This is a genomic window from Mesorhizobium hawassense (genome assembly GCF_003289945.1).
Taxonomy (GTDB): Bacteria; Pseudomonadota; Alphaproteobacteria; order Rhizobiales; family Rhizobiaceae; genus Mesorhizobium; species Mesorhizobium hawassense.
Genome location: NZ_QMBP01000005.1, coordinates 101977 through 329418 on the forward strand (window position 1 = coordinate 101977; position 227442 = coordinate 329418).

The following is a 227442-nucleotide window of genomic DNA, read 5'->3' on the forward strand; positions in this document are numbered from 1 at the left end:
AGAGAAGGTGAGAGGCATCGAGGGCGTCTCCAAGAACCGCCGCTCGCTGCTGCCTTACGGCGCCGTCGTGCTGCAGGAGATCATGGCGGCGATGCAGCCGTCGAAGATCGTCGTTTCGGCGCAGGGCGTGCGCGAAGGCTTTCTCTATTCGCTGCTCGACGCGGAGGAGCAGAAGTCCGACCCGCTGATCTCGGCGGCCGAGGAACTGGCTCTCTTACGCTCGCGCTCGGTGCACCACGCGCACGATCTCGTCGAGTGGACCGGCAAGGCGTTCAAGGCCTTCGGCATCGACGAGACCGAAGACGAGGCGCGCTACCGCCATGCCGCCTGCCTGCTCGCCGATATCGGCTGGCGCGCGCATCCGGAATATCGCGGCCGGCAGTCGCTGAACATCATCGCGCATGCCTCCTTCATCGGCGTCGACCATCCCGGCCGCGCCTATCTGGCCCTGGCCAACGCCTACCGTCATGACGGCATCTTCAACGACGGCATCGCGCCCGAGATCAAGGCGCTGGCGCCGCCGCGCCTGCTCGAGCGCGCCCGCACGCTCGCGGCGATGATGCGCGTCGTCTACCTGCTGACGGCGGCGATGCCGGGCGTGATGCCAAGGTTGAAATGGGAAAGCCGCGGCAACGGCGCGCTGGCGCTGGTGCTGCCGGCCTCGCTTTCCGACCTCTATGGCGAGCGGCCGGCCGGCCGGCTGGCGCAGCTGGCCCGCATCACCAACCGCCGCCTGGTGCTGGCGGTCGAGGGCGGCCCGAGCGTTTCGGTGAAGTGAGCATCGCCAACAGCTAAGGCTGGTGGATCGAAGAGAGCGCCGACCGGGGATGGAGACGTCCATGAACTTCAGTCAGATGCTGCTGGTGGCGCTTTCGGCTTGGTGTTTCCTCGGCATCGGGTCAGCCGAGGCGCAAACACTTTTCACGCTGTCTGTCGTGTCCAAGGGGACGTTCAAATTCGATCAGGCCTATCCGATAGGTCCTTTCGGGAAACTTCCGTTCAACTTCCATGGTGTCCGGCCGCCGAACCCTCGAAAGGGAGAGACGATAAATTACTTCGTCTTCAAACCAAGTGAAGACGTGATCGCATCGATGAAATCGATGTCCAAGGACAGGCTGTTTTCAACGATTGAGCCATGCTCATGGGGCATCGACAAAACCCTGTCTGAACGAGCCCAGATGATCGGCGGCGAGCTTCGGTCCATTCTGGGGCGGACCGATCTATTACCCTATCTGAAAAGAAAGGGCCTTATCGAGTCGGATGGTTACATCTATGTCCCGATAGACGCCAACCTCCGCAATTACGTCAGAAGCGGCACCGAGTATGGGTATGAGTGGGTGCAGGAGGCGGGGCGAAAAAAGCAGCTCTGTCTTCATATCGGCGTCGGTCGGATGGGATATGGCGCCTTTGCCTCGCAGCCCATAAATGTGAGCCGCCTCGCCAACTTTGTCTTCTTCGACTGACGGAGCCCCTATTCGCGGCGGTGATCTATGCCGGCAAATACAATTGCCTTGGGCGCCTGGGTGAGGCCGACCCGTATCTGGCGCGAGATCATTGTGGCAAATCTTCTGCGTGCCTGAAGCGCAAACTCGTCAGGTGACGTCGGCGCCAACGCCTATATCGCGCCCGTCGGCCGACCACGCGCCGGCGCCGGCCATGGCGAGCGCCAGGAACCCGCCGGCAATGGCGATGTCCTTCATCAGCATCTGCTGGTGCAGGAAAGCGAGCGTGGCGTCGTCGGCGCCTTGGCCATAATGGCCGATGAAACCGGCGACCACGCAAAAGGCGGCAAGCAGCAGCGCCACGATCCGTGTCTGGAAGCCGATCAGGATCAGCAATCCGGCGATCAACTCGAACAGGCCGGTGCCCCAGGCGGCCAGGGTCGGCAGGGGCAGGCCGAGGCCGGCGAAATAGCTGGTCGTGCCGGCGATATTGGTGAGCGCCTGGAAGCCCGAGGGCACGAACAGCGCGGTGAGCAGCAGTCGCGAAATGAGAAGCAGTGCGTTGCGGAACATGGCCACCTCCCTTGCCGTCTGCGACGCAGTCTACGCCCGCAATGGAAAACGAAAAAGCGGCGCGGAAAATTCCGCGCCGCTTAGTTTAGGCAGTCTGGGAGGAGAAGAAATCAGGCGCGCTTGGCGTCGATCGAAAAGGCGCCGGCGCCGGAGGAGGCGAGGAGGATGAAGCCGCCGGTGATGGCGAGGTTCTTCAGGAACTGGATCATCTGCATCTGGTCGGCCCAGCCGGTGTGAGCGACGAGCCCGGTGGCGATCGTAAAGATGGCGAGCACCCAGGCGGCGATGCGGGTCTGGAAGCCGACGAGCACGGCAAGGCCGCCCAGCAGCTCGATCAGGCCGACGACGATTGCCGTGACGGTCGGCAGCGGCAGGCCGAGGCCGCCGAAATAGGCCGCGGTGCCGGAAATGGCGGTGAGCTTGCCGAAGCCGGAGAGCAGGAAGATGACCGCGAGCAGGATGCGGCCGAGCAGGATCGTGGTGGAGCTGTTGGACTGGGCGCCGGTACCGGCGACGGAAGAGTTGATGGACATGGCGGTTCTCCAAACGGGTTGAATGCCCAGTCAGATAGACGATGCGGACTGTTCACCAAAAGCCGCCTATGTGGCGACACATTGTTCACAGAGCCTATGTTCTATGGTTCTGAAGCCGGCGCGAAATTCATGTCGTCAGAATCGGCAACGGGAGCAAATTCTCCCACCGCAAAATCCCTCTCGCCTCGTCATCCACGGGCGAAGCAAGGTGCGAAGCGACGCGGCGCAGACCCGAGGATCCATGCCGGGACTTCAAAGCAGCCGCCGCGGTGTAGGTTCTGCTCCGCTGGGATCCACGCCGGAGGTCACGGAGTGAGTTCCAGGTCTTCGCGACGGAGCTCCGCTCCTGCTTCGCCCTGGAATGACGACGCCGCGAGGTCGGCCGAAACGACGAAGGCTTACCCCGGATGCGTCATGTCCTCGGGGCGCACCAGCCGGTCGTAATCGGCTTCGCTGACCAGTCCGGTGGCCAAGGCTTCCTCGCGCAAGGTCGTGCCGTTCTTGTGCGCGGTCTTGGCGATCTTGGCGGCGTTGTCATAGCCGATGGTCGGAGCCAGCGCCGTCACCAGCATCAGCGAGCGGTTCAATGCTTCACGTATGTTGTCTTCCCGCGCGGCGATGCCGACCACGCAATTGTCGGTGAAGGACACGGAAGCATCCGCCAGCAGCTGCACCGATTGCAGGAAGTTGTAGGCCATCAGCGGATTGTAGACATTGAGCTCGAAATGGCCCTGGCTGCCGGCGAAGGTGAGCGCGGCATTGTTGCCGAACACCTGCACGCAGACCTGCGTCAGCGCCTCGCACTGGGTCGGGTTGACCTTGCCCGGCATGATCGAGGAGCCCGGCTCGTTTTCCGGCAGCGACAGCTCGCCGAGGCCCGAACGCGGGCCGGAGCCGAGCAGTCGGATGTCGTTGGCGATCTTGAACAGCGCCCCCGCCGCCGCGTTGATCGCGCCATGCGAGAACACCATGGAATCGTGGGCCGCCAGCGCCTCGAACTTGTTCGGGGCGGTGACGAAGGCGATGCCGGTGATCGACGCGATGCGGTCCGCCACCTTTTCGGCGAAGCCGACCGGCGCGTTGAGGCCGGTGCCGACGGCGGTCCCGCCCTGCGCCAGTTCCTGCAGGCCGGGCAGCGTCTGCTCGATGCGCCTGATCGACGAGGCGACCTGCGCGGCATAGCCGGAGAATTCCTGGCCGAGCGTCAGCGGCGTGGCGTCCTGCGTGTGCGTGCGGCCGATCTTGATGATGTGGTTGAAGGCGCGCGCCTTGGCGTCGAGCGCCTTGTGCAGATGGTGCAGGGCCGGGACCAGGTGATGCACGACCCGCTCGGCGCAGGCGATATGCATGGCCGTCGGATAGGTGTCGTTCGACGACTGGCTCATATTGACGTGGTCGTTCGGATGCACCGGCTTCTTCGAGCCCATGACGCCGCCGAGCATCTCGATCGCCCGGTTGGAGATCACCTCGTTGGCGTTCATGTTGGACTGCGTGCCCGAGCCGGTCTGCCACACAACCAGCGGGAAATGCTCGTCGAGCTTGCCCTCGATCACTTCCTGCGCTGCGCCCACGATCGCCTTGCCGATCGCTGGATCGAGCCGCTTCATTTCCATGTTCACTTCGGCCGCGGCGCGCTTGACGATGCCGAGCGCGCGCACGATCGAAGCCGGCTGCTTTTCCCAGCCGATCTTGAAATTGCCCAGCGAACGCTGCGCCTGAGCGCCCCAATAACGGTCGGCCGCGACCTCGATGGGACCGAACGTATCGGTTTCGGTTCTGGTCTTTTGAGCGCTCACTGGAAATCTCCGGTCTGTCGATTTGGGCAAGGGCCTATCGCGTTGCACAAAAGGCATCAAGCGGAGATTGCGGGCGGGAACAGCGCAAATCGTTTGAGATGGGTCAATCTCCCCCCTCATGGAGGAGATGCCCGGCAGGACGGAGGGGGGGCGCGGAGGATCAGGATTGCCCATCGACAATCCCCCCGCCGCCTTCGCCGAGACCATCGGCCGGACTTTCGGCGAAGGCTGAACTCAGCCGAACATGGAGCGCAGCATCGACATCGGGTCGTCGATGAAGCCCAACGCATGCAGGACCATCGCTATCGCGAAGGCGACGATCAGGACTCGGCTGGCGATGGTGAAGGCAAAGCCCAGCGGGTTGCTGTCGATCTCGAAACGATAGATGTCATCATAGGCCACGCCTGAGGACAGCGATCTGCATATGCCCCAGACCCCCGCCAGGGCCAGAAGGCCGAAGACCGTTGCGGTGAACCATTGCGGCATGAGCGACATCCAGTTGGATGGCGGCACCATAGGCCTTGTCGATTAAGCAATCGCTGATGTGCCGAGCAATGAACGCGCGGTCGGCGAGAGCCGCAGCACTTCTGTTGGCCGCGCCAGGCTCTGTTCGGCGGATCGCTGGAAAGCCTGCAGGGCAGGCGAGGCGGCAAGTGGTGCCCGGCTGAAGGCGTGGCGAGCCTCGTTGTCGAAGCCGGTGGCGGACAGGAAGACGTTCTCGCCTATCCGCACCGGCAGGCGCGGGAAGGTGTTTTCGGAGCTCTCCGTCACGAATGCTCCCAGCAGGCGAGCGCCGTTCGCTGCAAGCTGCGGAACCGCTTCTGTTCGAAAGCGCTCGGTGAAGCCCGCTTCCTCGCCTGGCCGCAAATGATGAATCGAAACCTCAACAATACCGCCTAAAGCGTTTTCAGAATTTGGTTTTCCGGCTTCGGCGGAGGTTGACCTTCGCCGCCCCGACAAGTCGAACCCCGCACCCTGCCATGCCGGCTTCAAGAGCAGCACGTCGTCGGAATCGATCATCGTCGCGTTGGCGGCGTCGCGATGCGCTGCCCAGACCGGCCCGCCATAGAAGGCGGTCAGCGCATTTCTCCGCGCCTCCATGTCCTCGAAGCCGCGCAGCCATACGAACATGTCGGGGCGGTCGAGATCGCGGAATTGGCCGATGACGGTCATGCCGGTCGCTTCCTGCGTTTCGACGAATTCCCGGTCGAACAGTGCGATCAGCGTTTCGCACTGTCCGGGCTTCAGCGTGTATTGGCGGAACTCCACAATCGGCGAGGCAAGGCGCGGGGAAGTTTCGTTTCGAACAAGATCCATCATCGGTTCCAAAACAGGGTAATCGTCCTGTTGGTAAAACAGACCGGTTGTCCTGTTTTGTCAATCTGCTATCGTTGAGGAATGTCAGGAGAGTTTGCAAAGCGTCCGGCATCTCGGCGCAGAAAGCGCACCAACGACCCGGAGGGCATGCGCCGGCGCGTGCTCGACGTGGCCGAAGACTCCTTCCAGGCGCGCGGCTATCACGCTTCGAGCCTCGGCGACCTGATGGCGGCGGCCGGCGTCACCGGCGGCGCGCTGCACCATCATTTCCCGACCAAGAAGGCGCTGGCGCTGGCAGTGATCGGGGAGCGGGTCGCGGCGGCGGTCGAGAAGACCTGGATCGAGCCGGTGCTTGCGGCAGCCTCGGCCCGCGAGGGCGTTCGCACTGTGTTCGGGGCGGTGGCGGCGGAGCTTGAGCAACAGGGCTATGTGCGCGGCTGTCCGCTCAACAATTTGGCGCATGAACTGTCGCTGGCCGACGACGAGTTTCGGTCGGCGCTGGCCGGAATCTTCGCCGGCTGGCGGCAGACCATTGCGGACAAGATGCGGGCTGACCAGACGAATGGCGGGGAGGGGGGGGTTGACCCGGATCGCTTCGCGGCGCTTGCCGTCGCCGCCTATTCCGGCGCCATGTCGATGGCCAAGACGTCACAGGATGCCGGGGTCTTGCGGGAGTGCTTGAAGGGATTGGAGAGCGTCCAGCCGCCGCCGAGCGGACCGGCAGCGAGGCGCCGCCGCAGGGTGTTGGTGCACATCCGGTAATTATTCCGTCATTCCCCGAGATGCTTCTGCATTCGAGGAATACAAGGTCGCGCTTGGGTAGGTGGCATTGCCCCTGCTGGCCCCCCAGCTCCCCTGATGACCCCAAAGCGGGTGCTGTTCGGAGATTTCCAACTCGTATTGCCTTTGCAGGGCCGCTCGGAGGCCCCCGTCCTGAAGTTCGAACCACCGACTGCGATAGTCTATCGCCATGCCTCACTCCTTCAGCGGCTTGATCGTCTCGAACCCCACCTCGCTCTGCGCGCTCGTGCCTTCGTCGTAGCGCCGCGCCAGCACCGCTTGCAGGTCCGGCGAATAAAGCGCGGTGAAACTGTCGATCACATTGCCGGAATCGCCGGTGATAGTCTCGTCGACCACCAGCACATTGTATTTGCAGTCGCCGAGCTTGTAGCTGTCCTTGCCCTTGACCGTCACCGCCAGCGTTTCGGTGCCCTTCGGCGGCTTCTTCGACGACAGCCGCACGAAATCGATCTTGCTTTTGGCGTCGGCCTTCAGCGGGAACAGCTTCTTCAAGTCGCCGAGCGGGATCATCGACAGCCGTCCGGTGTCGCTGTCGCGAAAAACCTCGATCAGCCCGGCATAGAGATACTGCGTCTGCGGCGAGTCCGACTGGTATTTGTTGGCGACCGCGACCATGCCGCCCGGCGCCGGGCGGAACTCGCTGCTGATACCCGCCTTTTCGAGCACGAAGCCGGCTTTCGCGGATTTGGCGTCGATGCAGTCCGCGGCCTGCGCGGCGCCGGCGAGCATGGCGAGCGTCATCCCGGTTGCAACGGTTTTCATGCCTTCCTCCCCTGGGTGCATTCCGGAAGGAATGACAGACCCCCGCCTTGCTGTCGACCCAAGAGCTTTTGATGCCAAGGCATCAAAAGTCTCGAGCGCGCCAAACTGGACGAAACGGCGTCGAGCATGTTCAATCATTTGACGATGAATCGCCCTTCGCCGCCAACCACTTCGCGCCGCATCTTCATCGCCCGCTTGGGCGGCCTCGCCGCCGCCTGCGCCTTGCCGCGCGTGGCCTTCGGCCAGACCGGCAAGCGCATCCAGCCGGTCGACGCCACCTTCCTCTTCATCGCCGATATCCACGCCTGCCGCATGGCGAGCGGCTTGAGTCCTCATTGCGCGCAGGAGGGTAAGACCGACGCCGCGCTCCTGCGCAACGTCGCGGCCCTGAACGCCATTGCCGACAGGGAGTGGCCCGCCGAGATCGACGGCGTTTCCACCGGCCTGCATTCGGCCGGCACCCGCATCGGCACGCCGCTCGGCCTCGTCACCGGCGGCGACATCACCGACGATGGCGGCGGCCAGGTCACCGAGCCCAGCGAAGGCACGCAGCTTCTGCAGTTCTCGCAGCGCTATCAGCAAGGCGTCGGGCCGGACCGCGTCCACATCCCCGTCTATGTCGGGCTCGGCAACCACGATCTCGACCAGAACGGCTCGCGGCCGCATGTCGACTGGTATCGCCGCGAACTGCGCGACTATGTCGAGGTCAACCATCGCCCCGGCGTGTTCTTCAAGCCGCCGGTGCCGGCCACCGAATACGACGTCGACACCGATTGCTATTCCTGGGACTGGGGTGGCCTGCATCTCGTCCAGACGCATCGCTTCGCCGGCGACACCGGCCATGGCGCGCCGAGCAGCCTGCCCTGGCTGAAGCAGGACCTCGCCACCTATGCCGGCGACGGCCGTCCGGTGATCCTGTTCCAGCATTATGGCTGGGACACGTTCTCGACCGAGCGCTGGGATCCAGTGAAGCGCACCTATGACGACGATGGCGCCGGCCGCCCGCATTGGTGGGGCGACGCCGACCGCCAGGCGCTGCTGGCGGCGATCAAGGGCTACAACGTCATCGCCGTCTTCCACGGCCACCAGCACGAGGTGCCGATGATCTACCAGCGTGACGGGCTCGATCTGGTCAAGCCGAAGGCCGCCTATATGGGCGGTTTCGCGCTGGCCAGGGTCACGGCCGACAACATGGATGTGGTGCTCGGCGAAGCGGCCGGTGACCATGGCGAGATCGTCTTCACCAACGCCTTCGCCAAGCAATTCCAGACGGAAAGAGGCCGCCTCGCGGCGGCCTCTTTCCGTGCGCCTTGTTACCAAGGCAAAATGGCTCAGGGACTAGAACGCCTTTTTGACCTTGTCCTTCACGTCGCCATAGGCCTTCTGCACCTTGCCGGCGAGCTTGTCGGCAGCGCCTTCTACCTGGGTCCGCCGGTTGCCGGTGGCCTTGCCCGCCGCCTGCTTGACCGAACCCTTCATCTGCTTGGCAATACCGGCGACCTGATCCCTGTTCACCATGCGCGCATCTCCTGGGTCTCAATGGGAGCTGAATGCGAGAGCCGCATCCGGGTCTCATAACGTGCCGAACCGGTTTGGGTTCCCGACCCCGGCGACGTCTTTGCGCCGACGGTTGCGTCGCGCGACGCAATCCGGTTAGGCTTCGCCGCGGCTGCGAGTGAGGGCGGCCGGGGGGAACCTTGTTTTGCGTCTTCGCGTGGCCTTTGTCGCAGTGCTGATGGCCGTGGCCGGCTGCGTCGCCGACGATGTCGGGCCGATCAACGTGCTGACCACCGAGGTCGGCCATCCGTCGCCCACCTACATCCCTGATCCCGCCGATGACGGCTCGACGGTCGTTGGCTTGGCATTCTCCGGCGGCGGCACGCGGGCGGCGGCTTTTTCCTATGGTGTGTTGCGGGCGCTGGACGACGTCGTCATCGACGAACGGCCGAAGCGGCGCACGCTGGTCGACGACATCAGGATGATCTCCGGCGCTTCCGGGGGCGCCATCGCCGCCGCCTATTTCGGCTACAAAGGCAGGGACGGCTATCAGGATTTCCGCGAGCGTTTCCTGACCCAGAACGCCGAGGCCGATCTCAGGGAAGCGATCTCGCCGGTCAATCTGGTGCGCGCCTATTATGGCGGCGTCAACGACCGCAGCGGTTTCGCCAGATGGCTGAACGACCACTTGTTCGACGGCGCGACCTTCAAGGCGCTGCACAGGCCGAAAGGGCCGATCGTCTGGATCAACGCATCCGATATCTACAACCGCACGCCGTTCCTGTTCACCTACGACACTTTCGCGGCGTTGTGCAGCGATCTCGACAAGGTGCGGCTTGCCGACGGCGTCGCCGCGTCGGCCGCCGTGCCCGTCGTCTTCGCGCCGATCGTGGTCGCGGCGACCAGCCCTGATTGCGGCTATCACCGGCCCGGGTGGCTCAGTCAGGCGCTGGCCGACCGCAACGCCTCGCTGCGGCTCAAGGCCTATGCAGGTGCGCTCGACGCTTACCAGAACGCCGGCCCGCACGATTATGTGAAGCTGCTGGACGGCGGCCTCACCGACAATATCGGCGTCACCGGCTTCACCCTCGAACGCTCGGCCGCCGGTACGCCGTATGGGCCGCTGTCGCCCTCCGAAGCCGTGCGCCTGAACACGCTGATCTTCATCGTCGTCGACGCCGGCAGCGGCTCCAACAAAGCCTGGACGAAGTCGCTGCACGGACCGAAGGCCAGCGAGCTTTTCAATGTGACGACCAGCACCACGCTTGCGGCCTCGGTGCGCGACGAGTTCGATGCGCTGAAGCTTGCCGTCTCGCAGTGGAAGGGTGAACTGGTGCGCTTTCGCTGCGGCCTGCCGGGCTCTACCGTTTCGGCCTATCGCGGCTCGGCCGGCGGCTGGAACTGCCGCGATGTCCGGCTCGTCGTCCAGCATCTGTCCTTCGCCGATGTCGATCCGGCGACCGAAGCGAAGCTGAACGACATCCCGACCAGGCTCAGGCTGCCGGTCGACCAGGTCGACCTCCTGATCGGCGCCGGCCGCAAGGCGCTCGGGGTCAATCCCGACATAAACGCGGCGGTCGCCGCGATCCGGGCCCGCGCCGGCATCAGACCGGCGGCGATCACGACGGCCGCAGTGAATTGACATCAACAGGAGACGGTCTTGGCAGAGTTCACCCTTTATATCGGCAACAAGTGCTTTTCCTCATGGTCGCTGCGGCCATGGGTGGCGATGAAGCACCTGGACATCCCCTTCGAGGAAAGCTTCGTGCGCCTGCGCACCCCGCAGACCTTCGCCAATCTCGCCAAGGTGTCGCCGACCGGGCTTGTGCCGGTGTTGAAGCATGATGGCAGGATCGTCTGGGAAACGCTTGCCATCCTTGAATATCTGGCAGACCTCTTTCCCGAGAAGAAGCTCTGGCCCGACGACATCGGAGCCCGTCAGCTGGCGCGGTCGGTGGCGACCGAGATGCATTCCGGCTTCCGCGAGGTCCGTTATGGCTGGCCGATGAACCTGCGCCGGCCGAAATCGCACAAGCCGCTCGATGCCGAGGGCGAGGCGCAGCGGGCGAGGATCGAGGCGATCTGGCGCCAGTGCCGCGAACAGTATGGCAAGGGCGGCCCGTTCCTGTTCGGCCATTTCACCGCGGCCGACGCCATGTACGCGCCGGTGGTCACGCGCTTCGATACTTATGGCGGCGAGCTGGCGCCGGTCACTCGCGGCTATGTCGATGCGGTGCTGGCGACGCCGGCGATGCGGCACTGGTATGCGGAAGCGGCGAAGGAGCCGTGGCCGGAGCCGGGGCCGCACGAACAGGATTAAGCAACACGGGTTTTGGATCCCGGAGGACGACGATGGCCAGTGCCGACGAAGCGGATGCGACCAAGGCGCCAAAAATCTTCCATTGCCGGCTGATCCCGCCGCGTCCGGACTTCGCCTTCACCATGACGGATGAGGAAAGGGCGCTGATGGGCCGGCATGCCGACTATCTGCGCGCCAAGCTGCGCGAAGGCATCATGATCATGGCCGGTCCGGTCGCCGATCCAGCCGGTCCCTGGGGGTTGCTGATCCTGCGCGCCGGCAGCGAAGCCGAGGCGAGGGCGGTGACCGACGCCGATCCGGTGGCGCGTTCGGGCCGCGGCTTCCGCTATGAAATCCTGCCGATGTTGAGCGTCATCATGTAGGCGGCACACAAAAAAGAACGCCTCTCGGGCGTTTTACGGCGCGGGAGGCGTTCTTTTTGTCAACCTTTCCGAGATTTCTCTCTGAACTGCTGACCGTACCCCAATGCACGGATGCCGAAATGGTTCCCACCCATCGCAATTTATTTGGTATCCGGCGCTCCGGAACCGAATTCAGCCTTGCCGGTGGCCACGGATGTACCGGCGCCGATAGACGGCGAGACGAAGGTCAGGTCGTTGCCTGACCTTTTTCGTTTTCGGTCGGTGAATTGTGCGCCGCAGGTCGATTTGGATGTGCTAAGCACCGCGCCAGCAAATAGAATGCTCAGGACCAGGTGAATATTTTGTCCCTCACTTCGAAGACACAAACCGACTTGAAGCCACAAGGCGGTCAGGCTGAATCGCTTTTCAGCAGGACCCGGACCCAGTCGATGTCACTCGACCGCATCATCTCCGAACAGGATGCGGTCAACCAGGCCCGCGAGGCCAAGACCGCGCGGCTTCGCGAACTGCGCCTGGAAAAGGAAGCCGAAGAGAAGGCGGCCGCCGCTGTCGCGCCCAAGCGTGCGGGCAAACGCTGATGGCCACCAAGCGCGTGCCGCCTACGCCGATCGCCGCCGATGCGACCATCGCCGACATGATCGAAACCCTGGACAAGCCGGTTGAATATGTCCGGCGCGTGCTGGAAAAGCTGGAACGCTGCAAGCGCGCCCATGGCGATGCCCAGGTGCGGGTCGGCGTGCGAGGCCGGGCCGAAGCGCCGAATTATCTGATCGAATATGTGCGGGAAGACGCCAAGACCCGCGAGCGGACGACGCATCAGGATGCCGCCTATAGCGGCAGCACGCATCGTGAGTTGGCGCCGCACCATATCGAAGCAGCCGCGAGCTGGTCGCCCGAGGAGATGAACATCACGGCGGTTTCGGCGCTCATCGGCCGCCTGCGCAATCCGCGGGCGCCGTCATCGCAGGTTTCAAACGAGGACTGAAATGGCCATCAAGTTTTCCGCCAAGGATCAGCCGCCGGCTCCGGCCGCTACCGCGAAACCGGCCAAGCCGGCCGCGCCGAAAGCCGACAAGTCGCTCGACGTCGATCTGTTCGAGCAGCCGGCCCAGAAGCCGCCGCGCAAGACCAGGAAGAAATAGCGATTGCCGCACGAGGCCGACCACAGCCATTTGCCCTTGCCGTCCGGCACGGCGGTCGATCCCGGCTGGCCGGCGGGCGAGGGCACGGCGGTGTTCGACTGCCAGAGCTGCGGCGCCTGCTGTTCCTATTCGGCCGACTGGCCGCGCTTCTCGACCGAGGACGACGCGCAGCTCGACCGCATCCCGGAGAAATTTATCGCGGCCGACCTCTCCGGCATGCGCTGCGACGGCGTGCGCTGCTCGGCGCTCACCGGCGAGGTCGGCAAGCACACCGCCTGCGGCATCTACGATATCCGCCCCGATGTCTGCCGCGCCTGCATGCCTGGCGGCGATGATTGCCTGATGGCGAGAGCGGCGCATGGGTTCGAACTGCCAATCTCCCCCCTTGCGGGGATTGAGGACTGGTCCGCGTAGCGGACGCGAAGCCAATTGCTTGGGTTTTGCGAAGGACGAAAGCCCGGCAGGGCAGAGGGGGGCGCTGTCCCGTCGGCGTCTCAGTCGAGCTTCGATCGCACACAAGAACGGGATTCGATCGGGAAGAACAGAGGCGTGGGCGTTCCGTCGCGCCCCCTCTGGCCTGCCGGCTCTCGTTGGGCCGTCAGTCGTCGCATCATTGGCCGCTCAGGCCGACGCTATGACTCACTGCCCCATTTTGGATTCTGTAAATCGCCATGCAAGCAATAATCCAACGCGCGTAGCGTGATGGCGGCGGGGCGGCTTTCCCAAAATGAAGCGGGAAGATTGGCGATCCGAACGACACGTTCCCGCGCCTGCTCAACGCCCATGTTGAGAACCAGGGAGCCATCCTTGCGCTCGCGCAGCCACTTTTCGATGTGGTTCCCGAGGTCTCGGATATTGCGCACGCTCAGGCTCATCGCGAGATTGGTCTCCAGCGCAGCACTGGTAGGGTCGGGCCATAGGGGGGCCAGCGCAAGTTCCGCGTGCGTCGCCTCATCCTTCTGCAAAAGAGCACAATCCGCGCAGATCGCGGCGCGCTGCGCCGCCCGCCATCTGGCCATGTCGGCGCGTCCGGTCGGACCGTATATGCTTAGTGTGTCGAGAAAATCTCTGTAGGAACGGCCCTGATCGAACGGCAGGTCCTGAAATGCGAGCGTATCAATTGCCTCGACCAGCGAAACTGCTCTCCGGGCGGCTCGAGTTGCATCTTGCCAAGCTGTGACCGCATAATCGCTGCCTATAATGTTGCGATTGTAGAAGTCCGGAAGGCCTTCATCGAGTATGGCCAGTGGCGCGGCAAGGGCATCGAATGCTTCACGCCGGGCATCGCTGCGCACACCATCGAACACGAATTCGCTCCATGCCACGAAGATGGCCCGAATTGCGTGCAGGCGAATGGGAAGCTCCGTTTCGCGGTACAATCCCCATGACCCCTCGCCAATTTCTGCAACACCGGGGAAAGCTCGCATGGCAGATCGCAATGCGACAAGACGTTTGTTCGCGTCGTCCGACAGATTGGCAAGCATCATGCGGGGCGAAACGTCTTCCGGGCGTCGCTTGTCCCAAAATTTCAGCCAATCAGGTGAGTGCACTGGGGTTTCGAAGCCCATCTTGTTGGATTGTTCCTAATATTGCCTACACATCATGTCTAAGATGCTTCTGATCTCTATCTGTCGCGCTTTTAGCGCTCAAGTAATTTCCAACGGGGTTGGTGTTTCCGAAAACGCCCTGATTATGCCGAACTGCCGCATGATTGTTTCGCGGAAATCTGTCATCCTGCAGTGAGCGGCATATTTTGGCGGCGGCATAGCGGAGGAAACGCATGAGCATCGAATTCCTGTTGACGTCGCTGATTATCGTGGCTTCGCCCGGCACCGGCGTCCTTTACACGCTGAGCGCCGGCCTTTCGCGCGGTGCGCGCGCCGCCGTCATTGCCGCTTTCGCCTGCACATTGGGCATCATCCCGCATATGGCGGCCGCCATCACCGGCCTTGCCGCGGTGCTGCACACCAGCGCCGTCGCCTTCGAGACGCTGAAATATCTCGGCGTCGCCTATCTGCTCTACATGGCCTGGAACACGCTGAAGGAGAAGGGCGGCCTCAGCATCGACGAGGATGCCGCGCCGCGCTCGACCGCCAGGACGATCACCACCGGCATCCTGGTCAACGTGCTGAACCCGAAACTGTCGATCTTCTTCTTCGCCTTCCTGCCGCAATTCGTCAGCACCACGGAGCCGCATGCTTTCGCCAGGATGCTGGAGCTCTCCGCCGTCTTCATGCTGATGACCTTCGTCATCTTCGCCATCTATGGCGTGTTCGCGGCTTCGGTGCGCAGCCATATCGTGTCGCGGCCGAAGGTGCTGATCTGGATGCGCCGCACCTTCGCCGGCGCCTTCGTCATGCTCGGCGCGAAGCTGGCGTTGGCGGATCGCTAGCCGGCCGGCTGGCTCTCGGTTCCAGCAGCCTCGTCGATTCCGGGGCCCGACGCAGCCCGAACGCCGAGGCGCCATGCCGATGGCGGGACGCCGATCATCTTCTTGAAGGCGCGGCTGAACGCGGCTTCGGATTCGTAGCCTATGTCCGCAGCGATGCTGGCGACGTTGCTGTTGCCGGCGCTGAGCAGTTCCGAGGCGATCTGCATGCGCCATTTGGCGAGATAGTGCATCGGCGGCATGCCGACGATTTTGCTGAAGCGCTCCGCAAGCACCGTACGCGACAAGGCTGACTCTTTCGCCAGCGCCTCTACCGTCCAATTGTGCGCCGGCCGGTCGTGGATCAGCGCCAGCGCCTTCGACAGATGCGGATCGCGCAGGCCCGCCAGCCAGCCGGTCTGCCGCGGCGGCAGCGATTCCACATAGCGGCGCAGCACGTCGACGAACATCAACTCGCTGAGCTTGGTCAGCACCGTCTCGCTGCCGGCCCGCTTCTCCGCCAATTCCGAGACCGCCAGTCTGATGAACTGGCCGAGCCAGCCGCCATCGCCTTTCGCGTCTCCGGCCTTGATGACGGGCGGCAGCGCTTCCAGCAGCGGATTGAAAGGCAGCGCATGGCAGGCGAGATAGCCGCAGACCAGCCGCGCCGACAGCGATCCGTCCTTGACGTAGTTGAGGGCGAAAGGCTGTTGGCTGGCGGCAGCGATCTCCAGCACATCCGCCGTCGGCGGCTCGGCCCTCATGTCGGGATTGCTCGACATGATGTGCGGGTCGCTGTGGGTGAAGACCACGACCTCGCCGGCCTCCATCGGGATCGCCGCCTGGCCGACGATGCGGGCAAAGCAGCGGCCTTCCGTCAGCACGTGGTAGGAAATCAGGTGATCCGCGCCCGGCAATATCCGCGGCAATATCGAGGACGGCGCCGGCGAGCGGATGGCCCACGGGTCCTGAGCCTCGATGTCGAAAAAGGTCGCACCGGTGAGGCGCACCGTTTTCAAAAGGTCAGACAGAGCATCCCCGGCCATTCCACCCATGTCCCGCTAGAGCAGTTCCAGGAAAAGTGTGCGCGGTTTTCCGTCCGGAATTGCGTCAAAACAAGTAGGTAGAGCGGTTCGCCGTTTCCGTGAAACGGTGAAACGCTCTAGTTGCGCGGCAATCCGGCGCGACATCCCTTTCCAGTTCCGGACGCGCTGTCAAGTAAGGCGGACGCCACGTCATTCCGTTCCTTGCCGGACGCTTTAAACCCCTGCGGCGCTGCGCGGTGTCGTCTCAAACCGGCACCGAGCGCAGTCGAACCGAACCTAGATAAGGATCAACAGTCATGACGGTACATAAGGGCGGGTGTTTTTGCGGCGCCGTGGAAATCGAAGTCCACGGAACCGCCGAGGCAATGGGTTATTGCCATTGCAGTTCCTGCCGTTCGTGGTCGGCGTCTCCGGTGAACGCTTTCACCTTGTGGAAGCCCCAGAACGTCAAGGTCACCAAGGGCGTGGAGTTCTTGTCCGGCTTCGAGAAGTCCGAGATGAGCGATCGCCAGTTCTGCACGAAATGCGGCGGGCATCTGATGACGGATCATCCGCCGCTCGGACTGGTCGACGTCTACGCGGCCACCATACCGACGGTGGAATTCACGCCGGGGGTCCACGTCAACTACGCCGAAACGGTCCTGCCGATGAAGGACGGGCTGCCGAAGCTCAAGGATTTTCCGGCCGAGCTCGGCGGCTCCGGCATCGCCGTCCCGGAATAGGGCGGGACGATGGCTGACGATTTCAAGCAATCGCACTTCACGACAGGAGAACAGCAATGGATATCGCGACGTTTCGCGCCACGCAGGAGCCGATCAAGGATCTTTATCGCAAGGACGCGCGGGCCGCGCTTCTTACCTTGAAGGCCAAGGGCAGCGCCGACGACACCAAGGTGACCTGCAAGGTCGAGACCGGACGTGGGCTTGCGCTGGCCGGCATCCATCCGAAGGCCGGCGGCAGCGGCCGGGAGCTTTGTTCCGGCGACATGCTGCTGGAGGCGCTGATCGCCTGCGCCGGCGTTTCGATGCGGGCGGCCGCGGCCGTGCTCGAGATTCCGATCAAGTCGGCGGAAATCTCCGCCGAGGGCGACGTCGATCTGCGTGGCACGCTTGGCGTCACCGAGGGCGTGCCGGTCGGCTTCAAGGAAATCCGCCTGCGCTTCGACATCGAGTCGGACGTCGAGCAAAGCCGGCTGACCCAGCTGCTCGAACTCACGGACCGGTACTGCGTGATCTTCCAGACGATCCAGCGCAGCCCCAAGACCTTCGTGAAACTCAACAGGGTGGTCTCGTAACCCTTTGACTTTGCCCGGAACCCAATCCTGGCGGGGCGGGTTCCGGGCCGCGGCCTGAGCGCGACCTTTCCGCGCCAGGCCCTATCCCTTCACGTAGCCTATCGCCTCGACGCTGCGCCCGTCCGCGGCGCGCGTCAGGCTGACGCCGCGCAGCGAACTGCCGTCGGATATCCAGAAGCGCCAGCAAGGCAAGCTGGGCTCTGGGCCCAGCAAGCAGACACCAAAGCGTTGGTCGCTCGAACGCACGGATTGTCGCCTCCTCGGCTCTGCTGCCTTCACGGCATCACCGCACACGATCATTGCTATCGAGAAGTTCGCGTCGGCATTCCCTTGCTTGATCAAACGCAATGCGGGCCGGGTCACGGATGGCTAGGAGAGCCGTGGTTGAACGGAGCGAAACCTCATGCGCTTTCCCGCTGTCTTGGCTCTTTTCGCCGGCGTTGCGCTGGCTGGTGGCGGCTACGCCTTTTGGAATCACGAGAAGGCCGCGCAATTGCCGGCCGGTCTTGCGGCAGCCAACGGCCGCATCGAAGTCGAGCGGGTGGAGATCGCCTCCAAACTTGCGGGCCGGGTGGCCGAGATTCGAGTGAAGGAAGGCGATTCCGTCCAGGCGGGGTCGGTTGTCGCCAGGCTGGATACCAGCGAATTGTTGGCGCAACTCGCTGCGGCAAAAGCTGCGGTACAGCGAGCGGAAGCAGGCATCAGCCGCGCCAGGGCCGACATCGTGATACGCCAAGCGGAGCATCACCTGTCCGAGGTCGAGATGCAGCGCGCAAGCGAACTTGAACGGCGCTCGGCCGGAACCACCGCGGAGGCCGAGCGGCGCACGGCCGAGTATGATGTTGCCGGGGCGCAGATTCTGGGGGCTCGCGCGGCGTTGGAGGACGCCACCGCGGCGAAGGTGGCAGCCGAGGCCCAGGTCGACCAGATCGAGGCGACGATCGCCGACACGACACTGACGACGCCGACTACAGGCCGCGTGGAATACAAGTTGGTTCAGACGGGCGAGGTCATAGCGGCCGGGGGCCGCGTCGCCACGGTTCTCGACCTGAACGACGTCTTTATGACGATCTTCCTGCCGACAGGAGCGGCTGGCAGCGTTGCCATGGGGTCGCAGGCCCGCATCGTCCTCGATGCCGCCCCAGGCTACGTGGTCCCGGCAACCGTGTCCTTTGTCGCCGCGCAGGCACAGTTCACGCCAAAGTCGGTCGAAACGGAGAACGAGCGCGAAAAGCTCATGTATCGCGTGAAGCTCGCAATCGATCCGGCGTTGCTTGAGACATATCGCGGCTACGTCAAATCCGGCCTGACCGGCAACGCCTACTTGAAGCTGGATCCCGCCGCCACCTGGCCGGCTTGGTTGGAGCCTCGTTTGCCCGATGTTGGTGAGTGAAGCCCCGGCCATCGACGTCTCCGACGTCACCCATCGCTATGGCGCGGTGACGGCGCTGAAGGATGTCTCCGTGTCCGTCCCCGTCGGCGCCGCGACGGCCATCGTCGGACCGGATGGTGTCGGCAAGTCCACCCTCCTGGGATTGATAGCTGGTGTTCGGCGCTTGCAGAGCGGAGCGATCCGTACGCTTGAAGGCGACATCGCCAAGGCGGCCCACCGCGACGCGGTCTCCCCTCGTATCGCCTACATGCCACAAGGGCTCGGCCGCAACCTCTACCCGACGTTGTCAGTCTACGAGAACATCGACTTCTTCGGGCGTCTGTTTGGCCTGGCGGCGAGCGAGCGTCATGCGCGCATTGCCCGTCTGCTCGCGGCGACCGGGCTCGAGCCGTTTCCGGATCGGCCGGCTGGCAAGCTCTCTGGCGGCATGCGGCAAAAGCTTTCGCTCTGTTGCTCGCTCATTCATGATCCCGATCTGCTTATTCTCGATGAGCCCACGACCGGCGTCGATCCGCTTTCGCGCCGCCAATTCTGGGCCTTGATCGACGAGATCAGGGCTGACAGACCCGGGCTGACAGTGCTGGTGTCGACCGCCTATATGGAAGAGGCCGAGCTTTTCGATCGACTGATAGTGATGGACGCCGGGTGCGTGCTCGCCGACGGATCGATGGCGGACATTCTCGCCCGCGCCGGCGCGAACACCCTGGAGGAAGCGTATGTGGCGCTGCAGGCCGGCAGCGAGGCAGGCACACGCACCGCATTTCACATGCCGCCGCGAACGGCTCGCTCTGACCGGCCGGCGATCGTCGCCGAGAATCTGACGCGCAAGTTCGGAGACTTTACGGCCGTCGACGGCGTGAGCTTCAGCATCGAGCAGGGCGAGGTTTTCGGTTTTCTCGGCTCGAATGGCTGCGGCAAGACAACGACGATGAAGATGTTGACCGGCCTGCTCGGCATCACCGAGGGCAGGGCTGAGCTGCTGGGTCGTCCGGTCCAGGCGGCCGAACTTGAGACCCGCATGCGCGTCGGCTACATGTCGCAATCCTTCTCGCTCTACGAAGAACTGACAGTGCGCGCGAACCTTGTCTTGCACGCGCGCCTTTACCGAATACCGGCAAAGGAGCTTGGCCCGCGCGTGGACGAGGCACTCCAGGAATTCGATCTCGCCGCGGTGGCTGACCAGCAGCCGATGAGATTGCCGCTCGGCGTCAGGCAGCGGCTGCAATTGGCGGCCGCCTGCCTGCACCATCCGGAAGTGCTCATCCTGGACGAACCGACGTCGGGCGTGGACCCCGCGGCCCGCGACATGTTCTGGCGAATTCTGGGGGATCTGTCACGGCACGAGGGTGTGACCATCTTCGTCTCGACGCATTTCATGAACGAAGCCGAGCGATGCGACCGCGTCTCGTTGATGCATGGCGGGAAGCTGCTTGCCATCGGGTCGCCGCAGCAAATCACAGCATCAAAAGGCGCCGCCACGCTCGAGGACGCTTTCATCGCCTACCTGCAGGAGGCGGACAACGAGCCCTCAACCGACGCAGCCCCTCGGCAGCCGCCGGTTGCCGCACAACCCTCCACGCGGCGCGCTTCCGGTCGATTGCGCGCTTCCCTGGGACGCACCTGGGCATTCGCGCGACGCGAGGTGCTTGAATTGGCACGCGATCGCATTCGTCTCGCCTTCGCGCTCGTTGGTCCTCTGATCCTCTTGGTCACCTTGGGATACGGGACGACCTTCGATGTCGAGAACCTCACCTTCGCGGTGTTCGATCGCGATCAAAGCATCGAGAGCGGGCGCCTGGTCGAGAGTTTCTCGAGCTCGAGATACTTCAAGGAGCAGCCGCCCCTGAGCAGCGAAGCCGCCATCGACCGGCGGTTGCTCGCCGGGGAATTGCGCGTCGCAATCGACATCCCGCCGAACTTCGGCCGCGATCTCATCAATGGAAACAAGCCGGAGGTCGCGTTCTTCCTGGATGGGGCCAATCCTTTCCGCGCCGAAACGGCGCGCGGGTATCTGCAGGGAGTCGTGATGTCCTACGTGGAGGACCTGTCGCTCCAAACCTACGGGGAGGTTCCGGACCTCACGCCGCTGCAGGTCGACACCCGGTTCCGATACAATCAGGACTTCCGCAGCGTGTTCGCGATCACGCCGGGCACGATCATGCTCTTCCTCATTCTGTTTCCCGCGATGTTGAGCGCGCTCGGGGTGGTGAGGGAGCGGGAAGTCGGTTCGATAAGCAATCTCTACGCCTCGCCGGCCACCGTCGGCGAGTTCCTTCTCGGCAAGCAGGCGCCCTACATCCTCCTCGGCTTCTCCAGTTTTCTCAGCCTCGTCGCGCTTGACGGCCTGCTGTTTGGCGTCACTGTCAAAGGCTCGCCGGCTGCGCTCGCCTTGGGCGCTTTTCTTTACATCTTCGCGGCCACCGCTCTCGGCACACTGATATCCAGCTTCGTCCGCACGCAGATTGCGGCCATCATCGCCAGCGCGATCATCACCACCGTTCCGGCAATCAATTTCTCCGGATACCTCTATCCGGCGGCGACGCTGGAGGGGGCGGGCCGTTTCATGGGCATGGGATTTCCCTCGCTTTGGTTCCAGAACGTGAGCCTTGGCGCCATCACGAAGGCGCGCGATTTCGCTGCCTTCTATCGCGAATATCTGGTCCTTTTCGCCTTCGGGGTAGGCTATCTCGCCGTAGCACGGCTCTTCTTGCGCAAGCAGGAGGCGTGAAGATGGCCGGCTGGCTTTCCAACGTTTTCCGTCTCGGCCTGAAGGAACTGGCAAGCCTCGCCGCGGACACGGTGCTGGCCGCCTTCATCGTCTACTCGTTTTCTTTTGCCGTCTTCAGCCAGGCAACGGGAATCAAGACGGAAGTCGCGAACGCGCCGGTGGCCATCGTCGACTCCGACCACTCCTTGCTGTCCACGCGCATCCGCGATGGGTTTCTCCAGCCATATTTTCGGCGGCCGGCTCTGATCGACCGTTCCGGGATCGACGACGTGATGGACCGGGGCGTGTATACGTTCGTGCTTGATATTCCACCGCGTTTCGAAGCCGACGTGCTGCTGGGGCGCCATCCGTCGGTGCAGCTCAACGTCGATGCGACCGCGATGACGCAAGCCGGCGTCGGGGGCGCGTATGTGGAGTCAATCGTGCAACAGGAGACGCGAGACTATCTCCACACGCACGGCGTGGACGATCAAATCCCGCTGACCGCCGTCGCGCGGACCTTTTTCAATCCAAATCTGGAGGGGCTCCGGTTCGAGGCGATCATGGCGGTTCTCCAGAACATCACGATGCTGTCGATGCTGCTTGTGGGCGCGGCCGTGATCCGGGAGCGCGAGCATGGGACGATCGAACACCTGCTGGTCATGCCTGTGCGGCCGAGCGAGATCGCGGCCGCGAAGATCCTGGCCAACGGCCTGGCCATCCTGGTCGCAACCGGGCTGTCGCTCCTCATCGTCGTCGAGCATCTGCTGCATGTGCCGATCCAGGGTTCCATCTTTCTCTTCCTCGGCGGCACGGCGGTCTACCTTTTCGCGATTGCATCCCTTGGCATTCTGCTCGCGACCATCGCCAACACGATGCCGCAATTCGCGCTGCTGGCAATGCCGGTGTTTCTCGTCCTCAACATGCTGTCGGGAGGCGTCACGCCGCTCGAGAGTATGCCCGAGCCGCTCCAGCTTGCCGTTCAGGCCTCACCTGCCATGCACTTCGTCAAGTTTGCTCAATCGGTGCTGTACCGAGGCGCCGGCGCCGATGTGGTGTGGCCGCAAATCGCTGTCCTCAGCCTTCTGGGCACAGTGTTCCTCGCCATCGCGCTCTCGCGTTTTCGGGCGATGCTGGCTCGTGTTCAATAGGTTGGCAACCGGCTTGGGCCGCAGCGCCGACGCTACCGTCCGAGACGGTCGCCGCGCTGGTTGAATCGGCAGTGCTGGCGGGCAAGGTCGCGCAGCAAGCGGACGCGGCCGGCTGACGCCGCTCCGTTCTGCGAGGACTATGCGCCCTGGTTGGGGAAGCAGGCGGTGGCGCTGAGCAGCGGGCCGTTGGCCAAAGCGGTCAGGAAGGACGGCAGCACGGTCGAGAATGTGTACGAGATCCGCACCGTGGTGAAACCCGTGAGGCCCGAGCAGGTCGCGTTGTTGTCGATGCTGATGCTGGTTCCTGCCAGCGCGATGCCGTCGCTCGCGGCCATGCCGCTGATGTAGCTGATGGTGTTGACGGCGTCGTAGACGCCGTTCTGGGTGCAATTGCTCTGCAGCACCCCCACGCAGCGCGCACCGGCCGTGGCCGTATCCTGCAGCACATGCTGCGCCCAGAACATGCGGCCGAACTCCACCGTGCCGAACAGCACCAGCACGAGCGGCACCGACAGCAGCGCGAATTCGACGGCGTTGGCGCCGCTCCTGTCGCGGATGAACGCCGCCAGCCGCTTCAAGACAAAGCGCCTCATTTCGGTTGCATCATGGCTTGGACGGTGATGATGCCGCTGTTGACGACGCCGAAGCCGCCGAACAGGGGCGAGAACGGCCGGCTGGCGCTGATCGTCACGAACTTGCCGGCGATGCCGCCCGCCGGGCAGGTCGAGCCGCAGGTCGCCGACGCGCCCCAGGTGACGCTGCCGGCGGAGCCGGTCGGACAGTAGCAGAGGTCGGCGTTGGAAGCTGTGCCGCTCTGGGTCGCGGTTGCGGCGGTGGTGTCGTAGGAGACGGCGGCGCCGTTGTTGATGACGACCTGGACATTGCCGCCGCCGCTCCCTAGCCCGCCCGCCACCACGGTCGTGATATTGGCGGCAAGCGTGCCGCCGCCGGTGGAATTGACCTTGTCGGCGCCGAGCAGCGCGTAGTTGGAACCTGCCGACACCGCCGAGCTCAGATCGAACTTCGCCTTCAGCGAGGCGCCGATGTCGACTGTTCCGGCCAGGATCAGGATCAGCACCGGACTGATCAGGGCGAACTCGACCGCCGAGGCGCCGGATGTCTCGCGGGTGAGGAAGCGGCCAAACGCGGACCGCCGCATTGCATGCGCCCGAAATGCGTGCGTCATGACGGTTTTGAAACCTCTTGTGATCGTCACTGGACGAGACTCACTTTGCTGCTGGCGCTTGAACTGGAGGCGGCAATGCATTCCGACGCCGCGGCCGTGCCGCCCGACAGCGAGATCAGCGAACCGATCATCTGCAGGCACTTGCTGGAATCGGTCGAGGAACCAAGAACGCTGGAGCCGCCATTCATGATGATCGGGCCGTAAGGGAAATAGAACGCGCCCGAGATCTGCGCGTTTGAACCGCCTTCGGCGAAGGTGGCGCCGGCGGTGACCGAAGTCGATGTCGGCCCGATGACGGCGAGCTTGGCGGTAGCGCCGGTCTGCGGCGCGTTGAGCACGATGTTGCTGTAGCCGGCGGCCACGCAGAACACATAGCCGTTGCAGCTTCCGGAGCTCGACTTGGCCTTGCCCGACAGCACCAGCGTCACGTTGTTGCCATACACGCTGATCGTCGAGCCGCCGCAGCTGGCGCTGCCGCCGCCGCTTCCGCCCAGCGCGAAATAGCCGTCGATCGTGTAGACGCCGGCGCCGAGCAGGATGGCCCCCGAGGCGATGAAGTTGCCTTCGATGTCGTGCTGCGCCGTGGCCGGCACGACGAAGCAACTCCCGCCGCCGCCGCCGTTCACATTGCCGATGACCTGGAACACGCCCGAGCTGGTGGCGTCTGCCATGACGGTCGTGGAGCCGCCGCCGAGCGTGATGGCGTCGCCATTGCCGCCGGGGCCGATCTTGTAGCTGTTCGAGGTGCCGGAGCCGAAGGTGATGCTGGCGCCGCCGGTGTTGTTGAGGCCGCCGGGCAATTCGAACGTGCTCGGCCCGCCGAAGGTGAGCGTGCTGGTGTTGCAGAGGCTGACCCGCGCGATGCCGCCGCACGTGTTGTCGCTGATGCCGATCTTGAACGTGCCGGCGCCGAAGGTCGTGGTGGCGCCGCCGCCCGTTGTCAGGCCCTTGGCGAAATTGAAGGGTCCGGCGCCGAAGGTGGTGGTTCCGGCGGTCGTCACCTGCTTGCCGAAATTATAGGTTCCTGCGCCGAAGGTCGTGGTTCCGGCGGTGGTCAGCTTGCTGGCGAAATTATAGGTGCCCGGGCCGAAATTGGTGGTCGCGCTGGTCGTGAGATCGCCGGCGATGTTGTAGGTGGTCGTGGCCGCGCCGCTGGTGGCGAAGTTGAGGTTGATGCCGCCGCCAATGGTGATGGTGCCGAAATTGACCGTGGTCTTTGAGCCGCAGTTCAGCGACCAGGTCGATGTCGATGACGTCCAGCTTGCCGTGCAGCCGAGCGCGGTCGCCTGGCCCTGGGTGGAACCCTGGTTCCAGGCGAAGTCGATGTTGTTGCCCGTGCTGTTGGTCGGCGCTGACGGGGCCGTCGTCGCCGACATCGCCGCGACCGTCGAGAAACGCGCGACCGCTGCGGCTACAGCCGCATTGCCGGCCAGCGGATCGGGTGTCGATTTCTTGGTGATCACCGCCGCCGTGCCGTTCGGGCCGGTGATGCCATTGCAAGGCTGGCTGGGCGCCGCCGCCGAGTTGTAGTTCACGCCAACCGCCGAGATGGACGTGCCGCATGGAACTGTCACTGTGTTGTTCGACGACACCGTGCATTTGGGCGCGGTGATCTTGGTGCCGCCCGAGAGCGTGATGCCGGTCTGGGTGCCGTCCAACGCCAGCATGCAGCCGGGGGTCAGCGGCTGCGCGCCGAGTTCGGCGACGGCATTGGCATAGATCGGCAATTGCTGGCGGTTGTCGAGCACGCGCGCCAGAAGCAGCTGTTTCTGGGTGCGGATCGACACCGAGACGGCATTCATGCCGGAAGTCTTGGGAGAGGTGACCAGCGCCGCTTGGACATCGGCGGCCGGGACACCGTTGAGCGCTGCGACATTGACCGCCGCCGCCGACATCTGGTCGGTCGATTTCGTCGCATTGTAGGCGAGCGCGCCGGCATAGGCCGCAAGGTCGGCCGTGCGCTGGTTGCCGGCGCGCTCGACCAGCGCGCCGCCATATTCGGTGACCAGCGCGGCCATGCCGATCAGCAGCGGCAAAAGCAGCGCGGACATGATGAGGACGTTGCCGTCGCGGTTATGGACAAACCGGCGGAGAATTTGCATCGATGAGGACCTGACACCTTACACGCGCGAGCAACTCAAGCGTGCCCTGGTTCATTAGTAGGCGCGAATGTCTTAAAAATTATTGTCCGACAAATACGGCAATGGTCACGAGCGCTTGATCGAAGGGGCTGATTTTGTTGAAGAATTGCACAAAGTTTAGGCAGCCGGTGGGGCGACATGGCGGCGTTGCCGATGAAGGGCGGATCGCCGGACGCTCAAACTATCGCGCCGGGACAACGAAAAAGGGCGGCATTTCTGCCGCCCTTTCCGTAAGCGCGAATGGGTTGGACTTCTTAGAAATCCATGCCGCCCATGCCACCCATGCCGCCGCCGGGCATGCCGCCCGGCATACCGCCGGCAGCTTCCTTCTTCGGAGCTTCGGCGATCATGGCTTCGGTGGTGACGAGCAGGCCGGCGACCGAGGCAGCGTCCTGGAGAGCGGTGCGCACGACCTTGACCGGGTCGACGATGCCCATGGCGATCATGTCGCCATACTCGCCCGTCTGAGCGTTGAAGCCGAAGGTAGCGCCCTTGTTCTCGAGGATCTTGCCAGCAACGATCGAAGCTTCCGCACCGGCGTTGGCAGCGATCTGGCGAGCCGGAGACTGCAGCGCGCGACGCACGATGTTGATGCCGGCAGCCTGATCGGAGTTGACGCCGGTGGCCTTGACGTTGGCCGAAGCGCGCAACAGCGCAACGCCACCGCCGGCGACGATGCCTTCTTCCACGGCCGCGCGGGTCGCGTTCAGGGCGTCGTCAACGCGGTCCTTCTTTTCCTTGACTTCCACTTCGGTCGCACCGCCGACGCGGATCACGGCAACGCCGCCGGCGAGCTTCGCCAGACGTTCCTGCAGCTTCTCCTTGTCGTAGTCCGAGGTGGTTTCCTCGATCTGCTGCTTGATCTGGGCGACGCGACCCTGGATCTCGGCCTTCTTGCCGGCGCCGTCGACGATGGTGGTGTTCTCCTTGGAGATCGACACCTTCTTGGCGCGGCCGAGCATGTTGAGGCCGACATTCTCGAGCTTGATGCCGAGGTCCTCCGATATGACCTGGCCACCGGTGAGGATGGCGATGTCTTCCAGCATGGCCTTGCGGCGATCTCCGAAGCCCGGCGCCTTGACGGCGGCGATCTTCAGGCCACCGCGCAGCTTGTTGACGACCAGCGTGGCCAGAGCCTCGCCTTCAACGTCTTCCGAGATGATGAGCAGCGGCTTCGAGGTCTGAACGACGGCTTCCAGGACCGGCAGCATGGCCTGCAGGTTGGAGAGCTTCTTCTCGTGCAGCAGAATGTAGGCGTCTTCCAGATCGGCGACCATCTTGTCGGCGTTGGTGACGAAGTAGGGCGAGAGATAGCCGCGGTCGAACTGCATGCCTTCGACGACTTCCAGCTCGGTCTCGGCGGTCTTGGCTTCCTCGACGGTGATGACGCCTTCGTTGCCGACCTTCTGCATCGCTTCCGCGATCATCTTGCCGACCGACTCGTCGCCATTGGCCGAGATCGTGCCGACCTGGGCGACTTCCTCGGAGGTCTTGATCTTCTTGGCAGCCTTGCCGAGAGCAGTGACGACTTCACTGACGGCGAGGTCGATGCCGCGCTTCAGGTCCATCGGGTTCATGCCGGCGGCAACGGCCTTGTTGCCTTCCTGAACGATCGCCTGGGCCAGAACGGTCGCGGTGGTCGTGCCGTCGCCGGCGATATCGTTGGTCTTCGAAGCGACTTCGCGGACCATCTGGGCGCCCATGTTCTCGAACTTGTCCTCGAGCTCGATCTCCTTGGCGACGGTGACGCCGTCCTTGGTGATGCGCGGGGCGCCGAACGACTTGTCGATGACGACGTTGCGGCCCTTGGGGCCGAGCGTGACCTTCACCGCGTCGGCGAGGATGTTGACACCGCGCAGCATGCGCTCACGGGCGTCGCGGGAGAATTTTACGTCTTTTGCAGCCATAGTTAGCTCCTGACAGGGACTCGGGAAGAGCCCGAAAACTCAGTTGATGGAGAGGCCGATATTCAGCCGATGATGCCCATGATGTCGGATTCCTTCATGATCAGAAGGTCTTCGCCATTGAGCTTGACTTCAGTGCCCGACCACTTGCCGAACAGGATGCGGTCGCCGGCCTTGACGTCCAGCGGCACGAGCTTGCCGTTTTCGTCGCGGGCGCCGGAGCCGACGGCGATGATCTCGCCTTCCTGCGGCTTCTCCTTCGCCGTATCCGGGATGATGATCCCGCCGGCGGTCTTGGATTCGGATTCAACCCGGCGAACGACCACGCGGTCATGAAGCGGGCGGAACTTGGACTTTGCCATGTTTTCTTCCTCGAATGAGAACGGTGAGAACTGTTCCTCCATCCGGCGAGGCCGCCGGATATGAGTTAGCACTCATCTAGGGCGAGTGCTAACGTGGCGCTGAGATAGGCCGGCGACTCGTCAGAGTCAAGGCGCGCGCAAGGGGCCAATGGCGCGAAATTTTTCTCGCGCGGAGCCCCAGGCCGAAATGCGCGGGCGGCCGCGAGGCGCCGACGAGCAATCCCGCTCGTTAGGCCAAGCGCTTCGGCGACCGCAGCACCAGCAGCGGGCAGCGTTCGGCGAGCCCGTATGTGCCGGTCGAGGCGATGCCGACATCGCCGAAATATTCTTCGGCCTCTTCGACGATGGCCGCGGCCGGCGCAAAACTATAGACGGCCGGCGAGTTCCGGTAGACATCGATCGTGCCGATGACCGGCAACTCCCACCCGGTGCGTTCGCAAAGTTCGGCACGGTCGGGAAACAGCGCTTCGAATTGTTCGAGGATTTTCCTCACCGGCATGACATAGTCGGGCGCGCCGCCGGTTGCGGTCATCGCCACGCGCCATTTCAGCTCGTGGAAGGTCGCGACGCCGCCGCTCATCGCCAGGGCGCGGACATCCTGCGGGTCGTCGCGCGTTTCGGGGCAAGCATAGAGCCTGATGCCCACGCGGCCGTCGGCGTTGAGAACGCGCGCGACCGCCGAAAACAGTTCTCGCCTTGCGTCAGTGCCGCCGACGACCGAGAGGCACCCGTCGCCGATCAGTGCCTCGACGCTCGCTTCGCCGAACGGCAGCTCGAACCAATCGCCTCGCACCGCCTTGCGCGTGTCGGTATCGCCCGGCCAGATGCCGGCGATCATGTCGGCGGACTCGTCGACCGCAACCATCGTGGCGCCAAGCCGGGCAAGCTCGGGTGTCACGCCGAGCATGACGACATGCGCCCGGCCAAGGTCGAGCTCACGATCGTAGGCCTCGACCACTTCCGTCGGCGGCCGCAACGGCGAGCCGAGCAACTGCCAGTGCTTGCGAATTGCATTCCAGTGCTCTGTCATGCAAACCCTGGGTTGGTTAGCGCGTTGCATTCGATCGAATAATCGAGGGCGCTCAGGAAGCCAAGTGGGGCGCATGGCACGCATCGGGGTGATTACACATGAGTTCGACCGCTTCGAGAGCCGGCGCGGGCTGCTGCGGCGGCGTGACAGTCCGTACATGCTGTTCGACCTGCTGGAGGAGCTGAAGCGCCGCGGCCATTCGGTCCGGATCCTGCGCGGCACGGCGGCGAAGCCGGCCGCCGATGTCGCGGTGCTGCATCTCGACGCCACCGTGACGCCGCCCGACTATTCCGACTATGCGCGCAGCTTTCCCTTCTGCCTCAACCTCGGCGCCATCGACATTTCGAAGCGCCGCATCAGCGGCGCCGTGATCGGCAGGGACGACGGCTGGAAGGGACGGGTCATCGTCAAGAGCAGTCTCAACCACTGGGGAACGCCGGAAGAGCAGCTGAACCTCCGCGCGCGGCGCGCCGGCAAGCCGGAGCCGTTTCCCGGCGCCGAAGCTTTCGAAAGATACGAGATCCATGCCTCGCTCGCCGACGTTCCGGCCGAACTCTTCGAGCGCCAGGATCTGGTCGTCGAGAAATTCATTCCCGAGCCGGAGTCGGACGGCTTTGGCGCGCGCTTCTGGCTGTTCTGCGGCGAGCGCGAGCGCTGCACCCGTCATGTCTCGCCGCAAAGCCTGGTCAAGGGCGACGACACGATCCGCCGCGAGGCGGTTCCGGTGCCGGACGAGCTGCGCGCGCTAAGGCGCCAGCTCGGTTTCGACTACGGGAAATTCGATTTCGTCTTGCATGAGGGCAGGGCGGTGTTGCTCGATGCCAACAAGACCCCTGGACGCGCCAGGAGCCTCTCCAGCTTCGTCGCCGCCGGCAATTCGAATCTCGCCGACGGCTTCGAAGGACTGATCCGTAAAGTTACCTAGATGTTCATGCCGCCCGACACTTCGATGCGCTGGGCGTTGACCCAGCGGTTGTCGTCGGAGAGCAGCGAGGCGATCATCGGGCCGATATCGTCCGGTACGCCGACGCGACCGAGCGCGGTGACGCCGGCCACCATGCGGTTGATCTCGGCATTGTCGCGCACGTGGCCGCCATTGAAGTCGGTGGCGATCGCGCCGGGCGCTACGGTGTTGGCGGTGATGCCGCGTGCACCGAGTTCCTTGGCGAGGTAGCGCGTGAACACCTCGATGCCGCCCTTCATCATGGCATAGGCCGACGATCCGGGTGCTGCGAAACGCGCCAGCCCGCTCGATATGTTGATGATGCGGCCGCCATCGTTGATCAGCGGCAGCAGCGCCTGGGTGAGGAAATAGACGCCCTTGAGATGGGTGTTCATCAGCGTGTCGAAATCCTCTTCCGTCGTTTGGGCGAACGGCTTGCTGAGACCGGTGCCGGCATTGTTGACGAGATAGTCGAAGCGGTCGCGCTGCCAGGTCTCCCGCAGTGTCTTCCTCAGCGCCGCGACGAAGGCCGGAAAGGTGGCGACGGCGCCGGTGTCGAGCTCGAGTGCCGCGGCGCGGCCGCCGGCCGCCTCGATCTCGGCGATTACGGTCTTCGCCTCATCGGCGCGCGAGCGATAGGTGACGATGACGTCGACACCCCTTTGGGCGAGGTGGAGCGCGGTATTGCGGCCGAGGCCGCGGCTGCCGCCGGTGATGAGGGCGATGGGACGGGTGGTCATGACGAAATCTCCTTCTGTCTGGATGGAGACGTATATACTCGCCTAAATCGGTGATATAATCGGGCATGGATTGCCAACACTATTCAGCATGTGCGAACAATCGGTCATGGATCGGATTGACAGCATGCGGCTCTTCACCCGCGTCGTGGAACGGCGCAGCTTCACCGCTGCCGCCGCCGATCTCGGCCTGCCGCGCTCCAGCGCCACCGCCGCGATCAAGCAGCTCGAGGAGCGGCTCGGCGTGCAACTGCTTCGCCGCACCACGCGCCACGTCACCACGACGCTCGACGGCGAAGCCTATTACCATCGTTGCATCGGCATCCTCGCCGACATCGAGGACGCCGAGGGCACCTTTGGCGCGCATGAGGTGCGCGGGCGCTTGAGCATCGACATCAACGGCAACATGGCCCGCACCCTGGTCATCCCGGAACTGCCGGCGCTGCTTGCCCGGTATCCCGGGCTCAGCGTGCATATCGGCGAGGGCGACCGCTTCGTCGACCTGGTCCGCGAGGGCGTCGATTGCGTGGTGCGGGCAGGAACGCTGCCCGACAGCGACATGATCGCGCGCCGCATCGGCATGGCGCGCGAGGCGACGGTTGCCAGCGCCGCCTATGTCGAGCGCCACGGCCTGCCGCGCTCGCTGGACGAGCTTGCCGGGCACTTGATGATCGGCTTCGTCTCGTCGCGCACTGGCCAGGTGATGCCGCTGGAATTCACCGTCGACGGCAAGATCCGCGAGATCGTGCTGCCGTCGCGTGTCACGGTCTCCAATTCCGACACCGCCGCCACGCTGGTGCGCCAGGGTTTTGGCCTCTACCAGGCGCCGCGCCGCCGCTTCGCCGCCGACATCGAGGCTGGCCGGCTGGTCGAGGTGCTGCCCGGCAACCCGCCGACACCGACGCCGATCTCGGTGCTCTATCCGCCCAGCCGGCAATTGTCGCCGAGGGTCAGGGTGTTCGTGGACTGGCTGGTGGAGATTCTGGGGCCGAAGCTGGATGCTTCTTCGTCATCCTAGGGCGGAGCGACGCGAAGCGGAGCGCAGACCCTAGGATCCATGCCATGACGCTAAAGTGTTGCAACGGTTGAGAATTCTGCTCCGTTGCACCCTTCGGTGAAGGTCACGGCATGGATACTCGGGTCAAGCCCGAGTATGACGACCACTGCGGCGCGCCGACCTACAAAAACAGCCGCAACTGCGTGTGGATGATCGACCTATAATCCTCGATCGTGCGCCGACCTTCTTCCTCGTCCTGCGTCAGCGCCAGCCGCACGACGCCGCCGGCAAGCTGGAAGATCAGGAACACGACGCGTCCGAACGCCTCGCGCTGCTCCGCTCGAAGCATCGGCGCGACATGGTCGCAGAGTATCTTCGCCTGATGCCTCGTCTCGACAATGTCGAGATGCTGCAGCGCCTTGTCGGCCTGGATGGCGTTCTGCAGGTCCTGGATCGCCGGATCCGCCGCGACGCGGCCGTAATAATCGTCGAGCAAACGGTCAGCCGCCGCGGTCACGTCGCCCGGCCCGCTTATCCCGGTGATGATCGCACCGAAGCGGGCGCGGCTTTCCTCGGAAAACCGCTCGTAGAGCATCGCCAGGATCGCCGACTTCGACGGAAAATAATGATAGACGGTGGCGATCGGTCCGCCGGCAAGCGCGCCGACTTCCTTCATCGTCACCGCGTCGATGCCCTTTTCGCCGATCAGCCGCATGGTCGTGGCGAGGATCGCATCGATACGCTCGCGGCTGCGCTCCTGTTTGGGCCTGCGCCGCGGTTCCGTCGCCGTTCGTTTTGCATCCGTCATGGCCCGCATCTTTCCCGGAAAAGTGCGAATTCGCGGTTGACAAGAAACATGATCAAGTATCAGTTTCGCTAAATGCTGACAATCTGTCAGTTTTTCGATCGAGCTGCAAGGGAGAGCACCTCGTGACTGCATCGCAAGCCGCGCAAGCGGAAAATGGCGATTGGCTGGTCGGCAACCCGAGCGGCCTGCAACTGGCCTCGGCGCTGTGGATCGGGTCGGTCGGCCTGCTCATCCTCGGGCTGCAGCCGGTGCTGCTCGGCGCGCTCTACACCGAAGGCCATGTCACCGGCGACGAGCTGGCGCTGGTCGCCACCGCCGAGATGATTGCGATCGCCATCGGCTCGGCGATCGTGGCGATGCTGCTCCCCGCCAGGAACATGCGCTGGAAGAGCGCGGTGCTGCTCGTGCTCTTGGCGCTCGCCAATTTCTGGACCGCTTATGCCAGTAGCCCCAACGCGCTGATCGGCGCGCGCATACTGGCCGGCCTTGCGGAAGGCGGGCTGGTCGCCGTGGCGACGGAGCTGATCGCGCGCTCGCGCCGGGCCGAGCGCATCGGCGGTTATTTCGTCACGCTGCAGACCTTGGCGCAATGCGCGCTGGCGCTGATCCTCGCGCTCTATGCGGTGCCTGCGGCCGGCTCGGCCGGCGGCTTCATCGCGCTCGGCGTCGTCTGCCTGCTTTCGCTGGCCGTCGCCTGGACGGTGGCGGACGATTATGCCGACCTGCCGAAGGAAGAGCAGTTCGCCAATGTGGCGACCGTACCGGCGATCACCGCGTTGCTGTCGATCTTCTGCTATTTCATGTTCTTCGGTGCCGTCTGGGCCTTTCTCGAGCCCATCGGCGCGCAGTTCGGCATCGACGGCCGCACAGTCGGCCTGATGGTTTCGGCAAGCCTTGCCGCGCAGGTGATCGGCGCCCTGACCGCGACCGTCTTCGAGGCGCGCATCGACTATCGTTTCGCCATCACGATCATCGGCATCGTCGCGACGGTCAGCTCGGTGCTGCTCGCTTCAGGTCCGGGCCTTTCGGTGTTCTGGGCAGTGGCGCTGGTGATGGGCTTCATTCTGCTCTTCATCGTGCCTTACCAGATCCGCTTCGCCATCACCGCCGACGAGACGCGCACCGCAGCCCTCCTTGTGCCGGCCGCACAACTCTTCGGCCTCGCCATCGGCCCGATCGCCGCCTCACTGTTGATCGACGGCGCGAACTTCCGGCCCGTGCCCGAGTTTGCCGCGGCGACCGCATTGGCCAGCGTGCTTTTGCTCGGCGTCTTCGTGCTGGTCGCGCGCCGCAGGGGCAAGGCCTGAGCGGGAGGATCGAGATGGCAAACACCTGGAGCAACTGGTCGGGCTTCGTCACGGCGTCGCCGAAATCGATCGCGACACCGGCCGATGCCGGCGAACTGGCGGAGCTTGTGCGCTCGGCGCCCGGTCCGCTGCGCGTCGCGGGTGCTGGCCATTCCTTCACGCCGCTGGTGCAGTCTAACGGCACCATCGTCTCGCTGGAGAAGATCGAGGGGCTGGTCTCGCACGATGCCGCGAACAACCGTGCGCGGGTGAGGGCGGGCACGCGGCTCGGCGCCCTGATGCACATCCTGCAAGGCATCGGCCAGGGCCTGCCCAACATGGGCGACATCGACAAGCAGGCGATCGGCGGTGCGCTGGGCACGGCGACGCACGGCTCCGGTCCGACGCTCGGCGCCTATCACACGCAGCTGGAGACTGTTCAGTTCGTCGACGGGCAAGGCAAGTTACGGGAATACAGCCGGGCAGGGGACCAGGACATGATCCACGCCACCGGCGTGGCTCTGGGCGCCTTCGGCGTGCTGACCGAAGTGAGGATGAACAACATCGCGACCTACCGGCTGCGCCGCCGCAAATGGGTGCTGCCGATCGACGACATGCTGCGCGATTTCGAGACGATGATGGCCGCGCATCGCTCGGCCGAGTTCTACTACATCCCGTTTTCGGGCTACGCCCAGTTCATCGCCAGCGATTTCAGCGACGCGGCACCCACGCCGCGGCCGACCGAGGACGACGAGGAGGGGCTGGCGACCTTGCGCAAGCTGCGCACCGTACTGCGCTGGCTGCCGTCACTGCGCCGCGCGCTGATCAAGGGCGCGGTGAAGAAGGTGCCGTCCGAGGACTACGTGCAGGACTGGCTCAACGTCTACGCCAGCGACCGTCGCACCAAATTCAACGAGATGGAGTACCACCTGCCTTACGAGGAGGGTCCGAAGGCGTTGGCCGAGATCATCGCGCTGACGGAAAAGCACTTTCCGGAAGTGTATTTCCCGATGGAGGTGCGCTCGGTGGCGCCCGACGAATTCTGGCTTTCGCCCTTCCACAAGCGGCTGACCTGCTCGATAGCAATCCACCACGATGCGGCGAATGACCCGCTGCCCTTCATGCGCGCCGCCGAGCCGATCCTGCGCAAATATGGCGGCCGGCCGCATTGGGGCAAGATGCACAGCCTCAAGGCGGCGGATTTCAAAAAGCTCTATCCGCGCTGGGATGAGGCGATGGCGGTGCGCCGCGACATCGATCCGGACAATCGTTTCGTCTCGCCCTATATGGCCGGCCTGTTCGGCATCCCGCAATGAGAGCCTATTTCGCCGCCCTGTCCGAGGCACTGAGGGCCGCCGAGATTTTCCGGCCCTGCCTCGTGCTCGACCGCGACCGGCTGGACGGCAACATCGCGCAGGTGAAAAAGAGGCTGGCGCCGGGCCTCGCCGTGCGGCTGGTCGACAAGTCACTGCCTTGCATGCCGCTGATTTCGCACATCGCCAGGGCGCTTGGCACCAACCGCTTCATGACCTTCCACCCGCCGGTCACGCAGGCCGTGCTCGACGCTTTTCCCGACGGCGACCTGCTCTACGGCAAGCCGATGCCGGTGGGTGCCGCCAAGGCAGCACTGACCCAAGGCAGCGCCGGCTGGTGGTCGCGAGTCTGCTGGCTGATCGATACGCCTGAGCGGCTGGCCGATTACGGCGCCTTGGCCGCCGCGCTCGACACCGAACTGCGCTTCGCCTTCGAGGTCGATGTCGGCCTGCATCGCGGCGGCTTTCGTGATCCCGCCGAGATCAAGGCGCTGACAATACCGGGGCGCATGCGCTGCGAAGGCATCATGGCCTATGAGGCGCATGCGCCGGAGATACCGGGACTGTTCGGTGGTGCGGGAAAAGCACTGAAGCAGGCCTCGGCCAAAGCCGCGGAGTTCGTCGCTGCCCTCGACCCGGACCAGCGCCGTATCCTCAACATAGGCGGCTCGAAGACGGCGCTGCTGCATGGCGGCGGCGTCGCCAACGAAGTGTCGATCGGCTCGGCCTTCGTGCTGCCGAGCGACTTCGACATGCCCGGCCTCGACGGCTTCCAGCCGGCGGCCTTCATCGCCACGCCGATCCTCAAGGCGCTCCATCCGATGCTGCCCGGCCCGCCGGCGGTTTCCAGGGCGCTGCAGGCGCTTGGCCTCTTCCCGCGCAAGGGCTGCTATCTCTACGGCGGCAAATGGATGACCGAACCGGTGTTTCCCGAAGGCATGAAGCCGAACGGCTTGATCGGCCTGTCGTCCAATCAGCAATTCATGGGCCTGCCGGCGGGAGCAGATGTGAAGCCCGGCGACTACGCCTTCCTGCGGCCGACGCAGAGCGAGGCCGTGCTGCAGCATTTCGGCGCAATCGCGGTGTTTGCCGGTGGGCGGATAGTGGAGTTCTGGCCGGTGCTGCCGATGGGGTGAGGGCGCACGAAGGCCGCGACAATCAATTTATTGACTCAGTCAACTAAATGATTGATCCTGTCCAGGACAGGAGGATTCCCCATGACCATCCACGACCACCCCGGCAAGGAACGCATCGAGACGGTGCGCGCCTTCAACCGCTTCTACACCCGCCAGATCGGCCTGCTCGACGAGGGCCTCCTGAAGAGCCCATTCTCGCTGACCGAGGCGCGGGTGCTTTACGAGCTTGCGCATCGCGACGGGCTGGTCGCCAGCGACCTGGTGCGCGATCTCGGCCTCGACCCCGGCTATGTCAGCCGGCTCTTGAAGAAATTCGAGGAGCGCGGCCTGGTCGAGCGCGAAGCCACCGAAGCCGACGCGCGCCGCGCCTCGATCGCGCTGACGCCGGCGGGCAGGCAGGCTTTCGCGCCGCTCAACCAGGATTCGCACGACCAGGTGCGCGCGCTGCTCGACCGCCTGGCGCCCGTCGACCAGGAGCGGCTGGTCAAGGCCATGCGCACCGTGCAGGACCTGCTCGGTGACAGGCCCGAACCCAAGGTGCCCTACATCCTGCGGCCGCTGCAGGTCGGCGACATCGGCTGGGTCACGCGCCGCCAGGGCATGCTCTACGCTGACGAATATGGCTGGGACGAAACCTACGAGGCGCTGGTCGCCGAAATCCTAGGCGAGTTCGTCAAGAATTTCGTCCCGCAGTGGGAGCGCGGCTGGATCGCCGAGCGCGAGGGCGAGGTGGTCGGCTCGGTTTTCGTCGTGCGCAAGTCGCCCAAGGTGGCGAAGCTGAGGCTGCTCTACGTCGAGCCCGCGGCGCGGGGGCTCGGCATCGGCCGGCGGCTGGTCGACGAATGCATCGCCTTCGCCCGCGCCAAGGGTTATCGGACGCTGACGCTCTGGACCAACGACATATTGGGCTCGGCCCGCCGCATCTACCAGGAAGCGGGCTTCAAGCTGGTCGATGAAGAGCGCCATCATTCCTTCGGCAAGGACTTGGTCGGCCAGACCTGGAACCTGGAACTCTAGTCCGTGAGGGCGCTCCGCGGCATTTGCCGGAGGCGGCCAGCAATGCTATGACGAAATGGTCGAAAAGGACCTGGAGCGGCACCCGGTAAGCCCGTTCCCTTCCGCCTGATGGAAGCTCCGTTCCCGCCCAATGCGGAAACCCACGGCAAGCTTGAGGCGCGATTTGCGCCCGGCTTGGCGTTCGGGGTTTCGCTGATCGGCGCTCCTTCGTTTGCCAGGCCCCAACGAAGGAGAAACGAAATGCCCATCATTCGAGCCAAGACCGGCGTCGTCACGCAGATCAATGTCTTCACGGTGCCCGACGGTGGCCAGCAACCGCTGATCGACCTGTTGCAAGAGGCGGCAATCAGTTGCCGGACGGTGCCCGGTTGGATGTCGGCCAGCTTGCATCGCAGCCTGGATGGCAGCCGCGTGGTCAACTATGCGCAGGCGCAGGATCAAGCCGCCATGCGTCGCGTGTTCGAGCATTTGCTGGCGAACGGTTACTTCGATCGCAACAAGGCGCTGGGCCAAGCCAATCCCGGCCTCTACGAGGTGGCGCTGATAGTCGAATAACGGCCGGGCGGCGGTGGGCCGCAGGCCCATCCGCCGCCCGCTTGGGTCAGCCCTTCACCGGCAGCCAGATCTCCAGCCCGCCATTGCCGGTGCGCGCGTCGAATTCGGGTCCATAGCGCTCGAATTCGGGGGCGTCGGCGATCTCGTGGCCCGAGGCCGGCAGCCAGCTGTTCCAGATCGTGTTGATGGTGCGGCGGATGGTCGAGATGTGCTGGCGATGCGAGAACACCGCGTATTTCCGCGCCGGCATCCGCACCCGATGGAAATCCTTGGGCAGGTCGGAAAAATCCTGCACCTCGACGCCGGCGACATAGTCGAAATTGCCGGCGTCGTCGCCATTGGTGCAGACGCCGTAGAAGACGCCGGGCACCGCGCCGGGAATGTTGCCGATATAGGGCGCGAAGCGCTGCCACTGCATCGGGATGCCGGCGCTGGTTTCGCAGCTGTAGCGCTCGCCGAGCCCGGCAATGAGGAAGGGGCGGCTGGTCTCGAAGCGCGGCGGCTCGAGCGTGGTGAGAAGTGAACTGTCCATCAGTATAGGCTCCACGAGGTCGAGGTTTCGGGTCGAGCCCTGCGCGCGCACCAGTTCCGGCGTTGTGCCGAACGCGTCGCGAAAAGCCCGCGTGAACGCCTCATGCGAACCGTAGCAGGCATCTAGCGCGACCTGGAGAATGTCGGGCGCGCCGCCGGCCAGCTGGCGCGCCGCTTCGCTCAAGCGGCGGGCCCGCATATAGCCCATGACCGACCGTCCGGTGGCGGCGCCGAAGGCGCGCGTCACATGAAAGCGCGACACGCCGCTGCTTTGCGCGACATCGTCGAGCGAAATCGCATCCGGCAGATGGCTTTCGACAAACCACAGCGCTTTCTCGGTCGGGTTCATGTGCCTCCTTCTCGCATTGGCCGGACAATTGTGTCGCGTCCCTGCACCACCAGTTTGATCGAAATTGCGCAGGGCGCAAATTTGAAAGAAAAGGGTCATCGAAGCGATTGCGCAAACGTTTCGATAACTCTATGGTTTCAGGAAATCCGCCACAGAGCGGACGGGAAACGCAATCTGAGGGAGGAGCGCTTGTCAGCACTCCGCACGAGCCGTCATGCCGACAATGGCTGAGGTCGCGCGCCGCGCCGGCGTCTCGATTTCGACTGTCTCGCATGTCGTCAACCGCACGCGCTTCGTCTCGCCCGAGAAGGCGCAGCTGATCAATGACGCCATCGCCGCCATGGGTTACCAGCCCAATGAGCTGGCGCGCTCACTGAAGGTCGCGTCCACCAACAGCGTCGGCCTCGCCATCTCGGCGATTTCCAACCCCTATTTCACCGACATCATCTGCGCGGTCGAAGCCGAATGCGCTCGCCTCGGCCTGATGGTGTTCCTATCGGACACGCAGGAAGACCCCGACCGCGAGTTGCAGGTGGTGCGCGCTTTCCACCAGCGCCGCGTCGATGGCGTCATCCTGGCGCCGTCCGGCGCGCCGCAGCGCGCGATCGACTATCTCGCCGACAAGAAGCTGCCTTGCGTTTTGATCGACCGCTTCGCCGACGATCGCTTCGACCAGATCGGCGTCGAGAACGAGACGGCGATGCATGCACTCATCGACCATGTCGCGTCCTTCGGCCACGAGCGCATCGGCTACATCGCCGGCCAGCCGGGCCTTGCCACCACGCGCGAACGCATCGAGGCGTTTCGCGGCTCACTCTCCGCCAATGGACTTGAGTGCCTGCCGCGCTATGTCTCGCCGGAGAATGTCGACACGGCGAGCGCGACCGCATCGACGCATGCGATTCTGTCGCTCCCAGTGCCGCCCACCGCTCTGGTCACCGGCAACAACATGACCACCATTGGAGCTGTCCGCGCCATCCGTGAGAAGGGGCTTTTGATCCCCCGCGATCTCTCGCTGGTCGGCTTCGACGATTTCGAATGGGCGGACTGCTTCGAGCCGCGCCTGACGCTCGTCGAGCAGCCCTGCACCGAGATCGGCCGACAGGCTGCAGCGCTGTTGAGCGCGCGCATCGCCTCCAGCGACGCCGCCCCCCGCGCCGTGCGCCTGCGGGCGACGCTGCAGGCGCGGGAATCCTGCGCGAGACCGGCTGAAGTGAGGCCAGCATGAGCGCGGCACTCCTTTCCGTTACCGGTGCCGTGAAACACTTCGGTGGCGTGCAGGCGCTGTGCGGCGTCGACTTCGATTTGAAGGCCGGCGAGATCCATGCGCTGCTCGGCGAGAACGGCGCCGGCAAGTCGACGCTGATGAACCTTCTGTCGGGCGTCCACACGCCGGACGAGGGCGAGATCCGGATCGACGGCAAGCCCGTCACCTTCAACAACCCGCGCGAGGCACAGGCCGCCGGCATCGCCACCATCTTCCAGGAACTCGACCTCGTGCCATCGCTCGACGTCGCCGCGAACCTCTTCCTCGGCCGCGAGCTGATGCGGCCGGGCGGCCTGCTCGACGTGCCGGCGATGCGCCGCGAGGCAAGGAAGCGGCTGGAGGCGATCGAGCTCGCCATTGACCCCGCGCGCCTTGTAGCAGACCTTTCCATCGGACAGCGCCAGGTGGTGGCGATCGTCAAGGCGCTGTCTTATGCCTCGCGCGTGCTGATCATGGACGAGCCGACCGCCGCGCTCACCGTCGGTGAAGTCGAGCGCCTGTTCGACATCATGCGCAAGCTCGCCGCCACCGGCGTCGGCATCGTCTACATCTCGCACCGGCTGGAAGAGGTGCCCGAGATCGCCGACCGCGTCACGGTGATGCGCGACGGACGTGTCGCCGGCGTCACCGAGCCCCACGCGCCGCAGGCCGAGCTGGTGCGGCTACTGGTCGGGCGGCCGCTGGACGAGCTTTATCCTGGGCGCGCGAAGAGCGCCGGCAAAACGCTGCTGAGCCTCAAGGACGCCAGCTTCAGGCTCGCCCGCGAAAGCGCCGGCTGGCAGCCGCCGACCGGCGTCTCGCTCGACGTGAAAGAGGGCGAGATCGTCGGCCTCGCCGGCATCATGGGGGCAGGGCGCACCGAGCTGCTCTCCGCGCTATACGGCACTGGCCTTGCCGGCCGCTGGCAGGGCGAGGTCGCGGTTGACGGCCGGCCGGTAAAACTCGAATCCATCCGCGCGGCGCGCAAGGCGGGCATCGCCTTCGTCACCGATGACCGGCGCGGCAGCGGCCTGATGCTGAGGATGGCGGTCGGCCTCAATCTGGTGATGTCGGTAATCCGCCGCATCTCGCCGGCGGGCCTGATGTCGCCGCGCCGACAGGCGGAGGCCGTGAGACAATCCTTCAGCCAGTTCGACATACGCCCCAAGAACCCGGACATCGCGGTCGGCGCGCTCTCCGGCGGCAACCAGCAGAAGGTGGTGCTGGCCAAGGAAATCCTCGGCAATCCGCGGCTGCTCCTGCTCGACGAGCCGACGCGTGGTGTCGATGTCGGCGCCAAGGGCGAGATTTACGCAAGGCTGCGGGCGTTGGCGGCGCAGGGGCTGGGCATATTGGTCGCCTCCAGCGAGATGCCGGAGCTGATAGGCCTCTGCGACCGGATCGTGGTGCTGCGCCAGGGGCGTAGCGTGGCGGAATTCAATGGCGGCGTCGACGAGCATACCGTGCTTGCCGCGGCAAACGGCAGGGAGGCCTGATGTCGGACCAGAAGATTTCGGTGGCGACAAGCCTGGCGCCGGCTGCACCACAAAAGCATCGCGTCGACCCGTTGGCGATCATCGTCCGCTTCCAGAGCCTGATTGGCCTGGTGCTGGTGGCGATCGGCGGCGTCATCTTCTCGCCCAGGCGCCACGGCGAGATCCTGTTCCTCAACCCCGACAACATCGCCAACATCGTGCGCGCCGTGTCGGAGACCGGCATCATCGCCATCGGCATGACCTTCGTCATCATCACCGCCGGCATCGACCTTTCGGTCGGCGCGGTGCTCGGCCTTTCCAGCGTCGTCACCGCCTCGATGATGATCTCGGGCGGCTTCGGCCTGATCCCGACCATCCTCGCCGTGCTCGCCATGGGCATCGTCTTCGGCGTCGTCCAGGGCACGATCTCCACCCGTTTCCGCCTGGAGCCGTTCATCGTCACGCTGGCCGGCCTGCAGGCGGCACGGGGTCTCGCGCTGATCGTGTCCGGCAACCAGTACATCAACATTTCCTATGGCGACGGACCGGGCCTGGCGCCGCCGGTATTCGCAGTGCTGGGCGAGCGGCTGTTCGACAACACCGTGCCTGTCGCGACCATCGTCTTCATCATCTTTGCCGCAATTGCCACCATCGTGCTGAACACCACGCGTTTCGGCCGCTACGTCTATGCCGTCGGCGGCAACGAGCGCGCCGCGCGCATTTCCGGCGTGCCGGTGTCGATGGTGAAGATCTCGGTCTACGCCATCACCGGCTTTGCCTCGGCAATTGCCGGCATCGTGCATGCCGGCCAGTTCAACTTCGGCAGCGCCAATGACGGCATGGGCTATGAGCTCACGGCCATCGCCGCCGTCGTCATCGGCGGCACCAGCCTGTTCGGCGGCGCCGGCTCCATGGTCGGCACCGTCGCCGGCACCATCATGCTCGGCGCTTTGGCCAACATCCTTCAGCTCAACAACATCACCCCCGCCACGCAGTTGCTCGCGACCGCTGCGATCATCGTCTTGGCGGCGGTGCTTCAATCCCTCGTTCGCCGCCGCGAGGGATTGGGTCGATAGGAGGCCGGCGGCACCGGGAAGAGACTGTAACCAGGCCCCGGCACCCCCGCCGGACAAGGAGGAGAGTAGTATGAGAACCAAAACAGGATCGCGCGTCCTTCGGGCCGCGCTGATGGCAGGCGCGAGCCTGTGCATCGCCGGCAGCGCCTATGCGGCCGAGCCGCTGGTGAAGGCATGCGCCAAAGATGGCCAGTTCGTCATCGGATTCTCGCAGGCCAACAACGCAGAGCCCTATCGTCAGCACGTCAATGACGAGCTGACGGCGGCGGCCAAGGAAGTGCCGGGCTTCACGCTGCAGATCGCCGACGGCGCCGGCAACGTCAACACGCAGACCTCGCAGGTCGACAATTTCATCACCCAGAAGGTCGATATCCTGCTGATCTCGCCCTTCGAGGCGGCCCCGCTGACGCCCGCGGTGAAGCGCGCCATGGATGCCGGCATCCCGGTCATCGAGCTCGACCGCAAGACGGTCGGCGATCCCGGCAAGGACTACACGGCCTTCATCGGCGGCGACAATTTCAAGATCGCCCAGGAAGCCGGCAAGTACACCGCTTCGAAGCTGCTGCCCGATGGCGGCGAGGCGGCGGTGCTGGAAGGCCTGCCGAGCTCGACACCGGCGGTGGAGCGCCTCAACGGCTTCAAGGAAGGCGTGAAGGGCAATTCAAAGATCCAGATCGTCGCCGAGCAGGCCGCCGACTGGGTTCCGGATAAAGCCCAGACCGCCTTTGCCGCCATGCTGCAGGCGCATCCCGACATCAAGGTGCTCTATGCCTCGAACGACATGATGGCGGCCGGCGCGCTGCTTGCCGCCAAGGGCGCCGGCAAGGACGTCAAGATCATCGGCACCGACGGTCTGCCTGGTCCGGCCGGCGGCATCGAGGCCGTTGCCAAGGGCGACTGGGCGGCGACCTTCACCTACCCGACCGGCGCCAAGGAAGCGATCGACATGTCGAAGAAGATCCTGCTCGATTGCGCCACGTCGGTGGATACGACGGTGACCGTCGATACCACCGCGATCACGGCGGAAAATGCCAAGCAGCTGATGGGCAAGTAAGCTCGCTTCGCACGACCTTTCCAGGGCGGGGTTCACGCGAACCCCGCCCTGTTTGTATTGCAGGCCGGCCGACACGCCGACAGCCGGTTTGATCGAAATTGCACACTGGGCAATAATGCGCTTCGAGCGTGCCGCATCGAAGTGGAATCGACGCGGCAAATGCGGATAGGCGGGAAGGGGTGTCCCGATGACGACGGCGACGGCCGATCAGGTCTTCCGGTTTGGCGGCTTCACGCTCGACCTTGCCATGGGCACGTTGCGCGGCGTCAACGAGCCGCTGTTCCTGCGTCCGAAGGCTTTTGCGCTGCTGTCGCATCTTGCCCGCAATATGGGCCGCGTCGTGCCGAAATCGGAACTGATGGATGTGGTGTGGCCAGGCGTCTACGTCACCGAGGATTCGCTGACGCAGTCGGTGCGCGAGATCCGCAAGGTGCTGGGCGACGACATGGTCCGCACCGTCTCCAAGCGCGGCTATATGCTGGCCGCCGAAGCCGAGGCCGCGCCCGAGATCAGCACCCAGCCGATCGTCGCGGTGGTGCGCTTCCGCAATGAGAGCGGTGACCCGGCCGACGAGGCGATGGTCGATGGATTCGCGGAAGACCTGATCAACGGCGTCGCGCGCTTCGGCACGGTCACGGTGCTGGCGCGGAACTCCAGCTTCTCCTTCGCCTCCTTCGGCCGCGCCGAGTGGCCACAGATCCGCGCCCGCATCGGCGCCGACTATCTGGTCGAAGGGTCGCTCCGCCGGCAGGGCGAAAATGTCGTGGTGGCGGTCAGCCTCGTCGATATCGGCACGGCCAGCCAGTTATGGGGTGACCGCTTCCAATCCCATGGCGCCGGGCTTTTCGCGATCGAGCGCGAGATCGTCGAACAGATCGTCAGCCGGCTGGTGACCCGCGTCGCCAATGCCGGGCTGCAGCAGGCTGCGAGAAAACCCGAAACCAGCCTTGCCGCCTACGAGCTTCTTCTGCGTGGCTTCGCCATGTTGCGCGATCCGGCACAGACCGATCAGCGCGCCGCCGAGGCCCTCTTCGAGGCGGCCGTGGCCAAGGATCCGAACTACGGGCTCGCCTACACCTATCTTGCCCTGGCGCGCTCGCTGGACGGTGAATTCGGACGCGCCAGCGACGCCGTGCTGGAAAACGCGCGCGACCTTGCCGACAAGGGCCTGGCGCTATCGCCGGACCAGCCGACCGGACACCGCGTGCAATCGCTCATCCGCCTCTATATGCGCGACCACGAAGCGGCCGAGCAACACATGCGCATCGCGCTGCAATTGAACCCTTACGATGCCGACAGCATCGAGCAGATGGGCATGCTGCTCACCATGCGCGGCCGCCCGCTCGAGGCGCTGACCTGGCTGGCGCGCGGCATCCGCATCGATCCGCTGCATCCGCACTGGTACCAGTTCGACCGCGCCCTGGCGCTCTACATGATGGGGGAATTCAAGCAGGCGGCCGACGCGCTGGAATTGGCGACGCGACCGGCGCCGTGGATCAGGACGCGGCTGGCGGCCTGCTATGCCCAGATGGGCGAAATGGAGAAGGCGCGGCGGCAGATATCCCTGATCGAGGAGGGCGATCCGTTCTCGCCGCTCGATTATGCGCTGCGCGGCGTGCCGTTCGAGAACCAGGCCGATGCGGAGCATCTCGCCGAAGGCGTCAGGCTTGCCCTCGGCGAGACAGAAGCAATTCCAGGAAAAGCGTAAGCGGCTTTCCGTCCGGAATTGCGTTGAGGCAAAAAGCCCGATCAATCGGTCACGACCACGATGTAGCGGCCCTGATAGAGCCGATAGTAGGTGCCGCCGCAGCGCCAGACTTCGAAGCCGTTGACCTTGGTGCGAACGCAGCCGCCCGGCAGCGTCGCGACCCAGACGTTGGTGTGGCGCAGCACGCGCCACGTCGTGTTGCGGCGCACGACGCCGGCGGCGGTGGTGCGACGGGCGATGCCGGCGGCGCTGCGCGGCGTCCACGGCGCGCCGATGCGGGCCTCGGCGGTACTGACCAGCGACAGCGCCGGCACAGTGCTGTCGACGAGCTCGACGGCGGTGAGCGCGAGCGCGAACAGGGCCGCCGCCGAACGATATTTCTTCAAGGATTTCAAAGACATTGTCGTTTCTCCAGAGGTTGGTGGTTGAAGTCTAGTGGGAGGATGCGGCGGCAAGCCGGGCCGAACCCGCCAGTGCCGCCAGGTGAGCAACCACGAACAGCCAGTGCGCCGCGGTTGTGACGTAGCCGACGACGAGCACGTCGGCGGCGACGAAGAACTGCCAGAACGCAAGGTTTGCCGTTCCGAGCAGCACATGCACGGCAGCCAGGACGGCGTGCCAGTTGCGCGAATAGGCGATGCGCCAGAGCGCCACGCCGATGATCAGGGCAAGCCCGTGCGCCTCGATGAAGCCGATGCCGCTGCCCGGCGCATCGCCAAGCAGGATCGCTTCCGGGCCGCGCCCGAAAAAGGAGCCTGCGATATCGGTGAAGAGCCCGCCTGCCGATGCGAGAATCAGGAAGCCGGCGTTGAAGCGAACGAGAAGATTTCCATAGAAGGGGGGCATGATCGTTCCTTTCGGTATGTCAGTGGGATGGCCACGGCGGCATCTCCGCCGTGGCTTGTCTGCTCGCTCAGGCGGCGATGGCCTGAGGTTCTGCGGTGGCCGTGACCGGCTCGACCCCTGCCGCGACTTGTTCCGGCGCCTTGATGCGGAACCACGCGACGTAGAGCGTCGGCAGGAAGACCAGCGTCAGCACGGTCGCCACCATCAGCCCGCCCATCACCGCATAGGCCATCGGTCCCCAGAACACGGTCGGCGCGATCGGGATCATGCCGAGGATCGCCGCCGCCGCCGTGAGCAGGATCGGCCTGAGCCGATGCGTGGTGGCGCTGATCACCGCCGCCCATGGCTCTTCGCCGGCGGCGATATGCTGGTCGATCTGCGCGATCAGGATGACCGAGTTGCGGATCACCATGCCGATCAGCGACATCACGCCGAGGATCGCGACGAAGCCCATCGGTGCGCCTGACAGCAGCAGCGCGCCGGCGACGCCGATGATGGCCAGCGGAGCGGTGAGCAGCACCAGCACCAGGCGCTGGAAACTCATCAGCTGGATCATCAGCACCGTCGCCATGATGAACAGCATCAGCGGAAACACCACGAAGATGCTGGCCTTGGCCTTGGCGCTGTCCTCGATGACACCACCCTGTTCGACGCTGTAGCGCGCCGGCAGCTCGGCCTTGAAGGTGGCGATGGCGCTCCCCAGCCGCTTCGACACGGTAGTGGCGTTCTCGCCAGGGGCGACGTCGGCCTGCACGGTCACGGTCGGCAGGCGGCCACGGCGCCAGATCAGCGGCGGCTCGGTCTGGTAGCTGAGCTTCGCCACCTGTTCGAGCGGCACCCGGCGTCCGCCCGAAGCGCTGATCGTCAGGCCGCGCAGCGTGTCGATGCTGGCGCGTTCCGAATCCACGGCGCGGGCAACGATGTCGATCAGGTAGGTGTCGTCACGCATCTGCGTGATCTTCGAGCCGGACAGGATCGCGTTGATTGTCTCCGACAGCTGCTGCGAGGAGATGCCCAGCGCGCGCCCGGTCCTGGTCGACCTCGACCTTGATGACCTTGGCCGGCTCGTTCCAGTCGTAGTTGATGTTGCGCACCGAGGCGTCGCTGCCCAGCACCTGCGCGAACTGCTGCGCCAGGCTCCGTGTCTTGTCCGGGTCGGGACCCGAGACGCGAAACTTCAGTGGCCAGCCCACCGGCGGTCCAAGCTCCAGCGGCGTGACGCGTGCCATGACGTCGTCGAAGCCGGTCGACAGCTCCTTCTCCAGCCGGTCGATGACCGCCTGGCGCACGGCATGGCCCTTGGTGACCACCACGGCCTGGGCGAAGAAGTCGTTGGCGAGCTGCGCGTCGAGCGGCAGGTAGAAGCGCACCGCGCCCTGGCCGACATAGAAGCTCCAGTGGTCGATGTCGGGATCGGAAGCGAGCAGCTTTTCGACCCGCCCAACGACGGCGTCCGTCGCCTTGATGGAAGCAGTGCGCGGCAGTGTGAGGTCGAGCATCACCTCGGGCCGGTCCGACTTCGGGAAGAACTCCTGCCCGACGAAGCCCATGGCCACGACCGAGAGCGCGAACAACCCGGCGGTCGCCGACAGCACCAGCCACTTCGCCCGCATGGCGGTTTCGAGCAGCGCCTGGAAGCCACGCGCAACGCGCGACGGCTGATGGCTGCCGCCATGGCCCTTGATGCGGTCAGGCAGCAGGAACACACCCGTCAGCGGCGTGAACAGCACCGCGACCACCCAGGAGACGACGAGCGCGATCGCAACCACCGCGAACAGCGAGAAGCAGTATTCGCCGGCGCCGCTCTTGGCGAAGCCCACTGGCACGAAGCCGGCGATCGTCACCACCGTGCCGGTCAGCATCGGGAAGGCGGTCGAGGTGTAGGCATAGGTGGCGGCCGAGATCTTGTCGTAGCCTTCCTCCATGCGGGCGATCATCATCTCGACCGCGATCATCGCATCGTCGACCAGGAGGCCGAGCGCGATGATCAGTGCGCCGAGCGAGATGCGCTGCAGCGAGATGCCGAAATACTCCATGGTGACGAAGGTGATCGCCAGCACCAGCGGGATGGCGACCGCCACCACGACGCCTGGGCGCCAGCCGAGCGCCAGCAGCGAGACGGCAAGCACGATGGCGATCGCCTCGCCGAGGCTCTTGGTGAATTCGCCGACGGATTCTTCCACGACATGCGACTGGTCGGCGACCATGCCGAGCTCGGCGCCGAGCGGCAGTTCGGCCTCCATCTCATGCATCTTCTCCTTGACGTTCTCGCCCAGCGCCAGCGCGTCGCCGCCAGCCGTCATCGAGACAGCGATGCCGACCGCGGGCTTGCCGTTGAAGCGGAACATCGGCTGCGGTGGGTCGGAATAGGCGCGCTTGACCTCCGCGACGTCGCCCAGGCGGAAATAATGGCCATTGGCGTAGAAGTTGATCGCCTTCAGGCTTTCCTCCGAGGTGAAGGATCCGGAAACGCGGATGGCGATGCGCTCGGGACCGGCATCGACCGTGCCGCTCGGCGTCAGCGCGTTCTGCGCCTGCAGCGCCTGCGTCAGCGTGCCGACGTCGAGGCCGAGCGCCGCCACCTTCTGCGTCGAGAATTCGAGATAGATCTTCTCGTCCTGCTGGCCGATCAGGTCGACCTTGGCGACGTCCTTCACGGTGAGCAGCCCGGCGCGCAGGCTGGTCGCCATATCCTTCAGCTCGCGATGGCTGAGACTGTCGGAGGTGAGCGCATAGATCAGCGAATAGGTGTCGCCGAACTCGTCGTTGAAGAACGGACCCTGCACGCCGGACGGCAGCGTCGGTTTGATGTCGTTGAGCTTCTTGCGCACCTGGTACCAGAGCGGCTGCACCTGGTCGCCGGCAACCGTATCCTTGAGGTTGACGAAGACGACGGATTCGCCGGGCTTGGTGTAGCTCTTGACGTAGTCGAGGTCGGGCAGCTCCTCGAGCTGCTTCTCGATGCGGTCGGTGATCTGCTCCACCGTGTCGCTGGTGCTGGCGCCCGGCCACATCGTCTTCACCACCATGGTCTTGATGGTGAAGGGCGGATCCTCCTCGCGGCCGAGGCCGCGATAGGCGTAGAGGCCGGCGAGCGCGGCCGCGATCATCAGGTAGACGATGAAGCTGCGGTGGCGCAGCGCCCATTCGGAAAGATTGAAGCTGCTCATGACAAATCCCTCTCGGCGCGCGCGAAGGCGCGTTCCGCCGGCTTCTGCCGGCTGGCGAAAACAAATGGCGGTTGGGTTTGCGGTCAGCGCCCGCTATTCGGCGGGCACCGTCGCTGGTCAGGCCAGGCTGTGCATGGTGCCCGGCACGCGATAGGGCGCGCGCTCCGCTGTTCTCGGCCTGATGGCGAGACCGGCGAGATAGCGCTGGAAGCTCGCTGCCTCCTGCACCGGCGAAGCCAGCGCGACATGGCCGTCCGGCCGCACCAGATAGGCGGCGTCGCGCTGCAGGCCGGCTTTCGCGGCCACGTCAGACCAGGCGAAGGCGTGGACCGGAATGCCGGTCGATGCCAGCATCGCCCGGAACTCGGCATTGACCTCGCCATAGACATGGACCTGCCAATCGAGCGAGCGCAGCGGCTCGAAATTGTCGCTGCCCGGCGTCGGCACATAAGGCAGGCGATCGCCGCCGCTGACTTTTCCCGCGGTGCCGGAGCTGATTGGCCCGGCGCGGTACTGGATCGCCGCTTGCGAGATGACGCCGAAGAAGGCGCGCGAGCCGAACGACGTGTGCAGCGCGATGTTCAGGATCTTCGGCATCAGATAGCGCCGGAACAGGCCGATGAGCCGCGAGCGGCTGGTGATGAAACGAAACGCCGTGTCGGTGCTCTCGATCAGCTTGCGGGCAAAAGCGATGCGCTCCGGCTCGTAGCTGTCGAGCAGGCGCGGATCGGCGCGGCCCTGGACAACGGCGGCGAGCTTCCAGGCGAGGTTCACTGCATCGCCCATGCCGGTGTTCATGCCCTGGCCGCCGGCCGGGCTGTGGATGTGGCCGGCATCGCCGCAGAGGAACACGCGGCCGACGCGGAACCGCTCGGCGACGCGGTGATGGACGCGGTAGGTCGAGAACCAGTTGACCTCGTCGACCTTGACCCCGGTGTCGCGCTCGACATCGGCGCGGATCGCTTCGAAGGTGATCGTGTCGTCGGCCTCATGCGCCTTCGGCACGATGCCGATCAGCCTGACAGAGCCGGACTGCCGGACCGGCATGACGATGGCGAAGCCGTAAGTGCTGATCGTCGTGTCCATGCCATTGCGGCTGATTTCGCCGGTGCCTTTCACGTCGGCGACATAGAAAGCCTGCTCGTAGGTGCCGCCGGGAAAGCCGATGTTCAGCCCATGGCGCACGGTGCTGCGGGCACCGTCGCAGCCGGCGAGATAGGCGGCGTTGACCGTCTCGGTCCGGCCGTTCTTGCTCAGCGTCGCGATGACCGCGTCGCCCTTGTCCTGGAAGGCGACCAGCTCCGTGCTCCGCTCGACCTCGACGCCGGCGCGCTCCAGATGCGTGATCAGCACGCGTTCGTGGATGTCTTGCGGCAGGGCGAAGGCGAAGGAATAGGGGCTTATGCCGCGGCCGAAATCCGAGAGTGGCAACCTTGCGGCGACGCCGGCCGGCGTGTGCACGGTCAGCCGCTCGAGCTTTACGCCCGCCGCCAGCACGTCGTCGACGATGCCGACCTGGCGATGGAACTCCAGCGTGCGCGCCTGGACGGCCAGCGCCCGCGAGGTCTCGCCGGGAGCGGCGGCTTTGTCGAAGATGCGCACCGGCACGCCAAGCCTGGTCAGCCAGAGCGCGAGCGTCAGCCCGGTTGGGCCGGCGCCGGCGATGAGGACCTTGGTCTTTGACATGGTCATTTTCCTTCTCCCACGATCATACGAACTTTTTCATGTTCCCGCAGCCGGTTTACGCCGGCGGTGACGACCCGGTCGCCTTTGGCGAGCCCGTCGCTGACGACGACGCGGTCGGTTTCGTAGCGGGCGATGGCGACGGGCTTCAGCTCCACCGCCGAACTGGCGTCGACCACCCAGACGGCCGGCTGGCCGTCCTTGTCGAACAGCGCGCTGCCGGGCAGGGTCACGACCGGCGCGCCTGCGATCTCGACGCGGCCGGCGACGCTGGCGCCGAAGCGCATCTCGTCCGGCGCGTTGTCGAGCGAGACCTTCACCTGGAAGGTGCGGGTGGCGGCGTCGGCCATCGGCGCGATCTCGCGCACCGTTCCGGTGGTCGTGATCGCCGGATTGCTGAGCAGCGAGACCGTGACGGCTGGGATCTGCTTGCCGCGCTGGTCGCTGGCAAAAGCCGCTTCCGCGATGGAGAACACCGCGTCGCGGGTCTTCGGATCGGCGACGCGCACCACCATCTGCCCGACATTGACGGACTGGCCGGCTTCGGCGCCGGTGGCGGTGACGATGCCGTCGAACTCCGCATGCAGCTCGGTGTAGCCGAGCTGGTCCTCCGCCATCGCGAAGGCGATCTTCGCCGATTTCAGCTTGGCCTCGGCCGAGCGCAGATTCTTCAGCGTCGCGTCATGGTTGGCGCGGGTCGTAAAGCCCTTGGCGAGCAGCGCGTTGATGCGCGCTTCGGCGGCGCTGGCCTCGACCAGCACGGCCTGTGCGGCCGCCACATCGGCCTCGGCGCTGGCGAGACGGTTGCGGTAGTCCTGGTCGTCGACGCGGGCGAGGACCTCGCCCTTCTTCACCGTGGCGCCGATCTCGGCGACGCGCTGGATGAGCTTGCCGGAGACGCGAAAACCGAGGTCGCTCTCCAGTCTCGGCTTGATCTCGCCGATGGCGACGCGGTTATCCGCGACGGGAGCCGGCGAGACCGAAACCGCCTTGACCAGCTTGGTCTCGGGCGTCGCCGGCGCGGCGTTCGATGCCTCGCTTCTGGCGCCATGCCAGACCACCGCGGCGCCACAGGCGAGGGCGGCGACCGACCCAGCGACGAGGCGGCGCCTGAGCGGCTTGTTGTGAAAGAGTGCGGCAATCATGTTGTCTCCATGCCCAAGGTTGCGGCCGCGCTTGGGAGGACGCGGCAGGCTGAAAATCGTGCTGGCTGCGAGAAAAACCGGTGTTTCGGCTGACTTGCGCCGGCCAGAATGTTTTGCGATTTCGGCGCCGGGAAATCCCGAACGGTTTCTGAAAATTTTCCGATGTTTGGGTGAGGCGGCCTTTTGGGCCGCCGTCATCAGATGCTGGAACGGGCGCTCACACCGTCCAGAAATAGCGCACGATGTGGAAGAAGATCGGCGCGGCGAAGACCAGGCTGTCGGTTCGGTCGAGCATGCCGCCATGGCCTTCGATCAGGTGGCCCCAGTCCTTGACGCCCTGGTCGCGCTTGATCGCCGAGGCGACGAGCCCGCCGAGAAATCCCATCGCGCAGGCGATGAAGGCGACGGCCGAGGCCTGCAGCGGCGAGAACGGTGTGATGAAGGAGAGCAGCGCGCCGAGCAGGCTCGACGCGACCAGTCCGCCGATCAGTCCTTCCCAGGTCTTCGAGGGCGACACATTAGGTGAGAACCGGTGCTTTCCGAACAGCTTGCCGAAAATGTACTGCAGCACGTCGCTGCCCTGCACGACGATGATCAGGAAGGCGATGAGCAGCAGGTTGCGGCCCTCGAAGCCGGGCACGTTGAGCGTCAGCAAAGCAGGCACGTGGCTGACGCAATAAACCGAGATCATGATTGCCCATTGCTGCGCCGAGACGCGTTCCAGAAAACGTTCGGTGTCGCCATGCAGCGCCGTGATCGCCGGCATCAAAAGGAAGCAGTAGACCGGGATGAAGATGACGAACAGCCCGTACCAGGCCGTCCACACCAGCCAGTACTGGAACGGGATGACGATGCCGAACATGCCGAGCAGCACCCAGTGGTCGCTGCGCCGGCTGTGCGTCAGCGTCACGAATTCGCGCAGCGCCGCGAACGAGATCAGCGCGAACAGGATGGTCATGCCGTAACGGCCGAAGAAGAAGGCGACCGTCATCAGCGCCACCATCACCCACCAGGCATTGATGCGCTGGGTGAGGTTGACGAGCGTCGCGCTGAGCGGCTTCGGCGCGCGCATCGAAAGGATGCCGGCGGTGACGCTGGCGGTGCTCAGCACCACGAAAAGGCCGATGATGAGAATGCTGATTTCGTGGCGCATCAATCGTCTCGGTCGGGGCGCGGGTCGAGCGCCAGGAGGGCGGCGCGGGCGCGCTGCAGGAAGGCGCGGCGTTCCTCGCCCGGCGCTATTGCCACCGGCGCGCCGAAGACGACGCGGCAAAGCAGCGGCACCGGCAGGAACTGGCCCTTGGGCAGCACGCGCGACATGTTCTCGATCCAACACGGGATGAGCTCCACATCCGGCCGCGCCATCGACAGATTGTAGAGCCCCGAACGGAAGGGCAGCAGCTCGTCGCTCGAGTTGCGGGTGCCTTCCGGAAAGATGATCAGCGAGTGGCCCTGCTCGAGCACGGAGAGCATGATCGAGATCGGGTGCTCCGCCTCGCTTGTCCAGGTCCGGCTGATCAGCACGGAGGACAGCATGTCCTCGGCGATGAAGCGGCGCAGCCGCGACTTGCCCCAATATTCGGCCGCGGCGATCGCGTGCGTCTTGGCGCGCTCCGTCTCGCTGAGGCAGGCCGACAGCAGGATGAAATCGCCATGGCTGGTGTGGTTGGCGAAATAGATGCGCTGCCGGTCCGACGGCTGGCTGCCGCTCCAGATCGGCCGCACGCCGGTGACGGCCCAGGCCATCGCCGACAGGCCGACCGAGGTCACCGTCTGCAAAAGCGTATAGGTGCGCAGCGCAAGCTTGCTCATCTGGGCATCCAGAAACCGGCCCAAAGGAATGCCACGACGAAGACCGCGAAGGCGATGCGCTGCCGCGCCAACAGGCGGCGCGTTCCGGCGATGCGGTCGTCGAGCGGGCGCGGCGCGGCCGGAGCCGGTTTCAGCCGCATGCGCGCCAGGATGTCGTCGATCGCCGCGCCGCCGGAAAGCTCGTCGTCATGGCTTGCCATCAAACGAAAGAGCAGCGCATCGAAAGACAGAAGCGCCGAAAATCCAAGCACCACCACCGCGCTCGCCGCCGCGGCGAGCAATCCCAGCATCGCGAACGGAGCATGCAGCGCGCCGCGCGCCGAAGCGACCAGTGGCGCGACGCTGTCGCCGGCAATCACGATAGTGGCGGGCCATGCCGCCTGCGTGATCAGCATGGCGGCAAAGCGGCCTGCTTTTTCCTGAAAGGCGGCGTCGCTCATGCCGGCTCGTCCAGTCCGAGCTGAAGATGCACCGGCCGGCCGGACGCCGCGAGCTGCTTGCGTGCCTGCGCCGGCGTGTGCGAGCGGCCGCTCGCGACCAGCCATCGAGCGACGACGGTGGCGCTCCGCTGGAAGCCGAGCGCGCAGCAAACCAGCACCGTGCCCTGCCGGCGCGCCGGTTCGATCGCGGCCACCGCCTGGTCGAGCGTGTCGGCGGGAGGCGAGAGCAGATCGAGCATGGCAAAGCTCACCCAGCGGCCCGTCGCATCGTGTGGCCGCTCCAACTCGGCGGCAAGGTCGATCACCGTGCCGAAGGCGTCGGCTTCGGCGGCGTCGGGAAAGCGTCCGAGGAAGACGCCGTCGGTGACCGTCACCACCGGTGGCAGCCTGCGCGTCCAGGCCCAGACATTGATTTTTGCGCCCAGCCGGTACGGCCAGAGCAGGATACGGCTTGCCAGCGACACGCGGCCGTCCGGCGTCTTCTGGAACACTTTCGCGCCGGCTCCGGCATAGGCGAAGGCGGCGATGGCCAGCGCCAGCGCCGGCCACAAAAGCGCAAGCGCGACCGCCGAGAAAAAGGCGCCGAGCGCCGCGACGGCAAGCGCCAGCACGGCGCCGAGCCCGTAGTACAACAGGAGCCGCCTGGCCTTGGCATCGGCGGTCATGTGGAAGTTTGTGACGGGCAGCTCGCCCTTGGCCGGAAACAGCCACAGCGCGAAGAAGCCGAGCAGCGCGCCGGTCGGAATGTCGATGAAATGGTGCTGCCACGTCGTCAGCACCGAGGCGCCGATCAGAAAGCACCAGCCGTGCCAGAGCGTGAGCAGCGGGCCGGAAAGGCGCTGGCGCCAGTGATCCCAGATGATCACCAGCAGCGCGATGTGCAGCGAAGGGACCTGGTTGAACGGCTTGTCGAAGCCGCCGAGCACGGCAAACAGAAAGGCGGGCAGGCCGGTGGTCGCCGGCCGCACGAAGGTCGCGGCCAGCGGAAACAGGATGAAGCACGAGACGGCGACGACCTGCGCGGTGAGGTAGCGGCCGGCCAGCCTGTTCACGCCCTGCCTGCTGTTATTGAGCAGCAGCGACAGGGCGTAGAACAGGTTGATCGACCAATAGGGCACGATCGTCCAGGCGAGGAACGGAACGTGGTGCTCCCAGGAGAAGACGATGCTGCCGACATATGAGCGCGTCGAGGCCAGCCAGTTGGCGAAGCCATAGGTCGAATAGAAGAACGGCGCCAGGAAGGCGAGCCAGACGGCAGCCCGGATGACGACACGTCCATAGGGTTCGGCGTCAGGGCTGTCTGAAAGTGGCGGGGGCTCGGCACTGTTGGGCATGCGTGGGCGGTTCCTAAACCCGCCTTGCCAGCGAGACGGTGAAGATGCCCCACTGGTCGATGCGCTGGTCGAGCTTCTCGAAGCCGGCCGCCTCGACCAACTGGTCCATCTCGGCTTGCGTGCGCCGCCGCATCACCCAGGCCTGGCCGCCGCGATGCGAGGTCAGGCTGCGCGCGATCATCTCGATCTGCGGGTGCCAGGGCTGGTTGGTGTAGATCAGCAGGCTGCCCGGCAGCATGGCGCGGGCGAGGCCGCCGAGCGAGCGGGTAATCATCGCATTGTCGGCGAACAGCTCGTAGAGCCCGGAGACGATGGCGAGGTCCGGCGCCGGCTTCAGCGACGCAAGCCCATCGCCGTCGAAAGCGTCGGCGCGCCGGAACGAGACGCTCGCCGGCATCTGCCGTTCGGCGATCAGCTTGCGGCCGAGCTCGACATTGATGTCGGAATAGTCTTGCAGGCGCACGCTGGCCGGTTGCTCGGGGCCTTTGGCGATGGCGTCTAGCACGTAGCGGCCGTGGCCGGCGGCGATGTCGAGGATGTGGCCTGCCCGTCCGGCTGCCTTCAGCTTTTCCAGTGCCTGGCCGATCAGTTCTTCGAGGTTGAGCTTGCGCTGGCGGATGCCGCGCCAGCCAATGGCGTCGAGGAAGGTCCGGTCGACCATGCGGCCGATCGGCCCCAATCCGCGCGCGTCGTTCTCGTAGACATAGTCCAGCGTCGAGCCGGAATCGAAGCCGGTGCCGACGCCGATCTTCATGCCGCGCGAAAACCAGCTGCCGGCGCGAATGGAGGCGCGGCTCATCGCCCAATAGAGGCCCCTGGGCGACAGAAGATCGAGCGGCGAGGCGAGCCTGTCGGCCTCGTCGCGCGTATAGCCGGCGATGTCCGCTTGCTTCAGGTCGACGGCGGGCGCTGGGGTCAGAAACTGTGCTTCGAGGAACGGCCGGATCAAGTCGAGCGCGTTGCCGCGGTCGCGCTCGCCCAGCGTATCGTGGAAGAAGCCCGGCAGCACATGCCGCTCCTTGATGCGGCTGCCGAGATTGACGAAGAACTCGTGCTGCGGGCCGTGCCGCACCACCCAGTCACTGCCGGACAGAAGAAGCTGCGTCGGCATGGTGATGGCGCGGGCGTCAGCAACGATGCGCGCCGCGTGCTGGTAGAGCTCGACCAGGATGTTAGAGGCGATCGGACGCGTGATCAGCGGATCGTTCTCGAAGGAGGCGATGCGCACCGGGTCATGGGTGAGCAGGCTCGCCTTGACGTAGGAATTGACGAAGAAGCGCCCCTTGAGCTTCTGCCAGAACGCAATGCCCTCCTTGGCGAAGGGGACGTAGAGCTTGACGGAGAAGGCGGGTGAGGCGAGCACCATGGCGCGCAGTTTCGGTGCGTAATCATGCACCCAGGCTGCGGCAAGCACCGCGCCGAAGGATTGCGCGATCAGCGCGATATCCTGTGCGCCGAAACCGTCTTTGGCGGCGATCTCGCGCATGAAACAGGCGATATCGCGCACTAACGCCGCGAAGGACGGGGCATAGCCGCGCTCGCCGGCAGAGCGCCCATTGCCGCGCGCGTCCCAGGCATAGAAGGCGTAGTCCGGCATGCGCAACTCGTCGACGAGATGCGCCATGCGGCCGCCATGCTCGTGGCCGCGATGGAAGAGCACGACCGCACCTCTGGGCTCGGGCGATACCGCCGGCCAGAAACGGTAGAATATCTCGGTGCCGTCATGACTGCGGAACGTACGTTCCTGCGCCTGCCGCGCAACGCTCTCAGCCGGTGCGGTGGCGATCTGTTCGTGAAGCATGCTGTTCCCCTCCGACGGCATCGCGGGCCTCGATGCTTAGCCGGTGTTGCCAGTAAGACCGGCGCGTATCCGGTTTATGGCGGTCAGCAGCGAAAGCGTAGCCATGGCCGGAAACACAAACGGCACGATCGCCGCCGGCCACAGCCCGACGGCGCACAAGGCCGCGACCACGCCGAGCCCCAGCGCCCTGTCGCTCTTGCCGAACGGCCCGGCATAGTTGCGCCCGACCCCGGCGGGAATGCCGAGCACGCCGGCGAATTCGGTGAGCATCGCTCCGATGGCGAAGGCGACGACACCCCAGACGCCAAACTGCGGGAAGGCCGCGAACGGCAGGATCAGCGCGAGGTCGGAAACGACGTCGCAGAATTCGTTGAGATACATGCCGAGCGTCGAGGCCTGGCCGTGTTCCCGTGCCAGCATGCCGTCCATGGCGTTGAGCGCCATGCGCACGAACAGCACCAGGGGTATGAGCAGGAGCAGCAGGCGCGAACCGGGCGAGGCCGCGATCGCCAAGCCGGCCGCGATCGAGAGACCGGCTGCCAGGAGGGTGATGCCGTTGGCTGTCACCCCCACGGTCGCCAGCCGGCCGACAAGCGGCCGCAGCCTGTCCTGGAAGGCCGGCTTCAGCGCATAAAGCGTCGGCATTGCGTGATCCCCCGATCCTCGGCGCAAGCTTTACCATGGGTGAGCCGGGAGGCGCTAGCGTGCGACAGAAAACACAGTGAATTTTCAGACGGTTGATGCCTTGCTGTGAATGCATCGCCTCAAGCCGTGGCAGCGGATTGCCCAATTCACCGGGCGCTAACCATGAACGCATCGCATGCCTTACATGCCGATTTGCCGGCTTCTGGCGCAAAGCTTCCTCTTGAATAGTAAGCACGCTTATTATATCTATCGCTCATGGTTTCAGATGGCATCGACAGATTGGGATTTTTGATCCACGACGTGCAGCGTCTCATGCGCAAGCGCTTCGAGGCGCGCGCCAGCGGGTTGGGGCTTTCCTCGGCGCAATGGCGGCTCATGGTACGCGTCGCCAAGGAAGAAGGCATCACCCAGGCGCGGCTGGCCGAACTCCTCGAAATCGAGCCGATCAGCGTCTCGCGGCTGGTCGATCGCATGGAAGAGGGCGGCTGGATCCAGCGCCGGCAGGACGCGACCGACCGGCGCGTGCGCATGATCTTCCCGACCGAGAAGGCGAGCGCCGCCTACGCCGATGTCAAAAGCCTTGCCGGCGAGGTCTACGAAGAGTCCTTGACCGGTGTTTCGCCGGAAGACCGGCGCATGCTGATCCGGGTGCTGGACACGATCGTGCAGAACCTGACGGACGGCGAGGCATCGTCCCTGGAAAAGATGAAGAGCAAAGAAGGGGCGGCAGCATGAGCGCGGCAGCCAAAAGAGAAGACGACAACGTCACCAAGCTTGCGTCGGCGCAGCCGATCGCTGAAGCGCCGGCAACTGCTCCGGTCGCTGCCGCGCCCGCGCCGCAGCCAGCTCCGGCCGCGCCGAAGAAGAAGCGCCGCCTCGGCCGCTTTCTGTTGATGGTCGCCTTGCCGTTGGCGCTGCTTGCCGGCGGCTCGTATGTCTGGGTGACCGGTGGCCGCTACCAGGAAACCGAGAACGCCAATCTGCAGCAGGCGAGGATTTCGGTCGCCTCCGACACGGCCGGCCGCATCGTCCAGGTCGGCATCGCCGACAACCAACTGGTCAAGCAGGGCGACCTTCTCTTCGTCATCGACCCCGAACCTTACAGGATCGCGCTGGCCCAGGCCGACGCGGCGGTCGCCGCCGCGCGGCTCAATGTCGAGCAGCTGCGCGCCGCCTACAGCCAGGCGATGGCGCAGGAAAAGTCCGCCGGCAGCGAGGTCGACTACGCGCAGTCGCAATATGGGCGCGCCGCCGATCTGGCGCAGAAGGGCATCAACGCCAAGTCGTCGCTCGACGAAGCCCGCAACGATCTCGACAAGGCCAAGCAGCAGCTTGCCGTGGCCGAGCAGGGCATCGTCAGCGCCAAGGCGGCGCTCGGCGGCAACCCGGACATCGAGACCGACAAGCATCCGACCGTGATGTCGGCCTTGGCCGCGCGCGACAAGGCCGCCTACGATCTGGCGCAGACCACGGTGAAGGCGCCGGCGGACGGCGTCGTCTACCAGGCCGCATCCTTCAAGGTCGGCCAGTATGTCGCCGTCGGCACGCCGCTTTTCGCGCTGGTCGAGACCGGCGACACCTGGATCGACGCCAATTTCAAGGAGACCCAGCTCACCAACATGAAGCCGGGCCAGAAGGCCGAGATCGTCGTCGACACCTATCCGGGCCGCACCTTCGAGGCGACCGTCAAGGCGATCGGCGCCGGCACGGGCGCGGAGTTCTCGCTGCTGCCCGCGCAAAACGCCACCGGCAACTGGGTCAAGGTCACGCAGCGCATTCCCGTGCGACTGGAACTGACCGATCCCGACGCCAAGATGGCGCTGCGCACCGGCATGAGCGCCACCGTCACAGTCGACACCGGCGTGGCGCGCGGCCTGCCGTCGATCTTCGGACACGCCAAGGCGGGCGAGAACGGGCAATAGAAATCAGCGGACGCCCGCGGTGGATGGCCGGCGGACGCAAAGCAGGAGATCGGTCCGATGGGGAGGGGTGTGACGGATAGGTAGGCAAGCGGGCCGCACTGCGGCTCGATTGAGACCTTAACCTTCGGCGCGGACCCGTTGGTCCTCAGATTTCCGGGCGGCAGGCATCCGCTCCAACAGAGACATTCGGTCGATGTAACCCCCACATCGACAGTCGCGTCCCACCGCGATGAAGGTCTCTCAACGGAAGGCTTTGCCGCCCGGAAACCTAGAGGCGGATGATTTCAGGTCTGTTCGACCTGATATCTGAATACGCCTCTAAATCAAAGAGATAGAGCATGATGTCGTCCGAAAACCGCGTCACACTTTTCGGCATTGTGCTCTAGCGTACACGTTTTTGTTACTTGCTGGAAGTTCAGCATCATGAGCACGCCCGAACCCTTCAAGGAAGTGCCGCATCGCGGGCTGATCACGGTTGCGCTGATGCTGGCGACGATCATGCAGGCGCTCGACACCACCATCGCCAATGTCGCGCTGCCGACTATGACCGGCGACCTCGGCGCGTCGCCCGACAACATCAACTGGGTGCTGACCTCCTATATCGTGGCGGCCGCGATCATGACGCCGGTTACCGGCTGGCTCGCTGACCGCCTCGGCCGCAAGCAATTGTTCCTCGCCTCGGTCGTCGGCTTCACCATTTGCTCCATGCTCTGCGGCCTCGCCTGGAGCCTCGAAACGATGGTGCTGTTCCGCCTGCTGCAGGGCGTGTTCGGCGCGGCCATCGTGCCGCTGTCGCAGACCTTCCTGCTCGACATCAACCCCAAGGAGCGCCACGGCCAGGCCATGGCGATCTGGGGCGCCGGCATCATGCTGGGGCCGATCCTGGGGCCGACGCTGGGCGGCTGGCTGACGGAAAACTTCAACTGGCGCTGGGTGTTCTTCATCAACCTGCCGGTCGGCATCCTCGCCTTCATCGGCATGGCCGCCTATCTGCCTGTCGTCGCCAAGCGCGTGCGCGGCTTCGACTTCTTCGGCTTCGCCATGATCTCGCTCGGCGTCGGCGCGCTGCAGCTTCTGCTCGACCGCGGCGGCGAGGTCGACTGGTTCAACTCGGCCGAGATCTGGATCGAGCTCGCTCTGTCGCTCACCGGCTTCTGGGTGTTCATCATCCACACGGTGACGGCAGAGCATCCCTTCATCGATCCCAAGATATTCCTCGACCGCAATTTCGTGACCGGTCTGGGCTTCATCTTCGTCATGGGTGTGCTGATCCTGGCCTCGATGTCGCTATTGCCGCCGATGCTGGCCAACATCTTCGGCTATCCGACCGTTACCATCGGCGTCGTGCTGGGGCCGCGCGGCATCGGCACGATGATCTCGATGCTGGTCGTCGGCCGCATCATGCACAGGATCGATGCGAGGATCCTCGTCGCCATCGGTTTCCTGCTCACCGCGCACTCGCTCTACACCATGGCGAGCTTCACGCCGCAGATGGACAATTGGCTGATCCTCACCTCTGGGGTCGTCCAAGGCCTCGGCATGGGCATGGTGTTCGTGCCGCTGTCGACGGTCGCCTTCGCCACGCTCGACGCGCGCTACCGCACCGACGCCACCGCGCTGTTCAGCCTGGTGCGCAATTTGGGCTCGTCGATCGGCGTGTCGGTGGTCGCGGCGCTGATGGTGCGCAACACGCAGATCAACCACACCGAGCTTTCGGCCTTCATCAACCCGTACAACCCGAACCTGTGGGCCGCCTCGCCGGCGGCCGCCGCCGGCAACGCCGCGGCACTGTCGCAGGTCGACCGCGCCGTGAACGTCCAGTCGATGATGATCTCCTACATCAACGACTTCAAAATCCTGATGGTGATGACGCTGGCCGCGATCCCGTTCGTGATCCTGCTGCGCAAGCCCAAGGCCGCGCCGGCCGGCGGGGCGCCCGCCGCGCATATGGATTGACGCTTGCGGATTGGCGCGGCGGAGCCGCCGCGCCTGCATCCGGGACTGAAAATCGTGGCCGGGGGAACAGCGCAAGGATTCCCGGATATCTACAACCGACCGCACCTGGTTCATCTACCATTAGTATATATCGATCACGATGTCGTCGCTTTTGGGTTGAAAGCGAGCCGTGTTGCTTTGCGCCGGCACCAAACTGGAGGAACTCTGTTTGGGCGAGAAATCATCCAGGAAAGCTGCTGAGACAACCGAGTCGGCCAATCTGGCGGCGCTGGCGAAGCTGACCATCGCTTCATACGAAACGCTCGAGCGCGATCTGCGAGCCAGGATCGCAACGCTCGAAGGGCAGGCGCTGCGATTTGAGACGGCGATCGACAACGTTTCGCAAGGCATCTGCTTTTTCGACGCCGCCGAACGGTTGATCCTGTGCAACCGCCGCTACGCGGAAATCTACCACATTGCGCCTGAGCAATTGCAGCCGGGTGTGACGCTCCGGGAAATCGTCGAACGTCGCGTCGCCGCCGGGACATCTGTGACCGATGCCGACGCCTATCTTGCATTGGCCCGCGCCGTCAATTCGGGCATGGCTCCAAGGGTATGGACCGCCAACCTCGCCGACGGTCGGACGGTTCAGGTCTGCCATCAGCCCATGGCCGACGGCAGCTGGGTGGCCACGCATGAGGACATTACGGCGCTCGTTGCCAACCGACAGATCGTCGACGAGCGCATCTCGCTGCAAACGCTGATCGACTGGGTCCCCGATTATCTCTGGGTCAAGGACACGGAAAGCCGCTTCGTCGTGGCCAACAGGGCTCTTGCGGTTGACAGCGGGCGGGAGAAGACGAGTGACATGATCGGCTTGACCGATTTTGATCTCCATGCCCCGGAACTTGCGCAGAAATTTCGCGCGGTGGAGCAGAACGTGCTCAGCAGCGGCCAACCCATGATCGACAAGGAAGAGTTCATTGTCGACGCGTCGGGCGCCGGCAAGTGGTTGTCATCGACAAAGGTGCCGTTGCGCAATGCCCACAATGACATCATCGGTCTGGTCGGCATTGCTCACGATGTCACCGGACGCAAGCAGGCGGACGTCCTTCGCGAGGGGCAGGCGCACATCCTGGAAATGATCGCGATGAGCGCCCTGCTCGAAGACGTGCTCGACCGTCTGATGCGCCTCGTCGAGTCGCAGCTGACCGGGATATTCGGTTCCGTCCTGCTGCTGGACAAGGACGGCAGCCATTTGCGGCACGGCGGCGCGCCGAGCCTGGCGAAGGAATATACCGCTGCCATCGACGGGATCGCCATCGGCCCCAAGGTTGGGTCATGTGGCACCGCCGTCTACCGGCGGGAGCCGGTCATCGTCGCGGACATCATGCAGGACCCGCTTTGGGAAGAATACCGTCAGGTGGTGGCGCCCTTCGGCTATCGTTCCTGCTGGTCGACCCCGATACTGTCGCATCAAGGTGCCGTGCTCGGTGTCTTCGCGATGTATTCGATGACGGTTCGCGAACCGACCGACGCCGAAACACGGCTGATCGACTTCACGACGCGGATTGCAGGGATCGCCATCGAGCGCAAACTGGCTGAAGACCAGATTCATTTCATGGCCAACCATGACGTGCTGACAGGGCTTCCAAATCGCGCTCTGCTCGAGGACCGGCTCTCGCAGGCTCTGCTCTATGCGCAGCGGTACGATCGCTGGGTGACGGTGGTGTTCATCGACCTCGACAATTTCAAACTCGTCAACGATACGCTCGGCCACAGTGCCGGTGACGTGCTGCTGAAGACCGTCGCCAACCGCATGGTAGACTGCGTAAGGCCGACCGACACCGTCGTGCGGCTTGGCGGCGACGAGTTCGTCATAGTCCTGTTCGACCAGCCGACGAACGTCGATCTGATCTCCGAGACCCTGCAAGAGATCCGGGCGGCTATCGCGGAGCCGGTTCATCTGGGAAGGCATCGGCTGAGGGCGACGGCCAGCATCGGCATCGCCAACTATCCCAAGGACGGGACGAGTCCGGATCAGCTGCTGGCCAACGCCGATGCCGCAATGTATCGCGCGAAGGAATTCGGCCGCGACAATTTCCAGTTCTACGCTCCCGAGTTCAACACCAGGGCGCATGAGAAATTCCTGCTTCAGGAGGAGTTGCGAAATGCCCTGGCGCGTTCGGAATTCATTCTGCTCTACCAGCCGCAGGTCGATCTTCGCTCAGGGGATGTCTTTGCAGTCGAAGCCTTGCTGCGCTGGAAGCATCCGACACGAGGCATGGTGGCGCCGGACACGTTCATTCCGACCGCCGAGGAGACCGGGCTGATCGTACCGATCGGCGACTGGGTCCTGCACGAAGCCTGTCGGCAGAACAAGGCCTGGCAGGATGCCGGTCTGCCGCCCCTGACCGTCTGCGTGAACGTCTCGGCGCGGCAATTCAGGGAACCGAACCTGATTGGCCGTGTCGTGAACGCGCTGACCGACAGCGGCCTGGAGGCCAGATATCTCGAACTCGAGGTAACCGAGAGCCTTATCATGCAGGACGTCGAATTGGCGGTCGCGACGATGGACGCCTTGCAGAGCCTGGGGGTTCAGATATCGATCGACGATTTCGGAACAGGCTATTCCAGCCTCAGCGCGCTCAAGACCTTTCCCGTGGCGCGGCTGAAGATCGACAAGTCATTCATCAAGGATCTCGCCGCCGACGAGAACGATCAGGCTGTCGCCAGCGCCGTGATTTCACTGGGTCAGAATCTGCATCTGAGGGTCATTGCCGAGGGCGTCGAGACAGACGACCAGGTGGCCTTCCTGCGCAAGAACAATTGCGATGAAATGCAAGGCTATCATTTCAGCAAGCCGGTCTCTGCCCAGAGCATCGAGAAATTGCTCCACACGGCGAGCGCGGCGGATGACGGCCGAGGCGTTCCGGCGTCGGGAACTCTGACGACAAAACAGGGATAGGCGAGGCCTATCTCCCGAGCACGAGGCTCCAGTAGCGCAGGCTCGGATCGCGGCCGTCGCGCACATAGGCGAGGCCGAAGCGGGAGAAGTCCGGGTCGAGCATGTTGCGGCGGTGGCCGTCCGAATGCATCCAGATGTCGAACAGCTTCTGCAGGTCGAAGCGGCCCTCGGCGATGTTTTCGGCTGCGGCGCCGCGCACGCCATTGTCCTTCATGCGCGAGGCGAAATCCTTGCCCCAGCCGGTGGTGTGGCTCATGCGTTGGCGCGACGCCATGTACCCGGCCTGCTGCAGCGCCGCCTGTTCGAGTTGCGTATCGGGAGCCAGCGCCGGCAGCCCGCCCGAGGCGCGAATGCCGGCAAGCGTCGCCGTGGCGGACGAAGAAACGCCGGCGCCTTCGCCGGTCGGCACGGACACGGTGCTGCAGGCGGCAATGCCGGCAAGCGCCGCCAGGCCGGCGGCTTTGAACAACGTGCGGCGGTTCGGGAGGGCGGTGATCGAGATGCTCATCCGGCCCCTGATACCGGCGATCGTGGCTTTTGCCGGGCAATCGATGAAAATCGCTTGAAGCGGCGACTTTTCCCGGAAGATCGGTTATCATCCCGGCGTTCTTGAAAGTGGCAGCCACGGGCGGGCCACCCAGGCGGTGACCGCCCCCCGAGAGATACGGAGGACGGTAATGGCCGGTTTTCATGTCATGGCGGACGCGCGCGGGATGCATGTGCAGCCCACGGTGCGCCACATCACCACGTCTGATCTCTGGGACGCGTTGCGGCTCGGCGCGGAGGATTTCTGGGCCAAGCCTTCGCATTATGTGTTCCTGTGCCTGATCTATCCAATCGTCGGCTTGATCCTGACGCGGTGGACCTCCGGCTCCAGTGCCATTCAGCTCGTCTATCCGCTGATGTCCGGCTTCGCGCTGATCGGCCCTTTCGCGGCGATTGGCCTTTATGAGATCAGCCGCCGGCGCGAGCTCGGCATGAGCAACCGCTGGCACCATGCGCTCGATGTTCGCCATTCGCCGGCGCTGCCGTCGATCGCGGTCATCGGCATCCTGCTCTTCGCGCTGTTCCTCTTGTGGCTGTTCACCGCGCAGTCGATCTACACCAGCCTGTTCGGCGCGGAGCCGCCGGCCTCCGTCGGCGCTTTCCTGCGCGACGTGCTGACGACCAGCAAGGGCTGGGCCCTGATCCTGCTCGGCAACGCCGCCGGCTTTATCTTTGCGGTCATTGTGCTGGCGACGACCGTCGTCGCCTTTCCGCTGCTGCTCGACCGCGACGTCGGCGCCGTCTCGGCGATCGAAACCTCGGCCCGCGCTGTGATGGCCAACCCGCTGACGATGGCGCTCTGGGGCCTGACGGTCGCCGTCTTGCTGGTCCTCGGCTCGATCCCGCTGTTTGCCGGCCTTGCCGTCGTCATGCCGGTCCTCGGCCACGCGACCTGGCACCTTTATCGCAAGGTGGTCGAGCCGGAGCAGATCCGGCCCGTACGCCGGCCGATGTAGGAAACGGCTGCGTTTCTTGGGTTGACGGCTATCTTTGCGCCTCGGTCGCCATCCTCAGCGCCAAGGCTGTCAGCACCGTGCCCATCATCCAGCGCTGGACGACCAGCCAGAACGGCCGCCCGGCGAGGAAGGTCGCGATCGACCCGGCGGTCACCGCGATGATGGCATTGACCGTCAGGCTGATCGAAATCTGCGTCACGCCGAGCACCAGAAGCTGTGACAAAACATGGCCTTTGGCCGGATTGATGAACTGCGGCAGGAGCGACAGATAAAGCACGGCGACCTTCGGGTTGAGCAGGTTGGTCATCAGGCCCATGACGAAAAGCTTGCGCGGCCTGTCCCTGGGCAGCTCGCGGACCTGGAAGGGCGATCGCCCGCCGGGCTTGAGCGCCTGCCAGGCAAGCCACAGCAAATAGAGCGCGCCGGCGAAGCGCAGCGCATCATAGGCGTAAGGCACGGCGAAGATCAGCGCGGTGATGCCGAAAGCCGCCGACACCACGTAGAACAGGAAGCCCAGCGCGACGCCGCCGAGCGAGATCAGTCCCGCCTTCGGCCCTTGCGACAGCGAGCGCGAGATGAGGTAGATCATGTTCGGGCCTGGCGTCAGCACCATGCCGAGGCAGATCAGCGCAAAGGTCAGGTGGTTGGCGGCGTCGGGCATCGGAGTCTCCGGGTGGCGGCGGAACACCCAGCACGCGCCTCCGCCAACCGCAAGAGCTTGCAGGCGGGAGCCTTTGCGCCAGCGCTGACAATTACTCAGCGACGACCGAGGCCGCCGGGCGGGGCGAGACTATAGGATCGGCATGACGAAGGACGATCTTCCAGGCGTTTTCCTCGCGTCGAAAAATAGTCGTGGTTCGAAGCGCTATCGGCACCAGCTTGTCGCTGCCGCCGACCTTGGATCGGACCCGCTCGATCTCGATGATGTAACCCAGATCCGCCGTGGCGTACTCGGAGATGCGCTCGAAGCCGATGACCTCGCCGTCCCGGTAGTTGGTAGCGGCGCGGTCCATCGTTTCGGCGGCTTGCCTCCATCCTTTGGCCGGCGGGCCGAATGGATTGGCGATGACGACGTCATCCCGTTGTGAATGGAGGCTTTTCAAAGGCTCGGGATCGCCTTTGACGAAGGCATCTACGGCTAAATGATCCTGCTCGATGAGTTTCGCGAGGTCGGCCAACATCTCAGCATCCTCAGATGATAGGGAAAGAGGATACTATCCAAAAACCAGCCTCTGGTCCTGCCTATTCACTTCTTGGTACGCCAGCATCGGTCTATGGGCCTACCCGACGACCCGCAGGTTCGACAATTCGTTCGCTATTTCCTTGAAATTGTCCGACAGCGTCGCTCCGGTAGCGTTCCAGAACAGCTTGGCCGGTTTGCTGGGATCCGTCGGGTCCTTGCGGAAGCGGGAGTCGGAAGAGCAGGCCTTTAGCGCGGCCATCGCCTTCTGGTCGCTGGTGCTGGTCGACGACATGTCGAGCGCCACCGTCATCACCATGACGTTGGCCGCCTTGGCGTTGTCGCACAGCTTCGCCATCTGCTCGTTCATCGCCGCGGTGTAGTTGCTCGACGAATAGTTGAACTGGCCGATGGCATTCGAGGTGCCGCCGAACAGGCGGGTGACCGAGGTGCCGTTGTAGCCGACGCCGGTATAGCCATAGGCGGCATAGGTAGACTTGTTGCCGGCCGGGTCCGAACTGACCGTCGAATAGGTGTTCTCGCCATCGGTCAGCACGATGACCACCTTGTCGTTGCCGCGCTCGGTTTCCGGCCGCCCTTCGGTGAAAGGCGGGGCACTCGAGACGGTGCGCCAGCCCCAGGCCATGCCTTCCGGCACATTGGTGTTGCCGTTGGGCTGCATCAGGTCGATCGCCGCCTTGACGGCCGCAAGCCCATCCGTCTGGGTGACATCGGTGAGCGGCGTGATCGGCGTCGTCGTGCAGCTGTAATTGGGGCCGGCGCCTGAGCTCAGCACGGGAGCATTGATCGGCCGTGGCATGAAGTACTTGGCCATGTTCGACTGCCTGGTTTTGCCTGTGGTGCTCGACGGATCGTCGTTCCACCAACTGTTGGCGGCGCCGTAGGTCACCGGCTTCGGCTCGTCAGGATCTTGCGTGACATACCATTGGTTGCCGGGCTCGTCCGGCGCGAACATCGGCACGAACATCGTGGCGGGATCGCCAATGCCGATGCCGGTGTTGTTCGGGCCGCCGGAAGCCGGCGTGTCGTCGACATTAAAGGGATAGGGCCGCACCTCGACGCAGCCCTGCCAGCTCGCGAATGGGCCATAAGTATCGGTGTAGTCGTATTCGTTGTGGCTGCGCTTGCATGTGTTGTCGGAGCGGTATTCGTCACACACGACCCGCTTACTGCCGGCGATGCGTTCGTGGCTGGTGACCACCTGCATGTCGCGATAGAGCGAGAAACGGCTCAGCACTTGATTTTCCGTCTCGCCCCAGCCGGTACCCTTCTTGTACCAGATACCGTTGCTCTTCTGCGCGTATTTGGAAGGCGCATTCAGCGTCGACCAGTCGAAATTCTCATTGGCGATCGGCGACAGCCCATAGACGTCCATCCAGGAGGCGTTGTCGTTCTCAGGCCCGACATTGACCGAGGCCGCGAACGGCACGAGGCTGAACTGGACCGGCTTGTCGATCTGCTTGATCTGCGCCGCTTGCTGCGCCAGCGTGTCGACAAGCTGCTTGGCGGCCTGCTTGAGCAAGTCGATGCGCTTTTGTCCCGAGCCGGTGCCGGGTGTCGTCATCGAGCCTGAATTGTCGAGCACCATTGCCACTTCCAGCGTGTTCTTCAGCCGCACCTGGGAGTCCATGCCGAGCTTGACCGACTTGTTCGCATCGACCGTCGAAGCGCCGACCAGCAGCGCGGACGACGGATAGAAATAAGGATGATAGTTCAGCGTCGCGCTCATGGTGAGCAGACCGCCGCCAGCCTGGTTGGTGGGCAGCGTGATGTTGAGCCCCACGTTGGCGGGGTCGATATTGTTGAGGTTGGCGTTGAAGAAGTCGGCCGCGTAAGCCCTGATCTGGTCGTCCGTGGCACCTTCGGCAAGCCGCCGCGCCGCGGCGAAATTGGCCGCGTCGAGCGCGTTCAGCACCATCTGCTTCTGACGGTTGAGCTCGCTGAAATCGACGGCCATCGCCACCGCTCCCATCAGCGGCACCATGGCGATCGCGGTCATGAGGGCGTAGTTGCCGCGGCGGTCACGACAGAATTGATGCCAGAATTTGCGCATTGCTCTCGAAGCGGCCCCCCGCCGGCGGATTCTCTATCGGGCGACACTTCCACAAAACGCTGAAGGACCGGTTTGGCAAACCGGTCGATTGCTTAACGGCGGCTTCACCAACCGCTAACCAAACCGATTGCGGTGGCATGCCGCACGATGAAAAACGCCCGCCTTCAGGGCGGGCGTCGCCGATCGTTCGTCGTGCCGCTCAGCTGACGATGCGCAGGTTCGACAGTTCGTTGCCGATCGCCTTGAAGTCGTCCGACAGCGTCGCGCCGGTCGAATTCCAGAACAGCTTCGCCGGCTTGGTCGGATCGGTCGGATCCTTTCGGAAGCGCGAGTCCGACGAGCAGGTCTTCAAGGCTGTCATCTGCGCCGCCTCGGCCGTATTGGTGGAGTCGAGGTCGAGCGCGATGGTCATGACGATGACGTTGGCGGCTTTCGCGTTGTCGCACAGCGTTGCCATATGCTCGCTCATCGCCTTGGTGTAGTTGGCGTTCGAATAATCGGTCTTGCTGACACTGGTGCTGGTGCCGAGGAACGGCCGGCCGTAGGTATAGGTGCTTCCGAACGGCTTCGACTGGCTGCTGGCGCCGTTGCCGTAGGCAAGATAGCCCAGCGAGGAATAGATGGCCTTGTTGCCGGAAAGGTCGTTGCCCCCTTGGTTCCAGTTCGTGCCTGAATAGCTCTGCGCGGTCACCGATGTCGGCGTGTAATAGGTATTGGCGCCGTCGGTGAGCACGATCAGCACCTTATCGTTGCCCTTTTGGGTTTCCGACCGGCCCTCGGTGAAGGGCGCGCCGCTGGAAAGCGTGCGCCAGCCCCAGGCCATGCCCTCCGGAACATTGGTGGCGCCGACATCGACCATGGCGTCGATCGCGTTTTTGACGGTGGTGGCGCCAGCCGCGGTCGAAACATCGGTCAGAGGTGTGATCGCGGTCGTGCTGCAGCTGGTGTTCGGCCCGGCATTCGAGCCGTAGGCGGGCGTGACCTTGGTGCCGTAGTTGAAATATTTCGGCATGTATTTCTGGCGCGTCGGGTTGTCGCTGCTGGACGTCACGTCGAGGTGCCAGTTGTTGTTTGCCGGCCGGGAACTGCTATCCGTGTTGTCGGTTTCGTCGGGCGCGAACATCGGCACGAACAGTGTCGCCGGCGTCGAGGTCGAGGCTGCAGTATCCTGGATGTTGTACGGATAGGGACGCGACTCGACGCAGCCGCTCCAACTCGCGATCGGCGCATAGACGATGTTCGACGAGCAGTTGCCGTTCGAGGTGGTGCACGAGGAAATGCGCTGCATCCATTTGTAGAGCGAGAAACGCGTCAGCGGCCTGTCCTTCTGGGTCGCATCCCAGCTCGTTCCGCGCGCGTACCAGATGCTGCCGACCTTTTCGACGTATCGCTGCGGCCAGGGCGAGTTCGCCTGGGTCATCGTCGTCCAGTCGAAATTCTCGTGCTGGACGGGCGAGATGCCGTCCTGATCCATCCATGTCGCCGTTGAGTTGCCCGAGCCGATATTGACCGAGGCGGCAAAGGGGACAAGGCTGAACTGAACGGGGTTGGAAATCTGTTTCATCAGCTGCGCTTGCCCCGACAGCTGATCGACAAGCTGCTTGGCGGCGCTCTTCAAGAGGTCGAAGCGCACCTGGTTCGAGCCGTGACCGAGTTCTGTCATCGAGCCCGAATTGTCGAGCACCAGCGACACTTCCAGCGTGTTCTTGAGCCGGATCTCGGACCTGGCCGAGAAGTTGAGGTTCGTCTGGCCGGCTGTTCCGCCAAGCAGCGCGACCGCGGCCGGCAGGAAGTAGGGCTGGTACTTGAGGGCGGCCTCGAGAACCAGCGTGCCGCCGCCCGCATTGTTGTTAGGCAAGGTGACGGTCAGCGTCGTGTTGGCCGGAAGAACGTGCTTGAGATTGGCCTCGAAGAATGTCTTGGCATAGGCCTTGGCATCGGCGTCGCTGGCGCCAGCGACGATCTGCTGTGCCGTCGCGATGCCGGCGGCATCGAGCGCGTTCAACGTCTCCTGCCGCTCCCGCACCAACTCGGTATAGTCGACCGCCAACGCCACGCCGCCCATCAGCGGTATCATCGTGATGGCCGTCATCAAGGCATAATTGCCTTGTCTGTCGCGTAGGAATTTGCGGATCAATGCCCTTAGCCCCCGCCAAGATCCTATAGTTTCTGCCTCATCTTCGTCATGAATCGTTAAATTTTAGGCTTCTCGAAAGCAGCAAGATCGCGCAGCCCTTTGACGAGGCATTAACCCTGTGCGCCCAAACCAACAGTCCTGGGCCATCGCCGATCCCCGTCGCCTGTCCGCGCCTGGCGGGGAAGGCCGCTCGGGAAAGCTGGTGACAGGATGAGGCGCTTCGGCTATGCGGGGCCGACCGCGGCGGCCTTCAGCGCGACGCATTCAAGATCAAAATCAGGGAAACGGCATGGCGGATTCGCCTGACATCATCGCTTCGCTCGACGATCTGGCGGGGCGCTACGCGGCCATCCTGTGCGACGTGTGGGGCGTCGTGCACAATGGCGAATGGCATTTCCCGGCCGCTGCCGCCGCGCTTGCAAGGGCGCGCGCGGCCAATGTGCCCGTCGTGCTGATCACCAATTCGCCGCGTCGCAGCGCCGACGTCGTCGCCCAGATGAAGGTCATCGGCGTACCCGCCGATGCCTTCGACCGGGTCGTTACGTCCGGCGACGTGACGCGTGACCTGATCGCCGAGGGACCGAGGAAGATTTTCCACATCGGCCCCGAGCGCGATTTCACCCTCTATGACGGGCTCGACGTCGATCTCGTCGAGGAATTCGAGGCCTCGGGCCTCGTCTGCACGGGGCTCTATGACGACGAGGTGGAAAAGCCCGCAGACTATGCCGATTTGCTGCAGCGGTTGCGCGCCCGCGATCTGCCGTTCGTTTGCGCCAACCCGGACATACTGGTGGAGCGCGGCGAACGCACCATCTGGTGCGCCGGCGCGCTCGCACGGGATTACGCACAACTGGGCGGCCGCACGCTGATTGCCGGCAAGCCTTTCGCGCCGATTTACGATGTCGCCATGAAGGAGGTCGCCAGCCTGCTCGGTCGCGCCGTCGAGCGCAATGAGGTTCTGGCCATCGGCGATGGCATGATGACCGATGTCAAGGGCGCGGCCGACAACGGTTTTGACGTGCTCTACGTCTCGGGCGGTATCCATGCCCGCGACTATGGCGATCCGCTGCGGCCCGATCCCGAGAGACTGGCGGGCTTCCTCGAAAAGCATGGCTACCGGCCGGTGGCCGTCATTGCGCGTCTGCAATAGGTTGATGGTCCGGCCATGACGGGCATCTCGACATGACGCAAGCCTTCGAACGTCTTTCCGCCGTCGCGCCACTGCCCGAGCCTCTGCGCGGCGGCGTCGTGGCGATCGGCAATTTCGACGGCGTCCATCGCGGCCACCAGTCCGTGCTGGAGCGCGCGCTGGCCGAAGCCCGCCGCAACGGCGCGCCCGCCTTGGTGCTCACCTTCGAGCCGCACCCGCGCAAGGTGTTCCGGCCGCAGGTGCCGCTCTTCGTTCTGACACCGCCGCCGATGAAGGCGCGGCTGCTCGCCGGGCTTGGTTTTGCCGCCTTGATCGAGCAGCCGTTCACGCGCGATTTTGCCTCGCTCTCGGCCGAGGCGTTCGTGACGGATGTGCTGGAAAAGAATCTCGGCATCCGCCACGCCGTCACCGGCTTCGACTTTCACTTCGGTAAGGACCGCCAGGGCGGGCCGGCCTTTCTGATGGCGGCGGGAGAACGGCACGGCTTCGGCGTGACGCTGGTCGACGCCTTCCGCGACGAGGGCGCCGAGGTGGTCTCGTCGAGCCGCATCCGCGAACTGCTTGCCGAGGGCAAGGTGGAGGAGGCCGCCGGCCTGCTCGGCTATCGCTTCACCGTCGAGGCCGAGGTGATCGGCGGCCAGCAGCTTGGCCGCACCCTCGGCTTCCCGACCGCCAATATGCGGCTTTCGCCGGAAGCCGCCTTGAGGGAAGGCATCTATGCCGTCCGCTTCCGTCGCGCCGACGGCACGCTCCATGACGGCGTCGCCAGCTTCGGCCGCCGCCCGACCGTCGACGACAATGGCGCGCCGCTGCTCGAAACTTACGTCTTCGATTTTTCCGGCGATCTCTATTGCGAGACCTGCGAGGTGTCGTTCTTCGGCTTCCTGCGCCCGGAGCTCAAATTCGACGGCCTCGACGCGCTGGTGGCGCGGATGAAGCAGGACGAAGCCGAGGCGAGGGCGTTGCTGGCGGGCGTGCGCCCGCTGTCCGAACTGGACGCCGAGATCGCGTTCTGATCTTTCGCGCGCGAATTCATCGTGGGCCAGAACAGGCAAAAACCGTCACCATATGCACGCGCGGCGTGGCTCGCGCGGTGCCCGTGGCCCCGGAAATTGTGGCTTCCTCTCAATTCTGCTCTACTGCGGAAGTTGGGAGATGCTCATGACGAATGTCCTCGTGGCGATTGCCTGTCATGGCGGCAATATGAAAGTGCAGTGCGCCGTCAGCCTGGTTGCCTTGTGCTCGAGCTTCGCGGCGAAGGGCGTCCTTTTCGAGATCAGATATCGCGACAGCGCCGACGTCGCGGCCAATCGCAATTTTCTGGCCTCGATTGCCTTGTCGCAGCCTGAGCGCACGCACCTGCTGTTCGTTGACAGTGATATGGAATTCAGGCCGCAGACGGTGTTTAGGATGCTGCAACTGGCACGGCCGGTTATCGGCTGCGTCTACTCCAAGCGGCGTCCGGCTTCTTCCTCGATCGACGACTTCGTCGTCGACGTCGGCGATCAAACCAGGCTTCACGTTCTCAATGGTATTTGCCAGGTCGCCGGCGTGGGCATGGGACTGACGCTCGTCCAGCGCAGCGTTCTCGAGCGGATGGCCGGCACGGGGGAGCTTCGCCAATGGCGGCCCGACGGGGCCGGTCCGCCGCAATACGGCTTCTTCGATCCGATCGCGACGAAGAACAGCTATGCTTCCGAGGACCTCTCTTTCTGCAAAAGATGGTCCTCGCTCTGCAATGGCGAGATCCATGCCCTTGTCGACGAGGAAATCGGGCACGTTGGAGAATTTACCTACAAAGCTCGCCTGGTGGATCTTATCGGTGGGTCGCGAGGCGACTCCAACCAAAAACCTCAGGCGTGAACCAACTAATCGAGGTGGCGCTCGATATGGAGCGATGCGCTCTAAGGCACGGGCCGGCGTGAGCGCCCGCTGTCGCAACTGGATGCCGCGTTCTGATCGCTTGTTGCTTCTACCGCTTGAGCGCCAGCCCGATGGCGATGAGGCTCCAGCCCTGGAAGACCAGGTCGATGGCCAGGAACATGCCGAGCACCCACAGGCTGTTGACCGGCCAGCGCATGGCGATGATCAGGCCAAGCAGAATTGAGATGATGCCGGCCGCGAGCAGCCATCCCCAGCCTTGCTCCGGCCGGTGGTTGAAGGCGACCGAGGCCCTTAGCAGCCCCGAGGCGACAAGCGCGATCGCCAGCAGCAAGGTGAGCACCGCCGAGGCAAGCAGCGGGTTGTCGAAGGCAAAGAAGCCGGCGACCGCGTAGAGCAGGCCGCTCAGCAACCAGTAGAAGAACCGCCCCCATGTCTTGACGCCGAACGCATGGATGATCTCGATGGCGCCGGCCATCAGCATCAGCCAGCCGACCACATAGACCGAGGCCACCGTGGCGATGAACAGATTGCCGAAGGCGATGCCGCCAAAGATCAGCAGCAGCACGCCGAGCGCCACGAACCATCCCCATTTGTCCCGCGTCCGGCCGATTGCGTCTTTCAGGGCGTCACCTTGCAAGGTCATGATGTTCTCCCTCGAATATCGCCGCGCCGCTTGCGGGTGAAAGGCAGGGTAATGCTGATGACCCCGTGCGTCCAGCGAGCGGGGGCGAGACGCCGGACGTTGCCTGGCTGTTGGTTGGGTTATGCTTCGTCCGGGAACGGCGCAAGCACCGCCTCCAGCGTCTCGCGGCCAGCCTGCTCCCAGCTTCTCGCAATGAATTCGCCGGCCTTCGCCTCCCACGAAGAGCGAACCTCCGGCGAGGTGATCCACTGTCGCATCGCGTTTTCCCACCCGTCGACGTCCAACGGATCGAGGCAGAGCCCGTACGGACCGACCACTTCGGCGATGGCCCCGCCCGTCGAGGCGATCAGGGCCTTTCCGTAGGCCAGCGCCTCGACGGGCGGCAGCCCGTATCCCTCATAGAGGGACGGATACACGCAGAACGCATTGTTCCGGTAGAGGATGGACAGCGTCGCGTCATCGACGTTGTCGAGATGGATGAGGCTCTTGCCATAGTCGGGATGGCTGTGGAGCTTGGCCAGGATGCCTTCGACCAGCCAGCCGCCGCGTCCGACGAAAACCAGCTTGATGCCGCTATGCGTGACGGTCCCGTCCAGAACGAGGCGCCGCCAGACATCCATAAGCAGCGAATGATTCTTGCGCGGTTCGATCGTGGAAACGAACAGGATGTAGCGACCCGTCTCGAGACCGTCCGGAAGACTGGCGCTCGCCTTGGATTTGCGGACGGTGTCGCAACCGAGCGGGATATGTTCCAGCTCCGGCAGGTGGCTGCCAAGCTCGGCGGCATACTCCTCGACATCGGCGGTGACCCGCTTCGACGTCAGGATGAACCGGTCCGCCAGCCTGATCGCCAGCACCACATAATCCGTGAATCGCTTGACGTCATGCGGCTTGTACCAGTCGGGAAACTGGATCGGGATGATGTCGTTCAGCAGCACGATCAGCTTTGCGCCTTCCAAGCGGCACTCGCGCGAAATGACCTCTATATCGGTGTGCGACCAGTCATTGTTCATCAAGAGCAGATGGTCGCCGGACGCCGGCTTGTATTCGTTTCCGGCCACCGTCCGCAGCGGCACGACCCGGACGCGGGAGCCGTCATCGCGAGCGACCAGCCGCCGCTCGTTTGGCTTCATCAGCCGGTTTTCTATCCGCTCGAGCAAAGCAAGAAGACTGCTGTCGGGATTGTGCCGGGTGAACGCGCCGATTTCCGTTATCAGGATGCGGCGCGGTTTTATGATCACCATCAGCAACTGCCGCGCCCAGTTCGGCCAGTGGTCGTAGAACCGCACCTTGATGCGGGCGGGATCCGGATAAAAATGCATGTCGCATGAGATGTCTCCGGCGATGATTTCCGCCGCTATTTGCGGCGAGACCTGCCTGAGGACCCGGTCGATCGGGTCGAACACCGTGAACGCGACCTCGGAAGTCTTGAACACGGCCGCCGCCGCTGTGTAGCGGCGTTGCACCCGGACCAGACCGACCGGAGGGCCGAGCCAGCGCGCCATGCTCGTGAGGTCGACGACAAGCCGCATCAGTTCCGCCGCATTTTTGCAGGACGCGCGGTCATCCTGCGCCAGGCCAGTCGAGGTCCGAGCGCCAGCGTCCTGAAGGAGGGGGCGCCGACGGTCGCGAGGAACAGCAGCTTGCACGTGGTGGCCAAGGGTATGCCCGCGGTTCGCAACAGCAGCTCGATGTCGCGTCTTTCCAGACTGGAGATGCCGACGCCCGTGGCGGCGCGCCATGCCAGAAAGGCTCCGATGGCTTCAGCGGGTTGGCTGCTTGCGTCGAACGGCTCGGCGCGGGAGCGGCGCAACAGCGCCGACTGCCTGGCCAGCGCCGCGGCCGCTTTCTGCTGGTCCTCCTTCACGCGCGAGATCTGTCCGGGATGCGAGCGCAATTTCACCAGCCGCGCATCCATATTGGCCAGTTTTCCTGTCTCGGAAAGCCGCAGCCACAGATCGTAGTCCTCGGCATAGGTGAACGCGCTGCGGTAGCCTCCCACCTGTCGGACCGCCTCGGTCCGGAACATAACCGTCGGATGAAGCATGGGATTGTATCTGGCAAGCGCGTCCCGCAACTGCTCGCGGCCGATGGGAACGTCCATCGGTTTCAACGGCTTTCCATTGCGGTCGATTTGCAATCCCGCGGTTCCAAGCAACTGCAGGTCGGGATCCGCCTCGAAACACGCTGCCTGCAGGCGCAACCTGTCGGGCAGCGAGACATCGTCGCAATCCATCCGCGCCACAAGGGGCGCCCGCGCGAGCGAAATCCCCATATTGAGCGCATCGACGATCCCTTTGCCGCGATTGGCGACAACTTTGACGCGGCTATCGCAGTCGCTGATCGATGTTGCGATCGCGGCGCTGTCGTCGCAAGATCCGTCGTCGACGACGATGACTTCGATGTCCGCCAGATCCTGGTGCAGAATGCTTTGAAGGGCTTCGCCGAGATACGGCGCGCCGTCTCTCACCGGAATGACCACACTTACCGTCGGCAATTGTGCTTCCCTGGGTCGTCGGGGCGTGATGGCATCGGTGGCCGGTTCCGTCATCGTGTCGACCGCCAATCGCTTTGTCGCGCCGACGTCTGCGAGACGTGAAGCACGGGCTCGAGCAAGCGCAAAACCGCTTCGCGCTTCTTCGCCTTCAACGAGAGGTCGCCGTCGAGGCCGACTTCGTGAAGCCAGCTGCCCCGCCATTCGCAATAGGCCTGCTTGAGTTCAATCCCGGGCAAGGCCGCGAATGCGGTTATCGGCCGTTGCGGCACGGCATTCGGGTCCACATCCCGATAGAGCACCTGCCAGTTGGCACCGCCGGTATCGAGGCCGGCGAACCAGTCGAGTCCGAAATCGAGAGGCTTGCGGCTAACGGCGTCGAATCGAAAGAAGCAGTAGCCGGCCCACAGGTACCACTGCGACCCTGCCCAGCGCAGATCGCCGTGGAACGCCGCGCGCGCGAGCGGTTCGAAGGGGTCGCATGGCTGCGTCGGGAAAAGATCTTGGTCCAGAAACCCGAACGCGGTCGGCGCGGCGGGTTTGAGAACGTTATGCCACATCCAATTCAGCGCCGCGCCGTGGGACCGGCTCGGGTTCTTCACGGTCCAAGGATTGGCCGGCAACCTGACATAGGCAGCGCCTCGGGCAATGCATACCTGCCTGTTCTCGCGCGCGGAAGCTTCGCTGGCGCTGTTGTCGGCCACGATGTGGAGATCGTGGCGAACAAGCCCTCTCGTCAGCCGCAACTGCAGATCCAGGCACTGGGCATCGCCGAAGGCAATTGTAAGCAGGACATTGCGCCCTCGGGTGGCATCGCGGATATCTGAAATGGCGCCGTCCTTGGCCGGCTGACACACAAACCTCCGGTCGATTTTCCGATAACGGGCAGTCTTGATGGCATGTATCAATGGTTGCAGTCTCAGCCATTGCCGCAACTTGTATTCGCGCAGGGCCTTAGGCACGGGTGGGGCTGCTTTCAGTCAAATTCGGTCTGGCTGCCGCGGTCGACCCTCGGAATCTTCATGAGCGCGCTCCCGGCTGGCTCTTCAGGAAAAGCTCGAATGCGGCAGCATCCAAGTCTTGATAACCGGCTATATACGGCATATTCGTGTTTTCAACACGACTAACACTAAGCGCCCTGCTTTGTTTGTTTGAATGAAGAAGTCTGCGGCGCGCCCGGAGACTCTCCGCTCGATCGGACTTGGGCAAAATGGCGCTCCGGAACATGCGATGAGAATCTGCTGTGCAATCTCTGCCCTGTTTATGAACGGAGGCCTCCAAAGGGATTGTCTTAACATCAGCGACCGCTTGGTCAAGCGCGGTCATGGCGTGACGATCCTGACGACCCGTCAGATCGGCCACGTCGAGAGTTCGGCGACGATAAAGGTCTGTCCGGCACGGGTCATCTCCAATCCTGGCACCGAATATGCCTTGGGAAGGACCGTGCTCGCGGCCAGACGGGACTTCGACTGCGTGGTCGGTTTCAACAAGATGGCGGGTCTGGACATCTACTATGCCGGTGACCCGCCTTATTTTGTCTCGAAACTTGGGTGGTGGCGGCCGTTTTCGCCACGTTTCATGCGCCAGCAAAAGCTGGAATCGATGATCTTTGCCCCTGGCAACGCGGTGCAGATCATTGCGCTCAGTGAGCACCAGGCAGCGCTTTACCGCGATTTCTGGCGAACTGAGGAAACCCGCATTCATGTCATAGGACCGACGCTCGATCCGAAGCGCTGCAGGCCGGAACTGCTGACCGGCGACCGCAATGAGATCCGCGATCGTTTTGGGCTTCCCCGCGAAGCCGTCATCGCCTTGAGCATCGCCAACAGAATGAAGGTGAAAGGTCTCGACCGGGCCGTAAAGGCTCTTGAGCCGTTCCCGAACATCCATTGGCTGATCGCCGGGCTCCGAAAAAACAGCGAGGAGGAAACCCGGCTTCGCGGCCTGATTGCCCGATCCGGCATGTCGGATCGGGTCACGCTTCTGGGCATCCAGGAGGACATTCCGGCGATCGTGGTCGCGAGTGACTTCATGCTGCACCCGGCTCGCCTGGAAAATACGGGCACGGTGATTCTCGAGGCGCTCGCAAACGGCCTGCCCGTCATTGCCTCGGACGCTTGCGGGTATGCAAAATATGTCGAAGTCAGCGGGGCGGGGCTGGTTGTGGCCAATCGCGACGATCCCGAAATCTGGCGGCAGGCAATCCTGAAAGCCTGTGACCCGGGGATCCGGGCCCAATGGCACAAGGCGGCTCTAGCCTATGGCGCGTCGACGCCGCTCACCGGCGGACTGGAAACGGCTTGCGACCTGATCGAGGCGTCGCCCCGCAATCGGCGTGTCGGTTAGTCCGTTCGCCGGGTTCGATGTCACCGATTTTAAGTCAAATTTTACCGAACGCACGGCATGGCTTGAGCGTCGGCAGGTGGTGTTGCCGGCGCGTTTCGCGTAAGGGGTGATGATGCGTATTGTCGGGAAGATTCCGCTGGCCGTCGCCATCGGCCTGTTCGTCGCCCCTGTCGCCCAGGCGGGCCAAGGCGGCAGCTGGATATCCGGCGACTGGTACCTGACGCTCGGCGCCACCGGCCTGGTCGCGCCGAACTTCGAGGGCGGCAAGAAATATATGTTCAGCGCCCAGCCGATCATCTTGCTGGGCAAGGCCGGACCGGAGGCGCGCTTCACCTCGCGCAACGACAACATCTCGCTGGCGCTGATCGACGACGGCTCGGTGCGCGCCGGTCTGACCGGCAAGTTCCTGTTCCATCGCACCAGCAAGGACGAGCTCCAGGGCCTCGACCCGGTGCGCTTCGGCGGTGAGGTGGGCGGCTTCTTCGAGTTCTATCCGCTGGACTGGCTGCGCGCCCGCGCCGAGCTGCGGCATGGCATCCGCTCCCATAACGGCTTCGTCGCCGACATAACGGCGGACGCTTTTTACGACATCACGCCGACGGTGCGCATCTCGGGCGGGCCGCGCGTGTCCTTCGCCTCGTCCGGCTATTTCGATGCCTATTACGGCGTCAACGCCACCGAGGCGGCGGCATCGGGGCTCAGCGAATACCATCCAGGCGGCGGCGTGAAGTCGACCGGCCTTGGCGGCGCCATCACCTGGAAGGTGACCGAACCGATGACGGCGAGCGTCTTCACCGAATATTCGCGCCTGATGGGGCCGGCAGCCGATTCCAGCCTGGTCAAGGAGCGAGGCGATCGCAACCAGTGGATGTTCGGCGTCTCGACCACCTACCGCTTCAATTTCACGATGTAGTAGGAGTCGCTTCGTCGTTGCCGATCAGGCCGGGTCAGGTTCGAATACGAAGAGACCCACATCGATGCTTCCGCCCCTGAAGCCTGCCTCGCAGTAGGCCAGATAATAATCCCAGAGGCGACGGAAGCGCTGGTCGAAGCCCATCGCCTGCACTGCCGCCGAACTCTGGCGGAAGCGCTTGCGCCATTCGGCGAGCGTGCGCGCATAGCTCTGCCCGAAGAAATCGGATGACACCAGCTTGAGGCCGGCATTTTGCGCGTGCGAGGCGATCAGAGCCTTGGTGGGCAGCATCCCGCCTGGAAAGATATGGCGTTGGATGAAGTCCGGGTTCCCGCGGTAGCGTTCGAATCGGCTCTCGTCGATGGTTATGACCTGCAGCACGGCTTTACCATCGGCTTTAAGCAACTGCCGGAGCTTGTTGAAATAGGTTGGCCAATACAACTCGCCTACCGCCTCCAGCATTTCGATCGAGACGATGCGGTCGAACGAGCCCTGGCAGTCGCGGTAGTCCTCGAGTTCGAGCCGTAACCGGTCGCGGACATCGCTACGCTCGGCCACTTGCCTGGCATGGTCCAGTTGCTCGGTTGAAAGTGTGATGCCTTTGACTTTCGCGCCGGTCCTGGCGAGCCGCATTGCCAAGGCTCCCCATCCGCAACCAATCTCGACAATATCGGCGTTTGGGGGCGGGGACAGAAGTTCCGCGATGAGCTCGAGCTTGTTTTCCTGTGCCTGCTCCAGCGTCTCGCAGTCGCCCCGGTAGAGTGCCGATGAATAGGTCATGCTCGGATCGAGCCATTGCCGGTAGAAGTCGTTTCCGAGGTCGTAGTGAAAGGCGATGTTGCGCCGGCTGCCTTGGCGGCTGTTGGCGCGCAACAAATGGCGTAGCCGGTTGAACAGCCGGATCGGAAGCAGCCCTGAGATTGCCTGCTCGATTTCGGCAATGTTCACGGCGGCGAGTTCGAGCAAGGCCGGGAGGTCAGGGCTTGACCAGTCGCCATCCATATACGCCTCGGCAAAGGCGATGTCCCCGCCCGCCAGCAGGCGGCGCACTGCCCGCCAGCGATAGAGCGCCACCGTCGCCTCAGGACCGGGCATGCCGGTCTGGTGTTCAACTATCGCGCCGCTCGGGGTGCGAACTGTGATCCCGCCTGCCTTGAGGCAGCCGAGCAGTCGCTTCAAGAGCCGACCGACGAAGAGACCTGGCCAAAGATCGGTTTTCGTCCTGCTTTCACTATCCAGTGACATCCGACTCGATCTTCCTCCGTGACGGTTTGTGCATGGCGACTTGGGTAACGGGGCGATGAGGCGGGGCAGGCCGCTCGTAAAGCCGCATGCCCTTCGCCCACAGCAGCAGAGCTTCCCAATGAATGCCGGCGATCACTTTCAGCGTCAGCAGTGGATAAGCGAAGAAGGCGCTTATCAGCGCCGCATCCGTCAGCTCGCGCCGCTTGCCTGAGAAACCGGCGACGATCAGCGGCCCATCGGCGTCGCTGCCGGTGATGTGGACAGCGACGCCTTCGGCGGGCAGTCCGATCCGGAAGCGATAACCCATTCCCATGGCGATGAAAGGCGAGACGTAAAACCGCTTGGCGCAATGCTGCCTGACGATACCCTCGTCACCACCATCGCTGACCGGTATGAGGTAGCTGTGGCGCTGGCCGAAGGTGTTGTTGACCTCGTAGAGGATCGCTGCAAGGGCACCTTGCCGGTCATGGCAGAAATAGATGCTGAGCGGATTGAACGCGTAGCCGAGCATCCGCGGCATCGAAAGCAACTGGATTGAGCCGCCGGTCTCGATACCACTCATCTCTAGTTGGCGTTCGACGTAGGCCTTCAGCGATCCATCTGCCCCATCGCCGTGATCTTTGTCGACGAAGCTGAAAAGGCCGAACCGGTTGCGCGAGAGCAAGCGAAGGCATTGGGTCAAGCCATCGATCTCGTCGAGATCGAGCAGGAGGAAGAACATGCGATAGGACAGCCGGTGCCGACGCGGTTTCAGCCGCTGGTGCACGACTTTGCCGGCATAGAGTGCTGACCGCCGCGCCAACATCACGCCGCCGCCAGATGTTGCCGCATAGCGGAGAGATGGATCCGGCCCGATTCATTCGGCACATTCCACGGGCGTCTCACGCCGCCCAGTGCCTCGGCGACCGCGAGCCCCGCCTGCAGGCCGTCTTCGTGGAAGCCGGCGCCGAAATAGGCGCCGCAAAACCACGTATTCCTGCTGCCCTGAAGCGACCAGAGTTGCTTCTGCGAGCGCATCGCCACGGCATCGAATGCCGGGTGTTCGTAGACTTGACGATGCAGCACCGAGCTTTCCTTGGGTTCTACAGCGGGATTGAGGGTGACGAACAGCTCCCGGTCGTCTGGCAACGACTGCAGCCTGTTCATCCAATACGTGATGGAGAGCTTGCGGGTTTCACCTTGCGTCTCGGTTAGATAATTCCAGCTCGACCAGGCGCGCCTTCTGCGCGGCATCAGGCGCGGGTCGGAATGCAGCACCGCCTCATTGCGGCTGTAGCCGAAACTGCCGAGCAGATGGGTTTCGTCGTGGCTGGGGTCGGCAAGCATGCGGAGCGCCTGGTCGGCATGCGTGGCGACCACGACATGGTCGAAGCGGTGCTCGGTGCCTTCAATGTCGGTAAGCCAGGCCGATCCGCCGCGTCGGGCGATCGAACGCACGCCGCGGCCCGGAATGGCGCGATTGCTGACACTATTTGCCAGCCGCTCGACATATTTGCGGCTGCCTCCGTCGACCGTGCGCCAAATCGGCCGGCCGGCGAGTTTCAACAGGCCGTGATTTTCACAGAACCGAATGAAGGCTGCCGCCGGATAACTGCCGACCTCTAGCGCCGGCGTCGACCAGATTGCCGCCGCCATAGGGTAAAGATGATCTTCGCGGAACGCCGCGCCATAGCCTTTGGCATCGAGATATTCTGCAAGGCTGATCTCGCCAATGCGCGCGATATCGTAAGGCGCTTCGCGATAAAAGCGCAGCAACTCCTTCAGCATTTGCCAGAACCGCAGACGCCCGACGTTCGCCGGCTGCGCAAGCAGCCCGCCGAGGCCGGTGCCGGAATATTCCAGCCGCCCGCCGTCGAGAGAGACCGCGAAGGACATGTCGGAGGCTCTGGTGCGCACGCCGAGATGCTCAAACAGCGCCGTCAAATTGGGGTAAGTGGCCTCGTTGTAGACGATGAAGCCGGTATCGACCTGCGTGCCGCCGGCATCGATTGTGTTGCTGTGGCCGCCGAGACGTTGTTCCGCCTCGAAAAGCGAGACCCTGTGGCGCTTCGAAAGCAGCCACGCCGAGGACAAGCCGGAAATACCGCTGCCGACAACGGCGATGTCCATCGCCATGTCGGGGTTGCTACACATGCTCCTGATTGTCATCCGCACCCTCCAGCCTGCTATGGAAGGGGCTGTCTTCTCCCCTAACTTGAACTTTTACGCAGCTGTGGGGATTGTGGATCACCGGTCGGACAATATTTGCGCGGCTTGGTGATCCGAAATCGGCCGCGGCGCGTAACAGGGCGCATGAATGCATCGGGACATGGTTTCACGACTGCCGACAGGGTCTTACCCGTCTTCGATCTCGCGACGATCGGACTGGTGGTAACCATGCGCAAGGACGAAGCCCTTCTTTCGGCAGATGAAGCTGGCCGGTTGCTGGTTGCGGTCGCGGCCGAGCGCGACAGGGCGGCCTTTGCCGCGCTGTTCGGCTTCTATGCACCGCGCCTCAAGTCCTTCATGCGGCGGTATGGGATGAGTGCATCGGCCGCTGAGGATGTCGCGCAAGAGACCATGCTGCTGGTCTGGAAGAAGGCTTCGTATTTTGATCCATCCCGCGCCGGCGCATCGACCTGGATTTTCACCATCGCCCGCAACGCGCGAATCGACCGGCTGCGCAAGGAAGGTCGTCCTGCGGCGATTGCCACCGCCTTCGATCCTTCGGACGAACCGGAAGGTCCGGCCTCCGGTGAGGCGGCGGTGATGACCGCCGAGCGCGACGAGCGCGTGCGCAACGCAATCAGTCGCCTGGCGGACGAGCAGGCCGATGCCCTGCGGCTGTTCTTCTTTGGCGACAAAACCCAATCGGAGATAGCCGGCGAACTTGGTATTCCGCTCGGCACTGTAAAGTCGCGCTTGAGGCTGGCGCTTGGCCGGCTGCGCCAAATCCTGGACGACCTCAAATGATCAAGCATCATCCGAGCGATGAGACGCTGTTCCGCCACGCTAGTGGCACCCTGGAGCCCGGACCGCGCATCGTTGTCGCTGTCCATGCCGGTGGCTGTCCCGTCTGCGCCGGGCGGATCGGCGAGTTCGAGGCCTTTGGCGGTTCGCTTCTGCAGGAGATCGAGCCCGAGGAAATGGAAACGGGGGCGCTCGATCGCGCCATGGCGATGATCGAGGCCGATAGTTCGGGCCGGCGCAAGACGGCGCCAGCGCCCCGGCTGGCGCGCGCCGATGTCGGCATCCGCTTGCCCGAGGCGCTGGAAGGCTGCGGCATCGGGCCATGGCGCTGGATCGGACCGGGAGTGCGCTGGAGCCGCGTTACGCTGGCGGGTGACGTTGATGCAAATGTCATGCTCTTGAAGGTCGCCGCCGGGCGCAGGCTGCCGGAACACACCCATGTGGGCTCGGAATACACGCATGTGCTCAAAGGAGCGTTCTCCGATGCGCGCGGCCGCTACGGCCCCGGCGACCTGGACGAGGCCGATGACGACGTCCAGCACCAGCCGATCGTTGACGACGATGGGGAATGCATCTGCATCGCCGCGGTCGAGGGCCAGACGAAGCTGCGCGGCCTTTTCGGCAGGCTGATCCAGCCTCTGTTCGGCTGAACCCGTCGATGGGGATCGTCTTAGTCATCGTCGTTGCCGCGGTCGGGCTCGCCGCGACCATGGCGGCGGCATGGCTGGTGGCGATGAGCAGCGGCAGGTCGGGCTGGGTCGATGCGATATGGTCCTTCGCGGCCGGCATCTTCGGCGCCTTCGTCGCGGTTGTTGCCCAAGCCGATAGCGACAATAATCAGCGGCAATGGGTAATCGCCGTCCTCGCGCTCGGCTGGTCACTTCGGCTTGGCTTCCACATCGTCGCGCGGACTATCGGCAGCGATCACGACGATCCACGCTACGCCCAGCTGAAGCAGGACTGGGGAATGGATTTTAAGCGTCGGCTGTTCTGGTTTCTCCAGATCCAGGCAGTGGCCGCCTTCCTGCTTGTCATGTCGATCATGGCCGCGGCCCACAATCCGCGGTCGGGGCTGGGAGTAGCCGACTGGGTCGGCATCGCGCTCATCCTGCTGGCGGTTGGCGGCGAAGCGCTGGCGGATCGCCAGTTGCAGGCTTTTCGCGCTGATCCGGGCAACAGGGGCAAGGTTTGCGATATCGGCCTGTGGGGCCTGTCCCGGCATCCCAACTACTTTTTCGAATGGCTTGGGTGGGTGGCCTATGCGGCGATCGCTGTCGGATCTCCGTCGGCCTATCCATGGGGTTTTACGGCACTGGCGGGCCCGGCGCTGATGTACTGGCTGCTGGTTCATGTCTCCGGGATCCCGCCGCTCGAAGCGCACATGCTGCGCTCGCGTGGCGATGAGTTCCGCCGTTACCAGGCACGGGTCAATGCCTTCTGGCCTGGCGCGCCGAGGCAGGCAATTGTCAGTGGAGGGAGATGACGTTGGGTTTGATCTCATCAGCCATCCAAGCCGTCGAGCGAACGCCGATTCCGGATAGCGCGACCCGCTACGGCATCGGCGTTCTTGTCGGGAGGACGAGGCGGCGGCTGGCGAGAGCAGGATCCGTCGATGAAAGGCGCTTTGCCGCCGATATGATGCGCTATTCGATCGCGGAGCACACGTCAGCCGCAAACGAGCAGCACTACGAACTGCCGCCCGAGTTCTTTGGGCTGACGCTCGGCCCCAATCGCAAATATTCATGCTGCCTCTATCCGAACGGCAACGAGACACTGGCCGAGGCAGAGGTCGCCGCGCTGGAGCAGACGATCGATCACGCCCGGCTTCGTGACAGACAGTCGATCCTTGAGCTGGGCTGCGGCTGGGGTTCGTTGACGCTGTTCATGGCGGAGCGCTTCCCGGCGGCCCGCATCGTGGCCGTGTCCAATTCCAGGCCGCAGCGGCTGTACATCCAGGCCCAGGCGGCGGCACGGCGCCTCAGGAATGTCGAGGTCATTGCCGCGGACATGAACGCGTTTGAGCCGCGGGACCGGTTTGATCGCGTCGTCTCGGTCGAGATGTTCGAGCATATGTCGAACTGGCGTGATCTGCTTGCGCGCATCCGAACCTGGCTGGAGCCAGAAGGCAGGCTATTCGTCCACGTCTTCAGCCATCGCTGCAGCCCTTATCGTTTCGACCATCGTGACGATGCGGACTGGATCGCCAGGCACTTCTTCACCGGCGGGATCATGCCGAGCCATGGCTTGATCAGCCATTTCCCGGACTGCTTCGCGATCGAAAGCGACTGGCGTTGGAACGGCATGCACTACGCGCGCACCGCGCGCCAATGGCTGGCGCGCTTCGACGACAACCGCGACCGGATCCGCGAAATTCTCTCGGATGTCTATGGCGCCGATGCAGCGCTTTGGCGGCGGCGCTGGCGGCTGTTCTATCTCGCCACCGAAGGCCTGTTCGGCCATGCGCAAGGCAGGGAATGGGGCGTGAGCCACTATCTGCTGCGACCGGCCGGCTGATATGGACTGGCTGATGCGCCTTTGGTGGCGGGTCGCCGACTATGCCGCGCATGACGATCCGTTGAGCAATGCAGCCAACTGGGTGGCGGTTGTCGTTGCCTGGAACCAGCCCTTTTATCCTCTTTACCTCTGGGCGGTCGTCGGCGGCGACAAGGTCTGGCCGTCCTTCCTGACCTTCCTGTCGACACCCTTTTTCCTGGTGGTTCCTGCAGTCGCGCGCCGCCATTCGCTCGCTGCGCGCGCCATGCTGTCTGTGGTCGGCATCGCCAACGGTATTCTTAGCACCAAGGCGTTTGGGGTCGAGTCGGGGGTCGAGATATTCCTCATCCCCTGCGCGCTGCTGTGCGCCGCCTTGTTCAGGCCTGCCGAGCGGGCATTGGGATTGGTCCTTGTCACGCTCAGCGCCGTAGCCTACCTCATCCCGGCGCGTTTCTACGGCCAGCCGCTGGTCGATTACACCGCTGCCGACAACAGCGGCATGGCCGGGCTCAACGCCATGAGTGCTGCTTTCCTTGTGGTATTCATCGGCCTGCTGTTGTCGGGAGCTGTCGCCGCCTCGGAACAGCTCGGTATCAGGCGCCGCGAAGAAAATGGCGGGTCAGGAGAAAACCCAGAACCGCCGCTGTCGCACTGAGCAGCGAGCCCCAACAAATATCCGTGAGCGTGATGATTGTGGGCCAGCCCCGGATCGTTGCCTGGTTGGTGAGATCGTAGGTCGCGTAGGCGAAGAACCCATAGAGCGCACCATAGAGCGCGGCCGTCGTCCACCGACCGGTTGAAAACGCCGGCGCCGTCGCAAAGATGATGAGACCTGCGACATAGATCAGGTAGAAAGCCGCGGCCGGCACGGGGTTGAATGCATCAACCAGCATGTCGCCCAGGTAGCGGCGGTACAGGCGCTGCGACATCGTCGTGAGCCATACCGCGTCAATGGCCAGGAAAGCGACCAGGGTGGTCGCGTAAGCCAGGGCGTACCGCATCATGAAGCCTTCCCCTCGCTGCTTGAACCTCCGGATCCATCCTTCATGGACTGATAGACGATCAACGCCCTCTCTCGGGCGGCGCCGTGGTCCACCAGCGGAGTTGGATAGGTCTTGCCGAGCTCGATCTTGCTGTCTTGCAGCAGGGAAGCGGGAGCTTCCCATGGCCGGTGAATGTAACGGTCCGGCAATGCGCCGATTTCCGGGATTTGGCCACGAACATAGTCGCCTTGCGGGTCGAACTTCTCGCCCTGCAGGACCGGGTTGAAGATGCGGAAATAGGGTGCGGCATCAGCTCCCGATCCGGCCACCCATTGCCAGCTTGCCGCATTGTTGGCGGCGTCCGCGTCGACAAGCGTGTCCCAGAACCATTTTTCGCCGTGGCGCCAGTCGATCATGAGATCCTTGATGAGAAAGGATGCCGCGATCATCCGCACGCGGTTGTGCATCCAGCCCGTTCGCCACAATTCGCGCATGCCGGCATCGACGATCGGGTAGCCCGTCAGCCCGTGTTGCCATGCCCGAAGCGCCCGCTTGTCGTCGCGCCACGACATCGCATCGAATTCCGGCCGGAAGTTGCGTTGGGCAAGGCCGGGATTGTGAAACAGCAGATGATAGGAGAATTCCCGCCAGCCGACCTCTGAACGGAACTTGGACGTTCCCGAGCTTTTCGATCTGCGCAGGCTGGCGAATATCTGGAACGGCGTAATTTCTCCGAAGGCGAGATGTGGGGAAAGCCGTGACGTTGCAAGCCTGCTCGGAAAGTCGCGTCGGCGCTCATAGCCGGCCAGATCGCGTTCAATGAACTCCTGAAGTCGGGCTTGGGCACCTTCTTCGCCGGGTCTCCAAGTCTGCCGGAGACCTTGCGCCCAGTCGGGTTTGGTCGGCACCAGGTCAAGCTCGTTCAAGCTCAAGCTGCCCAGTTCACCCTGCCACCCGTCGACCCGGCCCGGAGGATCGATCGGATCGCGAACATGGACTTTATCCGTCATTGCCTTCCAAAATGGCGTATAGACTTTGTAGAACCCGCCAGATCCGGTCTTGAGAAGCAAAGGTTCGTGCAGAAGCGCCCCGTCGAAGCTCTGCGCCGTGAGGCCCTTCTCGCGCAGTCCCGCCTTCAGCCTGGCATCTACCGCCGCTTCCGACGGGTCGTAGCGCCGATTCCAGAGCACCCAATCCGCGCCACTGGCGGCAATCGCCTTGGCGACGACCTCGCCGGTGCGTCCCCGCGCCAAGAATAGATTCACACCGGTTTGGCCAAGCCGACGGCCAAGGGCCGCGAGCGAGTGATGCAACCACCAACGGCTGGCCGCTCCCATCGCCCTGAGATCCTTGGTTTCCTCGTCGAGAACATAGAGCGCCACGACCGGAGCGCCGCGATCGGCCGCCGTCGCGAGCGCGGCGTTGTCATCGACGCGAAGGTCGCGCCGGAAGAGTACGATGGTGGGTGCTGGGGTTTGTCGGCTCATTCCGTCTCGCCAATCAGTTCGCCGGCGTCCAGCGGACGTTTCTACAAATCAGACCTGCGGCCATGCAACCGCGCGTCGTGAGGCCACCATTCGTCACCTTCAACATCATAGAATAGGTGCGGTTTCGTTTGGGATCGTAGGCCTTTCCCGTCAAAGTGCCTTGCGACGCCGGTTTCAGCGTCATGATCAGCTTGTCGCCGGCCTGCTCGCCTTTGCTGGTGTCGCCGATCCATAAATTGGTCGCGCACAATTGCTGTCCGCATTGCGTGATTGAAACCTTGGCATTGCCATCGTCGCGCATCCATATGCCGCGGCTGTCCGAGAATGCGTCGGCTTGCGCAGCCGATGCGAGAAACATGGCACACAGGAATGAGGTCGCCCCTTGCATCGTCCCGTTCTCCGCTCGCTGACCGGTTCTGCTGGTTCTACGGCGCCGTCGGAGGTTTGGATCACCTAATAGATCGCCGCCTTTTGCGGCGCGTGTGGAGGCTGGCAAGGCGAATTCTCATCGAGGCGGCTTCCTGCCTTGAAATCCGCGCTTTATTCCTGCCGCGCCATCCGCTAAAAGCCACGCCATGACCAGCTTTTCGCGCCTTTTCGCGATCGCGATACGAATTACGGGCCCGGTGTTCCGGGTGGCCTGAGCGCCGCTGGAGCCGCCGGGAGTTTTCGCGCGCGCCCCTCGCGCTTTTTCAGAAATCAACGCATATCGCCCGAGCTTTGTGCCGCCGGGCAATTTGAGATGGCAGATCGATGACCGATACCCCTACGACCGATACGTCCGAGACGATCGACTATTCCAAAACGCTTTATTTGCCGCGGACGGATTTCCCGATGCGCGCCGGCCTGCCAGAGAAGGAGCCCGGCCTGGTCAAGCGCTGGCAGGACATGGACCTTTACAAGAAGCTGCGCGAGGAGGCCGCCGGCCGCGAGAAATTCGTGCTGCATGACGGCCCGCCCTACGCCAACGGCAACATCCATATCGGCCATGCGCTGAACAAGATCCTCAAGGACGTCATCAACCGCTCCTTCCAGATGCGCGGCTACGACGCCAACTACGTGCCGGGCTGGGACTGTCACGGCTTGCCGATCGAATGGAAGATCGAGGAGCAGTATCGCGCCAAGGGCAAGAACAAGGACGAGGTGCCAGTCAACGAGTTCCGCAGGGAATGCCGCGACTTCGCCACGCATTGGATCAAGGTGCAGGGTTCAGAGTTCCAGCGCCTCGGCGTCATCGGCGATTTCGACAATCCCTACACGACCATGGCCTACCACGCCGAGTCGCGCATCGCCGGCGAGCTGTTGAAATTCGCCATGTCGGGCCAGCTCTATCGCGGCTCGAAGCCGGTGATGTGGAGCGTGGTCGAGCGCACCGCGCTCGCCGAGGCGGAGGTCGAATACCAGGACTATGAGAGCGATACCATCTGGGTGAAGTTTCCGGTCGCGAGCCTCGCCCAGGCGGTCGCCGGCGCCGCGCCGGCGCTGGATGGGACCGCGCTCGATCTGGTCGAGGCGCATGTCGTCATCTGGACGACCACGCCCTGGACCATCCCCGGCAACCGCGCCGTCAGCTATTCGCCGCGCGTCGCTTACGGCCTCTATGCGGTCACGGCGGCCGAGAACGCCTTCGGCCCGCAGCCCGGCGAGAAGCTGATCTTTGCCGACGCGCTCGCCGATGAAAGCGCGGCCAAGGCCAAGGTCGCCTTGAACCGGCTTCACAGCGTTTCGGCCGAACAGCTTGCCACCCTTACGCTTTCGCATCCCTTCAAGGGTCTCGGCGGCGGTTACGAATACCCCGTGCCGATGATCCCCGGTGAGCATGTCACCGACGACGCCGGCACCGGCTTCGTCCATACGGCGCCCAGCCATGGCCGCGAGGATTTCGACGCCTGGACGGACGCGGCCTCGGAGCTGCGCGAGCGCGGCGTCGACACCGCGATCCCGTTCCCGGTCGATGATGCCGGCTTCTTCACCCGGGACGCGCCCGGCTTCGGCCCGGACCGTGAGGGTGGAGCCGCGCGCGTCATCGACGACAACGGCAAGAAGGGCAACGCCAATCAGGCGGTGATCGACGAGCTGATCAAGCGCAACGCGCTGTTCGCGCGCGGCAGGCTGAAGCACAGCTACCCGCATTCCTGGCGCTCGAAGAAGCCGATCATCTTCCGCAACACGCCGCAATGGTTCGTCTACATGGACAAGGATCTCGGCGACGGCACGACGCTGCGCAGCCGCGCGCTGAAGGCGATCGACGACACCCGCTTCGTTCCGGCTGCCGGCCAGAACCGCATCCGCGCCATGATCGAGGAGCGCCCCGACTGGGTGCTGTCGCGCCAGCGCGCCTGGGGCGTGCCGATCGCCGTCTTCGCCGACGAGGATGGCAATGTGCTTAAGGACGAGGCCGTCAACAGGCGCATCATGGACGCTTTCGAGAAGGAAGGCGCCGACGCCTGGTTCGCAGAGGGCGCCAAGGCGCGCTTCCTCGGCAATCACGATGCCTCGAAGTGGCACCAGGTGATGGACATCCTGGACGTCTGGTTCGATTCCGGGTCGACGCATGTCTTCACGCTCGAGGATCGTCCGGACCTCAAATGGCCGGCCGATGTCTATCTCGAGGGTTCGGACCAGCATCGCGGCTGGTTCCACTCCTCGCTGCTCGAAAGCTGCGGCACCAGGGGCAGGGCGCCCTACGAGGCGGTCATCACCCATGGTTTCACCATGGACGAGGAAGGCCGCAAGATGTCGAAGTCGCTCGGCAACACCGTGGTGCCGCAGGACGTCATCAAACAGTCTGGCGCCGATATCCTGCGGCTCTGGGTCGTGACGACCGATTATTGGGAAGACCAGCGGCTCGGCAAGAACGTGCTGCAGACCAATATCGACGCCTACCGCAAGCTCAGGAACACCATCCGCTGGATGCTGGGCACGCTTGCCCATGACGACGGCAACGATGTGCCGGTCGAGACTATGCCGGAACTGGAGCGGCTGATGCTGCACCGGCTGTCCGAGCTCGACGAAGCCTTGCGCCAGGGCTACGACGCCTTCGAGTTCAAGCGCATCACCCGCGCGCTGCTCGACTTCATGGTGGTGGAGCTTTCGGCCTTCTATTTCGACATCCGCAAGGACGCGCTCTACTGCGACGGGCCGTCGAGCCTGCGCCGCAGGGCCGCCGTGCAGGTAGTGCGCCACCTCTTCGAATGCCTGGTGAAGTGGCTGGCGCCGATGCTGCCCTTCACCAGCGAGGAAGCCTGGCTCGACCGTCATCCGGAAGCCGTCTCGGTGCATCTCGACCAGTTCCCGGCGATCCCGCAGAACTGGCGCAATGAGGCGCTGGCCGAGAAATGGCGCAAGGTGAGACAGGTGCGTCGTGTCGTCACCGGGGCGCTGGAGATCGCGCGCGCCGAGAAGCTGATCGGCTCTTCGCTGGAAGCCGTGCCGGTGGTCACCATCGATGACGCGGCATTGGAAGCGGCGATCGCCGATGTCGACATGGCCGAGATGGCGATCACCAGCGACCTTGTCATCAAGCACGGCAAGGCGCCGGAAGGCGCCTTCACGCTCGACGACGTCAAGGGCGTGGCGGTGGTGGTGGAAAAGGCCGAGGATCGCGGCCTGGTCAAATGCACGCGCTCCTGGCGCTACACCGCCGATGTCGGGCAGGATCCGGAATTCCCGGATGTTTCGGCCCGCGATGCGGCCGTGCTGCGCGAACTGAAGGCGCTCGGACGTTTATAAGTGCATGTCGCCCAAAGGCATGCCCTCGGGCTTGACCGAGGGTGTGCAGCGGTTTTGGGCTAACGACATGCACCCATCAAATAAGTGCAAAAGTGCCACGTCGGGCGGTGCGAATCCGCCCGCGCGTTGCCCTTAATAAGTGGTTGAGGTAAACACGCGACACTCCGGCAGACAAATTGTCGCCGGATTTCCATCGCAAACGCGGGGAAGAAGCGGACCGTGCCCTTGGCCGGTGGCGACCGAAAGGCTGTTAGAGTGGGACTTTTTGGCATGACCGACAGAACGTTTGCGCGCGCCCTGGTGCTGGCGCCGCTTGTGGTATCGGCCATCGCGCTGTCGGGCTGCATGAGTTCGCCCACCTACGGAACCGACAAGACGGCTGCCGCGCAACTCTTCGATGACGTTTCCGGCGCTGCCTCGATCACGCCGAAGCACCGCGATCCGATCGACTACAAGCCACGTCCCGATCTGGTGAAGCCCGGCCCGGGGCAGAAGGAAACCCTGCCGCCGCCGCAGCAGAGCATCGAGACGGCGAGCGCCGATTGGCCCGAATCGCCCGAGGCGCGCCGCGCCCGCATCCGCGCCGATGCTACCGCGCATCAGAACGACCCGAACTACCAGCCGGAGACAGTCGAGGATGTGCAGACCGACCCAGTGGCGGTGAAGAAGGCAATGGCTGATTCGGGCTCCAGCCACCCACCACGCTGGTCACCGGATGATTCCAGCGTTACGCGCCGTAACGAGATTCAGCGCCGGCTTGCCGATCAGAAGCAGGGCGACCCGACCACCCGCAAATATCTGAGCGAACCGCCGCTTGCCTATCGTCAGCCTTCCGATGCCGCGCCTCAGAACGAACTCGGCGAGGACGAGTACAAGAAGGAGCGCCGCCTCAAGGCGCAGGCCGAAGGCAAGAAGGGCGGCTGGTTCGACTGGCTCGGCCTTTAGAGCCGTCTGTCGACGGGCTTACGCGTCCCGTCTGTCGCGAAAAAAATCCTTGAGGATGAGGGCGGCGCCACTTTCGCCGATCCCCGGATAGATGTCCGGCGTGTGGTGACAGGTGGGCGAAGCGAAGAAGCGCACGCCGTTGACCACCGCGCCGCCTTTCTCGTCGGCGGCGCCGAAATAGAGCCGCCGCAGCCTGGCGAAGGAGATCGCGCCGGCGCACATGGCGCAAGGCTCCAGCGTCACATAGAGGTCGTGCCCCGTCAGCCGCTCGCTGGCGAGTTTTTGGCAGGCCTCGCGGATCGCCAGCATCTCGGCATGCGCGGTCGGGTCCGCCAGTTCGCGCGTGCGGTTGCCGGCTTTCGCGATCACGGTGCTGCCATTGGCGATCACCGCGCCCACCGGCACTTCGCCGCGTTTCGCCGCCGCCGCCGCCTCTTCGAGCGCCAGGGCCATGAAATCAGGCCGCTTCACGCGGTTTCCATTCCGATTACTCCTCGCCACCCGGCAGTGATCCTGTTATCTAGCGCGAGACCCAGAAAACCGGAATCGGTTTTTGCCGCGCTGGCATAGCGCAAAAATCAAGATGACACTGCCTGCGTTGGGCGTCCGCAAGGGCGCGCGGCGCTGTAGCAGGTGAAGACGAGCAAAGTAATGGACGACGACAAGAAATCTTCACGTGGGCCGCGCAAAGGCGGTTCGAGACCGACGGGCCAGCATGGCCGCGACGGCAAGCCGGGCCTCGGTCCCAAGAAACCGTTCGTGAAGCGCGATCGGCCGAAGGCCGCCGAAGGCGAGCGCCCCGCACGCGATTTCAAGCGCAGCTATAAGCCCCGCGAAGCGGGCGAGGGTGCCGAACGCGGCGAACGCCCGTTCCGCAAAGGGCCGCCGCGTGACGGCCAGTCCTTCGAGAAGCGCGAAGGCCGCAAGCCCTACACACCGCGCGGTGACCGGCCCGCGGCGGAAGGCGATCGCGGAGACTTCAAGCGCAGCTACAAACCGCGTGAAATGGGCGAGGGTGCGGAGCGTGGCGCCCGGCCGTTCCGCAAAGGCCCGCCGCGCGACGGCAAGCCTGTCGAGAATCGCGAAGGCCGCAAGCCCTACACACCACGCGGCGACCGGCCGATGGCCGCCCAAGGCGAGCGCGGCGAACGCCGTTTCGAGCGCCCCAGGCGCGAGTTCAGCGATCGCCCCGGACGCGACTTTGCCGATCGCCCGAAGCGTGATTTCAGCGATCGTCCGCGCGGTACCGCGGGAAAGCCGGAGGGAGGCTTCAAACCGCGGCCGCGCCCCGCTGAAGCGGCTTCGGAAACCGGCGAGCGCATCGCTAAGCGGTTGGCGCGCGCCGGCATCGCCTCGCGCCGCGACGCCGAGGAACTGATCGCCGCCGGCCGCGTCAAGGTCAACGGCAAGGTGCTTGACTCGCCCGCCTTCAACGTCAGCGCCAGCGACATCATCCATCTCGACGGCACCGAGATCCCGCCGATCGAGCGCACGCGCCTCTTTCTGTTCCACAAGCCGGCGGGCGTCGTCACCACCAACCGCGATCCTGAAGGCCGCAAGACCGTCTTCGACGTGCTGCCGGCCGACCTGCCGCGGCTGATGACCATCGGCCGGCTCGACATCAACACCGAAGGCCTGCTGCTGCTGACCAATGACGGCGGGCTGTCGCGCGTGCTCGAACTGCCGGCCACCGGCTGGCTGCGGCGCTACCGCGCGCGCGTCCACGGCAAGGTCGAGGAGAGCGCGCTTGCCGGCCTGCGCGACGGCATCGCCGTCGACGGCGTGTTCTACGGTTCGATCGAAGCCTCGCTCGACCGTGAGCAGGGCACCAATGCCTGGCTGACGCTGGGCTTGCGCGAAGGCAAGAACCGCGAGGTGAAGAACATCCTCGGCGCGCTTGGTCTCGATGTGACTCGGCTGATCCGCATCTCATATGGGCCGTTCCAACTCGAGGACCTGCCTGAAGGCCACGTGCTGGAGATCAAGGGCCGGGTGCTGCGCGATCAACTTGGCGAGCGGCTGATCGAGGAAGCCGGCGCCAATTTCGATGCCGATATCCAAAAGCCTTTCTCCAACAAGCCGGTGCGCGGCAGCGGACCGCGTCGCGAGGAGGCCGACCGGCCAAAATTCACGCGCGACGGCGACCACCGACCAATCGGGGAGGGTGGACTGATCAAGGCGCGCAAGCGCCGCGAGGGCAGCCGCGACGAGGCGCTGAGCAAGCTCTCGACCAAGCCCGAACGGGCATTTGGCGAGCGCGGCCCGAAATCCGATCGCGGTGGTTTCGGCGACAAGCCGCGTGGCGGATTTGGCGACAAGCCACGTTTCGGCGGCAAGAAATCCGAGCGCGAGCAGCGGCCGATCGAGCCGCCGGGCCAGCGCAAGGCCAATGTCTGGATGGCGCCTGGCGCCCGGCCGATCGGCAAGGGCAGGGCTGAGGCCGACGCCGCCAAGGCGGCGGAGGCAAAGGCGCGCAAGGCCGCATTCAAACCGGGTGGTAAGCCGGGCGGAAAGCGGTTCGACAAGCCACGCGGCGAGCGCCCTGAGAGCGGCAACGATAGGCCGCGTGGTCCGAAAAGGGGCGGCGATGCGGATCGTCGGCGGTGAGTTCCGCGGGCGTCCGCTGGCGACGCCAAAAAGCAATGCCATCCGCCCGACCACCGACCGCACCCGCGAGGCGCTGTTCAACGTCCTGGCACATCGCCACGCCGAAAAGCTCGAAGGCGGCCGTGTGCTCGATCTCTTCGCGGGCACCGGCGCGCTCGGTTTGGAGGCTTTGTCGCGCGGCGCCTCCTACTGCGTCTTCATCGAGGAATCGACGGAGGGTCGCGGCCTGATCCGGGAGAATGTCGAGGCCTACGGGCTAACCGGCCGCACCAAGATCTTCCGCCGCGACGCCACCCATCTCGGCGAAGCCGGCACGATCTCGCCCTTTGGCCTGGTTTTTGCCGACCCGCCCTATGGCAAGGGGCTGGGCGAGCGCGCGCTGCGCTCGGCCAAAGCCGGGGGCTGGCTTCTGCCCGGCGCGCTCTGCGTGGTCGAGGAGGCTGCCTCTGCGCCGTTCGAGGCAGGTCCGGGTTTTTCCGTGGTGGACGAGCGCGGCTATGGGGAGACGGTCATCCGCTTCATTGAAGCGGGCTAGCGCCGCCTCGAAAATGACTCACAATTCACTTTGCCTCGCCAACAACGTTGCCTATCGTCGCGCAACCAGGACCGGAGAACTTGATGACACCAACGCGGATTGGGCTGCGCGCGGCGCTTCTCACGCTGGCGCTTGCGGCGGCGGTTCCGGCCCGTGCGGCCGACGATGGCGAGGTCAAGGATTTCCTGCTCGACAACGGTATGGAAGTCGTCGTCATCCCGGATCACCGCGCGCCGATCGTCACCCATATGGTCTGGTACAAGATCGGCAGCGCCGACGAGCCGCCCGGCAAATCCGGCATCGCCCATTTCTTCGAGCATCTGATGTTCAAGGCCACGACCAACCATGCCGCGGGCGAGTTCGACCGTGCCGTGTCCGAGATCGGCGGCTCAAACAACGCCTTCACTTCCTATGATTACACCGCCTTCCACGAGACGGTGCCGCCTTCGGCGCTCGAACAGATGATGGGCTTCGAGGCCGACCGCATGCGCAACCTCATCCTGACTGACGATGTCATCAAGACCGAGCGCGACGTCATCCTGGAGGAGCGCCGCTCGCGCATCGACAGCAACCCGCAGGCGGTGCTCGACGAGGAGGTCGATGCCACGCTCTGGCAGAACCAGCCCTACCGCATTCCGGTGATCGGCTGGATGCAGGAGATGGAGCAACTCAACCGTCCCGACGCGACAGCCTTCTACGACAACTACTACCGGCCGAACAACGCGGTGCTGGTGGTCGCGGGCGACGTCGATTCGGACGCCGTCAAGGCGATGGCAGAGCGCACCTACGGCAAGGTGGCGCGCGGTCCCGATCTGCGCCCGCGCATCCGCCCGGTCGAACCGGAGCAGAACACAAAGCGGACGGTGACGCTCACCGACGCGCGCGTTTCGGTCCCGAGCTTTTCCACGCAATGGGTGGTGCCGTCCTATCACACGGCCAAGCCCGGTGAAGCCGAGGCGCTCGATTTGCTTGCCGAGATCCTCGGCGGCGGCAACCGGAGCCGGCTGTACCAGGGGCTCGTCGTCAAGCAGGGGATCGCCTCCGACGCGGCCGCTTATTTCCAGGGCACGATGCTCGACGCCACCAACTTCACCGTCTATGGCGCGCCGCGCGGCGACGCCAGGCTTTCGGATGTCGAGGCGGCGGTCGATGCCGAGATCGCCCGCATCGTCAAGGATGGCGTGAGCGATGATGAGCTGGAGCGGGCCAAGACCCGCTATGTGCGCTCGATGATCTTTGCCCGCGACAAGCAGGACGACATGGCCAACATGTATGGTTCGACACTTGCCACCGGCGGCAATGTCAAGGATGTCGAGGAATGGCCGGACCGCATCCGCAAGGTCACCGCCGACGAGGTCAAGGCGGTCGCCGCCCGCTATCTGGCGCTCGATCGCTCGACCACCGGTTATCTCTTGCCGCAGCAGCAGGCGGGGAATTGATGATGAGCATGGTTCTTGGCCGCGTGAGCGTACCTGCCGCTTCGGCACGCGAGGAAGGCAAGCTCTATCGCGCCGTTGCCACCCTTTGCTTCGCCCTGTTCTTCTTGCTTTTGCCGGTGCTCGCTGCCCGCGCGGAGATGAACATCCAGGAGGTGAAGTCGAAGAAGGGCATCACCGCCTGGCTGGTCGAGGATCATTCGATCCCGCTGATTTCCGTTCGCTTCGTCTTCGACGGCGGCAGCGCGCAGGACCCGGCCGGCAAGGGCGGCCTGGTCAACCTCATGACCGGCCTGTTCGACGAAGGCGCCGGCGACCTCGACAGCGACGCCTTCCAGCAGAAGCTCGACGATGCCGGCGCCGAGATGAGCTTCCAGGCCGCCCGCGACGGTACCTACGGCTCGATGCGCATGCTGTCGGAGGAAAAGAACGAGGCGTTCGGCCTGCTGAAGCTCGCCGTCAACCAGCCGCGTTTCGACCAGGCGCCGATCGACCGTATCCGCGCCCAGGTGCTCTCCGGCATCCTCGCCAATGAGCGCGATCCGAACACGGTGGCGCAGCAGCGCTGGCTGCGCGCCATCTATGGCGAGCATCCGTATTCGCGTTCCGACCAGGGGACGAAGGACAGCCTGACCACTATCACCGCCGATGACGTCCGGGCCTTCCACAAAGCCAATTTCGCCCGCGGCGGCCTGCATGTGGCGGTGGTCGGCGACATCGATGCCGCGACCCTGAGCGCCAAGCTGGACGAGGTGTTCGGCGATTTGCCTGAAAAGCAGACGCTGGCTCCGGTGGCGGATGTCACGCCGAGGCTCGGGCAGCAGCTCGAAGTGAACTACGACTTGCCGCAGACTTCGCTGCAGTTGGCCTGGCCGGGTGTGAAGCGCAGCGACCCGGATTTCTTTGCCACGGTCCTGATGAACGAGATCCTCGGCGGCTCGACCTTCACCTCGCGGCTGTTCGCCGAGGTGCGCGAGAAGCGCGGCCTTGCCTATGGCGTCAGTTCCGATCTCGTCGACAACGAGCACTCCCACGCGCTGCTGGTGACGACGGCGACGCGTTCGGACCGTGCTGCCGAAACGCTTTCGATCGTGCGCCAGGTGGTGAAGGACATGGCTGAGAACGGCCCCACCGAGGAGGAGCTTGCGGCGATCAAGAAATACATGATCGGCGCCTACGCCATCAACAACCTGGATTCCTCCAGCTCCATCGCCGCGACGCTGGTCGAACTGCAGGTCGACGATCTCGGCATCGACTATATGAAGCGTCGCGCCTCGCTCATCAACGCCGTGACGCTGGCCGACGTCAAGGCGGCGGCGAAGAAGCTTCTGTCGGCCGATCCCGCCGTGATGGTCATCGGCCCGCCTCTGGTGCAGATAGCGGGAGGCGGCAAGGGATGAGCCCGACCTTCGGGGTGGCTTTTGGCGGCGGCGGCGCGCGGGGTCTGGCGCACATCCATGTCATCGAGGCTCTCGACGAACTCGGCATCAGGCCGGTGGCGATCGCGGGCTCGTCCATCGGCGCAATCATGGGCGCCGGCATGGCCGCCGGCATGACCGGACCGCAGATCCACGAATACGCCCGTTCGATCCTCGGCAGCCGTGCCGAAATGGCGGCGCGCATGTGGCGGTCGCGGCCGGGCACGATCGCCGAAGCCATGCAGGGCGGCATACGCGTCGGCCAGTTCAACATCGAGCGCATCCTGAAGGCATTCCTGCCTGGGGATATTCCCGATACCTTCGAGGAGCTGAAGATTCCGCTCAAGGTGGCGGCGACCGACTATTTCGGTCACAAACTCGCGGTGTTCGCCGAGGGCGAACTGCATTCTGCGCTCGCGGCCTCGGCCGCCATTCCGGCGGTGTTCCGGCCTGTGGTGCGCGATGGCTGCCTGCTGATCGACGGCGGCATCTACAATCCCGTCCCTTTCGATCTGCTCGAAAGGGATGCCGACATCATCATCGCGATCGACGTGGTCGGCGCGCCGAGCGACGCCGAACGCAGGCATCCGACCACGGTCGACCTGATGTATGGCGCCTCGCAATTGATGATGCAGTCGATCATCGCCAACAAGCTGCAGCAGTCTCAGCCCCATATCCTGATACGCCCGAAAGTCTCGAAATACCGTGTGCTCGATTTCCTCAAGATCGAGGCGCTGCTGGCCGAGACAATCGAGATCAAGGACGAACTGAAGCGCGCCGTCGAGAAGGCGGTGGAGGCGCATGGCGGCAGGCGCGGGAAGAAGAAGGTGGTCTGAAAGCTCCGCTCTGCGCGCATCCCTTCAGGCGGATGGGATGGCGACCGAGGTCCGACGCCTGAAGTCTGATGGTACAGCGCATAGGTCTCCCATAGGGATGGACCTAAGAATAACGTGAAGTATTCTTTATGCTGGCTGGCCGCTTATCGCGCACAGGCTTCGGTCTTGTCGCTAATTCTTTACAGAAATGCCCGTTGACGCTCGCTCCGGTAGAGTTAATAATGTGCTAATATAAGAGTAGCGTGAAAAGCCTCCCGACCGGCAACAACGAGTAACGGCGCTACTGGGGTAGGAATCGCATTGCGGCATTTTCGCCGCCGTCGCCGTCATCCTTGAGCAGTAAGCCGTCGAGAGCCGCCACTCGCCGGCCAGAGCAGTTGGTGCGGCTTGCTCGACGTTATGCAAATCCTCCCTTTACGGAGTAGGCGCTGATCTCAGCGCCCCTTGGCATGGGTGTTTGGCCTGCCTTGCGCGGCCATTCATGCCAACGGCGGCAACTGACGCGCCCGGGATGTGAAAGGCGAGTCGTGGCCGTGGGGTTCAGTAGCGCGTCGCTCCGGTGGATCGGCAAAGCGAGATTTGGTTCGGTGCAGGCGAAGGTCAGGCTTTTTGGCTTGACGCTGGTCGCATGCGTTGTCGGATACTTTCTCTTTGGCTCCGGCCGGCATGTATCGATGGGGCCGATGCTCCTCGCCCTGGCGCTGGCGGGTTTCGGCATACTGGCCATATTTCGTGCCCGCGCTGACGCGCTTCAGACGATACGGAACGCCATAGCCGACACGCCCCGCCGGATCTTGCCGGGCGGCAAGCCGTCGGCGTCGAGACCGGTTGGCAAGAGGCGGTCCGGCTCCGCTCGCTCGGAGCTCGCCGCGGCACTTGCCAGCTGCCGCTCGGCCTTCCTCGCGGTCGGCCTGTTCAGCGGCATGCTCAACGTGCTGATGCTTGCAGGCTCGCTCTACATGCTCGAGGTCTATGATCGCGTGCTGCCAAGCCGCAGCCTGCCGACGCTCGTCGGCATTACGATCCTGCTCGTCATCCTCTATTGCGGACAGGGCTTTCTCGATTTCGTGCGGGCGCGGGTTCTGGTGCGGATCGGCGGTGCGCTCGACGAGGCGCTCGGCCACCGCGTCTATACCTCGATGCTGAGACTGCCGCTGAAGGCCGGGCGCGACGGCGACAGCCTGCAGCCGATGCGCGATCTCGACAGCGTGCGCGGCTTCCTGTCCGGCATGGGTCCGACGGCGCTTTTCGATCTGCCATGGATGCCGATCTACCTGGTCATCATCTTCATGTTCCACTGGGTGCTCGGCGTGACGGCGCTGCTCGGGGCGATGGTGCTGGTCGTGCTGACCCTGCTTGCCGAGCGGCTGACGCGACAACCGGTATCGGCCGCCACCTTGAGCGGGAACCGGCGCGGCGGGCTTATCACCGCCGGCACGCGCAATGCTGAAGTCGTCGCCGCCATGGGGATGGCCGGCGGGCTGGCGTCGCGCTGGCAAGATGCCAACCTCGAATTCATTGCCGACCAGCGCAAGGTCAGCGACGTTGCCGGCAGCTTCGGCGCGGTATCGAAAGTGCTGCGCATGCTGCTGCAGTCGTCGATGCTCGGCATCGGCGCCTGGCTTGTGATCGAACAGGAGGCGACGGCGGGCGTCATCATCGCCGCTTCCATCCTCAGCGGCCGCGCGCTGGCACCGGTCGATCTCGCGATCGCCAACTGGAAAGGTTTCGCAAGCGCGCGCCAGGGCTGGCAACGGTTGACCAAAGTGCTGGCGGCAATGCCCGCTGAGACCGAACCGCTCCAACTGCCGGCGCCGAGCGCCAGCGTGGTGATGCAAAACGCCTCCATCGCGGCTCCGGGGGTGCAGCGGTTGCTGGTCCAGGACGCCAGCTTCGCCATGGAAGCCGGCCATGGGCTGGGCATCATCGGACCGAGCGGATCGGGAAAGTCCACCCTGGTGCGGGCTCTCGTCGGGGCCTGGCAGCCCATAGCCGGTCGCGTCAAGCTCGATGGCGCCGACCTCGACCAATGGTCCTCGCAGGAGCGCGGCCGCCATATCGGCTACCTGCCGCAGGACGTGGAGCTGTTCGCCGGCACCGTCGCCGAAAACATCTCCCGCTTCGAACCGGACGCCGACGCCGACGCGATCATCGCCGCGGCCAAGGCCGCCGGCGCGCATGAGCTGATCGTCAGTTTCCGCCAGGGCTATGAGACCGAGATCGGCGACCATGGCGAGGCGCTTTCGGCCGGCCAGCGTCAGCGCATCGCGTTGGCCCGCGCGCTCTACCGCGATCCGTTCCTCGTGGTGCTCGACGAACCGAATTCCAATCTCGACATGGACGGCGAGCAGGCGTTGATCCGCGCGATGCTCGGCGTTCGCGAGCGCGGCGGCATTGTCGTCATTGTCGCCCATCGTCCGAACGTGCTGACCGCCGTCGATTTCATCATGGCGATGAACCAGGGGCGCATGCACGAATTCGGACCGAAGGACGAGGTTTTCGCCAAGATGTTCCCGATGCTGCGGTCGGTCCCGTCAGGCAGCCCGCCGCCGCGGATGGCCGCGGAAACAGCCCCCGTGACTGCCGCCACCCGAACCGGGGGAGGGAACTGACATGGCTGCGTTGGGCGCCTCCCAAATGTCGATCCGCTTCTACACACGGCTTGGGCTCGGAGCCGTGCTTCTGCTTGCCGGCGGCGTCGGCGGCTGGGCATCGGTCACCGAGATTGCCGGGGCGGTCATCGCGCCCGGCACGCTCGTCGTCGATTCCCACGTCAAGAACGTGCAGCACGCGACCGGCGGCGTCATCGCCGAGATCGATGCCCGCGATGGCGACAAGGTGAAGGCCGGCGACCTCCTGCTGCGCCTCGACCGTACCGTTCCAGCCGCCAATCTCGCGGTGGTGAGCAAGGCGCTGGACCAGCTCACGGCGCGCAAGGCCCGGCTCGATGCGGAGCGCCAGGGGAGCGACTCCATCGTCTTTCCGCGTGAGCTTTTGGATCGCGTCGCCGATCCTGACGTCGCCGAGGCGGTGGCCGGTGAAAAGCTGCACTTCGAGACCCGGCGCACCTCCCGCGCCGGCCAGAAGAGCCAGCTTGGCGAGCGCATTGCCCAGCTCGAGAAGGAGATCTCCGGCGACGTCGCGCAGGCCGATGCCAAGAGCAAGGAGATCCAATTGGTGCAAAAGGAGCTCGCTTCGGTGCGCACGCTCTGGGCCAAGAAGCTCATCTCGATCGATCGCCTGACCTCGACCGAGCGCGAGGCCACGCGCCTCGATGGTGAGCGTGGCCAGCTCATAGCCGCGCAGGCGCAAGCGCAGGGCAAGATCGCGGAGACCAAGCTGCAGATCATCCAGATCGAGCTCGACCACAGCACCGAGGTGAACAGCGACCTGCGCGACATCGACGGCAAGATGGGCGAGCTTCTGGAGCGCAAGGTCGCAGCCGAGGATCAGCTGAAGCGTGTCGACATTCGCGCGCCGCAGGACGGCATCGTGCAGCAGTCGCTCGCCTATACGATCGGCGGCGTGGTCACGCCCGGCCAGACGATCATGCAGGTCGTGCCGGACAATGACAGCCTTGCCGTGGAAGCCAAGATCACGCCGAGCGACATCGACAAGCTATGGGTCGGCCAGTCGGCCTCGCTGCGCTTTTCGGCGTTCAACACCCGCACGACGCCGCAGATCGACGGCGTGGTCGAGCGGACCTCGCCCGATATCACAACCGATCAGCGCACCGGCGCCACCTACTACACCGTGCGCATCAAGACGACCGCCGCCCAGGTCTCGCGTTTGGGCGAGGTCAAGCTTGTGCCGGGCATGCCGGTGGAATCCTTCATCAAGACCGAAGACCGTTCGGTGATCTCCTACCTGGTGAAGCCGTTGCAGGACCAGATCACCCGAGCCTTCAGACAGTAAACCCGCTCCGGCGGGAAAATGGACAGCAGATACGGAACGTAACCGCATTCGAATTGAAGGGGAAATGTCATGGCCACTGGCGATATTACCGACAATCTGACAGGCGATCCGCTCACCACATCCACCACGACTGAAAGCACTTCCTCCAATCCCCTTCCGCCGCTCGCCGTCTCCCTCGACCAGGCGGATCTGGATTACGCCCCCGGCGAGACCGTCGGGATCACGGCTACCGACGTAGCGGATGGCGGTTCGCTGTCGTTCTTGGTCGCGCATCGCAGCGCCGGCGCTGACGGAATCCTCGGTACTGCCGACGACGTGCTTACATACGACCTGACCGGCACCGGCACGCCCTGGACCGTCACCGATGGTGGCGTCGGCGATCTCGATGGCGTCGTCAACGGCTCGATCCAGACGTCGTGGTACGTCAACGGCGACGCGGCAAACCAGGCCTTCACGCTGACGGCGACGGACCAGGCAAGCGGCCAGGTCTCGACGGTGAATTTCACCGACGCCGCGACCCTGGTCGATCTAACTTTCAAAACCTCCGTGACGATCAACGGCGCGATCTTTTCGTCCTCGGATGTCGCCACCGGCGCCGGAACGGGTTTGCTTGATCCCTTCGTCCGCATTCAGAACAATGGCACGGAGCAGGGCTACAACACCGACGACAATGTCAAAGTGCTCGATGATACCCAAAAGGGCGGCAGTCAGTATGTTCATTCACTGAACATCGCCGACATTCCGATCCAATACGTGAATGGTGTCGGTTACTATCGATTTGATCTCGACATCAATGAGTCCAACACGTCCGCCGCGCAGAACCTTTCCCTGGATACGCTCCAGATCTGGCAGGCCACCGCCGGCAATTTGAGCAATTACGCGCCCGGAGCAAATCCGGATCAGGGAACCGGCGCCTTCCCGGTCGCTGACGGCGCCACGATGATCTACAATATGGATCAAGGCGGGGATAAGTTCGTCGGCCTCAACGGTGAGCTCCAGCCGGGCAGCGGCAACACCACCGACATGTCGTTCCTCATTCCGGTCGCCAGTTTCGATCCGACTAAGCCCTTTATCTATCTCTATTCCGGCTTCGGCTACCAGGCCGGCACCTTTCAAGGTCAGACGGAATCGGCGCCGAGCACCTGGACCGCTGATTCCGGTTTTGAGGAATGGAATCGCCAGATCGGCCAGGTGATCGATGGCCACAAGTTCAACGACCTGAACGCCGACCACGTCTGGGAGGCCGGGGAGCCGGCGCTCGCCGGCTGGAAGATCTATCTGGATGTGAACAACAACAACACGTGGGACGCGGGCGAACCGTTCACCTTCACCGACGCAAACGGCTATTACAAATTCACGGTCACGCCCGGCACCTACACGGTTCGCGAGGTGCAGCAGGCGGGATGGTCGCAGGATGCGCCGAACAATGCGCAGGGCGAATACAACATCACCGTGGTGGCCGGCGCGGACAGCCACAACAACGACTTCGGCAATTTCCAGTTGGCCTCGATCTCGGGCCACAAATATCTCGACGCCGACGGCAGCCTGGCGACGACCGGTGACCGCACCGTGGTGAGCGGCTGGACGATCACGCTCTACAACGACGCCAACCACAACAACATCGCCGATGCCGGCGAGCAGGTGGCGCAGACGACGACCGACGCCAACGGCCTCTACCAGTTCACCGGATTGCTGCCCGGCGACTACCTGATCAAGGAACAGGACCAGGCGGGCTGGACGCATGTAAGCCCGGTGCAGATCAACCAGAACAACGTCACCTCCGGCCAGAACCTGACCAACCAGGACTTCATCAACACGCAGCTCGGCTCGATCTCGGGTCACAAATATGTCGACGCCGACGGCAACCTGGCGACGACCGGCGATGAGACCGGGGTGAGCAACTGGACGATCACGCTCTACAACGACGCCAACCACAACAACGTCGCCGATGCCGGCGAGCAGGTGGCACAGACGACGACTGATGGCACAGGCGCCTACCAGTTCACCGGGCTGGCGCCTGGCGACTACATCATCAAGGAAGAAGATAAGGCGGGCTGGACGCATCTGAGCCCGGTGCAGATCAACCAGAACAGCCTGACCGGCGGCCAGGACCTGACCAACCAGGACTTCATTAACTTCAAGCTGTTCGAGGTCTCCGGTCACAAGTTCGAGGACGTCAACGGCGACGACGGCACGCCCGGCCACACCTCCGACGACAAAGCATGGGCCGGCGTCACCATCTTCATCGACGCCAACAACAACCAGACGTTGGACCTCGGCGAGCTGTCGACGACGACGGACGCCAACGGCTTCTGGCAGTTCACCGGGCTCGACGCCAGCTATGCCGGCGACAAGGTCTACGAGGTCCTGCCGGGCGGCTCGGTGCAGACGCTGGGCCAGGCCGGCTATACCATCACCGGCACCTCCGGCACCAACCAGGACGATCTCGACTTCGCCAACTTCAAGCTGTTCGAGATCTCCGGTCACAAGTTCGAGGACGTCAACGGCGACGACGGCACGCCCGGCCACACCTCCGACGACAAGGCATGGGCCGGCGTCACCATCTTCATCGACGCCAACAACAACCAGACGTTGGACCTCGGCGAGCTGTCGACGACGACGGACGCCAACGGCTTCTGGCAGTTCACCGGGCTCGACGCCAGCTATGCCGGCGACAAGGTCTACGAGGTCCTGCCGGGCGGCTCGGTGCAGACGCTGGGCCAGGCCGGCTATACCATCACCGGCACCTCGGGCACCAACCAGGACGATCTCGACTTCGCCAACTTCAAGTTCTTCTCGGTCTCGGGCACCAAGTACGAGGACCTGACCGGCGACGGTAAGACGGCGGACGACATTCCATGGTCGCACGATCCTGTGACGATCTACATCGACGAGAACGGCAACCACGTGTTTGACGCCGGCGACCTTTCAACGACGACGGGGGCCGGTGGCGCCTGGTCGATCGGCGGTCTGACGCTCGCGGATGTCGGCAAGAGCATCTACGAAGTGGTGCCGGCCGGCTCGCAGCAGACCGGCATCCTCGTGCAGACGGTCGACAATCCCGGCAGCGGCGGCGTCGACACCGGCAACGACTTCACCAACTTCCTGCCACCGGCCGGTCAGGGCTTGACGCCTGGCTTCTGGAAGAACCACATCGATATCTTGAACCAGGAATTGGGCGAGTTCCATTCGGGCTGGACCTCCAAGACCTCCTTTGAAACCATCTTCGGTTTCCAGAACCTGTCGAAGATCCCCGGAACACCCTCGATCGCGGATGCGCTGGGAGCCCACGGTGGTGGCGTGAACCACCTCGAACGTTCCTCGGCTGCGGCGTTTCTCTCCGCTGCCGTCACTGCCGTGCCCGACGGCCCCGGCGGAAAACCGGAGCTCAATTTCAGTTTCTCCGCGTCGACCAGCTCGAATCCGGCCATCATCTCTATTCTCAATCTGATCGACGCGAACCACGACCACACGCTGCAACCGGGCGAGGTGACGGCCGCGGTGCGGGATGTCCTCAACGACACCGGCGCCCCGACCAACAACTTCGGCCTGACCGGACAACCGGGGATAGACGATGTCGCCAACGCCTTCGACGCCATGAACAACCAGCCGCATCCGGACGCCAGTGTCTTCCTCATTTGACGAACTGTGCGCAAATCTCGAGATCGGGGGCACCTTGCCCCCGATCGTTCGGTCAAAGAGCGCAATCAAATAAAGGGCTCGCGCGACTGACGCAGGCGGGCAGAGTACGAGACCGAACGGCCCACGACAACTTTCCTAAAGCGAACGGAGCGGGCGCTACTTTCTCAATTGTCAAGTTGGGCTCCGCACCTTCAGGAGGGAAAGCTGCGCGGAGTGACCCGGCAAAAAGAAAAGCCCGCCATTCGGCGGGCTTTCTTTGCTTTGGCTGGAGGCCCTTGCTTAGTTGAACTTGTACTTGGCGTCGATGCGCACGGTGTGGAAGGACGGCGTCGAGGTGATGGTGCCGTCCGGCGCGCCGAGCACCGACGAGAAATCGTGCTTTTCGAACTGCGAGTAGCGATATTCGAGGCCGACCGTCATCTTGTCCGACACGGCCGTTTCGAGGCCGGCGCCGACCGAGAAGCCGCTCGACCCCCAGTCGACGATGTCGCCGATCGGGTCGGAAGCGTTGAGGTCGAAATGCTGCCAGCTGTAGCCGGCCAGCGCGTAGGCGAGCGTCGCTTCGTTGACCTTCATGCCGACGCGCCCGAGCACGTCGAAGCCGTAGTCGGTGTCGAGGTTGATAGAGCCGCCGCCGAGATCGAGCTTCGAGGTCATGCCGGAATAGCGCGCGTCGACCAGAACGCCCGCAACCCAGGTGCCGAAGTCCTGGTCGTAGCCGAGGCTGGCCTCGCCGAACACGCCTTCGCCGCCAATGCCGTTGAGCTTCACGCCGGCCGGCGGAACTTCGAGCTGATGCACCGACGCGCCGGCGCCGAGCCCGCCGCCGACATAGAAGCCGGTCCAGTTGTAGGTCGGCGTCTCGAAGCTCGCGCCACCGCCATTGGCCGCGTTGAAGCGGTAGCTGGCAGCGACCTCGAAAGTATGGCGGGAGGTATCGAGGTTGAGTGCGCCGTCCGGCGCGCCGAATTGTGACAGGAGATCGTCCTTGGTGCTGAAGCGGGTGTAGCGGTACTCGCCCTTGAGCGTCCAGTTGCTGTTGATGGCGGTTTCGACACCGGCACCGACGAAGTAACCGCCCTGGTCCCAGTCCATGCCGAAGCCGGCATTGGTGTCGAGCTTGTACTTCTGCCAGGCGTAGCCGCCCAGGACGTAGCCCAGCGTGCTCGGCGTCACGAGATAGCCGGCGCGCACGCCGACGTCGAAGCCGTAGGTTTCCTTGACATCGGCATTGAGGCCGAACGCATCGAGCGAGGTCTTGATCGTGCCGACATGCGCGTCGAGCAGGCCGCCGAGCAGGAAGCGCTGCGACACCATGTAATCGTAGCCGACGGTAGCCTGGCCAAAGATGCCTTCGCCGCCGATGCCGTTGAGCGAAATCGGAGCGAAATCGGTGCCGATCTCATGTACATTGGCACCGGCGCCGACACCGAAGCCGACATAGAGACCGCTCCAGTTGAAGCCCGGAGCCGCCTGCTCCTGGACGACGTCGGCGGCATGCGCGGCCGACATCAAAGCGAGCGCCGAAACGGCGCCCAGCAAAACGGATTTCGCAGAAATACGAAGAAACATAACCCCATGACCCCAATTTAAACCCGGCCGTCTTCTAGCAGGGGTTGTCGAAAATATTGGTGGCAGAAATGCCACAGTCAGGGTCAAACTGCCCGGCGTTTAGGCAATTTCCCGCAGGATTCCGGGGAGTTCCGGCAAAATCCACCCAAAAAAGGTCAAGTCGGTTGTGGAAAGTCGGCACAACTGATCCGCCCACTGAGGTTGCGGAGCAGTTGTGCATTCGCAAGCGCAATCGCCTGGCAGCAGTTGACGCTCCGGCGAGGCTCGCCTCCTAACGAAGCGCCGCCGTCTCATCATCACAATGAATGGCGACAGGGCGCGACTGTCCGTGGGAGCTTCGAAGTCTTGAAAGTCAGGCAACCTCGAAGGGCGGTGTCTACGTGAAAGCAGTTGGCCTCTACCGATGTCCAGGAGATCCGCCATTCGCCTGCGTCCTGGAGGGGGCCAAAGGCACATACGTCACTGAAAGCGCGTATCGTGCCGGGCGGCACAAGCCCGACTTCGACGCGTTGCCTTGGGAGAGCGAATACCGGGCCATAAAGGAACGAAACGCGGCGGAGTAGACGCGCGGACGCTCCGTCAGGCTTCTTCGTCCATCTTGTACAAGGGCAGATCGGAGTTGACGATCAGCCACTGCCTGACGATCAAGCGCAGCAATTGCGGTTTCGAGACCCGCCTCTCGGCCGCCACGCCCTCCAGCGCAACCTCGACGTCGGCTTCCAGGTTCACGTCGCCGCCGCGCGCATTTCGCAACAGCAGGGCAGCCCGGCGAATCAGCGCCCTCAGGTCGGCGCCCGACATCTCCGCGCTGCGATCCGCGGCTAGTTGGAGCTCTTCGATGAAGTTCGCCGTCGCCATTCCGCTACCCTAGTGCCGCTGGGTGAAACCGGCCACCAACCATCCGGCGATTCTGGGGTCATCCACAAGTCATTGGGCTCGGCGGTGGAAAAGGTACAGGCTCGGAGGCAGCGGTCGCGGCGCGCGCTGCTGAAGCGGTCCGGCACCCGTTTGGCCGGGGGGAAGGCCAGCACGGGCGCCGGGCCTGACCGGCGAGGGCTCCTGTTGGCGGCACCGGCTGATCAATTATATGCAATTTCGCTAATATATTCGCCGTGCGAACGAAGGATGGAGGAAGGTTGATTCGATGGCGTGGGTCATTTGGCCGACGCACGGACCTGCCGGCCAAAGAAGAAAGCCAGGTCGGCCCTAGACCAAACCCCCAACATGGGGCTGTATGAGCTTTGACGCATTCCAAGTAACGCATTGCAGACGATCATGGCATTTGGGGTTTTCATTCACCGCTCCGATTCGATCTACGACGACAGCCCTGCTGAGCAATACCAGTTTCCTCGCCAGTATCTGGGTCGTGTGGAAGCATGCGTCGGCGACTGGATCATCTACTACGAACCGAGCAAGGTGAATGGCACCCGCGGCTATTTTGCTGTCGCCAAGGTCCAGCAGGTCATTCCCGATCCTGCTGCGCCGGGTATGTGTCGCGCCCTGATCGAGCCTGGCACCTACCTAGATTTCGTCAAACCTGTCCCATTCAACGGAAGCGACGGTCTCGTCGAGCGCGGCCTGCTGAACGATGAGGGAAAACTTTCCGGTCGTGCCCAATCAGCCGTCCGCGCCATCAGCCCAGCCGATTTCAATCGCATTATCGATCTCGGCCTGGATACGAACGAATTGCCGCTACCGCGCGTCGATGAGGTCGATACCGGCCTTCAAGAAGACCAGGCACCATTCGAGTTCGAGCAAACGCGCAATCGCGTAAGTTACCTTGGCTCGCGTATCGTGCGGGACCGAATCTTCCGCCGCATCGTCTTGCGCGCCTATGACGAGCGCTGCGCCATCACGGGACTGAAGTTGATTAATGGCGGCGGCCGAGCCGAGGTATCGGCTGCCCATATTCGCCCGGTCGAGGACAACGGCCCGGATGTCATCAACAACGGGATCGCTCTGTCAGGCACGGCGCATTGGATGTTCGATCGTGGCTTGATCAGCCTGTCCGACGATCTGGAAATCCTGATCTCACGGCAGGTCAACGATCGCGACAGCGTGCAGGGGTTCATCAACAAGACGCACCGCGCGCTCCGGCCGCGTCGACAGTCGGATCGCCCGCATCCTCGGTTCTTGCAGTGGCACCGCGAGTGTTGTTTTAAGCAGTGAGAGGCCGCCACCTTGGACGGTGCCACGTCAATCGCCGGATCGGTTGTCACAAAAAAATCCTTGCCTTCACGTCCGTCTTCACCATAAGCTCCCCAACTGAGAAAACCTTTTCCCAACCCTTTGCTTTCGACATCCGCCCCCCGGTCCGAATGCGCAGGCCTCTGTGAGAAAAGGTTTTCTCAACTAGGGAGGGTCCTGCGCCGAAAATGGTTTCAGACGCCGAGTCAGCGCCTGTCTTTGCCAAGCCCGTCACGCTCCGCGAGGTGGCGGTGTCCGCCGGCGTCAGCGTCGCGACGGCCTCGAAGGCGCTTAACGGGCAGGGGCGCATGACCGCCGAAACGCGCGAGCGCATCCGCGAGACGGCCAGGCTGCTCGGCTTCCGGCCGAACAGTCTGGCGCAGAGCCTGCTTCGGCGCCGCTCCTTCACCGTCGGCCTGCTGACCAACGATACCTATGGCCGCTTCTCGCTGCCGCTGATGGCAGGTGTGTCCGACGCGCTGGTCGACAATGGCGTGTCGGTCTTCCTGTGCAATGTCGAGGACGACACGCGGCTCGGCCAGTTGCATGTCGAGGCCATGCTTGACAAGCGCGTCGACGGCATCATCGCCACCGGAAAACGCATCGATCGCCATCTGCCGGTCGACCTCGCCAACCTGCGCGTGCCGGTCGTCTATGCCTTCACCCAGCCCGACGCCGGCGCGGTCGGCTTCGTCTCCGATGACGCCGACGGCGCGCGGCTGGCGGTCGAGCATTTCTGCCGGCTCGGGCGGCGCCGCATCGCCCATGTCAGCGGTCCGGCGAGCTTCGCGGTGGTGAACACACGCGCCGGTGCTTATCGCGCCGTGCTTCAGGAAAACAATCTGCCGGCCATCGAGCCGCTGCTCGGCGCCTGGTCGGAAGCGTGGGGCCACGAGGCGGTGGCAAAACTGTTCGGGGGCAGGGGCGAGCGGCCGGACGCGGTCTTCTGCGGCAACGACCAGATCGCCCGCGGCGTCATCGACGCGCTGCGCGAGCGCGGCATCCGCGTGCCCGACGAGGTCGGCGTCATCGGCTTCGACAATTGGGAGATCGTGGCCGAGGCGACGCGCCCGCCGCTGACCTCGGTCGACATGAACCTGGCGAGCCTCGGCCGCGAGGCCGGGCTCGCGCTGCTTTCGCTCGTCGACGGCCAGCCGGCCGCGCCGGGCATCAGGAAACTGCCGTGCCGGCTGGTGGTGCGTCAGTCATGCGGCAGTCCGCCGGAATGAAGCAACAAGGCCGCGCGCCGGATCCGCCGGGCGGCACGGCCAAAACTGGGAGGAGAACCATGAGGAGGAACAACGTGAAAACCATGCTTGCCAAGCTGGCGCTTGCCGCGGCCGTCATCGGCGGCGGCCTGCAGGCGGCGTCCGCCGAGACCGCCAACATCTGGGTTCGCGCCGACGGCTCGAACTTCATGCCGCGCATCGTCGACGCCTTCAACAAGGCGCATAAGGACCAGATCAAGCTCGACATCATCCCCAATGCCGAGATCATCCCGAAATATGGCGCCGCCGCCGCCGGCGGCACGGCGCCCGACGCACTGTCGCTCGACCTGATCTACACCCCGTCCTTCGCCGCCGCCGGCCAGCTCGAGGACATCACCGACTGGGCGAAATCCTTGCCCTATTTCGCCAGCCTGTCGCCGGCGCATGTGAAGACCGGCACCTACAAGGACCACATCTACGGCCTGCCGTTCTCGGCCGACGCCTCGGTGCTGATCTGGAACAAGAAGCTGTTCAAGCAGGCGGGGCTCGACCCGGAGAAGGGGCCGACCAACTGGGCCGAGATCGAGGCCGATGCCGAAAAAGTCAACGCGCTCGGCGGCGATATCAAGGGCTTCTATTTCTCCGGCAATTGCGGCGGCTGCAACATCTTCACCTTCACGCCGCTGATCTGGGCCTCGGGCGGCGACATCCTGTCGGAAGACGGCTCGAAGGCGACGCTCGACAGCCCGCAGCTGCGCGGCGCCATCGACCTCTACCGCTCGATGGTCAAGAAGGGCCTGGTGCCTGAAGGCGCGCAGACCGACACCGGCTCCAACTTCTTCGCCGCCTTTGCCGGCGGCAAGATCGGTATTTCGCCGTCAGGCGCCTTCGCCATCGGCGCGCTCAACACGCAGTACCCCGACATCGACTACGGCATCACCTTCCTGCCGGGCAAGGATGGCGGCTGGTCGTCCTTCGCCGGCGGCGACAATTTCGTCGTCACCAAGGGCACCAAGAAGATCGGTGTGGTGAAGCAGTTCCTCGACTTCGCCTATTCGCTCGAGGGCCAGACGATCCTGGCCAAATATGGCAGCCTGCCGGTGCGCAACGACATCGCCAAGGATGCGCTGAAGGACCTCGACCCGCGCTACCAGGTGGCGGCCGAGGCGATGGCCAAGGGCAAGACGCCTTATTCGGTGGTGTTCAACGACCTGATCAACTCCGCCAACGGGCCGTGGACGCAGATGGTCAACGAGGTGTTCTTCGGCGACGACGTCGACGGCGCCATCAAGAACGCGCAGGACACCATGCAGTCGATCATCGACCAGGCGCCGAACAAGTAACACAGGGCCTACAGGCGGCGGGCAATGCGCAACGCCTTGCCGCCGAAAGCTCTGACCGGCCGCCCGCCCGTCTCCCTGGCCGGGCGGCCGGACGATGCATCGCTGAATGGCAGGATATTGTGTTGAGACAGCGTTCGAACGGCTCGATCTGTGAGCAGGTGGGCTCCCCCTTCTCCCCTTGTGGGAGAAGGTGGCCGCGAAGCGGTCGGCTGAGGGGTGCTCCAGGGAACGCCAGCGTCTCACTCCGCTGGAACACCCCTCATCCGTCGCCTTCGGCGACACCTTCTCCCACAAGGGGAGAAGGGAAAGCGCAGCCATGACCGCCATCACTGCAACCGCCGCCCGCGCCAGACTCCGCACCGCCACCAACCTCAGGCAATGGGTCGGCCTGCTCTATGTCCTGCCGGCCGTCGCTTTGGTCACCGTCTTCTTCGTCATCCCGCTTGGCATGACGGCCTGGATGTCGCTCCACAACTGGCCGCTGATGGGCGAGCATTCCTTCGTCGGTCTCGACAATTACGTCGCGATCCTGCGCGACACGCGCTTCTGGAACGCGCTCAAATTCACCTTCTATTACACGATGATCGTCACCATCGCGATCTTCGCCGTCGCGTTCCCGCTGGCGATCTTCATCGAAAAGCCGCGTCCGCTCACCAATCTCTACCGCACCGCCTTCTTCATGCCGGCGGTGGTGGGTTTCGCGTCGGCCAGCCTGCTCTGGTCCTGGCTGCTCAATGTCGATTCCGGCCTATTCAGCCCGGCCGCTTACGACCTCGGCCTGACCGAGAAGAAGGTCAATCTCCTGGCCACCTTCCAGCCGGCCTTCTGGTCGATCATCGCCATGGTGGTGTGGAAGGTCGCCGGCTTCACCATGATCATCCTGATGACCGGCCTGCAGTCGATACCGCAGGATCTGCAGGAGGCCGCCGTCATCGACGGGGCAGGGCCGTTCGCCAGGTTCAGGGCGATCACCTTGCCGCTGATGCGCCGCACCCTGGCGCTGGCGCTGATCCTGTCGGTCGCGGGCTCCATCCTTGCCTTCGACCAGTTCTACATCATCCTGCGCGGCGGCCCGCGCAACCAGACGCTGACCGCCGTCTACTGGATCTTCAACCAGTCCTTCGTCTCGTTCAAGCTCGGCTACGGCGCGGCGCTCTCCATGGTGCTGCTGGTCATCCTGGTGGCGCTCAGCCTCGTCCAGCTCTGGCTGCTGCGCAAACCCGAGGGGCTCGACTGATGGCCGAGGCGATGTCTAAGAACCGCAAGGCCGCCTTCAGCCTCGCCCGGCATTCCACCGGCATCATCGCCTCGGTGCTGTTTTTGGCGCCGATCGTCTGGACCGTGCTGTCGACCTTCAAGCCGGCGCAGGAGGCGCGCCAGCCGCCGCTGCCGCCATGGCCGACCACCGGCTTTTCGATCGAAAATTACGAGACGCTGAACTCCTTCGGCGACGGGCTCTGGGTCTCGGCGCAGAACAGCATCTATGTGTCGGTGATGACGGTGCTGCTCTCGGTGCTGGTCAGCGTGCTTGCCGGCTACGGCTTCTCGCGCTTCCGCTTCCCGTTCCGGGATTTCTTCTTCGTCCTCATCCTGTCGACGATCATGATCCCGTTCCAGTCGATCCTGACGCCGATCTTCCTGGTGCTGACCAGACTCGGCCTGCACAACACGCTGACCGGGCTGGTCTGCGTCTATGTCACGCTGCAGCTGCCGTTCTCGATCTTCATGATGCGCAACGCCTTCGACGCGGTGCCGCGCGAGATCGAGGAGGCGGCGCGCATGGATGGCGCCAACAACGTCACCATGCTCGTCAAGGTGATGCTGCCACTGGTCTGGCCGGGCGTCGTCACCATCGCGCTGTTTGCCTTCCTCGGCGCCTGGAACGAGTTCCTGGCGGCGCTCGTGCTGATGACCGACCAGTCCAAATTCACCCTGCCGGTGATGATGACGGCGCTTCAGTCCGGCCGCTTCGGCGCCATCGACTGGGGCGCGGTGCAGGCCGGCGTCACGGTGATGATGGTGCCCTGCCTGATCCTGTTCCTGGCACTGCAGCGCTTCTACATCCGCGGCCTCATGGCCGGGGCCGTCAAATAAATCGCATTCGATGGAGTGACGTTATGACCGCATCGCAACCCGCCGCCGCAACCGGGACTGCCAAGCCGAAGCTCGCCTTCCGGCCGCTGCCCGTGCCGCAGGTCGATGTCCGAGGCTTCTGGGGCGACCGTGTCGACGCGGTGGCCGCCAAGACAGCCGGCATCCTCTACGACCGCTGCGTCGAGGCGCGCATGCTGGAGCAGATCGATCCCGACCGGCCGTCGCCCGGCCTCGTCATCCCGTTCCATTCGCCGTCGCCGGACGAGGCGAACGCCCAGGGCGCCGAGTTCACCGGCTCGACGGTGACGACGCAGATGTTCTGGGATTCCGACTGGGGCAAGACCATCGAGACGGCGGCCTATTCGCTCTACCGCCGCCGCAACCCCGATCTCGAAAAGAAGATCGACGCCGTCATCGACATGTACGGCAAGCTGCAGCAGCCTGACGGCTACCTCTCGAGCTGGTACCAGCGCATCCAGCCCGGCCTGCGCTGGACCAACCTGCGCGACTGCCACGAACTCTACTGCGCCGGCCATCTGATCGAGGGCGCCGTCGCCTACTATCAGGCGACCGGCAAGCGCAAGCTGCTCGACATCATGAGCCGCTACGCCGACCACATCGCCTCGAGGTTCGGCCCCGAACCGGGCAAGCGCAAGGGTTATTGCGGCCACGAGGAGATCGAGCTGGCGCTGGTCAAGCTGGCGCGGGTGACGGGCGAGAAGAAATACATGGAGCTCGCGAAATACTTCATCGACCAGCGCGGGCAGCAGCCGCATTATTTCGACGAAGAGGCGCGCGCTCGCGGCGCCGACCCGAAGGCCTATCACTTCAAGACCTACGAGTATAACCAGTCGCACAAGCCGGTGCGCGAGCAGGACAAGGTCGTCGGCCACGCGGTCCGGGCGATGTACCTCTTCTCCGGCATGGCCGATGTCGCCACCGAATATGGCGACGACAGCCTGCGCACGGCGCTCGACAGGCTTTGGGACGATCTCATGACCAAGAGCCTCTACGTCACCGGCGGCATCGGCCCGTCGGCGCACAATGAGGGCTTCACCAGCGACTACGACCTGCCCAACGACACCGCCTATGCCGAGACCTGCGCCTCGGTCGGCCTGGTGTTCTGGGCAAGCCGCATGCTCGGCATGGGGCCGAACACCCGCTACGCCGACATGATGGAGCGCGCTTTATACAACGGCTCGATCTCGGGCCTGTCGCTCGACGGCTCGCTGTTCTTCTACGAGAATCCGCTGGAGAGCCGCGGCGGCCATCATCGCTGGAAATGGCACCGCTGCCCGTGCTGCCCGCCCAATATCGGCCGCATGGTGGCCTCGATCGGCAGCTATTTCTACGGCCTCGCCGACGATGCGCTGGCCGTGCACCTCTACGGCGACTCGACCGCCCGCTTCGAGATCGCCGGCCGGCAGGTCTCCTTGGTCCAGACCTGCAACTATCCCTGGGACGGCGCGGTCGCGATCGAGGTCGGGCCGGAGGCGCCGGTGGAGTTCACCCTCCATCTGCGCATACCCGCCTGGTGCCGCAAGGCGGCGCTCAAGGTGAACGGCAAGATGCTCGATCTCGAAGCGGCGACGAGCGACGGCTACGCCGCGATCCGCCGAGAATGGCGCCAGGGCGACCGCGTCGAGCTCGACCTCGAAATGTCGATGGCGCGCCTCTTCGCCAACCCGAATGTGCGCCAGGACATCGGCCGCGTGGCGCTGGCGCGCGGCCCGCTGCTCTACTGTGTCGAGGAAACCGACAATGGCGGCGGGCTGCACCGCATCGCCTTGCCGCGCACGGCCAGGCTGGAGGCGCACAAGGAACCGAACCTGCTCGGCGGCGTCGTCACGCTCTCGGCCATCGGCAGCCGCGCCGAAACCGAGAACTGGGGCGCCGATCTCTATCGTCCCGAACCGCCGGCGACGGAAGAGACGAAGCTCAAGGCCGTTCCCTATTTCGCCTGGGACAACCGCGATCCCGGCGAGATGCTGGTCTGGCTGAGGGAAGGGTAGGGCGGCTTACCTCAAAGATGCACGAAGGCCGTCAGCGGCAGGTGGTCGGAGGCGACGCGCGACAGCGGTGTATCATGCGCCTCCACCGCTGAGACAAGGTCGTGCCGGTTGCCCATGATGCGGTCGAGCGCCAGCACCGGCAGGCCTGACGGGAAGGTCGGCACCGCCGGCGGCGTCGGACCGAAGGTGGTGTGCAGCGTGTTCAGCGCCGAGCGGTTGCCGAGCCGCCATTCGTTGAGGTCGCCGAGCAGCAGCGTCGGCCTTTCGTCGGCGCTGCTCATGATGTCGAGCACGACGCGCGCCTGTTCTGAGCGCGAGCGGCGCAGCAGGCCGAGATGGGCGGCAATGACGCGCAGGCTCCGTTTCTCGTCGAGATCGATCTCGGCGACCAGCGCACCGCGCGGCTCCAGCCCCGGCAGCTTGATCTGGTGGACGTCGCGCACCGTGCCGCGCTTGAACAGAAGCACATTGCCGCGCCAGCCATGCCCCTTGCCGTTGCCGCTGACCGGCACCGGAACCAGCCCCGTCTCCAGTTCCAGGCGGTTGAGGTCGAGCAGTCCGGCTTTGTCGCCAAAGCGGTTGTCGGCTTCCTGCAGCGCGATCACGTCCGGGCTCATTTCGCGGATGACGCGCGCCGTCCTTTCGGGGTCGAACCTGCGGTCGGTGCCGATGCATTTGTGGACGTTGTAGGAGGCAACCACGATCTCGGCGCCGTTGACGCGCTTGCGCGGCGTCGCCTTCGCTTTGCGCGCGCTTCTGCCGCGGATGGAGAGCAGTACGGTCTCGGGGAGGCTGCGGCCTTTGATGTCGTTGATCTCCATGATCCCGATGCTCGGTTCCTGTTCTAAAGATAGGGCGATCCCAGCCACAGCAAGCGGTCGAAGACGCGGATAATGAAAGGCCTTTCCTTCAGCGTCTGCAACGTCACCGGCTTTGCGGTGGAAATGGCGGCCGCGATGCGGGCGTCGATCTCGGCGGCGAAATTGTGGTCCAGCACTTCCATGTCGATCTCGAAATTCAGCCGCAGCGAGCGGGCGTCCAGATTGGAAGATCCGACATAGGCCCACACGCCGTCGATCGCCATCAGCTTCGAATGGTCGAACGAGCCTTCGTGACGCCAGACATGGCAATAGTGCTTCAACACCTGGTCGAACTGCGCCGTCATCGCATGATCGACGAGGAAGAGATTGTTCACCGCCGGCACGACGATGTCGATTTCGACGCCGCGGCGGCCGGCCGTGGTCAGCGCGCTGATGAATTCCCGGTCCGGCAGGAAATAGGGCGACATGATGCGGATCGATTTGCGGGCGACCGAGAACGCCCCCATCAGCAGCTTCAGGTTGGTTTCGTTCGAGGCGTCCGGCCCTGATGCCACCGCGCGCACCAGCATTGGCTGCCCTGGCGGCGGGACTGCCCGCTCGACCTGCCAGGGACCGTCCTTCAAGGCCTCGTTGCCGGCAAAGCGCCAGTCCTCGGCGGCGACCGAGAACAGATCGGCCACCACCGGCCCGCTCACCTCGAAATGCGTATCGCGCGAGCTTTCCGAGCCGGCGAATTCGGCTGAGAAGCCTTTTCGGATATTCATGCCTCCCGTGAAGGCCACCATGCCGTCGACGATCAGGATCTTCCTGTGGGTCCTGAGATTGGCATAGGGAAGCCTCAGGCCCATGACGATGTTGCCGTTGAAGAGATCGACGGTGACGTCGGCTTCCCTGAGCTCTTTCAGGATGCTGGGTACCGAATAGCGCACGCCGACGGCGTCGATCAGCACCCGCACTGTGACGCCGCGCTTGACGGCGTTGCCGAGCGACTCGACGAAAATCGCGCCAACTGCATCATTGTCGAAAATATAGGTCTCCAGAAGCACGCTGCTTTGTGCTGCGTCGATCGCCCGGCACATCGCCGTATAGGCCTCGTCGCCGGTCTTGAGCACGGCGATGGTGTTTCCAGAGGTGAGGGGACGCCGCACCACCCGGTCGCCAAGCGTCTTCAGCCCGGTGAAACGCTGGCCGTATTCGGCGCTGATCAGGGCTTCCAGCGCAACGTCGCGGTCGTGCCTGGCCGCGGCCGCCTCGCTGGAAACTGGGCGCATGGCGCTGATCGTCGCGCGGCGGATGCGGTTGATGCCGGCAATGGCGTAGATGATCGCGCCGAGGAAGGGCGACAGAAGCATGACGCCGACCCAGCCGGTGGCGGCGCGCACGTCCTCCTTCGTCATGATGGCATGCACGATGCCAACCGCCGCCATCGCCAGCGAGAGGAGCAGGATAAGCGTCGACCAGTGACTCGCAATCGCCTCGAACATCGGCCCGACTATTGTGCGGACGGGCGCGGAAGGCAATGCGGGCGGTCGGCGCAAAACAAGGAGAAGCTCTTCGCGGGTGATCAGGAGGCAGGTCGTATGGCTGATCGTCGAAGTTTGACCCGTCCTTAAGTCCATTGAGCGAGCCAGAGTTTGTTCAGGTCGGATGGCCACCCGAGGGCATTTATCACATGCGCTTATAGGCCCAAGCGTAATTAAGCGCCTAATCGCTGGGCTCGCGAGGCGTTTGCGGACGGACCGCATCGATCTCTTGTATTAGCATCGCGTCGATCCGACCGTCCCCATCGAGGATGTCGCAGGCGTGATCAAGGATTTGATGACGGGAGGCAAAGTCCTCAACTGGGGCCAAAAGGCCTTCTGGCACTGACCAATCGCTGAGGTGCCCGCAAAGAGCGTCGCATGGCCGATGCGGTTGATGCCATAACGATGCAACCGCGACGGCGCACGCCATTTTCCTCGTTTGCCGCGTGAAGGACCTTACGAAGCGGACGCAGCGACCTTGGGGCGGGTGCCGCGTCCGAACTCGACGTCCCAGCTGCGTTCCGCCGGCGCGGCTTCGCCGCTCAGCCCGAGTTTCGGGAAAAGCAGTTCGGCGACGTTGAAGACCTCTTCCAGATGCGGGTAGGCGGACGCGATGATCGTTTCGATGCCGATCTCCTGATACTCGCGGACCCGCGCCGCGACATTGTCGGGATTGCCGACGAGCGCGGTTCCGGCGCCCCCGCGCACCAGCCCGGGGCCGGCCCACAGGTTCGGACCGACAACCAGCCTGTCCCGCCGGCCCTGATGCAGTGCCGACATGCGCTTTTGTCCGACCGATTCCGAGATGTTGACGAAGCCGTTCTGGGCTTCGGCGATCAGGTCGTCGGTGACGTGGCTGATCAGCCGGTCTGCTGCTGCCCAGGCCTCGTCCTCGGTTTCGCGCACGATCAGATGGATGCGCAGGCCGAAGCGGATCGTGCGGCCCTGCGCCGCCGCGGCCTTTTTCACGCGCTCGATCTTTTCGGCAAGCTGGTCGACCGGCTCGCCCCAGCTCAGATAGGCGTCCACATGCTTGGCGGCGATCGCGATGCCGGCATCGGAAGAGCCTCCAAACCAGAGCGGCGGATGCGGCTGCTGAATGGGCGGGAAGGAGATGTCGGTGCCATGCGCCGAAAGGTACTTGCCCTCGAAATCCGCCGGCTCGCCTGACAGGATCCGCCGCCAGATGGTCAGGAATTCGTCGGTCTGCGCATAGCGCTCGTCATGACCGAGCTTGTTGCCGTCGCCGGCAAGGTCCGCCGGATCCGCGCCGGTGACGACGTTGAGCAGTACCCGGCCGCCGGAAATGCGGTCCAGCGTGGCCGCATGGCGCGCGAACAGGGCCGGGGTCCCGCTGCCCGGCCGCAGCGCCACGAGGAACTTCAGCCGTTCGGTGAGCGGTATCAGGCCGGCGGCCACGATCCAGGCGTCCTCGCAGCGTGTCCCCGTGGGCAGGAGCACGCCCTTGAAGCCAAGCCGGTCGGCGGCCTGCGCGATCTCCTTGAGGTAGCCGAAGGTTGCCGGCCGGTGGCGCTCGTCGGTGCCGAGATAGGGGCCGTCGCCATGGGTCGGCAGGTACCAGTAGAGATCGAGCGGACGGGTGTTGTTGCCGGACATCGGATTGTCTCCTTCAGCGATTGTGGGATCGGGTCTAGCAAGCCTCAGAGCTTGCCTTTCCAAGGGATGAGGCGGTGTTCCAGCCAGCGCATGCCGCTGGTGAAGGCGAAGGCCAGCACGGCGATGACGATGAGGCCGACGAAGACGACGTCGGTCGCGAGGAAATTGGCCGCCGACATGATCATGTAGCCGAGCCCGGACTGGGCCGCGATCAGCTCGGCCGCGACCAGCGTCGACAGTCCGGCGCCGATGGCGATCTTCAGGCCGGTCAGGATCTCCGGCAAAGCGGATGGCAGGATGATGCTGGTGAAGAGTTGCAGCCGGCTGGCGCCGAGGGACAGCGCTGCGTTGATGCGTTCGACGGCCACCGACCGGACACCCGCCTGTGCCGCAAAGCAGATCGGGGCAAAGGTCGACAGCGAGAGCAGAACGATCTTGGAGGTTTCGCCGATGCCGAGCCAGATGATCAGCAGGGGCAAATAGGCGAGCGGCGGCAAGCCCCAGTAGAGATCGATCGGCACGCTGAAGATGCCCTTGACCCAGCGGTTGAGCCCCATCAGCAGGCCAAGCGGAATGCCGACGAAAATGCCGACGCCGAGCGCCGCGGCAATGCGGCCGAGGCTTGCCAGGGTGTGGTCGAGCAGCGTGCCGTTGGCATAGCCGTCGGCCGCGACGGCGTTGAACTGGGTCAGCACGTCGGCCGGCGACGGCAGGAACAGCGGCGACGCCCAGCCGAAGCGCGCGGCGAGGAACCACAATGCGATCAGCCCCGCCAGCGTGACCAGGCTGATGCCGAACGTGCTTGCCGATGCGGACCGGCGCGGCGGGGGAGACGGCCTTCGCTGGGCCGTCGCGGGCGGGAACGAAGTTCGGGAATTGGCGGCAAGCGTCATTGCAAGGTTCCTCTGCGGGCGCCTTCCGGCTGGTGGATGAGCGAGCGGATTTCCTGCCGCAGTTCGATGAAGCGCGGGTGGGATTGGATCGGCCCGATATCGCCGCTTTCGGCGAAGTCGCGCACGAAGTCGGCGTCGAAGCGGGCGACGATACGGCCCGGCCGGGGCGACATCACGACGATGGTCGTGCCGAGTGTGAGGGCTTCCTCGATCGAATGGGTGATGAACAGGATCTGCTTGCCGGTCTTGGCCCAGACCGAGGCCAGAAGCTGCTGCATCGTCTCGCGCGTCAGGCTGTCGAGGGCGCCGAACGGCTCGTCCATCAAGAGGATTTTCGGATCGGTGGCCAGCGCCCGGGCGATGCCGACGCGCTGGCGCATGCCGCCGGACAGTTCATAGGGCGGCTTTTCGGCGAAATCGGCGAGCCCGACCAGTTCCAAAAGGCGCCTCGACCGCTCATGGCGTTCGCCGCGCGACACGCCCCGGTACTTCAGGCCGAGCGCGACATTGTCCAGCACATTGGCCCAAGGCAGCAGGGTATCCTTCTGGAACACGACGCCGCGATCGCCGCCTGGCGCCACGATCTCCTGTCCGTCCAGCGTGATGGTCCCTTCGGAGAGCGGCAGGAAGCCGGCGATCGCGTTCAGCAATGTCGACTTGCCGCAGCCGGAAGCACCGACCGCGACGACGATGGAGGCGGGGGCGATATCGAGCGAGACGTGATCGAGCGCATGCACGTCCTGGCCGTCGGAAGCCGGGAAGGTGACGCTGGCATCGCGGATTCGTAGCATGATGGCCTCCGGGCGATTTGGCCGGCGCGCCGGCCAAATCGCGTTTCCTTCAAGGGTTGCTAGTTCGAGGCCTTGGCCACTGCCGCGTATTGCGGATCAGCGAAGACCGCGTAGCTGTCCTTGATCGAGGTGATCTTGTGCTGGTCCCTCAGGAAGCTCGCGGTGTCCTTGAGGATTTTCGCGACCGCGCTCTTCTCGCCACCGCCCAGCCATTTGTCGGAGACCTGTTCGTCGAGCGGCGGGACGACCGTCGTCTTCAACTGCTCCGAATTCTCGGCCGCCGTGCCACCCTGCAATTTCGCGATCAGCTTGGCGCTCTCGGAGTCCGGGCCCCAGGCGGCCGGGTTGCTCAGATAGGCCTGGTTGTAGCCGTCGATCAGCCGGACATACTGGCCGAGGAACTCCGGATTGGCCTTGGCGAACGCGCCGGTGACGACCAGCGCGCTGAAGGTCGGGGCGCCGCGATCGGCGACCTGGCCGGCCGTGAGCAGGACCTTGCCGTTCTTCTTCAGTTCGGACAGCGCCGGATCCCAGACGAAGCCGCCGTCGATGTCGCCACGCTTCCAGGCCGCGACGATCTCGGGCTGCGGAATGGCGATGACCTGGGTTTCCTTTTCGGAAATGCCTTCTTGCTTCAGAACGGCCAGAAGCTGGTAATGGTCGGTCGAGACTGGCGCCGCGGCGAGCTTCTTGCCGCGCAGGTCCGCCGGCGACTTGATTTCAGGCCGCACCACCAGGGCCTCGCCGTCACGCGAGACCGACGAGATGTAGAAGGCCTTCACGTCGATGCCCTTGCTGACGGCCGCCGAGAACGGGCTCGACCCGACATCGCCGATCTGGACGTCGCCGGATGCGATAGCGGCGAAGATGTCGGCGCCGGAATTGAAGCGGCGGAATTCGATGTTCCAGCCGGTCTTCTTGGCAAGGTCGCCATTGGCGATGCCGAGATTATAGGGGTTGGCGCCGGTCTGGTAGGCGATGACGACTTTCTTGTCGTCCCCGGCGTTCGCCGCGGTGTGCACGGATGCGAGGGCAAGCCCGAAAAGGGCGGCGGAAATCAATTTTCGCATGGGCTTTAAATCCTTTGAACTGAGGGCACAGCCTCGATTGCAGCCAACCAGAGCGGCTGTGAATTAAAGTCTACTAAGATTATAGAATTAGACAGGAATGATATTCCGAAAGGGCGATCCACGATGAAAAAGAATTGAGCTGAAATGCGGGGCGACGCTGGAGGGGCGTTCTACGCTGGGGAGGGCGGCTGGGTGGTCGCCCCTCGCTATCAACGGTACGGCAGTGGCCGTTCAGCCCACGCTCGATCGGAACCGGAACTCTGTGCGCCCGGGGATAAAGCCTGTCCGAATCCGGTGCCGAATGAAAACAGACCGGAGGCGCAACCCGGATACGTGTTTTGGCGTTAGGTGTCAGTTGCTGAATTTATCCACGTTGCAAGCGGTGGCAACGCCGCGAATGGGGAGCATGGTTCATGCCTCCACTGGTGCATTTTGTGATCAAGAACTTCGGTATGGGCGCGGTCATCGGATTGACGGTGGCGTGCTGGCTTGTGGCTTTCGGCGCTGTCGGCAGCCATATTCCATCAGGCAGTGGGGCTTATCTGGCTGTTGGGATGATCGCCTACTCGATGGCCTCTTGCTTCGGAATGGGATTTCTGGCCACAGCCCTGATGTTTCTCGAATAGGCCATTCGCCCAATGCCGGGACGATGCTAGCTCAATAGGAAGAGCCTGCCTCTCGGCGCAAAGCCGGCAGCGCTATGCTGGGGCAAAGCCGGCAAACTATTTGACGCTGAGCGTGTCCAGCCACCGCGTGACCCGCTCGACGGTTTGGCGTTCCTGAGGAGCCTGCATCGAAAACCCCTCTGCCAGGCTTGCTCGAGGAGCATGGCTGGCCACGACGGCCAGGCTGTTGCCGAGGCCATATCCGCCATGCGTGATGAAAGGAATGACGGTCTTGCCCGCAAGGTCGTGGGCGACGAGGAAGGAGCGAATGACAGGCGGCGCGGTCTCGCCCCAAATCGGGAATCCCAGAAACACCGTCGCATAGGCTGCAATGCCTGGGAGGCTCTCCTTGAGAGGCGGCCGGTCGCCGCGATCGCGTTCCTGCCGCGCCTGCTCGACGGTCGCGGAATAGTCGGCCGGATATGGTGTCGCCGGCGCGACCTCGAACAGGTCCGCCGGCAGGGTCCGGCTGAGCAGGCCCGCGATGACACGGGTGTTGCCGCTGCGCGAGAAGTAAGCCACCAGGGATCTGCTTTCCCCGAGCGGCGCGGCGTCGGCGGACGCGACTGAAGTCGCGCCACTGGCCGCGAGCGGCAACAGCAACGATGACATGAGGATTTTTCGCCTGGTCGGGTTGTCGGCATCGGTCACGGTGCAACTCCGATCAGAGTCCGGTCATCTTGAGCGCGGCCTCGGGCAGACGTTCGCCCCGCACCTCGATCTCGGCCAGGGCGTCGGCGAGTTCCCGCAGGTCTTGCGGGGAGAGCGCGACGTCGACCGCGCCGAGGTTCTCCTCGAGACGGTGCAGTTTGGTGGTGCCGGGGATCGGCACGACCCAGGGCTTTTGCGCGAGCAGCCAGGCCAGCGCGACCTGGGCGGCTGTGACACCCTTGCGCCCGGCCACATCCTTGACGACCTCGACCAGAGCCATGTTCGCCTTGCGTGCCTCGGGCGAGAAGCGTGGCACGTTGTTGCGGAAGTCGGACGGATCGAACTTCGTGTTCTCGTCGATCTTGCCGGTCAAGAACCCAGCCCCCAGCGGACTGAACGGAACGAAGCCGATGCCGAGCTCCTGGCAGAGCGGCAGGACTTCGGCTTCGGCGCCGCGGTAGAACAGCGAGTATTCACTCTGTATCGCCGTCAACGGCTGCACCGCATGGGCGCCGCGGATGGTCTGGCCTCCTGCTTCGGAAAGCCCCCAATGCTTGACCTTGCCTTCGGCGATCAAGTCCTTGACGGCGCCTGCCACGTCCTCAATCGGCATGTTCGGGTCGACGCGATGCTGGTAGAAGATATCGATGCGGTCGGTCTTCAGGCGCTTGAGGCTGGCCTCCGCCACCTGCTTGACGTGCTTGGGCTGGCTGTTGGTGCCGCCGGTGCGGGCGCCTGTCTTCAGATCGATGTCGAAGCCGAACTTGGTGGCGATCACCACCTCGTCGCGAATGGGAGCTAGCGCCTCGCCGACGAGTTCCTCGTTGACGAAGGGGCCGTAGGCTTCGGCCGTGTCGAACAAGGTGACGCCGCGATCATGGGCGGCGCGGATCAGTTTGATCATCTCCACCCTATCGGCGGGTGGCCCGTAGGCGGAGCTCATGCTCATGCAGCCGAGGCCGAGAGCGGAGACCTGGAGGTCTCCGAGTTTTCTGATTTTCATGGCAGTGTTCCTTTTGGATTTGTTGGTGCGGGTCAGGCCTTCTCCGGCGCTTCCACGCCCGAGAACACCTGGACGCTTTCAGGCAGGCGTGCACCTTTCGTCTGGATCGCTCCCAGAGAAGTATCGAATTCCGCAAGTTCATCCGGCGTGAACTGGACCGCGGTGGCGCCAATATTGTCGATCAGGTGCGGCATCTGTGTCGTGCCGGGAATGGGCACGATCCACGGCCTCTGTGCCATTAGCCAAGCCAGCGCCATTTGCGCCGGCGTGGCCTGCTTCCGCTCGGCCCAGCTCTTGAGCAGGTTCACCAGGGCCAGGTTTTGCGGCAGGTTGTCCGGCGCAAAGCGCGTCTCCAACCTGCGGATATCACCTTCCGCGAAGCGCGTATTCGCGTCGATGGCGCCGGTCAGGAACCCCACGCCAAGCGGGCTCCAGGGCACGAAGCCGATGCCGAGTTCCATGCATAGCGGCAGAACCTCTTGTTCCGGGCCGCGCCACAACATCGAATATTCGCTCTGGACCGCCGTGACCGGCAGCGCGGCATGCGCGCGGCGCAGTGTCTTCAGACCCATCTCGGACAGGCCCCAATGCAGGACCTTGCCCTCAGCCATCAGGTCCTTGACCGCACCGGCGACATCCTCAATTGGCACTTCAGGATCAACGCGGTGCTGGTAGAGCAAATCGATCCGGTCGGTGCGCAGGCGTTTGAGCATACCCTCGACGGCAAGCTTGACGTGGTCCGGGCGGCTGTTCAGCCCCGGGCGCCGCTCCCCGGTTTCCAGATCGATGTTCCAGCCAAATTTCGATGTAATCACGACGCTATCGCGGAATGGCGCGATGCCTTCGCCGAGGATGCGTTCCACCTCGTGGGGGCCGTAAGCCTCGGCTGCGTCGAAGAAGGTGACGCCGCGGTCGAAAGCCGTGCGAATGATTTTGATCATTTCCGGCCGCGGCGGAATGATCGTCTGATAGGTCCGGCTCATGTTCTGGACGCCGAGGCCGATGCTGGAAACCTCCAGCGAGGCGAGCTTGCGCCGCCCGCTCACGGATGCCGCGCCCGCGATGTTTGGGGCTTCAGCCTGTTGGGCCATGACCTGCGAGCCGGCGCCGGCGAGAAATGGCATCGCCGCGAGACTGCCGGTCGCGCCCAGGAAGCCGCGGCGCCCCATTCTCAAGATAGCTTCGCTTGCCATATCTGCGGATCCTTCCATCATGATCAGAGGAGTCTGGGGAACACGCGACGAAGATAGGGGCTGCGCCACTTTGCGATAAGTTGCTATAGTCTGCATGATCTTGTTAGGTGGGCTAATAAATAAGCCATGCAGAACTTCAACGATCTGGCTACGTTCGCATCCGTGGCCCGCGAACGGAGCTTCACCCGCGCCGCGGCCAAGCTTGGCGTATCGCCTTCGGCGCTCAGTCAGACCATCCGCAATCTCGAGGAGCGTGTCGGGCTGCGGCTTCTGATGCGGACCACGCGCAGTGTTGCGCCCACCGAGGCCGGCGAGCGCCTGTTGCGCACGCTGGCGCCCCGCTTCGAAGAGATCGAAGCCGAACTGGCTACCTTGAACGAACTACGCGAGAAACCCGCCGGAACGGTGCGCATCACAGCCGGCGAGCACCCGGCAATCTCCGTACTGCAACCCGCTCTGAAGCGCTTCCTGCCGGATCATCCAGATGTGCAAGTGGAAATCATCGTTGACTACGGCCTGACCGATATTGTCGCGGAGGGTTACGATGCCGGCGTGCGCATGGGCGAGCAGGTGGCGAAGGACATGGTGGCGGTCCGCATAGGGCCGGACATCCGCATGGCGGTCGTCGGCTCACCGGCATATTTCTCGCGCTTTCCCGCGCCGGAAACGCCGCACGACCTCGCTGCGCACAAATGCATCAACATGCGGATGCCGACCCATGGCGGACTGTTTCCGTGGGGTTTGGAGAAGCACGGCCGGGAAGTTAAGGTACGCGGCGACGGTCAGCTGGTGTTCAACAATCTGGGCATGCGCCTGAGTTCGGCTCTGGATGGCCTGGGGGTCGCCTATATGCCCGAGGACCAGGTTCTTCCCTACGTCGACACGGGGCGGCTCGTCAGGGTGCTGGAGGACTGGTGTCCTTACTTCCCAGGTTATCACCTCTACTATCCGAGCCGGCGGCACACGTCGCCGGCCTTGTCCCTGCTGGTGGACGTTTTGCGTCACCGAAGCGCCTGATTCAGTCAGTGCGTCCGTACGGCGGTCCGCCGCGCAAGACGCGGAGCCGCTGGCCTACAGCTTCCTGAAGAAGCCCGACAGGATATTCGGACCCGCTTCGCCGGGGCGCAGCCTGATCCCGTCCTCGAAACAGTTCAGCGTCACGCATTCGAAGCCGTAATGCGTAAGCAGTGCCACCAGCGAGCTACGGTCGAAATGGTGCAGGTGCTCGTTGGGCAGGCGCATGCGCCACTTGGCGAACCATGTGTCGCCGTCGGCGCCGAGCTCGCGCCAGCGGCAGTAAGGGACGGCGACGGCCAGGTGGCGGGCCTGAAGGCGGGATAGGAAACTCAAATCCGGGATGTGCTCGAGCACGTCGAACATGGCGACCAGATCCCACGCGCCGGCGAGCGCCTCTTCCCAATCGACGAAGCGGACGCCCTTCGGCAGGGGAAATTCAGCGATGTCGCAGCCGGCGCAATCGGCGACGCCGGTTATCTTGGCGGCCTCGATGAATGTGCCAGTGCCATATCCGATCTCCAGCACGGACCGAGGGATCTCGCCGGTGATGCCAAGCACCCAGCCAAGCCGCTGATAGCCGAGCTTGATGGTCCGGTCGCTCAGGTCCTCGTAATAGGAAATGTATTTTTTGTCGTACTTGATCGGCGTGAAGTCGATCTGGTGGATCACGCCGAACCTGTCCACCCCATAATTGTCCAGCATGCGTCCGCGCAGCCTCCGGAATGGTCAATGACAGGTCGCTGTGGCCTCGAGCGCTTCCGCTCGGGCAGGTCCGGGCAAATTTCCGATCCGTCGAACCGAAGCGTAGAACCGTGGATAGTCGCCGGAGCACAACTCGAACAAGCGGAGAAACGCCGGAACCTGTTCGCCGTAGACGGCGGTCGCGGCGAGCTTTGCGTTGTTGATCGGGCTGTCGAACCAGGCGTCGTATCCGCGGTATCCGCCCCAGCGCCTGTCGCGCATTTGCCGGTAGCGCATCCGCAGCCTGTCGATGGTGGCTGCTTTGGCGGCGGCCATCTGCGCCGGGCTGCGCGGGCTTCCATAGACCTGTTTCAGCTCTTCCCGGGTTTTCGCTATCAGTGCGAGAAAATCCGCCCTGCGCTTGCGATCGGCTTCGTAGCCGCGCAATCCGGCGCGATTGCCGGTGGCGTGCAGCCATTTCCTGGTGCCGGTGGTTTCGACGGAAACCGCGAAAGCCTCGTTGAACGCGGAGTCGTTGTTCACATAGACTTTCTGATGCGCCAGTTCATGAAAGACGAGGCTGGCGATATAGGTGTCGTCCTGGCGAAGCATGGTGCTGAGCAACGGGTCGCTGAACCAGCCCAAAGTGGAATATGCGGTAACGCCCGACACATAAACGTCCAGCCCCTGCCGCTGCAGTTCGGCGGCGCTGGCAATCGCGTCTTTCCGCGAAAAGTAACCCCGGTAGGGAACGCAGCCGAAGACCGGAAAGCACCATGTTATCGGCGTGAGCGAGAACTGCGGCGCGGCGAAGACGGCCAAGGTCACATTGTCCCGACCGATGTCGACATAGCTGCGGTAGCTGCTGTTGTCGGGCAGCGCCAGTTCTTCGGTGGCAAAGCGACGGATGGCGCTTGCCGAGGTCAACTTGGCACGCAATGCCTTTGGCGTCGATGGATCATGGATCAACTTTGCAACATCTTTGCGCGCCGCCATGATCTCAACATGGCCCTCCAATGACTGCGCATAATAGGAAATGCTGGTGCACCCGGTCACGCCGGACGCCATGATCAGAGCGGCAAGCATTCGTAAAACGCGCTTCACTGCTTGCCCACCGCTTGCTCATCCCCCTGGAGCAAATGTCCCCATTCGCGCCCGAGTCTCAAACAGGCGCGCCTGTTTTCGTCAAGACCCGGAGAGGCAGCGGGTCGGACTTTCGATTTTGGCAGGATTGGCAAATGCGGCCATTCGCCTACGAATTGACGGATTTTCACCGCAGCGCGGAGTCGGCGACATGCGGACTGTCCATTGGCGGCCGAGCGGGGTGACGCCGAGATAGCTCCACACGGTGCCAAACGCTTCGTCGCCGCGGTTTGTCGACGAAGTGGTGCAGAAGATGCGGTTGCCGTTGTGGATGACGACGTTGTGGCCGTGCCATTCATCGACGCCGAGGTCCTTATCCCAACTGTGCTTGGCTAGTCCAAAGACGAACAAGGGGCACCCGAATCGGCTCGGTTTCCGGCTTGCGGGTCGGGTATTTGTCTGACATGATTTACTGTTTTCTAATTTAGTCCGGCAAGTGGGGTGTCAGGATGGCTAAGGAACCTTCGAATGCCGCTGCGAGTAAAGCGGACGTAAATCTGATAGGTAATGCAGAGGGAAATGGCCTGAACTTCATGGCCTCCCAGGCTCGCGAGGGCGGGGCAGGCGGTGATGCTCCTGGTGTCGACAAGATACGCGACCTTTTGTTCGGCAATCAGATGCAGGATTACGACCGCCGCTTCTCCAAGCTTGAAGAGCGGTTCCTGCAACGCTTCAAGGATGTCGAGTCCGAAGCCAAGCGCAATCTTGAAACCTACGAGTCGAACGCCAAGAAGCAGGTTGACTCGCTGGCGACGCAGTTGCGCAACGAAAAGGATGCGCGCGCCGAGGCCGACAAGGAGATCGACCGCAATCTTCGCGATCAGAACCAGGCGCTCGAAAAGCAGGTGCGCGCGTTGTCGGATCAATTGAGCGAGCTCGAGCGCGAAATCGCGGATCGCATGAACAGAAGCGACCATCTGCTGCGCGAGGAGATCAAGCAGAAGAACGAAAGCGCTCAAATGCTGATGGAGAAGATCTTTTCCGACCTCAGCAACGTCAAGACCGACCGGAATCTTCTGGCCGGCCTGTTCGTCGAGGTCGCGAAATGTCTCAACCAGGATCCCGTCGGCAGCAAGGGCAATTCGGAGCGTGGCTGGAAAGTGAGTTGATCGGAACTTGACGTCGAGCGTCGAACCAATCAGCCTACCTCAAAGACAAGCTTCGAACGATACCGGAATTGATCGCGAGGCTTTGGCCCGCCTTTTGGTGGAAATTGCCCGGAACGTCGATCCGGACAACCATGCCCTTTACGAAGGAGTTCCAGCCGCCGACCATCGGCTGGAAAGACTCCGCCAGTTGCTCGTCGGCGTCGAAATCTCGGAGCTGTCACGCGTTACGCACCTGCTCGACGAACCCGAGCAGCTTGCCACCGCGGTGGGCAACGTTCTGCCCGAAGCAACTGCGCGTGCGTCCCATGCGCAACTTGGCGAGGCCCTTGCCCCGGCCGTCGAGAGGGCCGCGCAGCGATCCATCCAGAAGAACCCGAACACGCTAACGGATATATTGTATCCGGTGTTTCTGCCGGCCATTCGCAAGTCGATCGGCGAGAAGATCGACCAGACCTTCCAGTCGTTGAATGAGTCTCTAAGGCATATATTTACATGGCATGGATTGAAGTGGAGGTTTGAAGCCTGGCGAACGGGGACAAGCTTCTCGGCGGTTGTTCTCAAGCATTCTCTTATCTATCGCGTGGAACATGTCTTTCTCATCAGCCGCGCTTCCGGGCTGCTGATCGCGCATGTAACTTCCCAAGACGCAACCAGCGAAGACCCTCAACTGATTTCCTCGATGCTGAGCGCGATCCAGGATTTTGTGAGGGACTCCTTCAACGAGAAGGAAAATAGCGGCCTCGACACCATTCGGTTCGGGGAGCTTCGCCTTTGGTCGGAAGTCGGACAGTTTGCGACCTTGGTTGCGGTGATCCGGGGAAATCCCCCGGAGGAACTGCATGAAGTCATTCGCGATGTACTGCTTCGCATCCATCAAGAATCCTCGCGGGCCCTCGAGCGGTTCGACGGCGACAGTTCCCAGTTGCCCGGCGTGGAGACGCAGTTGCAGACCTGCGTCGAACTGCAGCACATGGATTCGAAAGAGGGATTTCCGTGGCTGGTGGTGACGGCAGCCCTGCTGGTTTTGACCGTGGCGGGCGGCTGGTTCTTTCTTTCCTGGCAAGCCGGGCAGCGCTGGCAGACCTATCTGTCGCGACTGGCGACGCAGCCGGGGATCGTCGTTTCCGAACAGAAAATTCGCGGCGGCCAGTTCTACATTGCCGGCCTGAGAGACCCGCTTGCCGTCGACCCGCAGTCGCTGTTGTCTGGGACAGAGGTCGATCCCGCTCGTGTTCATTCAAACTGGCAATTCTATCAGAGCCTCGAGCCGGTGTTCGTGTTGAAGCGGCTGACGGCGTCGCTGGCGCCGCCGGATTCGGTACGCCTTTCGGTCGCCAACGGTCGCATCGTTGCCGAGGGTGAGGCCACCACCACGTGGATCAACCGGGCGCGGGCCGCTGCCCAGCAGCTTTCGGCAGGCGGACCGGTCTTCGACATCTCCGGGGTCCGTGACGTGAGCGCCGAGGAGCGCTGGCAGGCCTATGTGTCGCGACTGGAGACCCAGCCTGGCATCGTCGTCGCCGATCAGAATGTGCGCGACGGCCAATTCTATATCACCGGTCTGAGAGACCCGCTTGCCGCCGACCCGCAATCGCTGTTGGCCGAAACGCAGGTCGATCCCTCGCGTGTTCATGCAAGCTGGCAATTCTACCAGAGCCTCGAGCCGCAGTTCGTGATGAAGCGGCTGACGGCGTCGCTGACGCCGCCGGATTCGGTGCGGCTTTCAGTCGTCGACGATCGCATCGTTGCCGCGGGTGAGGCCACCACCGCGTGGATCATCCGGGCTCGGGTCGCCGCCCAGCAACTTTCAGCTGGCGGACCGGTCTTCGACATCTCCGGGGTCCGTGACGTGAGCCCCGAGGAGCGCTGGCAGGCCTATGTGTCGCGACTGGAGACCCAGCCTGGCATCATCGTCGCCCAACAGAATGTGCGCGATGGCCAATTCTATATTACCGGCCTGAGAGACCCGCTTGCCGCCGACCCGCAGTCGCTGTTGTCGGGAACGGAGGTCGATCCCGCTCGCGTTCATGCAAGCTGGCAATTCTATCAGAGCCTCGAGCCGGTGTTCGTGTTGAAGCGGCTGACGGCGTCGCTGTATCCGCCGGACACGGTACGACTTTCGATCGTCAATGGCCGCATCGTTGCCGAGGGAGAGGCTCCCGACACCTGGATAGATCGAGCACGCGCAGCGGCTCGGCAGCTTTCAGCAGGCGGACCGGAGTTCGACATCTCCAAGGTTCGTGACGTGAGCCCCGATGCACGCGCGGCGGAGCACTGGCAGTATTATGTGTCGCGACTTGAGGCCCAACCGGGAATCATCGTCGCTCAACAAACGGAGAGGGGCGGACATTTCTACATTTCCGGTCTGAGAGACCCTCTTGCCGCCGACCCGCAAGCTTTGCTGTCGGGAACGGGGGTTGATCCTGCCCGCGTTCATTCACAGTGGCAATTCTATCAGAGTCTCGATCCGAAGTTCGTGGTGAAGCGGCTGACGGCGTCGCTGTCCCCACCGAAAACGATTCGGCTTTCGATCATCCAGGGTCGCATCGTTGTCGTGGGCGAGGCTTCTGCCGGCTGGATCAGCCGGGCGCAGGCCGCCGCCGAACAACTTTCGGCGGACGGAGTGGTTCTTGATGTCTCGCAGCTGCGCGAGCTGAACCTGGCGGAACTGAATCAATTGAGAGAGGCCATCCAGACGACCGATATTTTCTTCTCTTCCGGCAGAGTCGTCCCGGGACCGGAGCAGACGCCGGTACTCGACAGATTGGCTGATCAGTTGAAGGAATTCGCCGAGAATGCCCGCAAGGCAGGCGTGACGGCGCGGTTCATGTTGACCGGCCATTCGGACACAACGGGCCGTGAGACGGCCAACGCGTCGATCAGCGCCGCCCGCGCCGAGACAGTTCGCGCGCTTCTCAACAAGCGCGGCGTCGCTCCGGAACTGCTCTTGGTTCGGGGCGCCGGCACCTTTGAGCCGGCGGTGCCCGAAAATAGTCAAACGGGGAGCTCCACCAATCGCCGGGTCTCGATTACTGTGAATCTGGAATAGGGCGGAGCCCAGGATGCTGCAAAAGAAGATCTGCATGTTGGGCGGGTTTGCTGTCGGCAAGACGAGCCTGGTGCGCAGGTTCGTGCAAAGCATCTTCTCGGAAAACTACCTGACCACGGTGGGCGTGAAGATCGACAAGAAGAGCGTCGCCTTCCCCGACAAGACCGTCGACCTGATTTTGTGGGATCTGGCCGGCGAAGACGATATCGGCTCGTTCCGCGTCAGCTATGTGCGGGGTGCGACCGGGCTCGTGCTGGTCGTCGATGGAACCCGGCCCGCCACTCTCGGCGTGGCGCTTACGCTGCGCGAGCGGTGCGAGGCCGAATTCGGCGCCATGCCGTTCATATTGCTGTTCAACAAATCCGATCTGACCGATCGGTGGGCGATATCGGATGGCGAGATCGACGAACTGAAGCAACGAGGATGGCAAGTCTATCTGACAAGCGCGCTTTCTGGCGAACATGTCGAAGAGGCGTTTCGTCAGCTTGCGTCGATGGTCGCCAAGTAGACCATGGCCAGATTGCCGAAAGAAGTCAGAAGCTGGATATACGACTTCTTCTCCAATGAGCGCTTTGCCGCATACCTGAAAATCGATGCCCGGCAATGCATAGAAGCGAAGGGCGGCAACCTCGAGCATTACGGGCTCACGTCGCTTGGCACCGGCGAGCCCGTCGCCGGTCAGCTCGAAATCATGGAAGGGCTGCTGCCTTGCCCGGAGCTTCCATTCCATATGCCCATGATGGAACTGCCCGGCGGGCGTGTCGCGGACCTTCATTTCTTCGGCGACGACGGCTCGGTGTGGCTGGTCTTTCTCGACGCCACTGCCGAACGCGACCACCAGCAGCGGCTCCAGCAGAAGGCTTATGAAATGACGCTCCTGCAGGAGAGGGAGCGTCAACTCAATGCGAAGCTGCAAGCGACGAACGAGGCATTGAGGGAGAGCCAGGAGGGTCTGTCGCGCGAATACCGGCGCGCCGAATCACTGCTCCTCAATATTCTTCCGGCATCGATCGCGGAGCGGCTGAAAGCGGACGAGCAAATTGCGGACAACCACGCGGAGGTGAGTGTGCTTTTTGCTGACATCGTCAGTTTTACGGAAAGAGCGCGGAGCGTCGGGGCAGTGACGACGCTCGCTATTCTAAATTACTTCTTCAAGGCGGCGGATCTGCTCTCGGAACAACATGGCTGCGAAAAGATCAAGACCATCGGCGATTGTGTCATGGTGGTCGCTGGCCTGCCCACCGCTCGATCCGATCATGCGCAAGCCCTTGCGCACTATGCGCTTGAGCTGCGGGAGGCGGCCAGGCGCGAGCGCTTCGCGGGCGAACCGCTAAGTCTCAGGATTGGAATTCACTCCGGACCGATCGTGGCGGGCGTCATAGGCAAAAGGCGGTTTGTCTATGACCTGTGGGGCGACACCGTCAATCTCGCCGCGCGCATTCAGAGGGCCGCGGAGCCCGATGAAATCCGTATTTCGGATGGAACTCACAAACTGCTTGGACCAAATTTTGCCTGCGAGCCACTCGAGGAAACGGAATTGCGCGGTACAGGTCGTGTGCGAATGTGGCGGCTCCTGGCCTGATGCCGCTTGGCGGTGCCGACATTTGGCGTGTTCGGCGTACATTTGAGTACGTGTCAAACCTCATTCTCGTCTGGCAACAAGCCGCAGCCAGGGCACGAGGTGGAACGCTGCCATCAAAAGATACATCGGCACCATGCCGCTGAGCACAGAGGCTCCGGGGCCGGGCATGCACATCATGTCCTGGCCACCATAGGCAGCCGTGACCAGTGCCATCGTTGCAAAGGTCGGCGCCGCGGCGAGGCACAGCCAGTCGGCGAGGCCGAAGCCGCTCAGGCCGGCCGGACGAGGGGAGTCGATGCTCATGATAGCCACCTTCTGAAGCGGTCAGGTTTTCAAGCATGGGAACAAGGCGATGCGATCGACTCCGGCGGCGCGCGGGTTGCGCCGCCGGAGTCGCCTTATCCTCAGGCGTCCTTGTTGCGGAACGCCGCTTCGCCGGCATCCGACACCTCGACCCATCTCTGGTCGGGCGCGGCGCCTGCATCGTAATTGTCGTGCCAGTTCCACCACTTGTAGGTCTGGGTCTGCGGATAGCCCTCGGGCGAATCCTCCCACACCTCCTGGCGGCCGAGCGGCGTGATGTCGAGATAGCTCCAGACCGTGCCAAACGCTTCGTCGCCGCGGTTGTTGACGAAGTAGGTGCGGAAGATGCGCTTGCCGTCATGGATGAAGACGTTGTGGCCGTGCCATTCGTCGACGCCGAAATCCTTGTCCCAGCTGTCGGTGATGGTGTACCAGGGCATCTTCCAGTCCATCCGTTCCTTCAGCCGCTGGATGTCGGCCTGCGGCGCGCGCGAGGCATAGGCAAGCGTGGTGTCGCGGGCGTTGAGATGGGCGAGGTTGCCGACCTGGTCGGCGCCGAGCGAGCAGCCGCGGCAGGCATGTTCCGGCCAGCCGTAGACGCCCGGCTCGAAGAACGCGCGGTAGACGACGAGCTGGCGGCGCCCTTCGAAGAGGTCGAGTAGGCTCACCTTGCCGTTCGGGCCTTCGAAGACATAGTCCTTCTTGACTTCCATCCACGGCATCCGGCGGCGTTCGGCGGCCAAGGCGTCGCGGGCCCGCGTCAGGGTCTTTTCCTTCACCAGCATCTCTTCATACGCGCCTTCCCAGGCGTCCTGCGAAACGACCGGCGGTGTCTTCAAGTGTTGGGTCATTGCTCTTGTCCCGTTCTTGGGTTTGGTTGGGGGTGACGGGGACAGACATAGGGCCGCATGCTTCGATGGTGAGAGTTACAAGTGTGACGCGATTTGCTGCGGCTGAGGCTAGGGCATGGACTCGCTGATCAATGCCGCCGGCCGCGCGCTTGCCGCCGGCGATCCGCTCGGCGCCTTGAAGCGCGTCGCGCTGCGCGACGACGCGCCGGCGCTGGCGCTGCGCGGCATCGCGATGGCGCAGCTCGGCGATTTCGCCAAGGCCAAGGCGCTGCTCAAGGACGCCGCCCGCGCCTTCAGCCCGAGGGAGACTGTCGCCCGCGCGCGCTGCGTCGTCGCCGAGGCCGAGATCGCGCTGGTCTCGCGCGACCTCGGCTGGCCGGAGAAGGCCTTGCGCGCCGCCCGCGCGACGCTCGCCACGCATGGCGACCGGTTGAACGCCGCCTATGCCGGCAGCCTCGAGGCGCGCCGCTTGATCCTGATCGGCCGGCTCGACGAGGCCGAGCGCCTGCTGGCCGGTTTCGATCCGGCGCCGCTGCCGCCGGTCGCGCGCGTCGCGCATGAACTCGCTGCCGCCGGCATCGCGGTCCGGCGTCTGCGGACGAAGCCGGCGCGCGCCGCCTTCGGTCGGGCATCGCTTGCCGCGTACGAAGCCAACATCCCCGCGCTGAAGGCGGAAGTCGAGGCAGCGTCGCTCGTGCTGAGCACGCCGGTGGCACGGCTCATCGGGAAGGGCGTGGAAAAGCCGCTGATGCTCGACGAGGTCGAAGCGCTGCTGGCGTCGGGCGCGCTGGTCGTCGATGCCTGCCGCAATGTCGTGCGCCAGGCCGATGCTGTGATCTCGCTGGCGACGCGGCCGGTCCTGTTTGCGCTGGCCCGCTCGCTTGCCGAGGCCTGGCCGGCGGATGCCTCGCGCGAAGTTCTCCTGAGGCGAGCCTTCCGGGCAAGGCATGCCGATGAATCGCATCGCGCGCGGCTCAGGGTCGAGATGGGGCGGCTGCGCGCCGAACTCGCCGCGCTGGCCGAAATCAATGCGACCGCCGCCGGTTTTGCATTGACGCCGCTGAAGGCCGCCGAGGTCGTCGTGCTGGCGCCGCCGGTCGAGGACGAGCACGGCGCGGTGCTGGCTTTCCTGGCCGACGGCGAGTCCTGGTCGAGCTCGGCGCTGGCGATCGCGCTTGGCGCCAGCGCACGTACTGTCCAGCGCGCTCTGGAGCAGCTCTCGGGCGAGGACAAGGTGCTGGCGGTCGGCCGCGGTCGGGCGCGCCGCTGGATGATGCCGCCGGTGACCGGATTCCCGACTGTGTTGTTACTCCCGGGTTCGCTGCCGGGCGTTTAGCATGTCTCCCGAAAGTGGACCCCGATTTGGGGAAAAGACATGCGCAAAACGAAAGCTTGCTCCACATCGTTCAGTTTTTGATGGAGATTGGAAAATGAAAAAAGCAGCCGCCGAAATCCTGCGCGAATACGGGCCGTTCCCCGGCGCCGAGCGCGTCAATGGCGTCACCTATGACGGCAAGAGCGTATGGTTCGCCGACGGCGACAAGGTGAACGCGCTTGATCCCGAAAGCGGCATGATCGTGAAGTCGATCGATGTCGCTTCGCATGCCGGCACCGCCTTCGACGGCAAGCACCTCTACCAGATCGCCGAGGACCGCATCCACAAGATCGACCCTGGCACCGGCAAGATCGTCGCCACCATCCCGGCGCCGGGACATGGCGGCGATTCCGGCCTGGCCTGGGCCGAAGGCTCGCTCTGGGTCGGCCAGCACCGCGCCCGCAGCATCCATCAGATCGATCCCGAGACCGGCAAGATCATCCGCACCATCGAATCCAACCGCGTCGTCACCGGCGTCACCTGGGTGGATGGCGAGCTCTGGCACGGCACCTGGGAAGGCGAGGAGAGCGATATCCGCCGCATCGATCCTAAGACCGGCGAGGTGCTGCAAACGCTTGAGATGCCGGCCGGAACGGGCGTGTCGGGGCTGGAATCCGATGGCGCCGGCTGCTTCTTTTGCGGCGGCGGCGGCAGCGGCAAGGTCCGCGCCGTGCGCCGTCCGGGATATGATGCCGGCAAGTAACCGCTGGCCGATCAGGCCGCCTCGCGCACCGGACGCGACATGGCTTTGCCGGAAACCTTGGTGGTAGTCGGCCCGTCTATATGCGCCCAGGCCGGCCGCTCGAACAGAAACGTCCCGAAGCCGATCCGCTTGACGATGAAATAGAGCAGCACCGGGCTGATGACCGAGACGAGCAAAACCGCGAAGCTCAGCATGCCGGTGTCGGTCAGAAGGCCGCTTGCCATCGCGGCGCCGCGGAAGAGCGACATCGGGATGGTGAAGGCGACATAGACGACCAGCGAATGCTCGCCCAGCCAGCGCAGCCATTCCATCGAAGCGAATTTCGACAGGAAGCCGCCGGCAACGCAAAGCGCCACCGCGCCGGCAACGGCTAGCGCCAGATGCAGCGGCGGCCAGGCCGCCAGGCCCATCTGCATGCCGACCGGCTGCAAGGCATAGCCGGGCGAATAGACGAGCAGGCAGTTGACGAGCGCCCAGGCAAGCAGGCCAGCCGTGGTCATCGCCGGCCGCGCCTGCGTCCACGCGACCAGTCGGAACACCAGCGGCGCCAAGACGAAGCCGAGATAGAAGAACACGAAATAGGCCGCGAACTGCTCCAGCGCGTAGCTGTCCGGCTTCGGCGCCCACATCTGCAGCGCGGCGGCGAGCGGGATGACGACCCAGTGCGGCACCTTGAATTCGCGCAGCACGCGTATGACGATGCCGAAGACCGCCAGCATGTAGATGAACCACAACACGCCATAGGGCTCGACCGTGGCCATTGCGAGGTCGTGTAGCATGCCGGCGGGATCGCCGCTGAAGATGCCGATCTTCAGCCCGATCGAGATCACCGCCCACAGCACGTAGAAATAGAGATAGTGGACGACGCGCCGGTCGACATAGCGCCGCCACGGCCGGTCGATCACCTGCGACAGGAACAGGCCCGAGATCAGGAAGAATTCCGGCATGCGGAACGGTGTCGCGAAGCCGATGGCGTAGTGCAGGAAGCCGATGTCGTTGGTGTATTCGCCAGTGTTGTAGGCGGCATACATCATCACCACCAGGATGATGGAAAGGCCTTTTGCCGTGTCCACCCACGGCATGCGGTTCGGGCTGCTCATACGCGATCTCGAGGGAATGTAGCTGTCCAAATTGTAGCGGACGGGCAAACCCGGCGCAGCATCAGGCTTCCATTAACGTAAACGCGGTCTCTTCTCAGGGCTCGCGTCAACCGTGACCTGATGCCTTAACCGGCCCGGCGCTGCGCGGCTCGCGCATCGCCACCGCGACGATCGCGCCCGACAGGAAGGTCAGCGCCGCGATCACTGCTATCGCCGCGACGAAGCCGAAGAAATCGGCGATCAGGCCGGCGGACAATGCACCGATCGCGTAGCCGAGGTCGCGCCAGAAGCGGTAGACGCTGAGCGAGCGCGCCCGCCAGGAGGGATGCGATGCGTCCGATACCGCCGCGATCAGGCTCGGATAGACCATCGCCGTGCCGAGGCCGAGCAGCACGCTGGCCAGCAGCCACCAGCCGAAGTCGCGCGTCATGGCGGTGGTGAGAAGCCCCGCCGCCTGCACCCACATGCCGGCCGCGATCAGCCCCTTGCGGCCCCAGCGGTCGCTCAACGGTCCGGTCGCCACCTGGAAGACGCCCCAAACGGCCGGATAGACGGCCTTGAGGATGCCGATGCGCTCGATGCCGAGCCCGTTGGCGACGAAGAACAGCGGAAACAGCCCCCAGCTCATCCCGTCATTCAGATTGTTCACCAGCCCGGCCTGCGAGGCGGCGAACAGATTGCGGTCACCGAAGGAGGTCAGCACGAATATCTCGCGGAAGGAGAGCGTCGAAGCCGCTTTCGGATGATTGGCCAGTTCCAGCCGCACATGCTCGCGCGTGTCGCGCACGAGCAGGATCGACAGCGCGGCGCCGACGATCGCGTAGCCGACGCCGAGATAGATCGGCACCGGGCGCAGCCCGTAGCGGCTCGCCAGATAGCCGGTGAGGAAGGCGGTGACGCCGACGGCGAGATAGCCGGCGAACTCGTTGAGGCCGACGGCGAGCCCGCGCGATTTCGGTCCGACCAGGTCGACCTTCATGATCACCGTCATCGACCAAGCGAAGCCCTGGTTGATGCCGAGCAGCGCGTTCGCGGCGACGATCCAGCCCCAGCTTGGCGCCCAGATGATGATGAACGGCACCGGCAGGCCGAAAAGCCAGCCCAGGATCAGCACGTCCTTGCGGCCCCATCTATCGGCAAGCTGGCCGGAGACGAGGTTGGCGCAAGCCTTGACCACGCCGAAGCTGACGATGAATGAGACGACCAAGGTGGTCGAGGCGACGCCGAATTCCTCCGCGCCGATCAGTGGCACGACTGTCCGCTCGATGCCGACCATGCCGCCGACGAAGGCGTTGATCAGCACCAGGAGCGAAAACTGCTTCCAGTTGGCCTTGAGGCCGAGCGCCACGGCGGATGCCGCTGCGCTCAAGATTTTGCTCCGGCGTTGACGGCGCGCGTGCGTGCGGCCTCGGGCGGCGGGGGAGGGATGTCGGCCGTCATGACGGCGACGAACTCACACTCGTCCTCGATGCGGAAGGCCTTGTTGAAGCGCCGCTCGAAACCGATCGTCGATGTCGGCTTGCCGCTCAGCGAGCGGCCGCAGACCGAGCCCGAATAGGCGCCGGGCAGCACCTCGATATGGTCGGGCAATTCCTTCAGCCGGCTCACGCTGGCATAGAGCGCGCGCGCCCCGTCCTCGGCGCTGGAGGCAAGTTCGGTGCGGCCGAGATCGCCGACCATCAGCGTGTGTCCGGTGAGCACGAACCAGGGCTCGGGCGATCGGGTCCGGTCGGTGACCAGGAGGCTGAGATGCTCCGGCGTATGGCCCGGCGTGTGCATCACCGTCGCCGTGACATTGCCGAGTTCCAGCACCTCGCCGTCCTTCGCGCGCCGGAACGGGAAGCCCGCTTCGGCGCCTTCGAACAGCACGTATTCGGCGCTGGTCGCCTCGGCCAGCGTTCGCCCCGCCGAGATGTGGTCGGCGTGGATATGCGTGTCGACGACGTAGAGGATGCGCATGCCTGTCGCGCGTGCCGCCTCGACATAGGGCGCGATGTCGCCGACCGGGTCGACGACCGCCGCGGACGCCTTGCCGCCGCAACCGAACAGGTAGGAAGCGGCAACCGGGTCGGTGTGCAGGAACTGCCTGAGAATCATCGCTTTTCCTCCGAACGGACGGCTGAGCGGATGGGCCGCCCAGCTTGACAGTGCGCCGAAACTATCATTCAATCATTCCATTGAATGACGATGCGTCGTAGAAGGACCGATGTCAATCCGCAATCCGAAGCAGGCGCTTTACGAGCAGTTCGCGGTCGTCGCCAAGGCGCTCGGGCACCCGCTGCGCCTGGAGATGATCGAGCATCTGGCGCAGGGCGCGCGCAGCGTCGAGGCGCTTGCCGCCAAGCTCGGCCAGCCGGTCGCCAACATCTCCCAGCATCTGCAGGCGCTGCGCCGAGCCGGCATCGTCGTGGCCGAGCGGGACGGCAAATTCGTGCATTACTCGCTGGCCGATGCGAGCGTGCTGTCGGCCTTCGCCGCCGTGCGCAGCGTTGCCGAACGGCAGCTTGCCGAGGTCGACCGCATCGTGCGCGGCTATTTCGACGCGCGCGACGACATGCGGCCCGTAAGTCGGGACGAACTTCAGGCGCTGATGCGCGACGGGCTGGTGACACTGATCGACGTCCGCCCGGCGGACGAGTTCGCACTCGGCCATGTGCCTGGCGCGATCAATGTCCCGCTGGGACAGGTCAAGGCCTGGTCAGCCGACGCCGATGCCTGCAGGGAAGTCGTCGCCTATTGCCGCGGTCCGTGGTGCGTGATGTCTTTCGAGGCGGTGGCCGCACTGCGCTCGCTTGGGCATGCGGCGCGTCGACTGGAGGACGGCATGCCGGAATGGAAGGCCGCAGGCCTCCCGGTGGAAGTGGTTGGCTGACATCGTGGCCAAAAGATTAGATGGCACGGAATGCTTGTTGGCCGAGGTTCCTCTGAGCGCCAATTGCAGACGCTTGGTTACAACATGGCGAATGCCTCGAGTGGGGAGCGGAACTGGACCGGCCGCAATCGAGCCAGATCCTCGAAAGACTACCGTTCTGCTTGCGACCAAAGCGCTGTTCGCCGTTAAGGGCGCTCAGGGTCTTTCTCGGCAGGCTGCCGTTGCTTACACTGTAACGCTCGGTCACAAGCGGTCGGGCATTTCCAGACCTTGGCGCGCCTGGGTATTAAGAGCCTGCTCGGCTCGTGGGCGCGATCTAGTGTAAAAGCGTTGCCCTCCGTAAGAAACTGGCGTCCGCCCTCTGCGTGCTATAAATTGACTATCGACGCCGTCCTAAGGCCGACCGCCATTTCAGCATGCCCAAGGACGTATGTGCCGCACATGGCTCAAGCCACCCGCCCGCACATCCGTTGTGGATTGACGCGCGAGGAGGATCAGCATGTCAGAACGTCTCAACACTGGCCCGCTGCAACTTGGCGAAACGGCGCCCAATGTCGTGCTCGACGCGATTACTCGCGAGGGCAAGATCGCCATCGACGACTTCCGAGGCGAGAAGCCAGTGCTGGTTGGACTGTATCGAGGCCTCCATTGTCCTTTTTGCAGGCGCCAAATCGCCATGCTTTCGCAACTTGCCCCAGCCCTCAACGAGAAGGGCATCGAAAGTCTGACAGTGGTCAACACGCCCATTGAGCGGGCGCGCCTCTATCTGCGGTACCACCCGATGCTCGGCCTGCTCGCGGCATCCGATCCGGAGCGGACTTCACACCGCGCCTTTGGATTGCCGAACATGCAGATCACCGAAGACGAGAGCGCGTGGCCGCAAAAGGTTTCGATGAGCGATGTGAAGTCGATGCGGGTCGACTTGCCGGGCGAGATGCCGGAGCCGATGGACCCGTTTGCGGCGCTCGAATATCTGAACAAGAAGGACGGCTACGATATCACGGAAGCGGATCAGCAGATGATGGCCACCGGCGTTGGGCAGCTCGTCGGTCAGTTCTTGCTGGACCGCGATGGCGTGGTTCGCTGGACTTCCAACGAGGTACTCGATGGCGGGCTATTCGGCGCCCCGAACACTCAGGAGCTGATGTCGGCAGCGTCGCAAATCGGAAGGTAAAGAGCAGCTTCGGTAGTGGAGGCTAGGCGCAGGATTGCGCGAGTTGACGGCCGTCGCCTGTTAGGAGCCCACAAACCGGACCGCTCCCCCTGCCGATGAACCCGGAGGGGCGGTCGTGCAGCCCTTGCTGCGCGCCGCGTCGAGGACGGAATGCCGGAATGGAAGGCCGCCGGCCTGCCGGTGGAAATGGCCGCCTGATAGTGTGGCCAAACTGATGGTCAGCGCTCGGGCAATCCCGCCAGCTTCAAGCCTTCGGCCACCTTGTTTGCCCATCCCGGGGTGTTGTGGAAGACAGGCAGCGACCGGAATCGCTCGATCGTGAAACTCGGCTGGGCGGCCATGAGCTTTTGCGCGGCCCAGCGGGCAGTCTCCAGGTCGCCGTTCATCGCCGACCAGGCGGCGAGGTATCGATAGGACGTGATGATGTCGGGGTGGGCGGCAATGACCTCACGAGCCATCGCGACGGCCTGGGAAAGGGAGCCCGTCTTTGCCAAGGCATAGCCCATTCCCAGTCTCACGGCGAACGCGAACGGATCCATCGGGCTCAGCGCCATCGCTCGCTGGAACCGGTCCTGCGCCAGGCCGGCTTCACCCCTATAGATCGCGATCCAGCCACGGCGCGCCCATGCCCACGCATTGTTCGGATCAAGCGCGAGCGCCTTTTCGATAAAGGTGGCGGCGCGCTCCTGATCACCGCCCATGCTCAAGGCCGCGCCAGCGGCGGTCAACGCGGTTGGATCATCGCCGATCGAGCCGGCAGCCTCGACCGCCGCGACCGCCTTTTCCAGCTCCCTTTCCGGCTGCTCGGCCCACAGAAACACGGCGTTCGAGGCGTGGCACCACGCCAGGAGCGCATGCGCGCGGCCATAGGCCGGATCGATGGCGATCGCTTTCTTGAGCAGCTCTATTGCCTGGTCGTTGGTGTCCTTGCGGCGGCCCCAAATGTTCGGATAGGCGCGCATGACGAAATCATAGGCCCGCAGGCTGGTTGGCGGCTTGCGCCTGGCAAGCTCGATCTCGGCGCCGCGGATGGCCGGGTGGATGGCGCCCGCCACCTGTGCCGCGATCCTGTCCTGGAATTCGAAGACGTCCTCGGCCGCGCCCTCGTAGCGCTCGGACCATAATTGTGTCCGCGTCTCGGCATCGACCAGTTGCACGGAAATGCGCAGCCGGTCGCCGCCCCGCCGAACGGTGCCCTCGACGACATAATTCACGCCGAGTTCCTTGCCGACCTCGCGCACGTCGACGAAGCGGCCCTTGTAGGTGAAGGTGGACTGGCGCGCGATGACGAAGAAGTTCCGGATACGCGAAAGCGCGGCGGTGACCTCCTCGACAACGCCGTCGGCAAAATACTCATCATCCGCCCCGCCAAGATTGTCGAAAGGCATCACCGCCACGGAAGGCTGGTCGTGCGGCCTTGCCGGACTGGCGACAGGCTGTGCAGGTTGGGCGGCGTCGTGTGTGGGCGCGGACCGGCGATCTCCGCCCCGCATTTGCAGCGACGCCGCCAACGATTGCGTCTGTGCCTCGGGTTCCAAGCCCAGATGCTTCTTCAGCAGCGCACGGCAGGTCTCGAACTGGCGCAAGGCCGCGTTTTCGTGGCCCCTCGCGGCGTGGATGCGCATCAATGCCCGATGCGCCGGCTCCGCGGTCGGATCCGAGGCAAGCAGCCTTTCCGCCAATCGTTCGCAGGCAGTTTCGGCCGCGGATGCGGATTCGGGGGCCGCGAGGCTCAGGCGCTCCGCCAATTGCTGCGCCTTTTGCCGGTATCTCACCTGGTACGGGCCGAACCATTCATCCAGACCGTCGGGAATGACTTCGCCCGCAAGCAGATCGCCACGGTAGAGGTCGGCGGCAAAGGCTAGCTCCGCCGTCCCGCCTTCAGCGAGCTTGCGCTCGAAGAGCCAGATATCGGCTTCGTCCGGACCGGCCGTCAACGCAACCGTTTCCTGATCCCCGTCGATGGAAATGGCCGCATTGCCGGCGGCGGGAAACCATCGCCTGATGTCTGCTAGGGCCTGACGCAGGCTGTTTCGCGACTGCGCGTCGCCCCGTCCGGGCCAGAACCCTTCAGAGAGCGTTTCGCGGCGGTGGCCGCGGCGTCCCGCCAGGACCAGGGCGGCAAAAAGCAGCGCCGATTTGCGCGTTGCGAAGCGGACAGGCTGACCCTCTGCGGAAGTCACTTCGAGACCGCCAAGCAACCGGATGCGCACGACGCCCTCCGAAATTCGAACGCGCCGACAGAATAGCATCTTCGCCGGTCGATTTAACGCGGATTTAACGGCGGTCCGCCGGGCTTCCCCCAATGGTTCACGCCTGGCTGAACAATTGCAGATCGCCCGTGTGACAAGCTCCGGCCGTAATCTGGAACGGGAGAAGCGAAATGGCACACACGGAAGCTCACGCGAAGACCGGCGCGTCGAAACGCCGGCTGCTTGGGATAGCATCAAGCACCGTCGCTGCGGCAGTCGCCGCCTTCGTGGCATGGCGGCGCAGCATCGCAGGACGCAGGGCGCTGGCGGACCTGTCGCCCCATGAGTTGAGGGATATCGGCTGTCCGGAGCCGCCTGCGCCGAAGTTCGTCGTCGGGGTCGGCCTCATGACGGACCTGATGTCCATGAGGTGAGGTGCGCCACCTATCTCGCGTCGCTCGAAAACCCGAGCGTCGCTGCCGCCGCCAATCATGGAGAGTAAGCATGCATGAGAGGGCTGATGCGCCGATTGCACCCACGACATTTTCGCGCGGGGAAGCGCTGAGCATCCTTTCGGCCGGCATTGCAGGGCCATGCTGCGGCGAGGCCAATGAGATGCTGGCATGGCTCTATCTGCTGCCGCCCAGCGAGGCTGTATCCAGTGAGATGGGCGCCGAACCGCCAGTCGATCGCCCCCGGCTGTGGCTTCGCCTGCGCAGTCTCTTTCGGACTTGAGCTAGCCGACATTGGCCCTCCCGTGGGGGGGCGCGCGGTGAGGTCCGATCAAACCCGCCAAATGCGACCTTCGTGATCAGAATCCGATGGACGTTCCATGCTGACGGTCGGCCCGCCTGGTTACAGGCGAGCCAGGCATAGGCCACTGAACCCCCGGACTCTCAGTCCTTGGCGCGCTCGACATAGGAACCGTCGGCGGTCATCACAACGATACGCGTACCGGCGGAGATGTGCGGCGGCACGGTCGTGCGCACGCCGTTCGAAAGCACGGCCGGCTTATAGGAGGACGACGCCGTCTGGCCCTTGGTGACCGGCTCGGTGTCGACCACCTCGAAAGTGGCGCGCTGCGGCAGCACCAGCGAGATCGGCACGCCGTTGAACTGCGCCAGCTGCACGGCCATTCCTTCTTGCAAATAGGGCGCGAAGTCGCCGACGACGCCTTCCGAGGCCACGACCTGGTCATAGCTTTCCGGATTCATGAAGTGAAATCCTTCGCCGTCGGAATAGAGGAAGGTGTGCTCGCGCTCCTCGACATAGGCGCGCTCGACCATTTCGGTCGTGCGGTAACGTTCCGAGATCTTCACCCCGTCGCCGATGCGGCGCATGTCGAGCTGGGTCACCGGCGTACCCTTGCCAGGGTGGATGTTTTCGGCAAAGAGGATGACATAGAGCTTGCCGTCCTTATCGACGACGTTGCCTTTGCGTAAGGAGCTGGCGATGACCTTGACCACGATATTCGATCCCGTTCGAGTTTTTCGGCCTGCGAGCGTCGATTTCCGCGAAGCGGCGACGGCGGCCATCGCGTGCGCCCTAGCGCATCTTGCGCCGAACCGCCAGCCTTGCGCGCGATTTTCCTGCCCATGACCGCCGCTTCGCCCTGGTGGACGCCGCATATCCATGCCGACCGCCGGCCACGCCTGATGGCGCGCAACGCCATCGCCGCGGCGCTGCGCGGCTGGTTCTCGACACGCGATTTCATCGAGGTGACGACCTCGGCGTTGCAGGTCTCGCCCGGTAACGAGGCGCATCTCGCCGCCTTTGCCACCGAAGTCATCGGACCCGACGCGTCGCGCCGGCCGCTCTATCTCCACACCTCGCCGGAATTCGCCTGCAAGAAGCTGCTCGCCGCCGGTGAGGAGCGCATCTTCAGCCTCGGTGCCGTCTGGCGCAACCGCGAGCGCGGGCCGCTGCACCACCCCGAGTTCACCATGCTCGAATGGTATCGCGTCGGCGAAACCTACGAGCGCCTCATGGCCGACTGCGCCGAATTCCTGGCGCTCGCCGCGGAAAAAGCCGGCGCCAAGAGCTTCCGTTTCCGTGGCCGTGAGGCTGACCCCTTCGCCGAGCCGGAACGGCTGAGCGTAGCTGAGGCCTTTACCCGATATGCCGGCATTGACGTTCTGGCGACCGTCTCCGCCGACGGGACCACGGATCGCGACGGGCTACATGCGGCGTTGGTCAGCGCCGGAATGCGCACCGCGCCCGACGACAATTGGGCCGACCTGTTCAGCCGGGTGATGGTGGAGAAAATCGAGCCGGTCCTGGGGCAGGGGCGGGCGACCATCCTCTGTGGCTATCCGATTTCCGAAGCGGCCCTTGCCCGGCCGAGCGCGCAGGATCCGCGCGTCGCCGAGCGCTTCGAGCTCTATTGCTGTGGCGTCGAGCTTGCCAACGCCTTTGGCGAACTGACGGATGCGGCCGAGCAGCGTCGCCGCTTCGTTACCGAGATGGACGAGAAAGAGCGCATCTATGGCGAGCGCTATCCGCTCGACGAGGATTTCCTCGCGGCCTTGGCGATCATGCCGCAGGCCTGCGGCTCGGCCCTAGGCTTCGACCGGCTGGTCATGCTGGCGACGGGAGCGCAGAGGATCGACGACGTGATCTGGGCGCCGGTGGCGACGCCGTGACAGGTTGCGGACCGGGTGATTGATCCGGTCGAGCACCAGGACCATCCATCTCCAACTCCCGGCGTTTCGGCGCGGCTGCCCAGCACGCCGGGGCGCCACCTGTGCCCTGTCGGACGACAACGCAATTCAATTCATTCGCTTCGGACCGGTTTTCTAGTAGGCTGTGGCCGGCAAAATTGAGGATCCGACGTGACGGCAGTCGACGATCGTCTTCTCGAAAGCAAGATGACCAAGGTTGAGCAGGCGCGAGCCTGGAGCCCACGCGTCATCTCGAAATTCGAGACGTTGATCAGGAGTGCCGACGACCAGTCACTCTTTCGCGTCAATCCTCTGGCCTTTGCCCGCGACCGCTCAATCGCCGAGCCTGAAGCAATCGACCTGTTCCTTCATGCCGCCCGCTGCGGTTTGTTCGACATGAGCTGGGATGTGCTGTGCCCCCAGTCCGGGATGGTGCTCGATAGTTTCGGCGCGCTGCGCACGCTGAAGACCCACTACGTCTGCGGCCTGTGCGACGTGTCGGGTGACACGGACCTCGACGACTTCATCGAGGTCTCTTTCTCAATATCGCCGAAGCTGCGGCGCCTGCCGCACCACAATCCCGAGACGCTCCCCGTCGAGGATTTTCACTGGAAACTCCACTTCGGGCACGACGGGCGGCTGCCGGGCCAACACGTTCGCTTTCTTGACGTTCTGCGCGGCTTCGTTCGGGGCATGACGTTTCTGCCGCCGGGCACCACCACGGTGCTCCACGCCGACCTGGGACCGGGCGCCCTTTCGGGCGTCAACGTGCAGACGCAGGCGGCGTTCGCCGTGCCGATATCGGGCGAACCGGTGTTGGTCCCGACGCTTCTGAAGGTCGACTATGACGGTAAACGCTTCTTGCCGGCGTTGCCCGCTGTTCCGCCCGGTCCGATCGCCATTGAGGTCGCGAACAAGGGGCCGGTGCGAGGCTCGTTGCTTGTCATCAACTGGCCGCCCGAGCTTGTCGCGCTGACCACCAAACCACCGCTCGATTTCGACCCTTATGTTTCAGGCGGAGCGTTGCTTGCACGGCAAACCTTCCGCCAGCTCTTCCGGTCGGAACGCGTCGACGAGAAGGAAGGACTCGGCATCCGCCAGGTCACTTTCCTGTTCACGGACCTCAAGGGTTCGACCGCCATGTATGAGCGCCTGGGCGATCTCAACGCCTATGCTTTGGTCCGTGAGCATTTCGCTCTGGTCAACGCGGCGGTTCACCAACATTCCGGAGCGGTCGTCAAGACGATCGGCGATGCGGTGATGGCGGCATTTTCGCGGCCGTCGGATGCGATTTCGGCCGCGCTGCACATCTTTGAAGAAATCGATCGCTTCAACGGCGACCATGACGGACCGGGGATCATTCTCAAGATCGGTGCCCATTGTGGACCGTCGATCGCCGTGACGCTCAACGACAACCTGGACTATTTCGGCCAGACGGTGAATGTCGCCGCGCGCGTGCAGTCCTTGGCTGAAGCCGGCCAGGTCTGCATCTCGGAGGCGCTTCATTCCGCGCCCGGGGTTGGCGAAATTCTTGCCGGCCATCGTGTTGTGGCTTTTGACGCGCCTCTTCGCGGTGTGGACGGTGAAGCAACCGTCTATCGAATTGGGCCGGGATAGGTGGGCATCGGCCGTTCGGGCAGGTCCAGCTTGGAGCGGGCAAAAGGCGCGTGGCGAGCTGCTTCCATTTGTTCGTCAAAAGCACCGCGCCGGCATGCGGATAGGCACGGCAACGCAGCCGATCACTGCTGTCACCTGCGGCCTCGATCGCCTGCCTCAAATGCGCCGACATCTGATGGCCAACGGGTCGAAATCGACGCCACTGGGCGCGGCACCGGATTGGTCTTCGCCCATTGCACAAGCGCCGGTGGAACAATAGATGGTGCGGGCAGGCCTTGCTTGGCTGACTGCCCCTGACGGATCGCTTGAACAAACAGGACCAACCGCATGACCGATAAGCTCGACGCAGCGAAATTGACCGATCGCGTCGCGGCACTCGTCGAGGCTGGCAGGCGCGCCGGCGCCGACGCGGCCGACGCGGTGGCGGTGCGCGGCCGCTCGGCCGGCGTGTCGGTGCGGCTGGGCAAGGTCGAGGCCACTGAATCGTCGGAAAGCGAGGATGTCTCGCTGCGCGTCTTCGTCGGGCAGCGTGTGGCGAGCGTCTCGGCCACCGCGGCTTCCGATCCGAAGGCGCTCGCCGAGCGCGCGGTCGCCATGGCCAAGGTCTCGCCGGAGGACCCGTTCCAGGGTCTTGCCGACCCGGTGCTGCTTGCCCGCAATTTGCGCGATCTCGACCTTTTCGACCCGACCGAAGTATCGGCCGACCAATTGAAGGAAGCGGCACTTGCCGCCGAAGCGGCCGCTTTGGCCGTCAAGGGCGTCACCAATTCCGCGGGCAGCAACGCCGGCGCCGGCCTGGGTGGCCTGGTGCTTGCCACCTCGCATGGCTTTGTCGGCCAGTATGTCGCGTCGCGCTTCTCGCGCTCGACCAGCGTCATTGCCGGCGAGGGTACGGGAATGGAGCGCGACTATGAATTCTCGTCGCGCCAGCATTTTTCCGATCTCGACGCGCCGGAAGACATCGGCCGTAAGGCCGGTGAGCGCGCCGTGCGCCGCCTCGGCGCCCGCAAGGCCGCGACCGGTCCGGTCGACGTCGTGTTCGATCCGCGCGTCGCCCGCGGCATTGCCGGCCATCTCGCCGGCGCCATCAACGGCGCCGCGGTCGCCCGCAAGACCAGCTTCCTGCGCGACATGATGGGCAAGCAGATCGCCTCGGCCGCGATCACCGTCACCGACGAGCCCTTGCGGCGGCGTGGCCAGGCCTCGCGCCCCTTCGATGGCGAGGGCGTCGAGGGCGATAAGCTGCTGATGGTCGAGAAGGGCGTCCTGAACCACTGGTTCCTGTCGACTTCGGCCGCGCGTGAGCTCGGCCTCGTCACCAATGGCCGCGGCTCGCGCAGCGGCTCGTCCGTTTCGCCATCCTCGACCAACCTTGCCATCGAGCCCGGCGAGCGTTCGCCGGAGGACCTGATCGCGTCGCTGAAGAGCGGCTTCTATGTCACCGAGGTGTTCGGCCAGGGCGTCGACATGGTGACCGGCGAGTACAGCCGCGGCGCGTCCGGCTACTGGATCGAGAACGGCGCGTTGGCCTATCCGGTGGCCGAGGTGACGATCGCTTCGAACCTGAAGACCATGTTCCTCAACATGGTGCCGGCGAGCGATCTCGACCGCAATTTTGGCACGGCGGCGCCGACGCTCCTGATCGAAGGGATGACCCTTGCCGGCGCTTGACCAACTGACATCGAGCGCGACCGCAGAAGACCTCGCTCTGCTGCGCGAGGCGGCCCGCGAGGCCGGCCTGATCGCCATGCGCTATTTCGGCAACAACCCGCAGGTGTGGATGAAGGGCGGCACCTCGCCGGTGAGCGAGGCCGACCATGCGGCGGACGCCTATCTGCGCGAGACCTTGCTCAGGGCGCGCCCGGATTATGGCTGGCTGTCGGAAGAGACCGCCGACGATCATGCCCGACTGTCGGCCCGCCGCACCTTCGTCGTCGACCCGATCGACGGCACGCGCGGCTTTCTCGACGGCCTGCATTCCTGGTGCGTCAGCGTCGCCGTGGTCGAGGACGGCCGCTCGCTTGCCGGCGTACTCGAATGCCCGGCCAAGCACGAAACCTATTGGGCGCTGCCGGGCGAGGGCGCCTATCTCAACGACAAGCCCATCCATGTGCGTCCGCTTGGGCGCGACGTCGATATCGGCGGACCCAAGCCGCTGGTCGATCGGATGCCGGAAGCTTGGCAGGACAGGCTGCGGCGCACGGCCTATATCCCTTCGCTAGCCTACCGGCTGGCGATGATTGCAGCCGGCAAGCTCGACGCGACCTTCGTCAAGCCGAGCGCGCATGACTGGGACATCGCCGCCGCCGATCTCATCCTCACCGAGGCTGGCGGGGCGTTGCTCGACCGCGACGGCAAGCCGCCGCGATATGCCGGGGAAGTGATCAATCACGGCGCGCTCGCCGCCGGCAGCGGCCAACTGCTCGGCGTGCTGACCGGCGTCATTGCCGGACTTGACCAAGGGTGAGGCAGTCGGCGGTTCCAAAACCGCCCGCTTTGGTCTAGACCTGTCACAATTCATGAATACGCGTAAAGGATCGGCATGGCCGTGGAAGACGGAAAGAAGCAGCTTTTGCACCTGGTGTTCGGCGGCGAGCTGAAAAACCTGGGTGGAACCGAGTTCCGTGATCTCGAATCCCTCGACATCGTCGGCATCTATCCCGACTATCAGACCGCGCTTGGCGCCTGGAAGGCCAAGGCGCAGGCCAGTGTCGACAATGCCCATATGCGTTATTTCGTTGTTCATCTGCACCGTTTGCTCGATCCAGAATCGAAGGTCGGCGGTTGACGTCGATGGAGCATGAGGCGGTGAAAGGAGCGACAGGGCGGCGCTCCGCCCGAAGCGGCGGAACGCGCACGCTGTGGCGGCGCATCCGCGAGCCATTGGCGCAGTCGAATTTCGTCAAGAATTTCATCGCCAACCTGTTCGCCTGGTTCGTGCGCCTGATTCGCCTCACCAGCCCGCTGGTCGAAGGTTCGACCCAGGTCGCCGGCGGCGCCTATGCGCATCTCGAGCCCGGCATCATCGCGCTGTGGCACGGCCAGCATATCCTGACCCCCGCCTATTATCCCAAGGGCCGGCCGCTGGTCGCCATGGTGTCGCGCAGCGCCGACGCCGAGCTGCAGGCGCTGATGATCGAGAAATTCGGCATCGAGGCGGTGCGCGGTTCGGGCGGCCGCGACAGTTCGAGGCATCTCGACAAAGGCGGCGCCAAGGCCTTGATCGCGCTCAAGAAAGCACTCGTCGCCGGCAAGAACGTCGCCATGATCGCCGATATTCCGCACGGCACGCCGCGCGACGCCGGCATGGGCATCGTTCTTTTGGCAAGGCTTTCCGGGCGGCCGATCCTCCCCTCGGCCATCGCCACCAGCCGCCGCAAGGTGCTGGAGAAGAGCTGGGACAAGACCACCATCAACCTGCCTTTCGGCCGCTCGGCGGTCATCGTCGGCGCGCCGGTCTTCGTGCCGGCCGATGCCGACGAAGCCGAGATGGAGCGCAAGCGCCAGGAGGTCACCGCCTCCCTCAACGCCGCGATGGCCGAGGCCTATCGCCTCGTGGACGGCGGCAAATGAGCGAGCGCTGGGCGCGTGCGGCGCTGACCGCCTATCGCTATGCGGGGGCGGCCGCCTATCCGCTCGTCGGTCCCTATGTCGCTTGGCGCGCCTCGCGCGGCAAGGAGGATCGTGCTCGCCGCCGCGAGCGCTACGGCGTCGCCGGCCGTCCCCGGCCGGAAGGGCCGGTGATCTGGATCCATGCCGCGAGCGTCGGCGAGACGATCGCGGTGGTGCCGCTGGTCGAGAGCATCCTCGGCTACGGCGTCAACATCGTCCTGACCACCGGCACCGTGACCTCGGCCAAGGTCGCCGACGAGCGCCTTGGCGACCGCATCATCCACCAATATGTGCCGCTCGATCTCAAGCCGGCGGTGAGCCGCTTCCTCGACCACTGGCGGCCGGAACTGGCGATCATCGCCGAATCGGAAATCTGGCCGATGACCATCCTGGAGCTTGGCGCCCGCAACGTGCCGCAGGTCCTGGTCAATGGCCGGTTGTCGGACCGCTCCTTCATGTCCTGGACGAAGCGCGCCAGCGTTGCCGAGGCGTTGTTCGAGAACCTCGCCCATGTCATCGCTCAGTCGGATGTCGACGGCGAGCGCTTCCGTGCGCTCGGCGCCCGGCCGGTCACCGTTTCCGGCAACCTCAAGGTCGATACCAACCCGCCGCCTGTCGACGAACGGGCTTTGGCCACCTTGCAGCGTCAGATCGGTGCTCGCCCGACCTGGGCGGCGATCTCGACCCATGACGGCGAGGAAGTCGTGGCCGCTGAGGTCCATGCCAGCCTGCACAAGCGCCATCATGGGCTCCTGACCATCATCGTGCCGCGCCACCCCGACCGCGCCGATGCGCTGGCCGCGCAGATTTCCGGCATGGGGTTGACGGTCGCAAGGCGCAGCAAGGGCGACCGCATCTCGTCCGACACCGATATCCTGCTCGGCGACACGATCGGTGAGATGGGGCTTTACCTGCGACTGACCGAGATCGCTTTCGTCGGCCGTTCGCTGACCTCGCAAGGCGGCCAGAACCCGCTCGAGCCGGCGATGCTCGAAACCGCCGTGCTTGCCGGCCGCAACGTGCAGAATTTCCGCGAGGCCTATCAGCGTCTGCTCGACAGCGGCGGCGCCAAGCTGGTGCGCGACCGCGACATGCTGGCCGGCGCCGTCAATTTCCTTCTGACCAATGAAGCGGCGCGCCACGAAATGATTGCTGCCGGTGCGGCCACCGTCGACGAGATGCGCGGCGCGCTTGCCCGCACGCTGAAATCGCTGGAGCCCTATATCCAGCCGCTGGTCGTCAAGGCGCGCCTGAAAGGCGCGAACGGGCGCTAAGCATTCCGGGGAAAGTGTGTAACGGTTTGCCGTCCGGAATTGCGTATAACAAAGGGATGGAGCGAATGACGCCAAAAATCGGACCCGGTTTTTGGAGAAGCTCATGCGCGAAGACAAGGCGCATGGGACACTCGCGATGACCAGCGAAGCGCCGCCCTTCTGGTGGGAAAAGCCGGACTGGCGCGTCTTCGCGCTGTCCCCGGCCTCGGCGGTCTATGGGCTGGTCGCCGGCCGGCGCATGCGCCGCGCCCCGCGCGAGAAGGTCGCGGCGCCCGTGCTTTGCGTCGGCAACCTTACCGTCGGCGGCAGCGGCAAGACGCCGGTGGCTATTGCGCTGGCGAAGCAGGCCAGGCGCATGCAGCTCACGCCCGGCTTCCTGTCGCGCGGACATGGCGGCTCGTTCGCCAAGCCGCATGTCGTCGATGCGCATCACGATGCCGCCAAGCATGTCGGCGACGAGCCGCTGCTTCTGGCCGAACATGCCCCGGTCGCGGTGACGGCGAACCGCGCCGCCGGCGCGAAGCTACTCATCGAGGAGCATGGCTGCGATTTCCTGATCATGGATGACGGCTTCCAGTCGGCGCGCGTCCATATCGACTATGCGCTGGTGGTGGTCGATGCCCGCTTCGGTATCGGCAACGGCCGCGTCATTCCGGGCGGACCGCTGCGCGCCAAAATCGTCGATCAGCTGGTCTTCACCAGCGGCTTGCTGAAGATGGGCGAGGGGGCTGCCGCCGACGGCGTCGTGCGCCAGGCGGCACGCGCCGGCCGGCCGATCTTCCTCGCGCATGTCGAGCCGGCGGAACCGTCGCGCTTTGCCGGCGGTCGCTTCCTTGCCTTCGCCGGCATCGGCCATCCGGAGAAGTTTTTCGACACGGTGCGCGGCACGGGCGGCGAAGTCGCGCTGTCGCGCGCCTTTCCGGACCATCATTTTTACGCCCAGGACGAGCTTGCCGACCTCCTGGCGCTCGCCCGGCAGGAGGGGCTGCGCCTCGCCACCACGGCAAAGGACGCCGCTCGGCTGCGCCACGGCGAGACGCCCGCCGGCTTCCTCGATCACCTGGACGTGCTCGACATCGAGGCGGTGTTCGAGCTCGATCACGTGCCTGCCCGCATCATCGACGAGACGCTCGACGCCTGGCGTCAGCGCAAGATGCGGGGCTGAGTTTCGGGAGGCGAGCCTCCGGCGCCCCGCCGTCAGCCGATAAGCCGGCGGAAGTAGCGAACCGTCTCGCCAAGCCCGTCCTCGAGAGCGACACGAGGCGACCAGTCCAATGCCGATCGCGCCAGGCTTATGTCGGGCTGGCGCTGTTGGGGATCGTCCTGCGGCAGCGGCTTGAACTCGATCCTGGACGTGCCGCCGACGATGCGCAACACGAGTTCGGCGAGTTCGAGGATCGTGACTTCCATCGGGTTGCCGATGTTGATCGGTCCCACGACATCGTCGGGCGTCGCCATCATCCGGGCAATCGCGTCCACCAGGTCGTCGACGTAGCAAAAGCTGCGCGTGTGGCTGCCGTCGCCATAGATGGTTATGGGCTCGTTGCGCAGAGCCTGGACGATGAAATTGCTGACCACGCGCCCGTCCGACGGCTGCATGCGCGGCCCGTATGTATTGAATATGCGCATCACCTTGATCGGCAGTTTCGAGCGGCGCCAATAGTCGAAGAACAGCGCCTCGGCGCATCTTTTGCCTTCATCGTAACAGCTGCGAGTGCCGATCGGATTGACGTGGCCCCAATAGGCTTCGGTCTGGGGATGGACCTGGGGGTCGCCATAGACCTCCGACGTCGATGCCTGAAGAATTTTCGCGCCGGAAGCGCATGCGAGGTCGAGCATGTTGATCGCTCCATAGACGCAGGCCTTTGTCGTCTCGATCGGAATGCGCTGATAATGAACGGGCGAGGCCGGGCAGGCGAGATTGAAGATTTCATCGGCCTCGGCCTGAAGGGGCAGGGTGACGTCGTGCCTCAGCAGCTTGAACCGCGCATTGCCCGAGAGGTGGCGGATGTTTTCATCCGAGCCGGTCGAAAGATTGTCGACACATGTGACGTCGCGGCCCTGTGCAAGCAATAGGTCGCACAGATGCGAACCGATAAAGCCGGCACCTCCCGTCACAACAGCCTTCACATCATCCCCCATTATCCACTGACCGGTGCCTATCGTCGTAGATTCGCGAAAGTGCGACGCGACGGCGGCGACCGCGATATCGCGAGAGACAGCCGCAGCTCTCTTAGCGAAGCCGCCGCATCGCTTCCAGGATGGTTTCGTCGCGCTCGACGTTGAGCCTGCTTTCGAAGTCGAGATGCCGATTCTTGTCGCGCGACTCGGAAGTCGATGCGTCGCCGCGCCGGACTTTTTGGTCGAGATCGGACAGCGATCGTGACCAATAGTGATTGATCCTCAAGATATCGAGTTCGGGAAGCATGCCGGGCGCGATAATCCGTCGATGGGTGTCCATCCCTTCGCCCAACAGGAATTTCGAGAGATGCACACCCGGCTTGTACACCAGGCGAGGGTTGACGATTGTCTTGACCGTCGTGATGTCCGGTCCGGCTCGCATCGTGTAGGCTTCAACCACCGGACTTCGTGGCCGCTCGATATGGCCGGAAGAGCCGTAAAACGCTTGCCAGACACAGACGCCCGGCAGGTCGCGATAGGCCTCGAGGACAGACCGCACGTCACGCCCGTCGGGCGCGAAAAGAAACTCGTCGATATCGAACAATCCGATCCACAACGCTTCATGCCAGCACCTGCGGATGCAGTCCGCATAGGCCGACAACTGACCCACAGGCCGTGGCCAGTCGACCAGGGTGACAAGCCCTTCCCGGATGAACGGCTGCAGCACAGCCTTGAAGTTGTCGGTCGAGAAGTTGTTGTAGAGGTAGAAGTGTTCAAATCCCACCGACTGGTGGAACCTGATCCATTCGGCCAGGAACGGTGCTTCCTCGCGAAAAATGGCGCAGGCCGTCAGGTTGAATCTGGGTGCCCTGGACACCGCCCGCTCGCGCATTTTCGCACGGATAGTGAGCGGCGTTCGAACCGCGGCCTTCAGGGACTTCTTGAAGCTTTTCAACGTGGTACCCCAGGCAAGATTCGGCTTGATAGCGACGGCACCAGGGGCCGGTATCCTATCCGCGCTTGCGCAGTTCCGGATGCAACTCGATCTCGCGGGCAAGCGAGACCGCCGCGTTCACATAGGGCTCCTGCCGGGCGACGCTCCAGTATTTGAGCTCGTCGAGGGGGATGTTCTCGCCCGTCACCGCGCAACGCACGAACGAGCCGGGACTGGTGACCTGGAAGTCGCCGTCGAGATAGCGGATCCGGGCTTCCCTGCCGCCCGGGCCTTCGAAACGGTTCATCATGAAAGGACGCTTGAGTTCATCGGGTTTCAATCGCCACAAATCGCAAGCAACGTCAAGCTTGGCGCAATGCTCGTGCGCTATGGCTGACCGGCAATTGGTTTCCGGTAGCCGGCATGGACATCACCTCGACCCGCTTGAACACGCTGATCAGTGACGCGCTCACCCCGCAACCGGTGCCGTTGCCCAAGGCTGATCCGGCGACGACGGCTCTGATCAAGACGCTGGTCCAGCCGCCGACGCCGCCAAGCGCGCAGGCGGCGCAGTTCGCGGCTCAGGCGCTGACCAATTCGCTGCAGGTGCCCCTCGCGCGATCCTCGCAGCGCTCGTCTTCCAATCCGGTCGAAGACGCCTACCGGGCGATGATGGAACCGGACGCCGACGCCGAGTACACGCCGTCCAGAACGCAGCAGGGTCGGCCGCTCGGCGGTGCCGAGAACGGTCCACGCGCCAACGCCACGGCTCAACCGCTCGTCGCCGCCGGCGCGGCTGCAGCCGCGCCCGTCATGCAGCCGCCGTCATCGGTTGCGGCCGCTGTGCCCGCTTCGCCCGCGCTGGTCGCGGCCAACGCCAACGCGCCGCAACCCCGTGGCGCAGGCGGCCGCCCTGCCGGCCATGCGCCGCGCTCCGAGTCCGTGTCGGTATCGCTGTGGACGATATCGGTCGTCACCGCCGTCGTCTCGGCCGTGACCACCACGATCATTGTTTTTCTGCTTCGCTAATCCCTAGACGTCATCTTGCAGGAAAGCCTCCAGCTTTTCCGGAGCAAGTCCTGCCTGTTCGGCAATGCGCCTGGCAAGGTCCGCCGCCGCCGCGCGCGGCCGGCCGACCGGGCGGTCCATCCAATAAGACACCGGATTGAGCGCAACACGCTCATCGACGGCAACAATACGGCCGGACCCGAGCTGGTCCGCGGTCAGCGGCGGCCGCGCCAGCGCGATGCCCAACCCATGCGCGGCCGCGTCGAGCACCAGATTATAGTCCTCGAAGCGCCGGTCTTGCGGGCGCGGGCGGTAGTCTACGTCCTGCGCCGCGAACCAGGCGCGCCACGCGGAAGCGTCGGAATCGTTGATCAGCGGGAACTTCAGCAGCCGGGCCGGGTCGCCGCGTCCGATCTCCTTCGCCAGATCCGGCGAGGCTATCGGAAAAATATGCTCCTCGAAAAGCTGCACCGAGACGCGGCCCGGGATACGCCCGCGCCCGCAGCGCACCGAAAGGTCGATGCCTTCGTCGGCGAGATCGGCCTGGCGGTTGTCGACGTCGAGCACGATGCGCAGCTTGGTGGGGCTGTTTTCGAGCGCCGCCATGCGCGGCATCAACCACAACCCGCTGACCGAGGGGATGGAGGCCAGCCGCACCACGGCGGTGCCGCGCGGCTCGACCCAGCGGTCGGAGTTGAACGAGATCAGCGCGAAGGCCTCGGTCGTCCTCAAGTGCAGCCGGTTCCCCTCGATCGTCAGCGTCACGCCGCGCGCATTGCGCTCGAACACTTTCAAGCCAAGCCAGTCTTCCAGCTTGGCGATCTGGCGGCTCACCGCGCCGTGGGTGAGGTTGAGTTTTTCAGCCGCCGCCGAGAAGCTGCCGGTGCGCGCCGCCGCGTCGAAGGCGCGCAGGGTTTCGAGCGGCAGTATCTGTTCCGAGCTGTGATCCATGCTCACAGCTGACCCTCGAATTGGTCGTTTGTCAATCGGCCGGCAATGACGTTTTCTGCGTCCATGACACAGAAAGACGAGGCTACGGCAATGAGCGCTTACACCGGCACGTTGAATGAGACACAGCGCATGGACAGCACGGCGGCCATCGCGGTGGCGCTGACGGTGCTCGGCTGGGCCTCGGCTTTCCCGGCGATCCGCGCCGGCCTGGCCGCCTTCCAGCCGCTGGAGCTCGGCGCGCTCCGCTTCGCCATCGCCGCCGTCCCGGCCGCCATATTGCTTGCGGTGAAGCGCCCGGCGCTGCCCAGGCTCGACGAATTGTGGCGCTTCGCCTTTGGCGGCGCCATCTTCGTCGCGCTCTATACCGCCATGCTCAATTTCGGCGAACTCACCGTCTCGGCGGGCGCGGCCGGCTTCATCATCAATGTCAGCCCGATCTTCACGGCTTTCATGGCGATGGCGCTGCTTGGCGAGCGCTTCTCGGGGCTCGCCTGGCTCGGCACGGTGATTTCCTTCACCGGCATCGGCATCATTGCGGTCGCCGACGGCAACGGCCTGCATTTCAACGCCGGCGCGCTGCTGGTGCTGGGCTCCGCCCTCTGCTCCGCCGTCAACACCATCGTCCAGAAACCGCTCTTTGCCCGCCATCATCCGCTGACGATCGCCGCCTCCAACATGGTGCTCGGCGCGCTCTGCCTGTCGCCCTTCCTGCCGGAAGCGTTTTCGCAGGCAGCGGTCGCCGACAATGCCGGGCTCGGCGCCGTCATCTATCTCGGCATCGTGCCGTCGATGATTGCCTACGCCGCCTGGGCGACCGCGCTGTCGCGCCTGCCTGCCGCCCGCGCCTCGAATTTCCTCTATCTGGTCTCGCCGACCTCCGCCCTGATCGGCTTCTTCTGGCTGGGCGAAGTGCCGAGCCTGCTTGGCATCCTCGGCGGCGCGCTGGCGCTGGGCGGCGTGATCGTGGTGAATTTGAAGCGATAAATCAGGGAGTTGAGACCGTTTCCGGACTCGAAATGATAGGTTCCTTTCGCCGTTCCGCAGCCCCTTGATGCAGTCACGAAGGAGGCTATCTTGATCCGCCTTGATGGAGGGGATCGAGATGGGAAGAGGGATCGTCGCTGCGGTTGGCTGCCTGCTGCTGCTCAGCCAGAAAGCGTTCGCGGGCTGGTATCAGGTGAAAAATTACGAAGGCTCCATCGGTCCGAATCCGGTTCATCTGTCGCTCCAGAGATATGACGGCTTCGGCAGCGGGATCACGGTCGAGGGAAGCTACTTCTATGATGCCAAGCAGAGCCCCATCGCGCTCTACGGCAAAGCCGAAGGAACTAAACTCACGCTTTGTGAGATCGCGGACGACAAGGAATTAGATCGAGTGTTGGTGATGGGATCAAAGACGCCCGTCGACACAGCGAGATGCCCGCTTTCGCTCGACATCAGCCAAAGCGGTGCAACGGGGACCTGGATCAAGGGGCTGGAGAAGTTTCAGGTCGTGCTTAAGGAGGTTGCGGGCCTCGACGATACGGCTGAGGGCAGGGTCAGGGGAATCGTCGAGATCCCCTTTTGGGCGCAGACGGCCGCCCATCGATTTGCCGGTATCTTCACCAAAACCGAAGCCGGCATCTGCATGACCAAACTGCAGGTCATCAGCAAGAAGACCAAGAAAGCTGTTCAGAGCATTCGGTTCGACGACCCGGACTGCAACGCCGGCATGCTGATGACGCCCATCTATATGAACGTTCAAAAACAGGGCGAAGAGATTATTTCCGTGAATTTTCGCGGCGGCGGGACCGGCTATACGGTGGAGTATGGCTTCTCTCTCAAAACCAAGAAATATCGCCGATTGGTGCACTGACCGGATCGCTTGCAGGTGGCATTTCGCCGGGATTTGTCACCGCCGTCCGAACAGCCGCTCGATATCGGCGAGCTTGAGCTCGATATAGGTCGGGCGACCATGGTTGCAGGTGCCGGATCCGGGCGTCGCTTCCATCTGGCGCAAGAGCGCGTTCATCTCCTCGGCCTTGAGCAGCCGGCCTGAGCGCACCGAACCGTGGCAGGCCATGGTCGCGGCGATCTTGTCCAGCCGTTCCTTCAGCGTCTCGACGGTGTCGTTGTCGGCGATCTCGTCGGCAAGGTCGCGCACCAGCTGCTGCACATTGGTCTCGCCGAGCATCGACGGCGTCTCGCGCACCGCCACCGCACCCGGTCCGAAGCGCTCGAGGCCGAGGCCGAATTTGGCGAGCATCTCGGAATGCATCGCCAGCCGATCGGCATCTTCTTCGGGCAGGTCGACGATCTCCGGCAGAAGCAGCATCTGCGAAGGCACGGCGCGCGCATGCAGCGCGTTCTTCAGCGCCTCGTAGACCAGCCGCTCATGCGCGGCATGCTGGTCGACGATGACCAGCGAATCCCGCGTCTGGGCGACGATGTAGTTCTCATGCACCTGCGCGCGCGCCGCGCCCAGCACCATGCCGAGCAGCGTCTCGGCCGGCTCGGCCATGCCGGCTCGGGCGTCGGCGCTGGCGAGCGGTCCGGTGTCGAAGGCGGCCTGCTCATTCTCGGCGAAGCCGTTTCGTGGCGGCCGTGGCTCGCCGACGTCGAGCGGTCGCTGCGCCGAGCGCAACGGGTCGAAGCCGTTGGAGCCGGGGGCATGATAGGACGCTCCGTAACTGCGATGTCCATTGGCCGGACCGGGATGCGCATAGGACGCCGCGCCCGGCCGAAACGCCGCCATCATGCCCGCGGCGCCCGTGGTCGCGGCGCGGATGCCGGCGCCTGCCAGCGCCTCGCGGATGGCGCCGACGATCAGCCCGCGCACCAGGCCCGGGTCGCGGAAGCGCACATCGGCCTTGGCCGGATGGACGTTGACGTCGACGGTCGAAGGATCGAGTGACAGGAACAGCACCGTCACCGCATGCCGGTCGCGCGGCAGAACGTCTGCGAAGGCGCCGCGGATCGCGCCCGCGATCAGCTTGTCGCGCACCGGCCGTCCGTTGACATAGGCATATTGCTGCAGCGCGTTGGCGCGCGTGTAGGACGGGATCGAGACGTGGCCGGCAAGATGCACGCCGTCGCGCATGGCATCGATCGCAATGGCATTGTCCGGAAAATCCTTGCCCATCACCTGCGCGACGCGCGCCAGCCGGCCTTCCGCCGTGTCGTCGGTCGCCGGCAGCTCCAGTGTCGAGCGGTCGGAGCCGGCAAGCGTGAAGCGCACGGCCGGGAAGGCGATCGCGATGCGCTTCACCACATCGCCGGTGGCCGAGCTTTCGGCGCGCTCGCCCTTCATGAATTTGAGCCTGGCCGGCGTGGCGAAGAAGAGATCGCGCACCTCGACCGTGGTGCCGCGATTGGCGGCCGCCGGTTTCACCGCCGACACGCGGCCACCATCGATGCCGATCTCTGCCGCGCTGTCGCCACTCGCCGTGCGCGAGCGGATCGACAGCCGCGCGACGGACCCGATCGAGGGCAGCGCCTCACCGCGGAAGCCGAGCGAGCGGATATCGTGGATGTCGTCGGAGAGCTTCGAGGTGCAGTGCCGCGCGACCGCCAGCGCCAATTCCTTTTCGGGAATGCCCGAGCCGTTATCGGTGACACGGATCAGGTTGAGCCCGCCGCCGGCGGTGACGATCTCGACCTTGTGCGCGCCGGCGTCGAGCGCATTCTCGACCAGCTCCTTCACCACGCTCGCCGGACGCTCGATGACCTCGCCGGCGGCGATCTGATTGATCATCGTTTCGGAAAGCTGGCGAATGGGCATCCGGCGATTATAGGCGGATTCGACCGGCGTGGGGGAGGGGCAGGATGACAACAATTAACGAGGTGTAGGGGGGTATGCCAATCGCCAAGATATTGCAGTGATTTGAACCAATTCCCATGTTGATTTGGTGACCGTTGCCGCAATCGGGGCGGCGCTGCGATGGGACCTCGGGAGACTTGCGTGGATCTGGTCTTAGAAGTCTTGATGGAAAAATGGGCGAGGTGGATAAAAAACAGAAGAAATAGGACGATCCGGATCGTGCTATTTTCGCTCTGGACCGCAATGGCAGCCAGCTTGGCAGCGGCCTTGTTTTATCTCGCGTACGTAAGAGATTTGCCCGTATAGGCATGTGCGCCTAGAGCAGTTAAGTCACGCCTGCGCCACCAGCCAATCCCTCACCCTGCGCGCATTGTCGCTGGGGTCGCGGTTCTTTGGCCAGATGACATGGAAGCCGATGCCGGTCCTCATCACGTGATCGGTCACCGGCACCAGCAGCCCGGATGCCACCAGGCGCTCGACCAGATGCCGCCATCCGAGCGAGATGCCTTGCCCTTCCATCACCGCCTGGATCACCAGCGCATAGTCGTTGATGCGCAATCCGCGCTCGGCATTGCGCAGGCTGGTTCCGGCCGACGCGAACCATTCGTCCCAGTTCGGCGCCTCGCGATAGGGCTCCTCGAGATGGATCAGCCGGTGCGTGGCCAATTCCTCGACCGTCTTCGGCTTGCCGAATTTGGCGAGATAGCTCGGCCCCGCGACCGGGAAGATCTCTTCGTCGGACAGCGACAGCGTGTGATAGTCCGGCCAGTCGCGCGGCACTCCGCCGCGCACGCCGAGCGGAATGCCCTCGGCGATGATGTCGAGGTCGCGGTCGGCGGTCTGTATGCGCAGGTCGATGCCGGGCAATTCGTCGCGGAACTGCTGCAGGCGCGGCATCATCCAGAACGAGCCGAACGCGGTCGAGGCGGCTAAAGTCACATGCCCGCCGGTCGCCTGCAGGCGAAGGTCTTCCGCCGACTTGCGGATATGCGACAGGCCGAGCGAGACATCGGCATGGAAGCGCTCGCCGGCCTCCGTCAAAAGCACCTGGCGGTGGCGGCGCTGGAACAGCTTGGCGCCGAGCTGCTCCTCCAGCCCGCGCACCGCGTAGGAGACGGCCGCCTGGGTCATGCCGAGCTCGCGTCCGGCGGCGGTGAAGCTGGACAGCCGGCCGGCCGCTTCGAAGACGATCAGGCTGCCGGCCGAGGGCAGGAGGTGGCGCAGGCTTCGCATAAGGTGAGCTTATACAGAAGATCAGGATTTTCCAGCGTCACAGTCACATTTTGCCTCGCTAACTTGGCTGGCGGGAAGAAGGAGGCTCCATGAACGCACCGGCCGTTGAATTGACCGAACAGACCCACCGCCGCGGCGGCGGCCGGCTTGGCCGCAAGGCGCTGAGAAGCGCGCCGATAGCGTCCTTCCCGACCCTTGTGCGCAAGATCCCCGTTTATGAGATCGTGCCCGATGAGGCAGTGGAGTTGATCCACGAGGAATCGCTCAAGATCCTCGAGGAGGTGGGCTGCGAATTCCGCGACGACGGCGCGATCGCGCTCTGGAAAGCGGCCGGCGCCGATGTCAGGGAAACGCGCGTCCGCATCGACCGCGCGCTTCTGATGGAACTCGTCTCGAAGGTTCCGCCGGAGTTCACGCTCAATGCGCGCAATCCCGAGCGCACCGTGCGCGTCGGCGGCAAGAACTCGATCTTCGTGCCGATGTATGGCGCGCCCTATATCCGCGACCTCGACAACAAGCGGCGCTACGGCACGCTCGCCGACCTGAACAATTTCCACAAGATGGCCTATATGGCGCCGGCGCTGCATTCCTCCAGCTCGGTCATCTGCGAGCCGATGGAGATCGCGGTGCCGAAGCGGCACCTGCACATCATCCACTCGGCGCTGAAGCATTCCGACAAGCCCTTCATGGGCATCGTGACGTCCAAGGAGCGCGCCGAGGACACGATGGCGATGGCTGCTATCGTCTTCGGCGAGGCGTTCGTGCGCGACAACCCCGTGCTGGTGGCGATCACCAACTGCAATTCGCCGCTGGTGTGGGACGCCACCATGATCGACGCCATGCGGGTCTATGCGAGCCACAACCAGCCGCTGATCCTGGCGCCTTTCGCGCTGTGTGGCGCCTCGACCTCGGCTTCCGCCGTCGGCGCGGTGGCGCAGGTCAACGCCGAGGCGCTTGCCGGCGTGGCGCTCACCCAGCTCATCCGCCCGGGCTCGCCACAGATCTATGGCCAGTTCATGGTGACGGTCGACATGAAGACCGGCGCGCCGATGGGCGGCACGCCTGAAGCCGCGCAGATGATGTATCTGATGGGCGCCCTGGCCAGGAAGTACAGACTGCCGTGGCGTACCTCCGGCTTCCATGTCGGCTCCAAGCTCAACGACGCCCAGGCCGGCTACGAGGCGAACATGCTTATGCATGCCGCTATCCTTTCCGGCGCCAATTACATCTGGCATTCCGCCGGCTGGCTGGAAGCGGGGCTGACCTGCGGCTATTCGAAATTCGCCACCGACTGCGAGCAGCTGGTCGGCTGGTATAAATATGCCGGCGGCGTGCCTTTCGACGATTTCAAGGAGGCGATGGCGGCGATCCGCGAGGTTGGTCCGCAAGGGCATTTCCTCGGCACGCAGCACACGCTCGAGCATTTCGAGAGCGCCTTCTTCATGCCCAGCATCATGGACTTCAATTCCTTCGAGCAATGGAGCGCCGAGGGCGCCAAGGACCATGACACGCGCGGCCGCGAAAAGGCGCGCAGCATGCTCGCCGACTACCAGGAGCCGAAGCTCGACGAGGGCATTGCCGAGGGTCTCGCGGATTTGATCGCGCGGCGTGAGGAAAAGCTGCCCGACAGCGTTAGTTGATGGAAGGCAGCGTCAGTCCGAGCAAACGGGCGAAGACCCGATCAGATCAATGGGAGAACGAAAATGACACTTTTCAGAAGCAATGGCGACCGGGTCCCGGCCGCTATCGAGGCGATGGCCGAGGAGGCGCGGGCAGGCCGCGTCGACCGGCGCGAATTCCTGGCGCTGGCCAGCGCCTTCGGCGCATCGACGGCTTTCGCCTATGGCATGCTCGGCCTTGCCGCGCCGACCAAGGCGCTCGCCGACGAGCCGAAGAAGGGCGGCACGCTGCATGTCGCCATGTCGGTCAAGGCGCAGAAGGATCCGCGCACCTATGATTGGACGGAGATGGCGAACGTCACCCGCACCTGGCTGGAGCCGCTGGTGCGCTACACGCACCAGTTCACCTTCGAGCCGGTGCTGCTCGAAAGCTGGGACGTCAATGACGACGCCACCGAATACACGCTGCATCTGCGCAAGGGCGTCACCTGGAACAATGGCGATGCCTTCAACGCCGATGACGTGGTCGCCAATCTGAACCGCTGGTGCGAGAAGGGGGCTCCCGGCAATTCCATGGCCGCCCGCGTCGGCGCGCTGGTCGATACCAAGACCGGCAAGGCGAAGGACGGCGCGATCACCAAGGTCGACGACCACACGGTCAAGCTGAAGCTCAACGAAGCCGATATCGCCATCATCCCGGGCCTCACCGACTATCCGGCACTGGTCGTGCATCGCGACTTCGACAAGGATGGCGCCGATCCGATCAAGAAGCCGATCGGCACCGGAGCGTTCGAGCTGGTCTCCTACGCGGTGGGATCGAAGGCGGTCGTCAAGCGCCGCGAGAACGGCAAGTGGTGGGGCGGCGAGGCGCCGCTCGACGGCGTCGAGTTCATCGACTACGGCACCGACTTCAACGCCACGCTCAACGCCTTCGATTCCGGCGAGATCGACCTCGATTTCGAAACGCCGGCCGACTACATCGATCCGCTCGACAAGATGGATCTGGTGAAATCGGAGGTGGCGACGGCGACCACGCTGGTTGCCCGCACCAACATCACCCATAAGCCTTATGACGACAAGCGGGTGCGCAACGCGCTGCAGATGGCGGTCGACAACGACCAGGTCATGCAGCTCGGCTACAATGGCCGCGGCACGGTCGGCGAGAACCACCATGTCAGCCCGATTCATCCCGAATACTATGCACTACCCAAGAAGGAGCGCGACGCCGCCGGCGCCAAGAAGCTGATGGCCGACGCTGGCCAGGCCGACTTCGAGCATGAGCTGATCACGGTCGAGGACGAATGGCAGAAGAACACCGGCGACGCCATCGCCGGCCAGTTGCGCGACGCCGGCATCAAGGTCAAGCGCACCGTGCTGCCCGGCTCGACCTTCTGGAACGACTGGACGAAGTATCCGTATTCCATGACCATCTGGTACATGCGTCCGCTCGGCGTGCAGGTGCTGGCGCTCGGCTACCGCAGCGGCGAGGCCTGGAACGAGACGGCCTTTTCCAACCCGGACTTCGACGCCAAGCTGAAGGAGGCGCTGTCGCAGATCGATGTCGCCAAGCGCAAGGAGGTGATGAAGGACGTCGAGGCGATTCTGCAGGACTCCGGCGTCATCATCCAGCCGTTCTGGCAGAAGCTCTATTGCCATATGAACAAGAAGGTGAAGAACTACTCGATGCACCAGACTTACGAAATGGACTTCCACAACGTCTGGCTGGATGCCTGATCGCGCCCGGGCTTCATGAGCCGCAAAAAAGCCGATATGCAGGAAGCGTGGTGGCGATCTTGCCACCACGCCGCCGAACATCCGGAGATCCTGCATGAGACCGATAGTGCTGGCCGCCGCCATGTCGATTGCCTTGCCTTGCGCCGCGCTCGCCGGGCCTGCTTCGAACGCCGTGAAGTTCTTCTACGTGCCTGAAGTGAAGTTCGAGGGGGACGCGAAATACCGCGACCGCTTCACCGAACCGGTGACCAAGCTGTTCGAAGCCAACGACAAGGCGCAGAAGGAGAAGCCCGACGAGGTGTCCTGCCTCGACTTCGACCCAGGCCTCGACGCGCAGGATTTCGATCAGAAGACCGTTTCGAAGACGCTGAAGCTTAAGGAAGCCGTCAATGGCGACACCGCCGAGGTGACGGCAAACTTCAATCTCTTCCCGCAAGGCGATGACTCCAAACGCGAAATGGTGTGGTCGCTGAAGAAAGTGGACGGCAAGTGGAAGATCGCCGACATCGCCTCCAAGACCAGCGACTGGAAGCTCAGCGCGCTGGCATGCGGCTCCTCGACGGAGTGACGCCGTGCTTCGCCGTCTCGTCCTCGCGCTGTCGAGCTTGTCGATGCTGGCCGCGGGGCTGAACGGCGGCGCCTGCGCGCAGGGGCTGTTCGGCGCGCCGCCAAAAGCCTCGTCCGGCGACAAGTCGCCGCCTGCGGTCGACAAGTCGCCACCTGTGGTCGACAACTCGCCGCCGGCGGCTACGGAACCGGAAAGCAAGCCGGCCGAACCGGCGCCCGTCGCGCCTGTTCTGCCAGGATCGCCCACGGCGGTGGTAAAGCCTTTTTATGAGCATCTCGGGCTGGAACTGGACCCCGCCCAGCGCAAGAACTTCGTCGATCCGGCGAAAACCGTGCTCGACAAGAGCGATACGCTGCGCGCCTCAGGGCAGGGCGAGTGCCTCGACCCCAACATGGCGCTCGACAATGCCGACTATGACAAGCTCGCCATCGACAAGAGTCTGCGCACCATGGAGGCCGTCAATGGCGACCAGGCAAAGGTGGTCGTCGCCTTCGTCGTCGAGGGCCACCAGCATCGGCTGGAATGGAAGTTGAAGAAGGTCGGCGGCGACTGGAAGGTATCCGATCTTCTGTCGGTGACCGGCGAATGGGCGCTCAGCCAGTACCAGTGCGAGTGAGTTGCCGATGAATGCGCCGCTGGGTCATTGCCTATGAGAGTTCGCGCTTTGCTCGGGCTCGCGCTGGCCGCGATGTGCATCGTCGGTGGCATCGGCACGTGGCGCGTCGGCACGATGCTGATTGCCCGGGAGCCGCGTCAGACCCTGACGGCGCCTGGCGACCTGCCCGTCGACCGGGTCGCGCTGGATCAGCCAGGCACGCCCGATCTTGTCGGCTGGGTGGCCGAGCGTCAGGGCAGTTGCGGCGCGATCGTTCTGCTGCATGGCCGCGGCGCCAACCGGTTGGCCTCGGTGCAAAGGGCGAAAATGCTGTTCGACGCCGGCTATTCCGTGGTCCTCTTCGACCTGTCGGGTCACGGCGAGAGTGGCGGCACCGTTCAGGGCTTCGGCTACAGCGAAGGGCAGGACGCCGCCCGAATCCTTGCCTATGCAAGGCAGCGCTTTCCCGGTCAGAAAATCGGCGCGCTCGGCTCGTCGCTGGGCGCCGCATCGTTTGTCTTTGCGGCGCCGAAGGCGCAGGCCGACGCCTATGTGCTCGAACAGCTCTATGCGACGTTGCGCGCGACGACGGCCTGGCGCATGCCGTTCCCTGCGTTGCGTCGCTTGCAGGCCGATATCCTGCTGGCACAGATGTCGGTGCGCCTCGGCTTCGGCGCCGACGACGTCAGGCCTGTCGACCGCATCGGCAAGATCGGCAAACCGCTGATCCTGCTGGCAGGCGGTGCCGATCCCTTCATCGATCACGGGCAGGTGACAGCCTTGCATGACGCCGCGCCGACCTCGGAGCTCGTCTGGTTTGAAGGCGCCGGCCATGTCGACCTGATGCGTTACGACCAGTCGCGCTACCGCGGCTCGGTGCTGCCGTTCCTGTCAAAGAACCTCTGCCAGGCCGGCCATGTCTGAGCGCTCAGCCTCTTCCGCGATAGGGCGCAACGCCCGTGTCGGGCAGCCATACGTCCTTGGGCGGTGCGCCGGTCTGCCAGAAAACGTCGATCGGGATGCCGCCCCGCGGGAACCAGTAGCCGCCGACGCGCAGCCAGAGCGGCTTGGTCACCTCGACGATGCGGCGGCCGATCATCACCGTGCACTCCTCGTGGAAGGCGCCGTGGTTGCGGAACGAGGTCATGAACAGCTTCAGCGACTTCGATTCCACCAGCATTTCGTCGGGTGCGTAGTCGATGACGATGTGGGCGAAGTCGGGCTGGCCGGTGACCGGGCAGAGCGAGGTGAATTCAGGGCAGGTGAAGCGCACGATCGCCGGCGGGCCGTCGCCGCGCTGGAACGGCACGGCCTCCAGGACCGCCTGTTCGGGGCTCTGTGGAGTCTCGACGTGCTTGCCGAGTTGGGTGAGGTTCTTGGCGTCGGTCATGGGCGGCTCCTTGCTGCCACCCAAAAGTCCGAGCGGCAGGCAAAACAAGGCGGAAATTACGCCGCAATCTTTCAGACGCGGCGGGTTTGGGCCGCTCATTAGCACAATTTGAAACGGCAGGAAGACGATGACCAGCAGCGACCCGCTTCTCCAACCCTACCAGCTCAAGCACCTGACGCTGAAGAACCGGCTGATGTCGACGAGCCATGAGCCGGCCTATTCCGAGGACGGCATGCCGAAGGAACGCTACCGGCTCTACCATGCCGAAAAGGCCAAGGGCGGCATGGCGCTGACCATGACGGCGGGTTCGGCGATCGTGTCGCGCGACAGCCCCGCCGCCTTCGGCAACCTGCATGTCTATGACGACAGGATCGTGCCGTGGCTGGCCGAGCTCGCGGATGCCTGCCATGAGCACGACTGCAAGGTGATGATCCAGATCACCCATCTCGGCCGCCGCACCGGCTGGAACAAGGCCGACTGGCTGCCGGTGCTGTCGGCCTCGCCGGTGCGCGAGCCGGCGCACCGCGCCTTTCCCAAGACCATCGAGGAGTGGGATATCGAGCGCATCGTCGCCGACTATGCCGCCGCCGCCCAGCGTTGCCAGGCGGCCGGGCTCGACGGCATCGAATTCGAGGCCTACGGCCATCTGATGGACGGTTTCTGGTCGCCGGCCACCAACCGACGCGACGACGATTTCGGCGGCTCGCTCGACAACCGGCTGCGCTTCACCGACATGGTGCTGGACGCGGTGCGCAAGGCGGTCGGGGAAAAATTCGTCGTCGGCATCCGTATGGTCGCCGACGAGGATTTCGCAAAGGGTCTGTCGAAGGAGGAGGGCGTCGAGATCGCCAGGCGGCTCGCCAGTTCCGGCAAGGTCGATTTCCTCAACATCATCCGCGGCTCGATCGAAACCGACGCGGCCCTGACCAAGGTCATTCCGGTGACCGGCATGCGGTCTTCGCCGCATCTCGATTTTGCCGGTGAGGTGCGGGCGGCGACGAAATTCCCGACCTTCCACGCGGCGCGCATTTCCGATGTCGCCACCGCGCGTCACGCCATCTCCACCGGCAAGCTCGACATGGTCGGCATGACGCGCGCCCACATCGCCGACCCGCACATCATCCGCAAGGTGATGGAAGGCCGCGAGCACGAGATTCGCCCTTGCGTCGGCGCCACCTATTGCCTGGACCGCATCTATGAAGGCGGCGAGGCGCTCTGTGTTCACAACGCCGCGACCGGCCGCGAGGCCGATATCCCGCATATCATCAAAAAGAGCGAGGGGCCGAGCAAGCGCGTGGTTGTGGTGGGCGCCGGCGCAGGCGGCCTGGAAGCGGCGCGCGTCGCCGCCGAGCGCGGACATCAGGTGACCGTGCTGGAAGCGTCGAGCCAGGCTGGTGGCCAGGTGAGGCTGGCAACCCAGAATCCACGCCGCAAGGAACTGATCGGCATCATCGACTGGCGGCTGGCCGAACTCGACCGCCTCGGCGTCGAGATCCGCTACGACACCTGGGCCGAGAAGGACGACGTGCTGGCGCTGGCGCCGGATGTGGTGATCGTGGCGACCGGCGGCCTGCCGCAGAACCCGCCGCTGACGGCCGGCGACAATCTCGTCACCTCCAGCTGGGACATCATGGCGGGCAGCGTCAAGCCGGCCGAGAACGTTCTGCTTTACGACGACAATGGCGGCCATCAGGGCATGGGTGCGGCGGAGTTGATCGCCAACTGCGGCTCGAAGCTCGAACTGGTTTCGCCGGAGCGTTTTTTCGCGCCGGAAATGGGCGGCCTGAACCACGTTCCCTATATGCGCGCTTTCCACGAAAAGGGCGTCACCGTCACCATCAACACAAGGCTGCGCTCGGTGCGGCGCGAGGGCAACCAGCTTATCGCCGAGCTGGCTTCCGACTTCGCCGACGGCTGGCGCGGCGAGCGGCGGATCGACCAAGTGGTGGTCGAGCACGGCACCGCACCGCTCGACGACCTCTATCTGTCGCTGAAGCCGCTGTCGAAGAACGCCGGCGCGGTCGATTACGAGCGGTTGGTGAGCGGCGGCGAGATCTTCCCATCGCGCAATCCCGACGGCGGCTTTGTCCTATTCCGCATCGGCGATGCCGTCGCCTCGCGCAACATCCACGCAGCCATCTATGACGGCATCCGGTTCGGGATCCGGATTTGAGCACGGCCACGTGACGCGCAACGGACCTTTGCAAGGAGAGCCACCTGCCGCTTTGGCCCGTTGCGCGCCGCGCATGATCGGCTTTCGCCGACCGTGCGGTTCTAAAACATCCTGGCGGTCGCCATGCAAAGCACGGTGATGACCAAGAGCCCGCCGGCGATGCGTTCGCCTCTGGTCATCTTTGCCCGCAATTGGGTCTGCGTCGCCTGATCGGCGCCGGCCAGTTGCCTGCTGGCGGAGGCGACAAGTGCGCCCTGCACGCCGGCGGCGATCAGCGCCGTCAAAATGCCGAGCGCCAGCACCTTCTCCATCGAGCCGAACGAGCCCTCATGGAAGAAATACCAGAGCAGTATGCCGGTCAGGAAAACCATGCCGGAGGCGCCAAGCTGCGGCCGGATGAAGCGCTCCGCCTTGATCTCCGTATCGCGGGCGACCGCGATGGTCGTGCCGGCCCAGAAGACGCCGGCCATGACGTGCAGGCCGATGACGACGATATAGACATATTGCATGACCACATTCCTCTCTGCCGCCCGCCGCCTGCGCGCCGACCATGATGCGGCGCCATCAATAAGACAAAGTTAGATATCTAACGGTTAGATGTCAATTCATTCAGCCGAGTTTCACGTCCCCGCTGCTTGCACTACTGTCACGTCATGACACCGTTTGACCGCCCGCCCGTCGGCATGAATCTAGCCCGCACAGCGAAGGTGGTGGCCCAGGCTTTCGACGCCGCGCTGGTCGAAGCCGGCGGCACGCTGCCGGTCTGGCTGACCCTGCTGTCGGTCAAGTCGAAGGAACTCGCCAACCAGCGCGAGCTTGCTGGCATGATCGGCATTCAGGGCGCGACGCTGACGCATCACCTCAACGCCATGGAAGCGCAAGGGTTGCTGACGCGACGCCGTGATCCGGAGAACCGCAGGGTCCATCAGGTGGCGCTGACGGAAGCCGGCGAAGCACTGTTCGAAAAGCTGCGGCTCGCTGCCGTCGCCTTCGACAAGCGGCTGCGGGCTGACATTCCCGATGACAGGCTGGCCGAATTCGCCGAGGTGCTGGCGATGCTAAGGGCGAATGCGGCAGTGCATCAGTCGTAACCCGCTATCGCGCCGAAGGCGTAGTGGCGCAGCCTGAGCAATCCTAGCAAGCCGCCATGCCAGTGTGGCTGTCTCAAGTCCCAGTGGATTGCCCAGGTCAGTTGGGATTCGGGTGGGCCGGCCTCACCCCAATAACAATTGACCCTAAGCGAGGCTGCCCCGCAGCACTTTCAGCTTCGCTTTCTTCGGGCTGCGCGCCAGCAGCCATTCGCGCGCCTTGTCCTGCGGCATCGGGAAGGCGATGGAATAGCCCTGCACCTGGTCGCAGCCGATCGCCATCAGCGAGTCGAGCTCGGCCTCGGTTTCGGCGCCTTCGGCGACGATCGAGATGCCGAGTCCCCGGGCAAGCTCGGTGATGGCACGCACGATCTTGGTGTTGTCGCCGTTCTCATTGATGTTCTGAACGAAGCGACGGTCGATCTTCAGCCGGTCGATCTCGTTCGGGTTGACGTGGCTGAGCGAGGCATAGCCGGTGCCGAAATCGTCGAGTTCGAGATGCACGCCGGCGGCGCGGATGTGCCTGAGCTTGGCGGCGATGCCGGTCTTCTCGTCGTCGAGGATGACGGATTCGACGATTTCCAGCGACAGCTTCTGCGGCGCCAGCCCGGCGCGTTCGAGCGTGCCGAACAGGAAGGCGTCGAAATCGGGCTCGCGCAGCTCCGTGCCGGAAACGTTGACGGCGATGCGCCCGAAATCGATGCCGGCGCGATCCCACTCGGCGGCTTCTTCGATCGCCTTGCTGATGACGATGCGGCCGATATCCGGCATAAAGCCGCATTTCTCGGCGACGGGAATGAATTCGCCGGGCGAGATCATGCCGCGCGTCTCGTGCTTCCAGCGCACCAGCGCCTCGATGCCGCTGATCTTGCCGCTGGTCAGCGACACCTGCGGCTGGAAATAGACCTCGAAGCTCTTGTTGGCGATCGCCGTACGGATGTCCTGCTCGAGCTGCTTGCGGTAGTCGAGCTCGCGCCGCAGCTCTTCCGAGAAGAAGGAGAAATTTCCGCCGCCCAGCTTCTTGGCCGAATAGAGTGCGAGATCGGCATGGACGAGCAGGTCCTGCGCGTTGTCGGCGTCGACCGGGTAGACCGCGATGCCGGCGCTGGCGCCGGGCATGATGGTCGTGCCCTGGAACGTGATCGGCTCGTTGATCTCGCCAAGGATGCGCTTGGCCAGCGCATGGATGTCCTCGGTCGAGCCGGCGCCGTTGAGGATCATGACGAACTCGTCGCCGCCAAGCCGCGCGCAGAGATCCGACGCGCGGCAGGAATCGCGCATGCGCTGCGCCGTCACCACCAGCACATAGTCGCCGGCGGCATGGCCGAGCGTATCGTTGATCTGCTTGAAGCGGTCGAGATCGAACTGGATCACCGCCAGGCGCTCGCGGCGGCGGTGCGCCCCCTTGATCAGCGTGTCGAAATGGTCGGTGAGGAAGGTACGGTTGTGCAGGCCGGTCAGGCCGTCATGCACGGCGATGAAGGCCATCGAGTTGCGCGCGTCGACCAGTTCGCGCGTCTTGCGCAGAATGGCGTTGGACATCGGCCGGAAGATGAACAGCGCCACCAGCACGATGACGCCGAGCGTGGCGAAGAACAACTTGCGGTGCAGGTCGAGGATGCTGCTGGATTTTTCGTCGGCGAAGGCGCTGATGCGCTGGCCGAGCGCGGCATAGCCGGACATGGTCGCATTGGCCACTGAGGCATCGAGGCCGACGCGTTCGCCGCCGCCCTTGTAGCCGTCACTCTGCATGCCGAGCTGCGACTCGAAGGACGAGACCAGCCTGTCGCCATTGGCGACGAGGCCGACCGAGAAATAATCGAGGTGGAACGGCTTGTTGAACAGCACGTATTCGATCGACTTCGGATCGTTGCGCGCCGGCGACAGCGGGTCGGCGCCGGTCTCCTTGAGCAGCTGGTCGTAGCTGGTCTCGAACTCGCCCGTCGCCTGCTTGAGCGCGGTCACCAGCGCCGGCTGCTTGTCGCGCGCGGCGGCGCCGGTGGCGCTGGCCAGGAAGACGATGCGCTGCGACAGCGCCTTTTGCGTCGAGACGATGTCGAGCAGCGTGTCGTTATGCTGCTGCTGCGCCATCAGCTGCTGCAAGAGCACGAACGAGGCCACCACCATGGCGGCAATGATCGTCAGCGCCAGCCAGTAGCCGGTCTTGATGAGCAGGATCAGCTTGCGTGAAACGCTATGCACTGGCTGCTGCGACATAACTTGAGTGACCCCTTCGGTCGACGGATTCCTGCCAAGGTTCTGGCGGGAAAACGCTTGCCCTGAAAGGGTTAACAGGTCGGCAAGGCAGGCCGGCGGCGGTCGCGGCAGCGTGACAAAGCTCGCGAAATGGTTATCACGTCCTTTCCCGCACACCTCATTTTTGCGCGCATCGGCGCCGCGCCGCTGCGAAACATCGCGACCGGGCTTTCGCGACGCCACCGAAGCGGTCGCTTTTGCGATGGATTTTTTGGAGCCGTAGCGCGACAGTCCGGCCACGAACCGAACAGGGCCGGACCATGAGCAAAGCATTCCTTTCCCACATCGACAGCGAGCTGCAGGGCCTGAAATCGGCCGGGCTCTACAAGTCCGAGCGGGTCATCTCCTCGATGCAGTCCGCCGAGATCGAGGTCGGCGGCGAGAAGGTGCTGAATTTTTGCGCCAACAACTATCTCGGCCTCGCCGACAGCCCGGATCTGCGCGACGCGGCAAAGCATGCGCTCGACCGCTACGGCTACGGCATGGCCTCGGTACGCTTCATCTGCGGCACGCAGGAAGAGCACAAGGAGCTGGAGGCGACGATCTCCTCCTTCCTCGGCATGGAAGACACCATCCTCTATTCGTCCTGCTTCGACGCCAATGGCGGCCTGTTCGAGACGCTGCTCGGCGAGGAGGATGCCATCATCTCCGATGCTCTGAACCACGCCTCGATCATCGACGGCGTCAGGCTTTCCAAGGCCAGGCGCTTCCGCTACGCCAACAACGACATGGCCGATCTCGAAGCCCGTCTGAAGGAGGCGAAGGATTGCCGCTTCCGGCTGATCGCCACCGACGGCGTCTTCTCGATGGACGGCATTATCGCCAACCTCGAGGGTGTCTGCGATCTCGCCGAAAAATACGATGCGATGGTCATGGTCGACGACAGCCACGCGGTCGGCTTCGTCGGTAAGAACGGTCGTGGCTCGGCCGAGCATTGCGGCGTCGAGGGCAGGGTGGACATCATCACCGGGACGCTCGGCAAGGCGCTGGGCGGCGCCTCCGGCGGCTACACCTCGGGCAAGAGGCAGGTCGTAGACTGGCTGCGCCAGCGCTCGCGGCCCTATCTCTTCTCCAACACACTGATGCCGGCGATCGCCGGCGCCTCGATCAAGGTGTTCGACCTGATCCGCAATGGCGACGCGTTGCGCCAGCGCCTATATGCCAATGCGGACCGGTTTCGTTCGCAAATGGGTAAGCTCGGCTTTACGCTTGCCGGTGCGGACCATCCGATCATCCCGGTGATGCTGGGCGACGCGGCGTTGGCGCAGGAGATGGCGCAGCGCATGCTGAAGCGCGGCATCTACGTCATCGGCTTTTCTTTCCCGGTGGTGCCGAAGGGCCAGGCGCGCATCCGCACGCAGATGTCGGCCGCCCATTCCAGTGCCGATATCGACCGCGCGGTCGAGGCGTTCGGTGCGGTCGGAAGAGAGCTGGGAGTGTTAAAATGACCAACAACGACGGCATTCAGTGCTGGTTCTGTGGCACGGGGATCGAAAAGGAGGATACCCAAGCCGTCGAGGTCTCGCTTCGGAATCTTTGGTCCAACGAAGATGATCCACCCAAGCAGTATTTCTGGCTGCACTCTGTTTGCGCCCTCGAAAAATTGCAAGGCAAAGGGCCAAAGCTTGATCTGGATGTATTCACCGACAGCAGGTGATAGTCCGCATTAATTCCTTAATTTGCTGATTGGTTTGAGGATCGAGAATGTCCAACATGATGAAGGCGCTGGTGAAGGCCAAGGCCGAGCCGGGCATCTGGATGGAAGAGGTGCCGGTGCCGGACATCGGCCCCAACGACGTGCTGATCAAGGTCAAGAAGACCGCGATCTGCGGCACCGACGTCCACATCTACAATTGGGACCAGTGGGCGCAGAAGACGGTGCCGGTGCCGATGGTGACAGGCCATGAATTCGTCGGCACGGTCGCCGATTTCGGCGCGGCGGTCACCGAATACAAGGTCGGCCAGCGCGTCTCGGGCGAAGGGCATATCGTCTGCGGCCATTGCCGCAACTGTCGCGCGGGCAGGGGCCATCTCTGCCGCAACACGCTTGGCGTCGGCGTCAATCGCCCCGGCGCTTTCGGCGAATACATGGTCATCCCGCAGCACAATGTCGTGCCGATTCCCGACGACGTGCCGGACGAGATCGCCGCCATCTTCGATCCGCTGGGCAATGCCGTGCACACCGCACTGTCCTTCGATCTGGTCGGCGAGGACGTGCTGGTCACCGGCGCCGGGCCGATCGGCATCATGGGCGCGCTGGTCGCGCAATGCGTCGGCGCGCGTAAAGTCGTCATCACCGACATCAACCCGGTGCGGCTGGATCTGGCGCGCAAGCTCGGTGTGCAGCATGTGGTCGACGCCTCGAAGGAAAGGCTGGGCGACGTGATGCCGTCGATCGGCATGACTGAAGGTTTCGACGTCGGCCTGGAGATGTCGGGCGCGGCGCCCGCGTTCCGCGACATGATCGACACCATGAACAATGGCGGCAAGATCGCCATCCTCGGCATCGCGCCCACCGGCTTCGAGATCGACTGGAACAAGGTCATCTTCAAGATGCTGCACCTGAAAGGCATCTACGGCCGCGAGATGTTCGAGACGTGGTACAAGATGATTGCTTTGGTGCAGGGGCCGCTGGACGTGTCGGGGCTGATCACGCACCGGATTGGGATCGATGATTTCCAGGTAGGCTTCGACGCGATGCGGAGTGGGAGTTCGGGCAAGGTGGTAATGGATTGGTAAGAGGTCCTTACCGAGGCAGGAGGACGCCTCCCATCCTTCGTCATTCTAGGGCGGAGCAAGGAGCGAAGCGACGCGCGCAGACCCTAGAATCCATGCCGTGACGCCTGAGATCCGCCACGGTCCAGAACGTTCACCAGCCAACTCCGCGAAACAGCTCGAACCATTCCGGATTGGTCTTCTCGATCAATTCGATCTTCCATTTGCGTGGCCAGCGCTTCAATGACGTCTCTCGCTGAATGGCGTCAGCGATGTCGAAATACTCTTCGTACCAGACCAAACGCTGCACGCCGTAACGGCTGGTGAAGCTGGAGCCTCGGCCGGTCTTGTGTTCGGGGATCCGACGCGCAAGGTCGTTGGTGACACCGATATAGATCGTGCCGCCTTTCTGGCTTGCGGTCATGTAAACGTAGCCTGTCATGGACCGATCCTAGCTGGCACCATCGCCAACGGCTATTTCTGGACCGTTGCATTCTACGGCCAATGTCGCGGCATGGATTCTAGGGTCTGCGCGCGTCGCTTCGCTCCTTGCTCCGCCCTAGAATGACGAAGGATAGGAGGCGTCCTTTCTCTACGAACAAGATAACGCCCTCTCCAACGCCGCCACTCCATTAACAATCGCCACCCGCTCCTCCACGCTCAGCCTCGCCAGCAATTCCCCTTCAAAAGCCTTCGCCAGCGGCACCATCTCGCGATAGGCCGCAAGCCCGGCCCTGGTCAGCGCCAGGTGCTCGACGCGCCGATCGTTCTCGTCAGCCGTCCGCGTCAGCCAGCGCCGGCGCTCCAACTCGGCCACGGCGCGCGACACCTTGGCCTTGTGCATCGCCGACTGCTCGCCGAGTTCCGTCGCCGTCATCGTGCCGCGCTCGCCAAGCCCGGAAAGCGTGCGCCATTCCGGCCGGGTCAGGCCGTGGCGCTCCTTGTAGATGCGCGAGAATTCGCGGCTGACGGTGTCCGCCAGCCGATAGAGCCGATAGGGCAGGAAGCTTTCCAGCTCCAGAATGTCCGGTTCCATGATGCGCGCCTTGACCGTTGATAGTTACATTTTCGATGGTTACAAATGAAACCAGTTTGGTCAACATCGCCGGCAGGCCGTGTCTCGGGACGCTTGCAAGCCGGGATCAGGGAGGATCGGATGGGCTTTTCCTACATGCCGGGCTTCGGCAATGATTTCGAAACCGAGACGCTGCCCGGCTCGCTGCCGCAGGGCCGTAACTCGCCGCAGCGGCCGGCCTACGGGCTCTATGCCGAGCAACTGTCGGGCTCGCCCTTCACCGCGCCGCGCGGCACCAACGAGCGCTCCTGGCTCTATCGCATCCGGCCGAGCGTGAAGCACACCGGCCGCTTCAAGAGCGCGAGCTATCCGCTGTGGAAGACCGGACCCAGCATCGGCGACCACGAACTGGCGCTCGGCCAATACCGCTGGAACCCAACGCCGATGCCGAGCGAGCCGACGGACTTCATCTCCGGCATGCGTACCTTCACCACGGCCGGCGACACGGTCGGCCAATCCGGCATGGCAGCCCACGTCTATGTCGCCAACCGCTCGATGGCCGACGACCATTTCTTCAACGCCGACGGCGAGTTGCTGGTCGTGCCGCAGGTCGGAGCGCTGCGCTTCGTCACCGAGATGGGCGTGATAGAGCTTCGGCCGGGCGAGATCGCCGTGCTGCCGCGCGGCCTCGTCTTCAAGGTCGAGCTCTCCGACAAGGAGGCGCGCGGCTACGTCTGCGAGAATTATGGCGCCAAATTCACCATGCCGGACCGCGGCCCGATCGGCGCCAACTGCCTGGCCAACCCTCGCGACTTCAAGACGCCCTGCGCCTGGTTCGAGGAGAAGGAGACGCCCTGCCGACTGATCGTCAAATGGTGCGGCACCTTCCATGTCACCGAGCTTGGCCATTCGCCGCTCGACGTCGTCGCCTGGCACGGCAACTACGCGCCCTATAAGTATGATCTGGCGACGTTTTCGCCGGTCGGCGCCATCCTGTTCGACCATCCCGATCCGTCTATCTTCACCGTGTTGACGGCGCCGAGCGGCGAGGAGGGCACGGCCAATGTCGACTTCGTCATCTTCCCGCCGCGCTGGCTGGTGGCGGAAAACACGTTCCGGCCGCCCTGGTACCATCGCAACATCATGAGCGAGTTCATGGGCCTGATCCACGGCCAGTACGACGCCAAGGAGGAAGGTTTCGTCCCCGGCGGCATCAGTCTGCACAATCAGATGCTGGCGCATGGGCCGGACGCGAAAGGTTTTGAGAAAGCCACCCGCGGGGACTTGAAACCGGTCAAGCTCGACAACACCATGGCCTTCATGTTCGAGACGCGTTTTCCCCAGATGCTGACACGCTATGCCGCCGAGCTCGGCACCTTGCAGGAAAACTACATCGACTGCTGGGCCGACCTGAAGAAGCGTTTCAACGGCACCCCCGAGGGCGACTGGTCTTGAGCGCAGGCAAAGCGATGGACCGTCTCGTCCTTCTCGGCTCCAAAGGCGGCCCGGCGTTGCGGCCGGGCGGGCCATGGCCGAGTTCGTCGCTGCTTGAAATCGGCGGGCGCAACTTCGTCATCGATTGCGGGCTGGGCGTCACGCGCGGCCTGGTCGATGCCGGCATGAGCCTGAAGGCGCTCGACCTGATCTTCGTCACGCATCTTCATTCGGACCATGTTCTGGAGCTCGGTCCATTGATCCTCACCGCCTGGACGGCGGGATTGGCGACGCCTGTAACCGTCTATGGACCGCCCGGCACCAGCCACTACTGGCAGCGCTTCTGCCAAGCGATGGATTTCGACATCGAGATCCGCATCGTCGACGAAGGCCGGCCGGACATCCGCGAGTTGGTTACGGTGAAGGAATTCGCCGAGGGCGTGATTCTGGAGGAGGGGGGCTTGACGGCGTCGGCGCTGCGCGTCGACCATCCGCCGGTGACCGATTGCTTCGCGTTGCGTTTCGAGCATGGCGGCAGGAACGTCGTGTTCTCCGCCGACACGGCGTTCTTTCCACCGCTGGCCGGCTTTGCCAAAGGGGCCGACATTCTTGTGCATGAAGCGATGCTCGAGGAGGGCGTCGAAAGGCTGGTTGCAAGGACCGGCAATGGCGCTCGGCTCCGCGAGCATCTCTTTGCCAGTCACAGCCTGGCTGAAGAAGCCGGGCGTATCGCCAGCGATGCCGGCGTGAAGCGGCTGGTGCTCAATCACCTCATTCCCGCCGACGATCCGGCGGTCGGCGAGGCCGACTGGATTGCCGCCGTCAGGAAAACTTGGTCGGGTGACTTGACGATTGCTTGCGACGGCCTTGTTGTGGGGCTTCTGGAGTGACGATGGCCGACGAGAAGCTTTGGGACGAGGTGAGCGCATCCGGGACGGCGTCCTCGGTACAGCTCTCTTCGTTTCTGGACAGTGTGCAGGACCTTCCATCCTTTGTCCGCTTCATTGATGCATTGCGCGAGGATCGCGAAGATGCGGACTGCAAGGAGGCAGCGAGGCCCGCAGGACCCTATTCATCAGGCTGGAACGGGTGGGAAAACGGCTCGATAGCAAATTTCCTTGAAGCCTCGGTCGCCTGGGCCACCACCTGGACCGACGACAGCCGCGGTGATGCGGCGCATCTCGCAGCCGACAATCCCTGGAAGGCGGCGGCCAGAATTCTCTATGCCGGCAAACATTACGAATGATGATCGGGAGGACTGATGAAGCTTGCCACATTGAAGAACGGGACGCGCGACGGGAAGCTGGTCGTGGTCTCGCGCGATCTGACGCGGTTCACCGACGCTTCCTTCCTGGTGCCGACGTTGCAGGCCGCGCTTGACGACTGGCGCCGCATCGCGCCGCATCTTGCGGCTATGGCGGAATCGCTGGAGACCAACGCCGTCCCTTCGGCGCGCTTCCACGAGCATGATGCGCATTCGCCGCTGCCGCGCGCCTATCAATGGGCGGACGGCTCGGCCTATGTGAACCATGTCGAGCTGGTGCGAAAGGCGCGCGGCGCCGAGATGCCTGCAAGTTTCTGGACCGATCCTCTGATCTACCAGGGCGGCTCGGATTCCTTCGTTCCGCCGCGCGACCCGATCCGCATGGCCGACGAAGCATTCGGTATCGACATGGAGGCGGAAGTCGCCGTCATCGTCGACGATGTGCCGATGGGCGCCGAGCTGGACGAGGCGAGGGACGCGATCAGGCTGGTGATGCTGGTCAACGACGTGACGCTGCGCGCCATCACCGGCCCGGAACTCGCAAAGGGTTTTGGCTTCTTCCAGTCGAAGCCATCTTCGGCCTTCTCGCCGGTCGCGGTCACGCCGGACGAGCTGGGCGATGCCTGGGACGGCAGCAAGGTCAACCTCGCTCTGCTCGCCGATCTCAACGGCAAGCCGTTCGGCCGTGCCAATGCCGGCGTCGACATGACGTTCGATTTCCCGGCGCTGATCGTGCATGCCGCAAAAACCCGGCCGCTCGCCGCGGGCACCATCATCGGTTCCGGCACCGTCTCCAACAAGCTGAACGGGGGGCCGGGCAAGCCGGTGTCGGCCGGCGGCGCTGGCTATTCCTGTATCGCCGAACTGCGCATGATCGAGACCATCGAGGGCGGTGAGCCGAAGACGCCCTTCCTGCGCTTTGGCGACACGGTGCGCATCGAGATGAAGGACAAAACGGGACATTCGATCTTCGGCGCCATCGAGCAGAAGGTCGAGAAATACGAGGAGTGAGGCCCGAACGGTGACCCTGCTCGAGCATCTGCGCCGCATGGCCCGCAACAATCTCTGGTCGAACGACCGGCTTTACCGCGCCGTGCTTGCGCTGAAGCCCGGCGAGTTCGAAGCCGGGCGCACCAGCTTCTTCCCGTCGATCAGGGAGACACTCAACCACATCCTCGCGGTCGACCTTCTCTATTTCGACTTCCTGACGGATGGCGGTCTCGGCGCGGCGGCCTATGACGACTTCGTTCCGTTCGACGGTGCGACGGGCCTGGCGGCGGCACAGGCCGATTTCGACCGCAAGCTCATCGTCTTCTGCGACGGCCTGTCGGAAGCCGACCTCGACCGCCGCGTCATCACCGACCGGCGCGAGGACGGCATGATCCCCGAGAAGATCGGCGACATCCTCGCCCATGTCTTCCTGCACGACATTCACCATCGCGGCCAGGTGCACGCGATGCTCTCCGGCACCTCTGTCGCGCCGCCGCAATTGGATGAATTTCTGCTCGACTACGACATCAAGCTGAGGAAGGACGAGGTCGAGCGGCTGGGGGTATGAGGTTAGACCAGCGCGACATCATAGCGGGCGAAGTGCGAGTCCGATGTCAGGATAGTCAGGCTCTCCAACCGTGCCTGCGCTATCAGCAATCGGTCGAATGGATCGCCATGGTGAGGGGGTAGATCGCCCACCGCATGCGCGTGCTGTAAGGTGACGGCGAGCGGCTGAAATTGCATCCTTGGAAGCAATGTCGGCAGGTCATCTGGCGCCTGGAGTTTTCCGATCGATCGTTTGATGGCGATCTCCCAAACGCTCGCCGCGCTCGCGAACACCACAGCTTCCGAGTTCAGGATGGCACGGTGCTGTTCGCTGAGACGTCGATCGTCCGAAATCGACCAGAGGATAATGTGCGTATCGGCGAGAAACGGACCTGTCGTCATTTGACGTACTCGTCCCATTCGGGACCGAGTTCGTCAAAGTCGTCCGCAATCCAGATCTTGCCTTTTAAGGCGCCGATACGCGGCAGCGGCTCCGCTACTGCTGGTGGTACGATACGTGCGGCAACCTTGCCATGGCGCGTAAGCACGATCTCCTCACCGGCTTCCGCGCGGCTTACGAGTTCCGATAATTTGGCCTTGGCTTCGGCGATGGAGACATTCATGAGCACGATCCTTTATGACCATAATTTAGGTCATAATTGATCGCGCTGCAAGATATCCGCGCGTCGCTTACGCCGCCTTGCCGTCCAGCTTGATCACGCCGCGCTTGATCTGGTCCTGCTCGATCGATTCGAACAGGGCGCGGAAATTGCCCTCGCCAAAGCCTTCGTCGCCCTTGCGCTGGATGAACTCGAAGAAGATCGGGCCGATGACGGTCTTAGAAAAGATCTGAAGCAGGATCTTGGTCATGCCGCCGTCGACGACGCCTTCGCCGTCGATGAGGATGCCGTGCTTCTTCATGCGCTCGATCGGCTCGTCATGGCCGTTCACCCTGTCATGCGACATGTCGTAATAGGTGTCGGGCGGGCCGGGCATGAACTTCAGGCCGTTGGCGGCGAGCTTGTCGGTTGCCTGGTAGATGGCGTCGGTGCCGACCGCGATGTGCTGGATGCCCTCGCCATTGTACTTTTTCAGATATTCGGCGATTTGGCTGGTCTCGTCCTTGGACTCGTTCAGCGGAATGCGGATCTTGCCGCAGGGCGAGGTGATGGCGCGGCTGACCAGGCCGGTGATCTTGCCGTCGATGTCGAAGAAATGGATCTGCTTGAAGCCGAACAGGTCGCGGTAAAAGTCCCACCACTTGTCCATGTTGCCGCGATAGACATTGTGGGTGAGGTGGTCGAGGAAATAGAAGCCGACGCCCACGGGCTTCGGGTCGCGCTCGCCCAGCCACTCGAACTCGGCGTCATAGGCCGAGCCCTTCTCGCCATAGCCGTCGATGAAATAAAGCAGCGAGCCGCCGATGCCGACGATCGCCGGCACGTCGAGCGCCTTGTCGATGCCCTCATAGGGTGTGGCGCCCCTCGACACCGCATGGTCGAAGGCATGCTTAGCATCGACCACGCGCCAAGCCATCGAGGCGGCGCAGGGCCCGTGCTTTTCGACGAACTTCATCGCATGCGAGCCGGGCTCGGCATTGACGACATAGTTGATGTCGCCCTGGCGCCAGACGGTGATGTCCTTCGAACGGTGCTTCGCCACCGCGATATAACCCATGCGGGTGAAGAGCTCGGCGAGCTTTGCCGGCTCGGCATGCGCGAATTCGACGAATTCGAAACCGTCGGTGCCGGCGGGGTTTTGCTTGCTGATCCTGGCCGGTGGGGCGTCGTGCGGGAAGGGGCCCATGGCAGTCCTCCAAAAACTGTTGCGGCCGTGCTTGGCCAACTTTCACCATGATAGCGCGGAGCCGTCGCACGGTGCTTGCATTCAACCGCCTGAAATGCGCATCATGTGCGTAATTTGTGCATGAAAGGAGAAAAAACCATGGATGATGCGCGCCTGGATCAATTTGACCGCAAGATAATGGCGCTTTTGCAGGACGATGCGCGCTACACCAACAACGATCTTTCGGAGCGCGTGAACCTTTCGCCCTCCCAATGCTCGCGCCGCCGCCAGCGGCTGGAGGATGACGGCTATATCAAGGGTTATCGAGCGGTTCTCGATCGCGACAGGCTCGGCTTTTCGCTGGTCAACGTCATCTCGGTGACCCTGGCGACCCACAATCGCGACAACGCCCGCCGCTTCGGCGAATTGGTGGCGCGGCTGCCCGAGGTGCAGGAGGCGCACGCGCTGACCGGCGAGATGGATTACATCTTGAAGGTGGTGACGCCCGATCTCAAATCATTGTCGGAGTTCGTCAACGGTGTTCTCCTGCCGCACGAATCCGTGCAGCATGTGAAGACGGCGATCGTGCTGGAGACTTTGAAGGAAACCGGCGCACTGCCGATTTGAGTGGGAGCCATGTCCAATCTTCAGCTTGCCGGGTTCATTCTTTTTGTGGTCGGGCTCGTGCCGTTCACAATCGGCGGTCTGATTTTTCTCCGCCACGGCTATGACACTTGGAATGCGGAGCTATTGGCCGATAAAGGCTTGTCGTGGTGGGATAGAAAGCTTGGGTTCCAGGGTCTCTTAACTCATCCCAAATCGCGCTGGTGGTGCGCTATAGGCTTTCCGATTTGCCTCGCCGGCTTCGTACTGCTCGTTGTCAGCACGATCCCCCTGGACCAACTCGTCCTATTCGTAGTCTTGTTTGCCGCTTTCTTTGGCCTGCGCCACATCATCGCCAACCGGCATCGTTAGCCGGCAGGCAGGTGGCAAGGCCAACTTGCGTCACCCCCGCTGCTGCTGAATCAGCCCATAAAGGTTGGTGCAGCGCGCGCCTGAGCGGCAGTACGCGAACACCGGGCCTTCGAGCTCGTCGAGCGCGGCTGCCTGGTCCTCGACATTGTCCATGGTGATCTGGCCGCTGATGACCGGGATATAGCGGAAGGCGAGCCCTGCCGCCTCGGCCGCAGCCTGGACGCTCCCAGCCGATGGCTGGCCCGGCTGCTCGTCGTCCGGCCGGTTGCAGATCACGCTCTTGAAGCCGGCGTCCTTGATGGCCGCGATATCCTGCGGCTGGATCTGGCCGGAGACCGAATAGTCGTCGCTGATCTGGCGGTATTCCATGGTGTCGTCCTCGCGATCTCTTTGGGGTCAGTCTTGCCACTCCGGGAGAGGGGCGGCAATCCGCATTGAAGGAATTCTCTGCCAAATAGACATCGCGCGCGGGAAATTCCAACCGTCTTCCTTCCTTCTCCTCGTTCACGGGGAGAAGGTGCCCGAAGGGCGGATGAGGGGCGGCGCCGGCGTTGGTCATTGTCCTCCAGGACGTCAGCTCAGCTTCCCAGGATCGCGCCTTTGATCTGCGTGATGTTGTTGTGCATCATGTCGATATAGGTCGAGGCCGGGCCGTCCGACCCCGACAGCGCGTCGGAATAGAGCGTGCCGCCGACCTTGATGCCGGTCTCGCCGGCGATCTGCTCGATCAGCCGCGGATTGGTGATGTTTTCGACGAAGATCGCCGCCGCCTTGTCCTGCTTGACCTGTTTGACCAGCTTGGCGACGTCGGCCGCCGACGGCTCGGAATCGGTCGAGATGCCTTGCGGCGCGAGGAAGGTCAGCCCGTATTCGTGCTCGAAATAGCCGAAGGCGTCATGCGAGGTGATGACGACGCGCTTGGCCTCCGGGATCGACTGGATTGCCGCCCTCACTTCGCCTTCCAGCGCATCGAGCTTGGTGGTGTAGGCGGCGGCGTTGGCCTTGTAGCTGTCGCAGCCATCTGCGTCGGCCGCGCAGAACGCGTCGGCGATGTTCTTCACATAGATCTTGGCGTTGGCGATCGACTGGAAGGCGTGCGGGTCGGTGACGGTCTTGCCGCCGCCGGTGTCGGCGCCTTCGGCAGCGTCCGCATCGGCGAATTCCGGCTTGAAGGCGATCGGTGTCACGCCCTTGGTCAGCGTCACGATCGAGGCCTTGGTGGCGCTGGCGTCGACCAGGCGCTGCAGGAAACCTTCGAAATGCAGGCCGTTGACCAGCACGACATCGGCGCCGGCCATCGCCACTGCGTCGGCCGGGCTCGGCTCATAGACATGCGCGTCGCCGTCCGGCCCGACGATGGTGGTGATGTTGACGCGGTCGCCGCCGACATTCTTCGCAAAGTCGGCAATCACCGTGAAGCTCGCCACCACTTTCAGCGGCGCCGCGAAGGCGGACGAGGTTGCGAAGGCGCCTAATGTTATAACGCTCAGAGCCAGGGCGGCACGGAAGGATTTCAACATCGGGGACTGTCTCCTTGCTTGGGGATGGGGTCAGGCGGTCCGGTGGCGGTGATGCACGATGCGGGCGCGCAGCACGCCGCGCGTGCCGAACAGGATCGAGCAGAAATAGACGATTCCGGCCGAAAGGATGATCGCCGGGCCGGAGGGCAGTGAGGCGTGGTAGGACAAAAGCAGCCCGGCGATGCAGGAGGCAAAGCCGATCAGCACGGCGAGCACGCACATCGGTTCGACGCGCACCGTCCAGAAGCGGGCGGCGGCGGCCGGCAGCATCATCAGCCCGACCGAGAGCAGCGTGCCCAGCGCCTGAAATCCGCCGACGAGGTTGAGCACGACAAGCCCGAGGAAGATGAAATGCACCGGGCTGCCCATGCGGCTCACCGAGCGCAGGAACAGCGGGTCGAGGCATTCGGCGACCAGCGCGCGCCAGAAGACGGCGAGGCAGGCAAGCGTCACCACGACGATGCCGCCGATCAGCGTCAGCGCCTCGTTGTTGAGCGCCAGCACGGTGCCGAACAGCACATGCATCAGGTCGACGCTGGAGCCGCGGATCGACACCATCAGCACGCCGACCGCGAGCGAGATCAGATAGAAGGCCGCCATCGAGGCGTCCTCGCGCTGGATGGTGAAGCGCGAGACGGCACCCGCGCCAAGCGCGACGATGATGCCGGCGACCAGCCCGCCGATGGTCATCGGCAGGATCTCAAGGCCATAGAGCAGGAAGCCGGCAGCGGCGCCCGGCAGGATGGCGTGCGCCATCGCGTCGCCCGACAGGCTCATGCGCCGCAGCATCAGGAAGACACCGACCGGGCAGGCGCCCAGCGACAGCATCAGCGAGCCGAACAGCGCCCGCTGCATGAAACCGAAATCGGCGAAAGGCGCGATGAACAGGCCGTACAGAAAATCCATCACGCCGCCCTCGGTCCGGAGCCATGCTGGTGGTCGTGGTGGTGATCATGCGCATGATCGTGATGATCGTGCGGATGATCATGACTGTGATCGTGATCCTCGGGCTCGCACCACGGCGCGTTTTCTTCCCACGCCTCGTGAAAGCGCCGCGCCTTAAGCAGGTTTTCCGGCCGCAGCGTTTCCTTGGTGTCGCCCCAGGCGACGGGCTGGCGCGCCAGCAGCAGCGTCTCCGGAAAATTCTGCCGCACCAGATCGAGGTCGTGCACCACGACCATGATCGTGCGTTCCTCGCCATGCCAGCGCTTGATCAACTGGACGAGGTAGCCGACCGTCTTGGCGTCGACCGCGTTGAACGGTTCGTCGAGCAGGATCAGGTCGGCGTCCTGCAAAAGCACGCGGGCAAACAGCGTGCGCTGCAACTGGCCGCCGGACAGCGTGTCGATCGGCCGCTTCTCGAAGCCGCCGAGCCCGACCGCCATCAGCGCCTTGCTGACGGATTCGCGGTCTTCCTTGGTGTAGCGGCCGAGCATGCCGCGCTTCGGCCACAGCCCGAGCGAGACCAGGTCGACCACACGCGCCGGAAAGGAACGGTCGAGCTCCGACTGTTGCGGCAGATAGGCCGTGCGCACGCCGGGCACGCGGACCACCGCGCCTTCCATCGGCTTCAGCACCCCGACAATGCCCTTCATCAGCGTCGACTTGCCCGACCCGTTGGCGCCGACCACGGCCGTTAGCGAGCCTTTGCGGACAACGCCGTTGAGGTGATGGATGGCGGGATGGCTGCCATAGCCAAGCGTCAGGTCGCGGAAGGTCAGGCAGGCATTGGTCATCAAACGGCGGTCCGCGAAATCGAGTGCGTTGTCGATTTGTGATGTTATTACATTAGTCAACACGGCGGCCGGGCGCAATTGTGTCACGACCGGTCAACTCGCCGTGTACGCAAGCAGGGCATACCCACACAATTGGCTCAATTGGTTTCGCGCCCGCCGGCCTTGCCCCAAGCCGGCCCGGACTCTAAAGAGCAGCGACTCCAGGAAACAAAGGAACCTCTCGAATGAGCATTCGTCGCATCGATGTCGGCCCGCGCATGAGCCAGATCGTCATTCACGGCAACACCGTCTATCTGGCCGGCCAGGTCGGCGAGCCCGGCGGCAACGTCGCCTCGCAGACCCGCGACATCCTGAAAACCATCGACGAATTGCTGGCCAAGGCCGGCACCGACAAGACCAAGATCGTTCAGGCGATCATCTGGCTGGACGACATGAAGACCTTCGCCGAGATGAACGCCGAATGGGACAAGTGGGTGCCGCAGGGCCACACGCCCGCCCGCGCCACCGGCGAAGCCAAGCTCGCCACCCCGGAATATCTGGTCGAGATTATTGTGACGGCGGCGCTGTAAAGCGCTTGTCCCCTTCTCCCCCTGTGGGAGAAGGTGGCCGCGAAGCGGCCGGATGAGGGGTGCTCCAGGGAACGCAAACGTCTCACTCCGCTGGAACACCCCTCATCCGTCTCGGCGCTATCGCGCCGATCCACCTTCTCCCGCAAGGTGAGAAGGGGGCGCCGGCACTATCCCTGCGACGGCGTGAACCGTGCCACCAGAGTGTGGCTCTCCGCCGGATAGATGAACCGCACATGCGTCACCGGGTGCTCGGCGCTCCAGGTGCGGCGCTCGACCACCAGACAGGGCGCGTTCGCGTCGATATCAAGCGCATCGGCGATTGTCTCGTCCGCCGCCATGGCGCGGATGCGGTGCTCGGCTTCGCTCCACGGCACGCGGCCGATCAGCCAGGGGCCGGGTGCGATGTCGAGAAACTCTTCCTCAGCCGCCTCGGCTACCGCTGACAGGTTGATCAGCCGCTGCTCGAGCGCGAACGGCCGTTCGCCGGCGAAGTGCAGGCCTTCGAGCGCAAGCACTGGACCCGCGGCGGAAAGCCCGAGCAGCGCACGGTCGTCGGCACCACTGCGCCGCTTGACGCGTTCTAGCCGCTCATAGCGGTAGGGCAGGCCGAGCGCCTCGACCTCGATCCTGATGTCGTGCAGTTCCAGCACCGCGGCCTGCGACTGCGGCTGGCGCACGAAGCTGCCGGAGCGGCGGCGCCGCTCGATCAGGCCGGCCTTGGCGAGCTGCGACAGCGCCTTGTTCACCGTCATGCGCGAACAATTATACTGAGCCGTCAGCTCGTGCTCGAAAGGAATGCGATGGCCCGGCGCCCAGGCGCCGGAAAGAATCTTGTCGCGAATATCGGACAGGATGCGCTGATGCAGCGAGAGGATCTCGCCGCCTTCGACATCATCTGTTTCGACCAGGCTCATCGGGCGTTCCTGTTCAGCCTTGCGACAACGCGGTCATGACTTCGCGAAACCGCTTGGCGACTGCCTCGCGCTTCGCATGTCTGCCGCCGGTCACCTGTTTCTTGCCATGCACCCAGACGCAATCGACCTTGCTGCCATTGGCAAAGATCCAGGCGTCGAGGATCGCGTCGCCGGTCTTGCCGGCAAGTGAGGGATGGTCGGCGTCGAGCGATACGAAATCGGCCCGGCCGCCGGCGGCAATCCGCGAGGGGCCGGCGCCGAGCGCCTGGCTGCCGCCGTCGAGAGAAGCATCAAACAGCGCGCCCCCCGTCGAGCCGCCGGCCCGCGCCATCACATTGCGGGCGCGATGGGCGAGGCGCTGCGAGTATTCAAGCTGACGAAGCTCGTCAGGCAGGCCGATCAGCACATTGGAATCGGAGCCGACACCGAAACGGCCGCCATGCTCGACGAAAAGCGGCGCGGCGAACGTGCCGTCGCCGAGATTGGCCTCGGTGATCGGGCAGAGTCCAGCGATGGCGTCGGCCTTGGCCATGGCAATCGTCTCGGCTTCGGTCATATGCGTGGCATGGATCAGGCACCAGCGCTTGTCCACCTTGGCGTTGGCCAGCAGGAACTCGACCGGGCGCTTGCCCGACCAGGCGATGCAGTCCTCGACCTCCTTCACTTGTTCGGCGACGTGGATATGGATCGGGCCGTTCGGCGCCATCGCCGCGACGGCGTCGAGCTCGTCCGGCGTCGCCGCGCGCAGACTGTGCGGCGCGACGCCGACGACGGCCTGCTCCAGCGAACGAACACCCTCGCGGCTTCTCTCAAGCAGGCGCCCGAAGCGCCCGACATCATTGATGAATCGCCGCTGGCCTTCATTCGGCGCGGTGCCGCCGAAGGACGAATGGGCGTAAAATACCGGCAGCAGGGTCAGGCCGATGCCGGTATCGGCCGCGGCGGCGGCGATCCGCTCCGCCATCTCGGCGATATTGGCGTAAGGCTGCCCGTCGCGGTCGTGATGCAGATAGTGGAACTCGCCGACGCGCGAAAAGCCGGCCTCCAGCATTTCGACATAAAGCTGCGCCGCCACCGCCTCGACCTGGTCCGGCGTCATCGACAGGGCGAAGCGGTACATCACCTCGCGCCAGCTCCAGAAACTGTCGGCCGAAGGGCCGCGCAGTTCGGCGAGGCCCGCCATGCCACGCTGGAAAGCGTGGCTGTGCAGATTGGGCATGCCTGGAAGCAGGATGGCGTGGCGCTCGTCGCTCGGTTGCGGGGTAGCGGCGGTTTCGACCTTCGAGATGCGGCCGCCGTCGACGGCGATCCTCACATTTCCTTGCCAGCCGCCGGGCAGCAGCGCCTGTTCCGCATAGATCGCCGTCACGTTGCTCTCCGAATCTGAATGCCTAGATGACATTACCACTTGCGTCGCGTTCCAATATGTATATACATAATCGCCATCCAAGCAAACGGAAAAGATGATGGGTGGACCAAACGGGAAGAGCGGCCTTCGTCTGTGGCGCAATGCGCGCCTGGCGACCATGGCCGACGGCGCGGCCGGTGTCGGCATCGTCGACAAAGGCGCGATCGCGGCGCGTGACGGGCTGATCGTTTATGCCGGTCCCGAGGCCGATATGCCGGCTTCCGCCGGGCAGGGCGCCGAGACCGTCGACTGCCAGGGCCGCTGGATCACACCGGGCCTGATCGACTGCCATACCCATCTTGTCTATGCGGGAAACCGCGCCAATGAATTCGAGATGCGACTTGCCGGCGCCACCTATGAGGAAGTGGCCCGCGCCGGCGGCGGCATCGTTTCCTCGGTCAGGTCGCTGCGCGCCGCCAGCGAGGACGAGCTCGTCGCTCAGACGCTGCCGCGCCTCGACGCCCTGATGGCTGAAGGCGTCACCACCGTTGAAATCAAATCGGGCTACGGTCTCGATGCCGACAATGAGAAGAAGTCGCTGCGTGCCGCCCGCCGTCTGGCCAATGAGCGTCCGGTGACGATCCGCACCACTTGTCTCGCCGCCCACGCCCTGCCGCCGGAAGGCAAGGGCGACAAGGACGCCTTCATCGATCTGGTCGCAGGCACCATCCTCCCCGAGGTTGCCGCTGAAAAACTCGCCGACGCCGTCGATGGTTTTTGCGAGGGCATCGCCTTCTCGCCGGAGCAGATGGCGCGGGTCTTCGACAAGGCCAAGGCGCTCGGCCTGCCGGTGAAACTCCACGCCGACCAGCTTTCCAATCTCCACGGCGCCGCCCTTGCTGCCCGCTATGGCGCGCTGTCGGCTGATCATCTGGAATACACCGACGAAGCCGGCGCCGCGGCGATGGCCAAGGCAGGCACCGTGGCGGGCATCCTGCCCGGCGCCTACTATTTCATCCGCGAGACCAAGAAGCCGCCGGTCGACCTGTTCCGCCGCCACGGCGTGAAAATGGCGGTCGCGACCGACTCCAATCCCGGCACCTCACCGCTCACCTCGCTGCTACTCACCATGAATATGGCCGCGACTTTGTTCGGCATGACCGTCGACGAATGCCTCGCCGGCGTCACCCGCGAGGCCGCGCGCGCGCTTGGCCTGCTCGGTCAGACCGGCACACTGGAGGCCGGCAAATCGGCTGACCTGGCCATCTGGGACATCGAGCGCCCGGCCGAACTCGTTTACCGCATGGGCTTCAACCCGCTCCATGCCCGCATCTGGAGAGGACAATGACCGAACTTACCTTGACGCCAGGCAACGCCACGCTCGCCGATTGGCGCGCTATCTATCGCGGCGCCGTGCCGAAGCTCGACGATGCCTGCCGGCCGAAGATCAAGGCCAGCGCCGAGGCGGTTGCCCGCATCGTCGCCAAGGGCGAGCCGGTCTATGGCATCAACACCGGCTTCGGCAAGCTCGCCAGCGTCCGCATTCCGGCCAACGACCTCGAAACGCTGCAGCGCAATATCGTGCTCTCGCATGCCGCCGGCGTGGGTGAGGCGATGCCGGTCGCCGTGGTGCGGCTGATGATGGCGCTGAAGCTGGCGAGCCTTGCCCAGGGTGCTTCCGGCGTGCGGCCCGAAACCATCGAATTGCTTGAGGCGATGCTGGCCAATAACGTCATCCCGGTGGTGCCGGCGCAAGGCTCGGTCGGCGCGTCCGGCGACCTCGCGCCGCTCTCGCACATGACGGCGGTCATGATCGGCGTCGGCGAATGTTTCACCCCGCATGGCCGTTTCCCGGCCAAGGTCGCCTTCGTCTCACATGGGCTGGAGCCGGTGACGCTCGGCGCCAAGGAAGGCCTGGCGCTGCTCAACGGCACCCAGTTCTCGACCGCTTTTGCGCTCGCCGGCCTGTTCGAGGCCGAGGTGCTCTACCAGTCGGCGCTGGTTGCCGGCGCGCTGTCGACCGACGCGGCACGAGGCTCCGACGCGCCCTTCGATCCGCGCATCCATCTCTTGCGCAAGCATCGCGGCCAGATCGAAACCGCCGATGCGCTGCGCAATCTGATGGCCGGCAGCGCCATCCGTGAATCGCACCGGGTCGGCGACGAGCGCGTGCAGGATCCGTACTGCCTGCGCTGCCAGCCGCAGGTGATGGGTGCCGCGCTCGACGTGCTGCGCAAGGCCGCCGACACGCTTCAGACCGAGGCCAACGGCGTCACCGACAATCCGCTGATCTTCGCCGAGGACGACACCGCGCTTTCGGGCGGCAATTTCCACGCCGAGCCGGTGGCCTTCGCCGCCGACATGATCGCCCTTGCCGTCTGCGAGATCGGCTCGCTGTCGGAGCGTCGCATCGCCATGCTGGTCGACCCGGCACTGTCCGGCATGCCGGCCTTCCTGACGCCGAAGCCTGGTCTCAATTCCGGCTTCATGATCCCGCAGGTGACGGCGGCGGCGCTCGTTTCGGAAAACAAGCAGAAAGCCTATCCGGCCAGCGTCGATTCCATCCCGACCTCAGCCAACCAGGAAGACCATGTCTCGATGGCCGCCCACGGTGCGCGCCGGCTGCTCGGCATGATCGAGAATGCCACCGCCGTCATCGGCATCGAACTGCTGGCCGCCGCGCAAGGCTGCGATTTCCACCAGCCTCTCACCTCCAGCGCCGCGCTCGAAGCCGTGCGCAAGCTGGTGCGGACCGAGGTCCCGCATCTCGACAACGACCGCCATTTCCATCCCGACATGGAAAAGGCGATCGCCATGGTGCGCAGCGGCGCCACCGTGAAGGCGGCGAGCGCCGTCGCGCTGCCGTCGATCGCGGGAGCGGCGTGATGGCCACGCCATCCTGGCTCAGCGTTACCCAAGGCACGGCGCCGCTGCTGGTCTCGATCCCGCATACGGGCATCGACCTTGCCGGCCTCGACGGCCGGCTGGTCTCGACATGGCTGGGGCGGCGCGACTGCGACTGGTGGATCGACAATCTCTACGATTTCGCCGCCGACCTCGGCGCGACCGTCGTCCACACCGCCATCTCGCGCACCGTCATCGACGTCAACCGCGACCCTTCCGGCGTTTCGCTTTACCCCGGACAGGCGACGACCAGCCTCTGCCCCACCGACACATTCGACGGGGATCCGCTCTACAATATGGGCGACGAGCCGACGCCGGCCGAGATCGATGAGCGCCGCGAGACCTATTTCGTACCGTATCATGCTGCCTTGCAGGCCGAGATCGATCGGCTGCGCGGCATGCACGAAAACATCGTCCTCTACGACTGCCACTCGATCCGCTCGGTGCTGCCGCGCCTCTTCGAAGGCACGCTGCCGGTGTTCAACCTCGGCACCAATGACGACAAGAGCACCGATCCGGTGCTGCAGCAAAAGGTGGCCGCCGTCCTCGCCGCGACCGGCGAGACCTGGGTGGTCAACGGCCGCTTTAAGGGCGGCTGGATCACCCGCAGCTTCGGCCAGCCGCAGAGCGGCGTGCATGCGCTGCAGATGGAGCTGTCCAACCGCGGCTACATGCGCGAGCCGGCTGAGAAGGGGTCGCCGGAAAACTGGCCGGTGCCTTACGACGCGACCTATGCCGCGCCGATCCGCGCCACGCTGAAGACCATCCTCGAAACCGCGATCGCCTGGGCGAAAAGCTGACAGCCGGCGGGGAGCGATGACCGCATTTGCCAGGACTGCTTTTCTTGCGCTGCTCGCTGCAGCCTCCGTCGCTCCGGCCGCCGCCGCCGAAGTCGCCATGAAAGGCCCTGAAATTCTGAGCGCGCTCAAAGGCGCGCACGTCCAGGGCGAAAACTGGTCGCAGGAGTTCGATGACGGCGGCGCCACAACCTACACGAGGGACGGCAAGCACCAGGCCGGTCGCTGGGATGTCCGGGGCGACCAGTACTGCTCGCTCTGGCCGCCGTCCGACAATTGGGTCTGTTACGACATGACGATCGACTCCGCCGACCCCGCCCATGAACAGGTGACCTGGATCAGCGCCGACGGCCACCGCAACCCCGCACATCTCATCCGAAAGGGACAATGATGAACGATCCCCGCCACAACATCCGCGAAGTCCGTGCACCCCGCGGCGACAAGCTCAACGCCCGCTATTGGACGACCGAGGCGCCGCTGCGCATGCTGATGAACAACCTCGATCCCGAGGTCGCCGAGAACCCGAACGAGCTCGTCGTCTATGGCGGCATCGGCCGGGCGGCGCGCACCTGGAACGACTTCGACCGCATCGTCGCTTCGCTGAAGACGCTCGGCGAGGACGAGACGCTGCTGGTGCAGTCGGGCAAGCCGGTCGGCGTCTTCAAGACCCATTCCAATGCGCCGCGCGTGCTCATCGCCAACTCCAACATCGTCCCGCACTGGGCGACCTGGGAGAAGTTCAACGAGCTCGATAAGAAGGGTCTGATGATGTACGGCCAGATGACGGCCGGCTCCTGGATCTATATCGGCACGCAAGGCATCGTGCAGGGGACCTACGAAACCTTCGTCGAGGCTGGTCGCCAGCACTACAACGGCAATCTCAAGGGCAGGTGGATTCTGACCGCCGGTCTCGGCGGCATGGGCGGCGCCCAGCCGCTCGCCGCCGTCATGGCCGGCGCCTGCTGCCTCGCCATCGAGTGCAACCCCGACTCGATCGATTTCCGCCTCCGCACCCGCTATCTCGACGAGAAGGCCGAGACGCTTGACGAGGCGATGGAAATGATCGACCGCTGGACCAAGTCCGGCGAGGCGAAGTCGGTCGGCCTGCTCGGCAATGCGGCCGAGATCGTGCCGGAGATGTTCAGGCGCGGCATCCGCCCCGACATGGTCACCGATCAGACCTCGGCGCACGACCCGATCAACGGCTACCTGCCCAAGGGCTGGACGATGGCCGAGTGGCGTGAAAGGCGCGTCTCCGATCCCAAGGCGGTCGAAAGGGCCGCTCGCGCGTCGATGCGCGAGCATGTCGAGGCGATGGTGGCGTTCTGGAACGCCGGCGTGCCGACGCTCGACTACGGCAACAACATCCGCCAGGTCGCCAAGGAAGAAGGTTTCGAGAACGCCTTTGCCTTCCCGGGTTTCGTGCCGGCCTATATCCGGCCGTTGTTCTGCCGCGGCATCGGCCCGTTCCGCTGGGCGGCGCTCTCCGGCGATCCGGAGGATATCTACAAGACCGACGCCAAGGTGCGCGAGCTCACCCCCGGCAACACGCATCTGCACAACTGGCTCGACATGGCGCGCGAGCGCATCTCGTTCCAGGGCCTGCCGGCGCGCATCTGTTGGGTCGGCCTCGGCGACCGCCACCGGCTCGGCCTCGCCTTCAACGAGATGGTGGCCAAGGGCGAGCTCAAGGCGCCCGTCGTCATCGGCCGCGACCATCTCGATTCCGGCTCGGTCGCCTCGCCGAACCGCGAGACCGAAGCGATGAAGGACGGTTCCGACGCCGTTTCCGACTGGCCGCTGCTCAACGCGCTGCTCAACACCGCGTCCGGCGCCACCTGGGTGTCGCTGCATCATGGCGGCGGCGTCGGCATGGGCTTCTCGCAGCATTCGGGCATGGTGATCGTCGCCGACGGCACGCCCGAGGCGGCAAAGCGCCTGGAGCGCGTGCTGTGGAACGACCCGGCGACCGGCGTCATGCGCCACGCCGACGCCGGCTACGACTTCGCCATCCAGTGCGCCAAGGAGCACCAGCTCAACCTGCCGGGCATCCTGGGCTGAGCCGATGCGTATCCTTCGTGCCGCCGGCTACCGCGTCATGCCGTGGAAGAATGGCGGCGGCACGACCACTGAAATCGCCGTCTCGCCGGATGGCGCGGGGCTCGACGATTTCGACTGGCGCATCTCGATGGCGCGCGTCGAAAGCGGCGGGCCATTCTCCAGCTTTGCCGGCATCGACCGGACGCTGTCGGTGCTGACCGGCGAGGGGATCGTCCTCGACATCGCCGGCCGCCCGCCGGCGCGGCTGACCACGGTTTCGGCGCCGCTTGCCTTTCCCGGCGACGTGCCAACCAGCGCAGGATTGATCGGTGGCCCGATCACCGACCTCAACGTCATGACCCGCCGTGGCCGCATGGCGCATAAGGTCGAGCGCCGACCGCTCTCCGGCGAGATACGCGTTGCGCCCCGTGCCGATACGACGCTCGTTCTGGCCGTCAATGCCGGCATTGCTGTCTTCACGCACGATGCGTCGGACCTCGGACCGCTCGATACGCTGGTCCTCGACCAAGATGGCCCGGAATTGCGGCTTGAGCCCAAGGGGCCGGGCCTGCTTTTCGTGATCGAGCTCCACCGCCTCGCCGCCAACCGTTAACGGCTGTCGCCAAACATGATCGCGGCTGGGGCGAATTATCGCCCGGCCCCTTGCATGTATCACGAAAAAGCCTGAATCCTTGCCCTGATCCAAGCGGGGGGCGAAGAGCGAGGGGCGTTCGCCCACGAGCTGTCGAAAGGGCACGCCTCTGTTACGGTGCGCAACAAAAACTTTCGGCCAAACCGTCATGCAACCAATTGCAATTGAACCGGTTTTAGGGGCATTGCCGTGGCGGTGACGCCGCATTGCGCCCCGCCTTACGGAATTTTCAATGAACATTCAGACGAACCCCAACAAGATCGAACACGCAGGCGCCGGTTTCCCGGCGGCGACGGATGCGCCGATACGCTCCAACTTCCTGCCTGAGGACCGCCTGCGCGCCATGGGCGTTTCGCTCGCCAAGGGCGAGGTCAAGGAACTGTTCGGCCTCGCCCCGTTCGAGTTCCAGGCCCGCATCCGCGACAGCGCCAAGAAGATTCTCGAAGTCTACCGCTCGACCAATGCCGCCCAGGCCAAGGGCGAGACCATCACGCCGGCGGCGCAGTGGCTGCTCGACAACAATTACCTGGTCGAGGAAACCATTTTCCAGGTCAAGCGCGACCTGCCGCGTCGCTTCTACCGGCAACTGCCGACGCTGACACTTGGCGACGGCACGGTGCTGCCGCGCGCCTTCGTCGTTGCCTGGAGCTATGTCGAGCATTCCGACAGCTCCGTCTCCGCCAATATGTTCAAGGCGATCGTCGAGGGTTTCCAGTCCGTCGAGCCGATGAAGATCGGCGAGCTCTGGGCGCTGCCCTCGCTGCTGCGTTTCGTGCTGATCGAGAACCTGCGCCGCATCGCCGTGCGCGTCGAGCGCACCAGGCAGATGCGCCATATCGCCAACGAGGTCGCAGATCGCGTTCTGGCAACCGACGACAATGCCGACCGGACCAGGATTCTGTCGACCTACAGCGCGCATGCGCAGGACACCACCTTCGCCACCCAGCTGCTCTATCGCCTGCGCGACGGATCGCAGAATGCCGGCCGGGCGCTGGAATGGCTTGAAGGCGAGTTGGAAAAGACCGGTTCGGATGCCGAGGAGATCATCATCTCGGAGCATCAGACGCTCTCCAGCGGCAACGTCACCACCGGCAACATCATCCGCGGCCTGCGCCTCATCAACGACGTCGACTGGACGGTCTGGTTCGAAGGCGTCAGCCGCATCGACACGCTGCTACGCGAGAAGACCGATTTCGCAGCCCTCGACTTCTTTTCGCGCGACCAGTACCGCACCGCCATCGAGCAGCTCGCCCGCCGCTCCGAGCTTTCCGAATACCGCGTGGCCGAAAAGGCGATCGAGCTTGCCGGCCACACGCCCGGCGTCACCGATGCGTCCGGCGTGCCCGAAACCGCCGACCCCGCCGTGCACACCGATGTCGGCTTCTTCCTGGTCGGCCCGCGCCGGCAGGAACTGGAGAAGGCGATCGGCTACCGGCCGCCTTTCTATGTGACCTTCAAGCGCGGCTTTGCCAGCGCCGGCTGGCTGGGCATTGTCGTGCCGGTATTCCTCCTAACGGCGCTGCTCTTGGTGCTGTCGGGCAGGGCGCTCGCCAATCTCGGCCTGTCGGTGGGATCGATCACGCTAATGCTGGCGCTGTTCGCGGTGCCCGCCAGCGAAGGCGCCCTGGCCTTCTTCAACACCGTGGTTGCGATGTTCCTGAAGCCGACCCGGCTTGTCGGCTACGATTACAACAAGCACGGTATTCCGGCCGAGTCGCGCACGCTGGTCGTGGTGCCCTCGCTGATCGGCTCGCGCGACGATGTCGAGGAAAACATCCGCAACATCGAGGTGCATCACCTCGCCAACACGGCGGAAGAGATCCATTTCGCGCTGTTGTCCGACTGGCCGGACTCCAAGACCGAGATCGACGCCGCCGACATCGAGATCCTGCAATATGCCCGCGACGAGATCGCCAGGCTCAACGCCCGCTATCCGTCGGAAAGCTCGCCACGCTTCTATCTCCTGCACCGCCGCCGGCTCTACAACCAGGCGCAGGGCTGCTGGATGGGCTGGGAGCGCAAGCGCGGCAAGCTGCACGAGCTGAACCTCCTGCTGCGCGGCGACAGCGACACCACCTTCCTGCCGCTCGACGTGCCGCTGCCGGAAAAGGTCGTCTATGTGATGACGCTCGATGCCGACACGCGCACCACGCGCGACGCGGTTTCGAGCCTGGTCGGCAAGCTCGCGCACCCGCTGAACCGCCCGCATTTCGATCCGGTCAAGCGCGTCGTCAGCGCCGGCTACACCATCCTGCAGCCGCGCATCACCGCCTCGCTCACCAGCGGCGACGACGCCTCCTTCTTCCAACGCGTCTTCTCGGCCAATCGCGGCCTCGACCCCTATGTGTTCGCCGTCTCCGACGTCTATCAGGACGTCTTTGGCGACGGTTCCTTCACCGGCAAGGGTCTCTACCATGTCGATGCCTTCGAGGCGGCGCTGAAGGACCGCATCGACGAGAACTCCATCCTCAGCCACGACCTTCTGGAAGGCGCCCTTGCGCGCGCTGCATTGGTAACCGACGTCGAGCTGGTCGAGGATTATCCGACCCGCTACTCCGTCGACGCCTCGCGCCACCACCGCTGGGCGCGCGGCGACTGGCAGCTGCTCGGCTTCATCTTCGACCCGCGCTCCGGCGTCCCGGCGCTGTCGCGCTGGAAGATGGTCGACAATCTGCGCCGCTCGGTCACTCCGATCTTCTGGGTCATGGCCTGCGTCGCCGGCTGGACGCTACTGCCCTTCACCCAGGCCGCTCAGTGGCAGGCGCTGATGATCCTCAGCCTGTTCATGGCGCCGACCTTCGATATCGTGAACGGCATCCTGCCGAAGAGCGGCGACCAGACGCCGCGCGGCCATTTCTCGGCGCTTGCCCGCGACACCGTGTTCGGCACGGCGCTCGTGGCGCTCAAGGTTCTGTTGATGGCGCATCTCGCCTGGATGATGGGCGACGCCATCGTCCGCACCATCTATCGGCTCTTCGTCAGCCGCCAGAACCTGCTCGAATGGCGTACCGCCTCGCAGGCGGCCAAGGGCGGCAACGATCTCGGCGCCTATTACGGCATGATGTATGGCGCGGTGATCATCGGCGTCGTCGGCCTAGCCATCCCGGTGCTCGCCGATTCCACCGGCGCCTTCGTCGCCTTCTTCTTCGCCATCTTCTGGATCGCGTCGCCCGCCGTCGCCTGTTGGATCAGCCGCTCGGCCGAAACCGAGGACAGGCTGCGCATATCGAGCGCCGACATCCATGCGCTGCGCACCTTCGCGCGCCGCACCTGGCATTATTTCGAAACCTTCGTCACGCCCGAGCAGCATCATCTGCCGCCGGACAATTTCCAGGAAAGCCCGGCGCCCGTGGTGGCGCCGCGCACCTCGCCGACCAACATCGGCGTCTATCTGCTGTCGGTCGTGTCGGCGCGCGATTTCGGCTGGATCAGCCTGTCGGATGCCATCACCCGCATCGACGCCACGATGACGACCATCGAGAACATGCCGCGCGATCGCGGCCATCTCTACAACTGGTACGACACGACGACGCTGAAGCCGCTTTATCCGCTCTATATCTCGGCGGTCGACAGCGGCAACCTCGCTGGACACCTGGTCGCGGTCGCCGCGTCCTGCGCCGAGTGGGCCGAAGCGCCATCCGTGCACCTGCAGGGCGATTTCGAAGGCATCATCGATACCGTCACCATTCTCGACGAAAGCCTGGACGATCTGCCGGACGACCGGCGGCAATTGCGGCCGCTGCGCCAGCGGCTCGCTGATCGCCTCGACGGCATGCGCCGCGCGGTGACGACCATCAAGGCGCAGCCCGAAATGGCCTCGATCCGCACCATCAACCTTGCCGTGCTGGCCGGCGAAATCCGCAAGCTCGCCACCGCCATCCACACCGAGGCGGCCTCTCCGAAGAGCGATGTCATCGCCGACTGGGCGGAACGGCTGGAAGCGACCTGCGAGGCGCATGTGCACGATTCGCACAATGACGAGAGCGCGGTCGCCGCGCTGCGCGCCAAGCTGCTCGCCTTGCGCGAGCGCTGTCGCCGCTACGCCTTCGAGATGGATTTCTCCTTCCTGATGCGCCAGGAGCGCAAGCTTCTGTCGATCGGCTACCGGGTCGAGGATCGCCAGCTCGACGAGAGCTGCTACGACCTGCTTGCCTCCGAGGCGCGGCTCACCAGCCTGTTCGCCATCGCCAAGGGCGACCTGCCGACCGAGCATTGGTTCCGCCTGGGACGCCCGATCGTCGAGATCGGCTTCCAGGGCGCGCTGATGTCCTGGTCGGGCTCGATGTTCGAGTATCTGATGCCGCCGCTGGTGATGAAGGAGCCTCAGGGCTCGATCCTCAACCAGACCAGCAAGCTCATCATCAAGCGCCAGATCCAGTATGCGCGTTCGAAAAACGTGCCCTGGGGTATTTCGGAAGCGGCCTACAACGCCCGCGACCGCGAGCTCACCTATCAGTACACCAATTTCGGCGTGCCCGGCCTCGGCCTGAAGCGCGGCCTTGGCCAGAACACCGTGATCGCGCCCTATGCGACGATTCTCGCGGCGCAGTTCAGCCCGCGCGAGGCGGTGCAGAACCTGCGGCGGCTGCGCTCGATCGGCGCGCTCGGCCGCCACGGCTTCTACGACGCGGTCGATTTCACGCCGCAGCGCGTGCCCGACGGCACCGATCACGCCGTGGTGCAGAACTACATGGCGCACCATTCCGGCATGTCGATCGCCGCGGTGGCCGACGCCATCTTCGAGGGCCGGTTGCGCGAGCGTTTCCACAGCGACCCGGTGATCGAATCGGCCGAGCTCCTGTTGCAGGAGAAGGCGCCGCGCGACATCCCGACCGCCACCGTCAGGACGGAAGCCGACGAGCGCGCCAAGGACGAGACCGAGGCCGAGAGCCCCGACAGCCGTGTCGTGCTCGACCCGATCAAGGCGCTGCGCGCGACCAACGTCATGTCCAATGGCCGCTATTCGGTCATGGTCACCGCGACCGGCTCCGGCTACAGCCGCTTCGGCGAGCTTGCCGTCACCCGCTGGCAGCCGGATCCGAGCGAGGACCGTCTTGGCTCCTACATCTTCCTGCGCGACGCCGCGACAGGCGACTGGTGGTCCGCCACCGCCGAGCCGAAGCGCGCCGAGGGCGAACGCGCCCAGACGCTGTTCGGCGACGACAAGGCGAGCTTCACCAAGTCGGTCGGCTCGCTGCGTTCGGAAGTCGAATGCATCGTCATTTCGGAAGGCAATGGCGAAGGCCGCCGCATCACGCTCTACAATGACGGCGCCACAGATCGGCACATCGAGGTGACCTCCTTCGCCGAGCTGGTGCTCGGCAACGAGGCCTCGGACAACGCGCATCCGGCGTTCTCCAAGATGTTCATCGAGACCGAGATCGCGCCGAACAACGGCGCGATCTTCGCCACGCGGCGCAAGCGCGACAAGAACGAGCCAGACCTCACAATGGTGCATTTCGTCACCGACCCGGCGGGCCCGTCGCGCGATGCCGAGGCCGAGACCGATCGGCGCGCCTTCATCGGCCGTGGCCGCACCATCGCCGATGCCGTGGCCTTCGACCCCGGCGTCAGGCTGTCCGGCGGCCAGGGCTTCACGCTCGACCCGGTGGCGGCGCTGCGCCGCCAGGTGCGTGTGCCGGCCAACAAGAAGATCTCGCTGACCTTCTGGACCGCCGTCGGCGCCAACCGTGGCGAGCTCGACGAGGCTATAGCCCGCCTCGACCACCAGGAGAGCTTCGCCCGCCAGGCCATGCTGGCCTGGACGCGCAGCCAGGTGCAGACGCGGCATCTGGGCTTGAGCCTCACCGACGCCGCCAATGTGCAGAAGCTGGCGCGCTACCTGATCTATCCCGATCCGTTCCTACGCTTGCCGGCCGAATCCATCGCGTCGGGCCTCGGCCGCCAGTCGAGCCTGTGGCCGACCAGCATCTCGGGCGATTTCCCGATCTTCCTCGTGCGCATCGGCGACGTCGCCGATCTCGAGATCGTCGCGCAGGCGCTGCGCTTCCAGGAATATATGCGCGCCCGCGGCATGATGATCGACTTCGTCGTCGTCAACGAGCAGGCCTCGTCCTATGTGCAGGACCTGCAGCGCGCGGTGGAGACGCTGTGCGAGAACAGCCGCCTGCGCGGCCGCGAGCTGGGACCACGCCAGCACATCTTCGCGGTGCGCCGCGATCTGATGGACGAGCCGACCTACAAGACCTTGCTGTCGGTGGCGCGCGTCGTCCTGCATACGCGCAACGGCACGATCTTCGATCAGCTCGAACGCGCCGAGACGGCGGCCCTCCAGGCCCGCGATGCCTTGCTGCAGGCGGAAGGCGGCAGCCCGCGCGAGCCCACTCCGCCGCTGCCCTTGCCAGTGCCGGCAAGCCGGGATGGCGGCGACATCGCCGCCGACGGCAGCGGCCTCAGCCTCTGGAACGGCTTCGGCGGCTTCGACGGCGACGGCCGCCATTATGTGACGCGGCTGACCGGGCGGCGTTCGACGCCGCAGCCCTGGATCAACGTCATCTCCAACGCCTCCTTCGGCTTCCATGTCTCGGCCGAGGGCGCCGGCTTCACCTGGAGCCGCAACAGCCGCGACTATCAGCTGACGCCATGGTCGAACGACCCGGTGTCGAACCGGCCGGGCGAGGGCTTCTATATCTACGACCAGCTGAGCGGCAAGGCGTTCTCGCCGATGGCCGCGACGGTTCGCGATCCGTCGATGACCTACGAGACCTGGCACGGCCAGGGCTTCTCGACCTTCCGCTCCAGGCGCGGATCGCTGGCGATGGACCTGACGCAGGTGGTCGACCCCACCGATCCTGTGAAGATCAGCCGGCTGCGCATTCAGAACGCCGGCTCGGCGCCGGCGCGGTTGCGCGTCTACGCCTATGCCGAATGGGTGCTGGGCGGCCACCGCTCGCGCACCGCGGCGACCATCGTGCCTTCTCGCGACGCTGCAACGGGCGCGCTGCTGGCGCAGAACCCCTACGGCCTCGACTTCGGCGAGCGGGTGGCCTTCCTGGCGGCCGCCCATCCCGTCCAGTCCGTGACCGCGGACCGTTCCGAGTTCATCGGCAGGCACGGCACGACCGAGTATCCGCAGGCCGTGCTGGGCGGGCTTGGGCTTTCCGGCCGCATCGAGGCGGGCGACGATCCGTGCGCGGTCGTCACCAGCGACATCGAGATACCGGCCGGCGGCGACGTGACGCTGTTCTGGCTGCTCGGCGACGCGGCCACGCCCGCCGAGGCCAGCGCGCTGGTGCAGACCCATCGCGGCAAGGATTTCGACCAGCGCCTGGCCGACAATGAAAAGGCCTGGCGCGGCTTCCTCGACACCATCCAGGTCGAGACGCCGGACGAGGCGATGAACGCCATGGTCAACCACTGGCTGCCTTACCAGAGCCTGGCCTGCCGCATCCGCGCGCGCTCGGCTTTCTACCAGGCAAGCGGCGCCTTCGGCTTCCGCGACCAGTTGCAGGACACGCTGGCCTTGCTGGCGCACGACCCGAAGCTGGCGCGCGACCAGATCCTCAACGCCGCGCGCCGACAGTTCCCGGAAGGCGACGTGCAACATTGGTGGCTTCCGCGCACCGATGCCGGGGTGCGCACCATGATCTCGGACGACGTGGTCTGGCTGGCGCAAGCGACGGCCCGCTACATCGAGGTGACCGGCGACGCCGCGATCCTCAAGGAGCAGTTGCCGTTCATCGACGGACAGGAGCTCGGCGAGGGCGAGCATGACGCCTTCTTCACGCCCGAGATCACCAAGAACACAGCGTCGCTCTACGACCATTGCGCGCGGGCGCTCGATCTCGCGATCAAGCGCAGCAGCCCTGCAGGCCTGCCGCTCATCCTCGGCGGCGACTGGAACGACGGCATGAACCGCGTCGGCGAGGGCGGCAAGGGCGAGAGCGTGTGGCTGGGTTGGTTCCTCCTGAAGACGCTCACCGACTTCGCGCCTGTCGCCAAGGGGCAGGGCGACGCCAAGCGGGCGCAGGCCTGGACAAGACACGCGGACGCGCTGAAGCGAGCGCTGGAGAGCACGGCCTGGGACGGCCAGTGGTACCGGCGCGGCAGCTTCGACGACGGCTCGCCGCTCGGCTCGCACAATTCGGACGAGTGCAAGATCGACTCCATCGCCCAGTCCTGGAGCGTGCTGTCGGGCGAGGGCGATCCGGCGCGCTCCACGACGGCCATGGAACAGGCGACCAAGATGCTGGTCGACGACGAGCTCAAGATCGTCAAGCTGTTCACGCCGCCCTTCTCCAAGAGCGAGAAGGACCCCGGCTACATCAAGAGCTATCCGCCGGGCGTGCGCGAGAATGGCGGCCAGTACACCCATGCCGCCACCTGGTTCGTGATCGCATTGGCCGAAATGGGCCGCACCGACGAGGCCTATCGCTGCTTCTCGATGCTGAACCCGGTCAATCACGCTTCCGACGAGGCAGCGGCCGAACATTACCGCGTCGAGCCCTATGTCGTGGCCGCGGACATCTATTCCGGCGAAGGCAAGGGCGGGCGCGGCGGCTGGACCTGGTACACGGGCTCGGCCGGCTGGCTTTACCGCGCCGCGGTGGAAGGCATCCTCGGCATCGAGCGGCGCGGCAAGGAGATCACGTTTAGGCCGAAGCTGCCCGGGCACTGGGACGGCTACGCCGCGACGCTCAAGATGTTCGGCGGCGAGATCAAGGTTCGCGTCATCCGCGACAAAAAGACCAAGTCGATCTCGCTAGAAGTCGACGGCTCGAAGAAAAAGTCGGCTTCTTTCGAGCCGAAAGCCGGCGACAAGACCGAAGTCGTCGTCAGGATACCTGCATAAAATCAATGGCTTGGCTTGTTGGTCGCGCATCCTCCGGGGTGCGCGGCCAATCGCCGTTTTTTACTTGGTGCGGTTGCCGCGCCGGATTCCTTGCCTTCCTTTAGGGCAGGCTAAGCAAGCTGCCGGTGATCAAAAATGTGGCAGCGCGGGGCAAGTGCCATTATTTTGCCGCAAGGCTGACATTTCACCTTTTATCTCAAACCGTTAGGTGATCACGTCAGATTTCGTACCGTCGTCATCTTTTGTTCGCTAAATGGGAACGGAAGGGATAGACGACGCATTGTTTCGCGACACGTTTACCGTTACGTGTCAAAAAATGGTGCGGTGCACAATAGCGGCATTGAGCACGGACAAGAGTTTGGCGGAGTAGCTGAAGTGTCACTTCTGCAGATCTACTTTAGAGCGCTGGGTTATCTGGCGGCCGACAAGAAGCGCGTCGCGCTGATTTGCCTCGCCAACGTCGCGCTCGCGGCGATCGCGATCCTCGAGCCTATCCTGTTGGGTCGGGTCATCGGCGCCATTTCCGAAAAAGGCGCGGTTTTCTCGACGCTCGCTGTCTGGGCCGCCCTCGGTGCCTTCAACGTCGTCGCTTTCGTGCTGGTGGCGCGCGGCGCCGATCGCTTCGCCCATGCCCGCCGCTCTGAAGTGCTCTGCCAGTCCTTCGAGCGCGTGATCACCATGCCGCTCGCCTGGCACCACCAGCGCGGCACCTCCAATTCGCTGCACACGCTGCTGCGCGCCGTCGAGACCCTGTTCAGCCTGTGGCTCGAATTCATGCGCGTGCATCTGTCGACCGCCATCGCGCTGGTGCTGCTGGTGCCGACCGCGCTTGCCATGGACGTTCGCATGTCCATCGTGCTGCTCGGCCTAGGCGTGCTCTACGTTGGCATCGGCCGTATCGTCATGCGCCACACCAAGTCGGGGCAGACCGCCGTCGAACGCCACTACCACACTGTCTTTGCCCATGTCTCCGACAGCGTCAGCAATGTCGCCGTGCTGCAGAGCTACAACCGTATTGGCCATGAGACCGCGACCTTGAAGCGTTACGTCAAGGACCTGCTCGACGCGCAGAACCCGGTGCTCGACTGGTGGGCGATCGCCAATGCGCTGAACCGCCTGTCCTCGACCATCTCGATGATGATCGTGCTGTCGATCGGCGCCTATCTCGTCACCCAGGGCCAGCTCCGTGTCGGCGATGTCGTCGCCTTCACCGGCTTTGCCGGAATGCTGATCGCCCGTCTCGACCAGATGTCGGCTTTCACCACGCAGATTTCCGAGGCGCGCGCCAAGCTCGAAGACTTCTATCGCCTCGAGGACTCGGCCGCCGAGACCGTCGAGCCCGATGGCCTGCGCGAGCTCACCAACGTCACCGGCCATGTGCGCTTCGAGGACGTCAGCTTCGAGTTCGCCAACTCCGGCCACGGCATCGAGGACGTCTCGTTCGAAGTCCAGGCTGGCCAGACGGTCGCCATCGTCGGCCCGACCGGCGCCGGCAAGACGACGCTCATCAATCTGTTGCAGCGCGTCTTCACGCCCTCCAGCGGCCGCATCCTGATCGACGGCGTCGACACCCGCACCGTGACCCGCAAGTCGCTGCGCCACTCGATCGCCACCGTCTTCCAGGACGCCGGCCTGCTCAACCGCTCGATCGAGGACAACATCCGCGTCGGCCGCGCCGATGCCAGCAATGACGAGGTGCACGCCGCCGCCAATGCCGCCGCCGCGCAGGACTTCATCTTGTCGAAGAGCTGCGGCTACGACACCGTCGTCGGCGAGCGAGGCGGCCAGCTCTCGGGCGGCGAGCGCCAGCGTATCGCCATCGCCCGCGCCGTGCTGAAGGATGCGCCGATCCTGGTGCTCGACGAGGCGACCAGCGCGCTCGACGTCGAGACCGAGGACCGCGTCAAGGAAGCGATCGACGAGCTGCGCCGCAACCGCACGACCTTCATCATCGCCCACCGCCTGACCACCGTCCGCGATGCCGACCTCGTCGTCTTCATGGACAAGGGCAAGGTGGTTGAGATGGGCGGCTTTACCGAGTTGTCGCTGCGCAACGGCCGTTTCGCCAGCCTGCTGCGCGCCGGCGGCCTGCTCAATGACGAGGAAGTCCGCCGCCTCAGCCGTCCGGTGACGGAAGCGGCGTAAGTTCTTCCCTTCTCCCACAAGGGGGAAGGGAAAGGCGCTCCCCGATTGCCCCCGACACACTGCCGGTCTATTTAGGACTGCATGAGCGACACAACCTCACGCTTCAGCGCCTGGACCGATCTCGCCAATCCGACGCGCTTCGTCGGGCTGGCCGACAAGGTCATTCCGTGGCTGGCCGCGGCCGCGGCGATCCTGCTCGGAGTGGGCTTGTATATGAGCTTCACCGCGCCGGAGGATTTCCAGCAGGGCATCACCGTGCGCATCATGTATATCCATGTGCCTTTCGCCTGGCTCGCCATGATGTGCTACACGATCATGGCGATCTCGGCGCTGGGCACGCTGGTCTGGCGCCACCCGCTGGCCGATGTCGCGCTGAAATCGGCGGCACCGATCGGCGCCACCTTCACCGCGCTGGCGCTGATCACCGGCTCGATTTGGGGCAAGCCGATGTGGGGCACCTGGTGGGTGTGGGACGCGCGGCTGACCTCGGTCTTCGTGCTCTTCCTGATGTATCTCGGCATCATCGCGCTGACCCGCGCGCTGGACGATGCCGGCCGCGCAGCCTGGGCCGCCGCCATCATCACGCTGGTCGGCTTCATCAATATCCCGATCATCAAATTCTCGGTCGACTGGTGGAACACGCTGCACCAGCCCGCTTCGGTCTTCCGCCTCGGCGGCCCCACCATCGACCCCTCGATGCTGTGGCCGCTCGCCGTGATGGCACTGGGCTTCACGGTGCTGTTCTTCGCGCTGCATCTGATGGCCATGCGCACGGAGATTTTCAGGCGCCGGGTGACGGCCATGCGCAGGGTTGCGGCAAGGCAGGCCGCTTAACCTTCTCCCACAAGGGGAGAAGGAAAAGCCACTCACCCCATCTTCCCACGCGCCGCCACCGGCAGCGTTGCCAGCACCTTGTCACCGTCGATAAGATGCACCTGGTCGAACAAATTCGTCACCACGCAGCAATGGTCGGGAACGACGCGCACGCGCTGGCCGATGCGCAAGCCGGCGCCTTCGGCAAGCGTGACGGTGCCATGCTCTTCGCTCAAGCCCGTGACGCGGGCGCCCGGAATACCGAGCAGCTCGCCGAACTCCGGCAGCCCCAGCGTGTCGGAGGACAGCGCCTTGCTGCCGCTGTCGAGGATGGCGCGCGTCGCCGTCGGGTGGCTGACCACAGTGGCGAGTACCGTCAGCGCGCAGTCATCCAGAGTGCCGACGCCTTTGGCGACCTGGTAGCGGTCGAGATAGATGTAGGTGCCGGGCCGGTATTCGGTGACGACGCTGTCCTCGCCCGAGCGCCACATGTCCGGCGTGCCGCCGCTGGAGATGCGCGCGCATTCGAGACCGGCCGCGGCAAGCGCGCCGCGCGCGGTCTTCAGCCAGGCCTCGGCCTCGGCGGCGCGTCCCGCCGCCGGATAGGTCATCAGCCCGCCGAAGGCGAGGCCCTTTGCCTGGTCGATCACCTTCGCCAGCGCCAGCGCCTCGTCGGCACTCTGCACGCCGCAGCGGCCCATGCCGGTGTCGCACTCGACCAGCACGGACAGCGGATGGCCGGCATCGGTGAAGGTGGCGGCAAGTCCTTTGAGCGTCTCGCGGCTGTCCGCCGTCACCGACAGTGTGACGCGGCCATGCAGCGTCTTGAGCCGTTCGAGCTTGCCGCGCCCAAGAATGTTGTAGGGCAGAAAAATATCGTCGAGCCCGGCATCGGCCATCACCTCGGCCTCGCCGATCTTCTGGCAGGTGATGCCGACGGCGCCGGCCGCGACCTGCTTCTTCGCCCAGTAGGGCAGTTTGTGCGTCTTGATGTGCGGGCGGAGCTTCAGCCCATGCGCGTCGGCATGCGCCTGCGCGCGTCTGATGTTGGCTTCGGCGCGGGCCGCATCGATCAGGATCGCCGGCGTGTCGAGGTCGTCTATGCTTGGCATGAAAATCACCGTTCAGGGCATGTCTTCCGAACGGCGACCCGCTTCCGGACAAAGACATCGCGTTAAATCAAATCAGTTGGGTTTATGGCCCCGAACGCAACCGATGTCACGGGCCAGAACCGTGAGTTTGCGTCGACAGCGAACCGGCATTGGGCTATTCGGAGGGGCAGATTTCAGCAGGCAGCGGCAGGAAGGAAAAACCCATGAAGCGCTCCAAGATCAACGACATCATCCGCGAAGCCGACGCCTTCATTCGCTCTTTCGGCTATATCATGCCGCCCTTCGCCTATTGGTCGCCCGAAGAGATGAAGGCGCGCAGGGCCGACTCCGCGGCCATCTTCACCTCGCGCCTCGGCTGGGACATCACCGACTACGGCCAGGAGAAGTTCGACGAGCTCGGCCTGTTCCTCTTCACCGTGCGCAACGGCCGCTACGAGGACATGAAGCTCGGCATGGGCATGCTCTATGCCGAGAAAATCATGATCTCGCGCAAGGACCAGCTCTCGCCGATGCACCGCCACAACATCAAGGCCGAGGACATCATCAACCGCGGCGGCGGCAAGCTGGTGCTGGAACTGTTCATGCACGACCGCGACGGCGGCATCGACCCGAAGGCCGAAGTCTCGGTGCCGGTCGACGGCACCATCACCAGATTGCCGGCGGGCGGGCTGCTGAAGCTCGATCCCGGCCAGAGCGTCACGCTGCTCCCCGGCGTCTGGCACGCCTTCTGGGCCGAGGGCAAGGCCGTGCTGATCGGCGAGGTCTCGACGGTCAATGACGACCTCACCGACAACGTCTTCCGCGAGCCGATCGGCCGCTTCTCCAACGTCGACGAGGACGTCGCCCCGGTGCACCTTTTGGTGTCGGATTATGAAAAGTGGGTGGGGTAGGAGCGCTCATAGGCGGAGCGCCCATGTTCAATGAACGATTCTTCGTAAGAAGCTAGGGATGTCTTCAGGTCGGAAAAACATCGACGACTCCCCCGTTGCGGCTAGGGCGTCCCTCAATTCCTGCGAAACGACGATATGGTTTAACTGCTGCTCGTCCCTTGCCAGGTGAAGGCCTCTCAAGCAGTTTTCATGGTGAACGTAATAACTGCATGAAATTATATGTGTTACCCCGGATCGTTCGATCTTGCTGGTAACGTCTGATCGTTCGGGGTCGATGCAGCGCACCCGGCCCAACGGAAGCACCCAGGAGAATTTCTGGGTCACGCCATCTCGGGCAACCAAGGTGATTGGATAGAATTGGACGAGATGCTTTGGCACGAACTGCAGAATTATCTTTTGCCACAAATCGTCGACGGCTGGTGGGTCACCGACTGGCGGGCAGTGAAGGCGCTCGAAATTCTTCACGTTTGATTTGGCACGAAACAAGGGACGGCCGCGACTTGTGTCGATCGGGATCGCCGTCATCGCGTCTGATGCGTTCACCGGTGAACTGTAGTCAAAAACCGCTGGCTGGAACGGAGTGTCTAATCGATCGTACCATACCCAAGCCATTTCAAGTGTCCCGGATAGCCAGTTTCTGGCGTGCCCAAATCTGCCTACCGCGCATACTTATCCGCCTTGCGGTTCCCCAGCAGCAGCTTGCGTTCCAGGTGCGCGCGGAGCTCGCCGTAATAGGCGGTGAGAAATGCCTTTGAATCGATCGGCTCGACCCTGGCGCCGATCTTGCGGGCGATGGTCTCGGCCACCGCCTTCAGCGCGGAATAGTCGTCGCGGCGCAGCACTTCCTCGAGCTTCTGCAGTTCGGCGATGCCATAGGCGTCGAGCTGCGCCGGGCTGAACTGGAAGCGCGCCGCGACCGGGTCCTTGCGCTGCGAGAGATCCTCGACCAGTGCCACTTTCGGCGCTTCGACCACCCAGGTGCCGGCAAGCAGGTCGCCGATTCTGAGCCGGTCGCGGTTGAACAGCGGGAACAGCGAGAACAGCAGCGCCCAGACCAGGCCGAAGATGGTCGTGAGCGTATCGGCGACGTCGGCGCTGGCGCGCGCGGCGAGGATCGACAGCGGCAGGAACACTTCGATCTCGCGCATCAGGTTGCGCGCGATGACCTGGTCGAGGGTGAGGCCGGCGCCGCTGCGCGAGGCGACCCTGGTGCCGACCAAGCGCTTGCCCGGCGTGGCGGCTCGCCGGCCGGCCTCGAAGGCGATGAAATAGACGTTGCGCAGGAAGAAGATGAAGATGATCCAGACGATGAACAGCGGTTCCGCGTCCTTCACGCCGAGGCCGCCAAGTCCGAACAGCCCGACGAGGCTGACCACGACCGCAGCCACGATGATGATCACCACGTCGAGCAGGAACCCCGCAGCGCGCGTGCCGGCATCCGCCAGCTTGACCCTGAGGTCGACGCCCTCCGGCGTGACCAGCGGGCGGATTAGCGCCGCCGGGCTCCTGGTCTTGACCTTGGCCCTAGCGGTCGCCATGCCGCACCATACGGAACAGGTAGAAATATGAGATCCAGAAAGCCAGCATGCCGCCGCCGATCGAATAGCGGACGATGTCGCTGGTGATGGTCTGCCGGCCGATGCCTTCGAGGAGGCCGGCAAAAAGCAGCATCACCGTGACGCCGATCATCGCGGTCGCCGCCACGCGGCCGGCCCGTGCGGCGGCGGCCATGCGGGCCAATTCGCCGGGGAAGGCGATGCTGGTGCCGATGCGCATGCCCGCGGCACCCGCGATGGCGATGGCGAACAGCTCCGTCGTGCCGTGGATCGAAAGCCAGCCGCCGAGCTCGAAGCCGAGCCCCTTGGCGGCATAGATCTGGAAAATAGCGCCGAGCATGCAGCCATTCATCAGGATGATCAGCACGCTGGGCACGGCGAAGGCGAAACCCAGCGCGAAGGCCAGGATCGAGACCTGCGTGTTGTGGGTGAAGAGATAGGCGGCAAAGCCCGACAGAAAATGATCGCCGCCGCCGTAAAGCACGCTGCGCAGCGTCTCGGCCGACGAATCCGGGTTGCGCCCGCCCGCCAAGCTCGGCGCGATGATGGCGTCGTACCAGCGCTTGTCGGAGGCGACCAGCCAATAGCCGGCAATCGCGCCGATCACCGTGAGGGCAACCGACGTCCACACTTCGCGCCAAAGGTCGCGGATCGCCGCCGGCCAGTCGTGCAGGAAGAAGTCGCCGATGCGCGTCCGCAAGCTTCGCCGCGCGCCGTAGAGATAGAAATAGCCGCGCAGGCAGAGCGCCTCGAGATAGGCGATCAGCGCGCTGTCGAGCGAGGTTGCGCGCGCCACCGAAAGCGAGGACAGCGCCGAACGGTAGAGGAGCGGCAGCGACAGCAATTCGTCTTCCGACAGCGCGCGCGGCGCGCGCTTCTCGACGCGCGCCAGCAGCGACTCGAAGGCCTTCCAGTCGGCTTCGCGCTCCTGGCGGAAGCTGGCCAGCGACTGGCGCACCGCATCGGTGCCGACGGACAGCGTCATAAGAGGTTCTCCTCCTTGAGCTGGATATAGCGCTCGACGAGCGCCGGGCCGAGCCGCTGGTGGTCAGCCTCGATGACATGCGCGCCGAGCAGCCTGAGGCGGCCGATCACCACTTGCCGCTGCCGCAAAAGGTCGCCGGCAGTGACGGCGCGGGCGACATCCTCGGGCGTCGCCGGCGCCATGTCGGCCAGCGTTTCGAGCTCCACATCCCGCATCAGCATGAACAGCACCAGATGCCGCTCCGTCAGCCGGCCGACGGTGCGCAGCATCAGTTCGGCGCTGATCGGATCGACGAAATCGGTGAAGATGATGACCAGAGAGCGCCGGTCGAGCTTGGCCGAAAGCGTCGTCAGCGCCAGGGTGAAGTTGGTTTCCTCGCTCGAATAGTCGATCTCGGCGGCGCGCTTCTGGATCATGGTGAAGCTTGGCGAACCGCGCACGGCGCCGCTGGAGACACGCGGCCTGGCGTCGAAGGAAAAAAGGCTGACGAGATCGCCACCCTTGAGCGCGATGAAGGCCGACAGAAGCGCTGCCGTCACGGCGCGGTCGACTTTCGGCACGCCGTCGACCGGCTCGCACATCAGGCGGCCGCTATCGATGGCCAAGACGATGTTGTTGTTCTCCTCGATTCGGAATTCGCGCGCCAAGAGCTTGCCATGGCGGGCGCTGCGCTTCCAGTCGATCATGCGCCGGCCCATGCCGGGCTGGTAGTCCTTCAGCGCTTCGAATTCGCGGCCCTGGCCGGCGCGCTTTTGCGCATGGCCGTCGGCGAGGGCCGAGCGCTGCAGGAGCGTGATCGCCTCGTCGCGCGCGCTGTTGACGTTGGGCAGCACCGCAACCTTGCGGTCGACGGGCAATATGACCTGGTTCCACACCAGCCCGAACGGGCCCTGCCAGCGCAGCCACAGCCGGTCGAAATTCGAGATGCCGCGGCGGATGGCCTCGAATTCGAGGTCGAGCGTGCCGCCATTGGCCGGCAGCGCGCCGCCGGTGCCCGCGACCGGCTGCACCCGCTGGTCGTGCCCGACCCGCGCCTGCAGGCGCCGCAGCCTTGCGCCGAGGCCGGCCGCGATATGCAGCGTGAAGCGCCCGCCGACGCCGACCTGCGGCGGCGCCGTCAGCGTCGCGTTGAGCGCGGCGCGGCCTCGTCCGGCGGCCGCGTCCACCGCCAGGAAGGCGAGCAGCAGGCAGATCCACGACAGGCCGAGATACCAGACAGAGGGCAGCACGAGCGCGATCAGGAAGGCCGGGATCGCCCCCGCCGCCGCCGCCCAGACCGCTCGACCGCTCGGATAGATCAACGCGGCGCTTCCGTATGGTCGACGAGGTCGGAGACGATCTGCTCGACCAGACGCCCATCGATCTGCGCCGCCGGCGAAAGAACGACGCGGTGGCGCAGCGCCGGCACGGCCAAAGCCTTGACGTCGTCGGGAATGACGTAGTTGCGGCCATCGAGCGCCGCCCTGGCGCGCGCGGCCCTCGCCAGCATGGCGCCCGCCCGCGGACTGGCGCCGACTTCGAGGTCGGGGCTCTCGCGCGTGCCGCGCACGAGGGCCGCGATATAGCCGACGACATCGTCGACCAGCGTGACGTCGCCGACCGTGGCGACTGCTGCTTCGAGCGTCTTGCGATCGGTCCGCGCCTTGATGCCGTATTGCTCGATGTCGTGCGAGGCCGAGCCGCCGCCGTGATGGATGATGATGGCGCGCTCTTCCTTGGGATCCGGATAGCTCACCCTGTGCTTGAACAGGAAACGGTCGAGCTGCGCTTCGGGCAGCGGATAGACGCCCTGATGCTCGATCGGGTTCTGCGTCGCCACCACCATGAAATTCCCGCCGAGCGAATGCGTGGTGCCGTCGAAGGTGACGGCGTGCTCCTGCATGGCTTCGAGCAGCGCTGCCTGCGTCTTCGGCGGCGTGCGGTTGATTTCGTCGGCAAGCAGAAGGTCGCAGAAGATCGGGCCGCGCGTCAGCGTGAATTGCCCGGTCTGGAAATTGTAGATGTTGGCGCCGACGATGTCGCCGGGCATCAGGTCGGGCGTGAACTGGATGCGGCCATAGGTTATGCCGAGCGCCTGCGCGAAGCAGCGCGCCGTCATGGTCTTGGCGGTGCCCGGCGGGCCTTCGAGCAGGATATGGCCGCCGGCGAACAGCGCCGTCAGCATCAGATCGACGGTGTCGCGCTGCCCGGTGATTGCTTTTGCCACTTCTTCCCTGATCGCGCTCGCCAGTGCCTTCACTTCATCGACGTTCACCGAGCCTCCTTGCCGTCCAGTCATGCAGCTGTTCGGCTGCCTCATGCATTGCGGCCAAATTGTTGGATTCGTTCGCGGCTTTGAAGCGCTGGCTGAAGCCGCCCGCCTCGCCCTTGTCGCGGGAATCGAGCCAGTGGTCGAGCGCTTCGCCCTGCAGCCCATGTGGCGCACCGAGCAAGGCGCCGGCGCGCTGCCGCACTAATGTCGCATAGCGGTCGCCAAGCCCCTGCAGCCGCCCGGCGCGTCTCAGCAGCGTCGCCGTGGTGTCGACCAGCGCCCGCTTGCCGAAGGCGATGGCGCGGCCTTCCGCGCGCGGCGGGCCGAAGCGGCCGAGCCCGTGCAGGAAGGCAAGTGCGGCCGCCACCAGCACCGAAAGCGTCAAAGCCAGGAAGGGCGGTTCGACCAAGAGCTTGGCGAGATCGTATTTCTGGCCGATGCCGTGCAGCGTCAGGTCGAACATGACCGCACCGACGCGCGACTCGATCATCTCGATGACAGCAAGCGCTGCGACCGCTTTCTGCTCGTCACCCAATGCCGCGTTGTTGATCAGATCGGGATCGGTCAGGATATAGAAGGGCTCACTGTCGAGTTCCGTCAGGATCGCCTTGCCGTCGCGGGTCGCGATCAAAGGGTCATCGTCGGCCACCCATTGCAGCTCGTCGGGTACCGGAATTTTGTGGCCGTCGATATCGACCTGGGCGGCCGTGCTTTTGCCTTCGCCGAGCTTCGCCTTGGCGATGCGGCCCAGCCAGTCATTGACGACGGTGGTCGGCAGCCGTTCGATCCTCATCTCCCAGCCTTCGCGCTCCTGCGACGGCAAGGTGATCCATTTGGGCAGCACGAAGAGGGTGGTCTTGCCCGAGCGAAGCTTGATGATGCGGTCGAGCGCGGCCGGGTCGCTGTCGGGCGCTATGGTGACCACCAGCGGGATTCTGCTGGACAGGTCTTTCTCGTTGCGGGCCATGAATGCCGGTCCGCCGGTCAGTTTGATCCATTCGACAAGCCCGGCATAACCGGTGCCGCCTTTCGAGAGTGGCGTGGCGCCGCCTTCGGGCTTGCGGAAATCGGGCGCATAGGTGGAGAGCAGGAAGAAGCCGGCCGCCGCCAGCAGGCTGGCGAAAATGCCCCAGAAAAGCGTCTTGCGACTGAACGGTTCCTGCGCTGCTTCCGTCGTCGCCGCGCTCATGCCCAGGCATCCCGGAAGGCGAAACGCTCATAGGCGCCGCGTGCCTGCTGCCAGCCTTCGGCGCCGACCGGGCGACGGGCGAACAGCGCGGCTTCGACGATGCGGGCGATCTCACTGAAGGCGGCGCGGGGCCGGGTGGGGATCGAGCCAGCCGCCGCGATGTCGCGCGCGGTGAGCGAGGGCCGCAGGAAATCGGGCAAGCGGGTGGCGATGTCGGCGACGCTGCGGCGCAAGAGAAGATGCACCGCCTCGTCAAACTCGCCGCGCGCGGCCAGCGCATCGGCCTCGGAGAGCAGGACCTGCGCGGCACCCGCGTCCGGCCGCCACTCCTCCGTCGCCGCCTCGGTTTCCTGGCGCTTACGCCACCATGGCAGCCGCCAGGCGACACCCTGTGCCTCGAGAACGAGAAGCAGCACGATGATCGCGACGCCGATGATCACCGCGCCCCAGAACAGGTAGATCATGTAGGGGCCGAGCTTGGCCAGGGCATCCAGCAACGGCTTCAGCCACTCTGGCGGCTCCGGCCGCACAAAGCCCGGCAAGGCAAACTGTATCGAATCATCGGCCAGCAGTTGCTTGTGCACTTTGGCCAGCCATTCGGGATCAACCGTGTTCAGCCGCGCGGCGTCAGTCACCCGCTCGTTCCCCCTGCAACCTGCGGTTCGCGGCTGACACTGGCAATACGCCATGACAATTGCAAGTGCACTGGACGTAGCCCTTCAATCTTGGCAAATTTACTTTGAAGTTGTCGATTGGACACGGCGGCGACTCGGGGGAAATTATCATGACCACTGCGACATTGGGACGGCCCGGCAGATTCGAGATCGGCAGGGTGTTCAACAACACCTTCGGGGTGATAGGACGAAACATCGGATTGTGCATCGGGTTGGCGGCGCTGTTCTCAGGGCTCCCGGCATTGATCATCAGGGTTTTGACGCAACCGCAGATAAATGCCGTGGTACAGGAGGCTCCCAACGGAAACGTCAATGCTGCGTTCCAGAGCTTCTCATATGTCAGCGTGATTGGCGGGCTGATCGCCTTCGTTTGCGGGCTGCTGCTGCAATCGGCGCTGGTGCGGGCGACCATCGAGGACCTCAACGGCAAGCGGCCGTCCTTCGGAGACTGCATTCAGATCGCGATCCGCTTTCTGCTGCCGACACTGGGCATTGGCCTGCTTGTCGCTCTCGGCGCGGGTCTCGCGACCCTTGCGCTGATCGTGCCCGGCGTAATCCTTTGGCTTGGCTGGTCGATGTCGGTCCCGGTTCTCATTCAGGAAAGGCAGGGCGTGTTCGGCTCGATGTCACGCAGCCGCGTGCTGACCAAGGGCAGCCGCTGGTCGCTGTTCGGCCTGTTCCTCATCCTCATCATCATCGCGATGATCGTTCAGTGGGGAATGCTGCTCTTTCTCGTCATGTTCGGCGGTATCATTGCCGAGATTGGAGCGGCATTGGTTCAGACGATTGTTTCGATGGTGCTGTCGATCGCGACCGCGGTGAGCTACGTCGAACTGCGCCAGGCCAAGGAAGGCACCAGCATCGACGAACTGGCCGAGATCTTCTCGTAACCGGGCGCGGCTGTCCGGCAAGCGAGGAACGGAACCGTCGCCAGATTGGCGGGGGAGGCTTCGGCTTACCCTCCGCTTCCTGTCGGCGACACAGGCAATACGACAGGAGAATTGCAACGCCCCCAAACCGCAAGTATCAATCTTGCGGATACTGTTCAATTTTGCGTATTCATTAGAAGGGGGGAATATAATATGGCGTCGATCGCAAGCGGCAGGTCGGAGAAGTTCAGGATTGGCCGGGTGTTCAGCAACACATTCTCGGTCATCGGCCGCAGTTTCGGTCCGCTGGCCGCGATCGTCGGCCTGTTTTCAGCGGCGCCTACGTTGATCTACAATTTTTGGAACCTCACCCAGCTTGCCAGGATGCGTGAGGCTGCGGGCGCCTCTGCCTTCGATCGTCCGGACATGGCGAGGTTGGCAGCCGTATCGGTGGTCGCCGGCCTGGTGTTTCTCTTGCTCGGCTTGCTTGCGCAGGCAGCATTGGTACGGCTGGCGGTCGAGGACCTGAACGGCAGGCGTCCGGCGGTCGGCGACTGTATCCAGATCGCGTTGCGCAGGTTCTTTCCGATGCTGGGCATCGGCTTCATCGTCTTTCTTGCGCTGATAGTGGCCGGCATCGTGATCGGTGTCGTCGCCTCGATTTTCGCCTTTGGTGGCGCCTTCGTCGGTGCGCTCATCGGTATTGCCGTGGCAGCGATCCCGGCAGCGATGTGGTTCATCAGCATTTCGGTTTCGATCCCCGTGGCGGTTCAGGAAAGGCTCGGCGTGTTCGGTTCGATATCGCGCAGCCGGGCGCTGACCAAAGGCAGCCGCTGGCCGATCTTTGGCCTGCTACTGGTCATTGGCATCGCGGCCGGGCTGCTTCAGGCGGCGTTCTCGCTGCTGTTCAGATTTGCCCTGGCGACCGCCAGCGGCCTCAGCGGCTCCGGCATCATCGTCGGGGCAGTGGGAGGCAGCCTGCTGTCGAGCATCTTCTCGGCGGTGATTTCGTTGGCGATCGCCGTCACCTATGTCGAGCTGCGCCAGGTCAAGGAAGGCGCCAGCGTCGACGAACTGGCGGAAATCTTCTCTTAGCGAATGGCTTTAAATTCATGACGTGGGCGACCCAGGGGCAGTCGGGGAAATTTCAAGTGGGGAAAGTAATCAACAATACCATCCGCTTTATAGGACGGAATTTGATCCTCTCGCTCGTTTTTGGCGTGGTTTTCTTCGTACTGCCCCTGACGTTGGTTAATTTGTGGGCGGTCCGGTTCTGGCCAATATTGGCATATCTGATGGGTGTGTATGGCGGCGGCAGCCCGTGGTCGATCGTGGCCAACCTGGGCTCCGCCCTTGCTTCTGGACTGTTAGTCATTGCGGCAAATTTCCTGGGATTTGCGGTCCTTTCGAGAGCGGCGATAGACGACATCAATGGCAGTCGCCCATCGGTTGGCGGCTGTATTCAGGCAGCACTGCGGCACTGTCTCCCTATCATGGGGATAGGTTTTGCAATTTATCTTCTCTTCTTTTTCGCGAGCGATGCGCCGCTTTACACCGGGTTTCTCACTCCCTCGGAGGGACTCGCTGTTTTGATTGCGTCCTTTATCTTTTGGGGGCTGGGAATGTCTGTTGCCGTTCCCGTCGAGGAGCGGCTTGGGAGGGGCTCTTCGATGTCGCGTAGCCGCGCCCTGACCAGAGGATATCGCTGGCCGATATTCGTCCTGTTTTCGATCGTCTTTGGGCTGTGGTTCGTCACGCGCGTGGCCTTGGCTTTCATGTTTAGACCCAGGCCGGATTTGATTACGTCAATCTCTGCACTGATCGTCGGTACAATCCCGAGCGCGATTGTATCAGCAATCACGTGGACGGTGACATCCATAGCAATCACGGCCACTTACGTTGAGTTGCGGCGCATCAAGGAAGGCACCAGCGTCGAGGATCTGGCGGAGATTTTCTCTTGAAGGGGAAGCCGTTCCGGTTGATCGGGCGGCCGCGTCTCAGTGACAACAGCTAGGCCCCGACTGCACGCTCGTCCGGCACAGGCATGACGAAGTAATCGCCACATCAGCCTTGGCCAGCGCCGCGGCAAGCTTCGCCTGCAACCCCGGCAGCTCTTCTTTCTCGCCGCGCCGCTTCAGGCATTCGACCAGCCCGTGCAGCGCCCAGACATTGTCGGGATGCTGGGCGCAGCGCTGCACGGCGCCGCTCAAGCCGAGATCGTCGCGATAGACCTGCTCGGCCTCGGCCGCGTGGCCCTGATCGAGCAGCAGGGCGGCCAGCGCGTGGCGCGGCGGATGCATCCAGGCCCATGGCTCGGTGTAGGATAGATTGTCGTCGAGCTCGACCGCGTGGCGGAGGTGCTCGTAGGCCTCGCCGTGCCGGCCCTGGTGGTAGGCGAGTTCGCCGTCGAGCAGCGCGGTGCCCACCGCGAGCGAGGCTTTCGTCGGGTTGCTGAGGAAGCGGCGTTCCGGCGAAATGCCATCGATTTGCCGGCTAAATAGATCGCGTTCACGCTCGGCCGCCGCGAAGTCGCGCAGCGTCGCATGCGCCACGCCCTTGGCGTAATGCTGCAGGGCGGCGGTCAGAACGTAGAGTTCCGGCTCGCCGTTCATCGGCTCGTCGATGATCTCGCGCCAGCGCCCGAAGCGCACCTGAACATGCGATTTCATCGCGCGATAGCCCTCGACTGTCTGTGTCAGCTTCGGCCGCTCGGCAATGCTGACGACATCGCGCGTCACCAGGCTGCGCACCTTGTCGGCCGCCCACAGCGCGGGGCGGTATTGGCCGAGGAACATGCAAGTGAACATCATCAGATGCAGGTCGTGGCAGCAGCCGAGCAGGTAGTAGGTCGGCTCGCCGGCATAGGCGAGATAGAGGTCGTTGGCGCGCACCGCCTTCTCGCTGGCGATCT

207 protein-coding genes and 3 pseudogenes (2 of these 210 cut by a window edge) are annotated in these 227442 nt (G+C 64.2%); 115 read left to right on the forward strand and 95 right to left on the reverse strand.

What is annotated here, in order from left to right:
• Positions 1-778: the 3' portion of an exopolyphosphatase gene (gene ppx, locus DPM33_RS13030; RefSeq protein ID WP_112097844.1), read on the forward strand. Its footprint begins 758 nt before the window's first position; the window shows 778 of its 1536 coding nt (coding positions 759-1536); its start codon lies beyond the left edge, outside the window; it ends in the stop codon at positions 776-778.
• A gap of 61 nt (positions 779-839) precedes the next feature.
• The gene (locus DPM33_RS13035) at positions 840-1463 is read left to right on the forward strand and encodes a hypothetical protein (RefSeq protein WP_146770242.1); all 624 of its coding nucleotides are present in this window, start codon (positions 840-842) and stop codon (positions 1461-1463) included.
• A 129-nt stretch (positions 1464-1592) separates the two neighbouring features.
• Here DPM33_RS13035 and DPM33_RS13040 read toward each other — a convergent pair whose 3' ends face one another.
• The 5 genes from DPM33_RS13040 to DPM33_RS13060 all read right to left on the reverse strand — a co-directional run bounded on the left by DPM33_RS13040 (position 1593) and on the right by DPM33_RS13060 (position 5664).
• Positions 1593-2015, reverse strand: coding sequence for a DoxX family protein (locus DPM33_RS13040; RefSeq protein ID WP_112097846.1), 423 nt, complete (start codon positions 2013-2015; stop codon positions 1593-1595).
• A 110-nt stretch (positions 2016-2125) separates the two neighbouring features.
• A complete protein-coding gene (locus tag DPM33_RS13045; RefSeq protein ID WP_112097847.1) occupies positions 2126-2548 on the reverse strand; it encodes a DoxX family protein in 423 nt (140 codons plus the stop codon).
• Between the two features lie 398 nt (positions 2549-2946).
• Positions 2947-4344, reverse strand: a complete 1398-nt coding sequence (gene fumC, locus DPM33_RS13050) for a class II fumarate hydratase (RefSeq protein ID WP_112097848.1) — start codon at positions 4342-4344, stop codon at positions 2947-2949.
• Positions 4345-4578: 234 nt separating this feature from the next.
• The gene (locus tag DPM33_RS13055; RefSeq protein ID WP_112097849.1) at positions 4579-4860 is read right to left on the reverse strand and encodes a hypothetical protein; all 282 of its coding nucleotides are present in this window, start codon (positions 4858-4860) and stop codon (positions 4579-4581) included.
• A 12-nt stretch (positions 4861-4872) separates the two neighbouring features.
• Positions 4873-5664, reverse strand: a complete 792-nt coding sequence (locus tag DPM33_RS13060) for an NIPSNAP family protein (RefSeq protein ID WP_342634338.1) — start codon at positions 5662-5664, stop codon at positions 4873-4875.
• A gap of 144 nt (positions 5665-5808) precedes the next feature.
• On the opposite strand from DPM33_RS13060, the gene DPM33_RS13065 reads away from it, so the two are divergent.
• Positions 5809-6423 carry a TetR/AcrR family transcriptional regulator gene (locus tag DPM33_RS13065; protein ID WP_167449062.1) on the forward strand — a complete coding sequence of 205 codons (615 nt, stop codon included), beginning with the start codon at positions 5809-5811 and terminating at the stop codon, positions 6421-6423.
• Between the two features lie 213 nt (positions 6424-6636).
• On the opposite strand, the gene DPM33_RS13075 is transcribed toward DPM33_RS13065, so the two are convergent.
• A complete protein-coding gene (locus tag DPM33_RS13075; RefSeq protein WP_112097853.1) occupies positions 6637-7224 on the reverse strand; it encodes a hypothetical protein in 588 nt (195 codons plus the stop codon).
• A 144-nt stretch (positions 7225-7368) separates the two neighbouring features.
• Between DPM33_RS13075 and DPM33_RS13080 the strand changes: the two are divergent.
• Positions 7369-8496 (forward strand): annotated as a pseudogene (locus DPM33_RS13080) (metallophosphoesterase); the annotation flags it as partial.
• Positions 8497-8562: 66 nt separating this feature from the next.
• On the opposite strand, the gene DPM33_RS13085 reads toward DPM33_RS13080, so the two are convergent.
• Positions 8563-8742: a CsbD family protein gene (locus DPM33_RS13085; protein ID WP_112098045.1), complete on the reverse strand. Its 180-nt coding sequence runs from the start codon at positions 8740-8742 to the stop codon at positions 8563-8565.
• Positions 8743-8959: 217 nt separating this feature from the next.
• Between DPM33_RS13085 and DPM33_RS13090 the strand changes: the two genes are divergently transcribed.
• From DPM33_RS13090 to DPM33_RS13115, 7 genes are all read left to right on the forward strand, one after another.
• Positions 8960-10363 (forward strand): patatin-like phospholipase family protein, encoded by a 1404-nt coding sequence (locus tag DPM33_RS13090; protein ID WP_112098046.1) that lies wholly within the window; start codon positions 8960-8962, stop codon positions 10361-10363.
• A gap of 18 nt (positions 10364-10381) precedes the next feature.
• Positions 10382-11041, forward strand: coding sequence for a glutathione S-transferase family protein (locus tag DPM33_RS13095; RefSeq protein ID WP_112097854.1), 660 nt, complete (start codon positions 10382-10384; stop codon positions 11039-11041).
• A gap of 32 nt (positions 11042-11073) precedes the next feature.
• On the forward strand, positions 11074-11403 hold the full coding sequence (locus DPM33_RS13100; protein ID WP_112097855.1) for a YciI family protein: 330 nt from the start codon (positions 11074-11076) through the stop codon (positions 11401-11403).
• A gap of 341 nt (positions 11404-11744) precedes the next feature.
• Positions 11745-11981 (forward strand): hypothetical protein, encoded by a 237-nt coding sequence (locus DPM33_RS13105; protein ID WP_425373496.1) that lies wholly within the window; start codon positions 11745-11747, stop codon positions 11979-11981.
• Positions 11981-12388, forward strand: coding sequence for a hypothetical protein (locus tag DPM33_RS13110; RefSeq protein ID WP_112097857.1), 408 nt, complete (start codon positions 11981-11983; stop codon positions 12386-12388). Before DPM33_RS13105 ends, DPM33_RS13110 begins: the two co-directional genes overlap by 1 nt.
• A gap of 1 nt (position 12389) precedes the next feature.
• Positions 12390-12545: a hypothetical protein gene (locus DPM33_RS36215; RefSeq protein WP_167449050.1), complete on the forward strand. Its 156-nt coding sequence runs from the start codon at positions 12390-12392 to the stop codon at positions 12543-12545.
• Positions 12546-12635: 90 nt separating this feature from the next.
• A complete protein-coding gene (locus DPM33_RS13115; protein ID WP_167449064.1) occupies positions 12636-12959 on the forward strand; it encodes a YkgJ family cysteine cluster protein in 324 nt (107 codons plus the stop codon).
• Positions 12960-13177: 218 nt separating this feature from the next.
• Here the strand turns inward: DPM33_RS13115 and DPM33_RS13120 are convergent, their stop codons facing one another.
• Positions 13178-14113 (reverse strand): hypothetical protein, encoded by a 936-nt coding sequence (locus DPM33_RS13120; RefSeq protein WP_146770243.1) that lies wholly within the window; start codon positions 14111-14113, stop codon positions 13178-13180.
• 212 nt (positions 14114-14325) lie between these two features.
• On the opposite strand from DPM33_RS13120, the gene DPM33_RS13125 reads away from it, so the two are divergent.
• Positions 14326-14937 carry a LysE family translocator gene (locus DPM33_RS13125; protein ID WP_112097860.1) on the forward strand — a complete coding sequence of 204 codons (612 nt, stop codon included), beginning with the start codon at positions 14326-14328 and terminating at the stop codon, positions 14935-14937.
• On the opposite strand, the gene DPM33_RS13130 is transcribed toward DPM33_RS13125, so the two are convergent.
• Positions 14934-15959: an AraC family transcriptional regulator gene (locus tag DPM33_RS13130; protein WP_112097861.1), complete on the reverse strand. Its 1026-nt coding sequence runs from the start codon at positions 15957-15959 to the stop codon at positions 14934-14936. The two genes, DPM33_RS13125 and DPM33_RS13130, sit on opposite strands and share 4 nt — an antisense overlap.
• Positions 15960-16255: 296 nt before the next feature.
• On the opposite strand from DPM33_RS13130, the gene DPM33_RS13135 reads away from it, so the two are divergent.
• The 5 genes from DPM33_RS13135 (at position 16256) to DPM33_RS13160 (ending at position 22504) form a co-directional block, all read left to right on the forward strand.
• The gene (locus DPM33_RS13135; protein WP_112097862.1) at positions 16256-16681 is read left to right on the forward strand and encodes a GFA family protein; all 426 of its coding nucleotides are present in this window, start codon (positions 16256-16258) and stop codon (positions 16679-16681) included.
• Between the two features lie 56 nt (positions 16682-16737).
• Positions 16738-17253: an OsmC family protein gene (locus tag DPM33_RS13140; RefSeq protein ID WP_112097863.1), complete on the forward strand. Its 516-nt coding sequence runs from the start codon at positions 16738-16740 to the stop codon at positions 17251-17253.
• Between the two features lie 403 nt (positions 17254-17656).
• Positions 17657-18646 (forward strand): HlyD family secretion protein, encoded by a 990-nt coding sequence (locus tag DPM33_RS13150; RefSeq protein WP_112097864.1) that lies wholly within the window; start codon positions 17657-17659, stop codon positions 18644-18646.
• Positions 18633-21374, forward strand: a complete 2742-nt coding sequence (gene rbbA / locus DPM33_RS13155; protein ID WP_112097865.1) for a ribosome-associated ATPase/putative transporter RbbA — start codon at positions 18633-18635, stop codon at positions 21372-21374. The genes DPM33_RS13150 and rbbA overlap by 14 nt, the downstream gene beginning before the upstream one ends.
• Before the next feature lie 2 nt (positions 21375-21376).
• Complete coding sequence (locus DPM33_RS13160; protein WP_112097866.1) at positions 21377-22504, forward strand: ABC transporter permease; 1128 nt, start codon at positions 21377-21379, stop codon at positions 22502-22504.
• 137 nt (positions 22505-22641) lie between these two features.
• On the opposite strand, the gene DPM33_RS13165 is transcribed toward DPM33_RS13160, so the two are convergent.
• The 6 genes from DPM33_RS13165 to DPM33_RS13190 all read right to left on the reverse strand — a co-directional run bounded on the left by DPM33_RS13165 (position 22642) and on the right by DPM33_RS13190 (position 29127).
• Complete coding sequence (locus DPM33_RS13165) at positions 22642-23097, reverse strand: TadE/TadG family type IV pilus assembly protein (RefSeq protein WP_112097867.1); 456 nt, start codon at positions 23095-23097, stop codon at positions 22642-22644.
• Entirely contained in the window at positions 23094-23663 is a 570-nt protein-coding gene (locus tag DPM33_RS13170) for a TadE/TadG family type IV pilus assembly protein (protein ID WP_167449051.1), read from the reverse strand. Before DPM33_RS13170 ends, DPM33_RS13165 begins: the two co-directional genes overlap by 4 nt.
• 53 nt (positions 23664-23716) lie before the next feature.
• Positions 23717-25792, reverse strand: a complete 2076-nt coding sequence (locus DPM33_RS13175) for a TadE/TadG family type IV pilus assembly protein (protein ID WP_112097869.1) — start codon at positions 25790-25792, stop codon at positions 23717-23719.
• Between the two features lie 293 nt (positions 25793-26085).
• Positions 26086-27738 carry a chaperonin GroEL gene (gene groL / locus DPM33_RS13180; RefSeq protein ID WP_112097870.1) on the reverse strand — a complete coding sequence of 551 codons (1653 nt, stop codon included), beginning with the start codon at positions 27736-27738 and terminating at the stop codon, positions 26086-26088.
• Positions 27739-27800: 62 nt separating this feature from the next.
• Entirely contained in the window at positions 27801-28097 is a 297-nt protein-coding gene (gene groES / locus DPM33_RS13185) for a co-chaperone GroES (protein ID WP_073987612.1), read from the reverse strand.
• A gap of 229 nt (positions 28098-28326) precedes the next feature.
• Positions 28327-29127 carry a methyltransferase domain-containing protein gene (locus tag DPM33_RS13190; protein WP_112097871.1) on the reverse strand — a complete coding sequence of 267 codons (801 nt, stop codon included), beginning with the start codon at positions 29125-29127 and terminating at the stop codon, positions 28327-28329.
• Between the two features lie 73 nt (positions 29128-29200).
• On the opposite strand from DPM33_RS13190, the gene DPM33_RS13195 reads away from it, so the two are divergent.
• Entirely contained in the window at positions 29201-30052 is an 852-nt protein-coding gene (locus DPM33_RS13195) for a hypothetical protein (protein ID WP_112097872.1), read from the forward strand.
• Here DPM33_RS13195 and DPM33_RS13200 read toward each other — a convergent pair.
• Positions 30049-30810: an SDR family NAD(P)-dependent oxidoreductase gene (locus DPM33_RS13200; RefSeq protein ID WP_112097873.1), complete on the reverse strand. Its 762-nt coding sequence runs from the start codon at positions 30808-30810 to the stop codon at positions 30049-30051. The two genes, DPM33_RS13195 and DPM33_RS13200, sit on opposite strands and share 4 nt — an antisense overlap.
• A gap of 106 nt (positions 30811-30916) precedes the next feature.
• Here DPM33_RS13200 and DPM33_RS13205 point away from each other — a divergent pair, with 106 nt between their 5' ends.
• The gene (locus DPM33_RS13205; RefSeq protein ID WP_112097874.1) at positions 30917-31825 is read left to right on the forward strand and encodes a LysR family transcriptional regulator; all 909 of its coding nucleotides are present in this window, start codon (positions 30917-30919) and stop codon (positions 31823-31825) included.
• Positions 31826-31985: 160 nt separating this feature from the next.
• Here the strand turns inward: DPM33_RS13205 and DPM33_RS13210 are convergent, their stop codons facing one another.
• The gene (locus DPM33_RS13210; RefSeq protein WP_112097875.1) at positions 31986-32612 is read right to left on the reverse strand and encodes a TetR/AcrR family transcriptional regulator; all 627 of its coding nucleotides are present in this window, start codon (positions 32610-32612) and stop codon (positions 31986-31988) included.
• A gap of 122 nt (positions 32613-32734) precedes the next feature.
• On the opposite strand from DPM33_RS13210, the gene DPM33_RS13215 reads away from it, so the two are divergent.
• The 5 genes from DPM33_RS13215 (at position 32735) to DPM33_RS13235 (ending at position 37919) form a co-directional block, all read left to right on the forward strand.
• Positions 32735-33919 carry an MFS transporter gene (locus DPM33_RS13215; protein WP_112097876.1) on the forward strand — a complete coding sequence of 395 codons (1185 nt, stop codon included), beginning with the start codon at positions 32735-32737 and terminating at the stop codon, positions 33917-33919.
• Positions 33920-33933: 14 nt separating this feature from the next.
• Complete coding sequence (locus DPM33_RS13220) at positions 33934-35214, forward strand: D-arabinono-1,4-lactone oxidase (protein WP_112097877.1); 1281 nt, start codon at positions 33934-33936, stop codon at positions 35212-35214.
• Positions 35211-36347 carry an alanine racemase gene (locus tag DPM33_RS13225; protein WP_112097878.1) on the forward strand — a complete coding sequence of 379 codons (1137 nt, stop codon included), beginning with the start codon at positions 35211-35213 and terminating at the stop codon, positions 36345-36347. Before DPM33_RS13220 ends, DPM33_RS13225 begins: the two co-directional genes overlap by 4 nt.
• 81 nt (positions 36348-36428) lie before the next feature.
• Complete coding sequence (locus DPM33_RS13230) at positions 36429-37364, forward strand: bifunctional helix-turn-helix transcriptional regulator/GNAT family N-acetyltransferase (RefSeq protein ID WP_112097879.1); 936 nt, start codon at positions 36429-36431, stop codon at positions 37362-37364.
• A gap of 108 nt (positions 37365-37472) precedes the next feature.
• Positions 37473-37919 (forward strand): antibiotic biosynthesis monooxygenase, encoded by a 447-nt coding sequence (locus DPM33_RS13235; RefSeq protein ID WP_245442119.1) that lies wholly within the window; start codon positions 37473-37475, stop codon positions 37917-37919.
• Between the two features lie 46 nt (positions 37920-37965).
• Here DPM33_RS13235 and DPM33_RS13240 read toward each other — a convergent pair whose 3' ends face one another.
• Positions 37966-38799, reverse strand: coding sequence for an AraC family transcriptional regulator (locus tag DPM33_RS13240; RefSeq protein WP_112097881.1), 834 nt, complete (start codon positions 38797-38799; stop codon positions 37966-37968).
• A gap of 214 nt (positions 38800-39013) precedes the next feature.
• On the opposite strand from DPM33_RS13240, the gene DPM33_RS13245 reads away from it, so the two are divergent.
• The 5 genes from DPM33_RS13245 (at position 39014) to DPM33_RS13265 (ending at position 45358) form a co-directional block, all read left to right on the forward strand.
• On the forward strand, positions 39014-40027 hold the full coding sequence (locus DPM33_RS13245; protein WP_112097882.1) for a LacI family DNA-binding transcriptional regulator: 1014 nt from the start codon (positions 39014-39016) through the stop codon (positions 40025-40027).
• The gene (locus DPM33_RS13250) at positions 40024-41541 is read left to right on the forward strand and encodes a sugar ABC transporter ATP-binding protein (protein ID WP_112097883.1); all 1518 of its coding nucleotides are present in this window, start codon (positions 40024-40026) and stop codon (positions 41539-41541) included. The genes DPM33_RS13245 and DPM33_RS13250 overlap by 4 nt, the downstream gene beginning before the upstream one ends.
• Positions 41541-42596 (forward strand): ABC transporter permease, encoded by a 1056-nt coding sequence (locus DPM33_RS13255; RefSeq protein ID WP_112097884.1) that lies wholly within the window; start codon positions 41541-41543, stop codon positions 42594-42596. Before DPM33_RS13250 ends, DPM33_RS13255 begins: the two co-directional genes overlap by 1 nt.
• Before the next feature lie 70 nt (positions 42597-42666).
• Complete coding sequence (locus DPM33_RS13260; RefSeq protein ID WP_112097885.1) at positions 42667-43650, forward strand: substrate-binding domain-containing protein; 984 nt, start codon at positions 42667-42669, stop codon at positions 43648-43650.
• Between the two features lie 187 nt (positions 43651-43837).
• Positions 43838-45358 (forward strand): winged helix-turn-helix domain-containing tetratricopeptide repeat protein, encoded by a 1521-nt coding sequence (locus DPM33_RS13265; RefSeq protein WP_112097886.1) that lies wholly within the window; start codon positions 43838-43840, stop codon positions 45356-45358.
• A 41-nt stretch (positions 45359-45399) separates the two neighbouring features.
• On the opposite strand, the gene DPM33_RS13270 is transcribed toward DPM33_RS13265, so the two are convergent.
• The 11 genes and pseudogenes from DPM33_RS13270 to DPM33_RS13320 form a co-directional block, all read right to left on the reverse strand.
• A complete protein-coding gene (locus DPM33_RS13270) occupies positions 45400-45759 on the reverse strand; it encodes a hypothetical protein (protein WP_112097887.1) in 360 nt (119 codons plus the stop codon).
• A gap of 31 nt (positions 45760-45790) precedes the next feature.
• The gene (locus tag DPM33_RS13275; protein ID WP_112097888.1) at positions 45791-46204 is read right to left on the reverse strand and encodes a hypothetical protein; all 414 of its coding nucleotides are present in this window, start codon (positions 46202-46204) and stop codon (positions 45791-45793) included.
• 67 nt (positions 46205-46271) lie between these two features.
• Positions 46272-49374, reverse strand: a pseudogene (locus DPM33_RS13280) (efflux RND transporter permease subunit).
• 117 nt (positions 49375-49491) lie between these two features.
• The gene (locus tag DPM33_RS13285; protein ID WP_208648395.1) at positions 49492-51066 is read right to left on the reverse strand and encodes an FAD-dependent monooxygenase; all 1575 of its coding nucleotides are present in this window, start codon (positions 51064-51066) and stop codon (positions 49492-49494) included.
• Positions 51063-52202 carry an efflux RND transporter periplasmic adaptor subunit gene (locus tag DPM33_RS13290; protein WP_112097890.1) on the reverse strand — a complete coding sequence of 380 codons (1140 nt, stop codon included), beginning with the start codon at positions 52200-52202 and terminating at the stop codon, positions 51063-51065. Before DPM33_RS13290 ends, DPM33_RS13285 begins: the two co-directional genes overlap by 4 nt.
• Before the next feature lie 217 nt (positions 52203-52419).
• Entirely contained in the window at positions 52420-53355 is a 936-nt protein-coding gene (locus DPM33_RS13295) for a phosphatidate cytidylyltransferase (protein ID WP_112097891.1), read from the reverse strand.
• On the reverse strand, positions 53355-54014 hold the full coding sequence (locus tag DPM33_RS13300; RefSeq protein WP_112097892.1) for a lysophospholipid acyltransferase family protein: 660 nt from the start codon (positions 54012-54014) through the stop codon (positions 53355-53357). Before DPM33_RS13300 ends, DPM33_RS13295 begins: the two co-directional genes overlap by 1 nt.
• On the reverse strand, positions 54011-54454 hold the full coding sequence (locus DPM33_RS13305) for a hypothetical protein (protein ID WP_112097893.1): 444 nt from the start codon (positions 54452-54454) through the stop codon (positions 54011-54013). Before DPM33_RS13305 ends, DPM33_RS13300 begins: the two co-directional genes overlap by 4 nt.
• Complete coding sequence (locus DPM33_RS13310) at positions 54451-55788, reverse strand: phosphatase PAP2/dual specificity phosphatase family protein (RefSeq protein ID WP_112097894.1); 1338 nt, start codon at positions 55786-55788, stop codon at positions 54451-54453. Before DPM33_RS13310 ends, DPM33_RS13305 begins: the two co-directional genes overlap by 4 nt.
• 13 nt (positions 55789-55801) lie before the next feature.
• Entirely contained in the window at positions 55802-57589 is a 1788-nt protein-coding gene (locus DPM33_RS13315; RefSeq protein ID WP_167449053.1) for a bifunctional alpha/beta hydrolase/class I SAM-dependent methyltransferase, read from the reverse strand.
• A 36-nt stretch (positions 57590-57625) separates the two neighbouring features.
• Positions 57626-58234, reverse strand: a complete 609-nt coding sequence (locus tag DPM33_RS13320; protein WP_112097896.1) for a CDP-alcohol phosphatidyltransferase family protein — start codon at positions 58232-58234, stop codon at positions 57626-57628.
• A gap of 255 nt (positions 58235-58489) precedes the next feature.
• Here DPM33_RS13320 and DPM33_RS13325 point away from each other — a divergent pair, with 255 nt between their 5' ends.
• From DPM33_RS13325 to DPM33_RS13340, 4 genes are all read left to right on the forward strand, one after another.
• A complete protein-coding gene (locus DPM33_RS13325; RefSeq protein ID WP_112097897.1) occupies positions 58490-58969 on the forward strand; it encodes a MarR family winged helix-turn-helix transcriptional regulator in 480 nt (159 codons plus the stop codon).
• Positions 58966-60156 carry an HlyD family secretion protein gene (locus tag DPM33_RS13330; protein WP_112097898.1) on the forward strand — a complete coding sequence of 397 codons (1191 nt, stop codon included), beginning with the start codon at positions 58966-58968 and terminating at the stop codon, positions 60154-60156. The genes DPM33_RS13325 and DPM33_RS13330 overlap by 4 nt, the downstream gene beginning before the upstream one ends.
• Before the next feature lie 423 nt (positions 60157-60579).
• Positions 60580-62112: a DHA2 family efflux MFS transporter permease subunit gene (locus DPM33_RS13335; RefSeq protein ID WP_112097899.1), complete on the forward strand. Its 1533-nt coding sequence runs from the start codon at positions 60580-60582 to the stop codon at positions 62110-62112.
• 208 nt (positions 62113-62320) lie between these two features.
• The gene (locus tag DPM33_RS13340; RefSeq protein ID WP_245442124.1) at positions 62321-65059 is read left to right on the forward strand and encodes an EAL domain-containing protein; all 2739 of its coding nucleotides are present in this window, start codon (positions 62321-62323) and stop codon (positions 65057-65059) included.
• Between the two features lie 7 nt (positions 65060-65066).
• Here the strand turns inward: DPM33_RS13340 and DPM33_RS13345 are convergent, their stop codons facing one another.
• Positions 65067-65567, reverse strand: coding sequence for a CAP domain-containing protein (locus tag DPM33_RS13345; RefSeq protein ID WP_112097900.1), 501 nt, complete (start codon positions 65565-65567; stop codon positions 65067-65069).
• 169 nt (positions 65568-65736) lie between these two features.
• Here DPM33_RS13345 and DPM33_RS13350 point away from each other — a divergent pair, with 169 nt between their 5' ends.
• Entirely contained in the window at positions 65737-66561 is an 825-nt protein-coding gene (locus DPM33_RS13350) for a DUF2189 domain-containing protein (protein WP_112097901.1), read from the forward strand.
• A gap of 28 nt (positions 66562-66589) precedes the next feature.
• Here the strand turns inward: DPM33_RS13350 and DPM33_RS13355 are convergent, their stop codons facing one another.
• The 4 genes from DPM33_RS13355 to DPM33_RS13370 form a co-directional block, all read right to left on the reverse strand.
• Positions 66590-67222: a LysE family translocator gene (locus DPM33_RS13355; RefSeq protein WP_112097902.1), complete on the reverse strand. Its 633-nt coding sequence runs from the start codon at positions 67220-67222 to the stop codon at positions 66590-66592.
• 91 nt (positions 67223-67313) lie between these two features.
• Complete coding sequence (locus DPM33_RS13360; protein WP_112097903.1) at positions 67314-67742, reverse strand: YybH family protein; 429 nt, start codon at positions 67740-67742, stop codon at positions 67314-67316.
• Between the two features lie 99 nt (positions 67743-67841).
• Complete coding sequence (locus tag DPM33_RS13365) at positions 67842-69815, reverse strand: TadE/TadG family type IV pilus assembly protein (RefSeq protein ID WP_167449054.1); 1974 nt, start codon at positions 69813-69815, stop codon at positions 67842-67844.
• A 199-nt stretch (positions 69816-70014) separates the two neighbouring features.
• On the reverse strand, positions 70015-71907 hold the full coding sequence (locus DPM33_RS13370) for a pilus assembly protein TadG-related protein (RefSeq protein ID WP_167449055.1): 1893 nt from the start codon (positions 71905-71907) through the stop codon (positions 70015-70017).
• A gap of 334 nt (positions 71908-72241) precedes the next feature.
• Between DPM33_RS13370 and DPM33_RS13375 the strand changes: the two genes are divergently transcribed.
• The 3 genes from DPM33_RS13375 (at position 72242) to DPM33_RS13385 (ending at position 74965) form a co-directional block, all read left to right on the forward strand.
• Positions 72242-73102 (forward strand): TIGR01459 family HAD-type hydrolase, encoded by an 861-nt coding sequence (locus tag DPM33_RS13375; protein ID WP_112097905.1) that lies wholly within the window; start codon positions 72242-72244, stop codon positions 73100-73102.
• A 32-nt stretch (positions 73103-73134) separates the two neighbouring features.
• On the forward strand, positions 73135-74118 hold the full coding sequence (locus tag DPM33_RS13380) for a bifunctional riboflavin kinase/FAD synthetase (protein WP_112097906.1): 984 nt from the start codon (positions 73135-73137) through the stop codon (positions 74116-74118).
• A gap of 145 nt (positions 74119-74263) precedes the next feature.
• Positions 74264-74965: a hypothetical protein gene (locus tag DPM33_RS13385; protein ID WP_146770244.1), complete on the forward strand. Its 702-nt coding sequence runs from the start codon at positions 74264-74266 to the stop codon at positions 74963-74965.
• Between the two features lie 109 nt (positions 74966-75074).
• Here the strand turns inward: DPM33_RS13385 and DPM33_RS13390 are convergent, their stop codons facing one another.
• The 4 genes from DPM33_RS13390 to DPM33_RS36220 all read right to left on the reverse strand — a co-directional run bounded on the left by DPM33_RS13390 (position 75075) and on the right by DPM33_RS36220 (position 79085).
• The gene (locus tag DPM33_RS13390; protein WP_112097908.1) at positions 75075-75629 is read right to left on the reverse strand and encodes an HdeD family acid-resistance protein; all 555 of its coding nucleotides are present in this window, start codon (positions 75627-75629) and stop codon (positions 75075-75077) included.
• A gap of 119 nt (positions 75630-75748) precedes the next feature.
• On the reverse strand, positions 75749-77161 hold the full coding sequence (locus DPM33_RS13395) for a glycosyltransferase family 4 protein (protein ID WP_167449056.1): 1413 nt from the start codon (positions 77159-77161) through the stop codon (positions 75749-75751).
• On the reverse strand, positions 77161-78195 hold the full coding sequence (locus DPM33_RS13400) for a glycosyltransferase (protein ID WP_167449057.1): 1035 nt from the start codon (positions 78193-78195) through the stop codon (positions 77161-77163). The genes DPM33_RS13395 and DPM33_RS13400 overlap by 1 nt, the downstream gene beginning before the upstream one ends.
• A complete protein-coding gene (locus DPM33_RS36220) occupies positions 78177-79085 on the reverse strand; it encodes a hypothetical protein (RefSeq protein ID WP_167449058.1) in 909 nt (302 codons plus the stop codon). The genes DPM33_RS13400 and DPM33_RS36220 overlap by 19 nt, the downstream gene beginning before the upstream one ends.
• A gap of 193 nt (positions 79086-79278) precedes the next feature.
• Here DPM33_RS36220 and DPM33_RS13405 point away from each other — a divergent pair, with 193 nt between their 5' ends.
• On the forward strand, positions 79279-80469 hold the full coding sequence (locus DPM33_RS13405; protein ID WP_112097911.1) for a glycosyltransferase family 4 protein: 1191 nt from the start codon (positions 79279-79281) through the stop codon (positions 80467-80469).
• 112 nt (positions 80470-80581) lie between these two features.
• Complete coding sequence (locus tag DPM33_RS13410) at positions 80582-81382, forward strand: MipA/OmpV family protein (protein WP_112098048.1); 801 nt, start codon at positions 80582-80584, stop codon at positions 81380-81382.
• A gap of 24 nt (positions 81383-81406) precedes the next feature.
• Here DPM33_RS13410 and DPM33_RS13415 read toward each other — a convergent pair whose 3' ends face one another.
• The 3 genes from DPM33_RS13415 to DPM33_RS13425 are packed head-to-tail and all read right to left on the reverse strand — an operon-like array spanning position 81407 to position 84775.
• Positions 81407-82561, reverse strand: coding sequence for an SAM-dependent methyltransferase (locus tag DPM33_RS13415; RefSeq protein ID WP_245442125.1), 1155 nt, complete (start codon positions 82559-82561; stop codon positions 81407-81409).
• 52 nt (positions 82562-82613) lie between these two features.
• The gene (locus tag DPM33_RS13420) at positions 82614-83432 is read right to left on the reverse strand and encodes a DUF1365 domain-containing protein (protein ID WP_112097913.1); all 819 of its coding nucleotides are present in this window, start codon (positions 83430-83432) and stop codon (positions 82614-82616) included.
• On the reverse strand, positions 83432-84775 hold the full coding sequence (locus DPM33_RS13425) for an NAD(P)/FAD-dependent oxidoreductase (RefSeq protein ID WP_245442126.1): 1344 nt from the start codon (positions 84773-84775) through the stop codon (positions 83432-83434). The genes DPM33_RS13420 and DPM33_RS13425 overlap by 1 nt, the downstream gene beginning before the upstream one ends.
• A gap of 228 nt (positions 84776-85003) precedes the next feature.
• On the opposite strand from DPM33_RS13425, the gene DPM33_RS13430 reads away from it, so the two are divergent.
• Genes DPM33_RS13430 through DPM33_RS13450 form a run of 5 tightly spaced genes read left to right on the forward strand, consistent with a single transcriptional unit; the run spans position 85004 to position 88724 of the window.
• Positions 85004-85579, forward strand: a complete 576-nt coding sequence (locus DPM33_RS13430; protein ID WP_245442127.1) for a sigma-70 family RNA polymerase sigma factor — start codon at positions 85004-85006, stop codon at positions 85577-85579.
• Positions 85576-86226: a ChrR family anti-sigma-E factor gene (locus tag DPM33_RS13435; protein ID WP_112097916.1), complete on the forward strand. Its 651-nt coding sequence runs from the start codon at positions 85576-85578 to the stop codon at positions 86224-86226. Before DPM33_RS13430 ends, DPM33_RS13435 begins: the two co-directional genes overlap by 4 nt.
• Positions 86227-86234: 8 nt before the next feature.
• Positions 86235-87059: a DUF1295 domain-containing protein gene (locus tag DPM33_RS13440; protein WP_112097917.1), complete on the forward strand. Its 825-nt coding sequence runs from the start codon at positions 86235-86237 to the stop codon at positions 87057-87059.
• Between the two features lie 2 nt (positions 87060-87061).
• Positions 87062-88090: an SAM-dependent methyltransferase gene (locus DPM33_RS13445; RefSeq protein ID WP_112097918.1), complete on the forward strand. Its 1029-nt coding sequence runs from the start codon at positions 87062-87064 to the stop codon at positions 88088-88090.
• 13 nt (positions 88091-88103) lie between these two features.
• Positions 88104-88724, forward strand: a complete 621-nt coding sequence (locus DPM33_RS13450) for a hypothetical protein (protein WP_245442128.1) — start codon at positions 88104-88106, stop codon at positions 88722-88724.
• On the opposite strand, the gene DPM33_RS13455 is transcribed toward DPM33_RS13450, so the two are convergent.
• The 3 genes from DPM33_RS13455 to DPM33_RS13465 are packed head-to-tail and all read right to left on the reverse strand — an operon-like array spanning position 88663 to position 90927.
• Positions 88663-89073: a DUF2177 family protein gene (locus DPM33_RS13455; protein WP_112097919.1), complete on the reverse strand. Its 411-nt coding sequence runs from the start codon at positions 89071-89073 to the stop codon at positions 88663-88665. The two genes, DPM33_RS13450 and DPM33_RS13455, sit on opposite strands and share 62 nt — an antisense overlap.
• Complete coding sequence (locus DPM33_RS13460) at positions 89070-90539, reverse strand: cryptochrome/photolyase family protein (protein WP_112097920.1); 1470 nt, start codon at positions 90537-90539, stop codon at positions 89070-89072. Before DPM33_RS13460 ends, DPM33_RS13455 begins: the two co-directional genes overlap by 4 nt.
• 13 nt (positions 90540-90552) lie before the next feature.
• Positions 90553-90927, reverse strand: coding sequence for a DUF2147 domain-containing protein (locus DPM33_RS13465; RefSeq protein ID WP_112097921.1), 375 nt, complete (start codon positions 90925-90927; stop codon positions 90553-90555).
• A 365-nt stretch (positions 90928-91292) separates the two neighbouring features.
• On the opposite strand from DPM33_RS13465, the gene ileS reads away from it, so the two are divergent.
• Positions 91293-94271 carry an isoleucine--tRNA ligase gene (gene ileS, locus DPM33_RS13470; RefSeq protein ID WP_112097922.1) on the forward strand — a complete coding sequence of 993 codons (2979 nt, stop codon included), beginning with the start codon at positions 91293-91295 and terminating at the stop codon, positions 94269-94271.
• A 270-nt stretch (positions 94272-94541) separates the two neighbouring features.
• Positions 94542-95216 (forward strand): hypothetical protein, encoded by a 675-nt coding sequence (locus tag DPM33_RS13475; RefSeq protein WP_208648396.1) that lies wholly within the window; start codon positions 94542-94544, stop codon positions 95214-95216.
• Between the two features lie 18 nt (positions 95217-95234).
• Here the strand turns inward: DPM33_RS13475 and DPM33_RS13480 are convergent, their stop codons facing one another.
• Complete coding sequence (locus DPM33_RS13480) at positions 95235-95687, reverse strand: nucleoside deaminase (RefSeq protein ID WP_112097924.1); 453 nt, start codon at positions 95685-95687, stop codon at positions 95235-95237.
• 180 nt (positions 95688-95867) lie between these two features.
• Here DPM33_RS13480 and DPM33_RS36940 point away from each other — a divergent pair, with 180 nt between their 5' ends.
• From DPM33_RS36940 to DPM33_RS13520, 8 genes are all read left to right on the forward strand, one after another.
• Entirely contained in the window at positions 95868-97823 is a 1956-nt protein-coding gene (locus tag DPM33_RS36940) for a pseudouridine synthase (RefSeq protein WP_112097925.1), read from the forward strand.
• Positions 97804-98358, forward strand: coding sequence for a 16S rRNA (guanine(966)-N(2))-methyltransferase RsmD (gene rsmD, locus DPM33_RS13490; protein ID WP_245442129.1), 555 nt, complete (start codon positions 97804-97806; stop codon positions 98356-98358). Before DPM33_RS36940 ends, rsmD begins: the two co-directional genes overlap by 20 nt.
• Before the next feature lie 83 nt (positions 98359-98441).
• Positions 98442-99797, forward strand: coding sequence for a M16 family metallopeptidase (locus DPM33_RS13495; RefSeq protein WP_112097927.1), 1356 nt, complete (start codon positions 98442-98444; stop codon positions 99795-99797).
• Entirely contained in the window at positions 99797-101194 is a 1398-nt protein-coding gene (locus tag DPM33_RS13500) for a M16 family metallopeptidase (protein ID WP_167449059.1), read from the forward strand. Before DPM33_RS13495 ends, DPM33_RS13500 begins: the two co-directional genes overlap by 1 nt.
• The gene (locus tag DPM33_RS13505) at positions 101191-102048 is read left to right on the forward strand and encodes a patatin-like phospholipase family protein (RefSeq protein ID WP_112097928.1); all 858 of its coding nucleotides are present in this window, start codon (positions 101191-101193) and stop codon (positions 102046-102048) included. The genes DPM33_RS13500 and DPM33_RS13505 overlap by 4 nt, the downstream gene beginning before the upstream one ends.
• Before the next feature lie 674 nt (positions 102049-102722).
• On the forward strand, positions 102723-104660 hold the full coding sequence (locus DPM33_RS13510; protein WP_245442130.1) for a type I secretion system permease/ATPase: 1938 nt from the start codon (positions 102723-102725) through the stop codon (positions 104658-104660).
• 1 nt (position 104661) lies between these two features.
• Entirely contained in the window at positions 104662-105963 is a 1302-nt protein-coding gene (locus tag DPM33_RS13515) for an HlyD family type I secretion periplasmic adaptor subunit (RefSeq protein ID WP_112097929.1), read from the forward strand.
• Between the two features lie 69 nt (positions 105964-106032).
• Entirely contained in the window at positions 106033-109605 is a 3573-nt protein-coding gene (locus tag DPM33_RS13520) for an SdrD B-like domain-containing protein (protein ID WP_112097930.1), read from the forward strand.
• 279 nt (positions 109606-109884) lie between these two features.
• Here the strand turns inward: DPM33_RS13520 and DPM33_RS13525 are convergent, their stop codons facing one another.
• Together DPM33_RS13525 and DPM33_RS13530 are read right to left on the reverse strand one after the other, a co-directional pair.
• On the reverse strand, positions 109885-111177 hold the full coding sequence (locus tag DPM33_RS13525) for an outer membrane protein (RefSeq protein ID WP_112097931.1): 1293 nt from the start codon (positions 111175-111177) through the stop codon (positions 109885-109887).
• A gap of 579 nt (positions 111178-111756) precedes the next feature.
• Positions 111757-112035: a hypothetical protein gene (locus tag DPM33_RS13530; RefSeq protein WP_112097932.1), complete on the reverse strand. Its 279-nt coding sequence runs from the start codon at positions 112033-112035 to the stop codon at positions 111757-111759.
• A gap of 417 nt (positions 112036-112452) precedes the next feature.
• On the opposite strand from DPM33_RS13530, the gene DPM33_RS13535 reads away from it, so the two are divergent.
• The 6 genes from DPM33_RS13535 to DPM33_RS13560 all read left to right on the forward strand — a co-directional run bounded on the left by DPM33_RS13535 (position 112453) and on the right by DPM33_RS13560 (position 120021).
• Complete coding sequence (locus tag DPM33_RS13535) at positions 112453-113346, forward strand: HNH endonuclease (protein WP_112097933.1); 894 nt, start codon at positions 112453-112455, stop codon at positions 113344-113346.
• 206 nt (positions 113347-113552) lie between these two features.
• Positions 113553-114593, forward strand: a complete 1041-nt coding sequence (locus DPM33_RS13540; protein WP_112097934.1) for a LacI family DNA-binding transcriptional regulator — start codon at positions 113553-113555, stop codon at positions 114591-114593.
• Between the two features lie 83 nt (positions 114594-114676).
• Complete coding sequence (locus tag DPM33_RS13545; RefSeq protein WP_425373501.1) at positions 114677-115915, forward strand: ABC transporter substrate-binding protein; 1239 nt, start codon at positions 114677-114679, stop codon at positions 115913-115915.
• Between the two features lie 316 nt (positions 115916-116231).
• Positions 116232-117152, forward strand: a complete 921-nt coding sequence (locus tag DPM33_RS13550; RefSeq protein ID WP_112097935.1) for a carbohydrate ABC transporter permease — start codon at positions 116232-116234, stop codon at positions 117150-117152.
• On the forward strand, positions 117152-118009 hold the full coding sequence (locus tag DPM33_RS13555) for a carbohydrate ABC transporter permease (protein ID WP_112097936.1): 858 nt from the start codon (positions 117152-117154) through the stop codon (positions 118007-118009). The genes DPM33_RS13550 and DPM33_RS13555 overlap by 1 nt, the downstream gene beginning before the upstream one ends.
• Positions 118010-118032: 23 nt before the next feature.
• A complete protein-coding gene (locus DPM33_RS13560; protein ID WP_112097937.1) occupies positions 118033-120021 on the forward strand; it encodes a glycoside hydrolase family 127 protein in 1989 nt (662 codons plus the stop codon).
• Between the two features lie 11 nt (positions 120022-120032).
• Here DPM33_RS13560 and DPM33_RS13565 read toward each other — a convergent pair whose 3' ends face one another.
• Together DPM33_RS13565 and DPM33_RS13570 are read right to left on the reverse strand one after the other, a co-directional pair.
• Entirely contained in the window at positions 120033-120842 is an 810-nt protein-coding gene (locus DPM33_RS13565; protein ID WP_167449060.1) for an endonuclease/exonuclease/phosphatase family protein, read from the reverse strand.
• A gap of 23 nt (positions 120843-120865) precedes the next feature.
• Positions 120866-122326, reverse strand: coding sequence for a phospholipase D-like domain-containing protein (locus tag DPM33_RS13570; RefSeq protein WP_112097938.1), 1461 nt, complete (start codon positions 122324-122326; stop codon positions 120866-120868).
• Between the two features lie 235 nt (positions 122327-122561).
• Here DPM33_RS13570 and DPM33_RS36945 point away from each other — a divergent pair.
• A pseudogene (locus DPM33_RS36945) lies at positions 122562-122690 on the forward strand (aldo/keto reductase); the annotation flags it as partial.
• Between the two features lie 131 nt (positions 122691-122821).
• On the opposite strand, the gene ssuD reads toward DPM33_RS36945, so the two are convergent.
• Genes ssuD through tauA form a run of 4 tightly spaced genes read right to left on the reverse strand, consistent with a single transcriptional unit; the run spans position 122822 to position 126736 of the window.
• The gene (gene ssuD, locus DPM33_RS13580; protein WP_112097939.1) at positions 122822-123982 is read right to left on the reverse strand and encodes an FMNH2-dependent alkanesulfonate monooxygenase; all 1161 of its coding nucleotides are present in this window, start codon (positions 123980-123982) and stop codon (positions 122822-122824) included.
• Between the two features lie 44 nt (positions 123983-124026).
• On the reverse strand, positions 124027-124875 hold the full coding sequence (locus DPM33_RS13585; protein WP_112097940.1) for an ABC transporter permease subunit: 849 nt from the start codon (positions 124873-124875) through the stop codon (positions 124027-124029).
• The gene (locus DPM33_RS13590) at positions 124872-125666 is read right to left on the reverse strand and encodes a taurine ABC transporter ATP-binding protein (protein WP_112097941.1); all 795 of its coding nucleotides are present in this window, start codon (positions 125664-125666) and stop codon (positions 124872-124874) included. Before DPM33_RS13590 ends, DPM33_RS13585 begins: the two co-directional genes overlap by 4 nt.
• Positions 125667-125725: 59 nt before the next feature.
• Positions 125726-126736, reverse strand: a complete 1011-nt coding sequence (tauA, locus tag DPM33_RS13595; RefSeq protein WP_112097942.1) for a taurine ABC transporter substrate-binding protein — start codon at positions 126734-126736, stop codon at positions 125726-125728.
• Positions 126737-127149: 413 nt separating this feature from the next.
• On the opposite strand from tauA, the gene DPM33_RS13600 reads away from it, so the two are divergent.
• On the forward strand, positions 127150-127362 hold the full coding sequence (locus DPM33_RS13600) for a hypothetical protein (protein ID WP_112097943.1): 213 nt from the start codon (positions 127150-127152) through the stop codon (positions 127360-127362).
• Positions 127363-127458: 96 nt separating this feature from the next.
• Here DPM33_RS13600 and DPM33_RS13605 read toward each other — a convergent pair whose 3' ends face one another.
• Genes DPM33_RS13605 through DPM33_RS13615 form a run of 3 tightly spaced genes read right to left on the reverse strand, consistent with a single transcriptional unit; the run spans position 127459 to position 130248 of the window.
• Positions 127459-128052: a flavodoxin gene (locus DPM33_RS13605; protein ID WP_112097944.1), complete on the reverse strand. Its 594-nt coding sequence runs from the start codon at positions 128050-128052 to the stop codon at positions 127459-127461.
• Positions 128053-128065: 13 nt separating this feature from the next.
• The gene (locus tag DPM33_RS13610; protein ID WP_112097945.1) at positions 128066-129055 is read right to left on the reverse strand and encodes an aldo/keto reductase; all 990 of its coding nucleotides are present in this window, start codon (positions 129053-129055) and stop codon (positions 128066-128068) included.
• A 32-nt stretch (positions 129056-129087) separates the two neighbouring features.
• Positions 129088-130248, reverse strand: a complete 1161-nt coding sequence (locus DPM33_RS13615; protein ID WP_112097946.1) for an aldo/keto reductase — start codon at positions 130246-130248, stop codon at positions 129088-129090.
• 126 nt (positions 130249-130374) lie between these two features.
• On the opposite strand from DPM33_RS13615, the gene DPM33_RS13620 reads away from it, so the two are divergent.
• Positions 130375-131265 (forward strand): LysR family transcriptional regulator, encoded by an 891-nt coding sequence (locus tag DPM33_RS13620; RefSeq protein ID WP_112097947.1) that lies wholly within the window; start codon positions 130375-130377, stop codon positions 131263-131265.
• A 54-nt stretch (positions 131266-131319) separates the two neighbouring features.
• Here the strand turns inward: DPM33_RS13620 and DPM33_RS13625 are convergent, their stop codons facing one another.
• From DPM33_RS13625 to DPM33_RS37745, 3 genes are all read right to left on the reverse strand, one after another.
• Positions 131320-131967 carry a class I SAM-dependent methyltransferase gene (locus DPM33_RS13625; protein WP_112097948.1) on the reverse strand — a complete coding sequence of 216 codons (648 nt, stop codon included), beginning with the start codon at positions 131965-131967 and terminating at the stop codon, positions 131320-131322.
• Positions 131968-131991: 24 nt separating this feature from the next.
• Complete coding sequence (locus DPM33_RS13630) at positions 131992-133014, reverse strand: aminopeptidase (protein ID WP_245442133.1); 1023 nt, start codon at positions 133012-133014, stop codon at positions 131992-131994.
• Between the two features lie 117 nt (positions 133015-133131).
• Positions 133132-133440: a DUF899 family protein gene (locus DPM33_RS37745; RefSeq protein ID WP_112097950.1), complete on the reverse strand. Its 309-nt coding sequence runs from the start codon at positions 133438-133440 to the stop codon at positions 133132-133134.
• 182 nt (positions 133441-133622) lie between these two features.
• Here DPM33_RS37745 and DPM33_RS13640 point away from each other — a divergent pair, with 182 nt between their 5' ends.
• From DPM33_RS13640 to DPM33_RS13655, 4 genes are read left to right on the forward strand one after another with little or no spacing between them, the layout of a single operon-like run.
• Positions 133623-134198 (forward strand): coiled-coil domain-containing protein, encoded by a 576-nt coding sequence (locus DPM33_RS13640; RefSeq protein WP_245442134.1) that lies wholly within the window; start codon positions 133623-133625, stop codon positions 134196-134198.
• A 7-nt stretch (positions 134199-134205) separates the two neighbouring features.
• Positions 134206-137247 carry an OmpA family protein gene (locus DPM33_RS13645; protein ID WP_112097952.1) on the forward strand — a complete coding sequence of 1014 codons (3042 nt, stop codon included), beginning with the start codon at positions 134206-134208 and terminating at the stop codon, positions 137245-137247.
• A gap of 13 nt (positions 137248-137260) precedes the next feature.
• A complete protein-coding gene (locus DPM33_RS13650; protein WP_112097953.1) occupies positions 137261-137755 on the forward strand; it encodes a Rab family GTPase in 495 nt (164 codons plus the stop codon).
• Between the two features lie 3 nt (positions 137756-137758).
• On the forward strand, positions 137759-138829 hold the full coding sequence (locus DPM33_RS13655) for an adenylate/guanylate cyclase domain-containing protein (protein ID WP_112097954.1): 1071 nt from the start codon (positions 137759-137761) through the stop codon (positions 138827-138829).
• Between the two features lie 60 nt (positions 138830-138889).
• Here DPM33_RS13655 and DPM33_RS13660 read toward each other — a convergent pair whose 3' ends face one another.
• A complete protein-coding gene (locus DPM33_RS13660; protein ID WP_112097955.1) occupies positions 138890-139132 on the reverse strand; it encodes a hypothetical protein in 243 nt (80 codons plus the stop codon).
• Between the two features lie 101 nt (positions 139133-139233).
• On the reverse strand, positions 139234-139983 hold the full coding sequence (locus DPM33_RS13665) for a DUF899 domain-containing protein (RefSeq protein ID WP_112097956.1): 750 nt from the start codon (positions 139981-139983) through the stop codon (positions 139234-139236).
• Positions 139984-140098: 115 nt separating this feature from the next.
• Here DPM33_RS13665 and DPM33_RS13670 point away from each other — a divergent pair, with 115 nt between their 5' ends.
• Complete coding sequence (locus DPM33_RS13670; RefSeq protein WP_112097957.1) at positions 140099-141319, forward strand: helix-turn-helix domain-containing protein; 1221 nt, start codon at positions 140099-140101, stop codon at positions 141317-141319.
• A 94-nt stretch (positions 141320-141413) separates the two neighbouring features.
• Entirely contained in the window at positions 141414-142061 is a 648-nt protein-coding gene (locus DPM33_RS13675; RefSeq protein WP_112097958.1) for a Vgb family protein, read from the forward strand.
• Positions 142062-142072: 11 nt separating this feature from the next.
• Here the strand turns inward: DPM33_RS13675 and DPM33_RS13680 are convergent, their stop codons facing one another.
• The 3 genes from DPM33_RS13680 to DPM33_RS13690 form a co-directional block, all read right to left on the reverse strand.
• The gene (locus DPM33_RS13680) at positions 142073-143161 is read right to left on the reverse strand and encodes an acyltransferase family protein (RefSeq protein WP_112097959.1); all 1089 of its coding nucleotides are present in this window, start codon (positions 143159-143161) and stop codon (positions 142073-142075) included.
• Between the two features lie 106 nt (positions 143162-143267).
• Positions 143268-144530, reverse strand: a complete 1263-nt coding sequence (locus DPM33_RS13685) for an MFS transporter (RefSeq protein ID WP_245442136.1) — start codon at positions 144528-144530, stop codon at positions 143268-143270.
• On the reverse strand, positions 144527-145258 hold the full coding sequence (locus DPM33_RS13690) for an MBL fold metallo-hydrolase (protein WP_112097961.1): 732 nt from the start codon (positions 145256-145258) through the stop codon (positions 144527-144529). The genes DPM33_RS13685 and DPM33_RS13690 overlap by 4 nt, the downstream gene beginning before the upstream one ends.
• A 109-nt stretch (positions 145259-145367) precedes the next feature.
• On the opposite strand from DPM33_RS13690, the gene DPM33_RS13695 reads away from it, so the two are divergent.
• A complete protein-coding gene (locus tag DPM33_RS13695; RefSeq protein WP_112097962.1) occupies positions 145368-146033 on the forward strand; it encodes an ArsR/SmtB family transcription factor in 666 nt (221 codons plus the stop codon).
• 499 nt (positions 146034-146532) lie between these two features.
• On the forward strand, positions 146533-147207 hold the full coding sequence (locus tag DPM33_RS13700; RefSeq protein ID WP_112097963.1) for a peroxiredoxin-like family protein: 675 nt from the start codon (positions 146533-146535) through the stop codon (positions 147205-147207).
• Positions 147208-147425: 218 nt separating this feature from the next.
• On the opposite strand, the gene DPM33_RS13705 is transcribed toward DPM33_RS13700, so the two are convergent.
• Entirely contained in the window at positions 147426-149420 is a 1995-nt protein-coding gene (locus DPM33_RS13705; RefSeq protein ID WP_245442138.1) for a BTAD domain-containing putative transcriptional regulator, read from the reverse strand.
• 170 nt (positions 149421-149590) lie between these two features.
• On the opposite strand from DPM33_RS13705, the gene DPM33_RS13710 reads away from it, so the two are divergent.
• Both DPM33_RS13710 and DPM33_RS36225 read left to right on the forward strand, forming a co-directional pair.
• Positions 149591-149833 (forward strand): DUF1127 domain-containing protein, encoded by a 243-nt coding sequence (locus tag DPM33_RS13710; RefSeq protein ID WP_112097965.1) that lies wholly within the window; start codon positions 149591-149593, stop codon positions 149831-149833.
• A gap of 70 nt (positions 149834-149903) precedes the next feature.
• Entirely contained in the window at positions 149904-150134 is a 231-nt protein-coding gene (locus DPM33_RS36225) for a hypothetical protein (protein WP_112097966.1), read from the forward strand.
• Between the two features lie 161 nt (positions 150135-150295).
• Here DPM33_RS36225 and efp read toward each other — a convergent pair whose 3' ends face one another.
• Complete coding sequence (efp, locus tag DPM33_RS13720; protein ID WP_208648397.1) at positions 150296-150865, reverse strand: elongation factor P; 570 nt, start codon at positions 150863-150865, stop codon at positions 150296-150298.
• A 129-nt stretch (positions 150866-150994) separates the two neighbouring features.
• On the opposite strand from efp, the gene epmA reads away from it, so the two are divergent.
• The 8 genes from epmA to lpxK all read left to right on the forward strand — a co-directional run bounded on the left by epmA (position 150995) and on the right by lpxK (position 159727).
• Complete coding sequence (gene epmA / locus DPM33_RS13725; RefSeq protein WP_112098053.1) at positions 150995-152041, forward strand: EF-P lysine aminoacylase EpmA; 1047 nt, start codon at positions 150995-150997, stop codon at positions 152039-152041.
• Between the two features lie 189 nt (positions 152042-152230).
• Positions 152231-153676, forward strand: a complete 1446-nt coding sequence (locus tag DPM33_RS13730; RefSeq protein WP_112097968.1) for an adenylate/guanylate cyclase domain-containing protein — start codon at positions 152231-152233, stop codon at positions 153674-153676.
• A 327-nt stretch (positions 153677-154003) separates the two neighbouring features.
• Positions 154004-155347: a TldD/PmbA family protein gene (locus tag DPM33_RS13735; protein ID WP_112097969.1), complete on the forward strand. Its 1344-nt coding sequence runs from the start codon at positions 154004-154006 to the stop codon at positions 155345-155347.
• Positions 155334-156143 (forward strand): 3'(2'),5'-bisphosphate nucleotidase CysQ, encoded by an 810-nt coding sequence (locus DPM33_RS13740; protein WP_112097970.1) that lies wholly within the window; start codon positions 155334-155336, stop codon positions 156141-156143. The genes DPM33_RS13735 and DPM33_RS13740 overlap by 14 nt, the downstream gene beginning before the upstream one ends.
• Before the next feature lie 75 nt (positions 156144-156218).
• Entirely contained in the window at positions 156219-156464 is a 246-nt protein-coding gene (locus DPM33_RS13745) for a DUF4170 domain-containing protein (RefSeq protein ID WP_112097971.1), read from the forward strand.
• 5 nt (positions 156465-156469) lie between these two features.
• The gene (locus DPM33_RS13750) at positions 156470-157249 is read left to right on the forward strand and encodes a lysophospholipid acyltransferase family protein (protein ID WP_112097972.1); all 780 of its coding nucleotides are present in this window, start codon (positions 156470-156472) and stop codon (positions 157247-157249) included.
• Positions 157246-158562 (forward strand): lipid IV(A) 3-deoxy-D-manno-octulosonic acid transferase, encoded by a 1317-nt coding sequence (gene waaA / locus DPM33_RS13755; protein WP_112097973.1) that lies wholly within the window; start codon positions 157246-157248, stop codon positions 158560-158562. Before DPM33_RS13750 ends, waaA begins: the two co-directional genes overlap by 4 nt.
• Before the next feature lie 136 nt (positions 158563-158698).
• A complete protein-coding gene (gene lpxK / locus DPM33_RS13760; RefSeq protein WP_112098054.1) occupies positions 158699-159727 on the forward strand; it encodes a tetraacyldisaccharide 4'-kinase in 1029 nt (342 codons plus the stop codon).
• A gap of 32 nt (positions 159728-159759) precedes the next feature.
• Here the strand turns inward: lpxK and DPM33_RS13765 are convergent, their stop codons facing one another.
• The 3 genes from DPM33_RS13765 to DPM33_RS13775 form a co-directional block, all read right to left on the reverse strand.
• Complete coding sequence (locus tag DPM33_RS13765) at positions 159760-160704, reverse strand: UDP-glucuronic acid decarboxylase family protein (protein WP_112097974.1); 945 nt, start codon at positions 160702-160704, stop codon at positions 159760-159762.
• Positions 160705-160795: 91 nt separating this feature from the next.
• The gene (locus tag DPM33_RS13770; protein WP_146770245.1) at positions 160796-161638 is read right to left on the reverse strand and encodes a glycosyltransferase family 92 protein; all 843 of its coding nucleotides are present in this window, start codon (positions 161636-161638) and stop codon (positions 160796-160798) included.
• Between the two features lie 55 nt (positions 161639-161693).
• Positions 161694-161927 carry a DUF2093 domain-containing protein gene (locus tag DPM33_RS13775; protein ID WP_112097976.1) on the reverse strand — a complete coding sequence of 78 codons (234 nt, stop codon included), beginning with the start codon at positions 161925-161927 and terminating at the stop codon, positions 161694-161696.
• A 113-nt stretch (positions 161928-162040) separates the two neighbouring features.
• Here DPM33_RS13775 and DPM33_RS13780 point away from each other — a divergent pair, with 113 nt between their 5' ends.
• Positions 162041-162646: a hypothetical protein gene (locus tag DPM33_RS13780; RefSeq protein ID WP_112097977.1), complete on the forward strand. Its 606-nt coding sequence runs from the start codon at positions 162041-162043 to the stop codon at positions 162644-162646.
• A gap of 3 nt (positions 162647-162649) precedes the next feature.
• Here the strand turns inward: DPM33_RS13780 and DPM33_RS13785 are convergent, their stop codons facing one another.
• The gene (locus DPM33_RS13785; protein WP_112097978.1) at positions 162650-163576 is read right to left on the reverse strand and encodes a LysR substrate-binding domain-containing protein; all 927 of its coding nucleotides are present in this window, start codon (positions 163574-163576) and stop codon (positions 162650-162652) included.
• Positions 163577-163666: 90 nt separating this feature from the next.
• On the opposite strand from DPM33_RS13785, the gene DPM33_RS13790 reads away from it, so the two are divergent.
• Both DPM33_RS13790 and DPM33_RS13795 read left to right on the forward strand, forming a co-directional pair.
• Positions 163667-164560, forward strand: coding sequence for a DMT family transporter (locus DPM33_RS13790; protein WP_112097979.1), 894 nt, complete (start codon positions 163667-163669; stop codon positions 164558-164560).
• A 103-nt stretch (positions 164561-164663) separates the two neighbouring features.
• Positions 164664-165431 carry a hypothetical protein gene (locus DPM33_RS13795; protein WP_112097980.1) on the forward strand — a complete coding sequence of 256 codons (768 nt, stop codon included), beginning with the start codon at positions 164664-164666 and terminating at the stop codon, positions 165429-165431.
• 36 nt (positions 165432-165467) lie between these two features.
• On the opposite strand, the gene mutL is transcribed toward DPM33_RS13795, so the two are convergent.
• Together mutL and DPM33_RS13805 are read right to left on the reverse strand one after the other, a co-directional pair.
• On the reverse strand, positions 165468-167336 hold the full coding sequence (mutL, locus tag DPM33_RS13800) for a DNA mismatch repair endonuclease MutL (RefSeq protein ID WP_112097981.1): 1869 nt from the start codon (positions 167334-167336) through the stop codon (positions 165468-165470).
• A 369-nt stretch (positions 167337-167705) separates the two neighbouring features.
• Entirely contained in the window at positions 167706-168608 is a 903-nt protein-coding gene (locus tag DPM33_RS13805) for a LysR substrate-binding domain-containing protein (protein ID WP_112097982.1), read from the reverse strand.
• Positions 168609-168697: 89 nt separating this feature from the next.
• On the opposite strand from DPM33_RS13805, the gene DPM33_RS13810 reads away from it, so the two are divergent.
• The 5 genes from DPM33_RS13810 (at position 168698) to DPM33_RS13830 (ending at position 174048) form a co-directional block, all read left to right on the forward strand.
• Positions 168698-170248, forward strand: a complete 1551-nt coding sequence (locus DPM33_RS13810; RefSeq protein WP_112097983.1) for a trimethylamine methyltransferase family protein — start codon at positions 168698-168700, stop codon at positions 170246-170248.
• A 63-nt stretch (positions 170249-170311) separates the two neighbouring features.
• On the forward strand, positions 170312-171961 hold the full coding sequence (locus DPM33_RS13815) for an ABC transporter substrate-binding protein (RefSeq protein WP_112097984.1): 1650 nt from the start codon (positions 170312-170314) through the stop codon (positions 171959-171961).
• Between the two features lie 94 nt (positions 171962-172055).
• Positions 172056-172529 carry a DUF3828 domain-containing protein gene (locus DPM33_RS13820; RefSeq protein ID WP_112097985.1) on the forward strand — a complete coding sequence of 158 codons (474 nt, stop codon included), beginning with the start codon at positions 172056-172058 and terminating at the stop codon, positions 172527-172529.
• Positions 172530-172533: 4 nt separating this feature from the next.
• A complete protein-coding gene (locus DPM33_RS13825; RefSeq protein ID WP_112097986.1) occupies positions 172534-173145 on the forward strand; it encodes a YqhG/Tai3 family protein in 612 nt (203 codons plus the stop codon).
• A 33-nt stretch (positions 173146-173178) separates the two neighbouring features.
• Positions 173179-174048, forward strand: coding sequence for an alpha/beta hydrolase (locus DPM33_RS13830; RefSeq protein ID WP_112097987.1), 870 nt, complete (start codon positions 173179-173181; stop codon positions 174046-174048).
• A 4-nt stretch (positions 174049-174052) separates the two neighbouring features.
• Here the strand turns inward: DPM33_RS13830 and queF are convergent, their stop codons facing one another.
• Positions 174053-174514, reverse strand: coding sequence for a preQ(1) synthase (queF, locus tag DPM33_RS13835; RefSeq protein WP_112098055.1), 462 nt, complete (start codon positions 174512-174514; stop codon positions 174053-174055).
• A gap of 127 nt (positions 174515-174641) precedes the next feature.
• Between queF and DPM33_RS13840 the strand changes: the two genes are divergently transcribed.
• Positions 174642-176687: an oxidoreductase gene (locus DPM33_RS13840; RefSeq protein WP_112097988.1), complete on the forward strand. Its 2046-nt coding sequence runs from the start codon at positions 174642-174644 to the stop codon at positions 176685-176687.
• A 101-nt stretch (positions 176688-176788) separates the two neighbouring features.
• Here DPM33_RS13840 and DPM33_RS13845 read toward each other — a convergent pair whose 3' ends face one another.
• Positions 176789-177196 (reverse strand): hypothetical protein, encoded by a 408-nt coding sequence (locus DPM33_RS13845; RefSeq protein WP_112097989.1) that lies wholly within the window; start codon positions 177194-177196, stop codon positions 176789-176791.
• Positions 177197-177340: 144 nt separating this feature from the next.
• On the opposite strand from DPM33_RS13845, the gene DPM33_RS13850 reads away from it, so the two are divergent.
• Entirely contained in the window at positions 177341-177778 is a 438-nt protein-coding gene (locus tag DPM33_RS13850) for a MarR family winged helix-turn-helix transcriptional regulator (RefSeq protein WP_112097990.1), read from the forward strand.
• A gap of 144 nt (positions 177779-177922) precedes the next feature.
• On the opposite strand, the gene DPM33_RS13855 is transcribed toward DPM33_RS13850, so the two are convergent.
• Positions 177923-179992, reverse strand: coding sequence for a putative bifunctional diguanylate cyclase/phosphodiesterase (locus DPM33_RS13855; RefSeq protein ID WP_112098056.1), 2070 nt, complete (start codon positions 179990-179992; stop codon positions 177923-177925).
• 299 nt (positions 179993-180291) lie between these two features.
• On the opposite strand from DPM33_RS13855, the gene DPM33_RS13860 reads away from it, so the two are divergent.
• From DPM33_RS13860 to tdh, 3 genes are read left to right on the forward strand one after another with little or no spacing between them, the layout of a single operon-like run.
• Positions 180292-181479: a glycine C-acetyltransferase gene (locus tag DPM33_RS13860; protein ID WP_112097991.1), complete on the forward strand. Its 1188-nt coding sequence runs from the start codon at positions 180292-180294 to the stop codon at positions 181477-181479.
• Complete coding sequence (locus tag DPM33_RS13865) at positions 181476-181688, forward strand: hypothetical protein (protein WP_112097992.1); 213 nt, start codon at positions 181476-181478, stop codon at positions 181686-181688. Before DPM33_RS13860 ends, DPM33_RS13865 begins: the two co-directional genes overlap by 4 nt.
• Positions 181689-181735: 47 nt before the next feature.
• The gene (tdh, locus tag DPM33_RS13870) at positions 181736-182770 is read left to right on the forward strand and encodes an L-threonine 3-dehydrogenase (RefSeq protein WP_112097993.1); all 1035 of its coding nucleotides are present in this window, start codon (positions 181736-181738) and stop codon (positions 182768-182770) included.
• A gap of 130 nt (positions 182771-182900) precedes the next feature.
• On the opposite strand, the gene DPM33_RS13875 is transcribed toward tdh, so the two are convergent.
• The gene (locus DPM33_RS13875; protein ID WP_112097994.1) at positions 182901-183188 is read right to left on the reverse strand and encodes a GIY-YIG nuclease family protein; all 288 of its coding nucleotides are present in this window, start codon (positions 183186-183188) and stop codon (positions 182901-182903) included.
• A gap of 150 nt (positions 183189-183338) precedes the next feature.
• Positions 183339-183782 carry a MarR family winged helix-turn-helix transcriptional regulator gene (locus DPM33_RS13880; protein ID WP_112097995.1) on the reverse strand — a complete coding sequence of 148 codons (444 nt, stop codon included), beginning with the start codon at positions 183780-183782 and terminating at the stop codon, positions 183339-183341.
• Positions 183783-183902: 120 nt separating this feature from the next.
• Here DPM33_RS13880 and hmgA point away from each other — a divergent pair, with 120 nt between their 5' ends.
• Genes hmgA through DPM33_RS13905 form a run of 5 tightly spaced genes read left to right on the forward strand, consistent with a single transcriptional unit; the run spans position 183903 to position 188017 of the window.
• A complete protein-coding gene (hmgA, locus tag DPM33_RS13885; protein ID WP_112097996.1) occupies positions 183903-185216 on the forward strand; it encodes a homogentisate 1,2-dioxygenase in 1314 nt (437 codons plus the stop codon).
• A gap of 14 nt (positions 185217-185230) precedes the next feature.
• Positions 185231-186085 (forward strand): MBL fold metallo-hydrolase, encoded by an 855-nt coding sequence (locus DPM33_RS13890; protein ID WP_112097997.1) that lies wholly within the window; start codon positions 185231-185233, stop codon positions 186083-186085.
• Positions 186086-186087: 2 nt separating this feature from the next.
• Positions 186088-186441: a DUF7660 family protein gene (locus DPM33_RS13895; protein ID WP_208648398.1), complete on the forward strand. Its 354-nt coding sequence runs from the start codon at positions 186088-186090 to the stop codon at positions 186439-186441.
• Between the two features lie 15 nt (positions 186442-186456).
• Entirely contained in the window at positions 186457-187470 is a 1014-nt protein-coding gene (locus DPM33_RS13900; RefSeq protein ID WP_112097998.1) for a fumarylacetoacetate hydrolase family protein, read from the forward strand.
• 10 nt (positions 187471-187480) lie between these two features.
• Complete coding sequence (locus DPM33_RS13905) at positions 187481-188017, forward strand: DinB family protein (protein ID WP_112097999.1); 537 nt, start codon at positions 187481-187483, stop codon at positions 188015-188017.
• A 2-nt stretch (positions 188018-188019) separates the two neighbouring features.
• Here DPM33_RS13905 and DPM33_RS13910 read toward each other — a convergent pair whose 3' ends face one another.
• The 3 genes from DPM33_RS13910 to hppD form a co-directional block, all read right to left on the reverse strand.
• Positions 188020-188397: a type II toxin-antitoxin system VapC family toxin gene (locus DPM33_RS13910; protein ID WP_112098000.1), complete on the reverse strand. Its 378-nt coding sequence runs from the start codon at positions 188395-188397 to the stop codon at positions 188020-188022.
• Entirely contained in the window at positions 188394-188618 is a 225-nt protein-coding gene (locus DPM33_RS13915; RefSeq protein WP_023780515.1) for a type II toxin-antitoxin system Phd/YefM family antitoxin, read from the reverse strand. The genes DPM33_RS13910 and DPM33_RS13915 overlap by 4 nt, the downstream gene beginning before the upstream one ends.
• A 67-nt stretch (positions 188619-188685) precedes the next feature.
• Positions 188686-189801, reverse strand: a complete 1116-nt coding sequence (hppD, locus tag DPM33_RS13920) for a 4-hydroxyphenylpyruvate dioxygenase (RefSeq protein ID WP_112098001.1) — start codon at positions 189799-189801, stop codon at positions 188686-188688.
• Between the two features lie 138 nt (positions 189802-189939).
• Here hppD and DPM33_RS13925 point away from each other — a divergent pair, with 138 nt between their 5' ends.
• Both DPM33_RS13925 and DPM33_RS13930 read left to right on the forward strand, forming a co-directional pair.
• A complete protein-coding gene (locus DPM33_RS13925) occupies positions 189940-190407 on the forward strand; it encodes an Lrp/AsnC family transcriptional regulator (protein ID WP_042646286.1) in 468 nt (155 codons plus the stop codon).
• A 9-nt stretch (positions 190408-190416) separates the two neighbouring features.
• Positions 190417-190755 (forward strand): hypothetical protein, encoded by a 339-nt coding sequence (locus DPM33_RS13930; RefSeq protein ID WP_112098002.1) that lies wholly within the window; start codon positions 190417-190419, stop codon positions 190753-190755.
• 30 nt (positions 190756-190785) lie between these two features.
• On the opposite strand, the gene DPM33_RS13935 is transcribed toward DPM33_RS13930, so the two are convergent.
• From DPM33_RS13935 to aztA, 4 genes are all read right to left on the reverse strand, one after another.
• Positions 190786-191124 carry a protein tyrosine phosphatase family protein gene (locus DPM33_RS13935; protein ID WP_095767791.1) on the reverse strand — a complete coding sequence of 113 codons (339 nt, stop codon included), beginning with the start codon at positions 191122-191124 and terminating at the stop codon, positions 190786-190788.
• A 209-nt stretch (positions 191125-191333) separates the two neighbouring features.
• Positions 191334-192275 (reverse strand): zinc ABC transporter substrate-binding protein AztC, encoded by a 942-nt coding sequence (aztC, locus tag DPM33_RS13940; protein WP_112098003.1) that lies wholly within the window; start codon positions 192273-192275, stop codon positions 191334-191336.
• 30 nt (positions 192276-192305) lie between these two features.
• Positions 192306-193181: a zinc ABC transporter permease AztB gene (aztB, locus tag DPM33_RS13945; protein WP_112098004.1), complete on the reverse strand. Its 876-nt coding sequence runs from the start codon at positions 193179-193181 to the stop codon at positions 192306-192308.
• Positions 193181-194011, reverse strand: a complete 831-nt coding sequence (aztA, locus tag DPM33_RS13950) for a zinc ABC transporter ATP-binding protein AztA (RefSeq protein WP_112098005.1) — start codon at positions 194009-194011, stop codon at positions 193181-193183. Before aztA ends, aztB begins: the two co-directional genes overlap by 1 nt.
• Before the next feature lie 224 nt (positions 194012-194235).
• On the opposite strand from aztA, the gene DPM33_RS13955 reads away from it, so the two are divergent.
• Positions 194236-194580, forward strand: a complete 345-nt coding sequence (locus DPM33_RS13955) for a RidA family protein (RefSeq protein WP_112098006.1) — start codon at positions 194236-194238, stop codon at positions 194578-194580.
• 167 nt (positions 194581-194747) lie between these two features.
• Here the strand turns inward: DPM33_RS13955 and hutC are convergent, their stop codons facing one another.
• Positions 194748-195494 carry a histidine utilization transcriptional repressor HutC gene (gene hutC, locus DPM33_RS13960; RefSeq protein ID WP_112098007.1) on the reverse strand — a complete coding sequence of 249 codons (747 nt, stop codon included), beginning with the start codon at positions 195492-195494 and terminating at the stop codon, positions 194748-194750.
• Positions 195495-195507: 13 nt separating this feature from the next.
• Positions 195508-196863: a formimidoylglutamate deiminase gene (locus DPM33_RS13965; RefSeq protein ID WP_112098008.1), complete on the reverse strand. Its 1356-nt coding sequence runs from the start codon at positions 196861-196863 to the stop codon at positions 195508-195510.
• 97 nt (positions 196864-196960) lie between these two features.
• Here DPM33_RS13965 and hutI point away from each other — a divergent pair, with 97 nt between their 5' ends.
• From hutI to DPM33_RS14010, 9 genes are all read left to right on the forward strand, one after another.
• On the forward strand, positions 196961-198190 hold the full coding sequence (gene hutI / locus DPM33_RS13970; RefSeq protein ID WP_112098009.1) for an imidazolonepropionase: 1230 nt from the start codon (positions 196961-196963) through the stop codon (positions 198188-198190).
• Positions 198187-199728 (forward strand): histidine ammonia-lyase, encoded by a 1542-nt coding sequence (gene hutH / locus DPM33_RS13975; RefSeq protein WP_112098010.1) that lies wholly within the window; start codon positions 198187-198189, stop codon positions 199726-199728. The genes hutI and hutH overlap by 4 nt, the downstream gene beginning before the upstream one ends.
• Positions 199728-200546 carry an N-formylglutamate deformylase gene (hutG, locus tag DPM33_RS13980; protein ID WP_112098011.1) on the forward strand — a complete coding sequence of 273 codons (819 nt, stop codon included), beginning with the start codon at positions 199728-199730 and terminating at the stop codon, positions 200544-200546. The genes hutH and hutG overlap by 1 nt, the downstream gene beginning before the upstream one ends.
• Positions 200547-200562: 16 nt before the next feature.
• Complete coding sequence (locus tag DPM33_RS13985; RefSeq protein WP_112098012.1) at positions 200563-200934, forward strand: hypothetical protein; 372 nt, start codon at positions 200563-200565, stop codon at positions 200932-200934.
• The gene (hutU, locus tag DPM33_RS13990) at positions 200931-202604 is read left to right on the forward strand and encodes a urocanate hydratase (RefSeq protein ID WP_208648399.1); all 1674 of its coding nucleotides are present in this window, start codon (positions 200931-200933) and stop codon (positions 202602-202604) included. Before DPM33_RS13985 ends, hutU begins: the two co-directional genes overlap by 4 nt.
• A 4-nt stretch (positions 202605-202608) precedes the next feature.
• Positions 202609-203196 (forward strand): HutD/Ves family protein, encoded by a 588-nt coding sequence (locus tag DPM33_RS13995; protein WP_112098013.1) that lies wholly within the window; start codon positions 202609-202611, stop codon positions 203194-203196.
• A 271-nt stretch (positions 203197-203467) separates the two neighbouring features.
• Complete coding sequence (locus tag DPM33_RS14000; RefSeq protein WP_112098014.1) at positions 203468-212047, forward strand: glycoside hydrolase family 94 protein; 8580 nt, start codon at positions 203468-203470, stop codon at positions 212045-212047.
• 375 nt (positions 212048-212422) lie between these two features.
• Positions 212423-214192: a glucan ABC transporter ATP-binding protein/ permease gene (locus tag DPM33_RS14005; protein ID WP_112098015.1), complete on the forward strand. Its 1770-nt coding sequence runs from the start codon at positions 212423-212425 to the stop codon at positions 214190-214192.
• Positions 214193-214273: 81 nt separating this feature from the next.
• The gene (locus DPM33_RS14010; protein ID WP_112098016.1) at positions 214274-215026 is read left to right on the forward strand and encodes a heme ABC transporter permease; all 753 of its coding nucleotides are present in this window, start codon (positions 214274-214276) and stop codon (positions 215024-215026) included.
• A gap of 32 nt (positions 215027-215058) precedes the next feature.
• Here DPM33_RS14010 and DPM33_RS14015 read toward each other — a convergent pair whose 3' ends face one another.
• Positions 215059-216117, reverse strand: a complete 1059-nt coding sequence (locus DPM33_RS14015; protein ID WP_112098059.1) for a D-TA family PLP-dependent enzyme — start codon at positions 216115-216117, stop codon at positions 215059-215061.
• A 203-nt stretch (positions 216118-216320) separates the two neighbouring features.
• Between DPM33_RS14015 and DPM33_RS14020 the strand changes: the two genes are divergently transcribed.
• Positions 216321-217007: a D-lyxose/D-mannose family sugar isomerase gene (locus tag DPM33_RS14020; protein ID WP_112098017.1), complete on the forward strand. Its 687-nt coding sequence runs from the start codon at positions 216321-216323 to the stop codon at positions 217005-217007.
• Between the two features lie 27 nt (positions 217008-217034).
• Here DPM33_RS14020 and DPM33_RS37750 read toward each other — a convergent pair whose 3' ends face one another.
• From DPM33_RS37750 to DPM33_RS14050, 7 genes are all read right to left on the reverse strand, one after another.
• A complete protein-coding gene (locus DPM33_RS37750; protein ID WP_425373502.1) occupies positions 217035-217385 on the reverse strand; it encodes an imm11 family protein in 351 nt (116 codons plus the stop codon).
• A 278-nt stretch (positions 217386-217663) separates the two neighbouring features.
• Positions 217664-218545, reverse strand: coding sequence for an RDD family protein (locus tag DPM33_RS14025; RefSeq protein WP_112098018.1), 882 nt, complete (start codon positions 218543-218545; stop codon positions 217664-217666).
• Positions 218532-219548, reverse strand: a complete 1017-nt coding sequence (locus tag DPM33_RS14030; RefSeq protein WP_112098019.1) for a stage II sporulation protein M — start codon at positions 219546-219548, stop codon at positions 218532-218534. Before DPM33_RS14030 ends, DPM33_RS14025 begins: the two co-directional genes overlap by 14 nt.
• Positions 219545-220849, reverse strand: coding sequence for a DUF58 domain-containing protein (locus tag DPM33_RS14035; protein ID WP_112098020.1), 1305 nt, complete (start codon positions 220847-220849; stop codon positions 219545-219547). Before DPM33_RS14035 ends, DPM33_RS14030 begins: the two co-directional genes overlap by 4 nt.
• Entirely contained in the window at positions 220846-221802 is a 957-nt protein-coding gene (locus tag DPM33_RS14040) for an AAA family ATPase (RefSeq protein ID WP_112098021.1), read from the reverse strand. The genes DPM33_RS14035 and DPM33_RS14040 overlap by 4 nt, the downstream gene beginning before the upstream one ends.
• Entirely contained in the window at positions 221789-222988 is a 1200-nt protein-coding gene (locus DPM33_RS14045) for a DUF4350 domain-containing protein (protein ID WP_112098022.1), read from the reverse strand. The genes DPM33_RS14040 and DPM33_RS14045 overlap by 14 nt, the downstream gene beginning before the upstream one ends.
• The gene (locus DPM33_RS14050) at positions 222985-223623 is read right to left on the reverse strand and encodes a DUF4129 domain-containing protein (protein WP_245442141.1); all 639 of its coding nucleotides are present in this window, start codon (positions 223621-223623) and stop codon (positions 222985-222987) included. Before DPM33_RS14050 ends, DPM33_RS14045 begins: the two co-directional genes overlap by 4 nt.
• Positions 223624-223772: 149 nt before the next feature.
• Here DPM33_RS14050 and DPM33_RS14055 point away from each other — a divergent pair, with 149 nt between their 5' ends.
• Genes DPM33_RS14055 through DPM33_RS14065 form a run of 3 tightly spaced genes read left to right on the forward strand, consistent with a single transcriptional unit; the run spans position 223773 to position 226492 of the window.
• Positions 223773-224552 carry a hypothetical protein gene (locus DPM33_RS14055; RefSeq protein ID WP_112098024.1) on the forward strand — a complete coding sequence of 260 codons (780 nt, stop codon included), beginning with the start codon at positions 223773-223775 and terminating at the stop codon, positions 224550-224552.
• Positions 224553-224597: 45 nt separating this feature from the next.
• On the forward strand, positions 224598-225626 hold the full coding sequence (locus DPM33_RS14060; RefSeq protein WP_245442142.1) for a DUF7847 domain-containing protein: 1029 nt from the start codon (positions 224598-224600) through the stop codon (positions 225624-225626).
• A gap of 56 nt (positions 225627-225682) precedes the next feature.
• The gene (locus DPM33_RS14065; RefSeq protein WP_146770246.1) at positions 225683-226492 is read left to right on the forward strand and encodes a hypothetical protein; all 810 of its coding nucleotides are present in this window, start codon (positions 225683-225685) and stop codon (positions 226490-226492) included.
• Positions 226493-226528: 36 nt separating this feature from the next.
• Here the strand turns inward: DPM33_RS14065 and DPM33_RS14070 are convergent, their stop codons facing one another.
• On the reverse strand, positions 226529-227442 hold the 3' portion of the coding sequence (locus DPM33_RS14070; protein WP_112098027.1) for a tetratricopeptide repeat protein. 772 nt of this gene lie beyond the right edge of the window; only the last 914 of its 1686 coding nucleotides appear in the window; its start codon lies beyond the right edge, outside the window — the gene reads right to left on this strand; it ends in the stop codon at positions 226529-226531.

What these genes read in the sequence shown, in the direction of transcription:
- DPM33_RS13035 (WP_146770242.1), top strand. Translation starts at nt 840, where the DNA reads ATGAACTTCAGTCAGATGCTGCTGGTGGCGCTTTCGGCTTGGTGTTTC.
- DPM33_RS13040 (WP_112097846.1), bottom strand. Translation starts at nt 2,015, where the DNA reads ATGTTCCGCAACGCACTGCTTCTCATTTCGCGACTGCTGCTCACCGCG.
- DPM33_RS13045 (WP_112097847.1), bottom strand. Translation starts at nt 2,548, where the DNA reads ATGTCCATCAACTCTTCCGTCGCCGGTACCGGCGCCCAGTCCAACAGC.
- DPM33_RS13055 (WP_112097849.1), bottom strand. Translation starts at nt 4,860, where the DNA reads ATGGTGCCGCCATCCAACTGGATGTCGCTCATGCCGCAATGGTTCACC.
- DPM33_RS13060 (WP_342634338.1), bottom strand. Translation starts at nt 5,664, where the DNA reads ATGATGGATCTTGTTCGAAACGAAACTTCCCCGCGCCTTGCCTCGCCG.
- DPM33_RS13065 (WP_167449062.1), top strand. Translation starts at nt 5,809, where the DNA reads ATGCGCCGGCGCGTGCTCGACGTGGCCGAAGACTCCTTCCAGGCGCGC.
- DPM33_RS13075 (WP_112097853.1), bottom strand. Translation starts at nt 7,224, where the DNA reads ATGAAAACCGTTGCAACCGGGATGACGCTCGCCATGCTCGCCGGCGCC.
- DPM33_RS13085 (WP_112098045.1), bottom strand. Translation starts at nt 8,742, where the DNA reads ATGGTGAACAGGGATCAGGTCGCCGGTATTGCCAAGCAGATGAAGGGT.
- DPM33_RS13090 (WP_112098046.1), top strand. Translation starts at nt 8,960, where the DNA reads ATGGCCGTGGCCGGCTGCGTCGCCGACGATGTCGGGCCGATCAACGTG.
- DPM33_RS13100 (WP_112097855.1), top strand. Translation starts at nt 11,074, where the DNA reads ATGGCCAGTGCCGACGAAGCGGATGCGACCAAGGCGCCAAAAATCTTC.
- DPM33_RS13110 (WP_112097857.1), top strand. Translation starts at nt 11,981, where the DNA reads ATGGCCACCAAGCGCGTGCCGCCTACGCCGATCGCCGCCGATGCGACC.
- DPM33_RS36215 (WP_167449050.1), top strand. Translation starts at nt 12,390, where the DNA reads ATGGCCATCAAGTTTTCCGCCAAGGATCAGCCGCCGGCTCCGGCCGCT.
- DPM33_RS13120 (WP_146770243.1), bottom strand. Translation starts at nt 14,113, where the DNA reads ATGGGCTTCGAAACCCCAGTGCACTCACCTGATTGGCTGAAATTTTGG.
- DPM33_RS13125 (WP_112097860.1), top strand. Translation starts at nt 14,326, where the DNA reads ATGAGCATCGAATTCCTGTTGACGTCGCTGATTATCGTGGCTTCGCCC.
- DPM33_RS13130 (WP_112097861.1), bottom strand. Translation starts at nt 15,959, where the DNA reads ATGGCCGGGGATGCTCTGTCTGACCTTTTGAAAACGGTGCGCCTCACC.
- DPM33_RS13135 (WP_112097862.1), top strand. Translation starts at nt 16,256, where the DNA reads ATGACGGTACATAAGGGCGGGTGTTTTTGCGGCGCCGTGGAAATCGAA.
- DPM33_RS13140 (WP_112097863.1), top strand. Translation starts at nt 16,738, where the DNA reads ATGGATATCGCGACGTTTCGCGCCACGCAGGAGCCGATCAAGGATCTT.
- DPM33_RS13150 (WP_112097864.1), top strand. Translation starts at nt 17,657, where the DNA reads ATGCGCTTTCCCGCTGTCTTGGCTCTTTTCGCCGGCGTTGCGCTGGCT.
- rbbA (WP_112097865.1), top strand. Translation starts at nt 18,633, where the DNA reads ATGTTGGTGAGTGAAGCCCCGGCCATCGACGTCTCCGACGTCACCCAT.
- DPM33_RS13160 (WP_112097866.1), top strand. Translation starts at nt 21,377, where the DNA reads ATGGCCGGCTGGCTTTCCAACGTTTTCCGTCTCGGCCTGAAGGAACTG.
- DPM33_RS13165 (WP_112097867.1), bottom strand. Translation starts at nt 23,097, where the DNA reads ATGAGGCGCTTTGTCTTGAAGCGGCTGGCGGCGTTCATCCGCGACAGG.
- DPM33_RS13170 (WP_167449051.1), bottom strand. Translation starts at nt 23,663, where the DNA reads ATGCGGCGGTCCGCGTTTGGCCGCTTCCTCACCCGCGAGACATCCGGC.
- DPM33_RS13175 (WP_112097869.1), bottom strand. Translation starts at nt 25,792, where the DNA reads ATGCAAATTCTCCGCCGGTTTGTCCATAACCGCGACGGCAACGTCCTC.
- groL (WP_112097870.1), bottom strand. Translation starts at nt 27,738, where the DNA reads ATGGCTGCAAAAGACGTAAAATTCTCCCGCGACGCCCGTGAGCGCATG.
- groES (WP_073987612.1), bottom strand. Translation starts at nt 28,097, where the DNA reads ATGGCAAAGTCCAAGTTCCGCCCGCTTCATGACCGCGTGGTCGTTCGC.
- DPM33_RS13190 (WP_112097871.1), bottom strand. Translation starts at nt 29,127, where the DNA reads ATGACAGAGCACTGGAATGCAATTCGCAAGCACTGGCAGTTGCTCGGC.
- DPM33_RS13195 (WP_112097872.1), top strand. Translation starts at nt 29,201, where the DNA reads ATGGCACGCATCGGGGTGATTACACATGAGTTCGACCGCTTCGAGAGC.
- DPM33_RS13200 (WP_112097873.1), bottom strand. Translation starts at nt 30,810, where the DNA reads ATGACCACCCGTCCCATCGCCCTCATCACCGGCGGCAGCCGCGGCCTC.
- DPM33_RS13205 (WP_112097874.1), top strand. Translation starts at nt 30,917, where the DNA reads ATGGATCGGATTGACAGCATGCGGCTCTTCACCCGCGTCGTGGAACGG.
- DPM33_RS13210 (WP_112097875.1), bottom strand. Translation starts at nt 32,612, where the DNA reads ATGACGGATGCAAAACGAACGGCGACGGAACCGCGGCGCAGGCCCAAA.
- DPM33_RS13220 (WP_112097877.1), top strand. Translation starts at nt 33,934, where the DNA reads ATGGCAAACACCTGGAGCAACTGGTCGGGCTTCGTCACGGCGTCGCCG.
- DPM33_RS13225 (WP_112097878.1), top strand. Translation starts at nt 35,211, where the DNA reads ATGAGAGCCTATTTCGCCGCCCTGTCCGAGGCACTGAGGGCCGCCGAG.
- DPM33_RS13230 (WP_112097879.1), top strand. Translation starts at nt 36,429, where the DNA reads ATGACCATCCACGACCACCCCGGCAAGGAACGCATCGAGACGGTGCGC.
- DPM33_RS13235 (WP_245442119.1), top strand. Translation starts at nt 37,473, where the DNA reads ATGGAAGCTCCGTTCCCGCCCAATGCGGAAACCCACGGCAAGCTTGAG.
- DPM33_RS13240 (WP_112097881.1), bottom strand. Translation starts at nt 38,799, where the DNA reads ATGAACCCGACCGAGAAAGCGCTGTGGTTTGTCGAAAGCCATCTGCCG.
- DPM33_RS13245 (WP_112097882.1), top strand. Translation starts at nt 39,014, where the DNA reads ATGCCGACAATGGCTGAGGTCGCGCGCCGCGCCGGCGTCTCGATTTCG.
- DPM33_RS13250 (WP_112097883.1), top strand. Translation starts at nt 40,024, where the DNA reads ATGAGCGCGGCACTCCTTTCCGTTACCGGTGCCGTGAAACACTTCGGT.
- DPM33_RS13255 (WP_112097884.1), top strand. Translation starts at nt 41,541, where the DNA reads ATGTCGGACCAGAAGATTTCGGTGGCGACAAGCCTGGCGCCGGCTGCA.
- DPM33_RS13260 (WP_112097885.1), top strand. Translation starts at nt 42,667, where the DNA reads ATGAGAACCAAAACAGGATCGCGCGTCCTTCGGGCCGCGCTGATGGCA.
- DPM33_RS13265 (WP_112097886.1), top strand. Translation starts at nt 43,838, where the DNA reads ATGACGACGGCGACGGCCGATCAGGTCTTCCGGTTTGGCGGCTTCACG.
- DPM33_RS13270 (WP_112097887.1), bottom strand. Translation starts at nt 45,759, where the DNA reads ATGTCTTTGAAATCCTTGAAGAAATATCGTTCGGCGGCGGCCCTGTTC.
- DPM33_RS13275 (WP_112097888.1), bottom strand. Translation starts at nt 46,204, where the DNA reads ATGCCCCCCTTCTATGGAAATCTTCTCGTTCGCTTCAACGCCGGCTTC.
- DPM33_RS13285 (WP_208648395.1), bottom strand. Translation starts at nt 51,066, where the DNA reads ATGACCATGTCAAAGACCAAGGTCCTCATCGCCGGCGCCGGCCCAACC.
- DPM33_RS13290 (WP_112097890.1), bottom strand. Translation starts at nt 52,202, where the DNA reads ATGATTGCCGCACTCTTTCACAACAAGCCGCTCAGGCGCCGCCTCGTC.
- DPM33_RS13295 (WP_112097891.1), bottom strand. Translation starts at nt 53,355, where the DNA reads ATGCGCCACGAAATCAGCATTCTCATCATCGGCCTTTTCGTGGTGCTG.
- DPM33_RS13300 (WP_112097892.1), bottom strand. Translation starts at nt 54,014, where the DNA reads ATGAGCAAGCTTGCGCTGCGCACCTATACGCTTTTGCAGACGGTGACC.
- DPM33_RS13305 (WP_112097893.1), bottom strand. Translation starts at nt 54,454, where the DNA reads ATGAGCGACGCCGCCTTTCAGGAAAAAGCAGGCCGCTTTGCCGCCATG.
- DPM33_RS13310 (WP_112097894.1), bottom strand. Translation starts at nt 55,788, where the DNA reads ATGCCCAACAGTGCCGAGCCCCCGCCACTTTCAGACAGCCCTGACGCC.
- DPM33_RS13315 (WP_167449053.1), bottom strand. Translation starts at nt 57,589, where the DNA reads ATGCTTCACGAACAGATCGCCACCGCACCGGCTGAGAGCGTTGCGCGG.
- DPM33_RS13320 (WP_112097896.1), bottom strand. Translation starts at nt 58,234, where the DNA reads ATGCCGACGCTTTATGCGCTGAAGCCGGCCTTCCAGGACAGGCTGCGG.
- DPM33_RS13325 (WP_112097897.1), top strand. Translation starts at nt 58,490, where the DNA reads ATGGTTTCAGATGGCATCGACAGATTGGGATTTTTGATCCACGACGTG.
- DPM33_RS13330 (WP_112097898.1), top strand. Translation starts at nt 58,966, where the DNA reads ATGAGCGCGGCAGCCAAAAGAGAAGACGACAACGTCACCAAGCTTGCG.
- DPM33_RS13335 (WP_112097899.1), top strand. Translation starts at nt 60,580, where the DNA reads ATGAGCACGCCCGAACCCTTCAAGGAAGTGCCGCATCGCGGGCTGATC.
- DPM33_RS13345 (WP_112097900.1), bottom strand. Translation starts at nt 65,567, where the DNA reads ATGAGCATCTCGATCACCGCCCTCCCGAACCGCCGCACGTTGTTCAAA.
- DPM33_RS13350 (WP_112097901.1), top strand. Translation starts at nt 65,737, where the DNA reads ATGGCCGGTTTTCATGTCATGGCGGACGCGCGCGGGATGCATGTGCAG.
- DPM33_RS13355 (WP_112097902.1), bottom strand. Translation starts at nt 67,222, where the DNA reads ATGCCCGACGCCGCCAACCACCTGACCTTTGCGCTGATCTGCCTCGGC.
- DPM33_RS13360 (WP_112097903.1), bottom strand. Translation starts at nt 67,742, where the DNA reads ATGTTGGCCGACCTCGCGAAACTCATCGAGCAGGATCATTTAGCCGTA.
- DPM33_RS13365 (WP_167449054.1), bottom strand. Translation starts at nt 69,815, where the DNA reads ATGCGCAAATTCTGGCATCAATTCTGTCGTGACCGCCGCGGCAACTAC.
- DPM33_RS13370 (WP_167449055.1), bottom strand. Translation starts at nt 71,907, where the DNA reads ATGACGGCCATCACGATGATACCGCTGATGGGCGGCGTGGCGTTGGCG.
- DPM33_RS13375 (WP_112097905.1), top strand. Translation starts at nt 72,242, where the DNA reads ATGGCGGATTCGCCTGACATCATCGCTTCGCTCGACGATCTGGCGGGG.
- DPM33_RS13380 (WP_112097906.1), top strand. Translation starts at nt 73,135, where the DNA reads ATGACGCAAGCCTTCGAACGTCTTTCCGCCGTCGCGCCACTGCCCGAG.
- DPM33_RS13385 (WP_146770244.1), top strand. Translation starts at nt 74,264, where the DNA reads ATGACGAATGTCCTCGTGGCGATTGCCTGTCATGGCGGCAATATGAAA.
- DPM33_RS13390 (WP_112097908.1), bottom strand. Translation starts at nt 75,629, where the DNA reads ATGACCTTGCAAGGTGACGCCCTGAAAGACGCAATCGGCCGGACGCGG.
- DPM33_RS13395 (WP_167449056.1), bottom strand. Translation starts at nt 77,161, where the DNA reads ATGCGGCTTGTCGTCGACCTCACGAGCATGGCGCGCTGGCTCGGCCCT.
- DPM33_RS13405 (WP_112097911.1), top strand. Translation starts at nt 79,279, where the DNA reads ATGAAGAAGTCTGCGGCGCGCCCGGAGACTCTCCGCTCGATCGGACTT.
- DPM33_RS13410 (WP_112098048.1), top strand. Translation starts at nt 80,582, where the DNA reads ATGCGTATTGTCGGGAAGATTCCGCTGGCCGTCGCCATCGGCCTGTTC.
- DPM33_RS13420 (WP_112097913.1), bottom strand. Translation starts at nt 83,432, where the DNA reads ATGTTGGCGCGGCGGTCAGCACTCTATGCCGGCAAAGTCGTGCACCAG.
- DPM33_RS13425 (WP_245442126.1), bottom strand. Translation starts at nt 84,775, where the DNA reads ATGACAATCAGGAGCATGTGTAGCAACCCCGACATGGCGATGGACATC.
- DPM33_RS13430 (WP_245442127.1), top strand. Translation starts at nt 85,004, where the DNA reads ATGCGCAAGGACGAAGCCCTTCTTTCGGCAGATGAAGCTGGCCGGTTG.
- DPM33_RS13435 (WP_112097916.1), top strand. Translation starts at nt 85,576, where the DNA reads ATGATCAAGCATCATCCGAGCGATGAGACGCTGTTCCGCCACGCTAGT.
- DPM33_RS13440 (WP_112097917.1), top strand. Translation starts at nt 86,235, where the DNA reads ATGGGGATCGTCTTAGTCATCGTCGTTGCCGCGGTCGGGCTCGCCGCG.
- DPM33_RS13450 (WP_245442128.1), top strand. Translation starts at nt 88,104, where the DNA reads ATGCGCCTTTGGTGGCGGGTCGCCGACTATGCCGCGCATGACGATCCG.
- DPM33_RS13455 (WP_112097919.1), bottom strand. Translation starts at nt 89,073, where the DNA reads ATGATGCGGTACGCCCTGGCTTACGCGACCACCCTGGTCGCTTTCCTG.
- DPM33_RS13460 (WP_112097920.1), bottom strand. Translation starts at nt 90,539, where the DNA reads ATGAGCCGACAAACCCCAGCACCCACCATCGTACTCTTCCGGCGCGAC.
- DPM33_RS13465 (WP_112097921.1), bottom strand. Translation starts at nt 90,927, where the DNA reads ATGCAAGGGGCGACCTCATTCCTGTGTGCCATGTTTCTCGCATCGGCT.
- ileS (WP_112097922.1), top strand. Translation starts at nt 91,293, where the DNA reads ATGACCGATACCCCTACGACCGATACGTCCGAGACGATCGACTATTCC.
- DPM33_RS13475 (WP_208648396.1), top strand. Translation starts at nt 94,542, where the DNA reads ATGACCGACAGAACGTTTGCGCGCGCCCTGGTGCTGGCGCCGCTTGTG.
- DPM33_RS36940 (WP_112097925.1), top strand. Translation starts at nt 95,868, where the DNA reads ATGGACGACGACAAGAAATCTTCACGTGGGCCGCGCAAAGGCGGTTCG.
- rsmD (WP_245442129.1), top strand. Translation starts at nt 97,804, where the DNA reads ATGCGGATCGTCGGCGGTGAGTTCCGCGGGCGTCCGCTGGCGACGCCA.
- DPM33_RS13495 (WP_112097927.1), top strand. Translation starts at nt 98,442, where the DNA reads ATGACACCAACGCGGATTGGGCTGCGCGCGGCGCTTCTCACGCTGGCG.
- DPM33_RS13500 (WP_167449059.1), top strand. Translation starts at nt 99,797, where the DNA reads ATGATGAGCATGGTTCTTGGCCGCGTGAGCGTACCTGCCGCTTCGGCA.
- DPM33_RS13505 (WP_112097928.1), top strand. Translation starts at nt 101,191, where the DNA reads ATGAGCCCGACCTTCGGGGTGGCTTTTGGCGGCGGCGGCGCGCGGGGT.
- DPM33_RS13510 (WP_245442130.1), top strand. Translation starts at nt 102,723, where the DNA reads ATGGGGCCGATGCTCCTCGCCCTGGCGCTGGCGGGTTTCGGCATACTG.
- DPM33_RS13515 (WP_112097929.1), top strand. Translation starts at nt 104,662, where the DNA reads ATGGCTGCGTTGGGCGCCTCCCAAATGTCGATCCGCTTCTACACACGG.
- DPM33_RS13520 (WP_112097930.1), top strand. Translation starts at nt 106,033, where the DNA reads ATGGCCACTGGCGATATTACCGACAATCTGACAGGCGATCCGCTCACC.
- DPM33_RS13525 (WP_112097931.1), bottom strand. Translation starts at nt 111,177, where the DNA reads ATGTTTCTTCGTATTTCTGCGAAATCCGTTTTGCTGGGCGCCGTTTCG.
- DPM33_RS13530 (WP_112097932.1), bottom strand. Translation starts at nt 112,035, where the DNA reads ATGGCGACGGCGAACTTCATCGAAGAGCTCCAACTAGCCGCGGATCGC.
- DPM33_RS13535 (WP_112097933.1), top strand. Translation starts at nt 112,453, where the DNA reads ATGGCATTTGGGGTTTTCATTCACCGCTCCGATTCGATCTACGACGAC.
- DPM33_RS13540 (WP_112097934.1), top strand. Translation starts at nt 113,553, where the DNA reads ATGGTTTCAGACGCCGAGTCAGCGCCTGTCTTTGCCAAGCCCGTCACG.
- DPM33_RS13545 (WP_425373501.1), top strand. Translation starts at nt 114,677, where the DNA reads ATGCTTGCCAAGCTGGCGCTTGCCGCGGCCGTCATCGGCGGCGGCCTG.
- DPM33_RS13550 (WP_112097935.1), top strand. Translation starts at nt 116,232, where the DNA reads ATGACCGCCATCACTGCAACCGCCGCCCGCGCCAGACTCCGCACCGCC.
- DPM33_RS13555 (WP_112097936.1), top strand. Translation starts at nt 117,152, where the DNA reads ATGGCCGAGGCGATGTCTAAGAACCGCAAGGCCGCCTTCAGCCTCGCC.
- DPM33_RS13560 (WP_112097937.1), top strand. Translation starts at nt 118,033, where the DNA reads ATGACCGCATCGCAACCCGCCGCCGCAACCGGGACTGCCAAGCCGAAG.
- DPM33_RS13565 (WP_167449060.1), bottom strand. Translation starts at nt 120,842, where the DNA reads ATGGAGATCAACGACATCAAAGGCCGCAGCCTCCCCGAGACCGTACTG.
- DPM33_RS13570 (WP_112097938.1), bottom strand. Translation starts at nt 122,326, where the DNA reads ATGTTCGAGGCGATTGCGAGTCACTGGTCGACGCTTATCCTGCTCCTC.
- ssuD (WP_112097939.1), bottom strand. Translation starts at nt 123,982, where the DNA reads ATGTCCGGCAACAACACCCGTCCGCTCGATCTCTACTGGTACCTGCCG.
- DPM33_RS13585 (WP_112097940.1), bottom strand. Translation starts at nt 124,875, where the DNA reads ATGACGCTTGCCGCCAATTCCCGAACTTCGTTCCCGCCCGCGACGGCC.
- DPM33_RS13590 (WP_112097941.1), bottom strand. Translation starts at nt 125,666, where the DNA reads ATGCTACGAATCCGCGATGCCAGCGTCACCTTCCCGGCTTCCGACGGC.
- tauA (WP_112097942.1), bottom strand. Translation starts at nt 126,736, where the DNA reads ATGCGAAAATTGATTTCCGCCGCCCTTTTCGGGCTTGCCCTCGCATCC.
- DPM33_RS13600 (WP_112097943.1), top strand. Translation starts at nt 127,150, where the DNA reads ATGCCTCCACTGGTGCATTTTGTGATCAAGAACTTCGGTATGGGCGCG.
- DPM33_RS13610 (WP_112097945.1), bottom strand. Translation starts at nt 129,055, where the DNA reads ATGAAAATCAGAAAACTCGGAGACCTCCAGGTCTCCGCTCTCGGCCTC.
- DPM33_RS13615 (WP_112097946.1), bottom strand. Translation starts at nt 130,248, where the DNA reads ATGGCAAGCGAAGCTATCTTGAGAATGGGGCGCCGCGGCTTCCTGGGC.
- DPM33_RS13620 (WP_112097947.1), top strand. Translation starts at nt 130,375, where the DNA reads ATGCAGAACTTCAACGATCTGGCTACGTTCGCATCCGTGGCCCGCGAA.
- DPM33_RS13625 (WP_112097948.1), bottom strand. Translation starts at nt 131,967, where the DNA reads ATGCTGGACAATTATGGGGTGGACAGGTTCGGCGTGATCCACCAGATC.
- DPM33_RS13630 (WP_245442133.1), bottom strand. Translation starts at nt 133,014, where the DNA reads ATGGCGTCCGGCGTGACCGGGTGCACCAGCATTTCCTATTATGCGCAG.
- DPM33_RS13640 (WP_245442134.1), top strand. Translation starts at nt 133,623, where the DNA reads ATGGCCTCCCAGGCTCGCGAGGGCGGGGCAGGCGGTGATGCTCCTGGT.
- DPM33_RS13650 (WP_112097953.1), top strand. Translation starts at nt 137,261, where the DNA reads ATGCTGCAAAAGAAGATCTGCATGTTGGGCGGGTTTGCTGTCGGCAAG.
- DPM33_RS13655 (WP_112097954.1), top strand. Translation starts at nt 137,759, where the DNA reads ATGGCCAGATTGCCGAAAGAAGTCAGAAGCTGGATATACGACTTCTTC.
- DPM33_RS13660 (WP_112097955.1), bottom strand. Translation starts at nt 139,132, where the DNA reads ATGAGCATCGACTCCCCTCGTCCGGCCGGCCTGAGCGGCTTCGGCCTC.
- DPM33_RS13665 (WP_112097956.1), bottom strand. Translation starts at nt 139,983, where the DNA reads ATGACCCAACACTTGAAGACACCGCCGGTCGTTTCGCAGGACGCCTGG.
- DPM33_RS13670 (WP_112097957.1), top strand. Translation starts at nt 140,099, where the DNA reads ATGGACTCGCTGATCAATGCCGCCGGCCGCGCGCTTGCCGCCGGCGAT.
- DPM33_RS13675 (WP_112097958.1), top strand. Translation starts at nt 141,414, where the DNA reads ATGAAAAAAGCAGCCGCCGAAATCCTGCGCGAATACGGGCCGTTCCCC.
- DPM33_RS13680 (WP_112097959.1), bottom strand. Translation starts at nt 143,161, where the DNA reads ATGAGCAGCCCGAACCGCATGCCGTGGGTGGACACGGCAAAAGGCCTT.
- DPM33_RS13690 (WP_112097961.1), bottom strand. Translation starts at nt 145,258, where the DNA reads ATGATTCTCAGGCAGTTCCTGCACACCGACCCGGTTGCCGCTTCCTAC.
- DPM33_RS13695 (WP_112097962.1), top strand. Translation starts at nt 145,368, where the DNA reads ATGTCAATCCGCAATCCGAAGCAGGCGCTTTACGAGCAGTTCGCGGTC.
- DPM33_RS13700 (WP_112097963.1), top strand. Translation starts at nt 146,533, where the DNA reads ATGTCAGAACGTCTCAACACTGGCCCGCTGCAACTTGGCGAAACGGCG.
- DPM33_RS13710 (WP_112097965.1), top strand. Translation starts at nt 149,591, where the DNA reads ATGGCACACACGGAAGCTCACGCGAAGACCGGCGCGTCGAAACGCCGG.
- DPM33_RS36225 (WP_112097966.1), top strand. Translation starts at nt 149,904, where the DNA reads ATGCATGAGAGGGCTGATGCGCCGATTGCACCCACGACATTTTCGCGC.
- epmA (WP_112098053.1), top strand. Translation starts at nt 150,995, where the DNA reads ATGACCGCCGCTTCGCCCTGGTGGACGCCGCATATCCATGCCGACCGC.
- DPM33_RS13735 (WP_112097969.1), top strand. Translation starts at nt 154,004, where the DNA reads ATGACCGATAAGCTCGACGCAGCGAAATTGACCGATCGCGTCGCGGCA.
- DPM33_RS13745 (WP_112097971.1), top strand. Translation starts at nt 156,219, where the DNA reads ATGGCCGTGGAAGACGGAAAGAAGCAGCTTTTGCACCTGGTGTTCGGC.
- DPM33_RS13750 (WP_112097972.1), top strand. Translation starts at nt 156,470, where the DNA reads ATGGAGCATGAGGCGGTGAAAGGAGCGACAGGGCGGCGCTCCGCCCGA.
- waaA (WP_112097973.1), top strand. Translation starts at nt 157,246, where the DNA reads ATGAGCGAGCGCTGGGCGCGTGCGGCGCTGACCGCCTATCGCTATGCG.
- lpxK (WP_112098054.1), top strand. Translation starts at nt 158,699, where the DNA reads ATGACCAGCGAAGCGCCGCCCTTCTGGTGGGAAAAGCCGGACTGGCGC.
- DPM33_RS13765 (WP_112097974.1), bottom strand. Translation starts at nt 160,704, where the DNA reads ATGGGGGATGATGTGAAGGCTGTTGTGACGGGAGGTGCCGGCTTTATC.
- DPM33_RS13775 (WP_112097976.1), bottom strand. Translation starts at nt 161,927, where the DNA reads ATGATGAACCGTTTCGAAGGCCCGGGCGGCAGGGAAGCCCGGATCCGC.
- DPM33_RS13780 (WP_112097977.1), top strand. Translation starts at nt 162,041, where the DNA reads ATGGACATCACCTCGACCCGCTTGAACACGCTGATCAGTGACGCGCTC.
- DPM33_RS13785 (WP_112097978.1), bottom strand. Translation starts at nt 163,576, where the DNA reads ATGGATCACAGCTCGGAACAGATACTGCCGCTCGAAACCCTGCGCGCC.
- DPM33_RS13790 (WP_112097979.1), top strand. Translation starts at nt 163,667, where the DNA reads ATGAGCGCTTACACCGGCACGTTGAATGAGACACAGCGCATGGACAGC.
- DPM33_RS13795 (WP_112097980.1), top strand. Translation starts at nt 164,664, where the DNA reads ATGGAGGGGATCGAGATGGGAAGAGGGATCGTCGCTGCGGTTGGCTGC.
- mutL (WP_112097981.1), bottom strand. Translation starts at nt 167,336, where the DNA reads ATGCCCATTCGCCAGCTTTCCGAAACGATGATCAATCAGATCGCCGCC.
- DPM33_RS13805 (WP_112097982.1), bottom strand. Translation starts at nt 168,608, where the DNA reads ATGCGAAGCCTGCGCCACCTCCTGCCCTCGGCCGGCAGCCTGATCGTC.
- DPM33_RS13810 (WP_112097983.1), top strand. Translation starts at nt 168,698, where the DNA reads ATGAACGCACCGGCCGTTGAATTGACCGAACAGACCCACCGCCGCGGC.
- DPM33_RS13815 (WP_112097984.1), top strand. Translation starts at nt 170,312, where the DNA reads ATGACACTTTTCAGAAGCAATGGCGACCGGGTCCCGGCCGCTATCGAG.
- DPM33_RS13820 (WP_112097985.1), top strand. Translation starts at nt 172,056, where the DNA reads ATGAGACCGATAGTGCTGGCCGCCGCCATGTCGATTGCCTTGCCTTGC.
- DPM33_RS13830 (WP_112097987.1), top strand. Translation starts at nt 173,179, where the DNA reads ATGAGAGTTCGCGCTTTGCTCGGGCTCGCGCTGGCCGCGATGTGCATC.
- queF (WP_112098055.1), bottom strand. Translation starts at nt 174,514, where the DNA reads ATGACCGACGCCAAGAACCTCACCCAACTCGGCAAGCACGTCGAGACT.
- DPM33_RS13840 (WP_112097988.1), top strand. Translation starts at nt 174,642, where the DNA reads ATGACCAGCAGCGACCCGCTTCTCCAACCCTACCAGCTCAAGCACCTG.
- DPM33_RS13845 (WP_112097989.1), bottom strand. Translation starts at nt 177,196, where the DNA reads ATGCAATATGTCTATATCGTCGTCATCGGCCTGCACGTCATGGCCGGC.
- DPM33_RS13850 (WP_112097990.1), top strand. Translation starts at nt 177,341, where the DNA reads ATGACACCGTTTGACCGCCCGCCCGTCGGCATGAATCTAGCCCGCACA.
- DPM33_RS13855 (WP_112098056.1), bottom strand. Translation starts at nt 179,992, where the DNA reads ATGTCGCAGCAGCCAGTGCATAGCGTTTCACGCAAGCTGATCCTGCTC.
- DPM33_RS13860 (WP_112097991.1), top strand. Translation starts at nt 180,292, where the DNA reads ATGAGCAAAGCATTCCTTTCCCACATCGACAGCGAGCTGCAGGGCCTG.
- DPM33_RS13865 (WP_112097992.1), top strand. Translation starts at nt 181,476, where the DNA reads ATGACCAACAACGACGGCATTCAGTGCTGGTTCTGTGGCACGGGGATC.
- tdh (WP_112097993.1), top strand. Translation starts at nt 181,736, where the DNA reads ATGTCCAACATGATGAAGGCGCTGGTGAAGGCCAAGGCCGAGCCGGGC.
- DPM33_RS13875 (WP_112097994.1), bottom strand. Translation starts at nt 183,188, where the DNA reads ATGACAGGCTACGTTTACATGACCGCAAGCCAGAAAGGCGGCACGATC.
- DPM33_RS13880 (WP_112097995.1), bottom strand. Translation starts at nt 183,782, where the DNA reads ATGGAACCGGACATTCTGGAGCTGGAAAGCTTCCTGCCCTATCGGCTC.
- hmgA (WP_112097996.1), top strand. Translation starts at nt 183,903, where the DNA reads ATGGGCTTTTCCTACATGCCGGGCTTCGGCAATGATTTCGAAACCGAG.
- DPM33_RS13890 (WP_112097997.1), top strand. Translation starts at nt 185,231, where the DNA reads ATGGACCGTCTCGTCCTTCTCGGCTCCAAAGGCGGCCCGGCGTTGCGG.
- DPM33_RS13895 (WP_208648398.1), top strand. Translation starts at nt 186,088, where the DNA reads ATGGCCGACGAGAAGCTTTGGGACGAGGTGAGCGCATCCGGGACGGCG.
- DPM33_RS13900 (WP_112097998.1), top strand. Translation starts at nt 186,457, where the DNA reads ATGAAGCTTGCCACATTGAAGAACGGGACGCGCGACGGGAAGCTGGTC.
- DPM33_RS13910 (WP_112098000.1), bottom strand. Translation starts at nt 188,397, where the DNA reads ATGACGACAGGTCCGTTTCTCGCCGATACGCACATTATCCTCTGGTCG.
- DPM33_RS13915 (WP_023780515.1), bottom strand. Translation starts at nt 188,618, where the DNA reads ATGAATGTCTCCATCGCCGAAGCCAAGGCCAAATTATCGGAACTCGTA.
- hppD (WP_112098001.1), bottom strand. Translation starts at nt 189,801, where the DNA reads ATGGGCCCCTTCCCGCACGACGCCCCACCGGCCAGGATCAGCAAGCAA.
- DPM33_RS13925 (WP_042646286.1), top strand. Translation starts at nt 189,940, where the DNA reads ATGGATGATGCGCGCCTGGATCAATTTGACCGCAAGATAATGGCGCTT.
- DPM33_RS13930 (WP_112098002.1), top strand. Translation starts at nt 190,417, where the DNA reads ATGTCCAATCTTCAGCTTGCCGGGTTCATTCTTTTTGTGGTCGGGCTC.
- DPM33_RS13935 (WP_095767791.1), bottom strand. Translation starts at nt 191,124, where the DNA reads ATGGAATACCGCCAGATCAGCGACGACTATTCGGTCTCCGGCCAGATC.
- aztC (WP_112098003.1), bottom strand. Translation starts at nt 192,275, where the DNA reads ATGTTGAAATCCTTCCGTGCCGCCCTGGCTCTGAGCGTTATAACATTA.
- aztB (WP_112098004.1), bottom strand. Translation starts at nt 193,181, where the DNA reads ATGGATTTTCTGTACGGCCTGTTCATCGCGCCTTTCGCCGATTTCGGT.
- aztA (WP_112098005.1), bottom strand. Translation starts at nt 194,011, where the DNA reads ATGACCAATGCCTGCCTGACCTTCCGCGACCTGACGCTTGGCTATGGC.
- DPM33_RS13955 (WP_112098006.1), top strand. Translation starts at nt 194,236, where the DNA reads ATGAGCATTCGTCGCATCGATGTCGGCCCGCGCATGAGCCAGATCGTC.
- hutC (WP_112098007.1), bottom strand. Translation starts at nt 195,494, where the DNA reads ATGAGCCTGGTCGAAACAGATGATGTCGAAGGCGGCGAGATCCTCTCG.
- hutI (WP_112098009.1), top strand. Translation starts at nt 196,961, where the DNA reads ATGGGTGGACCAAACGGGAAGAGCGGCCTTCGTCTGTGGCGCAATGCG.
- hutH (WP_112098010.1), top strand. Translation starts at nt 198,187, where the DNA reads ATGACCGAACTTACCTTGACGCCAGGCAACGCCACGCTCGCCGATTGG.
- hutG (WP_112098011.1), top strand. Translation starts at nt 199,728, where the DNA reads ATGGCCACGCCATCCTGGCTCAGCGTTACCCAAGGCACGGCGCCGCTG.
- DPM33_RS13985 (WP_112098012.1), top strand. Translation starts at nt 200,563, where the DNA reads ATGACCGCATTTGCCAGGACTGCTTTTCTTGCGCTGCTCGCTGCAGCC.
- hutU (WP_208648399.1), top strand. Translation starts at nt 200,931, where the DNA reads ATGATGAACGATCCCCGCCACAACATCCGCGAAGTCCGTGCACCCCGC.
- DPM33_RS13995 (WP_112098013.1), top strand. Translation starts at nt 202,609, where the DNA reads ATGCGTATCCTTCGTGCCGCCGGCTACCGCGTCATGCCGTGGAAGAAT.
- DPM33_RS14000 (WP_112098014.1), top strand. Translation starts at nt 203,468, where the DNA reads ATGAACATTCAGACGAACCCCAACAAGATCGAACACGCAGGCGCCGGT.
- DPM33_RS14010 (WP_112098016.1), top strand. Translation starts at nt 214,274, where the DNA reads ATGAGCGACACAACCTCACGCTTCAGCGCCTGGACCGATCTCGCCAAT.
- DPM33_RS14015 (WP_112098059.1), bottom strand. Translation starts at nt 216,117, where the DNA reads ATGCCAAGCATAGACGACCTCGACACGCCGGCGATCCTGATCGATGCG.
- DPM33_RS14020 (WP_112098017.1), top strand. Translation starts at nt 216,321, where the DNA reads ATGAAGCGCTCCAAGATCAACGACATCATCCGCGAAGCCGACGCCTTC.
- DPM33_RS14025 (WP_112098018.1), bottom strand. Translation starts at nt 218,545, where the DNA reads ATGGCGACCGCTAGGGCCAAGGTCAAGACCAGGAGCCCGGCGGCGCTA.
- DPM33_RS14030 (WP_112098019.1), bottom strand. Translation starts at nt 219,548, where the DNA reads ATGACGCTGTCCGTCGGCACCGATGCGGTGCGCCAGTCGCTGGCCAGC.
- DPM33_RS14045 (WP_112098022.1), bottom strand. Translation starts at nt 222,988, where the DNA reads ATGAGCGCGGCGACGACGGAAGCAGCGCAGGAACCGTTCAGTCGCAAG.
- DPM33_RS14055 (WP_112098024.1), top strand. Translation starts at nt 223,773, where the DNA reads ATGACCACTGCGACATTGGGACGGCCCGGCAGATTCGAGATCGGCAGG.